Source organism: Pseudomonas sp. R2-60-08W, assembly GCF_003852335.1.
In the GTDB taxonomy this organism is placed as follows: domain Bacteria; phylum Pseudomonadota; class Gammaproteobacteria; order Pseudomonadales; family Pseudomonadaceae; genus Aquipseudomonas.
Map to the genome: position 1 here is coordinate 3,147,655 of NZ_CP027731.1, position 230,686 is coordinate 3,378,340.

The following is a 230,686-nucleotide window of genomic DNA, read 5'->3' on the forward strand; positions in this document are numbered from 1 at the left end:
CCGCACTGCAGCAGGGCAACCCGTTGCAGTTGCGCCGCTTGCTCGACGGCCAGAGAGAGGCGTAGACGATGGCCACGCCCAACTCAGCGGATATCGTCGTGGTCGGCGCCGGCATCATCGGCCTCGCCTGTGCCGTGCAACTGGCACGACAAGGGCGCCAGGTGCGGATGATCGACGCGCAGGCGCCCGGGCTGGGCGCCTCCTATGGCAATGCCGGACACCTGGCGACCGAGCAGGTGTTTCCCATCGCCGACCTGTCAATCCTCAAACGGTTGCCGGCCATGCTGCTGGACCCCACGGGCCCGCTACGTCTGGACTGGACCTACCTGCCCCGCGCCCTGCCCTGGTTTATCCGCTTGCTGCTGAACCTGCGACCGGCCCCCTACCAGCGCAGCGTGGCCGGCATTCGTGCATTGAATGAAGCCAGCCTCGGCGCGTGGCAGCGCTTGTTGCAGTCCATCGGGCAACCTCAGTTATTACGCGAAGACGGTTCGCTGCTGGTGTATGAGCGCGCCGAATCCCGCGCAGCACTGGATGCCTTGCAGCAACGCATGATGGCGCAAGGCGTGCCGGTGGCGTTCTGGTCGGCTGAAGCGGTGCACGCGGCGGCGCCGCAGTTGAGCGAGGCCATACGGGGCGGCTTGTTTTTCCCCGCTACGGGGCATTTTCTCGACCCGTACACGGTGGTTGGCGCCCTGGTGGATGCGGCCAAAGCCCTGGGCGTGGACTTCCTGCAGCAGCGCGTGCTGGACGCCCGCGTCGACGGCAGCGGCGTGTCAATGCTGACCGACCAAGGCCCAGTCACGGCGCGCCAGGTCCTGATCGCCTGCGGCGCCCACTCGGCGGCGCTGACCGCCACACTCACCGGCAAACGCGTGCCGCTGGACACCGAGCGCGGCTATCACCTGATGCTGCCCCACGAACACGCGCGCCTGCCCTTCGCCGTCACCTCGCTGGAGCGCAAATTCATCATGACCCCCATGCCCGGCGGCCTGCGCCTGGCCGGCACCGTCGAATTCGCCGGCCTGCAACGCCCGGCGAACATGCAGCGGGCGTGGCAGTTGCATCGCTTGGCCAACGGGCTGTTCCGCCAGCCCTTGAACGCCGACGAAGCCACGCCATGGATGGGTTTCCGGCCGTCGCTGCCCGACTCATTGCCGATCATTGATCGGGTGTGCGATGGCAAGGTGTTGCTGGCGTTCGGTCATCAGCATTTGGGGTTGACCCAGGCGGCGGTGACGGCAGAGCTGGTTGGGCGGTTGGCATCAACTGATGTGGGACAGCCCGACACATCCTTTATTGCGCCCTATCGCCTCGGGCGATTTTGATACGGCAGCAACTTACGAAAAACCAGGAGAATCCCTACACAGCCCCGTTGAAGTCTCCGCTGCAGCTTAAAAACAAGGCTTAGCGGGCAGATGAGGGTCACACGCGCTCTGGCGTTGGCCCCCTAAACGGCACGTTTAAACATCAAGCAATAATTCAACCCGTGCGCTGGAAACGTTGCTGATAAAACCATAGGCGGGCCCCTCTCCACGAGAACAACGCCGTGAAAACCCCGTCCTCTAACGACTCGATCAGCGCCTGGTGCTGGGTGGGCAAACTGATGCCGCCGCTGACGTTACTGACAACCTTGCCACGCACAGCCTTACTCGACACTTTGCGTATGCGCACCAAAGGCACGTTGGTGTTGGTGGTCGCACCGGCCGGATACGGCAAGACGACACTCTTGATGCAATGGCGACAAGCGTTGCTGGCGAGCACTCCACCGGCATCCGTAGCCTGGTTGTCATTGGACGAAGCCGACGCGGCCCCTAATCGTTTCCTGTCTTATCTGATCCTTACCCTGGACCGCGCCGGGTTCGATCTGGGTCACTTGCCACGTCTGGCGCACAACCAATCACTGGACGCGCAGCCCAAGCGCACGCTGACCGCCCTGCTTCACGCACTGGCCAGGGAGAACCGCCAGATCACATTGTTTGTCGATGACTATCACGCCGCCGCAAATCGTGATCTTGACCCCCTTGTGCAGGCCCTGCTCGAACAGGCCGCGCCTTGGCTGGAATGGGTAGTGTCCGCGCGGATACGGCCGGATTGGCCCTTGGCACAGTGGAAGGCCCATGGCTGGGTGCATGAGGTGTCCGCCCAGGCACTGAAACTGACAATGGCCGAGACCGGTGAAATCCTGGGGGCGGAGGTTGCGCCTCGCGAACTTCAACATGTTCACGAAATAACCGAAGGGTGGCCAGTGGCTGTGCAACTGGCCCGTCTGTGGCGCGCCGAGGGTGATACATCCATGTATGGCCTGGCGGATTTTAGCGGGCGCATTACCGACATGACCGACTACCTGACAGGGCAAGTGGTACAGCGACTGTCGCCTGAATGTCAGGACCTCCTGCGTGACATGGCACTGCTGGAACGCTTCAATGCCGAACTGGCCAACGCTGTGCGCGGGCGCAGTGACAGCGCACGGTTATTGATGCAGATGGCCCATCTGGACGCCCTTCTCGTGCCACTGGACGCCAAGCGCCAGTGGTTTCGTCACCATCGCCTGTTGCGGGACTTTCTCAAGCAAAGCATCGATGCCGAGGCGGCGCGCACTATCCATTATGCGGCGGCGCAATGGTTCGCTGAAGAACGACACTGGGCAGCGGCAATCGCCCACGCATTGGGCGCATGCGACACACGGCTGGCGGTCGACTTGCTGGTGCGTGCAGGGGGCTGGGAGGTAGTGCTGTACCACGGCATTCGCTACGCCCAAAGCCTGCTGCACTTGTTCGAAGAACATACCCGCAGGACAGAACCCGACCTGCTCCTGCTCCAGGCCTACCTGCACGCCAAACTCGGCGACTACGCCCTCGCCGCTCAATGGCTTGATGAAGCCCGACGTCGGATCAAGGACGCTCCGCGCCTGGCACGCGACTTTCATGTAATCCAGACACTGGCCAACGCCTACGTGGATCAATTTGAGCGCCATCCCTGCACAGACATCGTAGGCGACGGCTCGCTGGCACAGGCCACGCTCGCGTGTGTGCACGCGCTGCAAGCGTTAGTGGAGGGGCAGTTGCCGCAGGCTTTAGAGACCATCCGCGCGGCACATCTGAAGATGCGCCTGGTCGCCAGCTTGCGCGGCGAACACTATTGCAGGGTGCATGAAGCACAGGTGCTGGCCATCGCGGGCGATGTGCGTGTGTCAGCCAGGACGGTGGATGAAACCTTGGCAATGGCCGACAGGGAGTTCGGCAGCGAAAGTTCTGTACGAGCGCTAGTGGGCTGCCTCAAGGCACAGCATCTGTACTGGCAGGGCTTATGGACCGAGGCAACGCCCTGGTTTCGCGATGGCTGGGTGTCGCTGGAGCACACGGATGGCTGGCTGGACATCGCAGCCGTCACTGCGGAAGTCGCATGGCGTATAGCGTTGAGAAACCTGGGCTTGCAACCGGCCTTGCTGGAGCTTGAGCACGCCAGTCAACTGGCGGCCTCGCGCAACTGGCAACGCCTGGCCCGGTTGGTGCGTACCTGGCGAGTCGATGCGCTGGTACAGAGTGGTTCATTGACCCAGGCGCGCCAAGAGGCGCTGGCGGCCCAATTGGAAAAGGCGGCGGCGAGCCCAGACGACTGGCGCAACCAGGAGGCCGCCACGCTGGCGTTGGCCAGGCTCAACTTCGCGACAGGCGCATCCGGCGTCGCGCTCAGTGGTTTACGAGCCGGGGCCAAGGCTCTGCAGGACAAAGGCTTGCAATTGCCCGCCTGGCGCCTGCAACTACTGACCCTCGCAGGCTACGCAAAGGGCCACGCTGTTAGCCAGGATGCGGTCCTGGCGTCCATTCCAGCGTATGTGTTGCCAGGGCTGCTGTTGGAGGCCGGCCCATGCTTACTCACTGCACTGGAAGCGAGCCCCACCACCCGCGCCAACCAGCAGGCAGTTATCACACGCATAAGGGGATGGCGCGCGCACCCTATTCGCCCACGCTCCTCATTCAGCGCCAAGGAAACCCGGATTCTGATCCTGCTTGCCGAAGGGCAATCGAACAAGGCGATCGCCCAGGCCATGGCTATTTCCGAGAACACCGTGAAGTTCCATCTCAAACACGTATTCACCAAGCTCAATGTAGAAAGCCGCACAGCGGCTGTGGCTGCAGCGTTGCGCCTGGGCCTCGTTGCCGCACTTGATTGACGCACCAACCTACCCGGACGGGTAGTCGACCTGCCCAGTTCATCACGCCCTACCCGCCAGCCGTGTAGCCGTCTCCCCAGCCGCGCCCCTAGTCTTTTATCAACACCAGCGAGAGGCGCTCTCCTGGTTGCAAAAACAATAAAGACAACAGGAGGTTCCCTATGGGTATGAACGGCAAAACAGTGCGTGTGGCCACCGATGTCGGTGGAACCTTTACTGACCTTGTGTATTTCGAAAGCGATTCGATCACTGGCGAACAGACAATTCGTACCGCCAAAGTCGATACCACCGCGCCGAACTTCGCCGACGGGGTGCTCAACGTGATACGCAAAGCCAACGTCGACCTCGACACCGTGGATTTCCTGGCACACGGCACCACGGTTGTCATCAATGCCCTCACCGAGCGCCGGGGTGTCAAGACAGCCCTGATCACGACCCAGGGTTTCCGTGACGTGCTGGAGATCGCCCGGGCCAATCGCCCCGACTATTTCAACCTCAAATGGGTCAAGCCGGCGCCTTTCGTGCCGCGCTATTTGCGCCGCGAGGTTGCCGGCCGCCTTGGCACCTCGGGCCAGGAACGCGAGCCGCTCGACCTCTCGCAACTGCCTGAAATCCTTGAAGCGTTTCGTGCCGACAAGGTGCAAGCCATTGCGATCTGCCTGCTGCACGCTTACGCCAACCCGGCGCATGAACAGGCACTGTTGCGCGAAGTCCGCAGGCTTTGGCCGACCGTATCGGTCGTAGCGTCCCATCAGATCACCCGTGAATGGCGTGAGTATGAGCGCTCAAGTACCACCGCACTCTGTGCGTACATACAACCTATCGCTGCGCGTTATCTCGATGACCTCGCCGACGGATTGCGCGAGGGCGGGTATAAAGCACCCTTGTACATCATGCAGTCCAACTGCGGCGTCGATAGCGTGGAGCATGCACGGGAAACGCCGATCACCATGGTCGAGTCGGGCCCTGCAAGTGGTTTTTGGGCTGCGGCCGAACTAGGGAAATTAATCGACGAGCCTAATATATTGGGCCTCGATATCGGCGGCACTACCGCTAAATGTGCGTTGATTCGCAACGGCCAGGTGTCGATAAAAACCGACTACTGGATCGAGCGCAATCGAATCAATGCGGGCTATCCCATCATGGTGCCAGTGGTCGACCTGGTCGAGATCGGCAACGGTGGCGGTTCAATTGCCTGGGTCGACGATTTCGACAAGCTGCACGTCGGCCCCCTGTCTGCCGGCGCCGTACCGGGCCCGGCCGCTTATGGCAACGGTGGCACCATGATCACCACCACCGACGCCAACCTGGTGCTCGGGCGCATCAACCCGGATTACTTTTGTGGCGGCAGCATAGTTGCCGACCTGCCGGCTGTAACCCGCGGCCTGAATGACCTTGGGCAACGCTTGCAACTGCCGACCGATGAAGTGGCCCGGGGCATCGTGCGCCTGGCCAACGATAATATGGTCAACGCCTTGAAGCTCGTGTCCTTGAGCCGTGGACATGACCCACGAGAATTGACGCTGATGGCGTTCGGCGGCGGCGGTGCCATGCACGCTGTCGCGCTTGCGCAAGAACTGGGCGTGGAGAAAGTGATCGTTCCACGCAGCGCGTCGGTCTTCTCCGCCTGGGGCATGACGCTCTCGGACCTGCGGCGGGACCTGTTTATCAACCGCTTCGTGGATACCACACAAGACGGCAGTCTTGCGCAGACACAGCAGTTCCTCGATGAGCTGACAGGCCGCGCCCGCGAGCAGTTCGTCACTGAAGCGATCCATCCGCAACAGGTCGAACTCCAGGTTCTGTGCAAGCTGCGCTATCAGAACCAGGAACATTCCGTCGAGGTCCCCCTTAACCCGCTTGAGTCCCTGCACACCGATTGGGCGGCGATCGAGCAACGCTTCCATGATCTTTACGAACAGCACTACACCTATCGTCTGCAGGCTCCTTTGGAAATCATCGGTTTTCACATCGTCGCCGTTGGCCAGATTGACAAGTTGACGCCCCATGCACTGCCGATTACCGGCCGCCGGGTCAGCGAAGCCTGCAAAGGCCAGCGCCTGGTGGATTACGCCCAGGAAGGCATTCATGAGGCCAGCCTTTACGACTACAGCCTGCTCGAGCCCCTGATGACATTTTTCGGGCCGGCCATCGTCGAGGACGCGGGAACCACCGTAGTGGTTCACCCCGGCAACCGCGTGCACGTAGACCGCCTCGGCAACCTGCACATCATGATCCACGGCTAAGGGAGCACTGCCATGAGTAGTCTCGATATTTTCACTCGCGACATCATTCAAAACTCACTCCAGGCGATCGCGGACGAAATGTTCACCGTCATGCGCAAGGCCGCAATGAGCCCGGTGATCTACGAAGTGTTGGACATGGGCACCGGGATTACCGACGCCCAGGGCGAAATCGCCAGTTCCGGCGCGGGTATCCCGGCGTTTGTCGGTGTGCTGGACAAAGCCGTAAAGAAAATCCTGCTGCATCACCCTTTGCCTCAAGACATCGAAGACGGTGACGTTTTCATCAGCAACGACCCACATGACGGCGCGGTCACCCACCTCAATGATGTGGTGCTGGCCATGCCTGTGTTCGCCGACGGTCAACTGATCGCCTGGACCGCCAACATCGCGCACTGGAATGATGTTGGCGGCAGAGTCCCCGGATCACTGTCCACGGATGCCACGGATATTTTCCAGGAGGGCTTGCGCCTGGCATCGGTCAAGTTGATCAGCCGAGGGCAACCGATTCGCTCGGTGTTGCAGATCCTGCACGCCAACACGCGGATGCCGGACTTCATGGAAGGCGACCTATGGGCGGGAGTGGCTGCGGTGCGCGGCGGGGCCACGCGATTGCGAGAGTTGGTGAGCAAGTACGGCAGCGCGCTGTTTCTACTGGCCATGCAAGACTTCATGGACCTTGGCGAAAAAGTTTCGCTCAGAGCCCTGGCCGCGTTGCCCGCCGGGCAATTGAACCTGGAAGAACTGCAAGACGACGGCAGTCTGTTCAAGGTGCGTATCGATATACGCAACACCGAATTGGTGATTGACCTTCGGGATAATCCCGACCAATGCCTGGGCCCGACCAACCTCAGCCGCGACGGTGCTGTAGTCGCGGCACAGATGGCCTTCAAGGCGTTGACCGCCCCGCAAGGCATCACCAATGGCGGCACGTTTCGCCCGCTCCGGGTATTGACCCGCCCCGGGTCACTGTTCGACGCATTGCCGCCTGCCGCTGAAGGCTTTTATTTCGAAAACCTGATTCGCGTACATGACTTGATCCTGTGTTGCCTGGCGCAACACTTCCCCGACCGGCTGCCCGCCGGAAACTTTGCCTCGGTGTGCGCCACGATCATTGGCGGCGTACACCCGGACTCCGGCCGCACGTTCACCCTTGTCGAACCGGAAATCGGTGGGTGGGGCGCCGAACCAGGACGCGACGGCAATAACGCTGTTTACTCCGGATTACATGGCGAAACTTACAACTGCCCGGTTGAGGTCTGTGAGGCCCGCTATGGGCTGTATGTCGAACGTATGACACTCAATGATGAACCCGGCGGGCATGGGCAGTTTCGCGGCGGGCGCGGTGTGTGCATTGACTACCGCATTCGTGCCGACGGCAGCTTCCTGACTTGCGGCTATACGCGCTCGGTCATTCCGCCGTGGGGCCTGGAACAGGGCGCCGAAGGCACGCCCAATTACATCGAAGTCGTCCGCACGAACGGCGACAGCGAACGCTATTGCATGGCCAGTGGCATCGCCCTGAGCGCCGGGGACCTGGTCAGAGTGCGCACTGGAGCCGGTGGTGGATACGGCCCTGCCAGCCAACGTGATCCGGACGCCGTACGCGACGACCTTAAAAACGGCTATGTCGACGCCGCCACGGCGCGGCAGGTGTACGGCCTGGTGACTTGATCCCTGGGAGAGACTGACCTCCCGCACAGACCTCAAGAACAACAACAAAAAAGAGAGCAACACTATGAAACCGCAATACTCATCGCGTTTATGGGTAGGGCCCACCCTTGCCTTGGTTTTAGCAATCAGCCCAGCAGCTCGGGGCGATCAGTTCATTGGATTTGCTCAACCAGGCTTACCCGGCACGTGGGCCCTGGAATCGTTTCCAGTGTTCAACCGCACCGCAAAAGGCGACGTTCGCGCCGGCAGCAATACCGTTCTGGCGTACTTTTCGGAAACCGGCCTTACGGGAACGCAGCGTGACCAATTGCAATTCTGGCTGGGCGCCGATACGGGGTATACCAGCACCAATGGCACCCGCAACGATGATTCATGGAGCGTCGCATCACCGAACCTGGGCCTGGCTTATTACTACAACGTGCTTGAGCCCACCAGCGCTTATGGTTCGGATGACTACACCACCTTCTGGGTCAATCCGACGCTCTCCCTTGAGCTTCCCAACGGCAATGATCAAGGAACGGGTTATGGCGCTTTTGCCAACCGTTATGGCGCCAGCTTCAGCCTTCCCTTCTACGTTCGCATGGGCCGCTTTGCCGCCACGGTCACTCCCGCCGGCATCCACTATGCGGCACGCAATCGACACGCCACCGACCTCGGCGACGGCAACCCGAGCCAACTGCGCGGTGGCGTCAGTTACTGGCTGGCCAATATCGCCGCCGGGTACGCGGTGACGGACGACCTCTGGCTCGGGGTGCATCACGCCTACCACATCAACAACCGCTCGGCATCGGACTTCAAAGAGTCCCGGCAAGGCAAGATCGGTCCGGCGATGACCTACACAGGTTTCAGCAAACAGAAGTTCTACCTGTCCGCCAACCTGAATTTTGACTACTACCACAGCGATAACCTGCCCTATTCCAATAGCTTGACCATGGCTCTGGTGAAGTTTTTCTAGTGCCATCAGCCCACTGAGAGAGGAATACCCTATGAACAGTTCAAGTTCGAACAACCCCGCGCAAGACGTACCCGTGACCGTACGCTGGCTCAACCCGATTGGCTGCTCGACGTTCGACACACCCATTGCGCAATTGCTGCACAGCATCAAACAACCCTCCACGCGGATCGAGGTGGTGTCGTTTGACATGAATCCCAGCCCGACACACCTGGAATATCGTGCCTATGAGGCACTCACCTATGAGCGCATCGTGCGCATTGCCCGTGACTGCGAGCAGTCGGGCGTGGATGCGCTGGTACTGGGCTGCTTCTACGATCCGGCACTGGAAGATGCCCGTGAAATATCAGGTGAAACCCTGGTAGTCGGGCCGTGCCAGGCGAGCCTGCAAGTCATGGAGCATCTTGCCAATCGGTTTTCGGTCATTGTCGGCCGGACCAAATGGATCGAGCAGATGCGTACGCGAGTGAACGGCTACGGCGCAGGCAATCGACTGGCGTCAATGCGATCGTTGGACATGGGTGTGGATGAATTCCAGCGTGACCCTGCCCTGACGCGACGCAAGATTATCGAGCAAGCCCATCGCGCGGTACAGGAAGACGGCGCCGAGGCCGTCATCCTGGGCTGCACCATCGAGTTCGGCTTTTTCGAGCAGGTACAACGCGAAGTGGGCGTACCGGTGATAGACCCCGTCGTCGCTGCCTTCAAGGTCGCGGAATCCATGGCAGGAATGAAGCGCCGGTTTGGATGGCGGCCCAGTCGGGTGGGCAGTTGTGAACCGCCGCCTGAAGCCGAAATCGCACGGTTCGGACTCTTTCAGGGCCCCGCCCCCATCGGCAACCGCGTTGAAGCCTGACACTAAAGAGGATCGTCACCATGAGTGAGATACCGTCGACGCTCGCCCCCAACGTGGGTGATGTGTTCAAAGACGTCCCCCTGACACGCACGCATCTGCGATGCTGCCTTGTCCTGTTCCTGGTATTTGCGATCGAAGCCTGGGAGATGATGATCATCGTCTACACCGCGCCGCTGATTGCAGAAGAGTTTTCCCTGGATGCGCTTGCCGTAGGCAACCTGATCGGCGCGATGTTCATTGGCATGCTGCTCGGCGCGCTGGCGTGGGGCAGGCTCGCTGAACGCATTGGCCGTAAACGCGCAATTATCTGGAGCCTGGCCTCGTATGGGGTGGTTTCGCTGGCCAGCGCATTTTCGCCAGACTACACGACGCTATACGCCTTGCGCCTGCTGTCGGGTGTTGCAGCGGTGGGGATGATGGTGGTGACCTCTGCGCATTTCCAGGAGCTGTTGCCGATACGCCACCGAGGTGCACTGACCGTGTATCTCGCGTCCGGCTGGCCCATCGGCATGCTGCTGGCCCTCGGCGCGACGGTCTGGTTGCTGCCCCAAGGATGGCGAGCGATCATCATCTTGAGCTCGCTCGGTGGGCTCTGGGCCATCGCGGTCGCGCGCTGGGTTCCGGAGTCGCCTTACTGGCTGGCCTCGGTGGGTCGACAACAGGATGCCCGGGCGTCGATCAATGCCTTGAGCCGGGGCGCAGTGAAGCTCGATGATGATTGTGTATTGCAGGTTGACCGCAGTACCTCGGGCCTGCACCGTGAATTGTTCAAGGGCGGCTTGCTCGGCATCAGCCTGCTGCAGATCACCGTTAACTTCACCTTCTCCTGGGGCTACTGGGGCTTACAGACGTGGCTCCCCACGTTGCTGCAACAACGTGGCCTCAACCTGCCGCAAAGCTACGGTTTCATTGCGCTGTCGGCGCTCTGCATGATCCCCGGCTACATGACCGCGTCGTACCTGACAGGACGTTTCGGGCGCAAGAAAATCATCGTGGGGTTTATCAGCGCCTCCGTGCTGGCCGGCTACGGTTTTGCCAATTCCACCAGCCTGGAAATGCTCTATCTGAGCAACTTCGCCTTGGCATTCTTCAGCCTGGGGGCATGGGGCGTATGGGGCGCGTGGATCGGTGAGCTGTACCCGACATCATTGCGTACTGTGAGCTACGGTTGGGCGATTTTCGCGCAACGTATGGCGAACGTACTGGCACCCTCGCTGATTGGTGCGCTGATCGCATACGGTTCTTCGTTCAACCAGACGACCACGATCATCAACGCGTTCCTGGTGGTCACGGTCGTTCTCACCGCGTTCATGCCCGAAACCGAGGGCAAGGCATTACGTTGAAGTCACCTGTTCAGCGCAGAATCCGACGCGTCGCAGGACTCTGCGCTGACTGTGCCCCACTTCAAAACCAGGCTGAATGACAGCCGCCACACCAAACAATCCTTCTCCCCTTGGAAACGGAGTTCCCATGGACAATCAACACCCTCCAACCCGCCTGGTATTGCCCATGCAGCGCGGGGCTTATCAAAACAACGGTGCTTCACCCTGGTTCTGCACCCTGAAACTTGGCACCCCTGCTCAACCGCTCAGGTTCGCGATTGACACGGGTACGAATATGAATTGGATTACCTCGACACTGTGCCCTGCCGACCAGTGCGTGCACTTTTCCGGTGGCCGTTTCGATTTCGCGGCGTCCAGCACCTTCGCCTTTACCGATTGCCTGCGACGCCCCTACAGCTTCGGACCCTGGGGCACGATGCAGGTCGAGGCCGCCTGCGACGTATTAGCCGTTCCCAGCGACGACCTCGTGGATATCCAGTTGTTCTTAACGGCCGCCTACGAGGGAGAGCAATTCAAACAGCTGGACTGGGACGGTGGCCTGGGCCTGCCGTGCAGCAGTGCCTACCTGGAAAACCGCAACTCGTTTGTACTTCAATCATTGATGCGTGAAGGTCAACTGGCCCCTACCTGTCCCTACGTGACGTTTGATTGGAACAGCCGGTCGCGCAACGGCACTTGCCAAATGGGCGCCGTCGATCCGTCAAAAACCCAAGGGCCCCATCTGTTTTTACCTTGGTCTGTCTATAACAGGTTGCCCGGAGTGGAATACATCTGGTCAACAGCGCTGGAATCCTATTCGGTCGGCTCGCACTTATTGGCGAGGGACATTCAATTCGCACTCGATTCCGGCTCTTCACAATTCAAGGGCGACGATTCACTTATGCGTCAAACATTGGCGCTTATTGCACAGGGGGAGCACCCAGATATCGTGCTCGGGTTCACCGATGGAGAAATAACCTTAGGCGCAGACCTTTATAACTGCCTGATCGAGGAAGGTCCGCAAAAAGGCCAAACGCTGCCTCAGTTCGCACCGTTGGGCATGACTGACCTGGTGTTGGTCGGGTCGCTGGTGATGGAGCACTGCAACACCGTGTATGAGTATCAGGTGGTCAAATGTGATCGCGAGGTCTATTCGTTGGCGCCCGTAGGCGTTTGGTTGTTCAATCGGCCCGACGGCCCGCAGATCATTACGCGATCCTCTTCGAAACGCTTCGTACTTGGAGCGCGAGCGGTACTCAACCATAAAGTCACCCTCCCAGGCCCTATGGCTAAAACGACTTCGGTGGCGGGCATCTGGAAAAACGACTATGGATCAGTCATGAGCCTGGAGGTATCGGGACACAACATCCACGGGTCGTATCGTTCCTCGACCGGCTCGACGGGCGAGTACCGGATCACCGGATATTCGGCGGGGCCAGGCGCAACCCGTACCAAGAGTCAGCCAATCGCATTAGCCATTGAATGGCACGATCTGGGCAATGAAAAGCCCGATCCCAGCTGGAACTGGACCTCGGGACTCAGTGGCCAATTGAGCGTCTCGCCCGAGGGTGATGTGCTGACCCTTTCCCACCTGTTGGTTGCCAGTGGCGATTTCCCTGAGCTTGCGAGCTGTGGTACCTATGTCGACAAGCTGATTTATCATCGGGTTGAACCGTCACTGCGTCATGCGCCGGTTGCCACCTCAGAATGGCTGCCGGTTGAAAACGCCCTGGCAGGCAGATGGAACGCCGCTGATGGCGCATCGTTGGTACTGAGTGTGCGCAGTGATAGCCAGCAGCGCTTTGGAAGCGTTCACGGCCATTTCACCAGCGTCCAATCAAGCATAGCGACTGAAATTTCCGGCTTTACCGACATCCATGCGCTGGCCAGCAAACTCACCTTGCAGTCAGTCAGCATCACCGTCGCCAATACGCAAGACTCAACAGTTTCCAGCCTGAGCGGGATTCTGGATTTAAAGAGCGACGCGTTGCATCTGCAGGTTTTGGCCAGTTCATCAAGCGCTCCCGACCATGCGTACCTGGCAACCAAACTCTCAGCCATGCAGTTCACCCGCGCTACTTGACCAACCTTTTTCTTTCGATGGCCTGTAGCCGAAATACGCGCTGTAACACTTGCTGAAATGACTCGGCGACACGAACCCGCACGCCACGAGTACGTCGACTTGCGACAGCTCGGTGTGCTGCAACAGGCGCCGCGCTTCGGTGACGCGCAATTCCATGTAATAGCGTTGCGGCGTGGTGCCCAGTTGCTCCTTGAACAGGCGCTCCAGCTGGCGGCGCGAGCGGCCGGCGTATACGGCGAGCTGGTCGAGTTCCAGGGGTTCTTCGAGGTTGGCGTCCATCAACTTGACCACTTCGCGCAGCGGTGCGCTGACGCAGACGTTTTCGGTCGGTTTGATACGCCGGTAGCGCGACTCTTCGAAGGCGAGGATGTCTTCGATGCCTTCAACCAGCGCCTTGCCGTGCAGGCTCTTGATCCAGTCCAGGGCCATATGGAAAGCGCCCGACGGGCTGGAAGCGGTCAGGCGGTCGCGGTCGATCACATAGGGCTCGCTGGTCACCTGCGCGGCCTTGGACACCTCCGCGAGTGCCGGGCGATGCTCCGGGTGGATGGCGCAGCGGTAGCCCTGCAACAACCCGGCACGGCCGAGGAACCACGAGCCGTTCCACAAACCGGCAAGTCCGATGCCGTGTTCGGCGGCGGCGCGCAGGATGTGAATGAAGTCTTCACTGGCCTTGAGCTCGGTGCGAAATCCACCACAGATCACCAGCAGGTCCAACTCCGCCAGCACGGCCAGTTCCAGGCGCGCATCGGGGCGGATGACCAGCCCAAGGTCGCTGATGACCTCACGCTCGTCCCAACCGAACGTGCGCGTCGCGAACAGCTCGGGGCGCAGCAGGTTGGCGGTGACCAGGGTGTCGAGGGTTTGGGTAAAGGCAGGCAGGGAGAAGTGTTCGAGCAACAAAAAGCCGATGCGGGTGACCGCAGCCGGCTGTCGGGGGTTGTCATTGAGGTAGCGCAGGTTCTTGCCCTTCATGCCACCGCTGAACTGGCGTCTTTCCATCGAGGGTTGGCCCACTCTTCTTGTTGATGCAATGGGCGCTATCTTAGGGGCAAATGGGGTACCTGTCTCAATCCATGCCGCTGATCTTTAAAAACCGTGGGGCTTTTAACCCCCCCGGTTCAGCGGCTGCGGCGCAATCTGATACGGTTTTTTGCGCGCCATCTGCGTCTGTATCGAAAACCGCCCGAAGCGGACAATGGCGCTACCCCGACATTCCTGTCGTCCCTTCCCTTCGGAGGCCTTATGACCAAGATGGCTATTTTCCTGTTCGGTTTTCTGGTGCTGACCATCGGCATCGGCTTGCTGGCGACCATCTCGCCGGTTTGACGGGCCTGTCACCCGGCAACGAGCATCGGATACAACGACAGCACCAACAGACCCGCCATCGTCCAGTTGAAAACCTTCAACCAGCGCGGTTCGCGCAATACGCTGCGCAAGCCGCTGCCGCAGCCGACCCACACGCACACACTGGGCAAGTTAACCACGGCAAACACCAGCGCGATCACCAGCACATTGGTCACATACCCCTCGGCCGGCGTGTAGGTAGTGATCGCGCCCAGCGCCATGATCCACGCCTTGGGGTTGACCCACTGGAAGGCCGCCGCGCCGAGAAAAGTCATCGGTTTGCCCTGTTCGTCGGTGCTGTCCGCCATGCCGCCAGCGTTGGCGATCTTCCAGGCCAGGTACAGCAGATAAGCAGCACCGACATAGCGCAACAGCGTGTACGCCCAGGGGAACAGCTTGAACACTTCGCCCAGGCCCAACCCCACGCAAATCACCAGCACCATGAAGCCAATACTGATACCCAGTGCATGAGGCATCGAACGCCGAAAGCCGAAATTCACGCCAGAGGCCAGCAACATAGTGTTATTGGGGCCCGGCGTGATCGAGGAGACGAAGGCGAACAGCACAAAGGCTGACAGAAGGCTGGTGGACATGAACATGGCGCGGCATCCAAGCGGAGTTGATGTCCTGCGACAGTAGAGGGTTGCGCAGTTTATCGCCCCATACAGCTGGTGTTGGATCGAGGAATACACTTTGATGACATGGGTTTCACAAAGCTTTCACAGACGCAGGCCTAAGGTTATCCCAGCTCCTACATGAACACCTTTTAGCCCGCTCCCCCATCGCGGGCTTTTCTTTGCCTGTGATTTTTCCCGGATAAACAGGGTGAAAGCTGTGATAGACGATCTTGGCGGTCCCAGAACCGCACAACAAGCACTGTTCTACGACCTTGAAGATGCCAGCGCCGTAATCGGCTGGTCGGTGGTTGAACTGGCGGCCCTGGCGGCCAGCGGCAAGACGGGCGATCAAGCGGCGCTGCTGACCAAAGTGTGCACACTGCTGGCCGTCCAGCAGAAACGTCTTGAGGCCTATGCACATGAAGTCAAAGAGCAGCGAATCAATCGATCTGAAGCGCCTGGCTGAGACCAGCCGCATCGCTGCATAGGACTGATCAGCGGTGTTGCGTTAAATGCTGACCGCCATCAGCATGTTGTTTTTTTACACGCTTTCGCGCTCTGAGTTCGTATTGATGATGAAAGAACCAGGCCACCAAGAGTAGGCCTGTCACACCGAAAACCAGGGTCAACAGCTCTAATGCAGTACCTTCGTGTGAAAACATTTTTCGTTCCTCGTCCTGAAGCCGTGTGACTGGAAAACAGTCGCACCGAAATTGTTTGTAACAATACAAACAATTCCAGGGTAGTCGGCCAAGACGCTGATGACAACCCTGACCGGGCTATAACCCTCGGTCTAGACGCGTCACCCGTCGAAAAACCACTCAAGAACCCTGTGGCGAGGAAGCTTGCTCCCGCTGGACTGCGCAGCAGTCCCCTTCCAGCCCCCCCCGCCCGAGCCGAGCAAGCCCTCCCGTACGCACCACGAGCGCAAAAAAACCCGGCACCAGGCCGGGTTCGGAAAGTTGAATCAACCACTAGTTATCCGGATGTTCACTCGCCACCGAATCGGCCGCATCCACATCGGACATATCCTCCTCCAGAGGCGCCTCGTCGTCCGGCGGCAACGGAATGCCATCTTCGTCGCGCTTGGGATCGTGCCCGGTTTCGTTGTCCGTGCTGCGGGTCACTGCCTGTTGGGAAAGGTTTCCTGGGGCATTTTCATTGATGTGCATGCTGGCTCTCCGTTCAAACGCTTGGGATATCCGCGCTTGATATTCAGAGACGGCATGGCGGGCAGAGTGCCGGCTGTTAGACGAATGGTGGTCGGCTCAGCATTCCCGGAGTCGGCGCAAACACGTCCTTAGTTGAATGCGACCTGCCTGAGCTGCCGGTAGGCAACCACCAGTTGCTCCAGGCTGAACGCCAGGTTTCTCCCACTGGGATTGGGCAAGACCCACACGGCGGCATTGCCGAACGTCCTGCTCTGCAGCCCCCACTCCACGTGGCGCTGCCCGGATAACGCCGCATACGCCGCCTTGCCGAGAAACGCCACATAGCGCGGTGCATAACGAGCGATCTTCTGTTCGAAAGCCACGGCCGCTGCGATGAACTCCTGCCTGGACAATTGATCGGCCCGCGCCGTCGGCCGTTCGACCACGGCGGTCAGTCCGCACTGGTACTGAAGCAGGGTGCGATCACTTTGCGCAGGCACTTGCCCAGAGGTAAACCCGGCCAGATGCAGCGTGCGCCAGAAACGATTGCCTCGGCCCGCAAAGTGATGCCCTTGGGCGGCAGCGGTCATGCCGGGGTTGATTCCGCAAAAGACCACCGCCAACTGCTCGGCCAATATGTCTTCCAGGCCTTCATTCACCGCAGATTACCCTTATTCGGAGCTATCGCCAGACGACCATCGAGTTTACAGCGTAAATGTAGCCCCACGCGTATTCACAAACAGCGCGTAAATCGAGTGACTACTGGCCATGAACAGCCGATTCCCTTCACGCCCCCCAAAGCACACATTCGGGCAGCGCTCTGGCAGCGAAATGTGCCCGATGGCCTTGCCCTGCGGATTGAACACGCGCACGCCATCGAGCTTTTCCAGGTCAGCCTTGGGATCCCCATTGCCGCCCCAGCCGCACCACAGATTGCCCGCCTCATCGCATTTGATGCCGTCGATTGCGGCATAGTCCAACCCCTCGATGTGCTTGCGGCGTTCGCCCAGTGTGCCATCGTCCTTCACGGCAATCGCCCAGATCAGGCGATTGGGCTTGGCGCGACCTTCCACGACGTACAGGGTTTTTTCATCGGGAGAAAAGCACAGGCCGTTGGGGCCGTTGAGGTCGTCGATTACCCGCGTGACTGCTTGGCTCTCGCCATCGATGCGGTACACGGCATGGGGCTGGGTCGGGGTGATTTTGTGCCCTTCGTAGTTGTTGCCGGTCTGGAATGGCGGGTCAGTGAACCAGATCGAGCCATCACTCTTGCAGACAATGTCGTTGGGCGAATTGAAGCGCTTGCCGTCGAAGCTGTCGGCCAGCACGGTGATCGTGCCATTGTATTCGGTGCGCGTGATGCGACGGCCTTCGCCGGTGGTGGTCGAGCCTTCGCAGACGATCAGACGCCCCTGGCGATCCCGGCACATGCCGTTGGAGAAATTCGAATGTTCGCGGTACACGGTGAACGTGTCGCTGATTTCGTCCCAGCGCATGATGCGATTATTCGGAATGTCGCTGACCAACAAATAGCGGCCATCACCGACCCACACCGGCCCTTCGGCCCAGCGCATACCGGTGGCGAGTTTTTCAACACTGGCGTTGAATACGCGTAGCTCGAGAAAGCTGTCGTCGAGGATGTGAACCAAGGGATCAGGGTAACGCTGGCTCAAGGGTTCGGCGGCCTCGGAGAATCGGCTCAGCGCGGCGCCGCCGACGGTGGCAAGCGTGGCGGAAACAGCGAGGGATTTTTTCAGGAAGCTGCGGCGGGTATTGCCCTTCGCGGGGTCAAGGTTTTGAGGCTTGGCGGACGGGGATGAGTCCATGGAGTGGTCTCCGTGATTTTATTTTTGTGGGGAGAGGTAGTAATAGCGCGTGGTAGGACATCGTACAACTGGTTTTTGCGAGGTGCCACAACGCATGAGGCTCTGAAAGCCGGATGACGCCGAACCGCAGGCAATACAAAACCCCCGTAGACGTTAATCTACGGGGCTTTCAAGAGTGGAGGCCGAGGCCGGAATCGAACCGCGTAGGGGGATTTGCAATCCATAGATTTTTATTTAATAACTAGTTGATGACGATTCAGTTCCGTATCGTCGTTAGCCTCAAAAGCCCTTAAGCTAGGCATAGAAACCTGCCCCTTTTCGGACTTTTGGAATAGCAAACGGGCAGATCACCATTCTCAGGAATACTGGTCTGGCACAGTTATCCGGTTAAGATGCAGCTATCAAGGCCGGCACTGAGCATGGCTATTCTCTAGTCGTGCTGATCCGCCAATCTCCAGTTCAAAGACGCCCGACCTAAAGCGGACAGTAAAATACACTTATCGCATGTCTAGTCGCTTGCTTGACCACCCCAGAGATCACCATATTAATCCAAGGGTCGGCTAAACTTTAAATGCACAAACCTAATACGCCCTGCAATGCACGAGTCATAGACTAAATTGTCAGCATCGCATGCATTCTTTTCACGATCATTACGATGGTAAGCAAGAGGTTTGCCGTCACGAAAATGACTAAAGGAGTTATGATATGCTTCGCATAACTAAAGTGAAATACTGCATCACCAGCATTAAACTCGTGCGTTAATCTGAACACAACGGAATGTACAAAGCAGAGTGCCACGAGCACGATGGAGCTCAAAATAGAGAAGCAAATATTATAATACAACTGACCAAGAAGCTCTTTCTTCGGTGCATATAAACTATCTGACTGTCTATTTATCTCGAGCTTACTTTCCTGGTCATATACAAGCACCAATACAGACAACAATAAGGCAGTAAAGATTGCGCCAAAATTTACAAGCATTGACGACACATCCTTGCTTAGACTGTAACCTGCCAGCAAGCCAAGCCCTGCGACTAACCCAGGCACGAGAAAAAAAGTAATATAATCGCCAATTGATCTTTTTCCCTCCGGATCAGATAGGGTTGCAATATGCCCTAAGAGAATTTCAGTGACATTTATTTTGCTACTCATACTCTTACACCCATCTTAGGATAAAGCGCATCTGCCAAGTCCTGCAAAACTATAGTACACCATTTGTGCAAAGAGCTTGCAACGGGGTTACCTGCAACAAAATCCACATCTTCTTCGTCGATCGCGATTTCACACACCTGCTCGTCTGCTGGTCGACCAATGGTGAATGTACGGCGCTTACCCCCAAGCTCTACCACTACTTTCACATGCGCGCACATCGGAGACAGATATTCAACAACCTTATATTTTTCGCTATTCGGGTCCAAGTAATCCTTGAACTGACCTAGCGATGAGCGACTAGGCGGTTTAATAATTAATTGTTGCTCTTTGTGCCCCAACTTCTTTATTTGATCAGTCAGATCACTCATACCTTCAAATTTTGTCAGCCTGATTTCTTTAGCCGTTGCCTTCTCCCAATTTACAAATGCCTTTTTGTACGCCAAAGGATTCATTTGTAAATTCAGTTTAGTTATTTTTACAAACTCCACACGAAGCAATTCATGAAGAAGAGTTTTTATGCCTGCACCTTTGAAGCTATGAAGCAGAGCAATTCCCTCATTAAAACCTGCCGGCACAAAAAACCTAACATAGTGTCTTATTATCTCAGCATTTTCCTGGGTTTTCTGGTAATCCACGTTGCCTGTTTTAATATCAATTATGTCGTTTTTTACACCATAACTTCCGACTTCGAACCAGCCTGCGACTTGCCTTTTCGCAGAATTAACGTCCATCCCTTTAAATCTGTAAACCTGTTTGGTATCTTCAGCAATTATAAACTTATCATCAACCCTCTTGAAGTAATCTTCCAGCACTTTAAAGGCATCATAAGCGCCAACTTTGTCAAGCTTAGAGTATCTATGCTCAATCTTAACAGCGGTACTGTTCGGGTCAAAAAAACGTATGGAATATGGGGCAATTGCGTGCATGACTGACTTCCCTGTTTATGTCCGCTCTCTGGCCGGATCAATTTTAATATTTGGCTAATTACAAATCTGCCGCTCGGCAATTGGCCTGTATTTTCACAAACAGACGATGAGCATTGATGCTGCTGCGTGAGCTTATGCTGGCATTGTGACCACCGCAACATGAATCGCCACTCTCGTACACATCAATTGCAAGCTAGACATCACGGACGGACTGAAAAAACACGCTAGGGCACAGCCTGCGGAAGCGATGACCAAACCGCACCCAATAAAAAACCCCGCAGACGTTAATCTACGGGGTTTTCAAGAGTGGAGGCCGAGGTCGGAATCGAACCGGCGTAGGCGGATTTGCAATCCGCTGCATAACCATTTTGCTACTCGGCCTCAAACGATCAATGCCTGTGTTGCCGGCATTCATCGCATACAAACTTGAGTGGGCTCTGTGAAGCGCGCCTCTACTCTAACTCATTGAATACATTGAAGTTTTTAATGCTTCATTGCGTTCGATGGGCGCCATTATGTACTCATTTGCTTTTGCCTGCAACCCCTTGATTTCAAAAATATTTCGCATTGGCATCAAGGGGTTGCGTGCCTGCCCTACTCCTGGATGCGTTGCTCCTGGTACTGCGGGTCGGCTTTGATTTGGGCGTCGGTGAATGGCAGTGGGCGCAGGTTTTTCGCGGAGAAAGCCTGGGTCTGGTCCTTGGAATAGTTTGAGTCAGGATTGCTGGACTCGGAGAACGCCAGTACGCCTACCGCCTGGGGCCCTTTGTCGTCGAAGGTGACGATTTGCAAATAGCTGGTGCCGCTGACGACTTCGCGTTTGCCGTCGGCGCGGGGCACGGTTTGCATGGCGTTGTAGATGCCCAGTTCTTGCGGGCCGCCGTGGATCGGGGTTTGGCCGGAGACCTGGATGTCACCCCAACGGCTCAGGCCGAGTTTATCGACCGCGCTGCTTGAGGCCAGCATGGCTTCGCGCAGGGCTTTGGCCACGGGTGCGCGGTCGATGGCCAGGCCGCTGGGGGTGGTCAGCGGGTGAGCCGGGTCGAAGGCGACGCGCCAGGCATCGGGTATTTGTTGCAGGTGTTCCACCAGGTTGATGAAGTGCACCAGGCCCAGGCCGCTGTCGAGGTTGGCGCGTTGGTCCCAGGTTTTCAGGCTGGTGCACAGCGCCTGCAGCGCAGCAGCATCGTTGCCCAGTTGTTTGGCACAGAACTGTAGCAGGTCGGGCATGACTTGCCCGGCGAGGTACACCTCGTTGTCCATGACCATGTTTTGCAGAGTGCTGACGGTGATGGGTTGTTTCTCCAGGGATTGCAGGCGTTGCAGGGCGAATCGGGCGCGGGGGCCGAGGCCGATGTTGTCCTGGCTGATCACCGGGGAGAAGCCGGTAAGCGGCGCCTTGGGGTTGGCCATCCACGCGGAGTCGTTGGAATGCTGCACATAGTCGGTGCGTTGCAGTTGCGGCAACTGGGCAGCCGCGAAGATGCCGGCCTGGGCGGCCTGTGGATCGATGTCCCAGGCGCAGGCGCTGCGGCTGCCGTCGAGCAGGATCATTTGCAGGCCGGCGCGCGGGTCGCTGCATTGCGCCAGTTTGGCCGCGCTGACGTTGGGCACCACCGACAGGTTCATGTACAGGCTCTGGCCCTGATCATCGGCGGCCAGGGTGTTGACCCAGGGGATGCCTTGCAGGCTGTGCACCGAGGTTTGCAACTCCGCGAGGCTGCCGGCGCGGTTCATGGCGTACCACTGTTGCAGCACGCGGTCGTTGCCGAGGTTGGCGTCGCGCAGGCTGAAGGCGTAATGGTTGTCCCAATCCAGCTTGCCGGGCCATTGCACCACCGGGCCAAACTGCGAACTGTAGACCGTATGGGTGACGTCCTTGACGCTGCCATCGGCCTGCTTGACCTGCAGCGTCAGCGTGGTTTTATCCAGGGGCACGGACTTGCCATCGAGCAGGTAACGGGTGGCGTCCTTGGGGTCGAGCGTCAGGCGATACAGGGTGAAATGCTTGGAGGTGTCCACCGTATGCGTCCAGGCCACGTGCTGGTTGAAGCCGATGTTCACCACCGGCAACCCAGGCAGCGCCGCGCCCATCACATCCAGTTGGCCGGGGATCGTCAGGTGCATCTCGTAAAAACGCATGCCGCCCACCCACGGGAAGTGCGGGTTGGCCAGCAACATGCCACGCCCATTGAAGGAGCGATCGCGGCCCACCGCGACGGCGTTGCTGCCTCGGTCAAGGGTGAAGCGCTGTTGATTGGCCGCAGCCAGTTCGAATGCCTTGGCATCGGGGTGCACGGCGGCACTGGCCTGGGGTGGCGTCGCGCCCACCAACGCTTCGGCGAATTGGCCGACACCGCCTTCTACCAGCAGCCTACGGGTCAACTTGATCAGGTCTTCCTTGACCAGCGGACGCACCCACGCCGCCTGACACTGCGCCGGCGCGCCCTGCTCTTTCAGATAACGGTTGTAACCGGCCACATAGCCTTCGATACGCTGGCGGATCTGCGGCGTTTGCGCCTTCCAGAACGCCTCCACCGCGTCCGGTGTGTTGAGCCAGGTAAAGAACACATCGCTGGCCAGGTTGTTGCGCTCCTCCAAGGTTGCCTGCTCGGGGCCGAAGAACCGGGCGCGCTGGCCATTCACCGTGATCACTTCATTGGCCAGCAGGCACAGGTTGTCCTGGGCATACGCATAGCCGATGCCGAAACCCAGGCCGCGCTCATCATTGGCGCGGATATGCGGCACGCCGTAGGTGGTACGCCGAATCTCTGTGGACGCCTGCGCCACCGGCTCCCGCGCCGATGCCGCCAGGCTCATTCCCAGCAACAGCCCTGCCACGCATACCCTGGACAACCCGTTGAAAATAATCACGCCGACTCCACAGTCAAATTGAACACCCTCGGTAGGGACAACTTCCCCACCGTAAGGACGCAGCCAACCGAAAATAATTTACTGGCGTGGGCGGTTTATTCCAGGCGGTTGCACTGTGACAAACCCGATACCGACAAAATTTCTACATCCTGCACTTCATGATTTTGCGCGTTCGTTCGTCTTATTGAATAAGAGCACCATCATTTTCCTGATCAGGCTCTGATAAGGAGTTTTTGCATGTACAACCCGCAAGTGCCCACGGATGGACATTCATCGACCGCCGAGGCCAATGTCGGCAACACCCCCCTAGGGTTCGGCAAAACGCCCGAACAGCAGGGCAACCAGCGTATTCGCCATTTGCTCAAGTGCTTCGGTCTGCGCACCAGCCTGATCCGGCTGAAGGTCATCGACGCCCTGCTCACCGCTGCCGGCAACCAGCGCACCCTCGGCGTGCGCGGCGTGCACAGCCATCTGCTGGAGCTGGGCATCCCGTTGTCGTTTCTCAGTGTGCGCGAGGTGCTCAAGCGCTTGTGCAGCGAGGGCGTGATCACCCTCAATGCCGACAAGAGCTACAGCCTCCACGAAGAGGCCGCCAAAGTGCTCGAGGGACGCGCCTGAATCACGCGCGCATCAGAAGTGTGGCTTGACCTTGCGACGCATGATGCCGTTGATCACGACCACCACCACGGCAATCGCAATGGCCAGGTACTGGAAGGTTTTCTCGCTGATAGCGCCAATGTTCTGCAGGTAGGACAGGCCGAACATCGAGGCCAGCACGGCCAGGGCAATCAGAATCGAGTATTTCAAGCGTTGTTTCTGGGTCATGACGAGTTCCTGAACCTTAAAGAATGTATCCAGTGTGTATCGCCGCAGATGCCAAGCACATACCCGAAAACGGGGATGGACGCTGGGCGGCAAGGTCTCATGTTACAGGCGATGAAAAGCTTTGGCTCGTTCCGCGCCCGATTGACCTTGTGAGCCCCTGGAGGATTGCCCAAATGCTGCGTCGAATCACCCTGCTGATTCCCTTGCTGATCATGTTGACCCTGAGCGGCTGCTTCTTTTTCCCACGAGGTGGCGGCGGCTGGCATGACCATCGCTACGGCGGTGGCCCAGGCTACGAGCACCGCTGAATGAACGAGCGTCTCGCTGCCGGCGAGACGCTCACCCTGGAGAGACCGCTACCCGCCATGCACCCAGCGCTGATGCAGCCACCGCGCCAACGCGTCCAGCGCAAACCCCAGCAGCCCGATCAGCAACACCATCGCCATAAGTTCCGAATACGCCAGGCGGTCACGGGTATCGAGGATGTAATACCCAAGCCCCGCACTGACCCCAAGCATCTCGCACGGCACCAGCACAATCCACAGAATGCCGATGGCCAGGCGCACGCCCGTCAACACGTGCCCCACCACGCCCGGAATGACCACTCGGCGCAACGTCTCCCAGCGCGTCGCGCTCAAGCTCTTGCTCAATTGCAGCCAGCGCGGGTCGAGCTGGCGCACGCCCGCCGCCGTGTTGAGCATGATCGGCCACACGGCGGCGAACGCCAGCAGGAAATAGATCGGCTGGTCCCCTACCCCCATCAGCATCACCACGATCGGCATCCAGGACAGGGGCGAGATCATTCGCAAAAACTGGAAGGCCGGCGTGGTCGCCGCCTCCAGGTTGCGCGAACTGCCTACCAGCAGACCCAGCGGAACTCCAACCAGCAAGGCCAGGAACAGCCCGACGAAGATGCGCTTGAGGCTCACCGCGATGTGCACATACACCTCACCGCGCCCGAGTAATTCCCACAGGCTGCTGAACGTCGCCGCCAGGGAAAAGCGCGCCGACAGGCCGTCCGCCACGCCAAACAGTTTCACCCCCAGCCACCACAACACCAACAACCCGGCCAGGCCGCCGAACCCGAGCAACCAGCCCGGCCACGCGCCGGTTTTACCGTTGTTCAAACGCCAATCTCCTCATGCCGCGCGTAACCCTCAGGCAAGCCGAAGGTCTGCATGCCGCCGACGGCCTCGATGGCGTTGCGCACAAAGCGGTCGTCCACCAGGTCTTTGGCGACGAAGGCCGGGTCGAGATCGGCGAGGAATCGCTTGTCGCCTTCGATCAAGGTGTCTTTGAGGCGGCGCACCAGTTCTTCGGTGTAGCTGGGGAATGGGTAAGGTTGGAAGTCGATGCGGTGCTCGTCCCAGTTGGCGTGCTGGATCGCGCCATCGGCCAGGTACCCGGCGCGATCGGCGGCGGCAGGCGCGAGCACCTTGCTCAACACCGGTTCGGCATGCGGCGTGTAGCGGTTCGGGCCGTCCTTGGACAGTAGCTTCACCGCTTCCTCGCGATGGTCACGGGTCCAGACCTGGGCCTTGACGATGGCGTTCACCACTTTCTGCGACCATTCAGGGCGGTTGGTCAGGTCATGCTCATGCATGAACACCACGCAGCAGGCATGGTTGCGCCATATGTCGCCGGTAAAGCGCTGCACCCGGCCGACCTTGAGGTTCTCCGCCAGGGCGTTGAACGGCTCGGCGACGATGTAACCGTCGATGCGCTTGCTGGCCAATGCCGGTGGCATGTCCGACGGCGGCAGCACGATCAGGTTGACTTCATTGGCGCCAATCGCACCGCCCGCCGCGCGTGCCACCGGCGTCAGCCCGTTATCGCGGAACAACTGCTGCACCACCACGTTATGAATCGAATACCAGAATGGAATCGCCACCGACTTGCCGCCCAGCTGCTTCACGTCGGTGATCCCCGGCGCCACGGTCAGGCCCGAACCGCCGACGTGGTTCCATGCCACCACTTTGGCCGGCACCTTGCTGCCGTAGCGCGCCCACACGGTCATCGGCGACAACAGGTGAATCACGTTGACCTGCCCCGAGATGAACGCTTCGATCACCTGGGCCCAGCTGCGCAGCAACACCGGGCGTTCAGCCTTGATGCCTTCGGCTTCGAACAGCCCATTATTGTGCGCGACCAACAGCGGCGTAGCGTCGGTGATCGGCAGGTAGCCGATGCGCACCGGCGCGTCGGGCTCACTGGCGGCGCGCGCCTGCAGGCTGTTCAGCAACGGCAAGGCACCGGCAGCGCTGAGCACCGCCGAGAGTTTGAGAAAGTCGCGACGCGAGTGGGACAGGTCATCCAGACACATGGCTAAGCTCCAGCAGATCAAGGGGGTTGGATTGAGGGCGGCTCGCCTGCCGCAGGGTTTTAAGAATGTCGATGCGCAGCGCGCCAATGGCTTCGACCTGGTCCTCACGCGGTTGCGGCAGTTCGATTTGCCACTCGCCCAACGTGCGCGCGGGGCGGTTCCCCAGCAGCAGGATGCGGTCAGACAGCAGCAAGGCTTCGTCGATGTCGTGGGTGATCAGCACTGCCGCCGAGCCCTGTTCGCGATTGACCTTGAGCAGCATGTGCTGCATGTCCGCGCGGGTCACTTCGTCGAGGGCGCCGAAGGGCTCGTCCAGCAGCAACACCTGTGGCTGGCGGGCCAGGCAGCGGGCCAATGCGGTGCGCTGGGCCATGCCGCCGGACAGCTGCGCGGGAAATTGGTGGCGAGCGTGTTCCAGGCCGACAGCGGCGATCGCATGGTCCACACGCTGGCGGCGCTGTTCATTGCCCAAGTGCGGTTGCCGGGCGAAATCCAGGCCGAAGGCGACGTTCTTTTCCAGGTTCAGCCACGGCAGCAGGCTCGGGTCCTGAAACGCCACCGCCACCCGTGGATGCGGGCCATTCAAAGGCTCCCCCAGTACGTGTACGCTGCCGCCCTGGGGCGCCTGCAAACCGGCAAGCACACGTAACAGACTGGACTTGCCCACGCCGCTGGGGCCGAGGATTGACACCACTTCGCCGGGCTGCAACTGCAGGTCGAAGCCTTCCAACACCGGGCCGCTGGCATACCCCAGGCAAACGCCCTGCGCCGTCAATACCGCGGGGCTCATAGGTTGGCCTGGCGGTGCAGCTCGGTGCGCAGTTGCACCAGGCTGGGCGTGACGATGGGCACAAATGCCGATTCACGCCAGCGCCGGGCAAAGCCGCTGCCGTGGGCGGTGAGGTAGGCCTTGCCGCCGCTGGCCTGCAATTCCAGCTGCACAGCGCTGGCGGCGGTTTCCGCCAGGGCGATGCGCAGCTTGAACAACGGCACCGGTTCAGCGGCGAACCGCCCAGCCAGCAGGCCGTTCTTGAGTTCGTTGACCAGGTGATCGAGGGTCACGCGCAGCGCTTCGAGTTCTTCGCGCAGCACGGTGCGCGAAGCGCCCAAATGATGAGCCACCTCCGCCAGGGAGCGGCGCGCCAGCCCGATCGACAGGCCGCATTGCAAACCCAGGAACGCCGGGCGCACGGCGGGCAGGAACTGGCGCGCGTCCTCATGCAATAACCAGTCGCGGCTCAGCTCCACGCCTTCCAGGCCGAGGGCGGCGGTATTGCTCGACTGCAGCCCGAGCAACTCCAGGTCACGAGAGCGCAGCAAGCCGGCCACTGAATCCGGAATCGCCAGGATAAACGGCGCGCCGCCAGCCGCGTGTTCAACGGCCGCAGCGGCGACGAAGCCGCTCTTGCGCAGGTTGGTCACCCAATGCAGGCGACCGTTGAGGGTCCAGCCGTGATCGTTGGGTTCGGCGCTGATCTGCAGCGTCTCGATGCCGGACAGGAACTTCATCGCATTCGACAGCCCGGTGGCACCGGCCAGCTTGCCGCTGAGCAAGTCCGGCAGCAATTGCTCGCGCAGCGGCGCGTTGGGGCTCTGCAGCAGGTATTCGATAAACGAGCGTTGGCCCCAGCAAACGAACGCGGCCGCCAGGGAATGGCTGGCAATATTGGCGATGGCCTCCACGGCCCCGGCCACGTCGCCGCCGAGGCCACCCAAGGCTTTGGGCACGCCAACGCGCAACACATTGGCCTCTGCCAGCCGTGGCAGCACTTCCTGTGGATCGCAACTGCCCACGTCCAGGGCCTGCGCTTGAACATCGAGCCAACGGCTCAAGATTGGGTCAAGCATGTACGTTTCTCCTTGTTCCTACAGATGGACCATCGCCGGTTCAGCTTGCCGGTTTTTCCCAACGGTATTGCGCCAGCTCCGGGTTCAGCGGCGTGCGCGCAAACACATTAGCGAAATTGCACAGCGTCGCCAGGCTGACGCCCAGGATCACTTCCAGCGCATGCCCGTCGCTGTAGCCGGCGGCGCGGAACGCGTCATAGCCTGCATCGCTGACGTCACCGCGGGTGGCGATCACTTCGCGGGTGAACGCGGCGAGTGTCTCATAGCGCGCATTGGGCAACTCACCGCGCTGGCGCAGCGCGTCAATCACGTCTTCGGGCAGTTTGGCTTTGTTACGCGCGACGGCGGTGTGCCCGGCAACGCAAAAATCGCAACCGTGCTGGGTGGCAGCGATCAGTTGCACCACTTCGCGGTCAGCCAGGCTCAGTTCCGACTTGGCATTCAGGCCGGAAACGGTGATATAGGTTTCCAACGCAGCCGGAGCATTGGCCAGCACGGCGAGCAGATTGGGAATGAACCCCGAGCCTTTCAGCGCGTTTTCCAGAAAGGGCCTGGCGGCTTGCGGCGCGGTTTCAAGGGTGAGCAGCGGTACGCGGGACATGGAGTGGTCTCCTCATGGGTGAATGACTCCAGTCTGTTGGTTATAAAAAAACCGCTCAATAGGCTAAAGTAGCGATTACTTGCTCTAGAGTCTTTTCATTAGATGAATTCGTCCAGCGCGCTCGTCGATTGGTTATTAGACAGCCTCGAACTCAACACTAGCCTGTTCCATGTCGGCCGCTATTGTGGCGACTGGCATGCGAGCACCCATGGGCTGGCCAGGGCGAGTTTTCATCTGATTGTGCAAGGCGAATGCTGGCTGCACATCCACGGCCAGCCGGCGCAGTACCTGAACAACGGCGATGCGGTATTCCTGCTGCGCGACCTGGAATATCGGTTGTCTGGTGCAGACACCGCGCAGGGCGCGCAGGAATGCCCGCGCCGCCCGATGCTGGCGCTCGACAACAACGCCACGGACGGTGTGGGCCTGGTCTGCGGCTTCTTTCATTTCCAGTCCGGGCTGTCGGCGATGATCGTCGATAACCTCCCCGCCTGGATTATCCTGCGCGCCGGCGACCCGTCGTTGACTGCCGCGCGCAATCTGTTCGAACTGATCCTGCAAGAGTGCGAGCGCCAGCCGGCGCCCTCCCAGGCCATGCTCGAACGCTTGTGCCATCTGTTGTTTCTGTATGTGCTGCGTCAACAAGTGCTCGACAACACCGAATTGGGCGGGCTGGCGGCACTCGCTCGGCACCCGGCATTTTCCAGTTTGTTGGAACAGCTGATTGCACGACCGGCCGAAAACTGGACGCTGGAGAGCATGGCCGCCTGCACCGGGCTGTCACGCTCGGCGTTTTTCAAGCGTTTCAATGAACTGTGCGGACAATCACCCGGCCAGGTGTTGTTGATGATGCGCATGCGCCACGCCTGCCAGTTGTTCAAGGCGGACCAGACCGTGGCGGATGCATCGCTGGCGGTGGGCTATCAATCGGTGGCAGCGTTTACCCGCGCCTTTCATAAAGTCACCGGGCAACAACCGGGCGCCTACCGCCGCGCGCAAAGCTAGCGCCGCAACCCATTGCCTGGCGCGGCGCACACACGCCGTGGTCGGCCTCCACCAGCCTGAGTGGATGAGGTCAAACTGTGGGAGGGAGCTTGCCCCCGATGGCCATAGGTATCTACACAACTTTTTGGCATGGCCCTGAACCAGTGGCGGCTCAGGAGCCGAAACCTCCCTAGCTGACGCCCCGCGACCAAAATGTGGGAGGGGGCTTGCTCCCGATGGCGGCCTCTGGGCCGACCAGGATGTTGGATTGGACCGAGTACATATCCGTTGCTGCGGTAACGGCGGCTTAGGGTTCCGCCCTTACGGCGTCTCACTTTTGAAAAGCGCAAAAGTAAGCAAAACGCTCTTGCCCCACCACTCGGCACCTCGCCTAGGCTCGGTGTGCCCGTAATCCGACAGTGATTTGGGGGGCCGCCGCCACGCGCCATCCATGGCGCGGGGCGGCTAAACCGGCATCCCTGCCGGTTTACCCCCCAAATCACTATCGAATTCCGGCCAGCGTGGTTTAACGGGGCGCCTAGATCAAAAGCAAGATCACAAGCAAGAGCGGCTCGCTTCGCATCGTGTTACTTAGACTGCTACAAAGTTGTGTAGATATCCAAGCCCCCTCCCACATTTGAGTCATGGCCATGCTCCAGATCTGACCTGGCGGCGCCGCTCGACGGCGCCGGCACTTTCTTGCACACACCTACCTAAAGCTCCTACCGTCCAAGCCGATAGCCCTACGAAGCTCTAACAAAGCCGCGCCGACAATAACGCTTCGTAAGGACGATCCCATGCCCCCACTGCGCTCCATCCAAGCTCGCTATACCCTGTTCCTGGTGCTGTTCGTCCTGGTGTTATTGGTGTTGACTGTCGTGGGTATCGGCCAGTTGGTCGCACCCAAGCTGCAATACACCGAAGAACAGGTGGTACTCAATCGCATCGGCGAAGTGGCCGAACAGATCCAGGGCGAATTGAACAAGGTTCAGGCCCAGCAACGCACCATCACTCAAACGATTCCGCTGCTCGACAGCGACGCCATCGACAAGGTCCTGCCCGGCCTGGTGGATCAATACGGCGAGCTGAAAGTATTCGGCGGCGGTATCTGGCCGCTGCCCAACCAGCGCACGCCTGGGCGCAACAAACACAGCACGTTCTGGCACCGTGACGCCTCGGGCAAGTTGGCGGTCAACACCTTCTGGAACAGTGACCCCGCGCCCAACTATTACGACCAGAGCTGGTACAAGGGCGGCCTCGCCTCGCCCCGTGGCCAGTGCGCCTGGGCCGCCGCCTACAAGGATGACGCCAGCCAGGAGCCGCGCACCAACTGCGCCATGGCGATCCAGCGTGACGGCGCCGCCTATGGCGTGGCGACCATCGACGTGACCCTGGGCTTCTTCAATGACCTGGTGGCCAGCAAGGAAAAAGACATCGGCGGGCAAATGCTGATCGTCGAAGGCGACGGCAAGATCATCAGCAACAGCTCGCGCATCAGCAGCCCGGTGGTGTTGAAGAACATCAGCGAACTGACCGGCACCTCGGCCTTTGCCGCCCAGGTCAGCAAAGCCCTGGCCCATCGTGACCAGGCCTCGCAACGCAGCGAGTTCGACAACCAGGGCGTGGCCAGCACGTTCTACATGCGTCCGATCGAGGGCACCCCGTGGTTCCTGGCGACCGCCCTGCCCACCTCGCTGATCACCGCCCAGCGCAATGACGTGCTCGGCAGCCTGGCGTTGCTGCAAATCCCGATGGTGATCCTGCTGGTGCTGCTCGCGGCGTATGCCATTCGCCAGCTGGTACAGCGCATGAAAGCACTCAAGGGCAATATCGACGCGCTGTCCGCTGGCGACGCCGACCTCACGCGACGCATCACCATACGCGCCGAAGACGAACTGGGCGCTATCGGTCACTCGGTGAACCACTTTATCGTCTACCTGCAAAACATGATCGGCGAAGTGACCCAGGCCACTGGCGCCATGGCCTCGGGCCTTGCGCAACTGCAGCAGACCTCGGCGCACACCAACCAGATCCTGGTGCGCCACGCTTCAGAAACCGACCAGACGGTGACCGCCATCACCGAAATGAGCTCCACCGCCGACACCGTCGCGCAAAACGCCGCTGAAACCGCAGCGTTCACCCAGCGCGCCAACGAACACGCCGACCGTTCCCGGGTGGTCGTGGGCGAAGCGTCCACCAGTGTCAGCGCCTTGATCGGTGAAGTCGCCAGCGCGACCCACACCGTTGAGAACATGCGCCAGGACGCCGCACGTATCACCGAAACCCTCGGCGTGATCGGCGCCATCGCTGGCCAGACCAACCTGTTGGCGCTCAACGCCGCAATTGAAGCGGCGCGGGCCGGCGAACAAGGCCGCGGTTTTGCCGTAGTGGCCGATGAAGTACGCGCACTGGCCGCACGTACCCAGGCCAGCACCTCGCAGATCAACGAGATGCTGGCTCGCTTGACCACCGGCGTAAGCTCATCGGTCGCCGCCATGGAAAACACCCAGGCCAGCTGCCAGTCGGCGGCGGATGCCACCGCGCGGGTGAACAGCGGGCTCGATGAAATGGCCGGTTCGGTCAGCCATATCAACAACCTCAGCACCCAGATCGCGACGGCCGCCGAGCAACAAAGCGCGGTGACCGAAGAGATCAACCGCAGCATGGTGCAGATCCGACATATGGTAGAAGAGCTGGTCGAAAGCGGCCATGCCACTGAAACCAATACCCACAGCCTGCTGGAAGCAAATGGCCGGGTGATTGCCTTGATGGGGCGCTTCAAAGTGCGTTGATCCACGCCTGAATACTCCCGTGCAAAGCGCGGGAGTCGGACTATTCTCACAGCTCCTGGTTTAAAACCCGCCACACAGGAGGTGTGTCATGCACGCTATCGAGCAACCGATCCGCGTGGAGCGAATCAGCCAGGAACGGTTCATCCACGCCCCGGTCGAGGCCGTCTACGACTACGTGACCCAACCCGACCGCTGGCACGAATGGCACCCCACCTCCCTCAGCGCCGACACCGGCACCCACGGCTCCCTGCCGACCGGTACGCGGTTTACCGAAATCATCGACCTGCTGGGTATCCGCGTGCCGCTGAGCTACCGCGTAAAAATCGCCCGCTGCCCCTTTGAGTTCATGACCGTGTTCACCTCGCTGGTGGTCGACGGTTCCCTGCATTATTGCCTACAGACACAGCCTGGCGGCACGCTGTTTACGCGGGTACTGACCTATGAGACCGAACTGCAACTGGAGACCTTGCATGAGCGCATGATCGAGCTCTCGCGTATCGCGCTGGACCGGCTCAAGCACCGGCTGGAAAACGCCAGCGGCTTGGCGCAGTAACGATAGGTATCTACACAACTTTCGCGCGGCGCGACGGCACAGCAGCCGAAGCCTCTCTAACTGACGCTCCGCAGTCCAAATGTGGGAGGGGGCTTGCCCCCGATGACAGCCTGACAGCCGACCAGGATGCTGGATCAGAGCGAGTACATATCCGTTGCTGCGGTAACGGCGGCTTAGGGTTCCGCCCCCCCGCAGCGGGTCTGTTAATCCCCCGTTAATCCCCCCCAAACAGCATCCGGAGCATCTTTTCCCGGAGTTGATGCCCATGCCTTCCATCCGTGACTTATGCGTCGCCGGCCTGCTCACCGCCAGCGCCGCGCCTGTGTTCGCCGCCACCTACGGCCCTGAACTCCAGGGCTTCCAGTACCCCTATCCGGTCGAACGCTTCAACTTCGAATCCCAAGGCAAAAGCCTGCAGATGGGCTATATGGACGTCCCGGCCAAAGGCAAAGCCAACGGCCGCAGCGTGGTGCTGATGCACGGCAAGAACTTCTGCGGCGCCACCTGGGAAAGCTCGATCAAAGCCCTGAGCGACGCGGGTTACCGAGTGATCGCGCCGGACCAGATCGGCTTTTGCACCTCCAGCAAGCCTGAACATTACCAATACAGCTTCCAGCAACTGGCGCTCAACACCCATCAGTTGCTGGAAAAACTCGGCATTCAAAAAGCCACGCTGCTCGGCCACTCCACCGGCGGTATGCTCGCCACGCGTTATGCCTTGATGTACCCCGAACAAACCGAGCAACTGGCGCTGGTCAACCCGATCGGCCTGGAAGACTGGAAGGCCTTGGGCGTGCCCCACCAAAGCGTTGACCAGTGGTATCAACGCGAGCTGAAGATGAGCGCCGACGGCGTGCGCAAGTATGAACGCGACACCTATTACGCGGGCCGCTGGAAGCCCGAATACGAGCGCTGGGTGGACATGCTCGTCGGCCTCAACCAAGGGCCGGGGCATACCCTGGTGGCCTGGAACTCGGCGTTGATTTACGACATGATCTTCACCCAGCCGGTGTACTACGAGTTCAAGGACGTGCAAGCGCCCACCCTGCTGTTGATCGGCACCAGCGACACCACCGCCATCGGCAAAGACCTGGCGCCACCGGACGTGAAAGCCAGCGTCGGCAACTACCAGGTGCTGGGCAAGCAGGTGGCCAAGCTGATTCCCCATGCAACCCTGGTGGAGTTCGACGGCTTGGGCCATGCGCCGCAGATGGAAGAACCGGCGCGGTTTCATCAAGCGCTGTTGCAGGGTTTGAAGGCCCTTTAACCTGAGTGAGGCACGCGTGCATGTCGCTACAGATCGCAGTCATTGATGATTGGCAGCAAGTGGCCAGCAACGTGGTGGATTGGTCGGTGCTGGCGCCCTTGGGCCAGGTGCATTTTCTCCATGACTACCCCGCCGATACCGCCACGATGGTCGAGCGTCTGCAGGCGTTCGACGTCATTTGCGTGATGCGCGAGCGCTCCCTCTTCGACCAGGCGTTACTGCAGGAGCTGCCCAGGCTCAAATTGCTGGTGACCGGTGGCATGCGCAACGCCGCCATCGACATCGCCGCCGCCAAGGCATTGGGTATTCAGGTGTGCGGCACCGACAGCTATAAGCAGGCCGCGCCGGAGCTGACCTGGGCGCTGATCATGGCCTCGACACGCAACCTGCTGGGCGAAGCCAATTCCCTGCGCGCAGGCGGTTGGCAAGTCGGCCTGGGCGGCGACCTGTATGGCAAGACGCTGGGCATCCTGGGGCTAGGCAGCATCGGGCAAAAAGTTGCGCAGTTCGCTCAGGTCTTCGGCATGCGCGTAATCGCCTGGAGCGAAAACCTTACGCCGCAACGGGCAGCCGAGTCCGGCGTGACCTGGGTCAGCAAGCGCGAGCTGTTCGAACAGGCTGACATTCTGACCATTCACCTGGTACTCAGCGAGCGCAGTCGCGGTCTGGTCGATGCGCAGGCGTTGAGCTGGATGAAACCCAGTGCCCGGCTGGTGAACACGGCACGCGGGCCGATTGTGGATGAACAGGCACTGGTTGAGGCATTGAGCAGCGGGCGACTGGCCGGCGCGGCGCTGGACGTATATAGCCAAGAGCCACTACCGCTTGAACATCCCTTCCGCTTGCTGCCGAATGTGCTGGCAACGCCCCATGTCGGTTACGTGAGCGAACAGAACTACCATCAGTTCTATCAGCAGATGATCGAAGATATCCAGGCCTGGACGAACGGCGTGCCCATTCGGGTGCTCGGCTGACGCACCATTTCGGGGCATGACCTTGAATGAAATGACCACATGCCCCCTGTAGGAGCGAGCTTGCTCGCGAAAAACCCAAGGGCGCCGCGTGCATTCAGGATGCCTGCGTCATCATTGACGTCCTTCGCGAGCAAGCTCGCTCCTACAGGGGCGACGCACATCCGCAGGCATAGGGTTAAAACTATTTTGTCCTACAAAATTCCCTTTTAAACCCTATGGATGCTGGAATCTGTCCTAGACTGATGACCGATGGGTCCGTTCCAAAACAAAAACCCCGCAAAAAATCGAAACTTTCGAACTCTGCCGCAGGTCCAGTTTTAGGTAAGGCGAACATATCCGGTTCAGGCCGCATGCCCGCCCATCCAAACTATTTCAGCTAACCGTGCAACTGGCATACGCCTTGCCAGTTTGTATTGCGCTTGTGCGCCTGGCCGCAGGATGCGGTCACTCGGAGCTGATGGCAGCGGGCCATTAGCCGACCAACGAAACAAGGGGAGTGCATTATGATCAGTGCCGCAGTAGTAACTCAGGGAGAGCGTTTTAGTCAGCCGGCAGGGGGGCCTACATCGTTGGCCGACCTGCCCAACACTGTGCGGCCGATCGTGAGTAAGAACCCGAATCGAAAGAAAGTGCTGTTTGTTACCTCCGAGTTTGCCGACTTGGTGAAGACTGGTGGCCTGGGCGACGTCTCCGCCGCCCTGCCCCGCGCCATGGCGCACCTGCACGATGTGCGGGTGCTGATTCCCGGCTATCCGCAGGTGATGGAGAGCGACAACCCGATCCATATCGTCGGTGAGCTGGGCGGCCACGCGGCGCTGCCACCGTGCAAGATCGGGCGTATGGACCTCAAGGATGGCCTGGTCATCTATGTACTGATCTGCCCTGAGCTGTACGAGCGCGAAGGCACGCCCTACGGCGCCAACAATGGCCGCGACTGGCCGGACAACCATATCCGCTTCGCCCGCCTGGGCCTGGCCGCCGCCGACATGGCCGCCAACCTGGCGCAGATTCACTGGTGCCCGGACCTGGTGCACGCCCACGACTGGCCCGCTGGCCTGGCCCCGGCGTATATGCACTGGCGTGGTTCACGCACGCCCACCCTGTTCACCATTCATAACCTCGCCTACCAAGGCGTGGTGAGCCTGGGCTGCACCCCCGAACTGGGCATCCCGCCCCATGCCCTGCAACAGGAAGGCATGGAGTTTTACGGCAAAATGTCGTTCCTCAAGGCCGGCATGGCCTATTCCAGCCACATCACCACGGTCAGCGCCACCTACGCCGAGGAAATCACCACGCCGGAATTCGGCTGTGGCCTTGATGGATTCCTGGCCAGCAAGACCCAGCAAGGCCTGCTCAGCGGGATTCCCAACGGTATCGACGAAAGCTGGGAAACGTCCACTGACACTCACCTGACCCATAACTTCAATATTGGTGACTGGGAAGGCAAGGCCATCAACGCCGCCCACGTGCGCGAGCTGTTCGGCCTGCACGATTCCACCGGCCCGTTGTTCGCCGTGGTGTCGCGCCTGGTCTACCAGAAAGGCCTGGACCTCACCGAAGCGGTCGCCAGCTTCATCGTTGAGAACGGTGGCCAGATCGCGATCATCGGGCGTGGCGAGCCGGAAGAAGAACAGGCCATGCGTGAGCTGGCACTGCGCTTCCCAGGCCAGGTTGGTGTACGCATCGGCTTCAACGAGACCGACGCCCGCCGTATGTTCGCCGGCAGCGACTTCCTGCTGATGCCATCGCGTTATGAGCCCTGCGGCCTGAGCCAGATGTATGCCCAGCGTTTCGGCTCGTTGCCGGTAGCGCGCAACACTGGCGGCCTGGCCGACACCATTGAAGACGGCGTCACCGGATTTCTGTTCAACGAATCCACTGTCGACAGCTACAAAGCAGCCCTGGAGCGCGCGTTCAAAGTGTTTTCCTTCCCTGGCCTGCTCAACGCCATGCGCAGCCGCGCCATGACCCAACCCTTCAACTGGTCACAGGCGGTGGAACCCTACGCCGAGCTGTACGAACAACTGGTGGTTAAAGCACTGGGGAAATCGACTAAATAATCAAGAGAGGTCTTCATAGATGCCGTTACGGACTTTGGAAACCTGGCCCCACGGCGCACTGATGCTGGACGCGCAACACACGCGTTTTGCCTTGTGGGCGCCAGACGCGTTTTATGTCAGCGTTGAATTGCAGGACGGAAAATCCATCGCCATGCTGCCCCAGGCAGATGGCTGGTTCGAAGTAGAAGTGGCCTGCCCTGCCGGAACGCTTTACCGCTTCAATATCGACGGCGAACGGGATGTTCCCGACCCCGCCTCCAGGGCCCAGGCGCTGGATGTGCACGGTTGGAGCCGCGTCGTCGACCCGCTTGCGTATGAGTGGCGGCACAGCCACTGGCAAGGCCGCCCCTGGCACGAGGCAGTCATCTACGAACTGCACGTTGGCGCCATGGGCGGTTACGCTGAAGTCGAGAAGCAGCTGCCGCGCCTGGCCGAGCTGGGTGTAACCGCCATCGAACTGATGCCCCTGGCCCAATTCCCCGGTGAGCGCAACTGGGGCTACGACGGGGTACTGCCTTACGCACCCCACTCTACCTATGGCACCCCCGAACAACTCAAGCACTTGATCGACAGTGCCCACGGGCATGGCCTGGCGGTGATCCTTGACGTGGTCTACAACCACTTCGGCCCGGATGGCAACTACCTGGGCCAGTACGCCAAGGGCTTCTTCCAGGAAGACGTGCACACCCCATGGGGCGCGGGGATTGATTTCGAGCGTCGTGAAGTACGGGATTTCTTCCTGGATAACGCCTTGATGTGGCTGCTTGAATACCGCTTCGACGGCCTGCGCCTGGACGCGGTGCACGCCATCGACAACCCAGGGTTCCTGCTGGAACTGGCGCAACGGGTGCGCCAGCAGGTCGACACCGGCCGCCACGTGTGGCTGATGCTGGAGAACGAGCTGAACCAGGCAAGCCTGCTCGCACAGGATTTCGACGCGCAATGGAACGATGACTTCCATAACGTGCTGCACGTACTGCTTACCGGCGAAACCGATGCCTATTACAGCGACTTCGCCGAGCAGCCCACTGCCAAACTCGCACGCTGCCTGGGTGAAGGCTTTATCTACCAGGGCGAGCCCACCCGCCACGGCCATGCACGTGGCGAACCCAGTGCGGAGCTGCCGCCGACCGCTTTCGTGGCGTTCCTGCAGAACCACGATCAAATCGGCAACCGCGCCCTGGGCGAACGCTTGCACCAACTGTGCCCGCCTCAGGCGTTGAAGGCGGCGACCGCGCTGTTGCTGTTGTCGCCGATGATCCCGCTGATGTTCATGGGCGATGAAGTCAATGCCGCGCAGCCGTTCCTGTTTTTCACCGACCATCACGGTGAACTGGCGCAGGCCGTCCGTGAGGGCCGACGTAACGAGTTCGCCGATTTCGCCGCGTTTCATGACCCCGAGCAGCGCGAACGAATTCCCGATCCCAACGCATTGACGACCTTTCTGCAATCGAAGCCGTCCCTGGTCGAAAACGAGCATGCCCAGCTCTATCGCCACTTGCTGGGCCTGCGCCATCAATATGTGGTGCCCCATCTGCCCGGCAGCGTGGCCCTGGGTGCGCAGGTGCTGGCGGACAGCGCCGTGACTGCGCGCTGGCGCCTGGGCGATGGCAGCGTGTTGCAAATCGACCTGAACCTGAGCGCCGAGCCTATCGACCAGCTCGCCTCGCCACATGTGATCTTTCAAACGCCTGCCGAGCCCGTGGCGCACCTGCCGCCCCTCAGCGCACGCGTGTCCTTATTCCCCGTCGGAGAAGAGTTTTGAGCGAAGCGAACCTGGAACTACTCGCCAGCCGCGCGGGCCTGGCCGTCGATTGGATCGATGCCAACGGTCGCCCGCAACACGTGCAGCCCGACGCCCTGCGCGCCGTGCTCAAAGGGCTGGGGCACCCGGCCGATACCGAGGCCGAGATCGACGCCAGCCTGCGAGAATTGGAGCAGGCCCAGCAGGACAAGCATCTGCCGCCGCTATTGACCGTCGACAGCGGTGAAGGCCTGGACCTGGCGCGTTTCTTTGCACCCGACACGCCGTGCCGCGTCCATCTGGAAAACGGTGAAGTCCTGGAACTGCGTCTGGATGGTGATGCTGTGCTGCCCGGCGTCATCGCCACGGGCTACCACCAAGCGCATATCGACGGCCAGACGTTTACCCTCGCGGTTGCACCCGCCCAATGCTATAGCGTGGCCGAAGCGGTCGACACCAACCCCGCCCGCGCCTGGGGCCTGAGCGCGCAGCTCTACTCGCTGCGCCGCCTGGGCGACGGTGGTTTCGGCGACACCCTGGCCCTGGAGCACCTGGCCCGCTCAGCCGCCGAGCGCGGGGCCGACGCCCTGGCGATCAGCCCGATGCATGCCATGTTCAGCGCCGACGCCGAACGCTACAGCCCTTATTCGCCTTCCAGCCGGCTGTTTCTCAACAGCCTGTATGCCTCGCCGGCCTGCATTTTGGGCGAGCGTGAAGTGCGCAATGCCATCGAAACCGCAGGCCTGGCCGAGGAGCTGCATGAGCTGGAACAGCTCACGCTGATCGACTGGCCCGCCGCCGCCAAGGCCAAGCAACGTCTGCTGCGCGCCCTGTATGAAGATTTCCGCCACGGCCACCATCCGCAACACGCCGATTTCCAGAGCTTTCGCCAGAATGGCGGCGAGGCCCTGGAAAACCACTGCCGTTTCGAAGCCGTGCAAGCGTTGCGCGCCGCCGCCGGCGAAGAACTTGACTGGCGCCACTGGCCGCAAGACTGGCGTACACCGCAGAGCCCGGCGCTGGTGCAGTTTGCCGAGGAACACCGCGATGAGATCGGCTATTTCGCCTTCACCCAATGGCTGATCGCGCGCAGCCTGCAACGTGCGCAACAGGCGGCGCGTGGCAGCGGCATGGGTATCGGCCTGATCGCCGACCTGGCGGTGGGCGCAGACGGCGCCGGCAGCCAGGCGTGGAGTCGCCAGGATGAATTGCTCGCCGACCTGACCGTCGGCGCGCCACCGGACATTCTCAACCGAGCGGGCCAGGGTTGGGGCATTTCCGCGTTTTCCCCCGAGGGGCTCCAACGCAACGGTTTCCGCGCGTTCATTGAAATGCTGCGGGCCAATTTCGCCCATGCGGGCGGCCTGCGTATCGACCATGTGATGGGCCTGCAACGCCTGTGGGTCATCCCCAATGGCGCGTCGCCGCGCGAAGGCGCCTATCTGTATTACCCGGTGGACGACATGCTGCGCCTGTTGGCCCTGGAATCCCATCGCCACCAGGCCATTGTGCTCGGTGAAGACCTGGGCACCGTGCCCGACGGCCTGCGCGAAAAACTCAGCAGCCGGGCGATTCTCGGCATGCGCGTGTTGTTGTTCGAGCAAAACCACGAAGGCCAGTTCAGGCCCATCCTCGACTGGCCCGACAACGCCCTGGCCACCACCAGCACCCACGACTTGCCGACCCTCAATGGCTGGTGGCACAGCCGCGACATCGAATGGAATATCCAACTGGGCCTGATCGACGCGCCAACCGTGGACCAATGGAGCGAACACCGCCTGCGCGAACGTCAGGCCCTGCGCCAGGCCTTGAGCCAGGACCCGCAGAACTTCGTCGATGAAATCCGCAACGACACCGACCATATGATCGATGCCAGCGTGCGCTACCTCGGCCACACCCGTGCGCCGCTGGTGTTGCTGCCGCTGGAGGATGCGCTGGGCATGGAGGAACAACCCAACCTGCCCGGCACCACCGACACCCACCCCAATTGGCGCCGCCGCCTGCCAGGCGAAGCGTCCAGCCTGCTCGATAATGCCGGCGCCGCACGCCGCCTCGAGCTGCTGGCCGTCGCGCGCAACCAAGCTTATGAGCGTGATCGATGAAAGCACTGCCCTTGCGCGCTACTCAGCGCCTGCAATTTCACAAAGGCTTCACCCTGGATGACGCGGTGCCATTGGTGCCGTATTTCGCCCGATTGGGCATCAGCCACCTGTATGCCTCGCCCCTGCTCAAAGCCCGTGCCGGTTCGATGCACGGCTACGACGTGGTCGACCCTACCCGCGTCAACCCGGAACTGGGCGGCGAGGCGGCGTTGCAGAGGCTGGTGGCCGCGTTGCGCGAACACGATATGGGCCTGATCCTCGACATCGTCTCCAACCACATGGCCGTCGGCGGCGCCGATAACCCCTGGTGGCTGGACCTGCTGGAATGGGGGCGCTTGAGCCCCTACAGCGAATTCTTCGATATTCAATGGCACTCCCCGGACCCGCTGCTCAAGGGCCAATTGCTGATGCCGTTCCTGGGCAGCGATTACGGCGAAGCACTGCAGAGCGGCAGCCTGGTGCTGAAGTTTGACGCGGCGCAGGGCGCGTTTTACGTCGAGCACTACGAACACCGTTTCCCGATCTGCCCACGGGATTACGCCCTGGTGCTTGGCGGCGACGAGGGGCTCAAGCCCTTGGCCGATCGCTTCGCCACCCTGGCTTATCAGGATGACGCCTACGCCGAAGCCGGCCTGCTCAAACAGGCCTTGGCCGAGCGCGCCAACGAACTGCTTCCCGCCATCGAACAGCGCCTCGCCGCGTTCGACGGGCGTACACCGGAAGGCTTTGCGCGCCTGCATCAACTGCTGGAACAACAAAGCTACCGCCTGGCCAGTTGGCGCACGGCGGCGGACGACATCAACTGGCGCCGTTTCTTCGATGTGAACGAGCTGGGCGGCCTGCGCGTGGAGCGCACGGCGGTGTTCGAGGCCACCCACGGCAAGATTTTCGAGTTGATCAGCGCAGGCTTGATCGATGGCCTGCGCATCGACCATATCGACGGGCTGGCCGATCCGCGCGGTTACTGCCGCAAGCTGCGGCACCGGGTGGATGCACTGTCGCCGCAGCGGCATTTGCCGATCTTCGTGGAGAAGATCCTCGGTGAAGGCGAGACTCTGCGCGAAGACTGGCAAGTGGACGGCACCACCGGCTACGAATTCATGAACCAACTGTCGTTGCTGCAACATCATCCGGACGGTTTCGCGCCGCTGGCCGAGTTGTGGTCACGCCACAGCGAACGGCCCTCGGCATTTATCGAAGAAGCCCGGCTGGCGCGCCAGCAGATTCTCAATGGCTCGTTGGGCGGCGATTTCGAAAGCGTGGCCCAGGCGCTGTTGCAAGTGGCGCGTGACGACGTGATGACCCGCGACCTGACCCTGGGCGCGATCCGTCGCGCCTTGCAGGAACTGATCGTGCACTTCCCGGTGTACCGCACCTATATCAGCGCACGCGGGCGCAGCGCGGCTGACGACAAGGTGTTCCAGCAAGCCATGGAGGGCGCGCGCAGCACCCTGAGCGAAGGCGACTGGCCGGTGCTCGATCACCTGGAAAAATGGCTGGGTGGGCAACCCTGGCGCAATCGCCCGCTGGGCCGCGAGCGCAAGATGCTCAAGCATGCCTGCGTGCGTTTCCAGCAACTGACCTCGCCCGCCGCCGCCAAGGCTGTGGAAGACACGGCGTTCTACCGTTCGGCGGTGCTGTTGTCGCGTAACGATGTGGGCTTCAGTACCGAGCAGTTCAGCGCGCCATTGGCCGATTTTCATGCGGTCAACCAGCAGCGGCTGCAGTGCTTCCCGCACAACCTGCTGGCCACCGCCACCCACGACCATAAACGCGGCGAAGATACCCGCGCCCGTCTGGCGGTGCTGAGTGAGTGCGCTTCCTGGTATGCCGAGCAGGTCGAACACTGGCGCAGCCTGGCCGCACCGCTGCGCAACAGCGCCGACAGCCCCTCGGCAGGCGATGAGCTGATTCTGTATCAGGTGCTGCTCGGCAGCTGGCCGCTGGAGCCGAACCCCGACCTTGAGGCCTATCAGCAACGCCTGTGGCAATGGCAACAAAAAGCCCTGCGCGAAGCCAAACTGCAGAGCAGTTGGAGCGCGCCCAACGAGGCCTACGAACAGGGCGTCGAAGCGTTCCTCAAGCGCGTGTTGCTCAGTGAGGCCGGCGCCCCGCTGCGCAGCGCCCTTACCGCCGCGGCCGAGGCGATTGCACCCGCTGGTGCCTTGAACGGGCTGGCGCAGTCTTTGCTTCACCTGAGCGTGCCGGGCGTGCCGGACGTCTATCAAGGCGATGAGTTCTGGGACTTCAGCCTGGTAGACCCGGACAACCGCCGCCCGGTGGACTTCCAGGCGCGGCAACGCGCGTTAGAGGCGCCAGTGGACACCGCTGAACTGTTGGCCAACTGGCGCGACGGGCGTATCAAACAGGCGTTGATCGCGCAGGTACTGACCTTGCGCAAGGCTAACCTTGAGCTGTTCAGCGACGGTGCCTACACCGCCCTGGAGGTGGTTGGGCAACAGGCCGAGCACGTCGTCGCCTTCTGCCGCGAACACCAAGGCAACTATGTGCTGGTGGTGGTGCCACGCTGGTCCCGTTGCCTGCTCGAAAATGCACTGCAGCCGTTGATTCCTGCGCAGGTTTGGGGCGATACGCGGGTGAAATTACCGTTCGCCGCCGCAACGCAAAACTGGAAGGGACTTTTTCAGACGAGCGTAGTCACACCAGACAAGGAGCTGTTGATCAGCGCTGCCCTGGGGGATTTCCCGGTCAATGTCTTTATCAATTCCGATAGTCAAGAAAGCTGAACATTTTCTCTGAGGAGTGTGTGATGAGTAATGAAGACAAACGCATCCGCGAACTAGCGCATCAGATCTGGGAGTCCGAAGGCAAGCCTCACGGTGAAGATGCCCGTCATTGGGAGATGGCGCGCAAACTGGCCGAAGCCGAGGCGCTGACGCCAAGCAAGCCAAAACCTGCCGCCAAGCCGAAGACGGCTCCAAAGGCAGCGCCCAAAGCCAAGCTGGCTGAGCCTGCCGCTGCCAAACCGGCGCCAAAGAAGCCCGCTGCGCCGAAAAAGCCCAAACCTCCCGCTCATTGATCGCCGCGCCCCCTGACTGCATTGCTGTCGGGGGAGCCTTTATCTCTTTACGTCATACGCTGAATAACTGTCAGTACGGCCGCGTTCGGCCCGAAAAAAAGAATCCCTGCAGGAGCAACACCATGAGCAAGCCCGAAAAAGCCTCAACGACGCCGGACCACGAGCCGTCGCGGATTCGTGAAGGTTTGCCCTTCCCTCTTGGCGCCACCTGGGACGGCCTGGGCGTCAACTTCGCGCTGTTTTCGGCCAACGCCACCAAGGTCGAACTGTGCCTGTTCGATGATGCTGGCGAGGTGGAACTGGAGCGCATCGAACTGCCCGAATACACCGACGAGATCTTCCACGGCTACCTGCCCGACGCCCACCCCGGGCTGATCTACGGCTACCGTGTGTATGGTCCCTACGACCCGGCCAACGGCCATCGTTTCAACCACAACAAATTGCTGATCGACCCCTATGCCAAGCAACTGGTGGGCGAACTCAAATGGTCCGAAGCGCTGTTCGGCTACACCATCGGCCACCCCGACGACGACCTCAGCTTCGACGAGCGCGACAGCGCGCCCTTCGTGCCCAAATGCAAGGTCATCGACCCGGCGCACACCTGGGGCAATGACCAGCCGGTGCGCGTGCCGTGGGACCGCACCATTATTTACGAGACCCACCTGCGCGGCATCAGCATGCGCCACCCTTCGGTCGGCGAATCCGTACGCGGTACCTGCGCCGGGCTGATGGAAGATGACGTGCTCAAGCACATCCGCCAGTTGGGGGTTTCTTCGGTCGAGCTGTTGCCGGTCCACGCCTTCGTCAACGACCAGCATTTGCTGGAAAAAGGCATGACCAACTACTGGGGCTACAACAGCATCGCGTTTTTTGCGCCCGACCCGCGCTACCTGGCCAGCGGCAAGATCGCCGAGTTCAAGGAGATGGTCGCGCACCTGCATGAGCAGAAGCTCGAAGTGATCCTCGATGTGGTCTACAACCACACCGCCGAAGGCAACGAGCGCGGCCCTACCCTGTCGATGCGCGGCATCGACAATGCCTCGTACTACCGGTTGATGCCCGATGACAAGCGCTTCTACATCAATGATTCCGGCACCGGCAACACCCTGGACCTGAGTCACCCCTGCGTGCTGCAGATGGTTACCGATTCCTTGCGTTACTGGGCCACCGAGATGCACGTCGACGGCTTCCGCTTCGACCTTGCGACGATTCTGGGTCGCTACCGTGACGGCTTTGACGAACGTCACAGCTTCCTCGTGGCGTGCCGTCAGGACCCAATCCTGCGCCAGCTCAAATTGATTGCCGAACCCTGGGACTGCGGGCCAGGCGGCTATCAGGTGGGCAATTTCCCGCCGGGCTGGGCAGAATGGAACGACCGTTTCCGCGACACCGTGCGTGCTTTCTGGAAAGGCGACGACGGCCAGCTGGCGGACTTCGCCGGGCGCATGACCGCCTCGGGCGAGATGTTCAACCACCGTGGGCGCCGGCCTTACAGCTCGGTGAACTTCATCACCGCCCACGACGGGTTCACCCTGCACGACCTGGTGTCGTACAACGACAAGCACAACGAAGCCAACGACGAGAACAATCAGGACGGCAGCAACAATAACCTGTCGTGGAACCATGGCGTCGAAGGCCCTACCGACGATCCGGAAATCAACGAGCTGCGCCTACGCCAGATGCGCAACTTCTTCGCCACCCTGCTGCTGGCCCAAGGCACGCCGATGATCGTGGCCGGTGATGAATTCGCTCGCACCCAGCACGGCAACAACAATGCCTACTGCCAGGACAGCGAAATCGGTTGGGTCAACTGGGATCTGGACGACGACGGCAAGGCGCTGCTCAAGTTCGTCAAACGCCTGATCAAGTTGCGCCTGGCGTACCCGATCCTGCGTCGTGGGCGCTTCCTGGTCGGCGACTACAACGAAGACATCGGCGTGAAAGACGTCACCTGGCTCGCGCCGGATGGCAATGAAATGACCACTGAGCAGTGGGAAGACAGCAACGGTCGTTGCCTGGGCATGCTGATGGATGGCCGCGCCCAAGAGACCGGGATTCGGCGTGCTGGTGCCGATGCGACCCTGTTGCTGGTGGTGAATGCCCATCACGACATGGTCAATTTCCGCCTGCCACCGGTGCCACAGGGCGAGTTCTGGAATTGCCTGCTCGATACCAACGACCCTGCGGTGCGTGGCCAGGAGCGCTTTGACTTCGAACACGAGTACGCTGCCACCGGCCGCTCGCTCCTACTGTTTGAGCTGCAACACGACGACGAGGTGTGAGATGGCGTTGCACGGATTCCTTTCCGGCTACCGGGGCTATGCGGACACGCAAGCCCTTGGTAAGGCCTTGAAGGACCTTCAGGAAGAAGGCCTGGACCAACTGCCGTTGCCCGGCAGCGGCCAGACGCTTTCGCGCTATAGCGGGCTGGCGCAAGTCGCCGGCCATGACCTGCGCCTGTGCAAGCTGTTCGAAGGCCACACCGATGCGCTGGCGATCATTGCTGAACTCGACAGCCCGCTGCCGCCCTTGGGCAGCACCTGGGGGATGTGGGCCGCCGAGCCGCCGAGCGCCAAGGTGCGCGTGCAGCGCGACGGCCAGCGCTTGATCGTCGACGGGCGTAAAGCCTGGTGTTCCGGTGCGTCCGTGGTCTCGCACGGGTTGTTGACCGCGTGGGACGAGGAGGACCGTCAGCAACTGGTGGCCGTGAAGATGGACCAACCGGGCGTCAGGGTAACGGATGAAGGTTGGGATGCGGTGGGCATGGCCGCCACAGGCAGTGTCGAGATCGTCTTCAGCGAGGCCAGGGGCCTCGCAGTCGGCGGGCCGGGCGACTATCTGGCGCGCCCGGGCTTCTGGCACGGCGGCATCGGCATTGCGGCGTGCTGGTATGGCGCGGCGCAGCGCCTGGCCGAAGTGCTGCGCGAGCAGTGTGCCAAGCACTCCGAGCCGCATGCGATGGCCCACCTCGGCGCGGTGGACAGTGCATTGAACAGCGCAGCCTGCGTGCTGCGCGCCAGTGCCGAGCAGATCGACCGGGCACCGACCGCCGATGCCCGGTTGCTGGCCCAGCAAGTGCGCGCGTGCGTCGAGGAAACCGTCGAGCAGGTGATCCAGCATGTCGGGCGTGGCGTAGGCGCGGGGCCTTACTGCAAGGACCCGCACTTCGCCCAATTGATGGCGGACTTGCCGGTGTACGTGCGCCAAAGCCACGCCGAACGCGACTTGGCCGCCTTGGGCGTACAGGTAGCCGGCGAGCCCTCCGGGAGGTGGCAGTTATGAAACCCAATCCGATTGTCGGCCAGGGCACATCGCTGCATTACTGGCAAACCTCGTCGCGCCTGGCTGAACTGCCGCATATCAGCGTTGAGCAACTGGTACCGGAGGGGCATCGTGCGGTCATCATCGCCCCGCACCCTGACGATGAAGTGCTCGGCTGCGGCGGTTTGCTGCAAGGGCTGGCCGACCTGGGCCGACCCATTCAGTTGATCTCGGTCACCGACGGCAGCGCCAGCCATCCAGGCTCGCAACGCTGGCCGGTGCAACGTCTGAGCGTGGTGCGCCCCCAGGAGTCGGCCCAGGCCCTGCACCGCCTGGGCTTGCCGATGCACAGTCTGAAGTGGCTGCGCGCCGGGTTCACCGACAGTAAAGTCGCCGAGCGCGAAGAAGAACTGGCCGTATTCATCCAGCGCTACCTCAAACCCGACGACGTGGTGTTCGCCACCTGGCGCGAAGACGGGCATTGCGATCATGAAGCCGTCGGCCGCGCCAGTGCGAAAGCCGCCCAGGCCGTGGGCGCCACCTTGTACGAACTGCCCGTGTGGACCTGGCACTGGGCGACCGCCGAAGACGGCATGGTGCCGTGGGACCGTGCGCGCAAGATCCCTTTGACGCCTGAGAGGGTGGCGCGCAAACGCCATGCCATCCACGCTTTCGCCAGCCAGCTGGAGGGCGACCCCCAGATCGGCCTGCCCCCCGTGCTGGCGCCCTATGTGGTGGAGCGCTTGCTGCAACCTTTTGAAGTGGTGTTCGTTTGAGTGTGACAACCCCTTACTTTGACCAGATGTTCGCCGGCAACGACGACCCCTGGGCATTTCGCCAACGTTGGTACGAACGGCGCAAGCGCGCCATGACCCTGGCCGTACTGACCCGCGCGCGTTATGCCTCGATCTTCGAACCCGGCTGTGCGAACGGCGAGTTGAGCGCCGAACTGGCGGCGCGCTGTGATCGCTTGCTGTGCTGTGACACGGCGAGCGCTGCGGTGACGCTGGCCAAGAAGCGGCTCGCAGGATTTTCCAACGTGCAGGTGGAGCAATGCCGGTTGCCCGAACAGTGGCCATCGGGGCAATTCGAGCTGATCGTGTTAAGTGAGCTGTGTTACTACCTTGACGCCGCTGATCTTGAGCGCCTGATTGGCCGCTGCCTCGATACCTTGACGGATGACGGCCAACTGCTGGCGTGCCATTGGCGCCCGCCCATTGAAGGCTGCCCGCAAACTGCCGAGCAGGTCCACGGCCTGCTCCAGCAGCGGTTGGGCCTGCATTCGGTCGTGCGCCACCATGAAGAAGATTTCCTGCTCGACCTGTGGGGCCGCGACGGCGCCTCGGTCGCCAGCCTTGAGGGCCTGCGATGATCGGCATTCTGATTCCAGTGCACAACGAAGAAGCGCTGCTGGGCGAATGCCTGAGGGCTGCACAAATAGCCGCGCGTCATTCGGATCTGCACGGCGAAGCGGTACAGATCCTGGTGGTGCTCGATAGCTGCAGCGACGGCAGTGAAGCCATTGCCCGCACGCACGGGGTGCACAGCCTGGCGGTGCAGGCACGGAATGTCGGGCATGCCCGTGGGGTGGGCGCGCAACATCTGCTGAACCTGGGCGCGCGCTGGATCGCCTGCACCGACGCCGACAGCCTCGTGGCTCCGGACTGGCTGGTGGCGCAACTGGCGCTGGGCTGCGACGCCGTGTGCGGCACCGTGACCGTGGACGCCTGGAGTGCAGACTTCGACGCGGCGGCGCAGATTCGCTATCACCAGGCTTACCAGGCCCGCGACGGGCATCGGCATATCCACGGCGCCAACCTCGGCGTAAGCGCCAGCGCCTATCTGCAGGCCGGTGGTTTTGAACCCCTGGCATGTCATGAAGATGTGCAGTTGGTGCGCAACCTGGAACGTTGCGGTGCGTCCATCGCCTGGAGCCACAGCCCGCAAGTGATCACCAGTGCACGCCTGGAGTGTCGCGCCCAAGGTGGTTTCGGTGACTATTTGAAGAGCCTGATGCAGGTTTCGTAAAAACAACCACATTTCTTGTCTATGCTTATAACCTATCGCACAGCGCTCCAGGATCGGAGCGCCGCGCACTCACCGCAGCGGAGCCTGGGGTGAGCACACACGCTTGAACCGACAAGGATGTGACACTTGATGAAAACCGCCTCGTTAAGCGAGGGCCGTCGCGGCCCCGCGCAAATCTGGAACAGCGCGCCGCAGTTGGCGCATATTCCCGTTATCACGCTGACCAGCCTGGTACCGCCCGGTGCACGGGTGGTGGTGATTGCCCCCCACCCCGGCGATGAAGTGCTCGCCTGCGGGGGCCTGCTGCAGCTGCTCAGCACCCGCGCGCACCCGTTGAAATTAATTTCCATCACCGATGGCAGCGCCAGCCACCCTGGCTCCCAGGTCTGGTCGGCCAACCGCCTGAGCGCGGTGCGCCCCCAGGAAAGCGCCGAGGCCCTGCGCCGCTTGGGCGTGCCACTGCACAGCCTGAAATGGATTCGTGGCGGCTTTCGCGATAACGCCCTGGCCAGCCATGAACAACCGATCAGCCAGTTCATCGCCCGCTACCTGCAGCCAGGTGATGTGGTGTTCACCACCTGGCGCCATGATGGCAACGATGACCACGAAGCCGTCGGCCGTGCCAGCGCCAAGGCGTGCACGCTGGTGGGCGCGCAACTCTATGAATTGCCGATGTGGGCCTGGCACTGGCCGGCACGCGAAGGCTCGGTGATCCCTTGGCAACGCGCGCGCAAGTTGTGCCTCGACACTTGGAGCGTGGCGCACAAGCTGCACGCCGTGCATGCCTACGCCAGCCAGCTGATGGGCGACCCCGCGATCGGCTTGGCGCCGATGCTTGCCCAAGTGTTGCTGGAGCGCATGCGCGAGCCCTACGAAATAGTGCTCATCTAGGCAAAGGTGGCAAAACGCCGGTGCCCGGCGTATGAAAATTTCGTTAACTGATTCATCTCGTAGGCTTTTTCCCACAAGCTCAATCTGCCACACTGATGCGAATAATTATCAACAGATTTATTATTCGCTAAGGATGGCGTTCAGGGAGAGCTACATTCATGTCTGTGCGACACCATGGCGGCAAAGGGTTTTCACCGAGTTCGATAGCAATGGCTATCTGCCTGACCACCACCCAGGCGACCTTCGCGGCCGAAGCCGACGCCCCGCCCACTACCATTGAGCTCGGCGCTACCGAGGTTTCGGGGCACCAGCTTGGCGAAACCACTGAAGGCAGCGAGTCGTACACCACCGGTTCGATGAAAACCGCAACCAAACTGCCCCTGACCCTGCGTGAAACCCCACAGGCCGTCACCGTGATCACCCGTCAGCGCATGGATGACCAGGCGATGACCAGCATCAATGATGTGGTCAACGCCACGCCAGGACTGTTCCTCAACTACTCCAGCGGCCCCGGCCGGCAGGGCTACACCGCGCGTGGTTTCGACGTCGACAACCTCATGTACGACGGCATTCCCAGTGGCTATGACGGCGTTAACGTCGGTGCCCAGCCGAACCTGGCGATGTTCGATCGCGTCGAGGTGGTTCGCGGTGCCACTGGCTTGGTGACCGGTGCCGGCAACCCCTCGGCGGCGATCAACCTGATCCGCAAGCGGCCCCTGGCCGAGCAGAAAGTCACCTTGACTGGCGCCGCCGGCAGTTGGGACGACTACCGTGGCGAACTCGACGCTTCCAGCCCGCTCAATGACAGCGGCACCTGGCGTGGCCGAGTGGTCACCTCTTACCGCGACGCCAACAGTTTCATCGACAAGGCCGAGCAGGATCACGGTTTGTTCTATGCCGTGACCGAAGCCGACCTGAGCGAAGACACCCGCTTGACCCTCGGCTACTCCAACCAGAAAGACAAGACCAACTACTTCTGGGGCTCGTCGATGATCGGCCTGGATGGCCATCACCTCGATTTGTCGCGTTCGTACAATCCCGGCACCGACTGGGAGAACAAAGACCAGGAAATCAACACCGTCTTCGTCGAACTGCGCCAGCAACTGGCCAATGATTGGGCACTGCAGGTCAACGCCAACTACGCCGTACAAGACGCATTGTTCTCCGGTTCCTACCAGTCGCGCTGGACCGACAACACCCTGGCCCGCACCGTGTACCAGTCCGCCGCCGATGAAAAGCAGGCCGGGTTCGACGCCTTTGCCAGTGGCCCGTTCCAGGCGTTCGGGCGCACCCATGAGCTGGTCGTGGGCACCAGCAAGCGCATCTACGACCTGACCACCCGCAACTACAGCCCGTACGATCTGAATTGGCCGATCAACGCCGGCAAACCGAACTTTACCCACACCAACAACCAGCGCGATGTCACCACTCAGGACGGTGTCTACGTCACCACCCGCCTGAGCCTGGCCGACCCGCTCAAGCTGATCCTCGGCGGGCGCCTGGACTGGTACGACTACGACAACCGCGATGGCGATGGCGACTATAAGGTCACCCGCAACCTCACCCGCTACGCGGGCCTGATCTACGACCTGGACGACCAGCACTCGGTGTATGTCAGCTACAGCGATATCTTCACGCCGCAACGTGAAAAAAGCACCGGAGCCACCCCGCTCAAGCCCATCGTCGGCAAAAACTATGAAGTCGGCATCAAGGGCGAATACCTGGGCGGCGCGCTGAATGCGAGCGTGGCGCTGTTCCGTGTCGACCAGGAAAACCGCGCCGTGCAGATCGTCGTGCCAAACTGCCCGCAGGCCTCCTGCTACCAGGCCTCGGGCGAGATTCGCAGCCAGGGTATCGACTTCGAACTGCAGGGCGCCTTGACCGAGAACTGGCAGGTCGGCGGTGGCTACACCTATGCGCGCACCCACACCCTCAAGGACGACGCCAACCCGCAGAAGGTCAACAAGCAGTTCGACACCGACACCCCGGAGCACCTGTTCAAGCTGACCACCCGCTACAACTTCCAGGGCCCGCTGGAAAAACTCCGCGTGGGCGGCAACGTCTCCTGGCAGAGCCGCATGTACAACGACATCCAGTTGGCGGACGGCAGCACCTATCGGCTCAAACAAGGCGGCTACGCTGTCACCGACCTGATGGCCGGCTACCGGGTCAACCAGCACCTGGACTTGCAGCTCAACGCCAACAATATCTTTGATCGTCACTACTACCAGTCCATTTCCGACGCGGTCACCTATGGCGGCGATTCCTACGGCAGCCCACGCAACATGATGCTGACGGCCAAGTACAGCTTCTGATCGTCATCCGCGGCTGCCCGCTCGGGCGGCCGTGCTTAAAGTCCCCTCTCGACTGGCCGATAACCGTCTGTCGGATCTTGTCCGGCCCCCATCGCCACACCTGCTTTTCCTGCGGCCAGCGTGGCACGCCGCATGCTTGGTTCCTGGCCAAACCACATGGAGTACACGTGAATGCTCAACCGCACACGCTTTATGGAGCACTACCGCAAGGCCGACCGCATCATGCTGGCGTTGATCTGGCTGATGTTCCTGTTCTCCTTAGGCCTGGCGTTCTGGCATGACACCTTCACCCAGGCGCTGATTGTCGGGGGCGGCACCGGCGTGGTGCTGACCGCGCTCTACCGCGCCATCGGCGGCACCCGCGTGATGCGGTGTGTGCTCGGTGCCGGCCTGATGGTGATGGCGGCCTTGCACATCAATCAGGCGCAGGGGGTGATCGAAGCGCACTTCGGTATTTTCGCGCTGCTGGCGGTGCTGACGTTCTACCGTGACTGGCTGCCGATCCTGGTGGCGGCGCTGACCATCGCCGTGCATCACCTGGTATTCCATGCCCTGCAGCATCAAGGCCTGCCCGTGTTTGTGATGGCGCATCACGGCGGCTGGACGATGATTTTCGTGCACGCGTTCTACGTGGTGATGGAAACGGTCGCCCTGCTCTACCTCGCCGTGCACAGCCACGCCGAGGCGGTCGAAAGCCAGGAAATGCTCGAAAAAATGCTCGCTGTCACCTCGCAATTCGAAGCCGAAACCGCCAAGGGTGAAGACAAAGTGCGTGTGTCCCTCGCCAAGCGCTTCGACCACTTCCTGCAGCAACTCACCCACCTGATCGACGGCGTCGCACGCGACTCCCATGGCCTCGGCCAACTCGGCCAGGAACTGGCCACGGCCAGCGGCACCCTGGAAAAAGGCGCGCGGCATCAACTAACGCAGATCAATGAGATGACCGGCTCGATGCAGCGCATGGAAGACGCCATGGGCCATATCACCCTGCACGTCGAACAAGCGGTGGAACACGCCGGCCAGGCCAGCCAGCAGATTGTGCGCGGCCAGGAAAGCGTTGGCCGCGCCCGGCATGAAATCACCCAACTGGCCTCGCGCATCAATGGCACGCAATCTACCGTACAGTCGTTGGCGGTGCAGGCCGAGCAAATCGGCTCGGTGCTGGAGGTGATCAGCAGCATCGCCAACCAGACCAACCTGCTCGCACTCAATGCCGCCATCGAAGCCGCCCGCGCCGGCGAGCAAGGCCGTGGCTTTGCAGTGGTCGCCGACGAAGTGCGCAGCCTGGCCCAACGCACCGCCCTCTCCACCCAGGAAATCAAGACCATCATCGAAGGCCTGCAGCAAGGCAGCCGCCAGGCCGTCGAAGCCATGCACGACAGCCGCCAGGGCGTGGAGCGGTGCGTGGAAGACAGCCAGATGGCCGTCGACATGCTGCGCGCCGTGGGCGAAGACATCGCGCATATCGATCAACTCAACGGCCGCATTGTCACCACCACCCGCGAACAGACCTCGGCGAACCTGGAAATTGTCGAACGCCTGCAATCGGTGCAGCACATCGCGCAAAACACCGCCGACGACGTGGAAACCCTGGCCCGCAGCAGCGAACGCCTGCCACCGATCGCCGTGCGCCTGGATGCGCTGGGGCGCAGGTTTCATCCGTGATTCATGCCATCGGCTCAGCAGCCGAAGCCTCTCTAACTGCAGCCCCGCGCTCCAAATGTGGGAGGGGCGGTGCGACGATTCGACTTGCCCCCGATGGCGGCCTGACTAGCGAACAACTGTACCTGCGCAACTGCAGGTCATCGCCTCCCGCTCGTGCACTACGAAACTCCTGAACCTTCCGCCGGTCGATGCTTTCAAGAGGCCGACAGTGCCTCAGGTGTCTTGTGTGTAGTGAATGCCTGCGGAGACGGCCATGAAAGAAGCCATTAGCGATTTGCCCGGCCCTATAAAACGACAGGCTGACCGAATTTTGCGTGAGATCGAACTGGCAGGGTCGATGATCCTGGCCGTCAAAAGCGGCGCCAAAGCCCAGGGGTTTGTGCTGGGCATCACCTGCTGTGAAGGGCTGACGTCGGAGCGCTGCGAGCAGTTGGCAAGCCATTTCGACAGCGTGGTAGAACAGAGGCTGAGGGCCCTGACATTGGGCCTGTAAGGTCAGGCGCATGACCGCTGTGCGCGCGTAGATTGGATCCATGGCAGCCCCGGCACCGGCCGCGCTTTAAAAGCGGCGAACAACCTCCTACACTGCCGGGAATTTCCCTTCATCTGCGCAGCCTCGCTCTTCTGCCCGACTCGCATCAGGATTTACAGACATGCGCCTGCCCGATTTCATCCTGGAAAACCTCGAGCCGATCCTGCAGGCCTGGGAAGATTTCGCCAGAACCATCGAGACACCGGGCGAGGAACTCGACAGTGTCGGGCTGCGCGACCATGCCGAGCAGATGTTGCGGGCCATCGTCAGCGACCTGCGAACCAAGCAGACCCGCCAGGAACAAATAGCCAAGGCTCAGGGCCAGGCGCCGGCGGACGACCAGGAAACTGCGGCGGAAACCCATGCCATGACGCGCCTGATGGCGGGTTTCACCATCGACCAGATGGTCTCGGAATACCGTGCGCTGCGCACCAGCGTGGTCAGCCAGTGGATGCGCCAGATCAAGGACGGCACCCCGATCAATGTCGACGACATGACCCGCTTCCACGAAGCCATCGATCAGGCCCTGGCCGAGTCCATCGCCAGCTATTCACGCGCGGTCGAGGCGTCACGCAACATGTTCCTGGGCATCCTTGGCCACGACTTGCGCACCCCGCTCGGCGCGATCCTGCTGGGCGCCGACGTGCTGCGCCGCTCACAGGACGCCGGCGCCCGCGCGACCAAAATCGCCAACCAGATCTACACCAGCGTACGCCGCGCGAGCCAGATCGTCGGCGACCTGCTCGACCTGACCCGCTGCCAGATGGGACCGGGCATCCCGGTCAAAACCGCCGATATCGACCTCTCACCGCTGTGCCAGCGCGTCATAGAAGAAATCCGCACCTTTCATCCCGAGGCCATCGTGATGTTCGACGCCAAAACGCCAGTTGCAGGGCAATTCGACGGCGCGCGCATGGAGCAGGTCTTCTCGAACATCGTCAGCAACGCGGTGCAGCATGGGGACACCACCCGGCCGATCCAAGTCGAGCTGGGCATACGCGAGGGCTTCGCGGTCTTCACCGTGCACAACAGCGGTGAAGCGATCCCCGAGGACGTCCTCCCGTTCATCTTCAACCCCATGGGTCGCTTCTCCCAGCGTACCGCGATCAATCACGGCCCCACGGAGGGTTTGGGTTTGGGCCTGTTCATTGCCTCGGAAATCGTGGCGTCTCATGGTGGGTCGATTGAGGTAAGTTCCGATATGGAACAGGGCACGGTGTTTAGTGTGAGAGTGCCGATTGATAAGCAAGAGAACAGTGTTGCCTGAAACGAGCCGCGCCCGATTCGCGAGGGGTGTAACCACTATGGAATACGACGAAAAGCTGATAGAGGAAGCCGTGCTGGCCCTGCTGACAGTCTTCAGCACCGATGACGGAAACTCATGGAAGGGGCACGATTTTCAGGTCATGAACCGATTACATGAACAGGGTTTTATCGATAACCCGGTAAACAAGAACAAATCGGTCTGGTTGACGCCACAAGGGCTGGAGCGCGGTCGGGAACTGGCTGATCGGCTGTTTGGGACGAGGGCTTAGGTCAGGACAACCTGTACCTTAGTCGACATAACGCAGCCGTGATTGCCGCACCGCCCCCACTCCCCTTATTCTCGACGCTCCCGTCCGACCGAATCCGGAGCCGCCATGGACCTCGCCGCCCTCGCCCTCTTCCTGCCCGCCTGCTTCGCCCTGAACATGGCGCCCGGCCCCAACAACCTGCTGTCGGTGAGCAACGCCACCCGCTACGGCTACCGCACCTCCTGCCTCGCCGGTCTCGGCCGTTTGCTGGCCTTCGCCGGCATGATCGCCCTCGCCTCCGCCGGTTTGGCGGTGGTGCTGCAAACCTCGGAGTTGTTGTTCTACGGGATCAAGCTGCTTGGTGCGGCGTATCTGTTTTACCTGGCCTATCAGCTGTGGCGCGCAGACCCGCGGGCAGAAGCGGAAATGGTCGCCGGCAAGGTGGGCTTATGGGCCCTGGCACGGCAAGAGTTTCTGGTGGCGGCGGGCAACCCCAAAGCCATCCTGATCTTTACCGCCTTCCTCCCACAGTTCGTGGTGCCCGGCCAACCTATTACCACGCAATTCGCCCTGCTGGGCGCAATGTTCCTGGCCCTGGAATGGATCGCCATCAGCGCCTACGCCTATATGGGCCTGCATATGCGCCGCTGGTTTGCCGAGCCTAGGGGTAAGCGGATCTTCAATCGGTGCTGCGCGGGGTTGTTGTCGGCGGCCGCAACGGTGTTGTTGACGGCGCGCCGGGCGTAACTCCCGCGCCGGCCTGTGGAAGCAGTGCAGGCGCCCTTACTCCTTGGTCAAATCAACCAACGGCGTCTGCCGCACCTCCGTCTCGCGCCCGGCCTGAATCTCGCTGACCTGCTGCAAGGCCTTGTCCACAGCCGCCTTATCCGCCAACAAGCTGTAGCTGATGCGGAACTGCTTGTGTTCCTTGGGCCCAATGGTGGGTACCAGGTTCAGTGGCCGCTGATAACGGCGGTTGTAGGAAAAACTCGTCCCCGGCTCCAGCCCCGTGACATAGCCCTGCCCTTGAGTATCGGTATTCTTCCACAGGGAAAACACCGGCAGCGTCTGCGTATTGAAACCGACCGACACGCCCAGGCTGCCAGCTTTGTTATGCAGCACGGTCAAGGTATCGCCCTTGGCATCGGCATAGGGCACCACGTTGTAGACCGTTTCATCGTAGTCCTTGGTGGGTGCGCGATAGGTTTGCCAGTCGGCCAACTCGCTCTTGGCCTTGTCGTTGAACGGCGACACCTGCTTCACCGGTGCGGCAAAACGCGCGCCCTGCTCCAGAAACGGGGTGCTGAAGTTACTGTGATACAGCGCCTGGTATTCCTTCGGATAGTCGCCGTTGTTGGTCAGGGTGTCGTTGAGAGCAAACACGACACTGCCGGGCTCGGTGACCAGTTCGGTCGCCACGGAAAAATCGACCTTCTTGAACGCCTGCTCTTTCAGCTCGCCGCGCAGGGTGATGGCGTACGGCGGCTTCTCATCGATGTGCAGGGTGACTTTGTTCGCAGGAATATTCGCGGCCCTGCCATGCAGCGTCAGCAATTCACCGTTGTCGATGCCAGGGTGACCGACCCATTCATAGCCGCAACGGGTGACCAGCTCATTGAAACCTTCCAACCAGCCCAGCCCGCCGCGACCATTGAGCTCAATGAAGGAAGGATTGACCACTTCCTTGACCGGCGAATCCCACCCCATGCGCACATCGCCGACCGAAGCCTGCAACACGTTCATACCGCGAGTCGGCACCACCGAGAGCTTCATCGTGCCGTTATCGATGTCGACAATGCTCACCCCCTCCTGCCGACCGCCGTGCAAAGTGCGCAGGGTAACGCTGAAGGGTTTGTCGGTTTGCACACCGAGTTGCTGGCTGGTGACCTGCCAATTCTGCGCGGCTTTGTCGGTGTCGAGAAGCACGTAGTCCCAGGCCATGGCGTGGGAAGCGGCGGAGAGTGCGGTGAGGGCGACAGCGAATTTTAGGGGGATCATGACGGTTGCCTTTTTTGGAGTTGTGGCAGTTTTATAGACGTGATTAAACGTTTCAGCAAGCTTAAAAAGCGAGACAGCGAAGGGAAATGCCGAGCAGGGAGTGAAACTAATTGGGAGGGTTAGGCGATGTCATTGCGATGAGACTGGAGCGTAAAAGGAATGGATTTCAGCGTATCAATGCTGTTTACAACCTCAAGGTTGATCCTCCAGCGCGTTGACGCTTATAGTCCGCCCCGTCGCCCCCATGGCGATCAGGTTTGGCGACCTGACTATCGGATGCAAAAGCACTGTGCTTTTTTGCAGATGCTGCTGCACATTCGCAAAGCTGCCTCAATGGCGGCTGTGCGCGGGAGACCCTCGGGTCTGCCGGGTCTCCGATACCGGTTCGCCAACCTGCGTACAGCTGCCACCCCATCGTTTGGCGACGACTGGGTGGTGGTAAGCCACTGCACTTATCGGAGATTCAAACATGGAAAGATACATCCCCCTTACCGGAATCGATCTGGTTCCAGCGTCCCTGCTCATTGATTCAGAAGCACCAATTGATGTACTGCAAGCGATGGCTGACTATCGCATTCGCACTGTGACTCAGGTGTTGGAAAACATCGCTTTTCGGGGTGAGGTGGACGCTGATTGCGTTGTGCTTTCGGATTTTGCACAGCTGTTGGCGATACCGTTGCGGGATGGGTGTGATTTGATGGATGTTATTGGGCGGCGGTTGCGGGAGCAGGTTTCGGAGGTGGAAGCGGGGTCTGTTGCTACGCCGGGATAATGAAAAATCTCCACGCGCTGGCGCAACTAGGCCAGCGTGTGGTGAAAGCAGTGGGTGCTTTCTCATCGGCTGCAATCGGCCAAAAGCGGTCTTTCGTGGGAGGACGCGTTCGACCCGAAGCGGACTATCAGGTTTAGATCTTATACTTCATCCCAATGCTCGCGCATTCGCTGGATTCTAAAGCGGCAAGAGGTGGTTTGCCGCCGTATTCATGAGTATGTGAAAATAATATTTTTAGGTTTAAATTGGTTCCTGTAATTTTCGAAATGCTTCAAGTAAGCACAGTGGCAGAAGCGATGGAAACTCGTCAACAACACGCTTCAAAATTATTGCTTTCAAGTCATTAGTCCGGTGATAACGTCTTAAGCCATCAAATTTAGACTTCAGTAATTCCTCTAAGTCATGTCCCTGCATTAACATAAATGATTTCGGCAGAAACACAAATTGACCATTAAGGTATTCACATCTAATCCTTGAGGTTTTATCGTCAGATGCTTCATGGAAAGCCTTGTAAATAATATAATCTACAATGTGCTGCAGCCTCGGCTGAGTCATTTTTAATATGTCAGCGCTACCTTCGTGCTCTTCCATGCCAAGCTCGTTTCTTTCAATGCTTTTATCTTGAAAAAGTAGTATCGCCACCAATAGCGGGTCTAAAATGTAATTTTCTATGGAGTATCGATTGTTATGCCCGAGAACTACAACTTTATCATTTGGCTGGTTGATGGTATCCCAATCAATTAATCCTCTAATTGTCGTGTTTCCATGACTGGAAAGTTGCTCGACAATATCTTTAACGTGTACACATCCGCCGACTTTTGAATCGCTGGACGCAATAAAGCTCAGCGACACCGCAGGGTGCAATCTTGATTTTATTTTTTTTAGAATTTGGTCATAATACTGAGCATCAAGGTGGCTTTCTACAAAGATCTGACGTCTATTTTCGTAGCTGATACTTATGCTTGGAACTCCCGACATCAATAACGATAGCGCACTATCTTTGTTGGTTTTTTTAAGTCGACTATTACCTTCCTTAGTCATTACAAAAATCGCCTCCTCCGGACAGAGCGCTACAGTCGAAGGCGAGTGCGTAGTCATAATTACTTTTATTTTGCGCTCACTGATCAATACCTTTTGAATGGTGTCGAGTAGTGACTGGGTCATTGACGGGTGTAGTGGTGCATCAATTTCGTCAAAGAGAAGTATCTGCGGATAATTCACTCTGTCGCCTGAGTCTCTTGTGTAATATAAGCATAGGGCAAACGACATTAAAATTCTTTCGCCTGACGAAAGGTCATTAAATTTTACCTTTGCGTCAGTGACTAAGTCAGTGAGTATTGGCTCATAAGGACGATCATCAAATTCGTCAGGCTGATTAATTCTAAATGAGAGATTGGCTGTCTCTAGAATATCATTCAAAAAATCCCAAGGGGGTGAACCATATTTTTCAAAAAACTCCTCCTTCGTCAATACCGGCACGTTATCGCCGCGAACATCACGTCGATATGCTTTGAATTCATTCGCCACGAAAGTAGTTTGATACTCTGAAAAAAGCCTTGCAAATGATTGTTGAAACAAATCTACAGGCTGCCATGCCATTGGGTAATGTTCGTAAAATAAATCCATGTCGAACGCAACGAGTGGAACTCTGCAATCGGCTGTGATTTTTTCAATCAGTCTAGGATTAATTGTGGGGCTGTGTGAGTTAAATTGCGATTCAATGCTTTGGCTGTGAGCGGTCAAATTAGCTTTAATGTGCTCATACACTAGCTCGGCTTGATCTGGTGGGATGCCATAACTGTACAGTTCTGATGATTTTAATCCCGCCAACTTCCTTAAGTCTAGCTTAGAAAGTTCTGGCCACTGATGCAAGGAAGACTCGAGCCCTGCCTTTGTGTTGTTGATCAAGGTGAATATATGGTTCCATGCCCCGTCTCTTTCCTGTTTGCTCTGAAAGCTTGCAAACGCTCCTGTATCTGTAGGAATTAATGTCGTCGCGTCGAATAAGCGAATCGATCGGATATGGGGCGAATGTGCGACCCCATCTATCGAAAGCGCCCCCTCATCCAAAGCCTTCAATAATTGGCTCTTACCCGCCCCATTAGTTCCTGTAATAATCGTGAAGTCTGGCAACTCCACATCTTCAAACGTCTTTAATGATTTGTACGGGCGCAAGAGGGTCAATTTCATCACTAGTTAATCCATTATCATTCAAGGGCTTGCTGTTTATGAAGGCATTGGAACGTCTCGAATTTACTCAGTCCGCTCTAGTATTTGATCTTATCCTACAAATTTTAATAGTGGTAGCTAATGGCTAGCACCTTTTGCTTGCTTTGGTGAATGCGTGAGGTTATTGAGGCTGAGACAGCAACGCTTGTATTGCATTGAGAGTCTGCTATTGGCCGAAACCCGCCGACTCCAATCGGCTGATAGCTGCCGCTCACAAACGACTGCTATCGGCCAAAAGCGGACACCAAGAGCGTCAACGAAACCCGGAGCGATTCACTCTCGGCCGAAAGCAGCCTATCAATAAAGGGGAAACTCCCTAAAACTGCGTCCATCCGTCACATCCCCCTCCAGCCCCCACCCAACCTGCCGATAACCCTACTAATCGCATGCCTACCCCTCCCCCCCCCCTCAATCGAGTCCACCGAATGAACCCACTCTCCCGTCTAAAAAAAGCCCGGGGCGATCGTCAAGGCACCGCCACGCTCACCAGCACTGCCAACGATCTGGACGCCGCCCTCACCGCCTTACGCATCACCCCCACCCTGATCACCGGCTTTATCTCGCCGCATCTGGACATCGACGCAATCTCCGCCAAGCTCAAACGCCGCTTCCCCCAATCCTCCATCAGCCTGTGCACCACCTCCGGCGAACTCTGCAATGCACCCAATTCGCTGTATTGCGCCACGGGCGAGCGCTGGGACCGGGTGGTATTACAGCTGTTCGACGACACTCTGATCGCCTCGGCCGAGGTGGTGATGGTGCCGTTGGAGTGTGAGGACATCCGCGGTGGCGGTAAGCGGTTGGGGATGCAGGAGCGGATTGCCAAGTTGGTGGCCAATATCAAGCGAGTGCAGGTACGCATGTCGATTGATCATCGCGATACGTTGGCGTATGTGGTGTTCGACGGGTTGTCGGCGTCGGAGTCGTTTTTTATGGAGGCGCTGTATGAGTCGGGGCGGTTTCCTTGTTTGTTTGTCGGGGGATCGGCCGGGGGTAAGTCGGATTTCCAGAAGACGCTGATTCATGACGGTCAGCGCAGTTATCAGAACCATGCGCAGATCGTGTTCCTGAAGACGGCGGCGCATGCGCGGTTTGGGGTGTTCAAGAGCCAGAACTTCAAACCGGCGGATTTGACCTTCAGTGTGCTGACCGCCTCGGTGGAGGACCGCACGATTGACCAGGTGATCGACAGCAACGGCAATATCAAGAGCATGGTGCAAGCGCTGTGTGATGCGTTCAGTTGCGCGCCCCAGGCGCTGGAGTCGAAGCTGGCGGACTATTCGTTTGCGATTCGGGTGGGCAGTGAGTTGTTTGTACGATCCATCGCGCGCATCGATTATGAGCAGCAGATCGTGCAGTTGTTTTGCGACGTGGCGCCGGGCGAGGAATTGGTGATGGTGCGGCGTACGCCGTTGCGTGAGGCGACGCGTCTGGACTATGAACAGTTCCTGCGCGGCAAGGGTGGCCAGCCGGTGGCGGGGATTTTGAATGACTGCATTTTGCGCCGGCTGAACAACGGCGCCGAGCTGGGCAGCATGGCCGGCATTTTTGGTGATGTACCGTTGGCGGGGTTTTCGACCTTTGGGGAGATTTTGGGCTTGAACCTGAATCAGACGCTGACGGCGATTTTCTTCTTTCGGGTGGCCAAGGGTGCGAGTTTCAGTGATGAGTACGTGGACAATTTCATCGCCCATTACGGCGAGTTCAAGGCATTTTTCCTACGGCGCCAGGTGAAGAAGTTGGCGGGGTTGAACCATGTGGTGGTCAAGCAGATTGCCGCGTTCAAGAACAATGACTTCAGCAATACCCTCAATACCCGTGGGCTGGACCGCAATATCCTGCCGGTGTTCGAAGGCTTGGCAGACTTAGGCATGGTGTTGGCCCATGCCGAGCGTCAGCAGGAGGACATCGCCGCGCAGCTCAAGCATTACTCGGGTGAGTTGCACGCTTCGATGGATGAACTTGTGGGTACGATCGACCAGCAGAACGCCGTGTCTGCCCAGGCCGGGACAACGGTAGAAGGGCTTTCCAGCCAGGCGGATGTGGCGGTGGAAGGTGCGCGCACGCTGGCCGGGTCGAGTTTGCGTATCCAGTCGATTGTGCAGGTGATCCAGCAGATCGCCGGGCAGACCAACCTGCTGGCGCTTAACGCCGCCATTGAAGCGGCGCGCGCGGGCGACCTGGGCCGGGGTTTTGCGGTGGTGGCGGATGAAGTGCGCAAACTGGCGGAAATCACCCGTAAGAATGCGGCGGAAATCGGCGTGGATATTGACCTGCTGTCCAGTGAGATCCAGCGCGTTGCCCAGCAGATCGAAGACCAATCCACCGGCGTCGGCGCGTTGCGCGAAATGCTCAATGCACTGGAGGCGTCGAGCCGCGCGACCGAGGGTACGGCGCAACGCACTAAAACCATTGCGGATACGTTGACCGGCCTCACCCATGCGTAGGCGCAAGTCGAGTCGCCAGGGCTACAACGCTCAGTCAGAGAACCTATTCACCATTTTTTCCAGGAACGTTAGGCTGCCGACATTGGAAAGCGCCCCGTAATCCGGGTTCAGGATATCCCGCAAATAGCCCTGATCAACCCGGATACTGGCCGAGGATGTGCAAAAACGTTTTTGAGCGCGTCAGGTACTCCAAACTGGGCTGGAAATCGCGTTTCTACGCGAAATCCACATCTGCAGACGTGCCGATAAATTTCAGATTTAACGTAGACGCGCACACTTCAATTTTGGCGAAGCGTTTTTACACACTCTGGGTCGATCGCAGTCGTTCATGACAGGCAGTAATCGGCTGATAGCTGTCGCTCACGAACGACTGCTATCGGCCAGAAGCAGACAGTGGACAGTCCACCAATGCATCAGTAATGATGCACCCGCCGCAACCACGCTTTTACGTCGTACTGTCGCGCTTACAAAATCACCTTTTAGGCTGATCAAGAGGCAATGTGTCGCTACGGAAACTTACACGGCAAGTATTCAGAGAATCTGCGACAGTAATGTCGCCTAATAAATATTTGGGAGCCACCATGAACCTTATTTTAGCATTCACAATTTTATTATTTACATTAACAGGATGCGCTACAACTGGGAGCCAATCGCCACAGCAAGCCGCACAATCTGCGGCAATTTTATTTGAGCAACAAAAATTTAATTTGGTTTGGGTTCCCGCAGCGAATAACGGTATCTCCGGAGCTATGGCATCCGCTCTTATCGGAAGTGCAGGTTTAGACTCTCCAATTGTTTCAAGCATCCACCAAATAATCGCTCCTGCAAGCAAAGCTGATGTTCGTGTGGCCATCTCAGGAGCCAATAGTTCTTTTGCAGCTAACTCAGCTATTGCAGCTTTAAATAACACATCAACTATGCTTCCTAAGTTACAACTTGCATTTATCGGCTCGAAATCAGACTCCGAGGCCGTTCGCTCGGTAGTTGAAGCTAAAGGCGGTAAGTTCTTACACTCCACACCAGATGGCTCCTAAATAGCGACAAGCGACGCTGGCTTGACCGGCGACAGGCGACCCATAGCGGCCAGTGGCGCCAGGATGAGATCGGTTAGGAACAGTGATCCTGGGAATTGCGCGCAGTTGGGGATAGGCCCACGAGAACTGAGTCTGCTGAGCACTGCCTGGCTGAGGCCAGCTCAGCACCCCCGCTGCGAGGCGAATAAATAGGGACTGAGTAACTTCGACGGCTCCTTTGTATTCATGCTTCGCCCTCCATCGTTCTCTTCCCTGATTGCAAAATTACCATTTTCGAGTTGATCGACCAGTCACTCCATAAACGTACCAACGGAGCTTGCCAGAACAAATTTCTCCTCTTCGTCGCTGCCAAAATTGATGACTTGGCCCGAGACCCCGTACTCCCCAGGGTCCAGGTCTACGCCTAGATGGTTGCCTCCGTAGTCGTAAGCAACGGAATCCAGTACGCATTGGCATACAGAGTCTGAACAGCGCCTGCTTTTGCCGAACTTGAGAATGCGCTCGCTTCAATCATGCCCTCGGGTGACCAATCATCGACAATGTTTTTCCAAGATTCCCAATGTGACTTTGCGTCAGCAAGGGGAAGGAAATTTAGCCCAAAAAAAAGGTCCTGAGGTCACAGCACCTTTTTGCCCATCATGCAGCCTGTATAAGTCCTTAAACTCTCAGGAAGCGCTCTGCCAATATCACGTTCAAACTCTCTTATTGAAGCTTCCGAACAGCCTGGAGACAAATCTTCGCGTACTTCGGGGAGATTGACTTCCAACCGCCTTTCCAGTCGTTCCATCGATGTCTTCATCATACGGTTCCTATGCGACAGGAAGCACACACTAATACATGCGGCGAGCATTTGGTATCGACGTCGAGCCCTTCTCACGACGAATGACTACACATTCCACGTAACGCCCGGATATTGCTCGACCGACCGCTTTAGGTCGGCTTCTGCCCGTCATGATAGACGTCTGTCGGCCAGGAGCGGACTGTTTCCCAGTAGATAAATCTGTCCCCTTTTCCATACTTATCGGAGATTCAAAAATGGAAAGATACATCCCCCTTACCGGAATCGATCTGGTTCCAGCGTCCCTGCTCATTGATTCAGAAGCGCCACTCGATGTACTGCAAGCGATGGCTGACTATCGCATTCGCACTGTGACTCAGGTGTTGGAAAACATCGCTTTCCGGGGTGAAGTGGACGCTGATTGCGTCGTGCTTTCGGATTTTGCGCAGTTGCTGGCGATACCGCTGCGGGATGGGTGTGATTTGATGGATGTTATAGGGCGGCGGGTGCGGGAGGAAGTTTCGGAGGTGGAAGAGAGTTCCGCTGTGACGTCTGGTTAGTAAAAATCTCTGCGCGCTGCAGCAATTAGGCCAGCGCGTGGCGAAGGCAACCCCGGTAAAGCGCTCGTCTTCCAGTTGTGCGAACCAGCCCTCCAAAGCGTTCAGCCAGGATGCACTGGTCGGGGTGAAGTGCAATTTAAAGCGTGGATGCTTTTCCAACCGCTGCTTGATGGCAGACTTTTTGTGAGCGGAACTGTTGTCCAGAATGACATGCAAATCCAGCCCCGATGCAGTTTTCTGGTAGCGTCTGTTCCGATGTACTGGGCACCGAGCAGAAGTAGTGACTGGATCTCATGGCCGTTCGGAGCAGGAAAGTGTAGTGGTAAGCGTAGAGGGCACGGTGTGTGCTTCGATTTCTTTGATTTATAACTTCTAGATAGTGTGATTATTTCTAATTGATATTGTGGACTGTCATTTTTCACAGGTTCCGAGGTTAGTTGTACATGGGAGAGTAAAGCCTCGTCGACTCTTTTGAATGGTGATGAGAATGGGCAAGAAACTAGGCGTACTTCAGACTGTGTCTAAGTTTACGAAAAAAATTGATGTCGATTACATAAGATTTATGCGCCTTATAGATGAACTTACTTACCCGCAAGCGGCTTATGAATGTTTCCTTATCCAAAGTGTTTGGGCTGAAGAAAATTTAGTGCCATACAGTAACAATCATGTAGCACGTCAACTTGGGGCAGATGGAATTTATTACACTAATTATAAAAGTGAACTTTCTATCGGGCGTGTTAGCTGTGAGGTTCCTGATGAATGGCAGGAGAACCTCTCGGTTGACATGTCGTCGGATAATATCTGGTGTGTTTCAGTTACTAGTGATAAAACGCATTATATTTCTGTGAGGCGTTTGGATTTACGTCGCGGTTTTGTGTGCGACAATCATATAGTTAAAAATTATGCTGTTAAGTTCTCATCTGAATTATTCGTGATTCCGATTTCGGTGATATTGTCCATATTTCCTGCAGAGCAGTATCTGAGGATGACCGTTAAGGGGATGAACAATAGTTTTAATCTTGCGCAGGGCACAATGGTTTCATTTGACTCTGGCTCAGTGACAGTACGAAGCCCAAACCATGGGACAAATCAAACTGTCTATTATTGTAATATCGAAACCATTGAGACTGACCGAACTGGACCATGGGTAGCCCAAGCCGCTCAGGAAGCTGATTTGAGGAGGGTTGGTTACGAATGGTATAAGGGAGATGTAAAAATTTAGTTATAACTAGTGGCTTGCCGTTTTGTGAGTGGAACTGTTGTCCAGAATGACATGCAAATCCAGCCCCGCTGGCGTGCTGCGGTCAATTTGTTGCAAGAAATCTAGGAGTTCCTTGGCCCGGTGGCGCTGGGTAATTCGCCCAATGACTTGGCCGGTCATAATGTCGAAAGCTGCGTACAGACTCGCGGTTCCATGACGCTGACGGCCTTAGGCGTCAATCCCTCAGCCAGGGAAAGCAGTATGTTCGCCCGTTCGGCGAGGCTTTGCCTGAGCGTACTCATCCTCAACCAGCCTTGAAGGGTCATGAGATCGGGCGCGTAAGAGAAAAGGGAGCAGTTGGCCGGGGCATAGCTATCACCGATCCATGAAATTGGCTGCATAGTATATCGTCGCCTTGGAATATCGGGGTCTGGAAAATCGGGGCCAGCCCCCGATTTTCTCGACTCCGATTTTCTCCGATGGTTTGCCGAGCCGAGGGGTAAGCGATTTTCAATCGGTGCTGTGCGGGGTTATGGTTGGCGGTGGCGACGGTGCCAGCGCGTGACGGAGAATAGATACGTTCTCATCGTCTGGAATCGGTCAATAGCGCTCTGCCCATTGATGACCCAAGAGGTCTCTATTGCTGAAAGGTATGTTCGAGATCTGAAACGATTCAACTAGGTTGATGAAAGCCTAAAAGGCTCCGCAACCATTTTTAAAAATTACAACACAATGATGGTAATCCGCCTTATAATTGTCATGCATTTGCTTATTTCGCGGCCCTTCCAAAATTCCGCAATTTACTTTAAGACAAACATGATAAACAGATAGGAGCACCATGTTATTTAATACGAACACACAAGGTAAATACGTGGAAAAAATTAAAAATCTCGCAGCCTCAATTGAAAATCACGCTTCTTTCGACTACATCTCTAAGTTGGCTGAGCAACTAATATGGTTTGTCGACCAAAACATTGAACTGTCTCGGGCTGCCGATGGTACGATTTTTTTTGGAGATCATCGTACAAAAATTGAGAGCATTTTAGAGCTAACTCCTTTTAAGATTGGTCACTTAGAAGACGCACATTTCTGTTCGGCAAAATTTTTAAGAGAGCTGAGCTATGGAAGCTCACACAACTACAATGACAGCGAAATTGTACTTTTTTATTTATTCCCTGAATTCAGACAAATAGACTACAAAAAAGTTGATGAAATAAGATTCGGGATACCGGTAGCACTGATTCTCGAACCGCAAATTAAAGAAATAAACAGTACGCACAGCATGCTTAAGAAAGTAGAGGCATGGGAAGAATCTTTGAAACAATGGGATGTTCGAGTAAAGCAAAGCGAAGATCGCTACCAAGGAGTAATTGACGCTACAAATTACCTCGGCCTTGGAAACGCATTTGACAAAATGCTCCAAGAAAAACGTCGCGAGCGTGACGGACTACGTAGTAATCTGACGAAGGTTGGTCTGATTACTTTGGTTATACCCGTTATTTTCCTCCTTTCGGGAACATCAAATTTTATTCAGAGCTTGTTTAGCGACGACGTAAAAACTTCAGTTTCGTCTATTTCCACTTTTGTGTTCTCTATCGCGCTTGAAGCCTTATTACTTTATTACTTCAGAATTATTTATGGGCAATGGCTCATCGCGAAGAAACATGTTTTGCAGCTAAGCCTGAGGCATGAAATGTGTGCGTTCGTAAATGAATACGCGAAGAGTGCCAAGGACATGGACAGAACAACTCTGTCTAAATTCGAAAATCTTGTATTCAGCGAGCTGTCTGCAGACCTCAACGCTCCGCCCAGCGTGTACGATGCCGTTGATTCAATAGCAAAGGTCATTAGCAGCCTCAAGAAGCCAGAATCCTGAGATGTGTCGCTGGCAAATAGAAATCCTCAGCGGCTTTAGTGGACGGTATTGCGGCTCATATCTCTTCCAGGCTTGGAGTGTGGCGCATGAACGATCGACCGAACCTACGTCTGGCAAACGCAACGGAAGCGTTCGAGTCAGGCATTTAGGTCACTAGAGCTCATAGAGCACTTTCGGCGACAAAAGGATTGATCCCGGCGGCGTGTAAACGCGAGTCGGCAATTTGCCAAACCGGAAGAAATGCGACGGATTATTGTCCCTGCTCTAAGTGTCTGCTCCAGGCCGAAACCTGCCGGTTAAACGCCGCTGTTCACTCCTCCATGCCCCCTCACCCCCAATCCCCCCCCACCAAAAAATCCACAAACGCCCTAACCCTTCCCGGCATCGCCGCCCCACCCACAAACACCGCATGAATCGGTTCCACATCCCCCGGGTTATACGCTTCCAACAACGCCACCAACTCCCCCCGCTCCAGATCCTGCGCCACACTAAACGCCCCCACCCGCGCTATCCCCGCCCCCAGCTTCGCCAACTGCGCCAACGCCTCTCCGCTATTCCCTTCAATCGTCCCCGCCACTTTCAGCGAAAAATCGCGCCCATCCACCCGAAACGGCCAATCTGGCGCCGCTCTGCGGAAGTTGAAGCGCAGACAGTTGTGCTCAAGTAAATCCTGTGGCGTCACCGGGGTGCCGTGGCGGGCCAGGTAGTCGGGTGAGGCGACGATGACCTGGCCGGTGGAGCCGATGTGGCGGGCGGTCAGGGGGCTGTCGGCCAGGTGGCCGAAGCGGATGGCGACGTCTGCTTGGCCGGCGAGGATATCCACGAGTTCATCGCCGAGCATCAGGTCGACCACGATGGCGGGATAGCGGGCGCTGAAAGCGGCGATCAGCGGCACGACGGTCAGGCGGCCGTGGGCCAGGGCTGCGCTGACTCTCAGGCGTCCGCGGGGGGCGCCCTGGTCGGTAATGGCGTCTTCGACTTCGGCCATGTCGGCCAGGATCCGCCGGGCGCCGCGCAGGTAGGCTTCGCCTTCGGCGGTGAAGGTGATGGCACGGGTGGTGCGCAGCAATAGCCGGGTGCCGATGCGCCCCTCGGTGCGGGTGATGATGCGGCTGATGGACGATGGCGTCAGCCCCAGGGCGCGCGCGGCGCCCGACAGGCTGCCGTGCTCCGCGACCATGACGAACACTTCCATCTCTCCCGAGCGGCCGCCGATGTCCATTTGTGCCTCCTGCGCAAAGGTGTAGTTCCCAACCAGGGGCTACTGCTGCAAAAGGCTGGATTGTAGCATTCGGCACACAGATGAGGAGTCACCCATGCGTATCAATCCACCCCTTGTAGCCTTGTCCATCGGTGCCTTTGGCATCGGGGTCACGGAGTTTGCCCCCATGGGCATGTTGCCCGGTATTGCCGCCGACCTTGGCGTATCCATCCCCGCCGCAGGGCTGTTGGTGAGTGCCTATGCCATGGGCGTACTGATCGGCGCGCCGATCATGACGCTCGCGACGGCCAGGGTGCCGCGCCGGTATCTGTTGATCGGGCTGATGGCGATCTTCACCTTGGGTAATCTGCTGTCGGCGCTGGCGACCAATTACCAGACCTTGATGATAGCCAGGCTGGTGACATCGCTGAACCACGGGGCGTTTTTTGGCATTGGTTCGATTGTGGCGGCCAGTGTGGTCGCGCCGGAGAAGCGCGCGGGGGCAGTTGCCGCGATGTTTTTGGGGCTGACCCTGGCGACCATTGGCGGCGTGCCATTGGCCACCTGGTTTGGCGAGAACTTCGGCTGGCGCACGGCGTTCTGGGGCATCAGCGGTCTGGGCGCGGTGGTGATGGCCGCGCTGTGGTGGGCACTGCCGAATGCACCCGCGCCGAAGGGTGGCAGCCTGATGGCGGAAATCCGCGTACTCGGTCGCGGGCCAGTGCTGGCGGCGTTGGCACTGACCGTGGTCGGCTCCAGTGCAATGTTTACCGTGTTCACTTACATCGCGCCGATTTTGCGCGATGTCACCCATGCGTCGACCAACTTCGTCACCGGTATGCTGGTGCTGTTCGGTATCGGGCTGACCTTGGGCAACGTGTGGGGTGGCAAGTCGGCGGACCGTTCGGTAGACCGCACGTTGATTACCTCGCTGGTGGTGTTGATCGCCGTGCTGCTGGCCTTTTCGGTGCTGATGCAATGGCCGCTGCCCGCCGCACTGTCGATCCTGCTGTGGGGCGCCGCCAGTTTTGCCCTGGTACCGCCGTTGCAGATGCGCGTGATGGAAGCCGCCAAAGATGCGCCTAACCTGGCCTCGGCAATGAACATCGGCGCGTTCAATTTCGGTAATGCCATCGGCGCGGTATTGGGCGGCGCGGTGCTCAATGCCGGGCTGGGCTATCCCGCCGTTTCCCTGGCAGGCGCGCTGATGGCAGGCCTGGGTTTGTTGATGGTGCTCGGGTTGGGCTGGCGTTCGCGGCGTGCGGGTGCTTGTGGTAAAGACGCCCTGGCGTAGCGATCGTCTAGACTCCAGGCACCTTTCAACCTGAGGAGCCTGCGATGAACAACAAAAATACGATTTGCCTCTGGTACAACGGCGATGCGCTGGAGGCGGCGACCTTCTACGCCCAGACATTTCCGGATAGCGAAGTGAAGGCGGTGCACTACGCGCCTGGCGACTACCCGGCCGGTAAGCAGGGTGATGAGTTGACCGTGGAATTCAGCGTGCTGGGCATCCCGTGTCTGGGCCTGAATGGCGGCCCTATGTTCAAGCACAGTGAAGCGTTTTCCTTTCAGGTGGCGACCGATGACCAGGCGGAAACCGACCGGTTGTGGAACGCCATTGTCGGCAATGGCGGGCAAGAAAGTGCCTGTGGCTGGTGCAAGGATAAATGGGGCCTGTCGTGGCAAATCTCGCCACGGGTATTGGTGGATGCGGTGACGAGCAAGGATCCGGCAGTCGCCAAGCGTGCGTTTGACGCGATGATGACCATGCGCAAAATTGACATCGCCACCATCGAAGCCGCCATCGCCGGGCGCTGATGGGGTGTTTGGATGTGGGAGCGCACGAGCTTTAGCGAGGCCGCGATAGCGGTGGCTCAGGTGGCGCATAGGCCAGCAGTACCGCCGCCTTCGTAGCCTCGCTGGGGCTCGACAACTCCCACAGTTGATCTGCGTTGCCTGCGGGTGCTGTGCCCGCCATCAACCTCCATGCGCCAAAAAAAGTCATGCATCGGACCACCCGGTTGCAGCTCGGGCGGGACCGGCCTATGTTTCTAGCCATGCTCTGCATTCTGCTGTCCCCCACCCTACGCCCATCCCGTAACCAGGTGACGACATGCCTACTCTATCCCGCCCCGCCGTACTTGAACTGATCGGAAACACGCCACTGGTCAAGGTCAGCCGCTTTGACACTGGCCCTTGCACCCTGTTTCTCAAGCTTGAATCGCAAAACCCCGGCGGTTCCATCAAGGACCGCATCGGCCTGGCGATGATCGACGCCGCCGAGCGCGACGGCCGCCTGCGCCCCGGTGGCACGATTATCGAGGCGACCGCCGGCAATACCGGCCTGGGCCTGGCACTGGTTGGCCGGGCCAAAGGCTACCGGGTGGTGCTGGTGGTACCGGACAAGATGTCCACGGAAAAAGTGCTGCACCTCAAGGCCATGGGCGCCGAGGTGCATATCACCCGTTCCGATGTGGGCAAGGGCCACCCCGAGTATTACCAGGACGTGGCCGCGCGCCTGGCCAAGGACATTGCGGGTTCGTTCTTCGCCGACCAGTTCAACAACCCGGCCAACCCCCTGGCCCATGAAACCAGCACCGCGCCGGAGATCTGGGCGCAGACCCAGCATGATGTAGACGCGATTGTGGTAGGCGTCGGCTCGGCCGGCACCCTCACCGGCTTGACCCGTTTCTTCAAGCGCGTGCAGCCCGAACTGGCCATGGTGCTGGCCGATCCGGTGGGTTCGGTGATGGCCGAGTACAGCCGCAGCGGTCGGCTTGAAACCCCTGGTTCCTGGGCCGTGGAAGGCATCGGCGAGGACTTCATACCGTCGATTGCCGACCTGTCCAGCGTGCGCCACGCCTACTCCATCAGCGATGAAGAAAGCTTCGACCATGCCCGCCAGTTGCTCAAGGCCGAAGGCATTCTTGGCGGCTCGTCCACCGGCACCCTGCTCGCCGCCGCGCTGCGCTATTGCCGCGAGCAGACCGAGCCCAAACGCGTGGTCACCTTCGTGTGCGACACCGGCACGCGCTACCTGTCCAAGGTCTACAACGACCAATGGATGAACGACGCCGGCCTGTTGCAGTACAAGCACTACGGCGACCTGCGCGACCTGATCGCCCGTCGCTTCGAAGATGGCCGGGTGATCAGCGTGAGCCCCGACGATACCCTGCTCACCGCCTTCCAGCGCATGCGCCTGGCGGATGTGTCGCAACTGCCGGTGCTGGTGGACGGCACGCAACTGGCGGGGGTCATCGATGAGTCCGACCTGCTGTTGGGCCTGCACCAGGACGCCACGCATTTTTCCATGAGCGTGTCCAGCGCCATGACCCGCACCCCGCACACCCTGGCCCCCGGCGCCAGCCTGGCCGAACTGCAGGCGGAGCTGGATCGCGGCCTGGTCGCCATCATTGCCGACGCCTCGGGCTTCCATGGCCTGATCACCCGCGTCGACCTGCTCAACCACCTACGGAGATCCCTTGCATGAGCCAGCCCGATAAAAGCGCGTTCGCCACCCGTGTGATCCATGCCGGACAGTCGCCGGACCCAACCACGGGCGCGCTGATGCCGCCGATCTACGCCAACTCCACCTACCTGCAAGACAGCCCCGGCGTGCACAAGGGCTTTGACTACGGCCGTTCCCATAACCCCACGCGCTTTGCCCTGGAACGTTGCGTTGCCGACCTTGAAGGCGGCACTCAGGCCTTCGCGTTTGCCTCGGGGCTGGCGGCGATTTCCACGGTGCTCGAATTGCTCGATGCCGGCGCGCATATCGTTTCCGGCAATGATCTGTACGGCGGCACCTTCCGCCTGTTCGACAAGGTGCGTCAGCGCAGCGCCGGGCATACGTTCAGCTATGTGGACCTGAGTGATCTATCGGCGTTTGAAGCGGCGCTGCGGGACGACACGCGCATGGTCTGGGTCGAAACGCCCAGTAACCCGTTGCTGAGCCTCACCGACCTCAGCGCCATCGCCCGCCTCTGCCGCGCCCGCGGCATCCTCTGCGTGGCCGACAACACCTTCGCCAGCCCGTGGATCCAGCGCCCGCTGGAGCTGGGGTGTGACATCGTGGTGCATTCCACCACCAAGTACCTGAACGGCCACTCGGACGTGATCGGCGGCATCGCCATCGTCGGCGACAACCCTGAATTGGCTGAGCGCCTGGGTTTCCTGCAGAACTCGGTGGGCGCCATCGCAGGGCCCTTCGATGCGTTCCTGACCCTGCGCGGCGTGAAAACCCTGGCCCTGCGCATGGAGCGCCATTGCCGCAACGCGCTGGAACTGGCGACCTGGCTGGAGCAGCAACCGCAGGTGTCGCGAGTGTATTACCCGGGCCTGAAATCCCACCCACAGCACGAACTGGCCCAACGGCAGATGCGCGGGTTTGGCGGGATGATTTCAGTGGACTTGAATAGCGACCTGGCAGGCGCAACGCGCTTTCTGGAAAGCGTGAAGATCTTCGCCCTGGCCGAGAGCCTGGGTGGCGTGGAGAGCCTGATCGAACATCCGGCGATCATGACCCACGCCAGCATCCCGGCAGCGACGCGGGCGCAGTTGGGGATTGGGGATGGGTTGGTGCGGTTGTCGGTGGGGGTTGAAGATGTGGAGGACTTGCGCGCGGATCTGGCCCAAGCCCTGGCCCACATATAAATCCCCAAACACCGGCGATCCAAATGTGGGAGGGGGCTTGCCCCCGATAGCAGTCTGTCAGCCACTGGGTTAGTTGACTGAACCACCGCATCGGGGGCAAGCTGAACTGGCCTAATGATCCCGGACACCTCTTAAGGGCGATATGATTCGCCCAATCAGGAGGTTCCATGCAACAGCGAAAGACCTACACCCACGAGTTCAAGCAACGTGCTGCAAGCATGGTTCTTGATGATAACTGTTCAGTTCCCGACGTCTGTGCATCGATGGACGTTGGCCCTACGGCTCTGCGCCGCTGGGTTGATCAGGTTCGTAAAGAGCGTCACAAAGGGCAGCCAGTGGCAGGTACCAAGGCTATCAGCGATGAACAGCGAGAGCTTCAACAGCTACGAGCCAAGGTCAAGCGCCTGGAGAGTGAGGCTGAAATCTTAAAAAAGGCTACGGCTCTCTTGATGTCGGATCCCGATCGTTTTTCCTGATCGAGGAACTGAGGGAGTCGAGTTTATATCCGACCAGCCTGCTTTGCAGTGCGCTAGGCGTTTCCCGCAGCGCGTTTTATGACTGGCTTAAGCGTCGCTCAGAGCCAAATACCAAGCGTGACGCGCTTAGAGCAAAAGTCGTGCAACTGCATGACGAAAGCCGGGGAAGTGCAGGTGCACGGATGATCTCTCAGCACTTGAAGGCCCAGCAGATCAAGGTAGGTCGGCATCTGGCCGGAAAACTTATGGCGGAGGCAAATCTGGCCAGCAGACAGCGCCGCCGCCATCAATATCGCTCTAGAGGCGTTGAAGCATTTGTGGCCAAGAACCTGCTTGAGCGTAACTTCGAGCCAACCGCAATTAATCAAGTCTGGTGCGGCGACGTTACCAGCCTAATGGTTGGGAAACGCTGGTATCACTTGGCAGTGGTCATTGATCTGTTCGCCCGCCGAATCGTTGGCTGGGCGTTTTCTCTGATCAATGACGCCAACCTGGTTAGCAAGGCTCTGAGAATGGCGGTGGAGGTTCGAGGCAAACATGCAGGCTTGATGTTTCATTCGGATCAAGGCTGCCAATACACCAGCCAGCTCTTTCAGTCCGCGTTGCTGGAGTATGGGATAACCCAAAGCATGAGCCGCAGAGGGCAGTGCTGGGACAATGCACCAATAGAGCGTTTCTTCGGGACGCTCAAATCAGAGTGGGTGCCCACCAAGGGCTATATGACGGTTGAAGAAGCCAAGCAGGATATGACCAGCTTCTTCATGCGATACAACCGAATCAGGCTCCACAGCTACAACAACTACCTGTCGCCAATAGCCATGGAGCAAAAAGCGGCATAAACACCGTAATCGGTGTCCGGGATTACTTGACCAGTTCAAGCCCCCTCCCACAGGTGACGGCGCCCGGCTCAAGCCCTGCGTCATTGCGTGCATTGGACTGGCCCACATCCAATCACCGGAACACCACAACTCCAACTGTGGGAGGGGGCTTGCTCCCGATAGCAGTCTGTCAGCCCTGGGTTAAGTGACTGAACCACCGCCATCGGGGGCAAGCCCCCTCCCACATTTTGACCTTCATGCATCAGGTAGCTATCAACGTGCTGAGGTGATGTTGGCCCGCGCCGCGTGCAACTTCTTGTAGCTGTCGATCAAGCGCAAATGCCGGTCCAGCCCTTCGAGCTTCATGCTGGTCGGCGTCAGCCCATAAAACCGCACGCTGCCGTTGACCGAGCCAATCACCGCGTCCATGCGTTCGTTACCGAACATGCGGCGGAAGTTGGCTTCGTAGTCGGCCAGGTCCAAGTCGTCGTCCAGCTCCATCTCCAGCACCGCATTCACCGCCTGGTAGAACAACCCGCGTTCGACGGTGTTGTCGTTGTACTGCAGGAACATTTCCACGCATTCCTTGGCCTCCTCATGCTGCTGCAAGGCGAGGAAGATCAGCAGCTTCAGCTCCAGGATGGTCAGTTGACCCCACGCGGTGTTGTCGTCGAACTCGATGCCGATCAGCGTGGTGATATCGGTGTAGTCGTCCAGCTCGCTTTCGATCAAACGCTCGACCAGCGCGTGCAACTGCGCTTCGTCCAGGCGGTGCAGGTTGAGGATGTCTTCACGGAAAAACAGCGCTTTGTTGGTGTTGTCCCAGATCAGGTCGTCCACCGGGTAGATTTCCGAGTAGTCCGGCACCAGGATGCGGCAGGCGGTGGCGCCCAGGTGCTCATAAACCGCCATGTACGACTCTTTGCCCATGCTTTCCAGAATACCGAACAGCGTCGCGGCTTCCTGGGCGTTGGAGTCTTCGCCGTGGCCGGAGAAGTCCCATTCGACGAATTCATAATCGGACTGGGCGCTGAAGAAGCGCCACGACACCACACCGCTGGAGTCGATAAAGTGCTCGACGAAGTTATTCGGCTCGGTCACCGCCTGGGCTTCGAAGGTCGGCTGCGGCAAGTCGTTCAAGCCTTCGAAGCTGCGGCCTTGCAGCAGTTCGGTGAGGCTGCGCTCCAGCGCCACTTCCAGGCTTGGGTGGGCGCCGAACGAGGCGAATACACCGCCGGTACGCGGGTTCATCAGGGTCACGCACATCACCGGGAATTCACCGCCCAGGGACGCATCCTTGACCAGCACCGGGAAGCCCTGGGCTTCCAGGCCTTCGATACCGGCCAGAATGCCGGGGTATTTGGCCAGCACCTCGGCCGGTACATCCGGCAGCGCAAATTCGCCTTCGATGATCTCGCGTTTCACCGCCCGCTCGAAAATTTCCGACAGGCACTGCACCTGGGCTTCGGCCAGGGTGTTGCCGGCGCTCATGCCGTTGCTCAGGTAGAGGTTTTCGATCAGGTTGGAGGGAAAATACACCACCTCGCCATCGGACTGGCGCACGAACGGCAGCGAGACGATGCCCCGCGCTTCGTTGCCCGAGTTGGTGTCGAACAGGTGCGAACCGCGCAGCTCGCCGTCGCGGTTGTAGACCTTCAGGCAGTAGGCATCCAGAATTTCACTCGGCAACTCGTCGTTCGGGCCCGGCTGGAACCAGCGCTCGTCGGGATAATGCACGAAGGGCGCGTTGGCCAGTTCCTCACCCCAGAACTGGTCGTTGTAAAAGAAGTTACAGTTGAGCCGCTCGATGAACTCGCCCAACGCCGACGCCAGCGCGCCTTCCTTGGTCGCGCCCTTGCCGTTGGTAAAACACATCGGCGAGTGGGCATCGCGGATATGCAGCGACCAGACGTTGGGCACGATATTGCGCCACGAGGCGATTTCGATCTTCATGCCCAGGCCCGCCAGGATCGCGGACATGTTGGCGATGGTCTGCTCCAGCGGCAGGTCCTTGCCGGCGATGTAGGTGCCCACCTGGGACGTCGAGTTGGGCATCAACAGCGCCTGGGCGTCGGCGTCGAGATTGTCGACTTCCTCGATCACGAACTCGGGCCCGGCCTGCACCACTTTCTTCACGGTACACCGGTCGATGGAGCGCAGGATGCCCTGGCGGTCCTTGTCCGAGATATCCGCCGGCAGCTCGACCTGGATCTTGAAGATCTGGTTGTAGCGGTTTTCCGGGTCGACGATGTTGTTCTGCGACAGGCGAATATTCTCCGTGGGAATATTGCGCGTAGCGCAGTACAACTTCACAAAGTACGCCGCACACAACGCCGACGAAGCCAGGAAGTAATCGAATGGCCCCGGCGCCGAACCGTCGCCTTTGTAGCGAATCGGCTGGTCGGCAATCACCGTGAAATCATCGAACTTGGCTTCAAGCCGAAGGTTGTCGAGAAAGTTGACCTTAATTTCCATGCGGGCACACCAGAATAACGGGCTAAACAAAATGGCCGCCATTATGAAGATTTTCGCCGGGAAGTCTCAGGGTTTTGCGTGTGGGCTGCTGATCGGTATCGCTATGCCAGCAGCGCTTGAGCCGCTGGCATAACGTGATGGCCGGTCAGAGTTCGCGCGAAATCAGGCGTTGCGCCAGGCTGGTTCGATTGATCGCCAACTCGCTGCTGACGTCCGGCCCGCGATAGACCATGGACGTTTCATGGCGCACATAATCGCCCGAACGCGCCGCGCTCAGCCAATTGAACGAGCCCACGCACAACAGCGCTTCATCGGCCATCACCAGTTTGCTGTGCACCTTGTTGACCACACGCACCTGCACCGCGTGGTGCTTCAAAGTGGCCAGCGCATCCTTGAATTCGGCGACTTTGCCGGGGTCACCGTCGGACTTGCTGCGGCCGATGCCCGTGTTGAAGTGCAAATCGGTATACACCGTGACCGGCACCCCGCGCTGCACGGTGCCGCACATGGCCTCAAGGGCGCCGCTTTCGCGCATCCCCCTCAGGCGCACCCAGGGCGTCACGATCTGCACCTGCTGCTGCGCCGTCTCCAGGGTCTGCAACAGGAACTGATCATGTTCGGCAAACTCATGCAGGTGGCTCAACCCGGTGCGCGCCGTCAGTAAATCCGCCCGAGGCTGGAAATCAAACGTGAGCGCATTGTCCGCGCTGTTCAACAAGTACTGCGCCAACCTGCCACGCGGCTTGCTGGCGGGGATCTGGCTGAACAGGTCCATATCGCCGAACACCAGAAAACTGTCTTTGGCGCGGGAAACCGCCACGTTCAACATGCTGTCCCTACAGTCGATAAACGCACCGTCGGCATGCTTGGAATACACCGCAGAAAAAATCACCACCGGGCGTTCGGCGCCCTGGAAGGAGTGCACGGTGCCAACGGTCATTTCACCGTCGCCTTTGCCGGTACGGATACCCAGGGCGGCGCACGCCTCGGTAATGGCCTGGGTCTGCGCGCCAAAGGGGGTGATCACCCCGAGAATTTCCCAGAGCTCCTTGTTATAGCGCTGGGTCAGCTGCTGTTCATTGGCCTTGATCCAGGCAGCGATGGTCTGTGCCTCGAGCAGGTTATGGCGGCTGCCGCCCTGCTTCTGCTGGCACAGCCCGTCGATATGCAGGTAACCCAGGCCCGGCAAGCCACCCTGCGGTTTGGCGCCGCGTCGCGGTTGCAGCTTGCCCTTGTAGCAGAGCGCATTGCAGTAATCGATGATCGAGTCATAGCAACGGCGGTGTTCATACAGATAAAGGCCGCGGGCCAGGTCGCGGTCGTAATGATAGCGGCTGGTGGACTGCGCAATCGCCATGACGCTGCCACTGGCGGCACTGCGCCCGCTGTCACAAAAGGCTTCGTACTCATCGTCCACACGGCTGCGTGACAGCAGACCGGCAGCGAGCAGGTTGCCGATATCCACCGACGGCGGCACCGACCATATCGGTTCGATTTGTTGCGTGTCGCCAATCACCAACGCTTGCCGCGCCAGGGCGAACGACGGCGCCGCCACTTCGGGCAGCACCTGGCCCGCCTCGTCTACGATCAGCAGGTCGATGAAATTCAACGCGTAATCGGCGACATAACCATTGCCGTCATGGCGACTGCACGACAGCTCGGCCGGCAAGCGGTAGAACGTCGCCACCACGCAAGGCGTGAGCTTCATCCAGCGCCGCCAGTTTTTCTCCAGGGTCTTGCGGCCGTTCTTTTTGCGGCTTTTAAGGATCAGTGGCAGCTCATCGGCGACTTCCAACAGCCAGCGGCCCTCCCAATAATGCGTGGTCAGCAGGAACGTCTCGAAGCGCAGCGAGGTGTCCGCCCAACGGTCGCAGTCCTCCAGCGTCACCTCGGCGGCGGGCTTGCCGACGGCATTGGGTAACCGACCAATCACCGCCTGCCAGTTCGACAGCTCGCGCTGTTCATCGCGCCGCAATTGCTCCACACGCTCACGCTGGGTTTCAAGGATTTTCAGGCTTTGGGCGGTGTGCGCCACGGCGGCCGTCAGCAGGCGCTCTATCTCATGCACGTCGTTGGCGCTCTGCAGCTGTGCATCAGTTTCATCGATGTGCAGTTTGGCCAAGCGCAGGCGCTTGGCGGCAATCGGGCCGAACCAGCCGAACAGCGTGTAAATCAATGACTCATGGGCCAGGTAATGCTTGAAATCTTTCAGGCGTGCCTTGGCGCTTGCCAACTGATCGGACTGCGCCCGACATTGCCCTTCAAGCGTCGCAATTGCCGTGTATGGATTATCGCCGAGCAAGGCCTTCATGGCGTCGCGCGCCGCGTTCAATCTTGCCCAGCCCTTCTCGATATCGCCCAGTTGCTGCTGGCGCAGTTGAATCAGGGCCTGCAGCTTGTCGACGGTGCCTTTGAGCGTGGGCTGCGACGGCCCGGGAAAGGCGATGGCGGCATGCTCCAGATAAGCCTGCTGCGCTTTATCCAGATAGGCCTGCGTCTCCAGCTCCAGGTAAAAGCTTTTGGTCTGATAGGTGCGGGCCATCTCCGCTTCCGCAGCGGCCTTTGGAAAGTAAGCGCCAAAGCTGTTGATATCCGGAAGCCAGCGCCCAGCAAAGGGGCCGGTGCCTGCCGAGAAGTCCTTGCCAAATGCCTTGATGATATTGGTGACCGCCTGATTGTTCGTAGAACTGGCGACAATCACCGGCGGCTCGCCGCCCTCGGCAGCGGCCTTGGCCCAGAGCGAGGCGACGACCGACAAGAGCAACGTGGTCTTACCGGTACCCGGCGGCCCGTTGACCGCCAGGATATCCCCGGCGTTGCCCGCCAGCAGGTGCGCGAGGCTGTCGCGTTGGGCAGGCGCCAGCGCGTATTCGTCACCGGCATGCCCTCCTCGCCCGGCGAACAGGCTGTTGGCGGCCAGGCACGGTTCATCGGGCATGCGCTCGCGTTGTGCGAACCGCTCGAACAACGGCGCATCCGGTTTGCCAAGGCGCAAATGATCGTACAGCGCCACGATATTGCGGCTGAAACCTTCGGCCTTCTGTTCCTTGAACACATAGCAATAGTTGACCGGATCAAAACCGTCATCCACGCCGTTCCAGGCGTTGCAGACCGTCTGGAACATCGTCTTGCAATAGCGCAGATAGGTGATCCACTGCTCGCGGTAGTGCTCCGGCTGCACCTCCGTGCCGGCGGGTGGCGGCTCGAACTGCGGCGCATCTTGTGCGGTTAGAAACGTATCCAGGTCATGCTGGGCGCCGATGGTGAAGTTGTCCCGATCCAACGGCTCCAGAATATCGCGCGGCACCAGCGTGGGCCCGGTCGGATAGATCAGCCCGTCGCGGGTGACCGACACCCGGCAAATGATCGGCGTGATAAACGCCGGCAGCCCGTTGCGCGCCTGGCGGTGCTCCTGGCGCGAGGCGTACACGAATGGGCGCAGCGTGACATCCACCTGGAGCAGTTGTGCCGGTTCGCCGGCAAATAGGCTGTCCACTTGCTCAACCGGCAAACAACCGGCGGCCAGCGAAGCCAAGGGCACTGCGGAGTAGGTTTTGACATGGCTCGGGGATAACGCGCCATTGCCGTTTTCCGCGTCGGCCAGCGAGGTGCGCCAGTAGTTGGCGAGTTTCAGAGAATAATCGTTCATCGTCCTGATTCAGTGCAGACCGTGACTCACTGTTACGGTCGGTGGGTGGGGATGTGGACCGAGGGTAACGGTTCAGGGAGCAGGTGGGCAATCACCTGAGGCTAAAGGCACCTCTGAGGCGCAGATCGAAAAACCCCGGCCTCTGCCAACATCTCGGCCAACGCATGCGGCCATACCCTGTCATCCGATGATCGCAGTGCCTGAGCTGACCAATACCGATGATCGGCCATGACCTAGGCTTCCTGTTCAGTCCATGCGGCTTTGCGCTCGCGCATTAAATAGATTCCTTTCTGATCGCCACAGGTTATGCCGACTGCGAAACCATCCAGTCGATGAATGCATCAAGGCGCAGCAAGAACGCCTCACCCTCGGCGCTTGGGTTTCTGGCCTCGAACAGGAAGTAGGCGATTTGGGTGATCATGGTCGGATAACGCTGCCGGAACAGCGCCACATGCTCCTCCAGCGTCTGCGGCCACATCGTGGCTTCTGCTGACCGCAGCGTATGCGTGGAGCGGATCAACTTGCGCGCAGCTTCGCGCTGCAAACGCAGGCGTTGCGGTGTGTTCGCGGCCTGCACGATGTCTGCGCGATAGCGGCTCAGCACTTCCACAAAATCATCGTTGAGTGCCAGGGCGATATCGCGGCTTGGCCGGAATGGCTCGAACCGCAACCCAAGGTCATCGCCCCACAGGCACCGGCAATGATGCTTGAGCCAGAACCCCCAGCGATTATGGTTCTGCGGTGCCAATACCTGTGCGCGGTGGCCAATGTCGAAATCCACCTTCGTGACACAGGGATGCCGCTGCTCCAGCGCCAGCCGCGCCCGTTCAAGCTGTTCAAGCACGGCTGCCTGAGGGGGATCACTCAACACCAGGGTAAGATCGAGGTCGGACACTTCGGCAGTGGCATCGCCCCGGGCAACACTGCCGTAAAGATAGATGCCATCCAGCCCGAACGCCGACTGCGAAAGCGTCGCCAGCACATCCGCCAGTAGAGGCTCGAATTCAGGCTGCACGGGCGCGGCGCCCACGGTGACAACATAGCCGTTGGCGTCAACACCGACAGGTGGTTCAGCACTCATAAGCTATGCACCTCGATCACCAGGCCTTCCTCTTCGCTCGGCACACGAAAGTGGCGGGTAATCAGGTCGAATTCGGCATCGGTGGCGGCGAAATCATGCTCGCCGCTGGCGTTGCGTGCGTGCAGTCGAGTCCGGCAGGTGGCGTCATCCAGCTCCAGGTAATGCAGGCAATGCGGTGCCTGGGCGGCCTGCGCCAGGGTGAGCAGCCATTCGCGATTGGCCAGGGTGTTGGCCGGAAAATCCAGCACCACATTGACGCCCGACTTCAGCAGATCGATCACCAGCGGCTCCACGACACCGCGGATCTGCCGGGCACAGGCCAGGTAATCGGCGATGGTCTTGATCTGACCGGGATACAGCGTGGCGAGCCAATGGTCTTCGCTGAGCAAGATGGCAGCGTGATCGGTGGCAAGACTGCTGGCGAGCGTAGACTTGCCGGACGCAATCTTGCCGCAAAGCAGATGCAGGGTAGCCATGGGACGGTTCCTTTGTGGGGCCGCAAAGCATGCCATGTTTCAGGCGGATCGGTGCTGCCAATACGTATAGAACGCCAGGGCGGCGATGTTCTTGTCCTTGGCTTCGAGCATGATGTCGAAGCGATCCAGAAACTGCAGTGCATAGTCGTTGGTCCAGCGGTTCCACATTTGCGCGCTGTGGGCGTAGAGGTCGCGCTTGGACACCACTTTCAACAAGGCCGCCATTTCCAGTTTGTGCTCGGTGTCAAAGCCCAGGGCCTGCAGGCTTTCCGGGGGCTGGGAGTAATGCATCGTGGGCCGCACGCCGCGCCAGCTGTCGATGACTTTGGCGACGCGTGGGGAATCGGGGTCGATGTAGTGGTCTTCGTTGATCCAGCAATGGTGAATGTCCAGTACCACCGGCGCCAGGTCGGCGACTTGCAGGCAATGGTCCAGGCCGTAGGTTTTCTCGTCATTCTCGAAGGTGATGCAGTTGCGCGCCACTTCGGACAGGCGCGACCACACCGCCCGCGTGCCTTCGACACCCAGGCGCCCGGCGATATGCACGTTGCACTTGAGGTCCTGGAAGCGGCGGCCGTAACCCATCATGCGGATCATGTCGGCGTGGTACTCGAATTCGGCCAGGCTGTTCTCCACCACGCCAGGGTTTTCCGAGGCCAGCACACAGTACTGGCCGGGATGAAACGACAGGCGGATATCCGACGCCCGCGCCAGCTCGCCGATGGCGGCAAACCCTTCCTGCAATTGGCGCTGGATCGCCGGGTCCTGATAGACAGCGGCAACGTCGGGGTGGCTGTAGAACGGCAACAGGTCACTGCTCAGGCGCAGCATGCGCAGGGTCGGCGGCAACTCGGCGACGTAGGCCAGCAGGCGCAATTGGGCGGCGAGGTTGTGGGTGACTACCTCGACCAGTTTATCCCGCGCCACCTTGGGCTCGACGCTTTTCATCCAGCGCAACGTAGTGGTACGCGGGTTGAACGGGCCTTCGATCAGCTTCAAGGCACTGGCCGAAGGCAGTCGTTCGGGATGCTTGTACTGGCATGCAAAGCCGATGCGCGGGTGGGTCATGGGAACGCCTGTAATAAGCAATGAAGGTTAGAGGCTTAGGTGAATCCGGCCGCCAAGGGTTCGAAAAACATCCGGACACGAACCTTCGGTGAACTTTCTCACAAACAGCGCGCTCCTTTCCTATGCAAAGCCTATGTGCAAAGCCTATGCAAAGTCATCGCACGCCTAGCCAGGCGTGCCGAACGATAAGGAGCTGCATCCCCAATGACTACCCTTCCCGCCTACCGCTGCACGCCAGGCCCGCTGCATGCGACCTTGCTCGCCGGCAGCGTGCCGCTGTTCCTCGGCGCCACGCTCAGTGACATTGCCTACGGCCAGACCTACCAGATTCAGTGGGCCAATTTCGCGTCCTGGCTGATCGCCGGTGCGTTGGTGTTCAGTGGGTTTGCCCTGTTATTCGCCCTGGTCAATCTGCTGCGCGCCGAACGCAAGGCCGGGCGCCCTGCCGCTTACTTTCTGGTGTTGTTGGCCGCTTGGGTGCTGGGGCTGATCAACGCCTTCCAGCATGCCAAGGATGCCTACGCCATGATGCCGACCGGCCTGGTGCTGTCAGTGATCGTCACGCTGCTGGCGATGGTGGCGACGTGGATCGGCCTGACTAACCTGCGTTCGGGAGCTGCCCAATGAAAACCACCCACACCTTGACCCTGTTAAGCGCAGCGTTGCTGCTGGCCGCGTGCGGCGGCGAAGGCGACAAGACTCAGGTCCACGGCCCCGACCCCAAGTTACCGGCCCAACAAAGCAGCCTGCTGCCGAGCATGAAGATCGCCGAGCCCGTCGCCTGGGGCGACCAGAAGCCCAAGGTACCCGAGGGCTACAGCATCACGGCGATCGCCACCGACCTCGCCATCCCGCGCCAGACCCTGGTACTGCCCAACGGCGATATCCTCGTCGCCGAAGGCCGTGGCGGCAGTGCGGCCAAGCTCAAGCCCAAGGACGTGATCGCCAGCCTGATCAAGGCCGAGGGCAATACCAAGGTCAAGAGCGGCAACCGCATCACGTTGTTGCGCGATGCCGATGGTGACGGCACTTATGAACTCAAGACCGTGTTCGCCGACAACCTCAACGCGCCCTATGGCCTGGCGTACGCCGATGGCAAAGTCTACGTGGCCAACCAGGACGCGCTGGTGCGCTTCGACTATGCCGACGGCCAGACCAAAGCCAGCGGCGCCCCGACCAAGGTCACCGACCTGCCGGCGCAGATCAATCACCACTGGACCAAATCCCTGGCGGTGAGCGAGGACGGTCGCCAGCTCTATGTCGGGATCGGCTCCAACAGCAACATCACCGAGCGTGGCATGGAAGTGGAAATCGACCGGGCGATGGTCTGGCAGATCGACGCCGCGACCGGTGCGCACAAGCCCTATGCCACCGGCCTGCGCAACCCGACGGCGCTGACTATCCAACCGGGTTCGGGGCAGTTGTGGACGGTGGTCAACGAGCGCGATGAACTGGGCCCGGACCTGGTGCCCGATTACCTCAGCTCGGTGCGCGAAGGCGCCTTCTACGGCTGGCCTTATAGCTACTGGGGCCAGAACGTCGACCCGCGTGCACAACCGCAGAACCCGGCCAAAGTGGCTGCGGCGATCAAGCCCGATTACAGCCTCGGCTCGCACGTTGCGGCACTCGGTGTGGATTTTTCCATCCCGGCCATGGGCGAAAAATTCGCCGACGGCGTATTCGTTGGCGAACACGGCAGTTGGAACCGCGATAATCCGGTGGGTTACAAGGTGATCTTCGTACCGTTCAGCAACGGCAAACCGGCTGGCGAGCCTGTGGACTTCGCCACCGGTTTTCGCGGGGATGATGGCAAGACCCGTGGTCGCCCGGTCGGTGTGACGGTGGACCTGAAAGGCGCGCTGATCATTGCCGATGACTTGGCCAACACAGTGTGGCGGGTAACGCGTAATCGATAAACCGACATTGCCGGAGCGGCTTGCCCGCTCCGGCATACTCCCTCAGAGGTCGGTGATTTCCTTATGACGCGGCACCAGCGTCTTCATCACGCTCCACGCCACCAGGTACGCCAGGGCACAGATCGCAAACATGATCATGTAGCCGGTGTGGATGTCGTTGATGGATTTGTAGTAGTCGAACACCCAGCCGCCGATCTTGGTCATCACCACCCCGCCCAAGCCCCCGGCCATGCCGCCGATACCGACCACCGAAGCGACGGTTTTCTGCGGGAACATGTCCGATACCGTGGTGAAGATATTGCACGACCACGCCTGGTGTGCCGAGGCACCCACGCCGATCAGCAGTACCGGGACCCAAAAGCTGATGTAGCCCAACGGCTGCGCGAGCAGCACCACCAGCGGGAACAGCGCAATTACCAGCATGGCTTTCATGCGGCCATCATAGGGCGCGTCGCCCCGTGCCATGAAATAGCTGGGAAACCAGCCACCCCCGATACTGCCGACCATGGTCATGCTGTACAGCACGGCCAGCGGCATCACGATGTCGGCGCCCTTCATGCCGTATTGCGCCGACAGGTAAGTGGGCAGCCAGAACAGGAAAAACCACCAGACGCCGTCCGTCATGAACTTGCCGAAGGCAAAGGCCCAGGTCTGGCGATAGGTCAGCAATTTGAACCACGAGACTTTTTTCGGTGTTGCGCCCGCAGCCAATGGCGTGAAGGGTTGTACGGTCTGGTCGCTGCGAATGTAGGCCAGTTCTTCGGCCGACAGGCGTTTTTGCTGCTCAGGTTTTTCGTACACGGCGGCCCACACAGCCACCCACACGAAGCCCAGCATGCCGATGACCATGAAAGCCGCTTCCCAGCCCCACATCCCGGCGATCAATGGCACACAGATGGGCGCCAAAATCGCACCTACGTTGGCGCCCGAATTGAAGATGCCGGTGGCGAAGGAGCGCTCTTTCTTGGGGAAGTATTCGGCCGTGGCCTTGATCGCAATGGGAAAGTTGCCCGCCTCGCCAATCGCCAGCACCGCGCGTGACAGCATGAAACCGGCAATCGACACCGGAATCACCGCCAGGCCGACGGCAGTGCTGACCGCCGCAAGGCCCTCGCCCATCTGCACCGAGAAGGCATGCATGATCGCACCGGTGGACCAGATGCCAATCGCCACGACGTAGGCGGCCTTGGTGCCGATCTTGTCGACAAACCGCCCGGCGAACAGCATGGAAATCGCATAGACGAACTGGAACACCGCCGCGATGTTGGCGTAATCGGTGTTGCTCCAGCCAAATTGCGTGGACAACTGCGGCGCCAACAGGCTGAGCACCTGGCGGTCGAGGTAGTTGACGGTAGTGGCGAAAAACAGCATCGCGCAGATCGTCCAGCGATAGCTGCCGACCGCCTGGCCGACACGATGGGCACTGATGGGCTCGTTCAGATTCATGGCATCACTTTTTATTTTTGTTAGGTAGGACATATGTAACGTCATATGTCGTCGTACAACTGTGGCTTTTATATCGGGCTGCCTGGGCAGTGTCAATCTGAAAGATTGCTGTGAGCGAGGATTTACAGGGGTGTGAAAACTGTCAGGCTGAGGCGGTTGTAGGATGACAAACGCGCATTACCCGGCTGGGTGCTTGGCCGGGCACATCATCCAGCAGGCCGAATGGCTGCATGCCGATCTTCTCCAACACGCGGATCGACGCCGCGTGCTCCGGTCGTACCAAGCCGAAAACCTCCGGCAAGCCCAGTGTTTCGAATGCCAGCACCAAGGCATCGCGCCCCACCTCGGTGGCATAGCCCTGCCCCCAGGCTTCGACGGCGAAGCGATAGCCGAGGTTGATGCGCGGCACTGTCAGGTAGTTGAGCGGCGCAATGCCGCCGAAGCCGATGATGTGTTCGGGAGCCTCACGCCGTGCAACCGCCCACCAGCCGTAGCCCAGGGCAGACCATTGGTCGAGCCAGCGCTCCAGCAGGCGCTGCGCATCATCGACACTGGCCATGGGGCCGGCAGGGTTGAACAGGTTGGTCTGGGGGTCGCTGTAGATGGCGAATAATCGCCGCACGTCAGCAGGCTGTGGTTGGCGGTAGATGAGGCGTGAATGGTTGTTTGGCATATAAATGACGTCCCTATTGGCGGCATAACGCTGCGAGCCCAGTGTAACCAGCAAAGACACACCTCTGTCATGCACAGCACTGGACAATGTGGGAGGGGGCTTGCTCCCGATGGCGGTGGGTCAGCAGCAGATGCATTCATTGACAGCCCCTCATCGGGGGCAAGCCCCCTCCCACATTAGAGTTTCGTTAACGCTTGGATACGCGCACTGCCGGGTGGCATGGATCACGACATTTTAGCTAATTCGAGAAAAAGTAGCCCAGTGGGTGAATTATTTAGTGTCCGCTTGTATCTGAAGTGACAGAGCGGTGCCATCGCGGCGATGGCGCCTCCCGTTCAGCTTCTAGAGTGGCCCGCATGAAATTACGTAAGAAACGCGTCAAACCCATCGGTTTGAACGACATCACCATTGTCGACGACAACAAGATGCGCAAGGCAATCACCGCCGCCGCACTGGGCAACGCCATGGAATGGTTCGACTTTGGCGTCTATGGGTTTGTCGCTTATGTGCTGGGCAAGGTGTTCTTCCCCGACGCGTCCCCCAGCGTACAAATGATCGCGGCACTGGCCACCTTCTCGGTACCCTTCCTGATCCGTCCGCTGGGCGGTCTGTTCTTCGGCGCTCTGGGTGACAAGTACGGACGACAGAAAGTCCTCGCTGCCACTATCGTGATCATGTCCCTGAGCACCTTCGCCATCGGCCTGATTCCGGGGTACGCGTCCATTGGCATCTGGGCACCGATCCTGTTGCTGTTGTGCAAAATGGCCCAGGGTTTCTCGGTGGGCGGCGAGTACACCGGCGCGTCGATTTTCGTCGCCGAATACGCCCCGGACCGCAAGCGCGGGTTCCTCGGCAGTTGGTTGGACTTCGGCTCGATTGCCGGCTTCGTACTGGGCGCCGGCGTGGTGGTATTGATTTCCACTGTGCTCGGCGAGGCGGATTTCGAGGCCTGGGGCTGGCGCTTGCCGTTTTTCCTGGCGCTGCCCCTGGGCATCATCGGCCTGTACCTGCGCCACGCGCTGGAAGAGACTCCGGCGTTCCAGCAACACGTCGAAAAACTCGAGCAGGGTGACCGCGAAGGCCTCAGCCATGGCCCCAAGGTGTCCTTCAAAGAGATCGCCACCAAGCATTGGCGCAGCCTGCTGACCTGCATTGGTATCGTCGCGGCCACCAACGTGACCTACTACATGCTGCTCACGTACATGCCCAGCTACCTGTCGCACAACCTGCATTACGCCGAAAACAGCGGTGTGCTGATCATCATCGCGATCATGGTCGGCATGTTGTTCGTGCAGCCGTTCATTGGCTTTGTCAGCGACAAGATCGGCCGCAAGCCCTTCATCATCGCCGGCAGCATCGGTTTGCTGTTTTTGTCCATCCCGGCGTTCATGCTGATTACCAGCGGCAAGACCGGGCTGATCTTCAGCGGCCTGCTGATTCTGGCAATTGTGCTTAACTTCTTTATCGGCGTGATGGCATCGACGCTGCCGGCGATGTTCCCCACTCACCTGCGCTACAGCGCGCTGGCGAGTGCCTTCAACGTCTCGGTATTGATCGCCGGTATCACGCCAACGGCTGTGGCCTGGCTGGTAGAAAGCACCAATGACCTGTACATGCCTGCTTACTACCTGATGGTATTCGCCGTGGTCGGTCTGGTCACGGGCCTGACCATGAAGGAAACTGCCAATAAACCACTGCGTGGGGCGGCCCCGGCGGCCTCCGACATGGAAGAAGCCAAGGAACTGTTGCAGGAGCACCATGACAATATCGAGCAGAAGATCGAGGACATCGATGCTGAGATTGCGGCGCTCCAGGCCAAGCGCGAAAACTTGGTGCAGCAGCACCCAAGGATCAATTAAGACCTGGCTGTGCGTGGTCGCTGCCTGCGGCCACGCCTTTGGAGCGTTCAAATGATTCCAAGCGTCACCTCTGCCCAATCGCTGCTGAGCGCCGACGAACGCGCGGCCATTGCAGAAATCGAAGCGACCACCAACATCCTTAAACTGGTCACCCGCCTGACCGGCATGCGCTTCGCCGGCATCGCCAAATTCACCGACCTGGAATGGGTGGTCTGCTCGGCCTACGACCCCATGCAGATGGGCATCCATGTCGACGACGTGCTCGACCTGGAAACCACCCTGTGCAGTGAGTTTTGCGTCGATCCCCAAGCCTTGTTCGTCCCGCAGATCAGCCTCGACGGCCGCTTTGCCGCACGCCCGGTGGTCAAGCAATTCGCCATCGAGAGCTATGCCGGCGCGCCGATTTTCCTGCCCGACGGGCGCCTGTTCGGCGCGCTGTGCGCGCTGGATTCGCGCGCCATGCTGTTCGACGACCCCAACCTGCCAGAAACCCTGAGCCTGTTCGCACGACTGATCGGGTGCATCTTTTACGCTAACTTGACTCCGTCAGATCAGTAACACCTGCCCTGCCCCGCAGCGCGGCCATGTCGCGCTTGGGCGGTACGCCGAACAGGCGGCTGTACTCACGGCTGAACTGCGAAGGGCTTTCATAACCGACTTTGAACGCGGCACTGGACACGTCCTGGTGCTCGTTCAACATCAAGCGCCTGGCCTCGTTCAAGCGCAGCCATTTCTGATACTGCAGCGGACTCATCGAGGTCAGTTGGCGGAAGTGATGGTGAAAGGTCGCCGCGCTCATTTGCACGCGTGCGGCCAGTTCTTCCACGCGCAGCGCGCTGTCGAAATTCAATTTCAGCCAATCGATGGCCTTGGCGATCCGATACCCCTGCCCGTCCACTGAACAGATCTGGCGCAGTCGGCCGGCCTGGTCGCTCTTCAATAACCGGTAGTGGATCTCGCGCTGGATCAACGGCGCCAGCACCGGTATTGCGTCAGGTTCATCCAGCAATGCCACCAAGCGCGCGAATGCTGCCAGCATGCCATCCGTCACCGAGCCGATGCCAACCCCTTTCATCATCGCGCGCTCACGGGTTGGCGGCAGGCCGCCCTGGGCGATCAGCTCGGCGAGCATGCGCAGGTCCAGCTTGAACATCAGCCCCAGGCACGGTTGCTCGGGGCTGGCGACCAGCACTTCGGAGTTGGCCGGAATATCCAGCGAGGTCACCAGAAATCGCGATGTGTCGTAGGGATAGCCCTCACCGCCGACCCATAACCGTTTCTCTCCCTGTACCACCAGCACGATGCTCGGTTCGACCATGCACACCACCGGCGCGGCCGGTTGTTCACGCCGATAGAACCCCAGGCCCGGGATCGGCATGGGGAAGTCGCCGGGCGCCGGGATGCGCGAGCCGATGGCCTGGATCAGCGCGTCCAGCGGCGATTGATGGATCGTCATAGGGCCCTTCCACTGCTTCACTGAATGTGTTGGCAGGACTTTACCTGCGCCAGCCCCAGGCGTCGCCGCCAAACCGTGAAACTCAGAGGATCAGGCAAGTAATCCACTCAAATGCACTACAGAAGCCCGGCCGCCATCGGGAAAATGCTCGGACACTTCGCAAGGAACATCCCTATGAAACGCCTCTTGCTCGCGCTGGGTTTGCTGGTGACCTCCCTTTCTTCATTAGGAGCCGACATGTCCAACAGTGCTGATAATTTCTACACAAGCGACACGGTGACGGCTGAGAACGTGACCTTCAACAATCAGTACGGCATGCCGGTCGCGGGCACGCTGTTCATGCCGGAAAAGCTGGCCGCAGGTGCCAGTAACGCGGCCATTGTGGTCGGTCACCCCATGGGCGCCGTCAGGCAACAAAGCGCCAACCTCTATGCCACCAAAATGGCCGAACAGGGCTTCGTCACGCTGTCCCTGGACCTGTCGTTCTGGGGCGAAAGCGCCGGCACGCCGCGCAACGCGGTGCTGCCCGATCTCTACACCGAAGACTTCAGCGCCGCCGTGGACTTCCTCGGCACCCGCCCCCAGGTCGATCGTGAACGCATCGGTGCCATTGGCGTGTGTGGCAGCGGCAGCTTCGTGATCAGCGCGGCGAAGATCGATCCGCGCATCAAGGCGATAGCAACCGTCAGCATGTACGACATGGGCGCCGCCAACCGCAACGGCCTCAAGCACGGCGTGACGCTGCAACAGCGCCAGCAGGTGTTGCGCCAGGCTGCCAACCAGCGCTATGTCGAGTTCCAGGGCGGCGAAACCGTCTACACCGGGGGCACGCCGCAGACCCTCACCGGCGACGCGGTGGGCGATGAGTTCTACGATTTCTACCGCACCCCGCGCGGCGAAGTCACCCCGCCAGGCGCCTCCAAGCTGACCACCACCCGGCCGACGTTGACCAGCAACGTGAAGTTCATGAACTTCTACTCGTTCAACGACATCGAGACGATCTCCCCACGCCCGCTGCTGCTGATTGCCGGGGCCGACGCGCACTCCCGTGAATTCAGCGAAGACGCCTTCCAGCGCGCCGCCGAGCCCAAGCAATTGCTGATCATCCCGAACGCGGGGCACGTCGATCTCTACGACCGGGTCGACCTGATCCCGTTCGCCAAACTCACCACCTTCTTCCAGGGCTATTTGAAGTGATGTCTGCTACATCCCAAACCCAACGCTGGGGCGCCGTGCTGGCGATGTCGCTGGCGGCGTTCGCGCTGGTCGCTTCCGAATTCATGCCGGTAAGCCTGCTGACACCCCTGGCCGCCGACCTGCACATCACCGAAGGCCAGGCCGGCCAGGGCATTTCGGTGTCCGGGGTGTTTGCCCTGCTCACCAGCCTGGTGATCGCCTCGATCGCCGCGCGGGTGGATCGCAAGCGCCTGCTGATGGCGCTGACACTGCTGATGATCGTCTCCGGCAGCGTGGTGGCGTTCGCCCCGAACTACCTGGTGTTCATGCTCGGTCGCGCGTTGATCGGCGTGGCGATTGGCGGCTTCTGGTCACTGTCGGCGGCCACGGCGATGCGTCTGGTGCCGCAGGCCCAGGTGCCGCGTGCCCTGGCCATCGTCAACGGCGGCAACGCACTGGCGACGGTGATTGCGGCGCCGCTGGGCAGCTTTCTCGGCGGCATCATCGGCTGGCGTGGCGCGTTTTTCTGTGTGGTACCTGTGGCCGTGATTGCACTGGTGTGGCTGCTGGTGAGCCTGCCTGCGCTGAAGAACAAGGCCGAGGCGAAAGCCGGCAATGTCCTGAGCCTGATGAAAAACCCCACCGTAGCCCTGGGGATGGTGGCCGTCAGCGTGTTCTTCATGGGCCAGTTCATGCTGTTCACCTACCTGCGGCCGTTCCTGGAAAGCGTGACCCGAGTTGACGTCTCCACCCTGTCGTTGATGCTGCTGGTGCTCGGCCTGGCGGGCCTGGCCGGGACGTTCCTGATTGAACGCTTCCTGAAGCACCACTTGTACCCGACGCTGATTGCCATCCCGCTGATAATGGCAGGCATCGCCCTTGCACTGGTGGCGTTCGGCAGTTCCACCCTCATGACCAGCGTGTTGCTGGGCAGCTGGGGCCTGGTGGCGACCGCCGCGCCGGTGGGCTGGTGGACGTGGTTATCGAGAACCACGCCTGACAACGCCGAGGCTGGCGGTGGCTTGATGGTCGCCATCATTCAATTGGCGATTGCCGCAGGCGCCACGGTCGGCGGCGTGGCGTTCGACCTGAGCGGTTACCAGGCGACCTTCGAACTGAGCGCGGCCTTGCTGGTGGTCGCCACCGTGCTGGCCTACCTGGCGTCACGCCGCCCGCGGCCTGCCCGCGTTATCAGCAGCGCTAGCTGAAAAACTGACTCGGCGTCTTGCCGAACTGTTTTTTGAACATGCTGGTAAAGGCGCTGGGGCTTTCGTAACCCAACTCAAGGGCCACATCGATAATTTTCTCGCCCACCGCGATGCGCTCCAGCGCCAACAGCAAACGGGCCTGTTGGCGCCACTGGCCGAAGGTCATGCCGGTTTCGCGGCGGAACAGGCGTTGAATGGTTTTTTGATCCAGGTCCAGGCGCTGGCTCCAATCGGCGACGGTGGACGCATCGCCCGGGTCTTGCTGCAGCGTCAGGCAGATGTGATTGATGCGCGGGTCGGCGGGCTGAGGAAGCGACAGTGGCAGCGCGGGCAGGATAGCCAGCTCATCGAGGATCAGGCGCATGATCCTGGCGTCGCGCGAATCCTCGGCAAAGGGCGGTTTCAAGCTGACCGAAACTTTGATCAATTCACTCAGCAGCGGCGACACCGTCACCGTCTTCGGCTCGGTCGGCAGGTCCGGAAAGCTGTCCGGACGCACGAATACGCTGCGCATTTTCAAGGTGCCCACGCAACGCAGCGCATGCACCTGGCCACAGGGCATCCAGAACCCGCGATTGGGCGGCACGGTCCACTGGTTCAGCGCCGAATACACCACCATCACACCGCCAATAGCGTAGAGCAGTTGATGCTTGTTGTGGCTGTGCTCGGGAATCACCCAGTTTTCCGGGTAGTCAGTGGCCGAGCTGATGACGGCCCAATCGCCTTCATCGATCTCTTGCAGGAATTTGTCGAGGGATTTGATGATTTCGCCCTTTTTGCGATGAATTACGCCCGAATTGCGCGAGACAGGCATTTGCGTCGACTCTAGCATGGCTCCCGAAATAATTAGAAATGGGCCGCCCGCTCAAGTAGTGTCGGCCCCTGTTCGCTGCCTTGTATGGAATGCCTGCATGTCGACCCTCACCGCGACACCCGCCGCTGCCACCGCGACGCCTCAGGTCAGCCCTTTGGTCATGCGCGTGCTCGGCGCCTGCGCCCTGGCGCATCTGATCAACGACCTGATCCAGGCCGTGCTGCCGTCGATCTACCCAATGCTCAAGGCCAACTACGGCCTGACGTTTACCCAGGTCGGCCTGATCACCCTGACCTTCCAACTCACCGCATCGCTGCTGCAACCCTGGATCGGCTACCACACCGACCGTCATCCCAAGCCCTGGCTGCTGCCGGCGGGCATGGTCTGCACCTTGATCGGCATTCTGATGCTGGCGTTTGTCGGCAGCTTCCCGCTGATTTTGCTGGCGGCGGGGCTGGTGGGTGTCGGCTCGTCAACGTTCCACCCGGAAACGTCCCGCGTGGCACGCCTGGCCTCCGGCGGCCGCTATGGCCTGGCGCAATCGACGTTCCAGGTCGGCGGTAACACCGGCAGCGCCTTCGGCCCACTGCTGGCAGCGGCCATCATCATTCCCTACGGCCAGAGCCATATCGCCTGGTTCGGCCTGTTCGCGGTGTTCGCGATCCTGGTGCTGTACGGCTTGAGCCGCTGGTACCGCCACCACCTCAACCTGTTCAAGCTCAAGCAAGGCGGCAAACCGACCCATGGCCTGTCCAAAGGCCGGGTGACCTTTGCCCTAGTGGTGCTGGCACTGCTGGTGTTCTCCAAATATTGGTACATGACCAGCCTGACCAGCTACTTCACGTTCTACTTGATCGAAAAATTCCAGCTGTCGGTCGCCAACTCCCAAATGTACCTGTTCCTGTTCCTCGGCGCGGTGGCCGTGGGCACCTTCGCCGGCGGGCCGATCGGCGACAAGATCGGGCGCAAGACAGTCATCTGGTTTTCGATTCTTGGCGCCGCACCGTTCACCCTCGCCCTGCCCTATGTCGACCTGTTCTGGACTGCCGTACTCAGCGTGGTCATTGGTTTCATCATCGCCTCGGCGTTCTCGGCCATCGTGGTGTTCGCCCAGGAACTGGTGCCGGGCAATGTCGGCATGATCGCCGGGATCTTTTTCGGCCTGATGTTCGGCTTCAGCGGGATCGGCGCGGCACTGTTGGGCTTGCTCGCCGATAGCCACGGTATCGAATACGTCTACAAGCTCTGCTCGTTCCTGCCGTTGGCGGGCATCCTGACGATATTGTTGCCGTCGACCAAAGGCGTGTAGGCCAGCCGCTATCCAGGCGGGAGACGCTTAAACAATGTGGGAGGGGGCTTGCCCCCGATGGCGGTATGTCAGTTATAGAGGATGTGACTGAACCACCGCCATCGGGGGCAAGCCCCCTCCCACATTGGTATTTTGTCGTCAGGTGCGTCGCGTAAAACCATTGACGACGATATACAGCAGCGGCCCTATCGACACGAACACCGCCGTCAGCAGGAAATAGGGAATCAACGACGCCACAGAGCGCCCCCGCCCCCGCGCATCCCGGTACATCCACACACATGCCAGTATCGCCATCAGGTACAGGTCAATCACCACCTGCGCCGTATCTGGCCGCGACAACAATTGCTGCCCAAACGCAATGAGCGATTGCTCGGCCGTTAACATGGTCGCCACGGTGTACAACGAAAACCCGAGCAAACCGGCCAGGGCGATATAGGGTCTGGGCATGTTCTCCTCCTTGGAGTGCAATGTGAATCATCAGGCTGCTTACCTTAGCAGTAAGCTGGCACTGAGAAATATCTGTACGTAGACTGCCGCCATACCTCCACTTGAAGGCGGCGAAAAAAACCTGATGCAAGTTACCGAAGTCTCCATTGCCCAATTGCGCGCTGCGCTTGAATCCGGCCAGACCAGCGCAGTTGAACTGGTGCAGGCCTACCTGGCGCGGATCGACGCCTATGACGGCCCGCAGACCGCCACCGCGCTGAACGCCGTGGTGGTGCACAACCCCGAGGCCTTGCAGGAAGCCGAGGCGTCCGATGCACGCCGGGCAAAAGGCCAGACGCTGGGGCCGCTGGATGGCATTCCCTATACGGCCAAGGACAGTTACCTGGTCAAGGGTCTCACCGCCGCGTCCGGCAGCCCGGCGTTCGCCAAGCTGGTCGCCCAGCGTGATGCCTTCACCATCGAGCGTTTGCGCGCTGGCGGGGCCATCTGCCTGGGCAAGACCAATATGCCGCCCATGGCCAACGGCGGCATGCAGCGCGGCGTCTATGGCCGCGCCGAAAGCCCGTATAACGCCGATTACCTCACCGCACCGTTCGCCTCGGGTTCGTCCAACGGCGCCGGCACGGCCACGGCGGCAAGTTTCGCCGCGTTTGGCCTGGCCGAAGAAACCTGGTCGAGCGGACGCGGCCCGGCCTCCAACAACGGCTTGTGTGCGTACACGCCGTCGCGTGGGGTGATTTCGGTACGCGGCAACTGGCCGCTGACCCCGACCATGGACGTGGTGGTGCCCTATGCGCGCACCATGGCCGACCTGCTGGAAGTGCTTGACGTGGTGGTCGCCGAAGACCCGCACACCCGTGGCGACCTGTGGCGCCTGCAACCCTGGGTGCCGATCCCCAGCGTCAGTTCGGTACGCCCGGCGTCTTACGCCGAACTGGAGGTGGGCAGCGCGGCCCTGGCCGGCAAACGCTTCGGCGTGCCGCGCATGTACATCAACGCCGACCCTGAGGCCGGCACCAGCGAAAAACCCGGAATCGGCGGCCCGACCGGGCAGAAAATCCACACCCGCGCCTCGGTGATCGAGCTGTGGCAAGCCGCACGCCACGCCCTGGAAGCCGCAGGCGCCGAAGTCATCGAAGTGGATTTCCCACTGGTGTCCAATTGCGAAGGCGACCGCCCCGGCGCGCCCACGGTGTTCAACCGTGGCCTGGTGTCCCGGCAATTCCTCCACGATGAACTGTGGGAATTGTCGGCCTGGGCGTTCGATGACTTTTTGCGTGCCAACGGCGACCCGGCGTTGAACCGCCTGGCAGATGTGGATGGGCCGAAGATCTTTCCCCACGACCCCGGCACCCTGCCCAACCGCGAAGACGACCTGGCCGCCGGCATGGACGAATACGTGCGCATGGCCCAGCGCGGCATCACGCCATGGAACGAGATCAGCAGCTTGCCCGACGGCTTGCGCGGCCTCGAGCAAACCCGCCGGCTGGACCTGGAAGACTGGATGGACCGCCTGGGGCTCGACGCGGTGCTGTTCCCCACCGTGGCCGACGTTGGCCCGGCCGATGCCGATGTCAACGAAGCCTCCGCCGATATCGCCTGGAGCAATGGCGTGTGGGTGGCCAACGGCAACCTCGCCATTCGCCACCTTGGCGTGCCCACGGTCACCGTGCCGATGGGCGTGATGGCCGATATCGGCATGCCGGTCGGGCTGACATTTGCCGGGCGGGCGTATGACGATTCGGCGCTGTTGCGCTTTGCGTCAGCGTACGAAGCCACCGGCAGCAAACGCATGATTCCACCGCGTACACCGCCGTTGTCAGCCGGCTGATTACGGCCCCCTGTAGGAGCGAGCTTGCTCGCGAAAAACGTCCAGGCAACGCGTTTATTCTGAATAAGCGCGGGGGCCCGGAGTTCTTCGCGAGCAAGCTCGCTCCTACAGTGGACCACTTTCGCCTAACTGAATGGCATTAGGGTTTGCCCGAAAACCCCTCCCACAGGTTCAGCCGAGTTCCACGTCGGTAGATAAGTAATTTCAGAATATTTCAAGAACCCCCTTTCCTTCCCCTGCCGATTTATTGCATGGTTGTACGACGACAGACGTCATCATGTCGATCCCCAACAACAATAAGGACTCCCCATGCAAAATCTCAAAGTGCTGATCGCTTTCCTGTGCCTGTTCTCCGGCTACGTCGCGGCTGCACCGGCGCCCGCCGAGAAGGAAGTAGCCCAGGCGGTCGACCAACTGACCCAGGCTATGTTGCACCTGGACCTCAAGCAACTGCATGCGCTGACCGCAGACACCCTCACTTACGGCCATTCCAGCGGCAAGGTGCAGAACAAGGCGCAGTTCATCGAAGACCTGGAAACTCACAAGAGCGCGTTCAAGACCCTGGAAATGCAAAACCAGAGCATCACCCTCAATGGCGATACCGCTCTGGTGCGCAACCACTTTCACGCCCTGGCGGTGAACAGTGGCGTCGAAGTGCCGACCGATATCGATAACTTCCAGGTCTGGCAGAAGCAGAAAGGCCAATGGCTGCTGATCGGTCGCCAGGCCTACAAATACTGACCCCTGTCGGTGAGCCGCTCAGCCACGGCTCACCATTGCGCCACCTTGCGCACCTTGAGCAACGCCTCACGCAGCGCCGTCATCGACACCGACCCCAACGCCAGGCGCAGCGCGTGGGGCACATGGGCCGAGACGGCAAACGGCTCGGCGGTGGAAACGCCAATACCCTCGCGCTGTAAGGTCATGGCCACCTGATCGGCGCGGGCATCTTCGGCCAGCGGCAGCCACAAAAAATACGACGAGCGATGGCTGATATAGCTCAGCCCCGCCAGCACTTGCGCGGCCAAAGCTTGCCGTGCCTGGGCATCTGCGCGTTTTTGCGCCTCCAACTGCGCGACGGTGCCATCTTCGATCCAGGCCACGGCGATCGCACTCATCACACCCGGCACGTTCCAAGTGGTGGCCATGACGGTGCGCTCCAATACCTTGACCCAAGCCAGGGGCGCCGCGATGAAACCCACGCGCAAGCCGGTGGCGACACTCTTGGAAAACCCACCGACGTAGACAGTGCATTCAGGCGCCAAGCTCGCCAGCGGCGGCGGCGCGTATTCGGCCAGGAAGGCGTAGGCGGCGTCCTCGATGATCATCAAGTGGTGCTCTCGTGCAATCGCCACCAGGCGCTCGCGCTGCGCCAGGCTCATCACCCAGCCCAGCGGGTTATGCAGGGTGGGCATGCTGTAGACCGCGCGCACCGGCCGCTTGCGGCACAGGGCCTGCAGGTCATCCAGGTCCGGGCCGGTGGCGCTGGCCGGGATCGCGACGATCTCCAGGTGCAGGGTCTCGGCCAATACCTTGAAGCCCGAATAGGTCAATGCGTCGACGGCGATCACATCGCCAGGTTTGAGCAGCGCCATCAGGGTTACCGCCAAGCCGTGCTGGGCTCCGCTGACCAGCAATACCTGTTCGGCCTGCACCGCCAGCCCGCGCTGCAACAGGTGCTGCGCGACTGCCGCGCGTTCATGCAGGCGGCCGGCATGGGGCTGGTAACGCAACAGCGCTTCCAGGTCGCCGGATAACGCCAACTGGCGCAGCGCGCCACGCAAAAGGTCGGCCTGGCCGGGCAATGAGGGGTAGTTGAAATTCAAATCGAGCATGCCCGCCGCGACGGGCATCTGCCCACTGCCCTGCCCCGGCGGTAACGCCAGTTCGCGCACAAAAGTGCCGCGCCCGGTTTCACCACTGACCAGCCCCATCGCCTCCAGCTCGGCGTATACGCGGCTCGCGGTGACCAGCGCCAGGCCATGCTCGGCGGCGAGTTGGCGGTGCGTGGGCAGGCGCGTGCCGGGCGGCATTTTGCCCGCACGAATGGCCTCGGCGAAGGTATCGACCAGCGACTTGTAGCGGGCGCGCGGCATTGGTGATGTATCCATGACAATTTTTTGATTGCCTCAATCTTCAGCCCTAGGATGCCGAGTACGCAACTTCCCTTTTTCGGACATACCCCCATGGAACGCACCTCGCCTTTCGGCACACTGGACAGCAGCACCCAAGGCTGGATCAACGGTTTTATTGGCGTGGTGATCTTCAGCGGTTCGCTGCCGGCCACGCGCCTGGCGGTGATGGAATTCGACCCGGTGTTCCTGACCATGATCCGCGCGACGCTCGCAGCCATCCTGGGGCTGTGCCTGTTGCGGCTATTCCGCGAAAAACGCCCCACCCGCTCGCAATGGGCGCCCTTGGCTATCGTCGCGTTCGGCGTGGTGATCGGTTTCCCGCTGCTCACGGCGCTGGCGCTGCAATACGTGACCTCCGCGCACTCCATTGTGTTTATCGGCCTGCTACCGCTGGCGACGGCGATCTTCGGCGTGCTGCGCGGCGGCGAGCGGCCGCGACCGGTGTTCTGGTTGTTTTCGGGGCTGGGCAGTGCGCTGGTGATGGGTTACGCCTTCGCCCAGGGCCTGAGCGCCGCACCCGCCGGGGACCTGCTGATGCTATTGGCGGTGCTGGTCTGCGGCCTGGGCTATGCCGAAGGCGCCAAGCTGTCGCGCAGCCTGGGCGGCTGGCAGGTGATTTGCTGGGCCCTGGTAATGTCGCTGCCCGTCGTCGCGCCGTTGAGCTGGCTGCTGGCGCCCGCGTCGTTCACAGGCATCAGCCTGCCGGCCTGGCTGAGCCTGGGTTACGTCGCAGTGTTCAGCATGTTGATCGGCTTTGTGTTCTGGTATCGCGGCCTGGCCCAGGGTGGCATCGCTGCGGTCGGCCAGTTGCAGTTGCTGCAACCGTTCTTTGGTTTGGCGCTGGCGGCGGGCCTGCTGCATGAGCAGGTCAGCCTGGGCCTGCTGCTGGTCACGGTGGCGGTGATCGGCTGCGTGGCCGGCGCGAAGCGCTTCGCGCGCTAGCGCTAGGGGCCAGGGGCTGCTAAACAGAAATGGCGTCCGCGCCCGTGGCCGCACGGGTTGATCCTGGTCTACATTTGACGGCAACCGCTAACCGAGGACTGCACCGATGACTCGTCTCACCGCCAAAGACTTCGCTCCCGAACTGCTGGAACTCTACGATGGCTACGCCCACGGTACGCTGAACCGCCGCGAATTCCTCGACCGCGCCGCGCTGTTTACCTTCGGTGGCCTGACCGCCTCGGCCCTGCTCGCCGCCCTGAGCCCCAACTACGCACTCGCCGAACAGGTGAAATTCACCGACCCCGCTATCGTTGCCGACTACATCACGTACCCGTCACCCAAGGGTAACGGCACGGTGCGCGGCTACCTGGTGCGCCCGGCCAAGGCCGCCGGCAAACTGCCTGCGGTGGTGGTCGTGCATGAGAACCGTGGCCTGAATCCGTATATCGAAGACGTGGCGCGGCGCCTGGCCAAAGCCGGCTTTATCGCCCTGGCGCCCGATGGCCTGACCTCGGTGGGCGGCTACCCCGGCAACGATGAAAAAGGCGTGGCCCTGCAGCAGACCGTCGACCCCACCAAACTGATGAACGACTTTTTCGCGGCCATTGAATGGCTGATGCACCACGACAGCAGCACCGGCAAAGTCGGCATCACCGGTTTCTGCTATGGCGGTGGCGTGACCAATGCGGCGGCGGTGGCCTACCCGGAACTGGCGGCGGCCGTATCGTTCTACGGGCGTCAGCCCGAAGCCAAGGACGTACCCCGCATCAAGGCACCGATCCTGCTGCATTACGGGGAGCTGGATGCGCGCATCAACGAAGGTTGGCCGGCCTACGAGCAGGCGCTGAAAGCCGCCGGCACGACGTATGAGGCATTTATCTACCCGGGAGCCAACCACGGCTTTCACAACGATTCGACGCCGCGTTATGACGAGGCAGCAGCGAACCTGGCGTGGGAGCGCACCCTGGGATGGTTCCGCAAATACCTTGCCTAGATACAATCCAACAACGGTAACCACGATGCGAAGCGAGTCGCTCTTGATCTTGCTTTTGATCTAGGCGCCCCGTTAAACCACGCTGGCCGGAATTCGATATTGATTTGGGGGGTAAACCGGCAGGGATGCCGGTTTAGCCGCCCCGCGCCATGGATGGCGCGTGGCGGCGGCCCCCCAAATCAATGTCGGATTACGGGCACACCGAGCCTGGGCGAGGTGCCGAGTGGTGGGGCAAGAGCGTTTTGCTTACTTTTGCGCTTTTCAAAAGTGAGACGCCGTAAGGGCGGAACCCTAAGCCGCCGTTACCGCAGCAACGGATATGTACTCGGTCCAATCCAACATCCTGGTCGGCCCAGAGGCCGCCATCGGGGGCAAGCTGAACTGGTCAAGTAATCCCGGACACCGATTACGGTGTTTATGCCGCTTTTTGCTCCATGGCTATTGGCGACAGGTAGTTGTTGTAGCTGTGGAGCCTGATTCGGTTGTATCGCATGAAGAAGCTGGTCATATCCTGCTTGGCTTCTTCAACCGTCATATAGCCCTTGGTGGGCACCCACTCTGATTTGAGCGTCCCGAAGAAACGCTCTATTGGTGCATTGTCCCAGCACTGCCCTCTGCGGCTCATGCTTTGGGTTATCCCATACTCCAGCAACGCGGACTGAAAGAGCTGGCTGGTGTATTGGCAGCCTTGATCCGAATGAAACATCAAGCCTGCATGTTTGCCTCGAACCTCCACCGCCATTCTCAGAGCCTTGCTAACCAGGTTGGCGTCATTGATCAGAGAAAACGCCCAGCCAACGATTCGGCGGGCGAACAGATCAATGACCACTGCCAAGTGATACCAGCGTTTCCCAACCATTAGGCTGGTAACGTCGCCGCACCAGACTTGATTAATTGCGGTTGGCTCGAAGTTACGCTCAAGCAGGTTCTTGGCCACAAATGCTTCAACGCCTCTAGAGCGATATTGATGGCGGCGGCGCTGTCTGCTGGCCAGATTTGCCTCCGCCATAAGTTTTCCGGCCAGATGCCGACCTACCTTGATCTGCTGGGCCTTCAAGTGCTGAGAGATCATCCGTGCACCTGCACTTCCCCGGCTTTCGTCATGCAGTTGCACGACTTTTGCTCTAAGCGCGTCACGCTTGGTATTTGGCTCTGAGCGACGCTTAAGCCAGTCATAAAACGCGCTGCGGGAAACGCCTAGCGCACTGCAAAGCAGGCTGGTCGGATATAAACTCGACTCCCTCAGTTCCTCGATCAGGAAAAACGATCGGGATCCGACATCAAGAGAGCCGTAGCCTTTTTTAAGATTTCAGCCTCACTCTCCAGGCGCTTGACCTTGGCTCGTAGCTGTTGAAGCTCTCGCTGTTCATCGCTGATAGCCTTGGTACCTGCCACTGGCTGCCCTTTGTGACGCTCTTTACGAACCTGATCAACCCAGCGGCGCAGAGCCGTAGGGCCAACGTCCATCGATGCACAGACGTCGGGAACTGAACAGTTATCATCAAGAACCATGCTTGCAGCACGTTGCTTGAACTCGTGGGTGTAGGTCTTTCGCTGTTGCATGGAACCTCCTGATTGGGCGAATCATATCGCCCTTAAGAGGTGTCCGGGATCATTAGGCCAGTTCAAGCCCCCTCCCACATTTAGGGCGCGGGGCGTCAGTTAGAGAGGCTTCAGCTTCTGAGCCGTCACAGGTTCAGGGCTACACCAAAGTTGTGTAGATACCTATGCACATCAGGCAGCAATCGCCTGCAACCATCCCTTGAACGCCAGCATCGCTGGCGTCTCAGCCCGCGACTGCAAGCGCGTCAGCCAGTAACTGCCGGTGGTTATCCCCACCGCGAACGGCTGGCGAATCACGTCACTCTCCAATTGCCGCGTAAACATCATCGCCGGCGCCAGTGCCACGCCGAGGCCCTGCAGCGCCGCTTCCATCATCGCCAGCGACGAATCGAACACGATGCTGCGCGGTACCAGGGGTATCGACCGGCAGCCCGGCAGCCTGGAACCACAGGCTCCATTCATCGGTGCGGTAAGAGCGCAGCAATGTGTGTTTCAACAGGTCGGCCGGCGTGTGCAGCTGTTCGGCGACATCGTTTGTATCAGCGACTAATAACGCCTAGATTGGCAGCGCCCGCGCAGGCTCTCAGCCTTAGTCCATCCGTTACAAGAAAGCGAAAATACTATGCAAGAAAAATCCCGTTTTAGCGTACGAAGCCTAATGATTTCAGCGTCTCTGCTGGTTTCTGCTCCGTGCATGGCTGCGACCGACCTGCGCGAGGTGGTGGACAGTCGCGTCAAACCGCTGATGCAGCAACAGGGCATCGTCGGGCTGTCGGTGGCCGTGGTGAAGGATGGTCAGGCGCAATACTTTAACTACGGCGTGGCGTCCAGGGAAGGCAAGCAGCCCGTCACGCAAGACACCCTTTTCGAAGTCGGCTCAGTGTCCAAGACCTTCACTTCAACCCTCGGTGGCTATGCCCAGGCCAGCGGCAAGTTGAAGCTGTCGGACCGCGCCAGCCAGCACTGGGCCGAACTGGCCGGCAGTGCGTTCGATCACATCAGCCTGTTGCAACTGGCGACCTACACCGCAGGCGGCCTGCCGCTGCAATTCCCAGGTGCGGCCGACAGCGCCGCGACCATGCTCGATTACTACAGGCACTGGCAACCCACCGACACCCCCGGTACGCGACGCCTCTACTCCAACCCGAGCATCGGCTTGTTCGGCTACCTCGCGGCCAAAAGCCTGGGCCAGCCGTTCAATGTCGCCATGGAACAGACCTTGCTGCCGGCGCTGGGTTTGAAGAACACCTACCTCAACGTGCCCGCCGACGGGCTGGGCCGCTACGCCCAAGGCTACGATAAGCAGGACAAACCCGTGCGCGTGGGCCCAGGCGCACTCGACAGCGAAGCCTACGGCATCAAGACCAGCACCCAGGACCTGGCGCGCTACGTGATGCTCAACCTGCACCCCGAAACCTTGAGCGCGCCGCTGCAACAGGCGATCGCCACCACACACAACGGTTACTACAGCGTCGACGGCATGACCCAGGGCCTGGGTTGGGAATACTACCCCTACCCCATCACCCAGCAGGCTTTGATAGAGGGCAACTCCACACCGATGGCGCTGGAGTCGCACACCGTCAAGTGGCTGCAACCGGCGCAGGCCCAACCGGCCAATGTGCTCTACAACAAAACCGGTTCAACCAATGGTTTCGGCGCCTACGTGGCGTATGTACCGAGCAGGGATATTGGCGTGGTGATCCTGGCCAACAGGAACTACCCGAATGCCGAACGGGTGAAAGTGGCGCATGCGATCTTGACTGCCCTGGATAACTGACTTGACACATAACCCTATGGTCGAGGCCGGCGTTAACAGTCTTTGACAGTTTCCCGACAAAGCACTCAAAGATTACGTGCCGCCACGGCCGTAGCATTCGAGCATCCAAACCACCATCTGGGTGCTCTTCATGTTTCGCACGTTACGCGGTATCCCGCTGCTCGGTTGCCTGTTGGGCACGCTCGGTTGCCAGGGGCAACCGAGCGCCCCGCCGCCGATTCAAAAAGGCGATTACGGCGCGATCATCCGCTACCTGCAAAGCCGTATACCCCGTGAGATGGCGCGGGACAATGTGGCGGGCTTGTCGATTGCCCTGGTCAGTGGCCAGGAATTGATCTGGGCCCGTGGCTTCGGCCTGGCCGACAAGGCCCGAGGGGTGCCGGTCACCCCCAACACGGCGTTTCGCGCCGGGGGCATATCTACGTTGCTCACTGCCACGGCGGCCTTGCAACTGGTGGAACAACAGCGCCTGGGGCTGGATGCGCCGCTTCAGCAAACCTTGCGCGAGTTCCACGTACGCTCGCGGTTTCACAGCGATCAGGCCGAGGCGGATCAAGCGATTACCTTGCGCCGCTTGCTCAGCCATCAATCCGGCTTGCCCAGCGAGCATTTGCGCGATCTGCGCAGTAACTACGCCATGGGCCAGATGCCGCAACGCGTTTCGGGCGTGTGGCTGAGCAGCCCGCCGGGCTCCCAGGTGGCGTATTCCAATCTGGGCTACGCCCTGGTGGGGGCGGCCATCGAGCGCAGCACTGGTAAAAGCTTCGAGGCGCAACTGCAAGGCAGCCTGCTCAGGCCTCTGGAAATGAACCAGTCAAGTTTCGTCGGCACCGGCACCCAATTGAGCTACCGCGCTTTGGGCTACGAAGAGGGCAAGGCCAGCAACGACGCGCAGGTCCGTGACCTCGCCGCCGCCAGCCTGTGGGCCAGCCCCAAAGACCTCAGCCATTACGTACACATGCTGTTCGCCAAAGGGGTCTACAAAGGCAACCGGGTACTGGGCAGCGCTTCGATCGATGAAATGTTCACCCAGCAGAACACCGGCAACGCCCTGGATTTCGATTGCCAGATGGGTCTCGGCTGGTTTCTGGCGCCGTGCGGGGATGAACCGGTCGGCCCTGGCATACGGGCCTATCAGCACAGTGGCGGCGGCGATGATTTCGCCGCGCAGTTGAGCATGCTTCCGGATCAGCAACTGGCCGTGATCATCATGGCCAATGACAGCAATGCCGAACAGCTGGTGGTGTCGTTGTCCACCGACACCCTGCGCCTGATGCTCCAGGCGCAGACCGGCAAGGCGGTCTGTGCCGACGACTGCCAGGCCCCGAACCACGGCCTCAAGCTGCGCCAAGTGCCGGCCGCAGTCGACCGCAAGCGCCTGGCCGGGTTTTACGCGACCTCATGGGGCGTGTTGCGTATCAAGGATGATCACGGGCGTTTGTCCGGCGAACTGGGCGGGTGCGATTTCGAGCTGATGCGCGACGACCAAGGCTGGCTGCGTGCGCAGAAAAAAATTCTCGGCTTCTGGCTCAAGGACCTTGGCGAACTCGGTCGTGTGCAACTGGACGTAGTCAGGGTACAGGGCCGGCAGATCCTCACCGCCCGCAGCCACGGCCAACGCCTTGCCGTGGGCGAACGCATCGAGCCGCCGCCGCTGCCCCTGGCGTGGGCAGACACCGTCGGCACGTACCAGGTGCTCAATACCCACGAGCCCGATGCGCCATTGAGCGGCGTCAGCGTGCGGCTGGAGGAAGGCTTCCTGGTGATTCGCGGCCAACTGCATGATGGGCCCCTGACCGACTACATCCTGCTGCCCGTCGATAACGCCCACGCGGTCGTAGCCGGCAGCGGCTATGGCCTGGGCGATACCGTCAGCCGTCAGGTCAATGGCCTGAGCGCTTCGGGCTACGCCTTCAAACGTCTGCACTCGCCCCTCGACACGTTGAATTTCTAAAGGACGCAATCGGGGGCAAGCCCTGATTCCAGTCAGTTAAGAAGTAGCAGGAGCGAGAGCTGACTTGTGGCGAGGGAGCTTGCTCCCGCTGGGGCGCGAAGCGGCCCCAAACAATGGGACTGCTGCGCAGTCCAGCGGGAGCAAGCTCCCTCGCCACAGGTTACTTTTTACCCTTCCTACTTCTTAACTGACTGGCATTAGGGCAAGCCCCCTCCCACATTGGCTTGTCGTTGTTTACGGGTACTTACTCGGCATACGCCCAGGTCATCCGAAACGACGCTCCGCCCCACTCCGAGTCCAGCACCTGCACCTGTCCGCCATGCCATTGGCTGACCCGCTGGACCAGCGCCAGGCCCAAGCCGAAGCCGCCGGTACGGCGGTCGCGGCTTGAATCCAGGCGCATGAAGGGTTCAAAGATCTTGGCGCGGCCCTCGACCGGAATACCAGGACCATCGTCGCTGACCTGCAGTTCGTAACCGCTGCCGAACTTAATCAACGACACTTCAACCCGCCGGTCGGCATAGCGAATGGCGTTGCGCAGCAGGTTGATCACCGCGCGCGCCATGAATCGTGGCTCGATGCGAATCACATCGACCTCACAGGTACGCAGCGACAACTGCACACCTGCGGCCTCGGCCTCCAGCGCCACGCTGCCGATCACGCTGTCCAGCCAACTGTGGGCCTCGATGCTTTCGCGGGTAACCTGGGTCGCGCCGCGTTCCAGGCTGGCGTAGGTCAACAGCTCGGAGACCATTTCTTCCAGTTCGCCAAGGTCGGCGTACATATCGGCGATCAGTTCGCGGCTTTGGCGCGGATCGGCCTGCTGCTTGAGTTGGTCAAGCTCGAAGGACAAGCGCGCAATCGGCGTGCGCAGCTCGTGGGACACCGCGTTGGTCAGTTCGCGCTGGTTGGCGATCAGGCTTTCGATGCGCTCGGCCATCTGGTTGAAGTGCCCGGCCAGCGCACGCACGGTGGAGCGACGCGGCAACAGGATGCGCGAGCCGAGGTCGTTGTCGCCAAAGCGCTGCGCCGCCAGGCGGATGTGCTCCAGGTCGCGCCAGTGCGGACGCACCCAGAAGTACAACACAATGGCCAGGCTCACGCCCAGGATCCCGTAGGCCCACAAGTACAACCATTTCGGTTCTTCCGGCAATTGGATTTCGAGCAATTGCGGGCCGTCGTCGATGGGCGCGAGGAACTTCATGAAGTCCTCGCGCACCACCACTTGGCCGGCCGCCAGCAGTGCCTGTTCGCGCGCGCTCAGGTGCTGGCTGTCGCGCTGCACCAGCTGCAGGCGCAGGCCGTAATGCGGTTGCAGCTGGTCCAGACGCGCCTGGCGCGCCTCGCCCTGCACCGGCCGCAGTTGTTCCACCAGGGCCCACGCTGGGCCGCGCAGGGCCTCGCGATTATAGGTTTCATTGGACTCGGGCATGTACGCGTCCAGGCCATAGTTGACCAACCAGATCGCACCGGCCAACCCAAGCGCGAGAATCAGGTACAGGCGCAGATACAGGCGCAGCATCTACATCTCCCAGGCGAACGGATTGAACAGGTAGCCCTTGCCCCAGATGGTCTTGATGCACACTGGCTCGCGCGGGTTGTCATTGAGCTTGCCGCGCAGTTTGCTGATGTACACATCGACGCTGCGGTTCAGGCCATCGAACGCAATGCCGCGCATGCGGTTGAGGATGTCGTCGCGCGAAAGGATGGTTCCCGAGCTGCTCGCCAGTAGCCAGAGCAATTCGAACTCCATGGTGGTGAGGTCGATTTTTTCATCGCCCAGGCTGACCACCCGGCAACTGCGGTTGATCGACAACCGGCCGAATTCCAGGTAATCGCGTACCGTCGCCTCGGGCACTTGCCGACGTTGCAGCGCGCGCAGGCGCGCCAGCAACACCGGCGGCTTGATGGGTTTGATCACATAGTCATCGGCACCGGACTCCAGGCCCAGGATATGGTCCAGGTCATCTTCCTTGGCGGTGAGGATCACAATCGGTGTGTCGGACACTGCGCGGATCTCGCGACACACATGCAGGCCGCTCTGGCCCGGCAACATCAAGTCGAGCACGACCATTTTCGGTTTGAACGCCAGGAACGCCGCCAAGGCCAAATCGCCCCGGTGCACCGCCTGCACCTCGAAACCATGTTGCGACAGAAAATGCGCGATCAGCCCTGCCAGCTTCTCATCGTCCTCGACGAGCAGGACTTTGCCCAGACCCAGGTTTTCCATAAGTTCTCAGTGTAGGAACGCCGATTGAAAGGCTGGCAGTATAGGTGGCAAGCTGCCCAACGGGAGCCGCCGCACGCAGGGTGCCAGCAAGCTTCATGCTTTTAAGAGTTTTTAACAAATAGCCTGCACTCTTTTACGCCATTCACAGGGAGTTATATGCGCAAGGATTACCTGGCGTTCTTCGTTTCACTGTTCCTGTCGCGACTGGCGGACCAGATCCTGCTGTTCATCGTGCCGCTGATCGTGTTCCAAACTACCCAGAGTGTGTCTTGGGCGGGCCTGGCGTTCTTTGCCGAGTCACTGCCGCGCTACCTGGCCTTTCCGGTGTGCGGGGCGTTGTGCGACAGGTTTTCACCCGTGCGCATCCTGCATGTCAGCCAAGTGTATCGGGCGTTGGCCTGTGTAGTGGCGGTGGCGCTGTACGGGCTGTTCGACGGTATCCAATGGCTGGTGATGCTGTCGGCGTTGTGCGGGGTATTGACCACCCAGGGCATCATGGCGCGGGAAGTGCTGATGCCGCATATTTTCCAGCATTATACCTACACCAAGACGCTGTCTTATTCGCAGATCGCCGACCAGAGCGGCCTGGTACTCGGGCCGTTGGTGGCGGCGCTGATGCTGGAAATCTGGGCATGGCCTTGGGTGGTGCTGGGCATCGCCGCACTGTTTGTGCTGGCGGACCTGGCGATGCTGGCCTGGCAGCGCAACACCCGCGTGCACCTGCAGCCCCATGCGCCGCAGCACCCGGGCCTCTGGCTGCAGCCGCTGCGCACCGCTTTGGGCCACATCCGCAGCCGGGTGGAGTTGAAGCGCATCATTACCCTGGCCATTGGTGTGAACCTGATCGTCGGCGTGACGCTGGCCACGTCGGCGGCCCTGGTCACCGGGCAATACGCGGCGGACAAGGACGCCTACGCCCTGCTGCAAGCCGCTGGCGCGGTGGTCACCCTGGTAATTCTGTTTTACCTCGCACGCTCGAGCCTGGCGCTGAAGGTGCTCGGCGGGCTGTCGTATTCGATGATTGCCGTGGGCGCGTTGATCACCGCCCTCAGCCCCGGCGTGTGGGTGTACGCCGTGGGCTTCCTGCTGGTGAGCGGTTTCGACAAGATGTTCAACGTGTACATGCGCAGCACCCGTCAGCGGGTAATTCCGGTGCAGGATTTCGGCAAAACGGTGGGAGTGATCACCCTGCTCAACAACCTCGCCCAGCCCTTGGCGGGCTTGCTGATTGCGGTGCTGGCAGCGCCGCTTGGCACGCAAACGGTGATCCTGCTGCTGACCGGATTCAGCGCCTTGATCGGCGTAGCCGTGGCCTCAGGCTGGCACGCCACTGTGAAAGCGGAACTCGACGTCGGCTGACTCGATCAACGCCTGCTCGGCCGCCCTCACCCGCTCGATCACCTGGGCGATGTCCTTGGCGTCACCGTACTGGTAGGCCAGTTTCAAATAACCCTGGAAGTGCCGCGCTTCGCTTTTGAGCAAACCGAAGTAGAACTTGCCGAGTTCTTCGTCCAAATGCGGCACCAGCGCTTCGAAACGCTCGCAACTGCGCGCTTCGATAAACGCCCCCACCACCAGGGTATCCACCAGCTTGACCGGCTCATGGTTGCGCACCACCTTGCGCAAACCCGAGGCGTAGCGGCCGGCGGACAATTGGCGCAGTTCAACCTTGCGCTTTTTCATCAGGCGCATGACCTGCTCGTGGTGCACCAGCTCTTCACGGGCCAGCCGCGACATCATATTGATCAGGTCGAGGTGGCCGTGATACTTGGCGATCAGGCTCAGGGCGGTGCTGGCGGCTTTGAATTCGCAGTTTTTGTGGTCGATCAGCAGGGTGTCCTGGTCGGCCAGCGCGGCCTGGACCCAGGCGTCGGGGGTGCGGCAACCGAGGAATTCGTGGATTTCGGGCAGGATCATCGGGCTCACGGGCAAAGGATCACAAAAGGGCGCCGATTATACCGACCACGCCGCAGACCACCAGCCATGGGCCTTGATGTACATCAAGATGACGGCACGCGTGCAGCAACTATAGTTGTTGCAGGCCCACTCCTGGAGAACCGACCATGCAAGCCATCCGCAGCATCCTGGTGGTCATCGAGCCCGAGCATACCGAAAGCCTGGCCCTCAAGCGCGCGAAGCTGATCGCCGGGGTCACCGACGCGCACCTGCATTTGCTGGTCTGTGACAGAAAGCATGAGCATTCGGCGCTGCTGAGCCTGCTCAAATCCGGCCTGCAGGAGGACGGGTACAGCGTCACGACCGAACAGGCGTGGAACGACAGCCTGCATGAAACCATCGTCGACGTGCAGCAGGCCGAGGGCTGCGGCCTGGTGATCAAGCAGCACTTTGCCGACAGCCCGCTGAAAAAGGCCCTGCTGACGCCGGCAGACTGGAAACTGCTGCGCTATTGCCCGACGCCCGTGCTGCTGGTCAAGACCGCCAAGCCCTGGGCCGGCGGCGTGATTCTGGCGGCCATCGACGTGGGCAATACCGACAGCGAACACCGCTCGCTGCATAACGCCATCATCGACCACGGCTTTGATATCGCCAGCCTGGCCAAGGCGCAGTTGCATGTGATCAGCGCGCATCCCTCGCCGATGCTCTCCGCTGCGGACCCGACGTTTCAACTCAGGGAAACCATCGAGGCGCGTTATCGCGAGCAGTGCCAGGCCTTCCAGGCCGAATTCGATGTGGATGACGCACACCTGCATATCAAGGAAGGCCCGGCGGATGTGCTGATTCCCCATATCGCCCACCAGTTGCAGGCGGCACTGACGATTATCGGCACTGTGGCGCGCACTGGAATTTCCGGGGCGTTGATCGGCAATACGGCAGAGGTGGTGCTGGATGCGGTGGAAAGCGATGTGCTGGTGCTCAAGCCGCAGACGCTGATGGACCATTTGGAAGAACTCGCCACCCAAGCCTGAAGCAATGAAGATCCAATGTGGGAGGGGGCTTGCCTCAAGGCTTTTCTGTAGGAGCGAGCTTGCTCGCGAAGAACTCAGGCCCCCCGCGTTTATTCAGAATAAACGCGTTGCCTGGGCGTTTTTCGCGAGCAAGCTCGCTCCTACAGGGGCCCCTGTACCGTCAGGTAGATAGCGCATCCTTCAGGAATCCCGGTGCGATATAACGCTGGTAATGCGCCTCGGACAAGATAAAGAATTCCCGATCAATCGCGTCGCGCAGGTCTGGCAAGGGCCAGTCGCGGAACTCCGGCAGCAGCACCATGCCGTAGGCCTCCAGGTTATTGATCACCCGCGCCCCACGCGCAATCAACTGATAGGCCCAGCAATACTCGGACTGGTGCGGCACGAAGCGAATCTTGCGCTGTTCCAACTGCCCGCGCAGGGTCTTGGGGGCAAAAACCTCGACTTTGCCGGCCATCACCTGCACCAGCAATTGCTCGAGCCTGAGCCAGACCGCACGCTTTTCTTCTTCGTTATAACCATTCCACTGGATCACTTCGTGGTGAAAGCGCTTGCAGCCGCGACACACGAGATCGCCGTAGACCGTGGAGCACAGGCCGACGCAGGGGGTCTTGATGGTTTGGTTGGACATGGGCGAAAACACGCAGATCAGCGAAACAGTGCGCCATGTTAGCCCTTTGTCTAAGGTTGATCACCCTGCAAACTTGGTGACGCAACTTACCTTTAGATTTTTTTTGCCGTAGAATCACCCGGCCTTGTAAGGCGCCAATAATCCGCTGGAAGCTGTTTTCAAAGCGTCACGAGCACAGTCGTTCCTTCAGAACGGTGTTGGCGCAGGTTTGACCCCGGTAGGTCAACACTGCGCCGACCCTCATCAGCTCCGTTCTGCAGGCGTAAAACTTTGAAAGCAGCTTCTGTAAGGACGGTCGGCAGCGCTGGCTTTGCGGCCCAAAAAGCCCCCGAGCGCACGCGTGCCGGTCATTCCTGGATGAGCGTCCCGTGGGACCACTGATGAGGGTAATAACTGTGCTTGAAGCCTACCGCAAACATATCGAAGAGCGTGCCGCCCTGGGTATCGTGCCCCAGCCGCTTAACGCCGAACAAACCGCAGGCCTGGTCGAGCTGCTGAAAAATCCCCCGGCTGGCGAAGAAGAATTCCTCGTTGACCTGATCACCAACCGCATTCCACCGGGCGTTGACGAAGCTGCCTACGTCAAGGCCGGTTTCCTGTCCGCCCTGGCCAAGGGTGAAGCCACCTCCCCCCTGATCGACAAAAAGCGCGCTGTTGAACTGCTTGGCACCATGCAAGGCGGCTACAACATCGTGACGTTGGTCGAGCTGCTGGACGACGCCACGCTGGCGCCTGTCGCGGCCGCCCAACTCAAGCACACCCTGCTGATGTTCGATGCGTTCCACGACGTGGCGGAAAAAGCCCGCAACGGCAACGAGCACGCCAAAGGCGTGATCCAATCCTGGGCCGACGGCGAATGGTTCCGTAACCGTCCGACCCTGGCCGACAAGATCAGCCTGCGCGTGTTCAAGGTCACCGGTGAAACCAACACCGACGACCTGTCCCCTGCCCCGGACGCCTGGTCGCGCCCTGACATCCCGCTGCACGCCCTGGCCATGCTGAAAATGGCGCGTGAAGGCATCGTGCCGGACGAGCAAGGCAAGACCGGCCCGATGAAGCAGATCGAAGAAATGCGCGGCCAAGGCTTCCCGATCGCCTACGTCGGCGACGTGGTCGGTACCGGCTCGTCGCGTAAATCGGCAACCAACTCCGTGCTGTGGTTCTTCGGCGACGACGTTCCCTTTGTTCCAAACAAGCGCGCCGGCGGTTTCTGCTTCGGCAGCAAAATCGCTCCGATCTTCTACAACACCATGGAAGATGCGGGCGCACTGCCGATCGAGTTCGACGTCACCAACATGCACATGGGCGACGTGATCGACCTGTACCCGCATGCTGGCAAAGTCTGCAAACACGGCACCGATGAAGTCATCACCACCTTCGAAATGAAGACCCCGGTGCTGTTGGACGAAGTTCGCGCCGGCGGCCGTATTCCGCTGATCATCGGTCGCGGCCTGACCGACAAGGCCCGTGCCGAACTGGGCCTGGGCCCTACCGACCTGTTCAAGCTGCCTGAAGCGCCTGTCGACACCGGCAAGGGCTTCACCCTGGCGCAGAAAATGGTCGGCAAGGCGTGTGGCCTGCCGGAAGGCAAAGGCGTGCGCCCTGGCACCTACTGCGAACCGAAGATGACCACCGTCGGTTCCCAGGACACCACCGGTCCAATGACCCGTGATGAACTCAAAGACCTGGCGTGCCTGGGCTTCTCGACCGACCTGGTGATGCAGTCGTTCTGCCACACTGCGGCCTATCCAAAGCCGATTGACGTGACCACCCACCACACCCTGCCTGACTTCATCATGACCCGTGGCGGTGTATCGCTGCGTCCAGGCGACGGCATCATCCACAGCTGGCTGAACCGCATGCTGCTGCCGGACACCGTCGGTACCGGTGGTGACTCCCACACCCGCTTCCCGATGGGCATCTCGTTCCCGGCCGGCTCCGGTCTGGTCGCGTTCGCCGCTGCCACCGGCGTGATGCCGCTGGACATGCCGGAATCGATCCTGGTGCGTTTCAAAGGCAAAATGAAGCCTGGCATCACCCTGCGTGACCTGGTGCATGCCATTCCTTACTACGCGATCCAGGCTGGCCTGCTGACCGTAGAGAAGAAAGGCAAGAAAAACGCCTTCTCCGGCCGCATCCTGGAAATCGAAGGCCTGAACGATCTGACGCTGGAACAGGCTTTCGAGCTGTCCGACGCCTCGGCTGAACGTTCGGCTGCCGGTTGCACCATCAAGCTGTCCAAGGAATCCGTCACCGAGTACCTGAACTCCAACATCACCTTGCTGCGCTGGATGATCGGCGAAGGCTACGGCGATCCACGCACCCTGGAACGTCGTGCCCAAGCGATGGAAGCCTGGGTTGCCAACCCGGAGCTGATGGAAGCCGATGCCGACGCCGAATACGCCGAAATCATCGAGATCGACCTGTCGGAAATCAACGAGCCGATCCTCTGCGCACCGAACGACCCAGACGATGCCCGTCTGCTGTCGAGCGTTGCCGGTGAGAAGATCGACGAAGTGTTCATCGGTTCGTGCATGACCAACATCGGTCACTTCCGCGCTGCCGGTAAGCTGCTGGAGCAGGTCAAGGGCCAGTTGCCAACCCGTCTGTGGCTGTCGCCGCCGACCAAGATGGACGCCCACCAGCTGACCGAAGAAGGCTACTACGGCATCTACGGCAAGGCTGGCGCGCGCATGGAAATGCCGGGCTGCTCGCTGTGCATGGGTAACCAGGCGCGTGTAGAGCCGAATTCGACCGTCGTGTCGACCTCGACCCGTAACTTCCCGAACCGTCTGGGCGATGGCGCCAACGTCTACCTGGCCTCGGCCGAGCTGGCGGCAGTCGCCTCTACCCTGGGTCGCCTGCCGACCGTCGAAGAGTACATGGGCTACGCGGCGAAACTGGACACCATGGCCAGTGACGTCTACCGCTACCTGAACTTCGACCAGATCGCCGAGTTCCGCAAGATCGCAGCAAGCGCCAACATCCCGGTGATTCAAGCTTAACGGTGTGTTGATGTGATAGGCGCCGCGTATCGCAAGGTACGCGGCGTTTTTTATGCCTGGAATACAACCAAATGTGGGAGGGGGCTTGCTCCCGATAGCAGTGGTTCAGTCAATTCATAGGTGACTGACATACCGCCATCGGGGGCAAGCCCCCTCCCACATTTGGTCTCTGTAGCTCTTGCAGGCTGTGTCAGACCTTAAGCCATCAGCGAGTCAACCAGAGCAGTGATTGCCGCCTGGAGATACGCGGCATTTTCATGCCTGGAATCCAATCCCAGCAACACCACCAAACACATGTGGGAGGGGGCTTGCTCCCGATAGCAGTGGTTCAGTCAATTCATAGGTGACTGATACACCGCCATCGGGGGCAAGCCCCCTCCCACATTTGGTCTCTGTAGCTCTTGCAGGCTGTGTCAGACCTTAAGCCATCAGCGAGTCAACCAGAGCAGTGATCGCCATCTGGAGATACGCGGCATTTTCATGCCTGGAATACAATCCCAGCAACACCACCAAACACATGTGGGAGGGGGCTTGCTCCCGATAGCAGTGGTTCAGTCAATTCATAGGTGACTGACATACCGCTATCGGGAGCAAGCCCCCTCCCACATTTGGTTCTGGGACAGCCTTGGAGATTGCGTCAGACCTTAAGCCATCAGCGAATACACCAACGCAGTAATCGCCACCAACCCCACCGCCGTGACAAACACATTCGACGCCTGCCCCCGGTACTTGGCCATGGCCGGCACTTTGCGGATGGCGTACATCGGCATCAGGAACAGGATCGATGCAATCACCGGCCCGCCCAGGGTCTCGATCATGCGGAGGATGCTCGGGTTAAGCGTGGCGACAATCCAGCACACCACCAGCATGAAGGCGGCGGTCATGCGGTCCAGAGACTTGGCTGCCGGGCGGCGGCCGGTCTTCAGCACCAGGCCCTTGAGGCCCTCGCTGGCACCGATGTAGTGGCCCAGGAATGACTTGGCAATCGCCACGAATGCAATCAACGGCGCGGCGAAGGCAATGGTCGGGTTGTCAAAGTGGTTGGCCAGGTACGACAGGATCGACAGGTTCTGCGCTTTCGCCTCGGCCAACTGCGCCGGTGACAGGGTCAGCACGCAGCTGAACACAAAGAACAGCACCATCACTACCATCAACAGGTGCGCGCGGGACAGGATCTGCGAGCTGCGCTCGTCGGCGTGTGCCCCATACTGACGTTTCTGGTCTACCGCGAAGGCCGAGATGATCGGCGAGTGGTTGAACGAGAACACCATCACCGGAATCGCCAGCCACAAGGTGTTGAGCAAGGCCGACGGCGCCGGAATCTCACGGGCGGTACTCAGGATGCCGCCCGTCCAATGCGGCACCAGGTATACGGCGAGGAACAGCAAGGCAACGATAAACGGATACACCATCAGGCTCATGGCCTTGACGATCACCTTTTCGCCGCAACGCACCACCGCCAGCAAGCCCAGGATCAGCACAAACGCCAGGACTGCCCGAGGCGGCGGCATGATGTGCAGTTGGTGTTCCATGAAGCTGCTGACGGTGTTGGTCAGGGCCACGCTATAGATCAGCAGGATCGGGAAGATCGCAAAGAAGTACAGCAAGGTGATCAACGCGCCGGCTCTAATGCCGAAATGCTCTTCGACCACATCGGTGATGTCGGAGCCTTCCCGGCCGGAGAGTACGAAACGCGTCAGCCCACGGTGGGCAAAGAACGTCATTGGAAAGGCCAGCAGCGACAGGATCACCAGCGGCCAGAAGCCCCCCAGGCCCGCGTTGATCGGCAAGAACAAAGTACCGGCGCCGATGGCGGTGCCGAACAGCCCAAGCATCCAGGTGGTGTCCTGGCGGCTCCAGCTTGTGAGCGTTGCAGGTGTCGTTGCATAGCGTTCGTCGACGCTATTGGCCTGATCATTCATCCGGTCGGATCTCCGCATTCACACGGCCGGGACGAGTCAGAAGAACCTGACAGGCAGCGCCCCGACCTCAACAGGGGCGCGATTGTCCGGGATTCTCGTGCATAAGCAAAGACTTAGCTGAGGAATGGTCAGGTGGTGGAGCCGGCTGCACGGTAATGCGTAGCGCACTCAACTTCGTTCGAGAGCAAGCTCGCTCCTACAGCAACCTACGTTCCGTCTTACAAATCCCGCATACTCATGCGCTCAAGCACTTCAGGAAGAACCTTGCATGACTACCACTGTTCTGGTCCTGGTTGAGACCATCAACGAATACCTGCAAATCATCGAGAGCAATGATTTCCATGTGATCCTGGCGCCGACGCCTGTCGAACGAGCCCAGGCGATCAAGGCCCATGGCGGGCAGATCAAGGCCGTGCTCACCCGTGGCCCGCTGGGGCTGTATGCCGAGGAAATAGCCGCGCTGCCGCTGCTGGAGATCATCTGCGTGATCGGTGCCGGCTACGAACATGTAGACCTGCAGGCCGCCGCCAACCGTGGGATTGTGGTGACTAACGGCGCCGGGGTGAACGCGCCGTCGGTGGCTGACCATGCCATGGCCTTGCTGCTGTCGCTGGTGCGCGGTATCCCCCAGAATGACGCCGCCGTGCGCCGCAGTGAATGGCCAAAGGTGATGCGCCCTTCCCTGGGCGGCAAGCAACTGGGGATTCTCGGGCTGGGCGCCGTAGGCCTGGAGATCGCCAGGCGCGCGTCCCTGGGGTTTGGCATGGAGGTGAGCTACCACAACCGCCAACCCCGCGATGATGTGGATTACACCTACTGCTCAAGCGCCGTGGAATTGGCGCGCACCTCGGATTTCCTGATCCTGGCCACGCCCGGTGGCGCCAGCACTCGCCACCTGATCGATCGCCACGCCCTCGACGCCCTGGGGCCGAACGGCTATCTGGTCAATATCGGTCGTGGCAGCGTGGTGGTCACCGCCGACCTGGTGGCTGCGCTGGAACAGCGACGTATCGGCGGCGCCGCGCTGGACGTCTTCGACGACGAGCCCAAGGTGCCCGACGCGCTCAAGCGCCTGAACAATACCGTGCTGACCTCCCATGTGGCCGGCCTGTCGCCCGAAGCCGCCCACGACACCGTGCAACGGGTGGCCGACAACCTGGTGGAATACTTTGCTGGTCGCCCTGTACTGACCCCCGTGACACTCCCGTCGCGCAACCCGTAGCGAATGCCCGCGGCGGGGCCGTACCGCCCTGGTGATTTGCGTGGATCAGGCCCGCTGATCATTCCCCAACACGCTAACCTATTAAGCCGCCCCGACCTTGTCGGTGGGCGGTGGCGCGCATTAGATTAGCCAATAGTCCAAGGCCTTTAAAATAAGCAGAAGGGATAAGCATGGCGCTTAACGACCAATCGACCCAGATTCGCCCCGGCGAAGAACTAGATGCCGGCCTGATCGATCCCTACCTCAAGGCCCATATTCCCGGCCTGCACGGCACGCTCAAGATCAGCCAGTTTCCCGGCGGCGCCTCCAACCTGACGTATCTGCTGGAATACCCGGACCAGGAATTCGTGTTGCGTCGCCCGCCATTCGGCCACAAGGCCAAGTCCGCCCACGACATGGGGCGTGAATATCGCATCCTCAACCAGCTCAAGGATGGCTTTCCGTACTGCCCCAAGGCCTACGTGCATTGCACCGATGAAACGGTGATCGGCGCTGAGTTCTATGTCATGGAACGGGTCAATGGGATTATTTTGCGCTCCGACCTGCCGGCCGAACTGGGCCTGGACGCGAGCCGAACCGAAGCGTTGTGCAAAAGCTTTATCGACAAATTCGTCGAACTGCATCAGGTCGACTACACCGCCTGCGGCCTGGCCGACCTGGGCAAGCCCCAAGGCTACGTGGAACGCCAGATCCGCGGCTGGAGCGAGCGCTACGAAAAAGCCCTGACCCCCGATGCCCCGCGCTGGGAAGCCGTGCGCGCCTGGCTCAACGATAAAATGCCGGCCGACCACCCGACCTCCAGCATCGTGCACAACGACTATCGCTTCGACAATGTGATTCTCGACCCGCGCAACCCCATGCAGATCATCGGCGTGCTCGACTGGGAGCTGACCACCCTCGGCGACCCGTTGATGGACCTGGGCAACACCCTCGCCTACTGGATCGAAGCCGCTGACCCCGCGCCCGTGCAGTTGATGCGTCGCCAGCCAAGCAATGCGCCCGGCATGCTCACCCGCCGCCAGTTCGTCGACTACTACGCCGAACGCTCGGGCATCCAGATCGACAATTTCGACTTCTACTACACCTACGGCCTGTTCCGCCTGGCCGGCATCGTGCAGCAGATTTACTACCGTTTCTTCCATGGCCAGACCCAGGACAAACGTTTTGCCCAGTTCATACACATGAACAAGCTGCTGGAACAGATGAGCCTGGCAGTCATCGGCAAATCCGCCCTCTGATAACAATCACAAGGAACCCTTCATGTCCAAGACCCACCTGTTCGACCTCGACGGCAAGATCGCTTTCGTTTCCGGCGCCAGCCGTGGCATCGGCGAGGCCATCGCCAAGCTGCTGGCCCAGCAAGGCGCCCATGTGATTGTCTCCAGCCGCAAACTCGAAGGCTGCCAGCACGTTGCCGACGCGATCATCGCCGACGGCGGCAAGGCTACTGCGGTGGCCTGCCATATCGGTGAGATGGAGCAGATCACCCAAGTGTTCGCCGGTATCCGTGAACAGTTCGGCCGCCTGGACATCCTGGTCAACAACGCCGCGACCAACCCACAGTTCTGCAACGTGCTGGACACTGACCTCGGCGCGTTCCAGAAGACCGTCGACGTGAACATCCGTGGCTACTTCTTCATGTCGGTGGAGGCCGGCAAGCTGATGCGTGACAACGGCGGTGGCAGCATTATCAACGTCGCCTCGATCAACGGCATTTCCCCTGGCGTGTTCCAGGGCATCTATTCGGTGACCAAGGCCGCCGTGATCAACATGACCAAAGTGTTCGCCAAGGAATGCGCCGAATTCGGCATTCGTTGCAACGCGCTGCTGCCAGGCTTGACCGATACCAAGTTCGCCTCGGCGCTGGTCAAGAACGACGCGATCCTGAAGATGGCCCTGGCGCAGATCCCGCTCAAGCGCGTGGCCGACCCCAGCGAAATGGCCGGCGCGGTGCTGTTCCTGGCAAGCGATGCGTCGAGCTACACCACCGGCGTGTCGTTGAACGTGGACGGTGGTTTCCTGTCCTGAGGCCGCCGGGTTTCTTCCGATCGATTTGCGCGTAACCTTGGCGCAGATCGATCTGCCCCAGGATGAAACATGGAACTGCACCTCGTCATCAACGGCCGCAAGGACCTGGCAGCCCAGCTTTACCAGCAACTGCGCGAAGCCATCGCCAACGGTCGGCTGGCAGCCGGCGCGCAATTGCCGCCCAGCCGGCTGCTCGCCGAGCAATTGGGCGTATCGCGCAAGACGGTCTCGGATACCTACGCCACCTTGACGTATGAAGGCCTGCTGGTCGGCAGGATTGGCCGAGGCACTTTCGTCAACGCCTGGGCACCGCAGCCCGACCGTGTACAGACCGCCACCGACCTGGCCTGCGCCGCCAACCTGGGCAAATGGGCAGCGCTGCCCTCGCCGATGCACCACCCCGCCAGCGGCGACATCCTGCGCTACGAATTCATCGGCGGGGCGACCACGCGCAGTCAGTTCCCCCAGGAAGAATGGCGGCGCTGCACCCAGGATGCGTTGCGCCGTATCGCCAGGAACAGCGGCTTCTATAGCCAACCGGAGGGTTTGCCGGCACTGCGCGAGGCCATCGCCGGGCATATCGCGTTTTCACGCGGGGTGAAATGCCGCGCCAGTGACATCGTGGTGACCAATGGCGCCCAACAGGCGCTGGACCTGATCGCCCGCGTGGTGCTCGAGCCAGGCAGCATCGTCGCCATGGAAGACCCTGGCTACAGCCCGGCGAGCCAGTTGTTCGTGGCGATGGGGGCGAAGGTCGCCAGCGTTCCGGTCGATGCACAGGGCATTCAGGTTGACCAGATCCCCGAAGGCACGCGACTCGTCTATGTGACGCCGTCCCACCAGTTTCCGCTCGGCATGCACATGAGCCTGGCGCGGCGCAAAGCCTTGCTGGACCGCGCGATCGAACTCGGCGCGATCATCATCGAAGACGACTACGACAGTGAATTCCGCTACCAGGGCCGTCCCACCGACTCCCTGCAAAGCCTGGACACGCGAGGCGTGGTGACCTACGTCGGGACCTTTTCGAAAACCCTGCTGCCCGAGTTGCGCCTGGGCTACGCGGTGCTGCCGCCGGCGATCCATGGCGCCGTGCTCAAGGCCAAGCAATTGACCGACCAGCACAGCTCTACCCTGCCGCAATGGGCACTGGCCAAGTTCATCAGCGAAGGCTATCTGCTCAAACATATTCGCCGCTGCCACAACGTGTATGCGGGGCGCCGCGAACGGATCCTGCAGCGCCTGGCGGGCGACCTGTCGCCCTGGTTCGAGGCGGTGCCGACGGTGGCCGGGTTCCACTTGGCGGCACTGTGCAAAGTGCCGGTGGACATCCCGCTGTTGATGCAGCTGGCGCGTGAGGTGGAGGTGGGTTTGTACCCCCTGGATGGTTTTTTCCACGACGTTGCGCCACGCGCGGGGCTGATTCTCGGCTTCGGTGCCATCGAAACCCTCGATATCGACCCGGCGCTGGATAGGGTGCGCGACATCCTGTTGCGGATTGGCTAAGGGGTTTTCCGGCGGATTGGTCATTGGTCGATCCTGCCCCCAAGCGTAGGGTGAACAGGTCTCCAACCCCGTGGAACCCCATCATGAAACGTCTGCTCGCCACCGCTGCGGTACTTGCCTCGCTCACGGCCTACGCCCATGAGCCGGTGTACAACCAGGAAACCCTCAAGGTGCTACAGGAGCACGCCTTGACTAACGTGCCCGGCAAGAAAACCATCATGCTCACCGTCGATTACGCCCCCGGCCAGGCCACCGTGCCCCACAGCCACACCGGCACTGCCGTGGCTTATGTGCTGGAAGGTGCAGTCACTTCACGGGTCAACGATGAGAAAGCCGTGACCTACAAGGCCGGCGAGTCGTTCTACGAGCCCGCCGGTTCACGGCACTTCGAATCGAGCAACGCCAGCCAGACCCAGCCTGCCAAACTGCTGGTGGTGATGGTGCTGGACGACAAGGCCGAGGTGCTGACGCCGCTTGCAGCACCAAAATAAAAATGTGGGAGGGGGCTTGCTCCCGATGGCGGTGGGTCTGCTGGCTTAACCAGTGACTGACACACTGCCATCGGGGGCAAGCCCCCTCCCACATTTTGAATGGTGAGATTCAGCCTTTGCGTGTCAGGCAAGGCTTTTGCTGACCACCTCGAACACATCGCTGGACAGCTCGCCCGCGCCCAGGATGCGCTCCAGTTCTGCCTTCATCAGCGCTTGCCGCGCGGCGTCGTATTTACGCCAGCGCGTCAGCGGTGCCAACTGGCGCGACGCAATCTGTGGGTTCAGCGTGTTGAGCTGGATCACCAGGTCCGCCAGGAAGCGGTAGCCCGAACCATCCGCCGCATGGAAGTTGATCAGGTTCTGCCCGGCAAAGGCGCCAATCAGGGCGCGCACTTTGTTCGGATTCTTGATGGTGAACGCCGGGTGTTCCATCAACGCCTTGACCCGCGCCAGCCCGCCCGGCAGGGTGCTGCCGGCCTGTACGCTGAACCATTGGTCCATGACCAGCGGGTTGTCCTTGAAGTTCTCGGCAAACACCGCCAGCGCCTGGGCTTTTTCCGCTTCGAATGGTGAGTTCACCAACACGGCCAGGGCGGTCAGGCGCTCGGTCATGTTGTCGCTGGTGTCGAATTGGTCCAGCGTCGCCGCCAGCACTTCAGGCTTGCCGCTGAGCATCAAATAGGACAACGCGATGTTCTGCAGGGCGCGCCGGGCAAAGTGCTCGGCCTCTGCCAAATAGGGCGTTTTCCGGGACAGGTCACGGTTGGCCTGATAGCGCAGCCACAGCCCTTCGAACAGGTTGTCGGCCAGTTGCTTGCGGGCAAACTCGCGGGCGGCGTGGATCGCATCGACATCCGCCACTTCACTGATTTCGGCCAGGTAGGCTTCGCTCGGCAACGAGAGCATCTCGGCGACCATGGCCTGGTCCAGGCGTTCGTCGCTCAATACCGTGCGCAACGCGTCGATCAGGCGTTGATCGAGCTTCAGCGGCTGCCCGGCCTGATGCTGGCCGATCAGTTCCTGCAGCACCTGCACCGCCAATTGCTGGCCGGCGTCCCAGCGGTTGAAGCCGTCGCTGTCGTGCTGCATCAGGAACATCAGTTGGTCGCGGTCATACGGGAAGCTCAGTTTCACCGGTGCCGAGAAGCCACGCAGCAGTGAAGGCAACGGTTTTTCCGCGACGTCAACAAAGGTGAAGGTCTGCTCGGCTTCGGTCACCGAGATCACACGGGAGGTACCGCTTGCCGTGGCTTCACCTTCCAGGCGCAAGGCGATACCGGCGCCCTTGCCGTCCAGCAGCCCCAACTCGACCGGGATCACGAACGGCAGTTTTTCCACCTTGTCCGGGGTTGGCGGGCAGCTCTGACGGAAGGTCAGGCTGTAGGTCTTGGCCGCCGCATCAAAGGACTCGCTCACCGCCAGACGCGGCGTGCCGGCCTGGCTGTACCAGCGCTTGAACTGGCTGAGGTCGACGCCGTTGGCATCTTCCATGGCCTTGATGAAGTCATCGCAGGTCACGGCCTGGCCGTCGTGGCGCTCGAAGTACAGGTCGCTGCCTTTGCGAAAGCCTTCGGCGCCGAGCAAGGTGTGGAGCATACCGACGACTTCCGAACCCTTTTCGTACACGGTCAGGGTGTAGAAATTGGAGATTTCGATAAAACTGTCCGGGCGCACCGCGTGGGCCATGGGGCCGGCGTCTTCGGCAAACTGGTGGGTACGCAGGTACGCCACATCCTGGATGCGCTTGACCGTGGCCGAGTTCATGTCGGCGGAAAAGCCCGAGTCACGGAACACGGTAAAGCCTTCCTTGAGCGACAGCTGGAACCAGTCGCGGCAGGTCACGCGGTTGCCCGACCAGTTGTGGAAGTATTCGTGGGCGACGATCGCTTCGACGCGCTGGTGGGCAGCATCGGTGGCGGTTTCGGCGCGGGCCAGCACGGCGCTGGAGTTGAAGATATTGAGGCCCTTGTTCTCCATGGCGCCCATGTTGAAGTCGTTGACCGCCACGATCATGAAGATATCGAGGTCGTACTCACGGCCGTAGGTCTCTTCGTCCCAGCGCATGGATTTTTTCAGGCTGGTCATGGCGTGCTGGCACTTGTCGATGTTTTCCGGCTCGACGTAGATGCGCAGCGCAACTTCGCGCTGGGTCATGGTGGTGAAGCTGTCTTCGACACACCACAGGTCACCGGCCACCAGGGCAAACAGGTAGGCCGGTTTCTTGAACGGGTCTTCCCAGGTCGCCCAGTGCCGCCCGTCTTCGCCGGGGCCGCTGGCAATCGGGTTGCCGTTGGACAGCAGCACCGGGTAGCGATGCTGCTCGGCGATAACTGTGGTGGTGAACACGCTCATCACGTCCGGACGGTCGAGGTAGTAAGTGATCTTGCGGAAGCCTTCGGCCTCGCACTGGGTGCAGAACATGCCACCGGATTTGTACAGGCCTTCGAGGGCGGTGTTGGTTTCTGGGTGAATCTTGACCGTGGTGTCGAGGGTGAAGGTTTCGCGCTGTGGCTGCAGCGTCAGGTGGCTGTCGGTCAACTGGTAATCAGCGGCCGTCAGTGGCTGATCGGCGAGGTTGACGCTCAGCAGCTCCAGTTGCTGGCCGTCCAGCACCAACGGCGGCAGCCCGGCGCCGCGTTCGGGGTTGCGGCGCATCACCAGCTGCGCGTGGACCAGGCTGTGGTCCTCGAACAACTCGAAGGTCAGGTGCGTCTCGTCGATCAGGTAGTCCGGCGCCTGATAGTCCTTCAGGTAGATCATCTTCGGTTGTTCGGTGCGCATGGGTGGCATCCCTCTACTGATGCACGGCGAGCTGGTAGGCCGTGTATTTACGAATATTGATCACGCCGGTATCGAAGATCAGGTATTGGCCCTTGATCCCCAGCAGCGTGCCTTCGGCAATCGGATTCTTATCCAGGTTGAAGCTGACGATCTTGGCCGGGTACTGCTGCACCGGGTAACGGATCTCGATCGGTTCGATGTCGGCAATGGTTTGGATGGCCTGTAGGCCAAAGCGTTCCTGCAACCCCAGCAAGCCTTCGGCGCAGGAGGCGAACAATTCATCGCGTACCTGCCTGAGGTCGACCGATTGCGCATCGCCCTTGAGCAGCGCGCGCCAGTTGGTCTTGTCGGCCACCTGGCTGCGAAACAGATCCTCGACAAAGCCCGATTGCTGGCGGGTGGCCACGCGCATGATCGGCAGCGCCTGGCTGGCGCCCTGGTCGAGCCAGCGGGTCGGCAACTGCGTGGCGCGAGTGATGCCGACCTTGATCCCCGACGAGTTGGCCAGGTAGACCACGTGGTCGGTCATGCAGAAGGTTTCACCCCAACTCGGATCGCGGCAGGTGCCAGCGTCGTAATGGCAACGCTCGGGACTCATGATGCACAGGTCACACTGGGCCAGCTTGGTCATGCATGGGTAGCAATAGCCCTGGCTGAAGCTGTTTTTGGTCTTGCGCCCGCAATGGCTGCAATGAATGGCACCAAGGTATTCCAGGCGGATATGGGTGCCGATCAACGGGTTGACCGCAACCTCGGTGTCGCCAAGACGAAACGCGTATTGAACGGTCGGCTCACCGAGTTTCGCCGACATTTTGCTGACTGCACCGCGACCGATTTCAATCAATGGATCGCATCCGACTTGAACAGGATGTTCGGCACCGGTGCCGATTTCGACGCGCATTCCTGCGGGCCCATATAGCCGGTGCGCTGGTCTTCGGGCAGGTTCTGCAGTTCCCAGGCAATCACCGCTTGCAGCGACAGCTCGCGCTGTTCGGCGGTGAGCTTGCGGCCGTCGGACCACTTGCCGATTTCCACGGCGAGCTTGAGGCTCTCGTAGATGTCCGGGGTGATGTTTTCGATCATTTCAGCAAAAGAGGACATAAGGCTCTTCCTTATCAAATAGACGATTTGCGACGGTTGTACAGCCCGCCCAGCAAACCGGTCAGGCAACCGATAACCAAGCCGCCCACATGGGCCGCGTTGGCGATTTCGCCGAAGCCGATCATCGAGACCAGCCCCGACAGGCAGAGCACCAGCCACACCAGCATCATCACCAGCACCCCGCGGGGCAGGCGATACGCCGGGTTGGGCGAGAGTAGTTGAAAGATCCAGCAATGCCCCAGCAGGCCATACAACACGCCGGACAAACCGCCAAACAGGCCCGGGCCGCCGTACGCATACTGCGCGTAATTGGAGACCAGGCTGAACAACAGGGTCAGGCCCAGCAGGTTGATGCTGCCCTGGCGCGCTTCGATGCGCCGGCCCAGCTCCCAGTACCACATGCCATTCATGGCCAGGTGCAGGATGCCGAAGTGAATCAGCATCGGCGTGACCAATCGCCACCACTGCCCGGACGCCAGGCTATCGGCCAGCGGCGTGAACTGGATGTATTCGCCCAGCACCCGGAACGGCAGGAAGGTCAGGCAGGCCATGGTCTGCAGGTTTTCGCCAAGCAGCGTCACCGCACCGACGATGAGGCTGGCCAACAGCACCAGCGCCGTGACCGGGCTATGGCGTACCTGCTGGACAAACCCTGGCCGCGCCACGGGCGCCTGTTCGGGAATGTCCAGTTGCTGGTCCGGGTCACCGGCGGGAAAGCGTTGGTACAACACGCGCACATCGTCGCTGATGCTCTCGGGCACCCACAGCACTTGTTCGCCGGCTTCCTCGCTGACGCGATGAGGCACCTGCATGCGTTGCAGCAACTTGACGAAACCGCCCAGGTCGACGCTCAGGGGCAGGCGCAATACAGCCACGGTACTCATTGACTAACCTCAGGTCGCTCAACGTCGACCCAGACGAATTTATGCGGATCCAGTTGGGTTTCCTGGTCCAGGCGATACGCCACCAGCTTGCCGTACAGCACCGCGCTGTAATCCAGGCAGGCCAGGTTCGGGCGGATTGGTGCCGGTTTGCCGCTGCGCCAGTAATGGCCGACGAACAACAGTGGCTCGTCGACGCCATAGCGCAGCAGGGAATTTTTTTCAGTGGAGGACAATGGCGTGCGCGCCACCGGCTCGGGCAAGGCATCGGGCTGGAACACGATGTCGCCGTAGGTCTTCGGGTCGTCTTCCCAGAATTTGGTGCGAAAGAACGAACGCGTCAGGCCATCGCCACCGGTCAGGGTGAGGCCGTGGGGCAAGCGCATGTCGGTGCCGCGCAACAGGCGATCGAACGCGTTGCAGGCAAAACTGCCCGGTACGGCGGCGGCCTGCAGGAAATGCTGGTCGATGCAGCCATCCGGGAACGTGGCGCGCAGCGGCTGGATGAACCCCTCATCCCAGCACGCATGCACTACCCGGAAACGCCCGGCGTCGACAAACAGCGGCATGTCGTAGAACCAGCCGAGGAAGTCGTGCCAGTCGGCCGGGTGCTGCTCGAACTGGGTCAGGGTTTCCTGGATCAGCCGCGCATGGCGTGGGGTGTGCTCGCGCACGAACTGCTTGCCACTGCCCGGCGGTGCCGGCGTGGTCCAACCCAGCGCATTGAACTCATGGTTGCCCATGATGCACAGGGCCTGACCGGCCTCGGTCATGTCGTGGACGATATGCAGCGCTTCGCGGATGCGCGGGCCACGGTCGATGATATCGCCGAGAAACACCGCCATGCGCGACGGGTGGCGCCAGGTGCCGCCCTGCTTGTGGTAACCCATCTGGTCGAGCAAGTGCTCCAGCGTGTGGGCGCAACCGTGCACGTCACCAATCAGGTCGTAGCTACGCGCGGGATCGAGCATCAGTCGCCTCCACCCCCCAAGCGGCTGCCCCAGCCCAGCTTGGTGCGGCACACTTCGTAGTAGTTGTGGTCCAGCGGGTGGATCAAGCGCAACTTCTGTGCCTTCTTGCTCACGGTGATGGTGTCGCCGGGAGCGCAGGTGAAATGGTTCTGCCCGTCGCAGGACACTTGTGGGTAGATTTGCATATCTTTGGACACCACGATCTTCAGCTCACTGTTGCCATCGACCACAATCGGCCGACTCGACAACATATGGGGGTACATCGGCACGATCACAATGGCATCGAGCTTGGGGTGCATGATCGGGCCACCGGCCGACAGCGCGTACGCGGTCGAGCCGGTCGGCGTGGCGACGATCAGGCCGTCGGCCTTCTGGCTGCACACGAACTGGCCGTCGATATACAGCTCGAACTCGATCATCCGCGTGGATTTGCCCGGATGCAGCACCACGTCATTGAGGGCATCGCCCTGGCCAATGGCTTCGCCGTGGCGGCGTACTTCGGCCTGCAGCAGGAAGCGGTTTTCCACCAGGTAATGGCCGTCGAGCACCTTGGCCACTTCGACTTCCAGCTCATCCGGACGGATATCGGTGAGAAACCCCAGGCTGCCACGGTTGATCCCCAGCACCGGCACGTTATGCCGCGCCAGCGCCCGGGCTGCACCAAGCAGGCTGCCGTCGCCGCCGACCACGATGACCATGTCGCACACTTCGCCGAGCATTTTGCGCGAAGAAGTCTGCAGGCCGTGGCCCGGCAGGATTTCGCCGATGGTGTCTTCGAGGATCACATGCAGGTGGCGTTCCAGCAGGAATTTTTTCAGCCGGCGGACGGTGTCCAACACCTGGGTACTGCCCAGGCGACCGATAATGCCGATATTGCGAAATTGCTCCATGGGGCTCCTGCGGGCATAGGGGTGTGGCAAAAAGAAAGGATTATGGGCGAAAGGCCGGCTCAGGCAAAATCCTTTGTCGCCGCCGCGCCTTGATGACAATGGTTCTCAGGCGGTTCCCAGGCGGTTCTCAGCACCTGCACGCAACGTAAGAGGCTATGCTCGCACCATGACTCTGTTCCCCGACTTGCACGCCCTGCCCCGCCAACTGCGACACCCCGAAGTGCGCGACCTGGCGTGGGTGATGCTGGCGCCACCGATGCTCGCACACACGCCTTGGCCGCAGCGCCATCCGCTGGCTGGCAGTGACTGGGTACAGGCGCCGCAGTTGCTCGAAGCCTGGTTGCGTGCGCTCGATCAGGACAGCAGCGCGCTGCAGCAATGGCTGAGCCTGGCGCGCACCCGGCGTCTGGGCCTTTATTATGAGCGCCTGTGGCAGTTCGCCGTGCAACATGCGCCGGGCGTGGAGCTGCTGGCGGCCAACCTGCCGATCCGCCGCGCCGGGCACACCCTGGGCGAGCTGGACATGCTGCTGCGCGACCGCGATGGCGTGCATCACTTGGAACTGGCGATCAAGCTGTATCTGGGCCCGCAGGCTGGCAACGGCCGCGACACGGCGCAGTGGCTGGGGCCGGGTTGCCATGACCGGCTCGACCGCAAACTGGCGCACCTGGCCCAGCATCAACTGCCGATTTCGGCGCGCGCGGAAAGCCGTGAAGCGTTGGCGGCGCTGGATATCCAGCAGTTCGATGCGTACCTGTGGCTGGGTGGATATCTGCTGTATCCGTGGCCGGGCCAGGCCGAATCACCCCATGGCGCCCATCCGCAGCATTTGCGTGGGCGGTGGTTGCATCAGCGCGATTGGCCGGACTTTGTCAGCGCGAGCGCGGCAGGTCGCTGGCAACCCCTGCCCCGGCATGCCTGGCTGGCGCCGGCGCATTACCCGGCAAGCGAGGTGTGGAGCGAGGAACAGATGCAGGGCTGGCTGGCAGACCTGGACCCGATGGCGCCGGCGCAGTTGCTGGTGCGGCTGGTGCAGAAGGGTGAGGATTGGGAGGAAGCCGAGCGCTTGTTTCTGGTGGCGGATCTTTGGCCGAATGTGCCGGGGGCTGGCTGATAAATCTGTGCTGTATTGGAGACCGCTATCGGGAGCAAGCCCCCTCCCACAGAGGAATGCATTCCAAATGTGGGAGGGGGCTTGCCCCCGATGGCGGCTGGCCAGGCACTACACATCATCGATATGCCGATAATCCAGCTGCAACCCGATAGCCAGCTCTCGCGCCCGCCCCAGCCTGATCGGCCCGCGTTCGATATCCACCAGCATCCCCGGACACTCCAACTGCGCCAACCCATCGATCGCCTTGAGCCGCCCATCGGTCATCACCAGCACCCGCTGCTGCTCCGCCGGGTAACGCTTACGCCGCGCCACCAACCAATGGGCCGCCTCGCTCAAGGCTGCCAGCAACGGCGTACCGCCACCGGCGCCTAGCTGTTCCAGCCAATCCGCCAAGCCTTTCGAGGCCTTCAAGCCCTGCACCTGCCACTGCGGCGATTGCCCGCTGGCGGTCAACAACGCCAGGCGCGCCCGTTGCCGGTAGGCGTCATCGAACAGCTGCGCCAACAGGCCCTTGGCATCGCTCAACGCCCGGTACCGTCGGGTGGAGGCCGAGGCGTCGACAATCACCAGCCACAGCTCATGGGCCGAACGGCTGCGCAGGTGCCAGCGCAGATCCTCACGACGCTGCGGCCGGCCACCGAGCAAGGTGCCCGGCCAATCGATCTGGCCCTGCCCTGCGCTGCGCGCCTTGCCCTGCTTGCCATTGTCCAGTCGCCCCGCCTTGGGCCGGGCATCCGCCCCCGCGTCAGGTCGGGGGCGAATGCCTAGGGCTTTTTTGGCCAGGTGGGCACATCGCGACGGGAACCGGTGGTCAGGGCCGGCGCAGGCATGTCGCCCCATTGGCCTTGGCCCGGCGAGGTATCCGAGGGTTGCGGCGACTGCCCTGGATTCGGCGGGCTGGCCGGTGGCGACTGTTCCTGGCGCCGGTGACGCAAGGCAAATTCCGCAACCGCTTCAATGTCTTCTTCGGCAATCCTGTCAGCGCCCCGCCACGCGGCATGAGCGCGGGCGCCACGCAGCCAGACCAGGTCGGCGCGCAAACCGTCGACGCCTGCGGCAAAGCAGCGTTCGGTAATCTGCGCCAAGGCGTGATCATCCAGCTCAATACCGTCCAGCCGCGCCCGCGCCTGGGTGCAACGCTCGCGCAGCGCCGCCTGCGGCGCATTCCACTGCTGACAGAACGCAGCGGGATCACGGTCGAAATCCAGGCGACGACGAATAATCTGCCCTCGCTCGGTGGGCAGCGTTTGCCCGCTCAACGCCACGTTGAAACCAAAGCGGTCGAGGAGCTGTGGGCGCAACTCCCCCTCCTCCGGGTTCATCGTGCCGATCAGCACAAACCGCGCCGAGTGGCGATGGGAGATGCCGTCACGCTCGATCAGATTGGTGCCGCTGGCGGCCACGTCCAACAACAGATCGACCAAGTGATCGGGCAACAGGTTGACTTCATCGACATACAACACGCCGCCATCGGCCTTGGCCAGCACGCCGGGGGAAAACTGTGCGCGGCCCTCGCCGAGCGCGGCGTCCAGGTCCAGGGTGCCAACCAGGCGCTCCTCGGTAGCGCCCAGGGGCAAGGTGACGAACTGCCCACTGGCGAGCAGGTCTGCCAGGCCACGGGCCAGGGTGGACTTGGCCATGCCGCGCGGGCCTTCGATCAGCACGCCGCCGATTTGAGGATCGATCGCGGTCAGGCACAGCGCCAGTTTCAGCGCGTCGGCACCGACCACGGCGGCCAGCGGGAAATGCGGAATATCGGTCATCAGCGGTCTTCTTCTATATCCAGCAACAGGTTTTCCAACGCTTCGCGGTAGGCGCCCGGCGCTTGCCACATGCCGCGCTGCTGGGCTTCGAGCATGCGCTCGGTCATGTCGCGCAGGGCGTCGGGGTTGTGTTGTTGCACAAAGGCGCGGGTATCGGGGTCGAGCAGATAGGCGTCGGCGAGCAACGCGTACTGGTGGTCGTCGATCAGCGCCGTGGTGGCGTCGAAGGCGAACAGGTTGTCCACGGTCGCGGCCATTTCAAACGCGCCTTTATAGCCGTGACGCTTCACGCCCTCGATCCACTTCGGGTTGGCCGCGCGGGAACGAATGACTCGGTTGAGCTCTTCCTTCAAGGTGCGGATCTTCGGCAGGTCCGGCTGGCTGTGGTCGCCGTGATAGCTGGCGGCTTTGGCGCCGCTCAAGGTTTCCACGGCGGCGAGCATGCCGCCCTGGAATTGATAGTAGTCATTGGAGTCGAGCACATCGTGTTCGCGGTTGTCCTGGTTCTGCAACACCGCCTGCACCTGGCCCAAGCGCTGGGCGAACTGCTCGCGGGCAGCGGTGCCTTCGTCAGCGCCGCCATAGGCGTAGCCGCCCCAGTTCAGGTAGACCTCGGCCAGGTCCTCGCGGCTTTGCCACAGGCGGCCGTCGATCGCGCCCTGCACGCCCGCGCCATAGGCACCCGGCTTGGCGCCGAAAATGCGCCAGCCGGCCTGTTTCGCCGCAGCCTCTTCATCCAGGCCCGATTCGCGCAAGGCCTGGCGCTCACTGCGCACCTTGGCGGCCAGAGGGTTCATGTCGTCCGGCTCGTCCAGGGCGGCGACCGCTTGCACCGCCGCATCGAACAGGCGGATCAGGTTGGCGAAGGCATCGCGGAAGAAGCCTGACACGCGCAACGTCACGTCGACGCGGGGACGATCCAACAGGCTGATCGGCAGGATCTCGAAGTCATCCACGCGCTGGCTGCCGGTGGCCCAGACCGGCCGCACGCCCATCAGCGCCATGGCCTGGGCGATATCGTCGCCGCCGGTGCGCATGGTGGCCGTGCCCCACACCGACAGGCCCAGCTGGCGCAGATGGTCGCCGTGGTCCTGCAGATGCCGTTCGAGCAGCAGGTTGGCCGACTGGAACCCAATGCGCCAGGCCGTGGTGGTCGGCAGGTTGCGCACGTCCACCGTGAAGAAATTGCGCCCGGTGGGCAGCACATCCAGGCGGCCGCGGCTCGGCGCGCCGCTGGGGCCGGCCGGCACGAAGCGACCGCTCAAGGCGTCCAGCAGGCCGCGCATTTCGGCCGGGCCGCAGGCATCCAGACGCGGCGCCACGACCACGCGCAGGCTTTCGACAACAGCCTTCACGTCCTCCCAGCCAGGCTCCTCCAACTCTTCCCGCGGCCCCTCCAGCACCTGCTCGATCAAGCGCGCCGCGTACAGCTCCAGACGCTCGCGGGTGTCGCCGGCGGTGCGCCATACCTGCGCGTCGAGGTCGCGCAACACCTCGGGCCGACGCCCGGTCCACGGCTCGGCGAGCGCGCAGTCCAGGGGGTCGAAGCCCAGGTCGAACGCCTTGGCCAGCACCCGTAACAGGCTCGATTGCGCGCCACGGCCATCGCCCCGGGGGATGCGCAACAAGGCCAGCAAGGTATCGATGCGCAAGCGCCCTGCTGGCGACTCGCCAAAGATGTGCAGGCCGTCGCGGATCTGGGATTCCTTCAAGTCACACAGGTAGGTATCCAGGCGCGGCAACCAACTGTCGGCATCGGCATTGCCGTCCAGCTCAAGCTCCTGGTCGATATGGGTTTCGCGCACCAGCTTGAGAATGTCTTTCTGCAGTTCCAGCGCGCGTCGTGGGTCGAGCAACTGCGCTTCATAATATTCGTCGGCCAGCAGCTCCAGGTTGCGCAGCGGGCCGTAGGTTTCGGCGCGGGTCAGGGGCGGCATCAAATGGTCAATGATCACCGCCTGGGTGCGACGTTTGGCCTGGGCGCCCTCGCCGGGATCGTTGACGATAAACGGGTAGATATTCGGCAGCGGGCCGAGCAGCACGTCCGGCCAGCAGTTCTCCGACAGGCCCACGCCCTTGCCCGGCAGCCATTCGAGGTTGCCGTGCTTGCCCACGTGAATCAGCGCATGGGCGCCGTAGGTATGGCGCAGCCAGAAATAGAACGCCAGATAGCCGTGGGGCGGCACCAGGTCGGGGTCGTGATACACCGCACTCGGGTCGACCTGGTAACCGCGCGCCGGCTGGATGCCCACAAAGGTTTGATCCAGGCGCAGGCCGGCGATCATCAGGCGACCGTCGCGGCACATCGGGTCCTGATGGGGCGCGCCCCAGCGCTCCAGCACCGCCTGGCGATTGGCTTCGGGCAGGCGTTGGAACATCGCCGCGTAGTCGTCCAGCGCAAGGCTCTGATGACACGGGCGCAGGTCGAGGCTGTCGAGGTCGTTGGTGACGCCGCCCAGCAACGCATGGATCAAGGCCGTGCCGCTGTCCGGCAAGGTGGCAGGCACCGGATACCCTTCGGCGTGCAGCGCGCGCAGGATATTCAGCGCCGCCGCCGGCGTATCCAGGCCCACACCGTTACCGATACGGCCGTCGCGGGTGGGGTAGTTAGCCAGGATCAAGGCCACGCGCTTGTGCGCATTCGGCACCCGCGCCAGCTCGACCCAGCGGCGCGCAAGTTCGGCGACAAAATCCATGCGTTCGGGCGCGGCGCGGTAGCACACCACGTCCGACTGGCTGCGCTCACTGCGCCAGGCCAGGTCCTTGAAGCTGATCGGCCGGCTGATGATGCGCCCGTCCAACTCCGGCAAGGCGATGTGCATCGCCAGGTCGCGAGGGCCCAGGCCTTGCGCGCTGGCCTGCCAGCCGGGTTGGTTGTCCTGGGCGCAGATCGCCTGGATCACCGGGATATTGCGGCGAAACGGGCGCAGATGCGGCGCTTCGGGGCTCGATTGAGCAAAGCCGGTGGTGTTGAGGATCACCGCCGCCTGCACCTCATCCAACAGGTCTTCGACCACCGCCAGGCAACCGGGCTCTTTCAGACTGGCCACTGCGATCGGTAACGGGTTAAGGCCCGCCGCCTGCAGGCGCTGGCAGAACACATCGATAAACCCGGTATTGGCGGCCTGCAAGTGCGAGCGGTAGAACAGCACCGCCGCCACCGGAAAATCAGCCTGCCACTGCGCCTGCCAATCAGCCAGGTGGGCGTTGGCGGTGTGCGGGTGGTAGATCGAGGTGCGCGGCAAGCTCTGCGGCTCAGCCCAGGCATAGTCGCGCCCCAGATAGCCGGCGGCCAGGCAGCGATAGAAATCCAGCGCGTTACCCAGGCCACCCTGGCGCAGGAACTGCCACAGCCGGTCACGCTCGGGCGCCTCCACGGTGCTCAAGCCGCTGAGTTCCGGGTCTGGGCGATCATCCCCCGGCACCAGGATCAGCGTAACGCCACGCTCGGCCAACGCCACCAGGCGCTCGACGCCATAGCGCCAGTAACCGATGCCGCCATGCAGCGAAATCAGGATGACCTTGGCGTGGCGCAGCACGTCATCGACGTACAGGTCGACCGAGGCATGGTTCTGCACCTGCATCGGGTTGGCCAGGCGCAGGCTGGGGTAATCCTCGGGCAACTGCCGGGCCGCCTCGGCAAGCAGCGCCAGGCTGGAATCGCCGCTGCACAGGATCACCAACTCGGCAGGGGTTTGGCCAAGGTCGGCGATGTTGTCGTCCGCGACGAAGCCACCGGGCTGGGTCCTGAGCAGGTGCATGGGTCAGGCGCTGATGGCGGCGCGCAGTTGCGCTTCAAGGCCTGCCGCGTCAAGCGCCTGGCCGATCAGCACCAGGCGTGTGGTGCGTGCCTCACCGGCGCCCCAGGCACGGTCGAAATGCTTGTCGAAACGTGTGCCCACGCCCTGGATCAGCAGGCGCATCGGTTTGTTCGGGATGGCGGCGAAGCCCTTGACGCGCAGGATGCCGTGCTGCACCACCAATTGCGTCAGGGCGTCGAGCAGTAGGGCTTCGTCGGCTGGCGGCAGGTCGATGGAGATGGAGTCGAACGCGTCGTGGTCGTGATCGTCCTCACCTTCATGATGATGGTCGTGATGGCTATGGCGCGCATCGATATGCTCCTCGGAGCCGGCGCCCAGACCGATCAGCACGTCCAGTGGTACGCGACCGCTGCTGGCTTCGATGACTTTCACCGCCGGCGGCAACTCCTCGGCCACTTCCAGGCGCACGCGGGCCAGGTCTTCGGCGCTGATCAGGTCGGCCTTGTTGAGGATCACCAGGTCGGCACTGGCCAGTTGGTCGGCGAACAGCTCGTGCAGGGGCGACTCGTGGTCCAGGTTCGGGTCGAGCTTGCGCTGGGCGTCGACCTGGTCCGGGAACGCGGCGAAGGTGCCAGCGGCCACGGCCGGGCTGTCGACCACGGTGATCACCGCGTCCACGGTGCAGGCATTGCGGATTTCCGGCCATTGGAAGGCCTGGACCAGCGGCTTGGGCAGGGCCAGGCCCGAGGTTTCGATGAGGATATGGTCGAGGTCGCCACGCCGGGCCACCAGTTCGCGCATCACCGGGAAGAACTCTTCCTGCACGGTGCAGCACAGGCAGCCATTGGCCAACTCGTACACGCGGCCGTTGGCTTCTTCTTCGGTGCAACCGATGGAGCACTGCTTGAGGATGTCCCCGTCAATGCCCAGCTCGCCGAATTCGTTAACGATCACCGCAATGCGACGGCCCTGGGCGTTGTCGAGCATATGGCGCAGCAGCGTGGTTTTGCCCGAGCCGAGGAAACCGGTAACGATGGTGACGGGGAGTTTAGCCAGTGTTTTCATCGGATGCCCTTTGGGGCGGGCATACGGGACGATAGGCCCTGCGACGGCGCGCAGCAGCGGATTTCGTCACCGGATCACCCCGCCCGGTTGAATTGAAAAATCGCGTGCGAGGCAGGTCTCCTGGCTTGGGGCTTGCGGGTCTTGCGACCGGCGCTGACTGCGCCTTCCCGCCGGATCGGCAGTGGCGTGGCAGTCAGTAGAACCCTTCACAGTTGCGGGGGCAGCCGCGGCTTGAACCGCGTTCCCTTCTTAGCTTCGGCCTGGGCCGAAGAACCTCGAAGGTGCAAGGCTACGCAGTGCGTGGGGGCGGGTCAATGTCGGCGGTGCCGGACTTGGCGCTTATGCTTGAACCTACCCCTGCAAACTCAGCAGAAATGTCTGCTTGCGCCTTGAAATACAGCGAAAAACTTGCACAGGAACGCCTTGGCAGCAGGCACCACGTAATTGAAGCAAATGCCGTCGATCAGCGTGATTGACGACAGGATTGTCACTCCACTGCAAAAATAGAGAGTTATTCAGAATGCTGCCACTATCCAACCTAAACACGCCGATGTTATTTCCTCGCCCCTCGCCCGAACATACTGTGCAGAAACGAGCGACGTCGAACTTCCCAAACCCGCACTGCAGTGTAGGCAACAAACAACTGCTCAGCATGATTAAAGAGCACTTCCGCGAGTACGCTACGGGCGCCAACGATCGCTATGTAAACTTCAACGAGCTGAAAGAGGCAGCGGGATTGTGCCCTACCACCAGAACGTTTTCCGCAGAAGCGACTGCAGCGGCCAAAGAACTGCTTGAACGCCCAAAACTGCTGCGTGAACTGGACATCGGGATTGGTTTTTTGGGCTTTGCGGGCAGTGAAGACCAACGATTTGACATCCAAAATCTAGATCGCCTGATCAAGGTCAACCGCAGGACTGTAACGTTCTGTCGCCAGGGAAAATGGATTTGATCGCCTGAAACAAGCGCTCTCCTGGCGGGGCACCGCCTATTTGACGCACATCAGTGGAGCGTGTTCTCCTACACATCTTGTTTCGGGTGCCCTATCACAGGGTGAAACGGGAAACCGGTGAGTCACGCGTTGTGACGAGTCCGGTGCTGCCCCCGCAACGGTAAGCGAGCGAAGCGTCAAATCCACTGTGCTGTGCATGGGAAGGAGATGCTTGACAGGCCAAGCGCCCCTCGCAAGCCCGGAGACCGGCCCGAAGAATTCAGATAACAAACCCGCGGTGGGCGGGCGCTGTTCAGAACCCTGCGTGCCCGGCTCGCGGGGTTTTCATGCGCTCGTTTCACCCTGACACCCAGAAGGGACGCGCCATGTCGATCATCAGCAGCACCTCGCACACCGCCAGCAACTCCGCCACCCTGGGCCAACGCCTGACCGCCGCCATCGGCGCGTCGATCCTCGGCGCGTGCCTGGTGTATTTCGCCGGTTTCTCGCACATCGAAGCCGTGCACAACGCTGCTCACGATACCCGCCACAGCGCCGCGTTCCCGTGCCACTGAGACCTGCCGACATGATCAAGCGTATTGCCCAAACCGCAGGTTTCACAGGCTTGCTGGCCGCCCTGCTGCTGACCCTGCTGCAAAGCTTCTGGGTCGCCCCGCTGATTCTGCAGGCGGAAACCTTTGAAAACGCCCCGGCAGCCACCGAACCGGCGCATGAACATGCCGCAGGCGCCGCCGGCCACACCCACGATGCCGAAGCCTGGGAACCGGAAGACGGCTGGCAGCGCGTGCTGTCCACAACCGGTGGCAACCTGGTAGTTGCCGTCGGGTTCGCCCTGATGCTGGCCGGCCTCTACACGCTGCGCGCACCGACCCGCACGGCCCAAGGCCTGCTGTGGGGTCTGGCCGGTTACGCGACCTTCGTGCTGGCGCCGACCCTGGGCCTGCCGCCAGAGCTGCCGGGCACCGCTGCCGCTGACCTGGCCCAACGCCAGATCTGGTGGGTCGGTACTGCCGCCTCTACCGCCGCCGGTATTGCGCTGATCGTGTTCGGCCGCAACTGGCTGCTCAAAGTGCTGGGCGTGGCGATCCTGGCCGTGCCGCATGTGGTCGGTGCGCCGCAACCGCAAATGCATTCGATGCTCGCGCCAGAAGCCCTGGAGGCCCAGTTCAAGATCGCGTCGCAGCTGACCAACGTGGCGTTCTGGCTGGCACTGGGCCTGATCAGCGCCTGGCTGTTCCGCCGCAACCGCGACGATCAATACTCGGCATGACCCTGGTGGTCGGCCTGGGCTGCCAGCGCGGTTGTGATCTTCACACTCTGCTGAGCCTCTTTGACACCGCCCTCGCCGAGGGCGGGATTGAACGCCAAAGCATTACCGCACTGGCAAGTATCGACCTCAAGCGCGAGGAACCGGGGCTGCTCGCCCTGTCCCGATTACTGGGCTTGCCGTTGCAATGTTTCAGCGCTGAACAACTGGCCGTCTATGAAGATCGGCTGAGCCATAAATCGGCCGTTGCCTTTACGCATACCGGCTGCCATGGGGTCGCCGAAAGCGCTGCCCTGGCCCTCGCCGAACATCTCGCCAACGCCCCCGCACGCCTGCTGATCACCCGCAAAAAAAACGCCCAGGCCACCTTTGCATTGGCCTGCACCGGCTAAAACCTCGATAATCGTCCCTTCCGATCATGAGCAATCTTCATGCTCGCCCGTTTTTTCGACAGGAATCCCCCATGACCGTCTACTTCATCGGCGCCGGCCCCGGCGATCCGGAACTGATTACCGTCAAAGGCCAGCGGCTGATTCGCAGTTGCCCGGTGATCATCTACGCGGGCTCGTTGGTGCCAACGGCGGTGCTGGAAGGTCATAACGCTGAACACGTGGTCAACAGCGCTGAACTGCACTTGGAGCAGATCATCGATTTGATCAAGGTCGCCCACGCAAATGGCCAGGATGTGGCACGCGTGCACTCCGGCGATCCGAGCCTGTACGGCGCGATTGGCGAGCAGATTCGTTACTTGCGCGAGCTGGGCATACCGTTCCAGATCATTCCTGGCGTCACCGCAGTAGCGGCGTGTGCAGCGCTGCTTGAGACCGAGCTGACCTTGCCGGACATCGCCCAAAGCGTAATCCTGACGCGCTACGCCGATAAAACCAGCATGCCGCCGGGCGAAGACATCGACAGCATGGCGCGACACGGCACGACCATGGCGATTCACCTGGGGGTCAACCACCTGGAGAAAATCGTCGCCGAACTGTTGCCGCATTACGGCGCGGACTGCCCGATCGCCGTGGTGCATCGGGCGACGTGGCCGGATCAGGATTGGGCAGTTGGTACGCTTGAGGATATTGTGGCCAAGGTTGAGGTAAAAGGTTTCCGGCGTACCGCGCTGATCCTGGTGGGCCGCGTGCTGACCAATAACAGCTTCAGCGAGTCATCGCTTTACCGTGCCGGCCATGCCCATCTCTATCGCCCCGGATAAACACCGCCAAAACTGTGGGAGGGGGGCTTGCTCCCACAGTTAATGTTCTGCGCCAGCAATGTCGCGCAACTCATTGAAAAAAAACAATAAAAAACGGCGCTCACGGGGCGCCGTTTTTATGCTCGCAGTGAACACCTTACTCAGTAGTAGGCGTTTTCTTTCTGCGTGTGGTCAGTCACGTCGCGTACGCCCTTGAGCTCTGGAATACGCTCCAGCAGGGTGCGCTCGATGCCTTCGCGCAGAGTCACATCCGCTTGGCCACAGCCCTGGCAGCCGCCGCCGAATTTCAATACGGCGATGCCGTCTTCAACCACATCGATCAAGCTGACCTGACCGCCGTGGCTGGCCAGCCCCGGGTTGATCTCGGTCTGCAGGTAATAGTTGATGCGCTCGTTGACCGGGCTGTCGACGTTGACGTTCGGCACCTTGGCGTTCGGCGCCTTGATGGTCAACTGGCCGCCCATACGGTCGGTGGCGTAGTCGACTACGGCGTCGTCGAGGAAGGCTTCGCTGAAGTTGTCGATATACGCGGTGAAGCTTTTCAGCCCCAGAGCGGTGTCTTCAGGTTTCTCTTCCCCAGGCTTGCAGTAGGCAATGCAAGTCTCGGCGTACTGGGTGCCGGGCTGGGTGATAAAGACGCGGATGCCGATGCCTGGGGTGTTCTGCTTGGACAGCAGGTCAGCCAGGTAATCGTGGGCGGCGTCGGTAATGGTTATGGCAGTCATGGAAACTCCTCACAGGCTTGCCGGCAGTTTACGCCAAATCATTACAGAGGTACAAAGTCCTAGTATTTTTGTCGGGATAAAGTTAACCGTTGGTCGCCATCGAACCAGCCTTTGAGCAGGCGATAACTGCCCTTTTCCAGCCATTGGTAACTGCCGAGGGCGCCAAGCCCGATGATGACCACGCACACAGCGAGCACGGCATAGGGGTTCAGGCCATAGCGCTGTGCAGCATAACCACCGGCCGACAGCACCAGCACGTGCAGCAGATACACGGAATAGGAGCAATCGCCCAGGACCTTGAGCAGACGGTTGCCTTCGAAAAACCGCTCCAGCGCCATGCACCCCATCACCAGCACCGCGCTGGGCAGGCCCCAGGTCAGGGCGCGTGGTGAGGCTGGCCAATGGTAGATCGCCAACAGCGCACCGGCGATTCCCAGCAGAGGCAGCCACAATCCGGGACGAATCCCGCCCTTGCGGTACAGCATGCCGATGCCGATCCCCATCAGGAATTCGATGACGATATCCGAACGATAGAACGCGCTGATCCAGCCAAATGAGGTCCACGTTTCGCACACCGCGAACAGCAACGCCGCCACCACCAGCAGCCGCCATTGCCGACGAAACAGCAGCGCCCAGGCGAACAGCAGGTAGAACAGCATCTCGTAGTTGAGCGTCCAGCCGACGTTCAGGGTCGGGTACACCCCATAGCCACCGGGGTTCTCGGACGGGATAAACAGCAGTGACATCAACAGATGGGCGGCATCCACACTCTGGTCCGGCAACATCGGCCGGGCGACCACCACCAGCAGCGCCATCAGCAGGGTGTAAAACCAATAGGCCGGTACGATCCGCAGCAGGCGATACAGCAAAAACCGCCACGGTGGCAGGTCCTTGTCCTGGGTAGACAGGAAAATCACCAGACCGCTGATCACGAAAAACACATCCACGCCCGCCGCGCCTTTTTCGACAAACAGCCGACCCAAAGCGCTGTCCGCCTTGAAGCCGAAGAAAATCTGCATGAAGTGGTGCCCCACTACCGTCCAGGCCGCCAGGGCGCGCAACGCCTGTACCGAAATCAACATCGCCCGCCCACTCCCAGTACATTCACATAAAGCTGGGACCCTCGTGGACGGTCAAAGGTCGATCAAAGATTCTCGCAGCGGTTCAGCTCGGTCGGCGTGCGTGGACACTAAAAGACGTCGTCAGCACATAGACCGCCTTCGACGCGCGATCAACATGAGCGATATTCATGCAAAACCCGGGCATGCTCCAAAAGCGCACAGGTTTGCTATGATCCACGCCCTCCGTAATGCCTGACTTAGAGTAGTCCCATGTCCGATCGTAGCGCTCGTCTGCAAGCCCTCCACCAAGCCCTCAAGGAACGCATCCTGATCCTTGACGGCGGCATGGGCACGATGATCCAGAGCTATAAGCTCGAGGAACAGGACTACCGTGGCAAACGCTTCGCCGACTGGCCAAGCGACGTCAAGGGCAACAACGACTTGCTGGTGCTTACCCGCCCTGACGTGATTGGCGGAATTGAAAAGGCCTACCTGGATGCCGGTGCCGACATCCTTGAAACCAACACCTTCAACGCCACGCGCATTTCCATGGCCGACTACGGCATGGAAGAGCTGGCCTATGAATTAAACGTGGAAGGCGCGCGCCTGGCACGTAAAGTGGCCGACGCCAAGACCCTCGAGAACCCGGCCAAGCCGCGCTTCGTCGCCGGCGTTCTCGGCCCCACCAGCCGCACCTGCTCGCTGTCGCCGGACGTGAACAACCCCGGCTACCGCAACGTGACCTTCGATCAATTGGTGGAAAACTACACCGAGGCCACCAAGGGCCTGATCGAAGGCGGCGCCGACCTGATCCTGATCGAAACGATCTTCGACACCCTTAACGCCAAAGCCGCGATCTTCGCGGTGCAAGGCGTGTTCGAGGAACTGGGCGTAGAGCTGCCGATCATGATTTCCGGCACCATCACCGATGCCTCCGGGCGCACCTTGTCCGGCCAGACCACCGAAGCGTTCTGGAACTCCGTAGCCCACGCCAAGCCCCTCTCGGTCGGCTTGAACTGCGCCCTCGGCGCCAGCGAACTGCGCCCATACCTGGAAGAATTGTCGAACAAGGCCAATACCCACGTTTCCGCGCACCCTAACGCCGGCCTGCCCAACGAGTTCGGCGAGTACGACGAACTGCCCTCGGAAACGGCCAAGGTCATCGAAGAGTTCGCCCAGAGCGGCTTCCTCAATATCGTCGGTGGCTGCTGCGGCACCACGCCGGGGCATATCGAAGCCATCGCCAAGGCCGTGGCCGGTTATGCGCCGCGCTCGATCCCGGACATTCCCAAGGCCTGCCGCCTGTCCGGCCTGGAGCCGTTCACCATCGATCGCAGCTCGTTGTTCGTCAACGTCGGCGAGCGCACCAACATCACCGGTTCCGCCAAGTTCGCCCGGCTGATCCGTGAGGACAACTACACCGAAGCCCTGGAAGTCGCCCTGCAGCAGGTCGAAGCCGGCGCCCAGGTGATCGACATCAACATGGACGAGGGCATGCTCGACTCGAAGAAGGCCATGGTGACCTTCCTCAACCTGATCGCCGGCGAACCGGACATCTCTCGCGTGCCGATCATGATCGACTCCTCCAAATGGGAAGTGATCGAAGCCGGCCTCAAGTGCATCCAGGGCAAGGGCATCGTCAACTCCATCAGCATGAAGGAAGGCGTGGAGCAGTTCATTCACCACGCCAAGCTGTGCAAGCGCTATGGCGCAGCCGTGGTGGTGATGGCGTTCGACGAAGCCGGCCAGGCCGACACCGAAGCGCGCAAGAAGGAAATCTGCAAACGCTCCTATGACATCCTGGTCAATGAAGTGGGCTTCCCGCCGGAAGACATCATCTTCGACCCGAACATCTTCGCGGTCGCCACCGGCATCGAAGAGCACAACAACTACGCCGTCGACTTCATCAACGCCTGCGCCTACATCCGCGACGAGTTGCCCTATGCGCTGACCTCCGGTGGCGTGTCCAACGTGTCGTTTTCATTCCGTGGCAACAACCCGGTGCGCGAGGCGATCCACTCGGTGTTCCTGCTGTATGCGATTCGCAACGGGCTGACCATGGGTATCGTCAACGCCGGCCAACTGGAGATTTATGACCAGATCCCGGCCGAGCTGCGCGATGCGGTGGAAGACGTGGTGCTCAACCGCACCCCGGACGGCACCGACGCCCTGCTCGCCATCGCCGACAAGTACAAGGGCGACGGCAGCGTCAAGGAGGCCGAGACCGAAGAGTGGCGTGGCTGGCCGGTGAACAAGCGCCTGGAACACGCGCTGGTCAAGGGCATTACCACGCACATTGTCGAAGACACCGAAGAGTCGCGACTGTCGTTCGCGCGTCCGATCGAGGTGATCGAAGGCCCGCTGATGTCCGGGATGAACATCGTCGGTGACCTGTTCGGCGCCGGCAAAATGTTCCTGCCCCAGGTGGTCAAGTCCGCCCGCGTGATGAAGCAGGCCGTGGCCCATCTGATTCCCTTTATCGAGCTGGAGAAGGGCGACAAACCCGAGGCCAAGGGCAAAATCCTGATGGCCACGGTCAAGGGCGACGTGCACGACATCGGCAAGAATATCGTCGGCGTGGTGCTGGGGTGCAACGGCTATGACATCGTCGACCTCGGCGTGATGGTCCCGGCAGAAAAGATCCTGCAGGTTGCCAAGGAACAGAAGTGCGACATCATCGGCCTGTCCGGCTTGATCACTCCGTCCCTGGACGAGATGGTACACGTGGCCCGCGAGATGCAGCGCCAGGATTTCCACCTGCCACTGATGATCGGTGGCGCAACCACCTCCAAGGCGCACACGGCAGTGAAAATCGAGCCCAAGTACAGCAATGACGCGGTGATCTACGTGACCGACGCCTCGCGTGCCGTGGGCGTGGCCACGCAGTTACTGTCCAAGGAATTGAAAGCCGGTTTCGTCGAGAAAACCCGCCTGGAATACATCGACGTACGCGAGCGCACCGCCAACCGCAGCGCCCGCACCGAACGCCTGAGCTACCCGGCGGCGATTGCCAAGAAGCCGCAGTTCGACTGGAGCACGTACACCCCGGTCAAGCCGACCTTTACCGGTACCAGGGTGCTGGAGAATATCGACCTCAACGTGCTGGCCGAGTACATCGACTGGACGCCGTTCTTCATTTCCTGGGACCTGGCCGGCAAATTCCCACGCATCCTTACCGATGAAGTGGTGGGTGAAGCGGCCACCGCGCTGTATGCCGATGCCCGGGAAATGCTCAGGAAGTTGATCGATGAAAAACTCATCAGCGCCCGTGCGGTGTTCGGCTTCTGGCCGACCAACCAGGTGCAGGACGATGACCTGGAAGTCTATGGCGAAGACGGCCAGCCGATCGCCCGGCTGCACCACCTGCGCCAGCAGATCATCAAGACCGACGGCAAGCCGAATTTCTCCCTGGCCGACTTTGTCGCGCCCAAGGACAGCGGCGTGACCGACTACATCGGTGGCTTCATCACCACCGCCGGCATCGGCGCCGAAGAGGTCGCCAAGGCCTATCAGGACGCCGGCGACGACTACAACTCGATCATGGTCAAGGCCCTCGCCGACCGCCTGGCCGAAGCCTGCGCCGAGTGGTTGCACCAGCAAGTGCGTAAAGAGCACTGGGGCTACGCCAAGGACGAACAGCTGGACAACGAAGCGCTGATCAAGGAGCAATACAGCGGCATCCGCCCTGCCCCAGGCTACCCGGCGTGCCCGGACCACACCGAGAAGGCCCAGTTGTTCCAACTGCTCGACCCCGAGGCCCGGGAAATGCAGGCCGGCCGCAGCGGCGTGTTCCTCACCGAGCACTATGCGATGTTCCCGGCGGCAGCCGTCAGTGGCTGGTACTTCGCCCACCCACAGGCGCAGTACTTTGCCGTCGGCAAGGTCGACAAGGACCAGGTGCTGAGCTACACCGCGCGCAAGGGCCAGGACCTGAGCGTGACCGAGCGCTGGCTGGCGCCGAACCTGGGCTACGACAACTGATAGGCTCTTGCGTCCGTGCAGGGGCTTGTCGAGCCCCTGCACGGACGTGCGCCCTACAGACCCAGCCGGGTGCGTTCCCTCGCGGTCAGCTTGATGGCCAGGGCGGTTTCCTGTTCAGCCCGCTTGCGGCCCAACTCTGCATACTCACGTAAATAGTGCGCGCCTGCGTCGGGGTAACGATCATCCAGGGCGTCGATTTGTGTGGCGATGTCGTCGGCCAAGGCCCTGAACTCGACAGCGTACGTCCTTCTCAAGTAGTCCACCCAGTAGGTGCGTTCAACCAGGCTCTGGACAAAGGCATCGCGGCCTTCGTTTTCAATGATGCTGTCATACGCAGTATCCAGGGCCGCCGAGGTCACGTTGGCGACGTTTGTATAGATCATGCCATGGGGTTGGCTCGGCAGATCCAGACGCTGGGCCAATCCAATACGGTAAGCCAGGCGAATTTCCGCTGGGTCGGCGCCTGGCCGCCCGCGAATGGCCTCTTCGGCATGCCTCTCGACGGCATCAAGGCGGCTCATGCGCCTGGCCAACCGGAACAATTCGCTACCTTCCTGCGCAGGCGTCACGCTACTGCGCACGTTGAACTCATAGACAGCCGTTTCAAGGTCGTTGAACACCAGAATTCGACCATCGCCGCATGTCACCCTGACCTGTGCCGCACTTGCCCTGGCAAATACGTCCGAGCGCAGAGAGCGGTTTGCATAGAGCGCATCCAGGACCCGCCACACCCGCGTTGTCATATCCGCTGGATTGCGCTGGAAATCCCGGGTATTGCGCAATTGCGACAAGGTGAAGAAAAAGGCAGCGCTGTCAGGCTCGGCCCGTAGTTCGTCCCAGGCTTGCTCCCGCTCCGAACCCTCAGCCACGTCGGCGAACCAGCGGTCTCGCTGCACTTGGGGGGGTTCGATTTCCGGGTGCTCATCGAAATCCGACTGCTCATCGGAGCTTTCGGACTCTTCAGAATGATAGCCTGCGATCATTTCTTCGATGTCCTCGAGGGTAAAGCCCAGGCCATTGCCGGTGCGCAGCAGATGCGTTCGCAAAGCTTCGAACTCATCCTCAAGCAGCAGGTTGTCGTACAGGTCGGTGCCGGCCATCAACGCCTGATGCCTGAGGCTAAGGGCCTCGGGTGGGATGACCTCTATCCGGTTGTTACGCAGGTTCAACGAGCGTAAGCGCGGCGCCTGAAGCACGCCCGCCGGCCACTCGGTCAATACGTTGTCGCTCAGGTTCAAGGTTTGCACCTGCGACATACCGCTCACATCCAGCTCGGGCAGCAGGTTTTCATTCAGGTTCAAGCTTTCCAACAGGGGCATATTCAGCAGTTGTCGGCGCAGCGCCGGCGCGTCTCGCAAGTTATTACGGGCAGCGTCCAGATGCCGCAGCGAACGAAATTCACTCACGGCATCGGGCAATACCGTCAGGTCGTTGTTGCCCAGGGTCAAGGTGTCGATATGGCGAAACGTGCGCAGAAACTCATTGGAGCCTTGATCCGTAATCCTGACCCCGCTCAGGTCTAGATCGCGGACATGGGGGAGCAGGCTGGGTAGCGCCGGCAAATCCCCCAGCGTCAGCCCGGACAGAGTCAATTGGTGCAGGCCTTGCGGCGCCGGTACCGGCAGCCCTTCGCGAAGGCAATAGCGCCAGCTGGACAGCATCCGTCCTGCCGCCCGGTGCCGGTCGAGGGCGTTGATCCAGCGCCCGTTGTCACGGATACCGCGAATATCGATCCATTCATTCAAAGCCTCGACCCATTGGCGGTGCTGCCCCTCCCACTCCACTAGGCGATCCTCTATTTCAATCGCACTCAGCCCATCGCTGCTCAACGCGTCGATGCGCGCCACGGCCTGCGCGGTGTCCAGGCTTGGGTCCAGGCGCTGCATGCGCGCCGCGGCAGTCATCGGCGCCGCTGCGCCCTCAACCGATAAGGGCAGCGGAAACAGAAGGCCAGGATTTTGTTCAACGCCCTCAGGGAAGTACTCAGGAACGCCGCCCGTTCTGCCTTGCTCCAGAAACACACGGGAAATGCCCAGCGGGCTCTCGCTTCCCAGGCGTTGGCCGATCGTCTGTACCTGCGCCACGGTAGCCGCCGTAAGACGACAGCCGCGCAGGTTCAAGTTGGACAGCAATGGGTCATGGCCGGTCAACGCCGCCTTGGGAATCGTGGTTATCGCGCTATGGCTCAGGTCTAGTTGCCGCAGGGAAGTCGACTGCAACGCGCCCACAGGCCAATCACGAATGGCTGTGTGCCCCAGGTCGAGGGTCGTCAACTGCGGGAGACGGCTGATATCCAGCGTTCGGACGGGGTTAAATTGCAGATTCAGAGAGGTCAGGTTCGTCAGACTATTCAAGCGGGCCTGGATCGTGGGGGTGACGTGCAACAGGTTGCGGGAAAAATCCAGGGAACGCAGGGACGTCATCTCAGTCAGGGTTGAAGGCAGGCTGGTCAGGTCGTTATTGGCAAGGTCCAAGTGCTCCACTTGGCTGAACCGCCCCAGAAAGGTCTCAAGCTCCGTGAGCGGTACTCGCACGCCTGCCAGGTTCAAGACACGTACATGGGAAAAGCCGGCTGCCGGTAACGACGGTAAATCGACCAATCCACCGCCTGAAAGGTCGAGGCGCATCTCTGGCGTAGCGGTCTGTGTAGACGGCACCGGTCTTGTACCCGGCGCCAGACGCTGGCCCAGGCCCTCTTGCCAGGAGACGAGTATGCGATCCGCAGCCTGTTGACGATTAAACGAGTCTGCCCAGTTATCCGGGTCAACCGGAGTGCGCGTCGACCACTGCTGCACCTCCTGGGTCAAATTACGTTGCTCGTCGCGTAAGGCGTTAAGCCGATCGAGCTGTTCAATGGCGGGTACCCGCTGCAGTCTGAATGCCTCAAGAACGTTGAAGAGTGTGGCCGCATCACCGCCCGTCATGTAGAACAGTGAGCCCTCTACGTACGACCGAACCATGGCCTCTTCATCCACAAGATGCGCTGTGTTGTCACGCACGTGTTCATAGGCCTGAATGAATGCCTGCTGTTCAAACTGCCCCCAGTTCATCCGCAGCCCGCGCCATAGGTTCTCATGGCCGGTGAACATCTGCGGCGGTATGGAGGTGATCGGTGTGGACGCCAGGTTGAGGCTGCCCAGGTGCTCAAGCCCGAGGACACCTTCCGGCCAGGTCGCCAGCGATCCGGACACATGCAGGCTGCGCAGGTTTACCAGGCCGCCGACATCCAACCGGTCCATGCCGCCTGACAGGGACAGCTGTTCAAGTTGCGTCATGCGATTGATCGATTGCAATACTTCATCAGGGACGACGGGCGAGGACGAAGGCCTGGAGGATTCCAGGTCCGTGAATACCAGCTCAGTGATATCCGACAAGCTCGCCAGCCGTTCGGCGATCGCATTGCGGGTGGAGGCGTCGACGTGTAGCTCAAGGCGTCGCACATTCGGGAACTGGCGGATAAGCGCCGTTCCCTGGGCGTCAAGCAGCGCCGCACCCGACATATTCAAAGTACGCACATGGGAAAAATCGGCGTTCAATGGGGGTAACCTTGACTCACCGAATAGGCTCAAGCTGCTGAAAGGAGCGCCGCCACGATTCAGGCCATTGCGCCAACAGTCGATGACGTTGCCAGCCACTCGTAGACGATCCAGGTCACTTCCCGCCCAGGGTTCAAGGGCATTGCGCAAGCCATCGATTTCTCGCTGGCGATTGGCCAACAGGTTGAAAATCTGTTGCGGGTGTTCACCGCTGGCCAGGTGTCTGTCCACAAAAAGCCTGGCTATGGGGTCAGACACATTTGGGTAGATATCTCGCACCCGCGTGACCAAGCGATCAATATCGCCTGCCGCCGCTCCCCTCCCCGACAACTCATACCCCAGGCGGCCGCCCGGCAGGCGCAGGGACGGTCGCGACCGGGGCGCCCGTTGTCCGAGAATACCCGCCATTTCGCTGCGATGGCTGCTCGCATAGTTGACTAGCGTCTGCTTCAACAGGCCATCCTGACCGGTCGATGGAATACCTATCCCATTACGGAATTCATCTGGCAAGGCATGCAGGATCGATTGATAGAAGTTGCGGCTGGTGGGCGAGACGCTATGCATGGCCTCGCCTTGTTCATCATGCGCCTGGAAGCTGTCGCCTTCCTTGACCAGGTATTTGCGCATCGCGGCGTTCTCTGCGCCGATACTGTCCAGCAGCGGCCCGCGAAAGGTGTCGCCGCGCAGTTCCAGCCGCAACCCTCCCGGCCAACCCGGCAGCAGCTCCAGGCTGTGCAAGGCCAGGCGGTCGCTGTCCAGGCTCGCTAGATTCTCGCGGTGCAGGCCGGCGATCGCGCGGTTCAGGCGATGCTGTTGCAGGTGAATGCGCGCCAGGTCATCCAGGCGCGTCGGCACCCTGCCCTTATTCAAGCGATTGCGCTCGCTCTGGGTAGCGGCGTCCATCACCTCGTTCAAGGCCTGACGCGGTAAAGATGGGTAGCGTCGGCCCAGTACGCTGGTGTCGGGCACCGTCGGCATCCTTGATTGCCACAGGCTATCGAACAGCGCACGCTGCCTCTTCAGCGCATGGTCCGCCAGGCGCTTGTTGAACTCTTCTTCTCGGGTCAGCCCGTTCCAACCCGACGCACTCCCCAGCAGGCGGTCGATTTCGTCCGCGCTCATCCGGGACAGCACCTTCTCGCCCAGCTTGCCGGCTCGTACCTCGCCACGGGTGAGCTTGATGCTTACACCCGCGTTACTCGTTGACGGTGTCACACCATAGCGCTGGGACGCGCCCCAGGGCTCAGGCCCGTTGAACACTTCCAATATCCGGCCTTCCGGCCAGTGCGGCAGTTCTGTTATCAGCGGCAACACATACTCGAAGCGACTGCCTGACCCGAAACCGCGACGGATTTGCTCGATCACCTCGCCGACCTGCTGGTCGACACTGAACTGCTCCAGCGTTTCATCCAGTGCCGCTGGAATGGGCAAGCCGTCCACATGGACTTTGCGCAACACCGCGTCCTCAACGCCACTGACTTGGCCAATGGTGCGCAATACCTCGTCGGAGAACTCTTCGGTACGGTGGCCGAGCCGGCGCAGCAGCGTCAGACGGTCCCACTCCAATGGGCGCTCATGCATGTGCCGCCAGGCGCCGGCCTTGTTGTGTTCCAGAATGGGCTGGTACGCCTCAGGGTCATCGGGATGCTTGATCCGCCATTTGTTGACGGTTGGGTCGAGGGCCTGTTCGTACAAATCGCTATTCAACCGGACGTAGGTCTTGCCGTTGATTTCGTATTGTCCCAAAGCATTGGGACGAGCGCCGTCAGGCAACCTCACGACGCTTTTGTAAGGCGACAGATCGGGCTTCCACAACCGGGTCTGACCATTGGGCAGTTTGACCGGGTGCAGGTCCTCGATGACGGTCGAGGGCTTGATCGCCAGCAGCTTGCCTACCCCCTTGCCGGCAACGTGCAACAGAGCAATCAGCGCGAGGTTTTCCGCCAGGTCGATCAGGTGCGCCTTGGCGGCCTTACGATCACCTTCCGCCCACTCTATGGTCCCTTCAAACGCCTCGTACAGAAGCTGGCCAGCCATAAAGGCCAGCACGATTTCGCCCAGTACCGGCACAAAGCCCGCGAAGAAGGTCGCGGCGAAAAAGCCGATATTCAGCCAACTGGCGATTCTCTGCGCGCGCACCTTGGCATCGACCTCTGCGGTAGGCACCGCATGCGCCGCCGCGTCGTTGATGCTCTGAGTGCAACTGCAGTCAAACAGGTAGCCCCACAGGTCGAGGTTATCCCCCCAGAGCCCTTGCCCCTTTTGTCGGTACGGTGCGACATTCAGATAGGGGTCCTCCTCCACCTGTTGCGGGGGCTTCGGCAAAGGGGCTGGATTGGTGAGGCCAATAGGGAATGGCGTGAGCACATCCAGCACCTTACTGGCAGGTGGCGCTATGGACGCGAATTTTCTGGCCCGCGTGGTCTCGCCGTCCTTGGTGAACTGGCCGAAATAGTAGGGATGATCGCTATACGGCACGAACCGACTGAAGAATTTCTGGTAAGTGGTCGGGCTTGCCGCCTCAGGGGACGAGGTATCCGCAGCAGTGAATCGCTCCTTGAAGTACGCCTCCATCTCGCGAAAGGTAAAGCTTTTCATGGAATGCGTCTGATCATGCGGGACATAGACGATACATCCCTTCGCATAACGATATTTCTGGCACGGCATAAACACCACGCAGCCAGTCAAGCGGCGCTTCATGAGACCCAGGTCGCAAAACCAGACGGGTTGCCCTCGCAATTGCGGGAACACCTCACCATCAATCACCGACAGCACCATTGCATGCTCCTCGACATCGATGTCTTTTTGCAGCAGAGCCAGCTCGGCGGCGGCGCGCATCGTTGCCTTCTGGTTCGCAATGAACTGCCGGCGCAGTGTGGCGGCCTTCATGAGATCGGTGGGTTGGAGAAATGCCTTGATATGGGTTTGATACTTCGCACCGACATCCAGCGTCCGGCAGAGCGTCAAGAACTGATGAACCTCGAGGTTGACGGTCACTTGGGTAAAGGTATCGGGCGTCGCGCCCTGTTCCATGAAACCGGAGGAATGATGAAATGCACCCTCTGCGGCTTCAGAGACTTCAAAGTTATGTTTCGTCGCTTCCAGCAAGCTAAGCTTCAGGAACTCAAAATTTCCCAGCTCTATATAACCCGCTTTCGTGGTTTTTCTTAGGCTGATCCATGTCTTGCGTACGTCCAGCACCACGCCGTACTGATCGTTCAGCGCCTTGAGCAGCAAGGACTCGGCGAAGGCGTCGATGCTCTGCAAGTCGGCCATGGTCTTGTCGAGCGTCGTTTGCGCGGTGAAGCTCGCGGTGAAATAGTCATGTAGCTGCTTGCGTTGCGCGGAGGTGGCGTCCAGATAGGCCTGGGGTAACACCGCATCGGTGTGCTTGAGCTCGGCACGCCGCGCAGACGGGGCGTTCAACAGCCATTGAGGCAGCGATTTTTTCAGGAGTTTGCCATGCAGGCTTTCGGTAATGTGGTGCACAGGCACAGTTGTAATGGTCATGGTGTCTCTCTCTGGGAAATAGAGTGACAGCACACCATTACTAGCCATCGCGAAGGCGGTAGTGAGCTATATGGCCCGCCACAGCCCAGGGGCTGGACTATGCTTTGAAGCACCTGATTCAGTCGCACTTCATTTCGAGGGATCCATGGACGACCCACAGCACAAACCGCCCACGTTCTGGCAGATGCTCCACAGCGTCTTGGCCGCCGCCTTTGGCGTGCAAAGCGGCAAGAACCGCGCCCGCGACTTCACCCACGGCAAGCCGAGCCACTTCGTGATAATGGGTATTGTATTCACGGCAGTGTTTGCGTTGACGCTGTTTGGCATTGTCAAGCTGGTGCTGCACCTGGCCGGGGTATGAAGCCGGCCGAGGCGGCAAGGACTGCAAGCTGAAGGGATGACTTACTGGTGGCTGACCCAGAACACAGCGGTGCCCACCACAAGGATGATCAGGAACAGAATCGCCCAGGCATCCACGGTGCTGTCGGGTTTACGTATTTTTGTCGAATTGCTCATCGCATCGCCTCTTGTCGGTTTTATAGGTGATTGCCCTAAGACTCGACACCAGTAAAGACCAGACTTGCCCCTATGACAAATGTGGATATCGCAATAACCCTTCCCATTAGTCATTTTGGTTATGTGCATATACTCAAACATCACTTTTGCGCATAAACGCAAACTGGTATCGTGCGCCGGCTCCGTTGGGAGTGCGCGGCCGTGCGCGCAGATTTGCCGAGAACAGGACCTATATGTACGTATACGACGAATACGATCAGCGCATCATCGAGGACCGCGTCAAGCAGTTCCGTGATCAGACCCGACGCTACTTAGCAGGTGAACTGAGCGAAGAAGAGTTCCGCCCTCTGCGCCTGCAAAATGGCCTTTATGTTCAGCGCTTTGCGCCGATGCTGCGGGTGGCTGTGCCCTATGGCCAGCTGACCTCGCGCCAGACGCGCATGATGGCCAAGATCGCCCGCGACTTCGACAAAGGCTACGCCCACATCAGTACCCGCCAGAACGTGCAGTTCAACTGGCCGGCGCTGGAGGACGTGCCGGACATCCTCGCTGAACTGGCGACCGTGCAGATGCACGCCATTCAGACCAGCGGTAACTGCCTGCGCAACGTGACCACCGACCAATTCGCCGGCGTCGCCTTCGATGAAGTGATCGATCCGCGTCCCTGGTGTGAAATCGTGCGTCAATGGACCACCTTCCACCCCGAATTCGCCTACCTGCCGCGCAAGTTCAAGATCGCCATCAATGGCTCGACGTCGGACCGCGCCGCCATCGAAGTGCACGACATCGGCCTGGAGCCGGTGCACAACGCCGCCGGCGAGCTGGGTTTCCGGGTGTTGGTGGGTGGCGGCCTGGGGCGTACCCCGGTGGTCGGCGCCTTCATCAACGAGTTCCTGCCGTGGCAGGACCTGCTGAGCTACCTCGACGCGATCCTGCGGGTTTACAACCGTTATGGTCGCCGCGACAACAAGTACAAGGCCCGGATCAAAATCCTGGTCAAGGCGCTGACCCCTGAGGTGTTCGCGCAGAAAGTCGACGCCGAGATGGAACACCTGCGCGGCGGCCAGACGACCTTGACCGAAGCCGAAGTGCAGCGCGTGGCCAAGCACTTCGTCGACCCCCAATACAAAACCCTGAGCAATCAGGACGCCGAGCTCGCGGCGCTCGACCAGCAGCATCCGGGCTTCGCCCGCTGGCGCACGCGCAATACCCTGGCGCATAAACAACCGGGCTATGTGGCGGTGACCCTGTCGCTCAAACCCACCGGCGTGGCACCAGGCGACATCACCGACAAGCAGCTGGACGCCGTCGCCGACCTGGCCGACCGCTACAGCTTCGGCCAGCTGCGCACCTCCCACGAGCAGAACATCATTCTCGCGGACGTCGAGCAGAGCCAACTGTTCACCCTGTGGGGCGAACTGCGCGAAGGCGGTTTCGCCACGCCGAACATCGGGCTGTTGACCGACATCATCTGCTGCCCGGGCGGCGACTTCTGCTCCCTGGCCAACGCCAAGTCGATCCCGATCGCCGAATCGATCCAGCGCCGTTTCGACGACCTTGACTACCTGTTCGACATCGGCGAGCTGGACCTGAACATCTCCGGGTGCATGAACGCCTGTGGCCACCACCATGTCGGCCACATCGGCATCCTGGGCGTGGACAAGAAAGGCGAAGAATTCTACCAAGTGTCCCTGGGTGGCAGCGCCAACCGTGATGCGAGCCTGGGCAAGATCCTCGGCCCGTCCTTCGCCCAGGAAGCCATGCCCGAGGTGATCGGCAAGCTGATCGACGTGTACATCGAACAGCGCACCGAAGATGAGCGTTTCATCGACACCTACCAGCGCATCGGCATTGACCTGTTCAAGGAGCGCGTCTATGCAGCGAATCATTAAGCACAACGAAGTCGTCGACGAAACCTGGCACCTGCTGCCCAAGGACGCAAGCTTCGACGGCATTTCCAACTGCGACGACCTGATCGTCCCATTGGCCCTGTGGCGCGAACACGGCCACGCCCTCAAGGCCCGCGACGGCGGCCTGGGCGTGTGGCTGGACGCCGATGAAGAAGCCGAAGAGATCGGTGATGACGTGGAGCATTTCCAAGTCATCGCCCTGAACTTCCCGGCCTTCACCGACGGACGCAACTACTCCAACGCCCGCCTGCTGCGTGAGCGCTATGGCTACAAGGGCGAACTGCGGGCGATTGGCGACGTGCTGCGCGACCAGCTGTTCTACCTGCGCCGCTGCGGCTTCGATGCCTTCGCCTTGCGCCCCGACAAAGACCCGTACGAAGCGCTGGAAAGCCTTAAAGACTTTTCGGTGACGTACCAGGCTGCAACGGATGAGCCGCTACCGCTATTCCGACGCCGCTGAGTAAAAAATGTGGGAGGGGGTTTGCTCCTGATTGCGGTGGGTCAGCCAGCTTAGGCGGGACTGACACACCGTCATCGGGAGCAAGCCCCCTCCCACATTTGGATCGCGTACATCCGGCAGATTTTGCATCTGCGCACAGCGTTGAAGTAGATGGGAACCCTACAAATAGCCAGCCGAACACGGTTAAACATGTGGGAGGGGGTTTGCTCCTGATTGCGGTGGATCAGCCAGCTTAGGCGGGACTGACACACCGTCATCGGGGGCAAGCCCCCTCCCACATTTGGATCTGCGTACATCCGGCAGATTTTGCATCTGCGCACAGCGTTGAAGTAGATGGGAACCCTACAAATAGCCAGCCGAACACGGTTAAACATGTGGGAGGGGGCTTGCCCCCGATGGCGGTGGATCAGCCAGCTTAGGCGGGACTGACACACCGTCATCGGGAGCAAGCCCCCTCCCACATTGGCTATTCAGCGACTTCAAGATTGCAGTTTAATCGACGCCAGCACTTGCTTCTGCCCCATGGAGCACGGCACATCGTCTGGCTGCGCCCGCACCGCATCGATCACGCCTGATAATTGCGCCTTGCTGTGGGCCAACTGCGCCTGCATCACCTCGATCTGGGCCACTTTGCGCTCCAACGCCTCGATCAACTCATCGCGCCTGTGCTCCCCCGGCGCCGGCATCAATGCCTTGAGTTCCTGCAGGGTAAACCCGGCCTGTTGCGCGCTCTGGATCAATTGCAGCGTCTGCAGCGCCTCGGGTGCATAACGCCGATACCCATTGGCTTGGCGTCCCACCTGGCTGATCAAGCCCTCGGCCTCGTAAAAGCGGATACGCGACGCCGCCAACCCGCTCTGTTTTGCCAGCTCACCAATATTCATCGAAACGCCCGCTTGACATTAAAGTTAACTTTAAGCTTAGCCTGAGGCCTCCCCCGCTCAGGAGTCAATCCATGTCACCCTTTGAAGCCTTGCAACTGCCCAACGGCCAGGTTATTTCCAACCGCATTGCCAAGGCGGCGATGGAAGAAAACATGGCCGATTTCAATCAGGCACCCTCCCGTGAATTGAAGCAGTTGTACACGACCTGGGCCGAGGGTGAACCCGGCTTGCTGCTCACCGGCAACGTCATGATCGACCGCCGTGCCCTGACCGGCCCAGGCGGTGTTGCCTTGGAAGACGAGCAGCACCTGGACAGCTTCCGCGAGTGGGCCGATGCGGCACGGAGTGAGGCTGTGCACTTCTGGATGCAGCTCAGCCACCCAGGACGCCAGACTATGGCCAACCTGGGCCAGCAAGCGCTGGCACCCTCGGCCATCGCCTTGGACCTCGGCGGCTTTTCGAAGCTGTTCGCCCAACCCAGGGCCATGACCGAAGACGACATTCAAGACGTAATCAAACGCTTCGCCACCAGTGCCCGCCTGGCCGAGAAAGCAGGATTTACCGGTGTGCAGGTCCATGGCGCCCATGGCTACTTGCTCAGCCAATTTCTGTCGCCCTTGACCAACCAACGCACCGACCGTTGGGGCGGCCCACTGGAAAACCGCGCGCGCCTGCTGCTGGAAGTGATCCGCGCCGTGCGCGCCAGCGTCAGCCCGGCATTTTGCGTGGCGGTCAAACTCAATTCGGCCGACTTCCAGCGCGGCGGCTTCGATGAAGCCGATGCGCGTGCGGTGGTCGAGATGCTCAACGCATTGCCGATCGACTTGCTCGAATTATCCGGCGGCAGCTACGAGGCACCCGCGATGCAAGGCGACGCTCGCGATGGCCGCACACTGGCCCGCGAAGCCTACTTCCTGGAATTCGCCAAAGACCTGGCAGCCATCGCCCGGATGCCGGTAATGGTCACTGGCGGCATCCGTCGTCTGGCCATCGTGCAGCACGTACTGGACAGCGGCATCGCCATGGCCGGCATCGCCACCGCTCTGACCCTGGAACCGCAACTGATCAAACACTGGCGCGACGGTCGCGAGCTCAATCCGCAGCTCAAACCGATCACTTGGCAGCGCAAGACACTGGCGGCCCTTGCGCTGGTGGCCGTTGTGCGCCACCAGATGCGCCGCCTGAGCCGCGGCCGCCTGCCCAGCCTCAACGTCATTCCCTGGTGGGCGCTGGTGCGTGACCAATGGTTCCTCGCTCGACGCACGCGCCAATACCGCGCGGCCATGACGCAATCTTCACATTAGAGGCGGAGCATTCGCCGTGATCGAACTGTCCTCTACTGATCAGCAGTTATTCATCTCACTGACGATTGGAGTTCTTCATGGCGAAAATCAACCTGGCCCAGCAGTTGGCAACCACCCTTGAACAGGCAGGTATCAAGCGCATCTGGGGCCTGACCGGCGACAGCCTCAATGGCCTCACCGACGCCCTGCGCAGCATGGACAGCATCGAGTGGATGCATGTGCGCCACGAAGAAGTGGCCGCGTTCGCTGCCGGCGCCGAAGCCGCTGCCACCGGTGAGCTGACCGTGTGCGCCGGCAGTTGCGGGCCGGGTAACCTGCACTTGATCAATGGGTTGTTCGATTGCCATCGCAACCATGTACCGGTGCTGGCGATTGCCGCGCAAATTCCGTCCTCGGAGATCGGCCTGAACTACTTCCAGGAAACCCATCCCCAGGAGCTGTTCAAGGAGTGCAGCCACTTTATCGAGCTGGTGAGCAACCCCGAGCAGATGCCCCAGGTGCTGCATCGCGCCATGCGTTCGGCGATCCTCAATCGCGGCGTGGCGGTGGTGGTGATCCCCGGGGATGTCTCGCTGCTGGAAGTGGAGGACAAGCTCAAGCCCTGGCCGGCGCTGCATGCACCGCGCACCTTGCCGGCAGAGGCCGATCTGCAGCGGCTGAGCGAGATCCTCCAGCGCAGTGAAAAAGTCACCCTGTTGTGCGGCAGCGGTTGCGCCGGCGCCCATGACCAAGTGGTCGCGCTGGCCGATGCCCTCGGCGCGCCGGTGGTGCACGCGCTGCGCGGCAAGGAACATGTGGAGTGGGATAACCCGTTCGACGTCGGCATGACCGGCCTGATCGGGTTCAGCTCCGGTTACCACGCCATGCTCGATTGCGACACCCTGATCATGCTCGGCACCGACTTCCCCTACCGCCAGTTCTACCCGACCGACGCGACGATCGTTCAGGTCGACCGCGACCCTCAGGCCCTGGGACGACGTACGACCCTGGACCTGGGCATCGCAGCCGATGTCAGTGAAACCCTCGATGCGTTGCTGCCACGCCTGACCCGCAAGACGGATCGCAGCTTTCTCGAAACCTCGTTGAAGCATTACGAAAAAGCCCGTCAGGGTCTGGATGACCTGGCGCAACCGTCCAAGGCGGATCGGCCGATCCACCCTCAATACGTCGCACGTTTGCTCAGCGAGCTGGCCGATGACGACGCGATCTTCACCGCCGATGTCGGCTCACCGACCGTATGGGCCGCGCGCTATTTGAAAATGAACGGCAAGCGCCGGCTGATCGGCTCGTTCAACCACGGTTCGATGGCCAACGCCATGCCCCAGGCCATCGGCGCACAGGCGGCATTCCCTGGGCGCCAGGTGATCTCGATGTCTGGCGACGGCGGTTTCACCATGTTGATGGGGGATTTCATTTCTCTGGCGCAATTGGATCTGCCAGTAAAACTGATCGTGTTCAATAACGCGTCACTGGGTTTCGTCGCGATGGAGATGAAGGCGGCAGGCTACCTGGACACAGGAACCGAGCTGAAAAACCCGGACTTCGCGGCCATGTCCAACGCCATGGGCATTCTGGGGATCCGTGTGGAGCAATCCGAAGACCTGGAGCCGGCTCTGCGCCGCGCCCTGGCCCACGACGGCCCGGTGCTGGTGGATGTGGTCACCGCGACTCAAGAGCTGGTGATGCCGCCGAGCATCAAGCTGGAACAGGCCAAGGGGTTCAGCCTGTATATGCTCAAGGCCGTGATGAGCGGGCGTGGCGATGAAGTGATCGAGCTGGCACGCACCAACTGGCTGCGATGATGCCCTGTGGGAGGGAGCCTGCTCCCTCCCACATCAGCACGCCTTGTCAATTCAGCCCTTTTGTTTTTCGACCCACTGGCCGAACGCATCGATAAATGCCTGCAGGAACGGCCTGGTCTTCTCCGACAGTTTGCCCGCCTCGTCGAACACACTGCCCGCGCCGCCCAGGTAGGCTTCCGGCGTTTGCATGCACCACACATCCAGAAACACCAAAGACTGGCGCAGGTGATGGTTGGCCCCAAAGCCACCCATGGCGCCCGGCGACACGCTGATGATCGCCCCCGGCTTGGCGCCCCAGACACTCTGCCCATAAGGGCGGGAGCCTACGTCGATGGCATTCTTCAACGGCGCGGGCACCGAACGGTTGTATTCCGGGGTCACGAACAGCACTGCGTCGGATGAACTCACCTGTTTGCGGAAAGTACTGTAGGCTTCGGGCGCTGCCGCACCTTCAATGTCCTCGTTGTAGAGCGGCAGATCGCCGATCTCGACAATATTCAACTTGAGGTTGGCGGGGGCCAGTTCGGCCAATGCCAGGGCGACCTTGCGGTTGATCGACTCTTTTCTCAGGCTGCCAACCAGGACGGCAATCGTGTAGACCTTGCTCATTGAGGTTTCCCGACGTGTGACTAAAGGAGCGAGTAGTTATAAAGGCTTCGCGGCGCGTGCACCAGAGTGTTTTGCGAATGCCCAAGAAGTCGCCACGCACGCGACAGCGTAGGAAACATCTGAAACTTTAAACGAATAGTATTTTTTTCTTATAGGTAAACTACCCCGCTCACTGACGGTCTACAGAACCGCAAATCGAGTGTTTATCTCCAGAGGTTCTAAACAGATGGCAGCAGTATTAGTCGGACAGTTTCATGCCAGAGACGCGGAAGGCCGCGTATATTCGGTGCATGAGTTCCAGGAATCCAACCCGGCGCACGGCGACCTGGCTGGCTCGGCGCCTACCACTTCCTACAAGCTGGCCATTGGCGACCGTGTAGAAAAACTGGAAGGTGATGAGTTCAAATTGATCCAGTCGGGCACGATTATCGTCCGCGAATCTCCGACCTCTCTCGTGTCATAAGATTTCGCCCTGTCCACCTGCTCAGTCCTCGCGACTGGGCTGGGGATGCTTACGGGCTGCGGATTTCCGTTACTTCAATGCCCTGCTCGCCTTGCTTGAGCGTCACCACCAACTGCCCTCTCTCCCCTTCCACCGCATACATCGAACGCTTGTAGCCCGACCGGTCGTAAGCGGGATACGCCTCCACCTGCCTGATCAACGTCATACCGAGCACCGCGCCCACCTGCTCGGCGACCTGTTCCTGGGAACGGATAAACGCTTCGAGTGCGAGGTTTTCCGGCGCGTGTTCATCGTGATTATTGAAGAAGTAAGCCGCCAGGCACCCCACGGTCACCAGGACCAGGAATTGCTTGGCCGTTACCCCGAAAAGCGTCGAGGGTAGAGGCATTTGAGACCAGACCTGTTTTTGTTGTAAGTACCGGGTACCCGGCATTGGTCGTTGCTGATCAGACGCCTCATTCTAGTGAGGTCCTGGCTTAACGCCATAGGCAGGGGCGACCCGTGCAGTCTTTTTTGCGCACGGGGACCTGCGCCATTGAATCCCCACCCCACTGCACATAGACTCCGGCCATGCGTTTACGTCATATCGAAGTGATTCAGGCCATCTTGCAGACCGGACACCTCGGCACGGCCGCCGAGTGGTTGCAACTCTCCGTGGGCGAGGTAGACGCCACGCTCAAGGATGCGGAACTGCAATTGGGCTTCATGCTGTTTGCCAGTGTCCGCGGGCGCCTGCAAGCCACCCGTGAAACCCTGGAGCTGCAAGCGCAAATCGCCCCCCTGTACGACGCGCTTGAGCCGATACAGCGCCTGGCCAGCCGCTTGAAACACCATCACGCGCCGACCTTGCGTGTGCTGTGCACCCCGCCGCTGGCCAACCAATTACTGCCCCAGAGCATCGCCCTGCTGCGCCGACGGTTCCAGGATACGCCGTGCAACCTGTCGAGCCAGCCGACCCGGGAGATCGTCAGGCGCCTGTTGCTGCATGAGACCGATGTGGGCCTGAGCCTGCATGACCCGCAACACCCACACATTCAGAGTCGCGTGCTGGCCCAAGGCAAACTCCAATTGCTCGCCCCCCACGGCTGGCTGAAACCCAAGCAGAAGTACAGTGCGCTGCAGGATCTGGCGGGGCAGTCGATGATTGGCCTGGAAGGCCACGACCCGTTGAGCCGTCTGCTGGACGCCAAGCTGCAGGCCCTGCGTCCGCTGCCGGTGGTGCAGACGCGGGTACAGACGTACCAGATGATGCGCAGCATGGTGGAGGCGGGAGAAGGCCTGGCGGTGGTCGACCCGTTCACCGCCTTCGGTGCGCGGGACACGGGGCTGGATGTGTGCCCGATATCACCCCCGATCAGCGTCAACCTGTATGCATTGACCCTGCAGAACGGGGCCGCTTCACCAGCCCTGAATGCACTGCTGGAGATCGTCACGCAAAAGGCCGAGAACCTGCTGTCCAACGACACCAAGGCGCAGTAGACGCGAGCGGACGTGCTACACCGTCTCAGATCGATTCGACTTCGCTCTTGAACAGCCGATACCAGAAAATCGCCACTTCGCGGGTTTGCGGGTCGATGCCGCGATAGCGCAGTTGATCGATACCCCCCATCACGTACCCGCTACGTTCATACAGGCGACAGGCACCGAGGTTGTTGTTCTGGGTTTCGAGCATCATGCCCGGCAGGTTCTTCTTGCGTGCCCAGAACTGCGCCACGTCCAACAGCGCCTTGGCGACACCGTGACGCCGCGCAGGCAGCGCCACCGCCAGCTCGTCGACATGGGCAAAACCGTTCCAGTTGGTACTGATCACCACGTGGCCCACCGCGCGATCATCCAGATACGCCATGAAGACCGCGCTGTCAGTCGCATTGCGAAAGCTGGCGAATTCTTCAGGGTCGATGCCGTAACACTTGCGGTACGGCAGGATGCGCTCCACCGGCCATTGATCGACCCGTTTGCCCATCTGCGGCACACCATAGGCGCTGACCTCAAAACTGAAGTCATTGCCCCATACGTAAGCGTCGAAGCCTTCGTCGGCGACTCGCACACTGAGCCCTGGATACTTCGGGTTCATGACAGCTTGCATAACGTTCCTTAACCTTTGATGCAATCGACGGTGTAACAACGACCACTGCCGTCATCTTCGTGTTGCAACCCATGCACATCGGCGACAAAACCGGGAAAACTGCTATCGAACGTCCGGGCAAACGCCAGATAGTCGATGATCGAACGGGTTGACTCGGTAAAGCGCTCGCCCGGCATGATCAGCGGAATACCCGGCGGATACGGCACCAGCATCACGGCTGCGATGCGTCCTGGCAAGGCATCGATGGATACCGCTTCCACTTCGCCCCTGACCAACTGGTCGTAGGCATCGGCCGGCTTCATCGCAATCTCCGGCAACACCGTATACATGCGCTTCAGATGCCTGGCCGTCGCGTTGCTGCGATAACAACTGTGCAACTGGTCGCACAGGTCACGCAACCCCAAGCCCTGATAACGTATCGCCCCTTGGGCATATACCGAGGGCAGGCAACTGGCCAGGCTGGTATTGGCATCATAGCTGCGTTTGAATTCCAGCAACTCGGTGAGCAAGGTACTCCATTTGCCTTTGGTAATGCCCATGGAAAACAGCACGAGGAAAGAATACAGCCCGGTCTTTTCCACCACCAGGCCGCGCTCCCAGAGAAACTTGCTGACCACGGCGGCGGGAATCCCGCGATCGCTCAAGGCGCCGCCGGCAGTGAGGCCGGGCATTACCAGGGTGACTTTGATCGGGTCCAGCAGCACATAGTCTTCAGCTACGTCGCCAAAACCATGCCAGTCATCCTGAGGATGCAGCAGCCAGTCCGCGGTGACGACCCGGTCGATACCGGCCACCGACGGCGGCTGCCAGATGGAAAACCACCAGTCATCAGCGGCGATATGCTGACGCAGGTTGGCCAGCGCACGGCGGAAACTCAGGGCCTCATCGAACATTTCCTGCAACAGCGAGCGACCCGCCGGGCCTTCCATCATCGCTGACGCCACGTCCAGGGAGGCGATGATGCTGTATTGCGGCGAGGTGGAAATATGCATCATGAACGCTTCGTTGAAGCGGTCACGGTCCAGTTGCCGCGCTCCGCCGTCCTGCACGTGAATCATCGACGCCTGGCTGAAGGCCGCCAGCAGTTTGTGGGTGGAGTGCGTGGTAAACACCAGCGGGCTGTCCGGCGTGCGCGAGGTACCCATGCCGTAGCGCCCGGCGAAAAACTCGTGGAACGCCGCGTAGGCATACCAGGCCTCATCGAAGTGCAGCACCTCGACGCTGTTACCCAGTTGCTGCTTGATCAGCTCGGCGTTGTAGCACAGGCCGTCGTAGGTAGAGTTGGTGACCACCGCCAGCTTTACCTTCGCCGGACGGCCATGGGTCAGAGGGCTGGCGTCGATCTTGGCGCGGATCGAGTCGGCGCTGAATTCGCTCAAGGGGATGGGGCCGATGATCCCCAGCTCGTTGCGCTCCGGGCACAGGTACAAGGGGATAGCGCCGGTCATGATGATCGAATGCAGTACCGACTTGTGGCAATTGCGGTCGACCAGGACCAGGTCATCGCGACCGACCATGGAGTGCCAGACGATCTTGTTGGCGGTGGACGTGCCGTTGATCACGAAAAACGTGTGGTCAGCGCCAAAATTGCGTGCCGCGCGGGCTTCGGCTTCCGCCAGCGGTCCGGTGTGATCGAGCAGCGAGCCCAGCTCGGGGACCGAGACAGACAAGTCCGAACGTAACGTATTTTCCCCGAAGAACTGGTGAAACGCCTGCCCCACCGGGCTTTTGCGATACGCCACGCCACCGCCGTGGCCCGGGGTGTGCCAGGAGTAATTGGAGTCGGCGGTGTGTTGCACCAGGGCCTTGAAGAACGGCGGCAACAAGCCATCGAGGTAGGCGCGCGCCGCACGCGCGACCTGGCGCGCGAGAAACGGTACGGTGTCTTCGAACAGATACAGGATGCCGCGCAACTGGTTGAGTTCGCTCATGGCATCCGCCGGGGCGTTTTCCAGGGTGACTTGCTCGCCCAGCGCGAAGATCGGCAGGTTGGGCGCCCTCACCCGCGCCAGGCGGATCAGCTCGACCATGTTTTGCAGCAAATGGGTATTTTCCCCGGCGCCCTCGGCGGCGATCAGCATGCAGGCAAGGCCGTGGTGGGTGGCCGCCACCAGTCGCCCTTCGGCGTAGTCCACGGCGGAAAAGATACTGAAGCCCTCCTGCTCCAACTCCCTGGCGATGCCTCGAACCCGGTCACCGGCAACGGTGTCGGCCTTAATGTCGCGGTGCACGATAAGGACGGGAAACTTCAGATCTTTGTACATGGGCGCTCCTACTCCTGAGGGCTTGCACTCAGGGTAGAAGCTGGAAGCGAAAGTGGCGAATGAAGATTTTCACAGACAATGAAGATCAATTACAGTGGACCACTTTCGCTTGACTGACTGGCATTAGGGCTTGCCCCCGATGGCCATGGGTATCTACACAACTTTGGTATGGCCCTGAACCTGTGGCGGCTCGGGACCCGAAGCCTCTCTAACTGATGCCCCGCGTTCCAAATGTGGGAGGGGTGGTGCGACGATTCGACTTGCCCCCTATGGCGGCCTGACAGCCGACCAGGATGTTGGATCAGAGCGAGTACATATCCGTTGCTGCGGTAACGGCGGCTTAGGGTTCCGCCCTTACGGCGTCTCACTTTTGAAAAGCGCAAAAGTAAGCAAAACGCTCTTGCCCCACCACTCGGCACCTCGCCCCGGCTCGGTGTGCCCGTAATCCGACAGTGATTTGGGGGGCCGCCGCCACGCGCCATCCATGGCGCGGGGCGGCTAAACCGGCATCCCTGCCGGTTTACCCCCCAAATCACTGTCGAATTCCGGCCAGCGTGGTTTAACGGGGCGCCTAGATCAAGAGCAAGATCAAGAGCGACTCGCTTCGCATCGTGGTTAGCGTAGGCTGCTGCTACAGAGTTGTGTAGATACCTATGCCCCGATGGGAGTGTGTCAGTCACCGCCACCAGCGACTGATCCCAGCCTTCGGGAACCCGCCCATTGCCACATTTACCCTCCGCTGTTTGAGGATGGATGACCTATAGGTACAATCAGCGCCCTCTTCCACTCTCCCAAGGAACCGCCATGTCCGGGCTTGAACTGTTCGCCGCCGCCTTGGGGGTGATCGCTGTGTGGCTGACGGTCAAGCAAAATCCCTGGTGCTGGCCTATCGGCCTGGTGATGGTGTTGCTCTACACCTGGGTGTTCTTTGAGGTGAAGCTGTATTCCGACATGCTGCTGCAGGGAGTCTACGCCGTGCTGCAAGTCTACGGCTGGTGGCAATGGACCCGTGCCGGCGCGGTCAAGCAAGGCCGTCAGGTCAGCAGCCTGGGCTGGCCGGCCATCTTGACCGCCCTGGCCGTCGGCGCGGTGTTCAGCCTGTTGCTCGGCGCCGCCATGGCCCACTGGACCGACGCCGCTCAACCCTGGCTCGACGCGGCCCTGACGGGTTTCAGCCTGGTAGCGCAGTTGTGGATGGCGCAAAAACGCGTGCAGTGCTGGCCGCTGTGGATCGTGGTGGATGTGATTTTCGTCGGGCTATTCCTCTACAAAGGCCTCTACCTCACCGCCGCGCTCTATGCACTGTTCACCGTAATCGCCGTGCAGGGCTGGCGTGAATGGCGCGCCGACCCGGCGTTGCACGCATGAAAGTGGTGGTACTGGCAGGCCCTGAATCCAGCGGCAAAAGTTGGCTGGCGGCTGAGCTGCACGCGCACTTCGGCGGGCTGATGGTGGGTGAATATGTGCGCTATTTCATCGACCACCACCAGCGCGACACCTGCCTGGCGGATATCCCGGCGATTGCCCAGGGCCAGTTGGCCTGGGAAGACGCCGCCCGCGCAGCGCAACCTGATTTGCTGATCCTCGACACCCACCTGCTGACCAACACACTCTGGAGCCAGACCCTGTTCGGCGACTGCCCCAGCTGGCTCGACAGCGAACTGCTGGCCCGTCACTACGACCTGCATCTGCTGTTGTCGCCCGAAGACGTGGAATGGAGCGCCGACGGCCAGCGCTGCCAACCCGACCTGGCCGACCGCCGAGCGTTCTTCCAGGCCAGCCTGGATTGGCTGCACGCGCATCAACAGCCTGTGGTGGTGATCCGGGGAGACTGGCAAGCGCGCCGGAACGCCGCGTTTGCCGCAGTCGAGCGCTTGCTCGGGGCGACAACGGTCGGTTAACGCTTTTTGCGCGCGCCGAGCTGAATCCAGGTCGGCGCGTGGTCGCTGGCATGCGCCTCGTTACGCACCCAGGCATCGACGCCCGCGTCCTTGAGATAGGGCTTGAGCGCCGGGTTGAGCAGCAGGTGGTCGATGCGCAGGCCGGAATTTTTCTGCCAGTGCTGGCGGAAATAGTCCCAGAACGTATACACCCGCTCTTCGGGGTACAAATGACGCACTGAGTCGGTCCAGCCCTGGTCAAGCAGGCGTTGATAGCAGGCGCGGCTCTCGGGTTGCAACAGCGCATCCTTGAGCCAGGAGCGCGGGTTATAGATATCCAGATCGGTGGGCACCACATTGAAATCCCCGGCCAGCACCACCGGGTGATCACTGGTTTGCAACGCCTGGGCATAGTCGATCAGGCGTTCGAACCAGGCTAGCTTGTAGTCGAATTTAGGCCCCGGTTGCGGGTTGCCGTTGGGCAGGTACAGGCAGCCGACCAGCACGCCGTGCACGGCCGCCTCGATATAGCGGCTTTGCTGGTCGCTCTCGTCACCGGGCAGGCCCCGCCGGCTTTCCAGCGGTTGCGCGTCCCTGGCCAGAATCGCCACACCGTTCCATGAGGCCTGGCCCAGGCAGATCGCGCCGTAGCCGGCCGCTTCGAACTCAGCGTAGGGAAACAGGCTTTCCGGCGCCTTGAGTTCTTGCAGGCAGACGACGTCCGGCTGCTCGCGGGCCAGCCACTGCAGCAGGTTGGGCAGACGGGCACGAATACCGTTGATGTTGAAGGTGGCGATTTTCAGCGCTTTCATGGGGTGGGGTCCTTTCGGGGCTCTTGGGATAGAGCCCCGAAATGCCGCAGATGTTCCATGCGCGAGCGAGTCGGCCTCAGTAACCCAACGACAGGCCCGTGTTGCGACGCGGGTCATTCGCGCCATAGAAGCGGTTGTTGCCCACCGGCTTGCCACCCAGGGCCGGCGCGCCCACCAGGATCGCGGCCAGGTGGTTGGCGTCCTGGGGACCGGCGAATTTATGCCCCCAGCTCTCGAGGATCTTCTGGGTGTCCGGGCTGACCGCGAAGGTTTCAAGGTTGGTGGTCTGCGGCATCCACTGCTGGTGGAAGCGCGGCGCATCCACGGCCTCCTGGATGTTCATCTTGTAGTCGATGACATTGAGGATGGTCAGCAAGGTCGCGGTGATAATGCGGCTGCCGCCTGGCGTGCCCACCACCATCACCGTCTTGCCATCCTTGGTCACGATAGTCGGGCTCATCGACGACAGCGGCGCCTTGCCCGGCGCAATGGCGTTGGCTTCACCCTGGACCAGGCCGTACATGTTCGGCACGCCGACCTTGACGGTGAAGTCGTCCATTTCATCGTTGAGGATTACCCCGGTCTTGCTCGCCATCACGCCCGCGCCGAACCAGTCATTGAGGGTGTAGGTGACGGAAACGGCGTTGCCCCAGGTGTCCACGATGGAATAGTGGGTGGTGTTGTTGCCTTCATGGGGCGACACGCCCGGCTTGATCGCCTGGGAGTCCCCGGCCTTGTGTGGCTCGATCGCGTCGCGCAGTTTCGCCGCGTAATTTTTATCCAGCAGATGCGCGATCGGGTTCTTCACGAAATCCGGGTCGCCGAGGTAGCTGTTGCGGTCTACATAGGCGTGGCGCATCGCTTCGATCTGGTAGTGCAAGCCCTGAGCCGAGTGGTACCCCAGGTCCGCCATCGGGTAGCCTTCGAGGATGTTCATGATCTGGCAGATCACCACGCCGCCAGAGCTTGGCGGCGGCGCCGAGACCACATGGTAGCCACGGTAATCGCACTCGATAGGCGCCAGTTCGCGGGTCTTGTAGGTATCCAGGTCAGCCTGGGTGATCAGGCCCTTGCCGGCCTGGCTCGACTCCACCAAGGCGTTGGCGACCCAGCCTTTATAGAAGCCATCGCTGCCCTTGGCGGAAATCTCCTTGAGGGTCCTGGCCAGGTCCTTCTGCACCAGTTTCTGGCCGACCTGCATCGGTTGGCCGTTATGCAGGAAGATCCCGCGCAGATCCTGGTCTTTCTCGAATTCGCCGGTGGCGGTGTGCAGCAGGTCGATATCGCCCTGCTCCAGGGCAAAGCCGTTCTCCGCCAGTTTGATCGCCGGCGCGATCACCTGGGCGCGCTTGAGGGTGCCGTACTTGCTCAGCGCCAACTCCATGCCGGAAACAGTGCCAGGCACACCGACGGCGAGGTGGCCCTTGGCGCTCAGGCCTTCGACGACATTGCCGTCTTTGTCCAGGTACATATCGGCCGTGGCCGCCAGCGGGGCTTTTTCGCGAAAGTCGAGGAAGGTCTTGCGCCCGTCCGCCAGCTGCACGGTCATGAAACCGCCGCCGCCCAGATTGCCTGCCGCCGGGTACACCACTGCCAGCGCATAGCCCACGGCCACCGCCGCATCCACCGCGTTACCGCCGGCCTTGAGCACCTCCACGCCGACCTGAGTGGCCAGATGCTGGGCGGTGACCACCATGCCATTTTCACCGGCCACCGGGGCCTGGGAAGCGGCGTGCACGCCACTGACCGTCAACACCAGCGCAGTGGCAATCAAGGTGCGGCTGAAGGGTTGGTATTTCATCCATGGCTACTCTATTTATTGAGATGCACCAAAGTAGCCCTTCCCTTATTCAATCCCCAGCGCGATGGCGTTTTTATTACAGAACCTGTCGGTGATGGAACGCACGTCAAGCCGGTGAGCCTTCAAGCCGTTCACCGGCCCGTGCAAAGCCGCGCTGCAGATCTTCAAGCAATGCCGCGACATCTTCCAAGCCGATATGCAGCCGCACCACCGGGTTCAACCCACGGTCGGTGGCACTGTCGCGGTCTTGGGTGTCGACCACGGTGACCAGGCTTTCATAGCCGCCCCACGAGGCGCCCAGGCCAAACAGCTGCAAGCCATCGATAAAACGTTCGAGGTAGCCGATGTCAGCCTTCGCCAGCTCAAACGATAACAAGCCGTTATTGCCGGTGAAGTCCCGGCGCCACAGGGCGTGCCCAGGATGGGTGGGGAGCGCCGGATGGAACACCCGCTTGACCTGCGGTTGCGCCTGCAACCACTGGGCAATGTGCAAGGCCTGGCGTTCATGCACATCCAGGCGCGACGCCAGGGTGCGCGCGCCGCGCAGGATCAGGTAGGCATCGTCGGCGCTCACCGCATTGCCGAAGGTATCGCTCATCCTGCCCAGCGCCGGCCAGGCGGCGGTGGTGGTGCACACGCTGCCCATCATCACGTCGCTGTGGCCGCCGAGGTATTTGGTCAGGGCCATGATGGAAATATCCGCGCCCAGTGCCAGGGGCCGGTACAGATAGCCCGAGCCCCAGGTGTTGTCGACCGCCAGCAGAATCCCGCGTGGCTTGCACAACGCGGCAATCGCCGGCAGATCGCACAGCTCATACAACAGCGAACCCGGCACTTCGGCGTAGACCAGCCGGGTGTTGGCCTGCAGCTGGTGTTCCAGGCCCTGGCCATCGGCGGGGAAATAGCTCACTTCAATGCCGAACGGCTGGAGAAATTCACGGGCCAGCTTGCGCACCGGTGAATACACCGCGTCGGTGATCAACACATGGTCGCCGGGGCGCAGGTAGGCCAGGAACACCTGGGCCGCCGCTGCCAGGCCGGTGCCATACAGCCGGGTGCGATAGCCGCCTTCCAGCTCGGTGACCAGGTCTTCCAGGGCATGGGCCGTCGGGTTGCCCCGCGCGCCGTAACTCAGCACCCGCTCGCTGTCCCGCCGGGCCCGGGCGTCGCGCATCTGCGCCAGGTTGTCGAACAGCACCGTACTCAGGCGCGTGATCGGCACATTGACCGCGCGGCCGCCGTGGCCCCTTTCAGTCCGAGCGGCGTGAATCAACCGCGTACGCACCCGCGACACCGGCGCCAACGGCTTGAGGCTGGCGATCTCCGCCGCGCTCATCTGCGCCAGCAGGCCGATTTCCCAGGCCAGGTACTGGCGCGCCGCGTCCTTGTTACCGCTGTGACGGTCATGGGTGAAGAACAGAAAGTCGATGCACTGCGCGTCGGGCGGCGAGTGCGGGTCTGCATCCACCGCCAGGCCGGCCGCGACCCAGGCCGCGAAACCACCCTCGAGCAGGCGTACCGCGCGCCCCTGCGCGGCAAAGGCCGCCAATGCGGGGTCGTCCGCCACCAGCACCTGGGGCCGATGCCCCGCCGTGAGTCGCGGACGAATCGACCAGCGCGAGCCGGCGATATGCCCCTTGCGATACGCCATGCTGGGGCGCAGGTCGACCAGGTCCACCTCGTTCAATTCCAGCGCCAGGGCTGCGGCGCTGATCAACGGCAGCGGTTCGTACGCCACCGGCTGCACTGTCGGCAACGCCAGGCCACTGTCGATGCCGCCGCTCAACACGTAGGCTTGATGCCCCAGCTGCCGCAGCCAACTGGCGACGATAGGCGCGCGCACGCCCTCGCTGTCCACCACGACCACCCGCGTCTGACGCACGCCGATGTAGAGGTCGGTGGCCTGGATCAACTGCCCGCCCGGTGTATGTTGCGCACCCGGCAGGCTGCCGGCGGCGAATTCCTCGAAAGTTCGCACATCACACAGGAACAGGCTGCGCTGGCTGTCGTCGGCCCACTGGCGCACCTGATCCGCCGAGACCTGTTCCACCCCTGCCCGCCCAGCCAACAGCCGTGCGGCCTGGCGCTGGCGATCCAGCTGTGGGCTGACGGGGTCGCCATAGCGTCGCGTGCTGCCGTGCTCCAGCGGCAAGTCTTCCAGATACCAGCCCTGGGTGCCGTTTTCCAGGGCATAGATCGGATTCTTCAAGCCAAGGTTGATCAGGGTCTGCGCGCCGATAATGCTGCGGGTGCGTCCGGCGCAGTTGATGACGATGGGGGTGGTGTCGTCCGGCACCAGGTCATGCACGCGATAGCCCAGCTCGCCGTTGGGGCAGCAGATGGAACCGGGAATCGTCATCTTGCGGTACTCCTCGAACGGTCGCCCGTCCAGCAGCACCAGCGGTTCGCCCCGCGCCTGCCACTCGGCCAATTGCCGCGCGGTGATGTGGGGCGTATGGCTGGCCGCTTCGACCAGTTCGCCGAAGGCCTTGGACGGCACATGCACCCCGGCAAACAACTGCAAGCCCGCCGCCTGCCAGCCGTCCGCCCCGCGCTCCAGCACATTCACATGGCTGTAGCCTAGCGTCTGCAACCGCGTGGCCACGGCTGCCGCGACCTCACCACCGTCCTGGTCGTAGATCACCAGGCGCACCTGGGGGTTGGGCGCCAGGCGGCGTACTTCCAGCTCCAGGCGGCTATAGGGCAGGTTCACCCCGTGAAACAGGTGGGCCTCGCCGTATTGCCCGTGTTCGCGCACGTCGAATAGCGCGATTTCCTGCCCGTCGAACAGCCACTGCTGCAGTTGATGCGGGGTGATGGTCTGGCTCATGGAAGTCCCAACAATTAAAAGAAAAGTGAGGGCAAAGCCCTAATGCAGTTAAGGCTTTTTGTAGGAGCGAGCTTGCTCGCTAAGAACTCAGAGCCACCGCGTTTATCCAGAATGAACGCGTTGCCTGGACGTTTTTCGCGAGCAAGCTCGCTCCTACAGTGAGCCCCATTCGCTTAAATGACTGGCATTAGGGCGAGGAACGCTCAGTAGGCGCGAATCGACGGTGCCATCTGCGAGGCGTTGTAGTTGAGGATGCGGCCGTCCGCTTCCACGCCGTAACGGCCGTTCAACGATTCCAAGGGCAGGCCGTAGAGGTGGAAATGCAAAGTCGCCTGTTCGCCTTCAACCTTTATGCCGTGCAGATCTTCGCCGAGGAACGAGATCGAGGTGCCCGGCTGCACAATCACTTCCTGTTCCAGGGTCAGGGTGGTGAAGCCCGGTTCGCGGCCCGCGTCGCTGCGCCCATAGACGTAGTTGATTTCCTGGCCTTCAATCGCGGTGATGATCGCCCACGTCTCGTGGTTGTGCGGGATCGTGCTTTTGCCCGGCAACAGCGAGTTGAGGTACAGCGTCGGGGTGTCGCCGTCATCGTTGAGGCGATAACGGAACGCCGTGCTGCCCTGCCCCGGCACCGGTGCGGGGAATTGGTCGAAGTTGAACAGGTCGCGACGTTCGGCCAGGCGTTCCAGCAGGCCAACGATCTGCACCAGCGCTGCGCGGTCTACGCCACGCTGGTTGATCACACGGACCTGTTGCAAAAACGCTTCGATGACGGCGGCACGGTTTTCGGTACTCATGACGAATTTCCTCAGGTCAGACAGACAGGCTGTAGCGGCTCAAATTGGCCAGCAGGTACGGGTCGTGGGCAATCGGGCCACGACGCCCCGCGTCGCCCAGGGCATGGCGCAGGAACGTCTGGGTGCGCTCGTTGGCCGGGTTCTGGAAGATGTGTGCGGCGCTGCCATGCTCGACAATCACCCCGTGTTCGGTGAAGTACACGACATCGCTGATCTCTTCGGCGAAGCGCATTTCGTGGGTGACCAGCACGCACGTCATGCCCTCTTCGGTGAGTTCGCGGATCACCGTCAGCACTTCGCCGACGGTTTCCGGGTCGAGCGCCGAGGTCACTTCATCGAACAGGATCAGCTCCGGGCGCATCGCCAGGGCGCGCGCAATCGCCACGCGCTGTTGCTGGCCGCCGGACAATTGGCCGGGGTAGGCATCGGCCTTGTGCTCCATGCGCACTTTGGCCAGCAGCGCCCGCGCGTCTTTTTCCGCCTCGGCGCGGTGGCGCCCGAGCACCTTGCGCGGCGCGATCACCAGGTTCTCCAGCACCGACAGGTGCGGAAACAGGTTGTACTGCTGGAACACAAAGCCGACGCGCTTGCGCAGCTCGATGCGCTGGGCTTCCTGGGCCAGGGTGTCGACCTGGGTCTGGCCCACGCGGATGCTGCCGCGCTGGGGCTGCAGCAGCCCGGTGATGCAGCGCAGGATCGTGGACTTGCCCGAGCCCGACGGGCCGATGATCGACACCGCCTGGCCGCGCAGTACCTCAAGGTTGATGCCCTTGAGCACCGGGTTGGCGCCGAACGACAGGTGCACATCCCGCAGGCTCACCAAGGGTTCAATAGAAGGCATAACGGCGCTCCAGGTGTTGGGTGAGACGGGAGATCGGGTAGCAATAGGCGAAGAACAGCACCAACAGGCTCAGGTAGATCACCACCGTGAAGCCGGTCATGTTCACCGTGTTGCTGGCGATCTGCGCGGTGTCGATCACGTCATGCACGCCCACCAGCGAGGCCAGTGCGGTGCCCATGGTGACCACGGCATAAAGGTTCATCCAGGGCGGCAACATGCGCTTGAAGCACTGCGGCAGGATGATCGAGCGGAACAACTGGCCACGGGTGAAGGCCAGCGAGCGCGCAGCTTCCCACTGGGTGCTGGGGATCGAACCGATGGCGCCGCGAAAGATCTCCGCCACGTTGGCGCTGGCCGGCAGCGCCAGGCCGAGTGTGACCTTGACCCAGTCGGGGAACGACACGTAGCTGTTGCCAATGTGGATTTCGAACGGAAACACGTAGGTGGTGAAATAGATCAGCACCAGCCACGGCGCATTGCGAAACACCTGCACCCACAGCCGTGCGACAAACCCCAGGGGCGACAGCGCCAGTGCGCCAATCAACAGGCCCAGCACCGAACCGATGGCAATCGCCAGCAGGCTGATCAGAATGTTCTGGCCGAAACCGGCCAGCAGCGCCGGCGACCATTGCAGCAAGGCCGACAGCACCGCAAATGAATCAGTGGCCATAGCCGGGCATCCTCAGGCGCGCTTCGAGCCAGCGCCCCACACAATTGACGATAAAGCTCAGCAGGCCGAAAAAGCCCAGGATCAGGATCATCAGCTCCAGCACGTTGTCGCTCTGGGTCCAGATCATGATCGCCGCGTAGGTGATGTCGCCCACCGCGATGGCCGAGGCCACGGCCGTCATCTTCACCAGGTCGATCAGGTTGTTGATCAGCGACGGCAAGGCAAAGCGCAGCGCCAGCGGCAGTTGCACATTCCACAGCAGTTGGCGGCGGCTGAAGGCCAGGGAACTGGCGGCCTCCAGCGTCACCGCGGGCACCGCCTCGATGCCGGCGCGCAAGGCCTCGGCATGGAACGCGCCCTTGTGCAGGGAAATCACGATCACCACCCAGGCGAACGGCGTCAGCGGGTTGGCCGCGCCGACCGCCTGGGTCAGCAGCATGTTCAGCACCAGGAACGCGCAGTACAGCTGCACCAGGGTGGGCGTATTGCGCGTGACTTCGATGAATACCCGCGCAGGCCTGGCCAACCACGGGTTGCCCGAGGTGAGCATCGCCGCCAGGCCGATGCCCGCCAGCAGGCTGCCGATGACCGTGAACAGGCACAGCAGGCCGGTGGTCAACGCCCCTTGCACCAGGGAGCCGCGCTGGTAGGCATCGAGCAGGAAGTTGTAATTCAGGCCGATACCGGCGGCCCAGTGCACGAACACTTCCATCATCGCAACTGCTCGCAGGCGCTGGCGATACGCCGTCCGGCCTCGACAACGCTGTCGGTCGCCGTGGCGATGGACAGGCGAAACCACGGCGACAGGCCATAGGCGCTGCCCGCCACCGCCGCCACGCCCTGTTCCAGCAGCCAGGCGACCACATCAGCGTCGTCTTCCAGGCGCAGGCCATCCGGGCGCAAGCGTCCCAGCAGCCCGGCGCAGCGCACAAACACGAAGAAACCGCCTTGGGGTTCGAGCACCTCCAGGCCGTCGACCTGTCTCAGCGCCTGGACCAGCCTGTCCCGACGCGCTTGATAGGTGGCGACCTGCTCCGCGAGAAAATCCAGCCCGCCGGAATACGCCGCCAACGCGGCGGCCTGGCCCACCGATGAAGCACCGGAGGTGGATTGCGACTGCACCACCGTCATGGCGTCGGTGAGCGTCTGCGGCCCGGCGCCGAAGCCGATACGCCAGCCGGTCATGGCGTAGGTCTTGGACACGCCGCCCACCAGCAGGCAACGCGCCTGCAGGTCCGGAGCGACATTCAACAGGCTCTGCGCCGGGTGGCCGTCGAAACGAATATGTTCATACAGTTCATCCAGCAGGATCAGCACCTGGGGATGGCGGCGCAATACCGCAGCCAACGCCGTCAGCTCGGCCTCGCTGTACACCGCGCCACTGGGGTTGCCCGGACTGTTGAGAATCAACCAGCGTGTGCGCGGGGTGAGGTGCTGTTCCAGTTGGGCCGGCAGCAACTTGCAGCCCTGCTCCAGGCCGCATTCGGTAAACACCGGCTCGCCGCCGTTGAAACGCACGCTGTCCGGGAACGACGGCCAGTAAGGCGTCGGCACCAGCACCTCGTCGCCATCATCCAGCGTGGCGGCGAAGGCATTGAAGATGATCTGCTTGGCGCCATTGGCGATCACGATGCTGGCCAGCGGGTAGTCCAGGCGATTTTCAGCCGCGAGCTTGCGCTGTACCGCCAGCCGCAACGCCTTCACCCCCGGCGTCGGCGTGTACTTGGTCGCGCCGGCGGCGATGGCGGCATAGGCGGCCTGCTTGACCGGCTCCGGGGTGTCGAAATCCGGCTCGCCGGTGGTGAGATCGAGAATGTCGCGCCCGGCCTCGCGCAACTCGGTGGCGCGGGATTTGGCGGCGGCGTTGGCGGACAGCGACACCCGCTGCACGCGCCGAGACAGGCGTACGCTCATGGCTGCACCTCGAGGACTTTTCCTGGGTTGAGCAGGTTGTGCGGGTCGAGCGCTTGCTTGATGCGGCGCATCAGGTCCAGCTCTACCGCGCTTTTGTAGCGCCCCAGCAAGCCGACCTTACGCTGCCCGATGCCATGCTCGGCGCTGATCGAGCCACCGTGGGCGTGGGCGCTGTCGTGCACCAGCGCGCTCAACTGCGCGTAGTGCGCCATGTGCGCCTCCACCGTCGAACCCAGCGGATGCGCCACGTTGTAATGCAGGTTGCCGTCGCCCAGATGGCCGAAGGTGAAGTGGCGCACGCCGGGAAAGTGCTGCTGCAACAACGCATCGGTCTGGGCCACGAACGCCACCACCTGGGAAATCGGCACCGAGATATCGTGCTTCATGTTGCGCCCAGCGCGTTTCTGCGCCTCGCTCATGTTTTCGCGCAGCAGCCACAGGGCCTGGCTCTGCGCCAGGCTCTCGGCGATCAGCGCATCACTGATCAATCGGTGTTCGAAGGCCTCACCCAAGACGTGTTCGAAGGCTTCGCGGGCATGGCTTTCGCCGTGGTTGTCGGACAGTTCGATCAGGGCGAACCAGGGTTGGCGCGCGCTCTTGAACGGCTGCGGGCCTTGGGGGAACTGCTCGCGCAGCAGGGCCAGGCAATCGGCAGAGAGCAATTCGAAAGCAGTCAGGTTCGCGCCGAAGCCGGCGCGGGCATGGGACAGGAAGGCGACGGCCTGGGCCAGTTCATCGAACGCCAGCAGCGCCGTGGCCTGGGCCAAGGGCTGCGGGAACAGCTTCAAGGTGGCGGCGGTGATAATGCCAAGGGTGCCCTCGCTGCCAATGTAGAGGTCGCGCAGGTCGTAGCCGGTGTTGTCCTTGCGCAAACCGCGCAGGCCATGCCAGATCTCGCCTTCGGCCGTAACCACTTCCAGCCCCAGGGTCAGCTCGCGGGTATTGCCGTAGCGCAGCACCGCCGTGCCACCGGCATTGGTGCCGAGGTTGCCGCCGAGGGTGCAACTGCCTTCGGCGCCCAAGCTCAGGGGAAACAGGCGGCCGGCCGCGCGCGCCGTGGCCTGGACGTCGTGCAGGATGCAACCGGCTTCCACGGTCAGGGTGTCGTTGTCGGTGTCGACATCGCGCACGCGGTTCATTCGGTCCAGCAACAGCAATACCGAACGCCCGCTGGCATCCGGCGTAGCGCCGGCCATCAGCCCCGTGTTGCCGCCCTGCACCACGATCGGCGCCTTCAATGCCACGCAGGCACGCACCACCGCCGCCACTTCGTCAGTGTTGGCCGGGTGCACCGCCGCGACGACCTGGCCGGTGTAGCGCCCCTGCTTGTCGGTCAGGTACTGCGCCGCCTGCGCGCTGCTCTGCACATGGGCGCTGCCGAGCAGTTGCTGCAGGGTGGCGAACAGCGCATCACTCATGGCTGTACTGCTCGTGCAAATCGCGCAGGGCCTGGGACGGCGCCATGCCGGTGCGCTCGCCCAGGGCAATCAGGAAGCCGCTTTTATGCCAGCCCTTCACGATGGCATCGAGCCTGGCCTGGGTGTCGTGCTCGCCCTTGCGAATCCAGATCACCGAGTTGGAGGGAATCAGGTCACCCGGCAGCGGTATCTCATAACCGGCCCACTCGGCGTCGCCGAGCAAGGCGTGCATGGTCGGGCTGACGTGCACCGCCGCCACGCACCCATTGCCGCGCAACGACAGCAGCGATTCGGACTGGCTGCGGAACGCCTTGATCTGCGCGCCGTAGGTGTCTTGCAACGGCTTGATGAAGTTGCTGCCCTGGGACACGCACACCGGCTTGTCCTTGAGGTCGGCCCACTGTTTGATGCCCGACCCCTTGCGAATCAACGCCGCGCCACCGACTTCTTCGTACGGCGTGGGCACGTAGTCGAGGATCTCGGCGCGCTCTTCGGTGAACTGCATATTGGCGATCAGAATGTCGACCTTGCCCTGTTGCAGGAACTGCACACGGTTGGGCGCCAGCACCGAAACGGTCTTGGTCTCGACGCCCAGCGCCTGGCCGACGGCCTTGGCCAGTTCGACGTTGTAACCCAGGTGCTCGCCGGTCTTGGGGTCGAGGGTGCCGAACGGCGGGCCGCTGAGGATCACCCCGACGCTGATGGCGTGGCGCTGGCCGATCTTGTCGAGGGTGGCGTCGGCATGGGCCACGCCTGCGCACAGGGCCAGGCCGAGCGCGAGGAGGCTTTTGAACGGCATGTCAGGCCCCCTTGAACTGTTGTTGCAACTCCACCAGCGCCGGCGAGGCCGGGCTGATGCGGTTGCGGGTCTGGGCTTCGATCAGCCAGCCGCTGCCGTGCAGCCGCTTGATGATCGGGTCGAGCCTGGCCTGGGTGTCGCTTTCGCCGCGACGGGTCCAGATCACCGATGGCGCCGGGTTGAGTTCCGGGCCGATGACACGGTAGTCCTGCCATTCGGCGCTGTCGTTAATCAGCGGGTTGATCAGGGTGGCGTCATGCACCGCCGCCACGCAATTGTTACCGCGCAGGGCCAGCAGGGATTCGGAGGAGCTTTTGAACGCCTTGATCTGCGCGCCGGATTCGGTCAGCGATTTGACATAGCTGCTGCCCTGGGAGGTACACACCGGCTGATCCTTGAGGTCTTCCCAGCGTGCGATCTTGCTGCGCTTGAGTACGGCCGCGGCGCCGCCGACGCGGTAGAACGGAGTGGGCACAAACCCGAGGATTTCGCCGCGCTCGGCGGTCCATTCCATGTTCGCGATCAGCAGATCAACCTTGCCCTGCTGCAGGAACTGCACACGGTTGGCGGGCAGTACCGGCACCAGTTGCACCTGGGCCTGGAGCTGGCGGCCGAGTTCGTTGGCCAGGTCCACGTTCAGGCCCTTGGGCTGCTGCGTCGTCGGGTCGATGCTGCCGAACGGCCCGCCGGACAACAGCACGCCCACCACCAGCACATGGCGCTGCTCGATCTTGTCCAGGGTCGCATCGGCCTGCGCCGCCACGCTGGCGCCCAGGGCGATCATCGACCCGAGGGCCACCGGCAACCATTTCTTCAACTTCATTGGATTTCCCCTGGCGAATGATCGGCGTAGCCCCGACCTGATGGAGGGGCATGCTAGGGAGAGTGGGCGAGCAACGGAAATGCAAATATCTCATATCGTTATAACTTTACTTTGAGGCGCCACCTTCGATTGCGGAATAAGCCATGCTTTGCTGGACTGAATAAAAACAGGCTTCCCTCATACATAAAAAAATGTAATGTTTAACTTCACACCGTTGATATAAAACCGCCTCCGGAACCGGCCATGTCGACCCTCGACCTAGAACTGTTGCGCACCTTTATCGCCGTGGTCGATCACCACAGCTTCGCCGAAGCCGGCCTGCACCTGGCCCGCACCCAATCTTCCGTGACCCAGCATATGCAGCGCCTCGAGCAGCAGGTGGGGGTCAGCCTGTTCGAGAAGCGCGGGCGGCAAAAGCAACTGACCGAGCCCGGACTGCAGTTGCTGCGCCATGCGCGCCAGATGCTGTCGTTGAATGACGAGGTGCTGAATTCCCTGCGTGAAAGCAGCCTGAGCGGCGTGTTGCGTATCGGCTCGCCGCACGATATCGCCGACACCATCCTGCCGCCGATCCTCAGCCACATCGCCCGCTCCGCGCCGCGCTTGCGCCTGGAAATCGATGTGGGGCGCAGCCCGTTTCTGATGGACGATCTGCACCGGGGCAAGGTCGACATGGTCATTTCCACCCGCTCCGACCCCACCCTGGAGGGGTTTGCCTTGCGCACCTCGCCGGTCTGGTGGATTTGTTCGGCGCAGTACATTCATCAGCCCAGCGAACCGTTGCCATTGATTCTGGTGGATGAGCCGAGCATCTACCGGCGCTATGCACTGGAGGCACTGGAGCGGGCCAATATTGCCTGGCGCCAGGCGTACCTGGCGTCGAACCTGATCGGGATCAAGGCGGCGACCCGTGCCGGGCTGGGGGTGACGCCGCGCAGCATGGAGATGCTTGGCCCGGACATGCGCGTATTGGGCGAAACGGACGGGCTGCCGCGCCTGCCGGAGGTGACGTATTACCTCTGGATCCGCCCGAACACGGCCAACCCGATTGCCAGGAAAGCCTATGACTTGATTCGTGGGAGCCAGGGCTTGTAAACACGCTGCTGGCAACGGGATGTTATCCCGTTAGAATCACCGCCCTATCCTGCCCGCCTTCCTGATACGAGCCCCTCCATGAGCTTTGATTTCGACACGATCCACCCACGCCTCGGCACCGGCAGCACCAAGTGGAACCGCTACCCGCAAGACGTCTTGCCGATGTGGATCGCCGACATGGACATCGCCGCCCCACCTGCCATCCTTCAAGCGTTGCATGCGCGCCTCGACCAGCAGGTGCTCGGCTACAGCGTCGCCGGCCCGGATGTGCGCGAGGCGATCATCGCCGACCTGTGGGCCAAGTACGCGTGGCGCGTGCAACCGGATGAGCTGCTGTTCCTGCCGGGCGTCGAGCCGGGTTTCAATATGGCCTTGCACGCGTTTGTCCAGCCAGGCCAGCCGGTGGTGCTGCAAACCCCCAACTACCGGCCGATTCGCCTGGCGCCCGGCCACTGGAATTTGCCACGCATCGAAGTAGCGTTCGAGTGGATCGAGGGCGAATACCGCACGCCCCTGCCGGCGCTGCGCCAGGCACTGAGCGGCGCCGGTGCGCTGCTGTTGAGCAACCCGCACAACCCCATCGGCAAAGTCTTTCCCCATGCAGAACTGCTGGCCGTGGCCAACGCCTGCCTGGAAAGCGGTGCGCTGATCATCTCCGATGAAATCCATGCCGAACTGTGCTTTGACGGCCGTCGGCATATCCCGATTGCCAGCCTCAGCGAAGAGATTGCCCAGCGCACCATCACGCTGATGTCGGCGAGCAAGGCCTATAACGTGGCCGGGCTGAAGACCTGTTTTGCCGTGGTGCAGAATGCCGAAATCCGCGAGCGTTTCAACCAGGCCCGTTGCGGCATGGTCGACAGCGTCAGTCCCCTGGGCCTGGAAGCCACCCGCGCCGCCTACAGCCAATGCGGCGCCTGGCTCGACGCGCTGAAGCATTACCTGCAAGCCAACCGTGATTACCTGCTCGATGCCGTGCACACCCGCCTGCCTGGCGTGGTAATGCATGCGCCACAAGGTACATTCCTGGCCTGGCTCGATTGCAGCGCCCTGGGCCTGGAAGATCCGCAGCAGTTCTTCCTGGAACAGGCCAAGGTCGGGTTGAGCGCCGGCATTGAGTTCGGCGATGACAGCCAGCAGTTCGTGCGCCTGAACTTCGGCTGCCCACGGTCGATGCTGGAAGAGGGTCTGCAACGTATGGAACGCAGCCTGAAAAACCGCTGAATGGGCTGGAACCGTAGAAGGCTTTTTCAGCACTCAAGGCAATCCCCTTGTGCCGCTGAACCTTCTCGGAGCTTTGCGCCCTATGCTGTCGACACGCCCTGCAACCAACGGCCCTGTGCAATTCACAGAATCAGTCAAGCCGAACCAGTCACCGCAAGAACCTGCACCAACGGGCTCGGTTCTAGAGGCCGCTGCCTTCACCGCATTACATCAATTGACGCGCTTTGTGGGGCTGAAACATCCACTGGCTAACCCGCCCAGCGCGCGTTCAGACATCAAGTCTGTGGAGGTTGAAATGGGCCGGTCAGTCTCTTTGAATAGAGGCCACGACCCGCTCGCTACCCGCGGGTTGTCGGACTGCTCGGCGCTGGCAGTGCTCACCGGCTGGAACGGATCCACCTACCAGAATCGCACCTTGATGCATCTTACCGGCAGCAATCTGGAACTGGGCCTGAATCCGGGAAATAGCGATACTCGAGCGTTGATGCACAGATTGCAGGCATCGCTGGACAAGAACAGTCATGTGATTCTGGTAGCCGGGGTGAATTCAAGTTCCCTGCAAGGCATGGCAACGACCATCGGGCAAACCCTGCACGGCGAGCAGCCGCTACGGGGTCTGCTCATCGGCCACTCAGGCGCGGCAGTGACCCTGGCCAGTTCCACCGGCATCACAATCAATGCCGATGGCACCTTCAAATTGCTTGACGGAACCGGTAAAGGGGTACTCAGTCGCGAAGACGTCGCCAGCGTGTTTGATCGCGTCGACTGAAAGCGCCCGCCTGAGGCTTTTTAAAGCTTGGCGATGGACACTTCGGTGGATTTCACAAAGGCAATTACCTCGCTGCCCACCTTCAACTCCAGGTCACGCACCGAGCGGGTGGTGATCACCGACGTGACAATGCCGGATGCGGTTTGCACGTCGATTTCCGACACCACTTCACCCAGCAGGATTTCCTTGATCACGCCCTTGAACTGGTTGCGCACGTTGATCGCTTTAATGGTCATGTCGGTTTTCCTTTTGGCTGTTGAGTCAATCCGCACGAATGCGCAGGCACTCAAAATGCGCTCTCGACAAGAACATTAAAAGGAATATATAACTCTTTATTTATTCGATATAGATATATACAAACTGTTGCCCAGCCAACAGCACTTCAACAATCTGCCTGCATCCGCCACAGCCTCCACTCGGCACACACGCGCAAACACGCGACAACGCAGATGGCACAGAGACTGCATATTCCTGAAAAGCATGACTAAGCATGCGAACTAATTTTCTGAATATAAGAAAACTCTAAACGCCCACGTGCCCGGAGCTGTTCCATGAAACCCTTTGCCCAACGTGTACTTGGCGCATGCGCCCTCGCCTTGTGCCTGCAACCGCTGGCCCAGGCCGCCGAAACCGATCCCGCAAAAGTCAATCTCGACTACGCCTACTACTCGCCCGTCAGCCTGGTGCTCAAGCATTTTGGTTGGCTTGAACAAGCCTTGCCGAATTCCAAGATAGGCTGGGTATTGAGCCAGGGCAGTAACCGTTCGCTGGAATACCTCAACAGCGGCGGCGTGGATTTCGCCTCTTCCGCCAGTTTGTCCGCGGTGCTGAGCCGGGCCAACGGCAGTCCGATCAAATCGGTGTATGTGTACAGCCGCGCCGAGTGGACGGCCCTGGTGGTGCGCAAGGATTCGCCCTTCAACAGCGTCACCGACCTCAAGGGCAAGAAAATCGCCGCTACCAAAGGCACCGACCCCTACTTGTTCACCCTGCGCAGCCTGCAACAGGCCGGGCTGAACAAGGACGATGTGGAACTGGTGCACCTGCAGCATCCGGACGGCCGCACCGCCCTGGAAAAAGGTGACGTTGACGCCTGGGCCGGCCTCGACCCGCATATGGCCGCCAGCCAGATACAGGCCGGTTCGCGCCTGCTGTATCGCAACAAGGACTTCAACAGCTACGGCGTGGTCAGCGTCACCGAGCAGTTCGCCAAGGCGCATCCGCAGACCATCACCACGGTACTGGGCGCCTATGAAAAGGCCCGGGACTGGGCGGTAAAGCACCCGGATGAGTTCGCCAAGCTGCTCGCCGATGAATCCGGCCTGCCGTTGGAAGTGGCCAAGCTGCAGCTGTCGCGTACCGACCTGAGCACGCCGTTCTTGAGCAGCAAGGATGTGCTCGCCTCCAAGGCCGCCGCGCCGATCCTGGTGTCCGAAGAGCTGGTGCGCAAAGGGGTGAACGTGGACCAGGTGATCGACCAGTTGCTCGACACCTCGTTCGGCCGCTAAGGAGCGCGTGATGACCAGCAAAACCCAAGCCCTGCCACTCGCCCCGCCACGACAGATCAAGCGCAGCGCCTGGCCGCAACGGCTCAAGGGCCTGGTGTTGCCAGTACTGATCCTGCTGGTGCTGGAGGCGGTGGTGCGCGTGGGCTGGCTGCCGTCGTACCAGATGCCGGCGCCCAGCGAGATCGCCGTGACCCTGGCGGACCTCGCCGAAGGCTCCCTGTGGAAACACATCAGCGCCAGCCTGGTGCGGGTGCTGCTGGGTTTTGCCATTGGTGCGAGCCTGGCCTTGGTATTCGCCGCCTGGGTGGGCTTGAGCCGCGAAGCCGAGGCCTATCTGGAGCCGACCTTCGCCGGGTTGCGCTCGATCCCGAGCCTGGCCTGGGTGCCATTGCTGCTGCTGTGGCTGGGCATCGACGAGACCTCCAAGGTCGTGCTGATCGCGATTGGCGCGTTCTTCCCGGTGTACCTCAATGGCGTTGCGGCCATCCGCGATATCGATCGCAAGCTCGTGGAAGTCGGGCAAATGTATGGGTTCAATCGGCGCCGCCTGGTACGTCGCATCCTCTTACCGGCGGCGCTGCCCGGCCTGTTTACCGGGTTGCGCAGCGGCCTGAGCCTGGCCTGGATGTTTCTGGTGGCGGCAGAGTTGATCGCGGCCACCAAAGGGCTGGGCTACCTGCTCAGCGATGGGCGGGAAACCTCGCGGCCGGATATCGTGCTGGCGGCGATCATCGTACTGGCGCTGCTCGGCAAGGTCAGCGATGGCCTGCTCGCGGCACTGGAAAAGCGCTGCCTGGCCTGGCGCGACACCTTCCAGGGAGCCGGAAAATGAGTGTGCAACCGCTGCTGGACATTCACGTTGTGCGCAAAAGCTTCGACAGCGCCGCCGTCTTGAACAATGTGCGCCTGGCCTTGCAACCGCGCGAAGCCGTGAGCCTGCTGGGGCCCAGCGGGTGCGGCAAAAGCACCTTGTTGCGCATTGTCGCGGGACTGGACAACGACTACCAGGGCGAACTGCGCAGCCCCAACGGCGAGGTGGCCTTCGTGTTCCAGGAACCACGGTTGATGCCCTGGCTTACGGTGGAGCAAAACATCGGCTTCAGCGCGGACAATCACTACGACAAGGCCTGGGTCACGCAGTTGATCGAAGAAGTCGGCCTCACGGGTTTTGCCCAGGCGCTGCCCAAGGCGTTGTCCGGCGGCATGGCGCAACGGGTCGCGATTGCACGGGGCCTGTATTCACGGCCGCAGGTGTTGCTGCTGGATGAACCGTTCAGCGCCGTGGATGCGTTCACGCGCATGAAGCTGCAGGACCTGCTGCTGCAACTGGCCGAACACCATGCCATCGCCTTGCTGCTGGTGACCCATGATGTGGACGAGGCGCTGTACCTCAGCGACCGGGTATTGGTGATGGGCAATCGGCCCAGCAGCATTCGCCAGGTGCTGGCGGTGGATTTGCCGCACCCGCGAGACCGGCGCGATCCGTCCCTGGCTCGGCTCAAGGCGCTGTGCCTGACCGAGTTGCAACACGCCCACGTCATCTGACGGACTCCCCTCCAGCGTTCAACGCTCAGGCGCCGACTTGTGCGTTGACCATCGCTGTCACACACCATATAGTGTGCCCACAAACACATAACACCACTACATAGTGTGCAGGCTCGGTATTTTCCGACCACACTATGCGCCGTATTTCAATGCCTTGAAGCCTGCAAACCGCATATTTTTGGACGGTTTCACGCACCGTCAAAACAGAACAGGAAGGAGTATTTCGATGCTGAGTTGGGATGAAGTCGACAGCGAAGACAGCGTTGCCCCCGTGATCAAAGGCGCCAACGCCGGCCACGCCACCGAAGCCAACATGGACCGCCTCGACGGGGCCGGCGCTGCTGCCGCCATCGAAGCCCGCGCCGTCACCGCCAATGACTCCGCCGCCATCGTGCGCGCCAAGGCTGCCCTGGACAAACTCGACGTCGCCGAAGGCCTCGCCGAACTCGAAGGCGCCTCCGCCCGCGTCGCCGTTGACGAAAAACGCATGATCAACTGCCGCGCCGACCTCAACCAACTCGTGCCCTTCAAGTACGACTGGGCCTGGCAGAAATACCTCGACGGCTGCGCCAACCACTGGATGCCGCAAGAGGTCAACATGACCGCCGACATCGCCCTGTGGAAAGACCCCGAAGGCCTGACCGACGACGAACGCCGCATCGTCATGCGCAACCTGGGCTTCTTCTCCACCGCCGACTCCCTCGTTGCGAACAACCTGGTGCTGGCCGTGTACCGCCTGATCACCAACCCGGAGTGCCGCCAGTACATCCTGCGCCAGGCCTTCGAAGAAGCGATCCACACCCACGCCTACCAGTACTGCATCGAATCGCTGGCCATGGATGAAGGCGAGATCTTCAACATGTACCACGAGATTCCATCGGTCGCCAAGAAAGCGGCCTGGGGCCTGAAGTACACCCGCTCGATCTCCGATCCGAAGTTCGAAACCGGCACCGTCGACACCGACAAGGAACTGCTGCGCAACCTGGTCGCCTACTACTGCGTGCTGGAAGGCATCTTCTTCTATTGCGGCTTCACCCAGATCCTCTCCATGGGCCGCCGCAACAAAATGACCGGCGTGGCCGAGCAGTTCCAGTACATCCTGCGCGACGAGTCGATGCACCTGAACTTCGGTATCGATGTGATCAACCAGATCAAAATCGAAAACCCGCATTTGTGGGATGCCGAGATGAAGGAAGAAGCGACCCAGATGATCCTGCAAGGGACGCAGCTGGAGATCGAATATGCGCGCGACACCATGCCACGCGGCGTTCTCGGCATGAATGCGGCGATGATGGAGGATTACCTCAAGTTCATCGCGAATCGTCGGTTGTCGCAGATTGGGTTGAAGGAAGAGTACCCAGGCACGACCAACCCGTTCCCGTGGATGAGCGAGATTATGGACTTGAAGAAAGAGAAGAATTTCTTTGAGACTCGGGTGATTGAGTATCAGACCGGCGGCGCGCTGAGCTGGGATTGATTCAACAGCACAGATCCAACATGTGGGAGGGGGCTTGCTCCCGATAGCGGTGTATCAGTCACAGCTGCTTTAACTGAACCACTGCTACGGGAGCAAGCCCCCTCCCACATTGAGAACGAAATTGCCCTTTATGCCCAACCAAACCATCAAAACGCCCTGTGTAGGCCTGTGCTCCACCGTCTACGGTGACCTGGTCTGCCGGGGCTGCAAGCGTTATCACCACGAAGTGATCCAGTGGAACGGCTATAACGCCGAGGAAAAACACGCGGTGTGGCTGCGCCTCGAGCAGTTGCTGGTGCAGGTCATGGCCAGCAAGCTGGAAGTGTTCGACCCGCAGCGCCTGCGCCAACAGCTGGAAGACCGCAAGATTCGCTTCATGCCGCAACAGTCGCCGTATTGCTGGGCATACCAGCTGATTGCGCGGGGGGCGCGGGTGATGTCGAAGCTGGACGCCTATGGGTTGGCGTTGCTGCCGGAGTTTCGTGAACGTAGCCTCACGGACCTGCGCGATGCGATTGACCGGGAGTTTTTCCTGCTGTCCGAGGCGCATTACGAGCGCTATATTGCGCCGGTTTTTCTGCGCGATTCCTTTGGTCCAGCCCTGATCGCCACGCTCTGACGCGCAATTGTGTTTAAAATGCCGCCCGCTCAACGACTGACGCTCAACGATGACCCCAGACGCACTCGCTACCCTGCACGCCCATCTGCTCACCGCCCTGGCGAGCGCTCCGGCTGAAACCCGGCGCCTGTTTCACGGCCGTGGCCGCTGCTGGCCGGGCCTCGAGCAGGTGACGGTGGACTGGCTGCAAGGCGTGGTGCTGGTAGCGCTGTTCAAGGAAACCGAGCATCTGCACGCCTTGAAGCAGCAGTTGTTGCAGATCGACTGGGCCGGCTTCGGCGCCCATACCGTGGCGCTGCAACACCGCTACCTGCCGCAAAGCACCACCGAGTGGCTGGTGGGCGAGGCAATCGATGAGCTGACCATCACCGAAGGCGGCCTGCGTTACCTGATCGACTTGGGTAAAAAGCAGAACAGCGGCCTGTTCCTCGACATGCGTTACGGGCGCAACTGGGTGCGCGAGCAGGCCGGGGGCCAGCGCGTGCTTAATTTGTTTGCCTACACCTGCGGATTCTCCGTGGCCGCGATCGAAGGTGGCGCCGACCATGTGGTGAACCTGGACATGGCCCGTGGCGCCCTGAGCCGTGGCCGCGACAACCATCGCCTGAATGGTCACGACTTGAGCAAGGTAAGCTTTCTGGGCCACGACCTGTTCAAGTCCTGGGCCAAAGTCACCAACAGCGGCCCCTATGACCTGGTGATCATCGACCCGCCGTCCTTTCAGAAAGGCAGCTTTCTGTTGAGCAAGGATTACCAGCGCGTACTGCGCCGCCTGCCGGATTTGCTCACGGCCCAGGGCACGGTGCTGGCGTGCATGAACGATCCGGCCTTTGGCGAAGACTTCCTGATCGACGGCGTCACCCGCGAGGCACCGGGCCTGCGCTTTGTAGAACGCCTGGCAAACCCACCGGAATTCCCGGATATCGACCCGCAAAGCGGGTTGAAGGCCCTAGTGTTTCGCCAAGGCTGATGCCGAAAAGTCCTACGCTTGCTACGCTAAGCCATACGCCGGGCGGTGAACCTTATCCCTGCCTTCCCGGTCGATACCTGCATTCCCCGGCCAGACTCGACAGCGTTACGCTGTCGGCTGCCCCGTTTGACCCTTTGGAGAACCGCCCGTGATATCGACCCTGCATGTAGCCAGAATCAAAGCCTGGGGCGCCCACGGCTTTACCGCCACCGGTGTAGTACTGGCATTCCTGGCCACCCTGGCACTGCTGGAAAATTCCCCCAAGGCCTGCCTGCTGTGGCTGGGCCTGGCACTGGTGGTAGATGGCGTCGACGGCTCCCTGGCGCGACGGGTCAATGTCAGCACGGTATTGCCCAGCTTTGACGGCTCGGTATTGGACCTGGTGATCGATTACCTCACCTACGTATTCATCCCCGCGCTGTTTATCTACCGCTATATCGACCTGCCGGACTTCACCCACCTGTTTGCGGTATCGGTGATCCTGGTGTCGTCGCTGTTCTGCTTCTGCAACGTCAACATGAAGAGCAAGGACAACTATTTCGTTGGCTTCCCGGCGGCATGGAACGTGGTGGCCTTGTGTGTGTACATCATCCAGCCCGACGCCTGGATCACCTTGCTCACTGTAATCGGCCTGGCGCTGCTGACCGTGACGCCGATGAAGTTCCTGCACCCGTTCCGGGTCAAGCGGTTCATGCCGATCAATATCGCGGTGACCACAATCTGGTTGCTGTGCAGCTTCCTGATGGTGGTGGATTACCCGAACACCAACCCGTGGACGTTCGGCTTATGGTCGCTGATGTCGGCGTACTTCCTGGGTATTTGCATCTGGCGCACGGCGCTGGAATGGATGGGCACTCACAAATAACCCAAATGTGGGAGGGGGCTTGCTCCCGATGGCGGTGGGTCAGTAACACTTAAGCTGACTGACCCACCGCTATCGGGAGCAAGCCCCCTCCCACATTTTTTGGTTCTGCGTACATTCGACAGGTAAGATACGGCCTTTCGCATAGCGCACCTCCAACAATAAGCCCTGCCCATGCCCTTCGAACTCAGCGTTGACCTGACTACCCTCGCCATTCTCGCCGTCGTGGCTTTTATCGCTGGCTTCATCGACGCCATCGCTGGCGGAGGTGGCTTGCTTACCACCCCTGCCCTGTTGACCGCCGGCATGCCGCCGCATCTGGTGCTGGGCACCAATAAACTCAGTTCCACCTTTGGCTCGGCCACCGCCAGCTTCACCTTCTACCGCCGCAAGCTGTTCCACCCGCGCCAGTGGGTGCATGCCATCGTCGGCACCTTGGTCGGCGCGCTGACCGGCGCTGTGGTCGCGCACTATTTGCCCGCCGAGACCCTGAACAAGATGCTGCCGGTGATTGTGTTCGCCTGCGGGGTGTACCTGCTGTTCGGCGGCACGCCCAAGGCACCGCTGGACGCCGAGGCGCCGATCAAGAAGAAATGGCAGGCTACCCAGGGCTTCGGCCTGGGCTTCTACGACGGCGTGGCCGGGCCCGGGACCGGTGCGTTCTGGACCGTGAGCACCATGCTGCTGCACCCGATCGACCTGGTGAAGGCCAGCGGCGTGGCGCGCAGCATGAACTTCGTCAGCAATGCGGCGGCGCTGACAGTGTTTATCATCAATGGCTCGGTGGACTGGGTGGTCGGCCTGGCGATGGGCGTCTCGGTAATGGGCGGCGCGTTCTTTGGCGCGCGCAGCGCAATCAGCGGCGGCGCCAAGTTCATTCGCCCGGTATTCATCACCGTGGTGCTCGGCCTGACGGTGCGCCTAGCCTGGCAGCACTGGTTCAGCGTGGCCTAAGCGACGGGCCACATACAGGTCGATCAGGTAACGCGCAATCGAGCGTGACGCCGGCAACGGCGGCAGGTCGTGGATGTTGAACCACTGCGCATCTTCGATCTCGTCGGCCTGGGGCACGATATCGCCACCGGCATACTCGGCATGGAAACCCAGCATCATCGAATGCGGGAACGGCCAGCACTGGCTGCCCATGTACTGCAGGTTCTTTACCTCGAGCTGCACTTCCTCGCGCACTTCGCGGATCAGGCAGTCTTCGGCCGACTCACCCGGCTCGGCAAAGCCGGCCAGGGTGCTGTAGACCCCGGTGACAAAGCGTGGGGAGCGCGCCAGCAGAACCTCATCGCCCCGGGTCACCAGCACGATCATGCTCGGCGAAATCCGCGGATAGCTGCGCAGGTCGCAGGGTTGGCAGTACATCGCCCGCTCCCGTGGCACCTTGACCATCGCCTGGCCGCAACTGCCGCAGAACCGATGCTCGCGCGCCCAGGTGCCGATCTGTGCGGCATAGCCCAGCACTTTGTACAGGGTGTGATCGCCCTGCAGCATAAAGCCGCGCAGGCCTTGCCAGCTGCAACCCGGTACTTCGCCAGCGCTGTCAAGTTCCAGCAGGTACACCGGCTCGCCATCGAGGTGGCCGATGCCGTGTTCGGCAAACACCGACAGGTCCTGGCGCTTGAGCCATTCCCGAGGGAACAGAGGCCCGTTGGCATCCTGCAAAAAGCCATCGCGGCTGCGGGCGACGGCCCAGCCGCCCGCAGCGTCATTGTCCAACAGCGTTGTGGTAATCCAGCCTGGGGTCATATCGATCAATCCAAGAATTCGGGTGCCTGCTTGCTCATATGGGCCGCGATGGCCACGCGCAGGTCGTTGGATTGCAACATAGCCGAGTTCCAGGTGGCAACGTATTCCAGGCCATCATTGACAGTGTGGTCGCGCATATAGCTGATCATGGCCTTGGTACCGGCCACGGCGATCGGCGACTTGGTGGCTATTTCATGGGCAATGGCCATGACCCCGGCCAACAGGCTTTGCTGGTCGGCAAACACGCGATTGACCAGGCCGATGCTGCGCGCTTCCTCGGCACCGAACTGACGACCGGTGTAGGCCAGTTCGCGCAACATACCGTCGCCGACGATGCGGGGCAGGCGTTGCAAGGTGCCGACGTCGGCGGCCATGCCCATGTCGATTTCCTTGATCGAGAACTGCGCGTCCTCGGCGGCGTAGCGCATGTCGCAGGCGCTGATCAGGTCAATGGCACCGCCGATGCAGTAGCCGTGGATCGCGGCGAGTACCGGCTTGCGGCAGTTGTCGACCGCATTGAACGAGGCTTGCAGCCCGAGGATCTTGCGCCGCAGCAGGCGTGCATTGCGGCCCACATCCTTGCCCAACTCATTGGCCACCGAGGCCAGCAGCATCAGGTCGATGCCGGAGGAAAAATGCTTGCCGGCACCACTGAGCACCACGGCGCGCACGGCATCGGTGTCGTCGACCCATTGGAAGATCTCGATGATTTCGCTCCAGAACGCCGCGTTCATCGCGTTGATCTTTTCCGGGCGATTGATCTGCACATGGGCAACGTTGCCGCTGAGTTCCACAACGAACGCTTGGTATTCGGACATGGCCGTGATCCCTGACTGGCGAGTGATAAGGCCCGAACTATAACAAGGGCAGGCAACGGCGCATCGGCCAAAAGCGGGACTGGCAAAAAACCTTGCCAGGCGCCATCCTTGGCGCTTTAAGCCGCCCCTGCGGCGTTCGACGTTTGAAGGATATGCCCCATGCACGCCCAGCCGCTCACCCCCGCCGAGTTCGACCAGATCGAAGAAACCCTGCTCAAGTACGGCGACGACCATTCGGTGCTCAACGTCGCCGAACTCGACGGCTACTTCACCGCGCTGGTATCGAGCCCGACGCAGGTGGATATCGCCGAGTGGTTTCCGGCGATCTGGGGCGGGCAGAACCCGGCGTGGGAAAGCGCCGATGAAGCCAAGCAGTTCCTGGACCTGTGCGTGCGTCACCTGAACAGGCTTGCGGCGCAACTGGCCGGTGATGCCCAGGGATTCAAGGCGCATTTCGATGAGAAGGAACACCACGGCCAAGTTGTGACCCTCGCCGAAGAATGGTGCTTCGGCTATATCCGTGGCGCGGCCATCGGCAACTGGCCGCCGCTGCCCGCCGAACTGGCCACTCAGTTCGAGAAAATTTCCTGGTGCGCCGAGCAGGACAATTTCGAATTACCGGCGGACCTGGATGTGCGGGCCCATCAGCAGCGGGTCAGCGAAATCGAACCGGCGGCTCGGGCGCTGCACGATTACTGGCTGAGCAAGCGCTAAATCTCGACAAGCACCGCACCTTTGGCCGATTATTCGGGTCCGCCCCGTCGGCCACTCCATGCCACCTCGCCTTGATCAGGAGCCTTGTCCCTTGAGTTCGCAGAAAACCGTGACCGTTACCCCGCCCAACTTTCCTCTCAATGGCAAGGTCGCGCCCCCCGGCTCCAAATCCATTACCAACCGCGCCCTGCTGCTGGCGGCCCTGGCCAAGGGCACCAGCCGCTTGAGCGGCGCCCTGAAGAGCGACGACACCCGTCACATGTCGGTGGCCTTGCGGCAGATGGGCGTGACCATCGACGAGCCGGACGACACCACGTTCGTGGTCACCGGCCAGGGCAAACTGCACTTGCCGCCACAACCGCTGTTCCTCGGTAATGCCGGCACCGCCATGCGCTTTCTCACCGCGGCCGTGGCAACCGTGCACGGCACCGTGGTGCTGGACGGCGACGAGTACATGCAAAAGCGCCCGATCGGGCCGCTGCTCTCCACCCTCGGCCAGAACGGCATCCAGGTCGACAGCCCGACCGGCTGCCCACCGGTGACCGTGCACGGTGTGGGCAAGGTCCAGGCCAAGCGTTTCGAGATCGATGGAGGGCTGTCCAGCCAATATGTCTCGGCGCTGCTGATGCTCGCGGCATGCGGCGAAGCGCCGATTGAAGTCGCCCTGACCGGCAAGGACATCGGCGCCCGTGGCTATGTGGACCTGACGCTGGACTGCATGCGTGCCTTCGGCGCCCAGGTTGAAGCCGTCGACGACACCACCTGGCGCGTGGCCCCGACCGGCTACACCGCCCATGATTACCTGATCGAACCCGACGCCTCCGCAGCCACCTACCTGTGGGCCGCAGAGGTGTTGACCGGCGGCCGTATCGACATCGGTGTCGCCGCCGAGGCGTTCACCCAGCCGGACGCCAAGGCCCAGGCGGTGATCGCCCAGTTCCCGAACATGCAGGCCACGGTGGTGGGCTCGCAAATGCAGGACGCCATCCCGACCCTGGCGGTGCTCGCCGCGTTCAACAATACGCCGGTGCGCTTCACGGAACTGGCCAACCTGCGCGTCAAGGAATGTGACCGCGTGCAGGCGCTGCACGACGGCCTCAACGCAATCCGGCCGGGCCTGGCGACCATCGAGGGCGACGATCTGCTGGTTGCGGCTGACCCGGCCCTGGCCGGCACGTCCTGCAACGCCTTGATCAATACCCACGCCGACCATCGCATCGCCATGTGCTTTGCCCTGGCCGGGCTGAAAGTCGCGGGCATTCGCATCCAGGACCCGGACTGCGTGGCCAAGACTTACCCTGGGTACTGGAAAGCCCTGGGCAGCCTGGGCGTAACGCTCAGCTATTAAGACAACAGCGCAGGTTCAGGGAGGGCACGCACATGACCATTCGCCAACCCTGCCCGCCCGGCGTTTGTGACTGCGAGCGCGAACGCTTGCTGGAGGCGCCCGAGCCCGACCTGCGCATTCTCCACCTCACACGCCAGGAAGAAAAACGCCTGCTCGAGCGCCTGGAAAACCTCAAGAGCCTGCAGGACCTCGAGCATCTGCAGCAGCGGATGTACGAACAGCTGGGCATCCGCCTGCATATCGCGCCGGGCCACACCGAGGTCAAGAGCATGCGCGGTATCCAGATCGTCATCGACGAGCTGCCCGGCCTGTGCCGCAAGACCCGCCAATCGATTCCAGCGGCGATCCGGCGCGGCCTGGAGAAGCAGCCCGAGATTGCCTACCGCTTGCTGGACGCCCACGACCTGTTTCGCAACGCTTGAATCACCCCGCTACCGTCTCGCGCACAAACAGCGTCTGCCCTGTCTCCCTGGCCTTTCGCAGATGCGCCTCGGCACTGTCGCTTTCCGATTCCAGCAGCAACTGCGAGGTCAGCACCTGCGCTCCGCAGTAGTCGAAGATCCCGTAATCGATCTGCGTGCGCATGGCCTGGGCATAACCGTGCCGGTCAAAGGCGCCGGCATCGGCAGCCCCCAAGGCCAGCAGGTGCACCTGCAAGTGCCGCAACTTCTTGGTCACCGGTGTATCGGGGCCGTAATCGATCGCCCAGCCGTTGACGAAGACACGGTCGATCCAGCCCTTGAGCAACGCCGGCATGGACCACCAGTAGATCGGGAACACCACGACCAACGCGTCGGCGCGCTCGATGCGGGCCTGTTCGGCGAGGACATCCGCCGGCGGCGTGGCGCGGCTGCGGTGTACCTGGTGGTCGGCGGCGGTGTAGCGCGGGTCGAAGCCTTCGGCGGCGAGGTCGGCGGTTTCAAAGGTGTGCCCGGAGGCGCTCAAACCGCCACCCACGTGCGCGGCCACGCTGTGGGTCAGGGATTGGCTGTCGTGATGAGCCACAACGATGAGTGCATGCATGACATTGACTCCTTTTAGGCTTAAGCTACTTTTAGTAAGTTACCTTATTTAAGTTACTTTTGGTATATAAGCATGTCAAGCGAACAATCTCCTGCCCCGCGCCGGCGTCTTTCCCGCGAAGAACGCCTGCAACAGTTATTGGAAACAGCCTGGCAACTGGTGCGCGAGGAAGGCACCGACGCCCTGACCCTGGGCCGTCTGGCCGAGTTGGCCGGGGTGACCAAACCGGTGGTGTACGATCATTTCGTCACGCGCTCTGGCCTATTGGCCGCGCTGTATGAAGATTTCGATGGGCGCCAGAACCAGGTGTTTGTTGACGCCATCGAGGCCAGCAGCGCGACGCTTGAAGCGCGCGCGTGGGTGATCGCCTCGTCCTATGTGGATTGCGTGTTGCTGCAGGGCCGGGAGATTCCGGGGGTAACGGCGGCGCTCAGTGGCTCGCCGGAGCTGGAGGCGCTCAAGCGCAAGTACGAGGCGATCTTCCTCGACAAATGCCGCGATGCCCTGGCGCCCTTCGCGCCGGATGGCACGCTTTCCCAAGCGGGCCTGCGCGCCATGCTGGGCGCGGCCGAAGCCTTGTCCCATGCCGCAGCCAGCGCGGAAATCAGCCGCGAAGAAGCGCAACAGGAACTGCTGGCGACCATTCTGGCAATAGTCAAGCGCGGCGCATGTGGGAGTGGTTCAGTCAATTAATAGGTGACTGATACACCGCTATCGGGGGCAAGCCCCCTCCCACACTTTGAACTGTGAATACTTTCAAATGTGGGAGGGGGCTTGCCCCCGATTGCAGTGGTGCAGTCACTGTGGGTGCTCAACTCAAGCGTTCGTCTACAAACCGCTGCACCTTGCGCGTCAATTGATCCAGGTGCCGGTCGCGCTGCTTTTCCGCGTCCACCATCGCGCGCTTCCCATGCTTTTGCAGCAGGTAGGTATGGATCTGCCGCACTTCCAATGAGCTGTAGATAGCAGCCACGTCGAGCACGCCCATCAACCCATCGGTGCCGTAGTCCCGCGTATTCATCAGCACTTGGGTGCCACGCGCGCCGCGCACCTGGAAGCCCATCGCTTCGAATGCCGGGACCTTCTCCACCGAGCACGCCAGCTCCCCATGGGGATAGCGCGCCAACACGTCACCCAGCATGGCCCGGGCCACGCCTTGGCGCCTGAACCCCGAGTGCACGGCCATAAAGGCCACGCCACAGGCTTGAGGGTCGTCCTTCACCGGGAGGTACAGGCAAAAGCCAACGACGGTCTCCTCCTGCATCGCCACGACCAGCTCAACGCTGATGCCCTTCGATCCATCCAGCGCCTCCAGGTACAGGTGCACCTCAAACCCGATGGCGTACTGGTAAATGTTGTAGAGCAGGTTGCTGGGCGCCAGTGCCACGCTGCTGATGTCGGTGAGGTTGTCGACCACCAACTGCAGGATCTGGCTGTTGATCGGTTCGGGGCACGGCGTGGTGTAGCGGGTAAGGCTGAACATGCAAATTCCTGGGGTTTCACGTCAAGGCAGTGGCAATTGTACCTGTTGCACGCCGTGAAGCCTCGGCCCTGAACCGCCGGCACTCAAGCATTGAACAAAAAAAGTTCGGACCAACGGGTGCATGCACGCACCTGGATCGCGCATCATGGGCACTTTCAAGCTCAAGGGTAACGTCCATGCGCGTTCTGTCATTGATGATGGGTCTTACGACGCTGGCCGCCAGTACGGTGTTCTGCGCCAGCGCGATGGCGAATGAAGAAAGTCAGTTAGTCGAACAGATCAACCAGTACCGCAGCCAGGTGCAGCGCTGCGGCGATCAGGGTTCCCAGGAATTGCCACCGCTGAACAGTGATACACGGCTGGTGCTGCCGGCCACCAATGTCGGCGATTTGCAGCAATCGCTGGCGCGGGCCGCGTACCCCATGGTCAACGTGCAGGCCATCAGCCTGTCCGGGCCCAGGGATGCCGAGGCCGCCATGAAAGCGGTGCGTGAAAGCTTCTGTCGCGTGGTACTCGACCCGCAATTCGTTGACATCGGCGTGAGCAACAGCGGCCAGGACTGGCGCATCGTGCTCGCCCGCCCGCTGCTGACCAGCGGCCTGGGCGACTGGCAGACCGAAGGCCGCAAACTGCTCGACCTGATCAACGCCGCCCGCTCCCAGCCGCGCCAGTGCGGCACCCAGGCGTTCACGGCAACCACGCCGCTGTCGTGGAACGACGACCTGGCCGGTGCCGCCAACAGCCATACCCGCAACATGGCCAACGGCAACTTTTTCGATCACCTCGACCACGACGGCCGTACCCCCGGCGACCGCGCCGAGCTGGCCGGGTATATCGCAAAGAACATCGGCGAAAACATCGCCGCCGGCCTCGATACCCCACGCAAGGTGCTCGACGGTTGGATCGCCAGCCCCGGCCATTGCGCCAACCTGATGAACCCGCAATTTCGTGAATTGGGCGCGGCCTATGCAATGGACCCGAAAAGCGATGCGGGCATCTACTGGACGGGGCTGTTCGGCGCGCAATAACGGTGGGCGCAGGCCCGGACCTGCGACGACTCGCCCCGCCAAATGGGCAATGAAATCAAAGTGCTATCTAGGAGATAATCGCGCTGAACTGATCCAGGTCAGGCCGGTCTGTTGCTAGTCGGTCTGACCTCTTCAAGGCTTAACAACGCGTAGCGAGCAAGGTGTGAACCCAATGATGAATTGGCTGCAAGGCAGCAGCGTAATGGCAGAGCGGGTTCGTCGGCATGATTGGGCCAGTACGCCCCTGGGCCCAATTGAACACTGGCCGGACGTGTTGAAGACAACCGTTGCGTTGTGCTTCGCCTCCAGCTTTCCCCAAGCCATCGTCTGGGGGCCTCAGTTGATCACCCTCCACAACGATGCATTCGTGCCGATCCTGGGCAACAAGCCCGACGCCCTGGGCCGTCCGTTCAACGAGGTGTGGCACGAGGCATGGGATGACATCCGCCCTATCGCCGACACCGCGTTCGCCGGGCAGGCCACCTATATCGAAAACTTTCCGCTGTTGATCCTGCGTGACGACACGCCTGAACAAGCGTATTTCACCTTTTGCTACAGCCCGATCCGTGATGCAAAAGGCGCGGTGGTGGGGTTGCTCGATACCGTCACCGAAACCACCGCCACGGTCTTCCTCACCCGGCGCCTGGCCGTGCTGGACGCCATCGGCAACAGCGTCGCCACGGCCACCGACCCCGAAGCAATCATGATGTCGACCACCCGCCTGCTGGCCGAACACCTGCAAGTATCGATTTGCGCCTACGCCGACATGGAAGACGACCAAGACGGCTTTACCATTCGCGGCGACTGGTCGGCGCAAGGCTCGCCGAGCATCATCGGCCATTACAGCCTGGCTGCGTTCGGTGAGCGCGCGGTGGCCTGCCTGCGCGCCGGCGAGCCCCTGGTGATCGGCAATAACCTGCTCGAGTTGCCGGCCCATGAAGCCGCGAACTTCCAGGCACTCGGTGTAACGGCGACCATTTGTATGCCTTTGATCAAAGACGGCCGCCTCACCGCGCTGATGGCCGTGCACGACAAACAGCCCCGCCACTGGTCCTCCTATGACCTGGCGCTGTTGGGCGAAGTCACCGAACGTTCCTGGGCGCATATCGAGCGCGTACGCGCCGATGCCGTGGTGCGTGAGGGCCTGGCGGCCTATACCGAACTCAATGCGACCCTGGAACAGCGCGTCGAAGAACGCACCCGCGCCCTCGCCCAGGCCGAAGCCGCGTTGCGCCAGTCGCAAAAGCTCGAGGCCATCGGCCAACTCACCGGCGGCGTCGCCCATGATTTCAATAACCTGCTGACGATCATTCGCTCATCCGTGGATTTCCTGCGCCAACCGGGGCTCTCGGAAGAACGCCGGCAACGCTATATGGGCGCGGTGTCCGATACCGTCGAGCGGGCCAGCAAGCTCACCAGCCAACTGCTCGCCTTCGCCCGCCGCCAGCCCTTGAACCCGCAGGTGTTCGATGTCAGCCAACGGGTGCGCAACATCGGCGACATGCTCGAGAGCGTCACCGGAGCACGCATTCAGGTGCAGGTGCAATTGCCTGACCAGCCCTGCTATGCGCGCATCGATCCCAGCCAGTTCGAAACCGCCCTGATCAACATCGTCCTCAATGCCCGCGACGCCATGGACGGCCAGGGCAGCCTGATCATCAAGGTCGCCGGCCAGCAGCCGCTGCCGCGCATCCGCGGGGATGCCGAGTCGCGCCTGCCCTACATCACTATTTCCCTGGCCGACACGGGCGTGGGCATTCCCGGCGATACCGTCGAACGCATTTTCGAGCCGTTCTTCACCACCAAGGCCGTCGGCAAGGGCACCGGCCTGGGCTTGTCGCAGGTGTTCGGCTTTGCCAAGCAATCGGGCGGCAATATCGATGTGGCCAGCACCCTGGGGCAAGGCACGGTGTTCACCCTGTACCTGCCCGAGGTGGAAGGCGAAGCCGCGCCCCGGCAGGACGCACAGCAAGACCTTCCACCGCCGCTGGACCTGGCCCAACGGCATGTACTGATCGTGGAGGACAACCTGGAGGTGGGACGCTTCGCCAGCCAGATCCTCAAGGATCTGGGTTACCAGACCACCTGGGCCACCAACGCCGAACAGGCGCTGACGCTGGCCGGCAACGATGCCGGGGCCTTCGACGCGGTGTTCTCGGATGTGGTGATGCCTGGTATGACCGGCGTCGCCATGGCCAAACTGATGCGCCAGCGCCGGGCGGACCTGCCGGTGGTGTTGGTCTCGGGTTACAGCGAAGAACTAGCGGACAGTGGCTATGAAGGCTTTGAATTCCTCGCCAAACCCTACTCCGCCGAACAGGTTGCGCGCGCGTTGGCCAAGGCCATGGCCAAGGATCAGCCCGCCACAGCCACCTGATTGCGGCCCAGCGCCTTGGCCCGGTACAGCGCCTTGTCGGCGCTGTCCATCAAGCCATACAAGTCCAGCGCCTGGGTATGGGTCGAAGCCAGGCCCAGGCTGGCACTCAGCCCCTGCACCGGGTCGGCCCGCAAATCGCCAATGGCCTGGACCAGTTGCTCGGCGATGCTGCGCGCGGTCTCCAGGGACGTATTGGGCAGCAATATTGCGAACTCTTCGCCCCCCAGGCGGCCGTACACATCGATCTGGCGAAACGAGGTGCTGATCACGCTGCCAATCTGACGCAACACCTGATCACCGGCTTGGTGCCCGTAGGTGTCATTGATGGTTTTGAAGTGATCCATGTCCAGCATCAGCACACACAGCGGCTGCTGCTCGCGACGGCACTGGGCATAGAGCGCCTGGGCCTGTTCGAAAAATGCACGACGGTTCATCAACCCGGTCAGCTCATCGGTCTGGGAGGCGTGGGTTGAAATGGTGTGGGCGCGCTCCATTTGCCGGGTCAGGCGAAAGGCTTTTTCCAGGGCGTCGGACAGTTTGCGCGTAGCGCCCACCACAAAGGATGAGAACACCAACACCGCCAGCGCCACGCCCACTTGCATCGGCGACGGCTGGAACAGCAGCCACAGGGTACAGGGCAACAGCACCAGGCCCATGGACCCCAGCGACATGTAGCGATACGCCGAATAGCACGACACCGCGCTGACCGACATGCCCACGGCGAACAGCATGACCAACACCTGGGACACGCGGTCATCGACCGGCATCACCGCCAGCGCCCCGCCCCCCCAGATGCCCGCCGACAGCATCAGCGTCAGCCAGTAACGCCGCTCCCAACGCGCAGGCGTACGCTCGCTGTCAGGGCAGCGGAACCATTCAAGGAATAATTGCAGGCGCAGCAGTGACGAGCCGGCCAGTAGCACCAGCCATACCACGATCACTTGGTGATCGAAGCGGTCCCAGCACAACCAGCACAGCATAAGAGCAGCCAGGTAGCTGCCAAACAGCGCCGGGAACGACTGGCGAAACAGCTGGTGCAAACGGTCGGTGCGCACCTGCTGTTCGATAACACGGTCCGGGTCTTGCCCAAGCCCACGGCTATTCATGCGATTCGCCTGTCTGAGTGCTACGACAAAGGTGCCATTGTGGCACCCTGCCAGTAGCCCGGACAACCGCATCCGTCGCGCCAGGCGCGTTTAACTCTCCTGTGGTCGCAGAATCAACACACCCAAGGGTGGCAGGTTCAGCGACAGCGACACCGGCTGCCCGTGGCGGGGTTCATCCAGGGTCTGTACCGCACCGCCATTACCGTAGTTGGACCCGGCATACATGTCGGCGTCACTGTTGATCACTTCGCTCCAGCGTCCGGCGAAAGGTACGCCGACCGCGTAGGCCTCACGCGGCACCGGGGTGAAGTTGGCGACGACCAGTACCGGCTTGCCGTCCTTGCTCCAGCGCAACCAGGCATAGACGCTGTTGATCGCATCGTCGCCAATCAGCCACTGGAAGCCCTGAGGCGCGTCATCCTGCTCGTGCAGCGCCGGTTCCTCGCGGTACAGGCGGTTCAAGTCGCCCACCAGCTTCTGCACCCCACGGTGCTCGGGGTATTGCAGCAGGTACCAGTCCAGTTGCTGGTCGTGGTTCCACTCGCGCCACTGGCCGAACTCGCAGCCCATGAACAGCAGCTTCTTGCCAGGGTGCATCCACATGAAACTCAGGTAGGCACGCAGGTTGGCGAATTTCTGCCAGCGGTCGCCGGGCATCTTGTCGATCAGCGAGTGCTTGCCGTGCACCACTTCGTCGTGGGAAATCGGCAGGATAAACCGCTCGGACCAGGCATACACCAGGCCGAAACTCAGCTCGTTGTGGTGATGGGCGCGGTACACCGGGTCTTGCTGGATGTAATGCAGCGAGTCGTGCATCCAGCCCATGTTCCATTTGTAGTTGAAGCCCAGGCCACCTTGCTGGGTGCTTTGGCTCACCCCCGGCCACGCGGTGGATTCCTCGGCGATCACCAGGGCGCCCGGCGCCTCCAGCGCCACCACGTCGTTCAAGTGGCGCAGAAAATCGATGGCTTCCAGGTTTTCGCGGCCACCGTGACGGTTGGGCACCCATTCACCGGCTTTGCGCGAATAGTCGCGATACAGCATCGAGGCCACCGCATCCACGCGCAGGCCGTCGACGTGGAAGTGCTTGAGCCAATGCAATGCCGAGGCGAGCATGAAACCGTGCACCTCGGTACGGCCCAGGTTGTAGATCAGCGTGTCCCAGTCCTGGTGGAAACCTTCCAGCGGGTTGGCGTATTCGTACAGCGCGGTGCCGTCGAACTGCGCCAGGCCGTGGGCGTCCGTCGGAAAATGCGCCGGCACCCAGTCGAGGATCACGCCAATGTCCGCCTGGTGGCAGGCGTTGACGAAATACGCGAAATCTTCCGGCGAGCCAAAGCGTGCGCTCGGCGCAAACTGGGACAAGGCCTGATAGCCCCACGAACCGCCAAAGGGATGCTCCATGATCGGCATCAGCTCGATATGGGTGAAGCCCAGTTGCTGCACATAGGGAATCAGCCGCTCGGACAGTTCGCGCCAGCCGTACTGGCGTGACACTTCCCCGGCCTCGTCCAGCTCGCATTGCCATGACCCTACGTGCAACTCGTAGATCGACAGCGGCGCGGTGGATTTCTGTTTGTCACCTCTAGCCTGCATCCACTCGTGGTCCTGCCAGTCCACCTGCAATGGCGCGGCGACCTTAGAAGCGGTGTCCGGCGGCAGCTGGGTGGCCAGGGCCATCGGGTCGGCCTTGAGCGGCAAAATGCCGTGGGCACCGAGAATCTCGTACTTATAGGCCGCCCCCGGTTGCAGACGCGGGATGAAAATCTCCCACACGCCCGACGGATGGCGCAAGCGCATCGGGTGCCGGCGACCGTCCCAGATGTTGAAGTCGCCCACCACCGAGACCCGTCGGGCATTCGGCGCCCACACGGCGAAACGTACGCCCTGCACGCCGTCGACCGTGGTTACCTGAGCCCCCAGGCAACTGCCCAGGTCGCGGTGGTTGCCTTCGGCAAACAGGTACAGGTCCATTTCACCGAGCAGCAATTGGTTGAAGCTGTACGGGTCTTCAGTGACCTGCTCGCCGCCGGCCCACTGGATCTTGAGCAGGTAGGCCTGACGCGTGCTGAAGTGCCCGACGAACAGCCCCGGCACCTGGCTGGCGTCGAGGCTGCCGATCGGCTCGCCACTGTCACGCGCCAATACCTGGACACTCAAGGCTTCGGGCAGGAACGCGCGGATAAATTGCCCGCCCTGCTCATCATCATGCGGCCCAAGGATCGAGAATGGATCGTGGTGCTCGGCGCGTACCAGCGCCTCGACGTCCTTGGACGCCGGCATTGCAGTCAACTTGGGCTGCAGCGGTTCTCTATGCGTAAAACTCATGACGTCTCCCCACCGCGTGCAGTTTTCGATTCAGGTGTAAGCCCGCTGAGCAAACCGTGCAACCCTTGCAAGGGCACCGGCAACCAGCTCGGGCGATTTTCCGCTTCGTAGGCCACTTCATACGCGGCCTTCTCCAGGCTGAACAACGTCAGCGCGGCGTCCTGGCCGTTGGCATCCTGCCAGTCATGCGCCAGTGTAGCCGTCGCCGCCTGATAAGCCTGGGTAAATGCCTGGCGGGCTTCACTCAGGTAACGCTCGGTCACGCGACGACGCGCGGCGTCGGCTTCCGGCGATTGATCAACCCCTTGCACGTTCAGGGCCATGGCCGCTGCGTAATCGAAGGAGCGCAACACCCCACTCACGTCCTTGTAGGGGCTGTGCTTGCCGCGCCGTTCATGCAGCGGCCGCGCCGGTTCGCCTTCAAAGTCGATCAAATAGGCATCGCCCTTGACCACCAGTACCTGGCCCAGGTGCAAGTCACCGTGGACGCGAATCCGCAACCCGCCCAGCGTGGCTTTCGCCAGCGCCTGGACATGGCTGCCGATGGCTTTTTTCTGCGCCAGTAATTCACTGACCAGCGCCTGATCGGCGGGGTTCAACTGGCTTTGATTTACTTTGAGCAACTGCAGGGCCCGCTCGATCTGCGCCCCCACATCCTTGGCCCAGGCCTGGGTGTCCTTGACCGAAGTGACTTCGGGCTTGAAGTCCTTGTTCTGGGTAGGCGCGCCCAACACCACGTGCATCTCGCCCAGACGCTGGCCGAGCAGGCCGGCAAAGTCTGCCAGCTCGCCCAGGGCGTTGTAGTGCTGCTCCTGTTCGGAAATCGCCTCGGCCAGTTCGTCGCGAATGGCGCGTTCGAGGTTGTTCTGGGTCCAGCTCCAGGCGTCGCCCTGGTTGCTCAGGTAGCCCTGGGCAATCATCAGCAGGTTGTCCTGACCCTGGGCGTCGCGCCGGCTCATCGAGCCCATCAACGGCGAAATGTTCGGGTATTCGGCTGCGGTCAAGTAGGCGCTCATTTCCAGTTCCGGGTGCACCCCGGCACTGACTTTGCGGATCAGCTTGAGCACCAGGCTCTCGCCGACCACCACCGAACTGTTGGACTGCTCGGCAGACAAGTAGCGCACCGCTGATTCATCCGTCAGTTGCAAGGCTGCCAGGTGCGGCGTGGCTTCAAAGCGCAGGTCACCCTCGCTGCTATTGAGCACGGTACCGGCCTGCAGGCTTTGGATCACACTGCGCACAAAGTGCTCGAGGCTGAAGGCGTCGGTGACCAGCCCTACCTGGCGGCTGCGCCGTACCCGGGCCATTGCCAGTTGCTGCGGCAAGGCGCTGGTGAGCTGGTCTTCGCCAAGGAAGCCGAAGGGCAGCTGATAACGGCTGGTCTGGCCCGCGCTGGTCACGTCGATCTCGCTGAGCAGCACCGGGTGCTGGGCGTCGCCGAAGCGCACGCCGTAGGCGATATGCACACTGTCGATGGTGGCGTCCTTACCGGCGAACCAGCGGCGCTTGGGCAGCCAGGCCGGCAGCGACGTATGCTCCAGGGTGGTGCGGCAGGGTTCTTCCAGTAACTCTTCCATACGTTTTTTCAACACCAATGTCGTGAAGTCAGGAATGCTCTGGGCCGGTTCCACATGCCAGCTCGGCATCTGGTTTTCCGCCGCCAGCACGAACCAATAAAAGCCATAGGGCGCCAGGGTCAGCAGGAAATTCAGTTGGCCGATGGGCGGGAACGCGTTACCGCCGAGCATCTCCACCGGCACCATGCCGGCGAACGCCGACAGGTCCAGCTCCGCCGCCTGGGCGCTGCGCGAAACGTTGGCCACGCACAGGATGGTTTCAGTGCGGCCGTCCTCCCCAGTGTATTCACGGGTATAGGCCAGGATGCGGCGATTGCTCGGCGACAGCATTTTCAGGCTGCCTCGGCCAAACGCCTTGGATTGCTTGCGCACCGCCAGCATGCGCCGCGTCCAGTTCAGCAGTGAATGCGGGTCCTGGGCCTGGGTTTCGACGTTGACCGACTGATAGCCGTATTGCGCGTCCATGATCGGCGGCAGCACCAGGCTGGCCGGGTCGGCGCGGGAGAAACCGCCATTGCGGTCGATGGACCATTGCATCGGCGTGCGCACGCCATCGCGGTCACCCAGGTAAATGTTGTCGCCCATGCCGATTTCGTCGCCGTAGTAGAGGGTCGGCGTGCCGGGCATCGAGAGCAACAGGCTGTTGAGCAGTTCCACGCGGCGCCGGTCACGCTCCACCAACGGCGCCAGGCGCCGGCGAATGCCCAGGTTGATGCGCGCGCGACGGTCTGCGGCATAGTAGTTCCACAGGTAGTCGCGCTCTTTGTCGGTGACCATCTCCAGGGTCAATTCATCGTGGTTGCGCAGGAAGATCGCCCACTGGCAATTGGCCGGAATTTCCGGGGTCTGGCGCAGGATGTCGGTAATCGGAAAGCGATCTTCCTGGGCCAGGGCCATGTACATGCGCGGCATCAACGGGAAGTGGAAGGCCATATGGCATTCATCGCCGTCGTCGCCCTTCCTGTCACCGAAATAGAGTTGGGTGTCTTCCGGCCATTGGTTGGCTTCGGCCAGCAGCATGCGGTCTGGGTAATTCGCGTCGATTTCGGCGCGGATCTGCTTGAGCACCCCATGGGTTTCGGCGAGGTTCTCGTTGTTAGTGCCGTCCCGCTCGATCAGGTAGGGAATCGCATCCAGGCGCAGGCCGTCGATGCCCAGGTCGAGCCAGTAGCGCATCACCGACAGCACGGCTTTCATCACCTGGGGGTTGTCGAAGTTAAGGTCGGGCTGGTGCGAATAGAAACGGTGCCAGAAGTACTGGCCGGCCACCGGGTCCCAGGTCCAGTTGGACTTCTCGGTGTCGAGGAAGATGATCCGCGTACCGTCGTATTTCTGGTCGTCATCCGACCACACGTAGAAGTCCCGCGCCGCCGAACCCGGTTTGGCCTTGCGGGCGCGTTGGAACCAGGGATGCTGGTCGGACGTGTGGTTAATCACCAGCTCAGTGATCACGCGCAGCCCACGCTTGTGGGCCTCGGCTATGAAGCGCTTGGCGTCGGCCATGGTCCCGTAGTCGCTGTGTACGCCACGGTATTCGGCGATGTCGTAGCCGTCATCACGGCGTGGCGAGGGGTAGAACGGCAGCAGCCAGATGGTGTTCACGCCGAGGTCAGCAATGTAGTCGAGCTTGGCGATCAGCCCGGGAAAATCGCCGATGCCGTCATTGTTGGAGTCGAAATAGGATTTGACATGCACCTGGTAAATCACCGCGTCCTTGTACCAGAGCGGGTCCTTGATAAAGGTGGCAGCCTTGGGTTTTTTCGCCATTGGAAACTCCTGGAATACTCAAACTCTTACAGACTGAACGCGTTCAATGTGGGAGGGGGCTTGCCCCCGATGGCGGCGGTTCAGATAGATGTTCAGTGACTGACACACCACCATCGGGAGCAAGCCCCCTCCCACAGTTGATCTGCGCAAGATTCAGGAAGGGGTAATCCGCCAGATCCCGAACGGCATTTGCGGCTCCAGCCGAGTCCATTGGGTCTTGCCATACCAGGTCCAGCGATGGCCGTTCATCAAGTCTTCGCCCTGGGTCTGGGCGTCGTCCGGCAAGCCCATCTCCCATAGCGGCAACTCGAAGTGCGCCTCCTGGGCGTTGTGCGGGTCGAGGTTGACGGCCACCAGCACGAAATTGCTGCCGTCCTCGCTGCGCTTGCCGAAGTACAGGATGTTGTCGTTCCAGGCGTTGTACAGCTTGAGCCCCAGGTGCGTCTGCAACGCCGGGTTTTGCCGGCGGATGCGATTGAGCTGGGCGATCTCGGCAATGATGTTGCCGGGCGCGGTGAAATCGCGCGGGCGGATCTCGTACTTCTCCGAGTCCAGGTATTCCTCTTTACCCGGCACCGGCGCGGACTCGCACAATTCGAACCCGGAATACATGCCCCACAGGCCCGAGCCCATGGTGGCCAGCGCGGCGCGGATCAGGAACCCTGGGCGGCCGGACTCGTGCAGGAAGCCAGGGTTAATGTCCGGCGTATTGACGAAGAAATTCGGCCGGTAGCATTCCCGCCACGGCGACTGGTTCAACTGGGTGAAATACTCACTCAGTTCGGCCTTGGTATTGCGCCAGGTGAAATAGGTGTAGCTCTGGGAATAGCCGACTTTACCCAAGCGCGCCATCATTGCCGGGGTGGTAAAGGCTTCGGCCAGGAAGATCACCTCCGGGTATTTGGCCCGCACGTCACTGATCAACCATTGCCAGAACGGCAGCGGCTTGGTGTGCGGGTTGTCCACGCGGAAGGTCTTCACGCCCTCTTCCACCCAGCCCACCACGACGTCGCGCAGTTCGGTCCACAGGCCGGGAATCGCATCCGCCGCATAAAAATCGACGTTGACGATGTCCTGATACTTTTTCGGCGGGTTTTCCGCGTATTTGATCGTGCCGTCCGGGCGCCAGTTGAACCAGCCCGGATGCTGCTTGAGCCACGGATGGTCCTGGGAACACTGGATAGCGAAGTCGAGGGCGATTTCCAGGCCGTGGTCGGCAGCGGCCTTGACCAGACGGCGGAAATCCTCGCGGCTGCCCAGTTGCGGGTGGATCGCCTCGTGCCCGCCCTCTTCGCTGCCGATTGCGTAGGGGCTGCCGGGATCATCGGGGCCGGCGTTCAGGGAATTGTTCTTGCCCTTGCGATGGCTGCGGCCGATGGGATGGATCGGCGGGAAGTACAGCACGTCAAAGCCCATGTCATGGATCATCGACAAGCGTGAATGCACATCGTTGAAGGTGCCATGCCGGGCCGGATCGTCGGTGATCGAGCGGGGAAACAGCTCGTACCAGCTGGCAAACTGGGCGCGCTCGCGCTCCACGTCGATCGGGTACACGCGACTGATGCTCAAATAGGCGCGGTGGTCGGCCTGGGTCATCAGGTGTGCACTGTCTTCGTGCAGGAACTGCGCGACCTGCTCGGTTTCCAGCAGGCCGGAGAGTTCGTGATGCAGCAGCATCAAGCGGTCGCGCAGTTCGTTGTCACTGCGTTCGGCGGCCTGCAGCACCAGGCTGCGGCCTTCCTGCAGCTCCAGGCTGACCGGCACCCCGGCTTCGTGCTTTTTGCGCAATTCATAGCAGAAGCTGGCGAAGGTATCGATCCAGGCCTCGATGCAGTACTCATGGGGCCCCTGGGTGGTGACGGTGAATGCACCTTCCCAGCCGTTGTTGCCCACATCGCTCATGACCACGCTGTGCCAGTTTTCCTGCTCGCGCGGGCGCCAGCGCACCAGCACCGCCAGCTGGTCATGGCCATCGGCGAACACTTTACTGGTCACGTTGACGCGCTGGCCAACCACCGCCTTGACGGCAAACTCGCCACCATCGATCACCGGCATGGTGCTTTCAATCGCAATTCTGGGTAATAGCAGCGCCTGGGACAACGGCAATAAAGACTCTTCTGGAACCAGTGTTTCAGCAGTCATCGAGCATATTCCCCTTACGCCCTGTGGACGCTCTGTGCTTGATCCGAATTCTTGAGATGGCGGCGCGCTCGCTGAGCAGGCCCGTATTAGGTCCGAGCCTGGGCTTCGGGCAAAAGTTCAGGTGAATATGCCGCCACCCGGCGGGGAATCAATTCCCACCAATGGCTGTCCACCGATAGAGCAAAGCACAAAGGAGGCCACACCGATGAATATCCCCGTCCCGGCTGAAACCCCGGATCCGAACATCGACAACCCGACGCTGCCCCCCACGGAGCCTGCACCGATTCCGGAAAAAGAACCGCCGGAGAACGAGCCGCCACCGGTGCAGGAACCGCCGACCACGATGCCGCCTGTGATCGTCAGTCCTTCTCGAAACGCTTGACGATTTTTGGCATCACGCTGAACACCGCCAGGGCCAGCAAGGTACTGAGTACCGCTGTCGATTCCCGGCCCAGACCGGCCGAGACCCCAATCGCAGCGGTCATCCACAAACCGGCGGCGGTGGTCAGACCCTTGACGTGGCCGGCATCGTCATCCTTGCCCTTGATGATGGTGCCGGCTCCCAGGAAGCCAATCCCGGCAATCACCCCCTGCACCACCCGGCTCATGGCATCGGCCTGGTTGCCGGACATCTGCGGCACCATCACAAACAGCGCCGCGCCCAACGCCACCAGCATATGGGTGCGCACCCCGGCGGCCTTGCCCTTGCTCTCCCGCTCAAACCCGAGAATGGCACCCAGTAGCGCGGCCATCAGCAGGCGCACGGTCATCTGGGTGAGCTGCCGGGCGTCGCCGATATCGGCAAATTCAGCCTGCAGTGTTTGCCACGCTTCATGCAACCAAGCGTCCATGAATACCCTCCTGTGTTTTTTATAGGTAAAGCATGGACAGCGGCGACCGCCAGTCAGTTGCGCGGAACCTGCATACACCGCAACACCCTAACCTTCATCGCCCATGAACAAAGGAGACCGGCATGTCCCTACGTATCGAAGATCAGCTGTGCTACTTCACGCTCGGTGACAATGCTCAGGAACACAGCGTGCCTGCGACCCGAGTCAATATCGCGACCGACACCGAAAAGTCCATGTCGTACGTAGAATTGGCGGCCGAGCGGATCTACATCACCGAAGCCGAGGCTGACGCCCTGACCGTTGCGGGGGCCCATGATGGGCGTCAGCATGTCAAAGCTGATGCACCTGGCTCGGTGATTTGACTAAGGTGATTTAACTGAGCTGTGCAGTACCTGTGGGAGGGGGCTTGCTCCCGATAGCGGAGGGTCAGTTACCTGATGTATCAACTGACCCAGCGCAATCGGGAGCAAGCCCCCTCCCACATTTGAGTCGGTTTCTTCAGTTAGCGCTGGGCGAGTCGCCCATCTGATCCGCTTTTTGTCGCACTACTTGATTCTGTTATGCAAACAGAGGTACGGGTATAGTCCCCGGGGGAAATCAGCACCCAAGGCCCCCATGAAACGCTACGAAAAATTCGCCGAAGACATCGCAGAACTGATCCGCTCCGGCGTGCTCGGCCCCGGCCAGCGCGTGCCCTCGGTGCGTTACGCCAGCCAGACTTACGGCGTCAGCCCGTCCACGGTGTTCCAGGCCTACTACCTGCTGGAGCGCCGTGGCCTGATCCGCGCGCGACCGCGCTCCGGTTACTTCGTCAATACCCATGCGCCCAGCCCGTTTTCCGAGCCAGTGGTGAGCGCGCAGGTGCACGAGAGCACCGAAGTCGATGTGAGTGAGCTGGTGTTTTCGGTGCTGGATTCGATCAAAGACCCGAACACCGTGCCCTTCGGCTCGGCCTTCCCCAGCCCGATGCTGTTCCCGTTGCCGCGCCTGGCCCGCTCCCTGGCCAGCGCCAGCCGCGCAATGGACCCGCGCCTGGTGGTCACCGACATGTCCCCAGGCAACCCGCAACTGCGCCGTCAGATTGCGCTGCGCTACATGGTCGGCGGGCTGATGCTGCCCATGGAAGAACTGCTGATCACCAACGGCGCCCTGGAAGCGCTGAACCTGTGCCTGCAGGCCGTCACCGAGCCGGGCGACCTGGTGGCGATTGAAGCCCCGGCGTTTTATGCCTGCCTGCAAGTGCTCGAGCGCCTGAAGCTCAAGGCCGTGGAAATTCCGCTGCACCCGCGCGACGGCATCGACCTTGACGCCCTGGCGCAGAGCCTTGCGCGTTACCCGATCAAAGCCTGCTGGAGCATGACCAGCTTCCAGAACCCGATGGGCGCCACGGTGCCGGAAGAAAAAAAGCGGGCGTTGGTCGAGCTACTGCGCAGCCACCAAGTGCCGTTGATCGAGGATGATGTATATGCCGAGCTGTATTACGGGCAGCACGCGCCGAAACCGGCCAAGGCCTTCGACACCGAGGGGCTGGTGATGCACTGCGGCTCCTTTGCCAAGAGCCTGGCGCCGGGATATCGCGTTGGCTGGGTGGCGGCTGGTCGCTTCGCGCAGAAGGTCGAGCGCTTGAAACTGATGACATCGCTGTGCCCGTCGATGCCGGCCCAGGCCGCGATTGCCGATTACCTGCAACACGGCGGCTACGACCGGCACCTGCGCAAACTGCGCTATGCCCTGGAAGAACAGCAAAGCGCGATGCTCGCGGCGATCGGCCGTTACTTCCCGGCACAGACCCGAGTCAGCCAACCGGCCGGCGGGTATTTCCTATGGCTGGAATTGCCCGAGCACACCGATTCATTGAAGTTGTTTCAGATGGCCCTGGCGCAAGGCATCAGCATCGCACCGGGGCCGATCTTTTCGGCAACCCGGCGCTTTCGCAACTGCATCCGATTGAACTACGGCAGCCCGTGGACCGACGCGTCGGAGCAGGCGATGGAGACCCTGGGCCGGATCGTACGCTCGTTTTGAGTAGCGCGGGTACAGGCACCGCGTAATCAGCGACCGCCGCCCAAGTCGATAAACGTACCGGTAGCATACGAGGCCTTGTCCGACAGCAACCAGATAATCGCCTCTGCCACTTCATCCGGGCGCCCGCCACGGGCCATCGGAATGCCGGACTCCAGCTTGCTGACCCGGTCCGGATCGCCACTGAGGGCGTGGAAGTCGGTGAAGATATAGCCGGGGCGCACCGCGTTGACGCGTATGCCCTCGCCCGCGACTTCCTTGGACAGGCCGAGGGTGAAGGTGTCGAGCGCGCCCTTGGACGCAGCATAGTCGACGTATTCCCCCGGCGAGCCCAGGCGCGCCGCCACCGACGAGACGTTGACGATACTGCCGCCCTGCCCGCCATGCCTGGGCGACATACGCAGCAGCGCATGCTTGGCGCAGAGGATCGGGCCCAGTACGTTGGTCTTGAGGATTTTCAGGATGCGGAATTCGGACATTTCATCGACCCGCGATTTATGGCCGACAGTGCCCGCATTATTCACCAGCGCCGTGACGCGGCCCAGCTCGGTATCGACACGGTTGAACAGGGCGATCACTTCATCTTCGTTACTGACGTCCGCGCGTACCGCAATTGCCTGTGCACCAAGGCCGCGCACCTGTTCCAGTACACGCTGGGCGGCGTTTTCGTCGGACTGGTAGTTGATGCAGATGCGATAGCCCTGGCGAGCGGCCAGCAAGGCTGTTTCGGCGCCAATCCCGCGACTGCCTCCGGTAATGATGACGACTCTGTCCATGTGCAGTCTCCTGACTCAACCTGATGTTTGGGGTTGAGTTGAAGAATACCCGTCACGCAGGGCTTTTGTCAGGCGCGTGCGTGTGTTGAGATCGTTCCCACTAGAAGCGTGGCGACGATCTTAAAACACCGACCACCCAATCCGCTCACTCAACAACTCCAACGCCTTCATCCCTGCCAGTGAATTCCCCGCCGCGTTCAATTCCGGCGACCAGACACACACCGTAAACTGCCCCGGCACCACCGCGACAATCCCGCCGCCTACCCCGCTCTTGCCCGGTAGCCCGACCCGATAGGCAAAATTACCGGCCTCGTCATATAGCCCGCTGGTGGCCATGATCGAGTTCACCTGCTTGGTCTGGCGCGCCGTCAGAATCTGCTCGCCGCTGTGGGCGCTCACGCCCTCGTTGGCCAGGAAGCTGAACGCCCTGGCCAGGTCCAGGCAGCTCATTTGCAACGCGCAGTAATTGAAGTAGCTGTGCAGCACTGCATCCACATCGTTGTGGAAGTTACCGAAAGCCTTCATCAGGTAAGCCATGGCCGCGTTGCGCGCACCGTGCTGCGCTTCTGAATCGGCGACGACGCTGTTGACCAGAATCTGCGGGTTACCCGACAGGCGTCGTACGAAGTCGCGCATCGACAGAATCGGCACGGCGAAGCGTGATTGGTTGATGTCGCAGATCACCAGCGCGCCGGCGTTGATAAACGGATTGCGCGGGCGGCCGCGTTCGAATTCCAGCTGCACCATGGAGTTGAACGGTTGCCCCGACGGTTCGTGGCCCAGGCGCTCCCAGATGGTTTCGCCGCCGTGGTCGATGGCCTGCACCAGGCTGAACACCTTGGAAATGCTCTGCACCGAGAACAGCGTGTAAGCATCACCGGCGCAGTAGGCCGCGCCGTCGTTGCCGTAGACCGCGATGCCCAACTGGTTGGCGGGCACGTCGGCCAGGGCGGGGATGTAATCGGCGACTTTGCCGAGGCCGATCAGGGGGCGCACTTCGTCGAGGATCGACTCCAGCAGCGCCTGCATATCTTGTCCTGTCATCTTCTCTGGATCAGTAGTGAGCGAGGCGCGGAGCATACTTCAATGGGCGCGATAGCCCCACACAATCTCTACGACCCGCTCGGCAACCACCAGGTAAATCAGGATCAACAACACTTGCATCGCCAGGTGATAGCGCAACTTGGCCAGGCGGCGAATGCCGTCGCTGACGTTCAAGAGCATCAACAGCGTCGACAGGATAATCAGCCCCCAGCCGGCGACGTTGGAGGCAAATACCCCGATAAATAACTCACGTTGGCCGACCAGTGTATTGGTGCCCGCCGCAAACAACAGCGCACACACCAGCAGGTTTTTCACGTTGTCGAACACCTGTGTGCTCAGGTCGTTTTCCAGCAACGCCAGATACCGCGTCCATAAGGTGCGCATGCTTGTGTACCGAGTGGGAAGGCTCGTCACTCAAGGTAGTTCAAATGGGTAGGCTGTCGAGCGCCAGCAGGGCGAGCGAGGCACGGCAAAACCGCGCAACGGCGCTGGCTAAATGCAATCTACTGATAATAGAAAAAACTATAATTCCATAATTTAATAATTAGGTTAGAACCAATCGGCCTTTTACAGACGCGCCCGTGCGCCCTACTTTCACACTACGGACCGACCCCCTGCCCGGTGGAGGCTTGTTTATCGACTTCGACAAGGACCTGACCATGAGCATCGAATTCATCGGCTACATCGGCGGCCAGCACGCCTCCGAGATCCACCCGCGCAGCGGCCCGACGCTGCAGCCAGACTACGTTGAGCGCGTGGCGCGCGCCCATGAAGAGGCCGGCTTCGACCGCGCCCTGGTGGCCTTCCATTCCACCAGCCCGGACAGCACGCTGATCGCCGCCCATGCCGCCAGCGTGACTCAGCGCTTGAAATTCCTGATTGCCCACCGCCCAGGCTTCGCCCAACCCACCTTGGCCGCGCGCCAGTTCGCCACGCTTGATGTGTTCAACGGTGGGCGTACCGCCGTGCATATCATCACCGGTGGCGACGACCGCGAACTGCGCGCCGACGGCAGCCATATCGGCAAGGACGAGCGCTATGCGCGCACCGACGAATATTTGAGCGTGGTGCGCCAGGAATGGACGAGCGACAAGCCCTTCGACTTCGCCGGCACCTACTATCAGGTCGAAGGCGCGCACTCCACGGTGAAGTCGCCGCAACAGCCGCATATCCCGCTGTACTTCGGCGGCTCATCGGCGGCGGCGATTGCGGTGGCGGGCAAGCATGCGGATGTGTATGCGCTGTGGGGCGAAACCTATGATCAAGTGCGCGAGGTCGTGACCCAGGTGCGTGCCGAAGCGGCGCGGCATGGGCGTACGATTCGCTTCAGCTTGTCATTGCGACCGATCCTGGCCGAGACCGAGGAACTGGCGTGGCAGCGGGCAGACACTATTTTGCAGCAAGCCACGGCGCTGGCCGAGCAGAACGGTTTTGTACGGCGCGAACCGCCGAATGAAGGTTCGCGCCGGTTGCTGGCGGCAGCGGCGCAAGGCTCGCGCCTGGATAAGCGCCTGTGGACCGGCATTGCCGCCTTGCTCGGCGCGCAGGGCAACTCCACGGCGCTGGTGGGCACGGCCGAGCAAGTCGCGCAGGCATTGCTCGATTACTACGATTTGGGTATCACCACGTTCCTGATTCGTGGGTTCGATCCGCTCAATGATGCAATCGACTATGGCAAGCAGTTGATCCCTCTGACGCGCCAACTGGTCGCCGAACGCGAACGGGCCCGGCAAGTCGCTTGAGAACAGCTGGGAGGACGCTCGCGCCTCCCAGCTTTCTGGCGACTAGCGCAGTTCCCGCGCCAGGAACGGCGCCGTGCGGCTGGTTTTGCTGCAGGCAACTTTTTGCGGCGTACCACTGGCAACCACCTTGCCGCCCGCGTCCCCGGCACCCGGGCCGATGTCGATCACCCAGTCACTCTGCGCCACCACGCGCATCTCATGCTCGACCACCACCACCGTATGCCCCGCCTCGACCAATTGGTTGAGCTGGCTGAGCAAGCGGTCGACATCCCTGGGATGCAGGCCGGTGGTGGGTTCGTCCAGTACGTACAACGTCGCGCCCCGCGCATTGCGTTGCAGCTCGGTCGCCAGCTTGATGCGCTGCGCTTCACCGCCCGACAACTCGGTGGCCGGTTGGCCCAGGCGCAGATAGCCCAGGCCGATATCGCGCAGCACCTGCAGAGCGCGCAGCACGCCCGGTTGTTCGGCAAATACGTCGACGGCCTGCTCCACCGTCAAGCTCAGCACTTGGGCGATGTTCAAGCCTTGCCATGTGATCGCCAGGGTCTCGGGGTTATAGCGCGCACCGTGGCAGGTCGGGCATGGCGCATACACGCTGGGCATGAACAGCAATTCGACGCTGACAAAGCCCTCGCCTTCGCAGTTCGGGCAACGGCCCTTGGCCACGTTGAAGGAGAACTGCCCCGCGTCGTAACCGCGCTTTTTCGCGGCTGGCGTGGCGGCGAACAGTTTGCGCACGTTGTCGAACAGCCCGGTATAGGTCGCCAGGTTGGAACGCGGCGTACGGCCGATGGGTTTCTGGTCCACCTGCACCAGACGGCGGATCTGGTCCAGCCCGGCGCTGATGCGGCCCTCGCTGGCGGAAGGCGCAGCGTCTTCCAGGCTGGGCTCTTCGACGTTTTCCAACACGCGCCCGAGGCCGCTGCTGACCAGTTCCAACAGCGCCTGGCTGACCAGGCTGGACTTGCCCGAACCGGAAATCCCGGTCACTGCCGTGAAGCAGCCCAGCGGGAAATCCACCGCAAGATTCTTCAAGTTGTTGCGCGTCACGCCTTGCAGCTTCAGCCAGCCGCTGGGTTGACGCCGCGCCGGGTTCGCCGGGCGCGGCTCGGCAAACAGGTATTCGCGGGTCTGCGACGCGGCAATATCCGCCAACCCCGCTGGCGGGCCGCTGTACAGCACTTGCCCGCCGTGTTCGCCAGCGGCCGGGCCGACGTCGATCAGCCAGTCGGCGCGGCGCATGGTTTCCAGGTCATGCTCCACCACAAACAGCGAATTGCCGGCCGCTTTCAACCGCGCCAGTGCACTGAACAAGGCCTCGCCATCGGCCGGATGCAGGCCTGCGGACGGCTCGTCGAGCACGTAGATCACGCCGAACAACTGCGAGCCCAGTTGCGTGGCCAGGCGCAAGCGCTGCAATTCTCCGGACGACAGCGTCGGCGTGCTGCGCTCCAGGGCCAGATAGCCCAGCCCCAGCTCGATCAGCGTACTGACGCGTTCGAGCAGGTCCTCGGCGATACGTTGGGCCGCCAGGCGTTTTTCCACTGACAGCTTCATCTTGTCCTGCCCTGCCGCCACCGGCCGCAGCAATTCGGCCAGGCGGGTCAGGGACAGTTGCGACAACTCACCGATATCCACCCCGGCAAACTTCACCGACAGCGCCGCCTTGGTCAGGCGTTTGCCTTCGCACAACGGGCAGGCACTGCCTTGCATGAACTGCGACACGCGCTTTTTCATCAGCGCACTTTGGGTGTGGGCGAAGGTGTGCAGGATGTAGCGCCGCGCGCCGCTGAAGGTGCCCTGGTAACTGGGCTCCAGCTTGCGTTTCAAGGCATCGCGGGTCTGCGCCGGGGTGAAGCCGGCGTACACCGGTACGGTGGGAGTTTCTTCGGTGAACAGGATCCAGTCGCGCTGTTTTTTCGGCAGGTCGCGCCACGGGATATCCACGTCGTATCCCAGGGTCACGAGAATGTCGCGCAGGTTTTGCCCCTGCCAGGCCAGCGGCCAGGCTGCCACCGCGCGCTGGCGAATGGTCAGCGACGGGTCGGGCACCATCAGCGCTTCGGTCACTTCATACACGCGGCCCAGGCCATGGCATTGCGGGCACGCGCCCTGGGGCAGGTTCGGCGAAAAGTCCTCGGCATACAGCATCGCCTGCCCCGGCGGGTAGCTGCCGGCACGGGAATACAGCATGCGGATCAGGCTCGACAAGGTGGTCACGCTGCCCACCGATGAGCGCGCACTCGGCGTGCCACGCTGCTGTTGCAGGGCCACGGCGGGTGGCAAGCCTTCGATGCTGTCGACATCCGGCACGCCGACCTGGTCGATCAAGCGCCGCGCATAGGGCGCCACCGACTCGAAATAACGGCGCTGGGCCTCGGCGTAGACCGTGGAAAAGGCCAGGGACGATTTGCCGGAACCGGACACGCCCGTGAACACCACCAGGGCATCCCGGGGAATATCCACATCGACGTTACGCAAGTTGTGTTCGCGGGCGCCGCGCACCCGCACGAAGCCGGTGTGCGGGGCGGTCGGTGCAGGGATGTTGCGTTGTGAAGTCATGGACAACCTTGTCTGGCGGTGAGAACGCTGCGCACCCGTTGCGTGAGGGCATCGGGGCTGTAGGGCTTGCTCAGCAGGTGAATATCAGCGCTCAGCAGATGATTGGAGGAAAGAATGTCGCGGGTGTGGCCGGAGGTGAACAGCACCGGGATCGGCGGCACCTGCTCACGCGCCCAGTTGGCCAGGTCGATGCTCTTGATGCGGCCGGGCATCACCACGTCGGTAAAAATCAATTCCGGCTGCAGGCCGGCCTGGAGCTTGGCCATGGCCTGGTCGCCGTCTTCGGCCGTCAGCACCGTGTAACCCGATTGTTGCAGCAGCTCCACCACGGCCAGGCGTACGCCTTCATTGTCTTCCACCACCAGGATGGTTTCCTGGCCGGTGCAAGGGCTCTGCTGGCCAATGTCCGGCTCCAGATGCTCCGGTTCCAGGCTGCGCGGGAAATACATCTGCACCACAGAACCTTTGTTTTCCTCGCTCCAGATGTCCACATGCCCGCCGCTTTGCCGGACAAAGCCAAACACCATGCTCAGCCCCAGGCCTGTGCCCTGCCCTTCGCGCTTGGTGGTGAAAAACGGCTCGAACGCACGCTTGAGCACGGTCGCCGGCATTCCAGTGCCCGTGTCGGTGACAGCCAGGCGCACATACTCGCCGGGCTTGATGCTTTTGCCCGCACATTCGGCCGGATTGAGAATGATGTTTTCGCCGGTGATACGAATCACGCCCTCGCCGTGCATGGCATCGCGGGCATTGATCGCCAGGTTGAGCAGCGCGTTTTCCAGCTGGTTGCGGTCGACGTTGATGCACCAGGAATCCTGCGGCAATTGCACGTCGATATGAATGGTTTCGCCCAGCGCGCGTTGCAGCAGTTCACCGAGACCGGCGTAGATACGTTGCGGGTTGTACACCGCCGGCGACAAGGGCTGGCGCCGGGCAAACGCCAGCAGTTGCGAGGACAGGGTGGCGCCGCGTTCCACCGCGGCAATCGCGGCAGAAACACGCCGCTGCACCTGTGCATTGTCCGGCTCATGACGGGCCAGCAGGTGCAGGTTGCCGGCGATCACTTGCAGCAGGTTGTTGAAGTCGTGGGCCACGCCGCCGGTCAGGCCGCCAATCGCTTCGAGCTTCTGCGACTGGCGCAACTGCTCTTCGGCGGCGGAACGCGCCTGCACTTCGGCGGCTACGCGCTGCTCCAGATTGTGGGTCAGCTCCTGGCGCACGCGCTCGGACCGCACCAGTTCAGTGGTCTCTACCACGATCGCCAGCACCCCGGCCGGTTGCTGGTTGTCCCCGGCCACTGGGCTGTAATAGAGGTCCATCCACAAGGTTTCCGGCTTGCCGTTGCGCGACAACACCAGTTCCTTGTTGTTGAACGACAAGGTGCCACCCGCCAGGCATGTATCCACTACATGCCGATTGAACTCGGCCACTTCCGGCCACCCCAGTTCCACCGGCGTGCCCAGCAAGTACGGATGGCGTCCGCCGGCGAACATCGAGTAGCTGTCGTTGTAGATCATATAACCCGCCCGCCCCCACAACATCACCATGGGTACGGGCGAGGCGAGCATCATCTGCACGGTGCAGGCCAGGCTGGTGGACCAGCGATCAATCGGGCCGAGGTCGGTGGTTGACCAGTCAAACCCGCGAATCCGCTGGGCCATTTCACCGGACCAGCCTTCACAGCCGTGGGGGTTGGATAAGAATTGCATGTTCGGGCTCTGGGCAGTGAGAGGACAGTCGCAAGTTTTGGAGCGCAGCGGCGATAGATGGTTTCATCTTGGCTAACTTAAGCCGAAGAAACCACTGGCCTCAGTGAAAATCCCGGCTGCGCACCACAATGCCGTCCAGCAGTGGCGTCAGGTCGGTGAGGCGCCCAGCGATCAAATGCCGCACCTCGCCCACCGCCTCCCAGCGCCCGTCCACCTTGAGCAGGCGCGACCCGACCAGGGCCTGGCGCTGACGTTCGGCCAGGTCGCGCCAGACCACCACATTGAGGTTGCCGAATTCATCTTCCAGGGTGACAAAGGTCACGCCGCTGGCGGTGCCCGGGCGTTGGCGCCCAGTGACCAGGCCGGCGACGCTGACATTGCGCCCATGCTCCACAGTCAGCAGCTCCTGGGAACTGCGACAGCGGCGCCTGCGCAGTTCCGCGCGCAGCAGCGTCAGGGGATGCGGCCCAAGCGTGGTGCCGAGCGTGGCGTAATCGGCGTGCAAGTCCTCGCCGACCGTGGGCTGGGGCAACGCCACCGGCGCTTCATCGGGACTCGGCAGGCCGGCAAACAGGCCCAGTTGCGTGTGCACGCCGGCCACTTCCCAGCGCGCCTGGTGGCGGTTACCGGCTAACGCGCGCAAGGCGCCGGCATCCGCCAGCAGCGCTTGGGCGCGCGCATCCAGGCCGGCGCGGGCGTCAAGGTCGGCGATGTCACTGAAGGCGCGGTGCTGGCGCACGGCCTCGATGCGCCGGCCATCCTCTTCGCGAAACCCGCTGATCATGCACAGGCCCATGCGGATCGCCGGCTGCTGGCCGTCGATGGGTTCCAGGCTGCAATCCCAGTCACTGGCCTGCACGTCCACCGGGCGGATCTGCAGGCGATGCCGGCGCGCGTCCTGCAGGATCTGGTCCGGGCTGTAGAAGCCCATCGGCCAGCTGTTGATCAGCGCGCAGGCAAAGGCCGCCGGCTCATGGCATTTGAGCCAGCTACTGGCGTAGGTCAGCAAGGCAAAACTGGCCGCGTGGGACTCGGGAAAACCATAGCTGCCAAAGCCTTTGATCTGCTCGAAAATCTGCGCGGCAAAGGCCTCGGTGTAGCCGTTTTTCAGCATGCCTTCGCGTAAGCGCTTTTGATGCGGTTCCAGGCCGCCGTGACGTTTCCAGGCGGCCATGGAGCGGCGCAACTGGTCGGCCTCGCCAGGGCTGTAGTCGGCGGCGACCATGGCGATCTGCATCACCTGCTCCTGGAACAAGGGGATGCCCAGGGTGCGCTTCAACACCACTTCCAATGCCGGCGACGGATAGGTTTCTTCTTCCTCTTTATTCCTGCGACGCAAATACGGATGCACCATGCCGCCCTGGATCGGCCCCGGCCGCACGATGGCAACTTCGATCACCAGGTCATAGAAGGTTTGCGGTTTGAGCCTGGGCAGCATCGACATCTGCGCCCGCGATTCGATCTGGAACACGCCGATGGTGTCAGCCTTGCTGATCATCGCGTAGGTGGCCGCATCCTCCTTGGGCATGCCTGCCAGGCTCAAGTCCAGGTTGCGATGGCGGCGCAACAGATCGAAACAGCGGCGGATCGCGCTGAGCATGCCCAGGGCGAGGATATCGACCTTGAGCAGGCCGACGGCGTCGAGGTCGTCCTTGTCCCACTGAATGATGGTGCGCTCGGCCATGGCGGCGTTCTCCACCGGCACCAGGGTGTCCAGCGGGTGTTCGGAAATCACGAAGCCCCCGGGGTGCTGGGACAAATGCCGAGGAAAGCCGATCAATTGTTGGGTCAAGGTCAATACGCGGCGCAGCAGTGGGCTGTCCGGGTCGAAGCCGCTTTCGCGCAGGCGCTCCAACGGCGGCGCGTCGTCACTCCAACGTCCGCAGCATTCGGCCAATGCGTTGACCTGGTCCGCTGGCAGGCCGAGGGCCTTGGCCACATGCCGCACCGCGCCGGTCGCGTGGTAACTGCTGACCACCGCCGTCAACGCCGCGCGCGTGCGGCCATAGCGCTGGAACACGTATTGCAGCACCTCTTCGCGGCGCTCGTGCTCAAAATCCACATCGATATCTGGCGGCTCGTTGCGTTCCCTGGACAGGAAGCGTTCGAACAGCACGTTGCTCAGGCTCGGGTTGATTTCGGTGATACCCAGGGCAAAACACACCGCCGAGTTGGCCGCCGAGCCACGGCCCTGGCACAGGATCGAACGGCTGCGGGCAAAGCGCACAATGTCGTGCACCGTGAGGAAATAGCTTTCGTAGCCCAACTCGCTGATCAGCTCCAGCTCGGTGTTGATCTGCTTAAGGGTCTTGGCATCGATGCCGTCGGGCCAGCGCTGGGCGATGCCTTCCTTGGTGAGGGTGCGCAGCCAGGATTCGGCGTCATGGCCAGCGGGCACCAGTTCGCGTGGATAGTGGTAACGCAACTGGCCGAGGTCGAAGCTGCAGCGCCGCGCGATGGCGAGGGTTTCATCGAGCAAGGCTTGCGGGTACAGCGCGGCCAGGGCGTCGAGACTGCGCAGGTGCCGCTCGCCATTGGGATGCAGATGCAGGCCGGCTTCGGCCACCGGTACGTGATGGCGGATGGCGGTCATGGTGTCTTGCAGGGCGCGACGCCCGCGCGCATGCATGTGCACATCACCGCAGGCGACGGCCGGGATTTTCAGGCTGGCCGCCAGCTGCAGGCGTTGCTCCAGATGCCGTGCATCGTCCTGCCCGCAGTGCAAGTGCACCGCCAGCCACAGGCGCTCGGCGAAGGTACGGCGCAGCCACTGGATGCTGGCCTGGGTGTCACTGTCTTGCGCCACCCACAACGCCAGCAGGCCGGGCAGCGGTTGCTCGAAGTCTTCCTGCAGCAGGCGATAGCTGCCTTTTTCGGCGCGGCGGCGGGCCAGGGTGATCAATCGGCACAGGTGCTGGTAACCGCTCAGGTTTTCCACCAGCAGCACCAGTTTCGGCCCGTTCTCGATGCGCACTTCGCTGCCGATAATCAGCGGCAATTCCAGCGCTTTCGCCGCCTGCCAGGCACGCACGATGCCTGACAGGGTGCATTCGTCGGTGATCGCCAGGGCGCTGTAGCCTTGGCGTTTAGCCCGCTCGAAGAGTTCCAGCGCACTGGATGCACCGCGCTGGAAGCTGAAGTTGGACAGGCAATGCAGCTCGGCGTACTTCATGCTTGCCCCGCCCCTGTAGGAGCGAGCTTGCTCGCGAAAAACCCAAGGGCACCGCATTCATTCTGGTGCCCCGCGTTATCGTTAACCGCCTTCGCGAGCAAGCTCGCTCCTACAGAGGGTGGCGACTTATAGGTTTTCATGCAAACCAGCCTTGCAGCCACAGGCCATCCTGTTGCCCCACCGTGCGGTAGGCCCAGCCTTGCTGGCCGGCGCGGGTCTGGATGAGGTAATAGTCGCGGCGGATATCGGCGCCATCCCACCAGCCGGATTCGATGCGTTCCGGGCCCATCAGGATCTGTACGCCCTGCTCGGCCAGCAAGGTCGGTTGATTCAACAACCAGCCAGGGCGCCGGACCTTGTTCAAGCTCGGGCATGGGTGATTGTCGACGGCGGCTTGCCAGGCGCATTCAGGGCGATGGTCGGCGTGAAAACGCAGGCCCTGCACCGCCTCATCGCCCAGGCGCGCGCGCAGGCGTTCGCGCAATTGCTCCCAGGGCAGGGACTGTTGCGGGCGGTCGTCGAACAGGTCCTGGCGCTGCGGCACGAATACCGGCAAGTCCTGGGCCACCAGGCGAAACCCGCGCACCGGTGCAGTGACTTGCACCTGCTCCAATCGCCCCCGGGCCAGTTCGAACAGCATCGAAGGCTCGCGCTCGGCGCTCAGCAGGCCGACCTTGATCACACTGTCCGCTGCCTGGGCATGTTCCAAGTGCAGGTCGAAACGCTGCACGCCGCTGTCTCGCCCGCACAGGAAGGCGGCCAGGTCGGCGGTCAGACGGCGCAAGGGAAACAGCAGTGCCTGGTGGGATTGCACATCGAAATTCAACTCGATGCGTACATCGAACTGGTCCGGCGGCTGATAGAACCCCAGGGCCAACGGCCGCTGCCCGCTCAGGGCGTCGAGGTGCTTGAGCAGGCTGGCGTCAAAGCGCCGCGCCAGGGTATGCCGAGGCAGCGCCTGCACGTGGGCCAAGGTGCGCAGGCCCATGCGCGACAACGCGGTGGCGGCCTGCGGTTCAATCCCGGCGCGGTCGATCGGCAACGGCGCCAGGGCCTGCATCAAGGCGCTGTCGTCGGCCACCGCCAGGCCATCGTAACGGTTGGCCAACACCCGTGCCGCCGCCGGGTTGGGCGCGGCAACGATGCGGTGACGAAAGCCCAGCTCGGTCAACTCTTTGCGCAAACGCGCCTCGAACTGCGGCCAGGGCCCGAACAGGCCCAGGCTCGACTCGATCTCGAACAGCAAGGCGCGTGGGTAATACACGCTGACCTGGGAACTGAAGCGGTAGGCCCAGGCGGCGAGAAACTGCTGCCAGCGCTCGATTTCCAGCGGATCGTACTCGGCACAGGCGAAGGTCTTGGTCAGCGCATGCGCCGCCGTCAGCGACTGGCCGGGGCGCAACCCCAGGGCGCGGGCGGCGGCATTGACGGTTTGCAGCACGCGCCGCTGCGGCGTACCGGCCAGCAGTGCCAGCGGTTGGTCGGGCTCGGGATGGGCACGCAGTACCCCGTCCAGCGCCAATTGCGGGAAGACAATACAGACCCAGCGCATGGCAACCTCAATGCCCCGCCAGGGCAATCGGCGCCGGATGGGCCAGGCCGCCACGGCATTTGAGCACACGCACTTGCGCAGGCCTTGCCTCGACCGCCAGGCGCAAGGCGGCCGGCGATGGGTTGATCGCGTCACTCAAGGTGCGCCAGGCAAACGCCAGGGTTTGCCCGGTTTCCGCAGCCACCTGCAAACGGCGCAAGGCACGGTCATCGGCCTTGCGCGGCCAACACAACACCGCACCACAACTACCGGAGCGCAGGCATTGCTCCACCGCCCACAGCGCGTCGCGCTCCTGGGCCTGGATCACCGCGAGCTGACGCACATCCACCCCGGCGTTCTGCCAGGCATGGGGATACGGCGTATAGGGCGGTGCCACCAGCACAATACGTTCGCCCATCGCCGACAAGCGCGCCAGGGTTGGCAGCACCAGTTGCAGTTCGCCCACACCGTCCTTGGCCATCAGGATTTCACTCAAGGCCGCCTCCGGCCAGCCGCCGCTGGGCAGCACCGCATCCAGCGCCGCAAGCCCGGTGGGATGCACACTGGCCGGTGGCGCGGCGGGCCGGCCCTTCCAGACTCGCCCACCATTGAACAGCGAGTCCAGGGCAACCACGGCGCCCATCAGCCTTGCCTCACCAGGCCGCAGAACACCCCTTCGATGGCCAGGTCTTGATCGGCCCCGACCACGATGGGTTGATACGCCGGGTTGCGCGGCAACAGGCGCACCTTGTCGCCATGGCGCTCGAAACGCTTGATGGTGACTTCACCGTCCAGGCGCGCCACCACAATTTGCCCGTTCAAGGCCTCGGCACTGCGCCGCACGCCCACCAGGTCACCATCGAGAATGCCGTCTTCAATCATCGAATCGCCCTGCACGCGCAGCAGGTAGTCCGGGGTCTTGGCGAAGGTGGCGGGGTCGAGTTGCAGGCGATTGTGCACTTCGGCATCCGCGCCGATGGGCAAGCCTGCGGCTACACGACCGAGCACCGGGATGTCCAGCCATTCCGGGCGCGGCGGTTGGTTGAGCAGGCGAATCCCCCGGGCCTGGTTGGGGTTGACCTCGATAAAACCGGCTTCGGTCAGGGCCACCACATGCTTGCGGGCGACGCTGCGCGAGGCAAAGCCGAACGCCTCGGCGATCTCGGCGAGGCTCGGGGGCTGACCTTGCTGCGCGATGCGCTCGCGGATGAAGGTCAGGATGGCGGTACGGCGGGGGGTCAGGGTCGTCATGGAGTACATTTGTACTCTTGTGGGAAATTTCTGACAATAGCCGTCAGTCGGCGATACGCCTCGGTCAAATGTGGGAGGGGGCTTGCCCCCGATGGCGGCCTGACAGCCGACCAGGATGTTGGATCAAGGCGAGTACATATCCGTTGCTGCGGTAACGGCGGCTTAGGGTTCCGCCCTTACGGCGTCTCACTTTTGAAAAGCGCAAAAGTAAGCAAAACGCTCTTGCCCCACCACTCGGCACCTCGCCTAGGCTCGGTGTGCCCGTAATCCGACATTGATTTGGGGGGCCGCCGCCACGCGCCATCCATGGCGCGGGGCGGCTAAACCGGCATCCCTGCCGGTTTACCCCCCAAATCAATATCGAATTGCGGCCAGCGTGGTTTAACGGGGCGCCTAGATCAAAAGCAAGATCAAGAGCGACTCGCTTCGCATCGTGGTTACCCTAGGCTGCTACAAAGTTGTGTAGATACCTATGCCCGGATGACAGCGTATCAGTCAACTTATTGGTAACTGGCACACCTCCATCGGGAGCAAGCCCCCTCCCACCTTTTGATCTTCATGCTCGATCGAGCTACCACCGCTCTTTCAACATGCGCAGTTCCAAATGCTGCAGCAGCATGATGGTCTTGCCATCCACGATTTCCCCACTGGCTACCATCCCCAGCGCCTGCTCGAACCCGAGCTCCAGCACTTCGATATCCTCGCCCTCCTCCGCCAGGCCGCCGCCGGCGCCAACCCGGTCGCCCGGCTGGTATTCACCGATAAAAAAGTGAATCCGCTCGGTCACCGACCCCGGGCTCATGAACGCCGCATAGACTTTTTCGACATGTCCCACGCGGTAGCCGGTCTCTTCCTCGGCCTCCAGGCGGATGCGCTCTTCGGGGCTGGCGTTGTCAAGCAACCCGGCCGCCGCTTCGATCAGGTAGCCGGCGTAATCGTTGACAAACGTGGGCATGCGGAACTGGCGGATCAGCAGCACCGTGCGCTGCTCGCGGTTGTACAACAGGATGGTCGCACCGTTGCCCCGGTCGTACACCTCGCGGGTCTGGGCTTGCCAACTGCCGTCACGGCGGCGCAGCTCGAAGCTGTATTTCTTCAGGAGGTACCAGTTGTCCGAAAGGGTTTCTTCGGCGGTGATGCGCACGGGGCTGTTGTCCATGGTCGGGCCTTTGCTCAAAGAAGCGGAGCATCGCGTGCAGGCCATGCAGCGTCAAGCCGGTCGCCCCGCTGCATCGCTGCAACACTTTGCAAGCAATCCTGGGTCACGGCCGTCGCATTAATTTCTCCCCCAGCCGGGCCATCTGGTACAACCCGTGCTTCGCCCTTTGTAATGGAACCTTCATGTCATCTCGTTCTATGCCCCGTCGGGGCCTGCGCTGGCTGGCGCTGCTGTGCATGGCCGTGTTGATCGTCGGCCTGCCGGTGGGCTGCGCCGTGCTGCAACACAAGGAGCGCGAGCTGGTGTTTCGCATCGAGCCGGGCACCGCAGGCTGGTACACCGGGCTGCCCAACGCCGTCCAGGAGTTCGATATCAAGCCCGCCGCCTTCAAGGCCGGCCAGAATATTCATGGCTGGTGGTACCCGGCCGCGCAGAAAGATGCGCCCGCCATCCTCTACCTGCACGGCGTGCGCTGGAACCTCACCGGCCAGCTGTTTCGCATCGAACAATTGCACGCCATGGGCTTTTCGGTGTTGGCCATCGACTATCGCGGTTTTGGCAAAAGCCAGGGCGACCTGCCTTCGGAAACCACGGTGTATGAAGACGCACGCATCGCCTGGGAGCGCTTCCAGACCTTGCAACCCGACCCCGGCAAACGCCTGCTCTACGGGCATTCCCTGGGTGGCGCAGTGGCCATCGACCTCGCCGCAGAGCTGAGCAAACAGGTACCGCTGCCGGTGCGCGGGCTGGTGATCGAATCCACGTTCACTTCCCTGGGAGATGTTGCCACGGCGGTTGCCAATACCTCGTTGCCGGTACGCTGGTTGCTCTCGCAGAAATTCGATTCCATCGACAAGATGGCCGATATCCATATGCCCTTATTGGTGGTGCATGGCCTCGATGACCGCTACGTGCCACCGCGTTTCAGCCAGCAATTATTTGAAGCCGCCCAGGAGCCCAAGCGGCTGTTACTGGTGCCGGGTGCCAGTCATAACAACAGCATGAGCCTGGCCGGGCGCGATTATGGTCAGGCACTGCACAAACTGATGCAAACGAGCATGCCCTCACCGCTGGTCACGCACTCCACAGGCCGCGTGGGCGACT

Annotated in this window: 192 protein-coding genes, 1 tRNA gene, 4 pseudogenes and 2 riboswitches (2 of these 199 running past the window's edge); of the genes and pseudogenes, 108 read left to right on the forward strand and 89 right to left on the reverse strand. The window is 61.2% G+C overall.

The window, feature by feature from the left end:
* The 9 genes from C4J90_RS14280 to C4J90_RS14320 all read left to right on the forward strand — a co-directional run.
* Nucleotides 1–65 carry the end of an aldehyde dehydrogenase (NADP(+)) gene (locus tag C4J90_RS14280; RefSeq protein ID WP_124420111.1) on the forward strand. 1,507 nt of this gene lie to the left of the window's left edge, so 65 of the gene's 1,572 nt are visible here — the last part of the coding sequence; its start codon lies beyond the left edge, outside the window; the stop codon is at nucleotides 63–65.
* Nucleotides 66–68: 3 nt separating this feature from the next.
* Nucleotides 69–1,328: an FAD-binding oxidoreductase gene (locus C4J90_RS14285; protein WP_124420112.1), complete on the forward strand. Its 1,260-nt coding sequence runs from the start codon at nucleotides 69–71 to the stop codon at nucleotides 1,326–1,328.
* A 221-nt stretch (nucleotides 1,329–1,549) separates the two neighbouring features.
* Nucleotides 1,550–4,177, forward strand: coding sequence for a LuxR C-terminal-related transcriptional regulator (locus C4J90_RS14290; RefSeq protein WP_256658862.1), 2,628 nt, complete (start codon nucleotides 1,550–1,552; stop codon nucleotides 4,175–4,177).
* 167 nt (nucleotides 4,178–4,344) lie between these two features.
* Complete coding sequence (locus tag C4J90_RS14295; protein ID WP_256658863.1) at nucleotides 4,345–6,423, forward strand: hydantoinase/oxoprolinase family protein; 2,079 nt, start codon at nucleotides 4,345–4,347, stop codon at nucleotides 6,421–6,423.
* Between the two features lie 12 nt (nucleotides 6,424–6,435).
* Complete coding sequence (locus C4J90_RS14300) at nucleotides 6,436–8,094, forward strand: hydantoinase B/oxoprolinase family protein (RefSeq protein ID WP_124420114.1); 1,659 nt, start codon at nucleotides 6,436–6,438, stop codon at nucleotides 8,092–8,094.
* 208 nt (nucleotides 8,095–8,302) lie between these two features.
* Nucleotides 8,303–9,049: a hypothetical protein gene (locus C4J90_RS14305; RefSeq protein WP_256658864.1), complete on the forward strand. Its 747-nt coding sequence runs from the start codon at nucleotides 8,303–8,305 to the stop codon at nucleotides 9,047–9,049.
* A gap of 31 nt (nucleotides 9,050–9,080) precedes the next feature.
* Nucleotides 9,081–9,902 carry an aspartate/glutamate racemase family protein gene (locus C4J90_RS14310; RefSeq protein ID WP_124420116.1) on the forward strand — a complete coding sequence of 274 codons (822 nt, stop codon included), beginning with the start codon at nucleotides 9,081–9,083 and terminating at the stop codon, nucleotides 9,900–9,902.
* Between the two features lie 20 nt (nucleotides 9,903–9,922).
* Nucleotides 9,923–11,245: an MFS transporter gene (locus C4J90_RS14315; RefSeq protein WP_124420117.1), complete on the forward strand. Its 1,323-nt coding sequence runs from the start codon at nucleotides 9,923–9,925 to the stop codon at nucleotides 11,243–11,245.
* Nucleotides 11,246–11,372: 127 nt separating this feature from the next.
* Nucleotides 11,373–13,307: an avidin/streptavidin family protein gene (locus C4J90_RS14320; protein WP_124420118.1), complete on the forward strand. Its 1,935-nt coding sequence runs from the start codon at nucleotides 11,373–11,375 to the stop codon at nucleotides 13,305–13,307.
* Here the strand turns inward: C4J90_RS14320 and C4J90_RS14325 are convergent.
* A complete protein-coding gene (locus C4J90_RS14325) occupies nucleotides 13,278–14,282 on the reverse strand; it encodes a GlxA family transcriptional regulator (protein WP_124421215.1) in 1,005 nt (334 codons plus the stop codon). The two genes, C4J90_RS14320 and C4J90_RS14325, sit on opposite strands and share 30 nt — an antisense overlap.
* A gap of 123 nt (nucleotides 14,283–14,405) precedes the next feature.
* Between C4J90_RS14325 and C4J90_RS14330 the strand changes: the two genes are divergently transcribed.
* Nucleotides 14,406–14,636, forward strand: coding sequence for a hypothetical protein (locus tag C4J90_RS14330; RefSeq protein WP_124420119.1), 231 nt, complete (start codon nucleotides 14,406–14,408; stop codon nucleotides 14,634–14,636).
* Nucleotides 14,637–14,644: 8 nt separating this feature from the next.
* Here C4J90_RS14330 and C4J90_RS14335 read toward each other — a convergent pair whose 3' ends face one another.
* Nucleotides 14,645–15,253 carry a LysE family translocator gene (locus C4J90_RS14335; RefSeq protein WP_124370832.1) on the reverse strand — a complete coding sequence of 203 codons (609 nt, stop codon included), beginning with the start codon at nucleotides 15,251–15,253 and terminating at the stop codon, nucleotides 14,645–14,647.
* Between the two features lie 226 nt (nucleotides 15,254–15,479).
* On the opposite strand from C4J90_RS14335, the gene C4J90_RS14340 reads away from it, so the two are divergent.
* Nucleotides 15,480–15,737, forward strand: a complete 258-nt coding sequence (locus C4J90_RS14340) for a hypothetical protein (RefSeq protein WP_124420120.1) — start codon at nucleotides 15,480–15,482, stop codon at nucleotides 15,735–15,737.
* A 508-nt stretch (nucleotides 15,738–16,245) separates the two neighbouring features.
* On the opposite strand, the gene C4J90_RS14345 is transcribed toward C4J90_RS14340, so the two are convergent.
* The 7 genes from C4J90_RS14345 to C4J90_RS14375 all read right to left on the reverse strand — a co-directional run bounded on the left by C4J90_RS14345 (nucleotide 16,246) and on the right by C4J90_RS14375 (nucleotide 23,200).
* A complete protein-coding gene (locus tag C4J90_RS14345) occupies nucleotides 16,246–16,443 on the reverse strand; it encodes a hypothetical protein (protein WP_124363016.1) in 198 nt (65 codons plus the stop codon).
* Nucleotides 16,444–16,571: 128 nt separating this feature from the next.
* Nucleotides 16,572–17,081: a G/U mismatch-specific DNA glycosylase gene (gene mug / locus C4J90_RS14350; protein WP_124420121.1), complete on the reverse strand. Its 510-nt coding sequence runs from the start codon at nucleotides 17,079–17,081 to the stop codon at nucleotides 16,572–16,574.
* Nucleotides 17,082–17,126: 45 nt separating this feature from the next.
* A complete protein-coding gene (locus C4J90_RS14355; protein ID WP_124420122.1) occupies nucleotides 17,127–18,248 on the reverse strand; it encodes an SMP-30/gluconolactonase/LRE family protein in 1,122 nt (373 codons plus the stop codon).
* 612 nt (nucleotides 18,249–18,860) lie between these two features.
* Complete coding sequence (locus C4J90_RS14360) at nucleotides 18,861–19,400, reverse strand: hypothetical protein (RefSeq protein WP_124420123.1); 540 nt, start codon at nucleotides 19,398–19,400, stop codon at nucleotides 18,861–18,863.
* Nucleotides 19,397–20,326, reverse strand: a complete 930-nt coding sequence (locus C4J90_RS14365; protein WP_124420124.1) for a hypothetical protein — start codon at nucleotides 20,324–20,326, stop codon at nucleotides 19,397–19,399. The genes C4J90_RS14360 and C4J90_RS14365 overlap by 4 nt, the downstream gene beginning before the upstream one ends.
* A 307-nt stretch (nucleotides 20,327–20,633) precedes the next feature.
* Nucleotides 20,634–20,707 (reverse strand) — tRNA-Cys (locus C4J90_RS14370).
* Between the two features lie 213 nt (nucleotides 20,708–20,920).
* On the reverse strand, nucleotides 20,921–23,200 hold the full coding sequence (locus C4J90_RS14375) for an acylase (protein WP_124420125.1): 2,280 nt from the start codon (nucleotides 23,198–23,200) through the stop codon (nucleotides 20,921–20,923).
* 237 nt (nucleotides 23,201–23,437) lie between these two features.
* Here C4J90_RS14375 and C4J90_RS14380 point away from each other — a divergent pair, with 237 nt between their 5' ends.
* Complete coding sequence (locus C4J90_RS14380; RefSeq protein ID WP_124363022.1) at nucleotides 23,438–23,818, forward strand: fe2+ zn2+ uptake regulation protein; 381 nt, start codon at nucleotides 23,438–23,440, stop codon at nucleotides 23,816–23,818.
* Nucleotides 23,819–23,830: 12 nt separating this feature from the next.
* Here C4J90_RS14380 and C4J90_RS14385 read toward each other — a convergent pair whose 3' ends face one another.
* Nucleotides 23,831–24,025: a hypothetical protein gene (locus C4J90_RS14385; protein WP_124363023.1), complete on the reverse strand. Its 195-nt coding sequence runs from the start codon at nucleotides 24,023–24,025 to the stop codon at nucleotides 23,831–23,833.
* 173 nt (nucleotides 24,026–24,198) lie between these two features.
* Between C4J90_RS14385 and C4J90_RS27125 the strand changes: the two genes are divergently transcribed.
* Nucleotides 24,199–24,333 carry a hypothetical protein gene (locus C4J90_RS27125; RefSeq protein ID WP_256657411.1) on the forward strand — a complete coding sequence of 45 codons (135 nt, stop codon included), beginning with the start codon at nucleotides 24,199–24,201 and terminating at the stop codon, nucleotides 24,331–24,333.
* 48 nt (nucleotides 24,334–24,381) lie between these two features.
* On the opposite strand, the gene C4J90_RS14390 is transcribed toward C4J90_RS27125, so the two are convergent.
* The 5 genes from C4J90_RS14390 to C4J90_RS14410 are packed head-to-tail and all read right to left on the reverse strand — an operon-like array spanning nucleotide 24,382 to nucleotide 28,797.
* Complete coding sequence (locus tag C4J90_RS14390) at nucleotides 24,382–25,152, reverse strand: ABC transporter permease (RefSeq protein WP_124420126.1); 771 nt, start codon at nucleotides 25,150–25,152, stop codon at nucleotides 24,382–24,384.
* Nucleotides 25,149–26,348, reverse strand: coding sequence for an ABC transporter substrate-binding protein (locus tag C4J90_RS14395; protein ID WP_124420127.1), 1,200 nt, complete (start codon nucleotides 26,346–26,348; stop codon nucleotides 25,149–25,151). Before C4J90_RS14395 ends, C4J90_RS14390 begins: the two co-directional genes overlap by 4 nt.
* On the reverse strand, nucleotides 26,335–27,138 hold the full coding sequence (locus tag C4J90_RS14400; protein WP_124420128.1) for an ABC transporter ATP-binding protein: 804 nt from the start codon (nucleotides 27,136–27,138) through the stop codon (nucleotides 26,335–26,337). Before C4J90_RS14400 ends, C4J90_RS14395 begins: the two co-directional genes overlap by 14 nt.
* A complete protein-coding gene (locus C4J90_RS14405) occupies nucleotides 27,135–28,196 on the reverse strand; it encodes an acyl-CoA dehydrogenase family protein (protein WP_124414807.1) in 1,062 nt (353 codons plus the stop codon). Before C4J90_RS14405 ends, C4J90_RS14400 begins: the two co-directional genes overlap by 4 nt.
* Nucleotides 28,197–28,236: 40 nt before the next feature.
* The gene (locus tag C4J90_RS14410) at nucleotides 28,237–28,797 is read right to left on the reverse strand and encodes a carboxymuconolactone decarboxylase family protein (protein WP_124363028.1); all 561 of its coding nucleotides are present in this window, start codon (nucleotides 28,795–28,797) and stop codon (nucleotides 28,237–28,239) included.
* A 102-nt stretch (nucleotides 28,798–28,899) separates the two neighbouring features.
* Here C4J90_RS14410 and C4J90_RS14415 point away from each other — a divergent pair, with 102 nt between their 5' ends.
* From C4J90_RS14415 to C4J90_RS14525, 22 genes are all read left to right on the forward strand, one after another.
* Entirely contained in the window at nucleotides 28,900–29,802 is a 903-nt protein-coding gene (locus C4J90_RS14415; protein WP_124420129.1) for an AraC family transcriptional regulator, read from the forward strand.
* A 776-nt stretch (nucleotides 29,803–30,578) separates the two neighbouring features.
* Complete coding sequence (locus C4J90_RS14420) at nucleotides 30,579–32,573, forward strand: methyl-accepting chemotaxis protein (RefSeq protein WP_124420130.1); 1,995 nt, start codon at nucleotides 30,579–30,581, stop codon at nucleotides 32,571–32,573.
* Nucleotides 32,574–32,661: 88 nt separating this feature from the next.
* The gene (locus C4J90_RS14425; protein WP_124420131.1) at nucleotides 32,662–33,126 is read left to right on the forward strand and encodes an SRPBCC family protein; all 465 of its coding nucleotides are present in this window, start codon (nucleotides 32,662–32,664) and stop codon (nucleotides 33,124–33,126) included.
* 265 nt (nucleotides 33,127–33,391) lie between these two features.
* Nucleotides 33,392–34,393, forward strand: a complete 1,002-nt coding sequence (locus tag C4J90_RS14430; RefSeq protein WP_124420132.1) for an alpha/beta fold hydrolase — start codon at nucleotides 33,392–33,394, stop codon at nucleotides 34,391–34,393.
* Nucleotides 34,394–34,413: 20 nt separating this feature from the next.
* Nucleotides 34,414–35,367, forward strand: coding sequence for a D-2-hydroxyacid dehydrogenase family protein (locus C4J90_RS14435; RefSeq protein WP_124420133.1), 954 nt, complete (start codon nucleotides 34,414–34,416; stop codon nucleotides 35,365–35,367).
* Between the two features lie 503 nt (nucleotides 35,368–35,870).
* Nucleotides 35,871–37,427, forward strand: coding sequence for a glycogen synthase GlgA (glgA, locus tag C4J90_RS14445; RefSeq protein ID WP_124363036.1), 1,557 nt, complete (start codon nucleotides 35,871–35,873; stop codon nucleotides 37,425–37,427).
* 19 nt (nucleotides 37,428–37,446) lie between these two features.
* On the forward strand, nucleotides 37,447–39,192 hold the full coding sequence (gene treZ, locus C4J90_RS14450) for a malto-oligosyltrehalose trehalohydrolase (protein WP_124420135.1): 1,746 nt from the start codon (nucleotides 37,447–37,449) through the stop codon (nucleotides 39,190–39,192).
* The gene (malQ, locus tag C4J90_RS14455; RefSeq protein WP_124420136.1) at nucleotides 39,189–41,273 is read left to right on the forward strand and encodes a 4-alpha-glucanotransferase; all 2,085 of its coding nucleotides are present in this window, start codon (nucleotides 39,189–39,191) and stop codon (nucleotides 41,271–41,273) included. Before treZ ends, malQ begins: the two co-directional genes overlap by 4 nt.
* Complete coding sequence (locus C4J90_RS14460) at nucleotides 41,270–44,020, forward strand: malto-oligosyltrehalose synthase (protein WP_124420137.1); 2,751 nt, start codon at nucleotides 41,270–41,272, stop codon at nucleotides 44,018–44,020. The genes malQ and C4J90_RS14460 overlap by 4 nt, the downstream gene beginning before the upstream one ends.
* 23 nt (nucleotides 44,021–44,043) lie before the next feature.
* Nucleotides 44,044–44,313 (forward strand): DUF2934 domain-containing protein, encoded by a 270-nt coding sequence (locus tag C4J90_RS14465; protein ID WP_124420138.1) that lies wholly within the window; start codon nucleotides 44,044–44,046, stop codon nucleotides 44,311–44,313.
* Between the two features lie 122 nt (nucleotides 44,314–44,435).
* Nucleotides 44,436–46,595, forward strand: a complete 2,160-nt coding sequence (gene glgX / locus C4J90_RS14470) for a glycogen debranching protein GlgX (protein WP_124363041.1) — start codon at nucleotides 44,436–44,438, stop codon at nucleotides 46,593–46,595.
* A 1-nt stretch (nucleotide 46,596) separates the two neighbouring features.
* Entirely contained in the window at nucleotides 46,597–47,595 is a 999-nt protein-coding gene (locus C4J90_RS14475) for an acyl-CoA dehydrogenase family protein (RefSeq protein WP_124363042.1), read from the forward strand.
* Nucleotides 47,592–48,350, forward strand: a complete 759-nt coding sequence (locus tag C4J90_RS14480; protein WP_124363043.1) for a PIG-L deacetylase family protein — start codon at nucleotides 47,592–47,594, stop codon at nucleotides 48,348–48,350. The genes C4J90_RS14475 and C4J90_RS14480 overlap by 4 nt, the downstream gene beginning before the upstream one ends.
* Nucleotides 48,347–48,946, forward strand: a complete 600-nt coding sequence (locus C4J90_RS14485) for an SAM-dependent methyltransferase (protein WP_124420139.1) — start codon at nucleotides 48,347–48,349, stop codon at nucleotides 48,944–48,946. The genes C4J90_RS14480 and C4J90_RS14485 overlap by 4 nt, the downstream gene beginning before the upstream one ends.
* Nucleotides 48,943–49,602: a glycosyltransferase family 2 protein gene (locus tag C4J90_RS14490; RefSeq protein WP_124420140.1), complete on the forward strand. Its 660-nt coding sequence runs from the start codon at nucleotides 48,943–48,945 to the stop codon at nucleotides 49,600–49,602. Before C4J90_RS14485 ends, C4J90_RS14490 begins: the two co-directional genes overlap by 4 nt.
* Before the next feature lie 129 nt (nucleotides 49,603–49,731).
* Complete coding sequence (locus C4J90_RS14495) at nucleotides 49,732–50,493, forward strand: PIG-L deacetylase family protein (protein WP_124420141.1); 762 nt, start codon at nucleotides 49,732–49,734, stop codon at nucleotides 50,491–50,493.
* A gap of 158 nt (nucleotides 50,494–50,651) precedes the next feature.
* Nucleotides 50,652–52,808: a TonB-dependent siderophore receptor gene (locus C4J90_RS14500; RefSeq protein ID WP_124420142.1), complete on the forward strand. Its 2,157-nt coding sequence runs from the start codon at nucleotides 50,652–50,654 to the stop codon at nucleotides 52,806–52,808.
* Nucleotides 52,809–53,780: 972 nt separating this feature from the next.
* Nucleotides 53,781–54,473, forward strand: a complete 693-nt coding sequence (locus C4J90_RS27480) for a methyl-accepting chemotaxis protein (protein ID WP_256658987.1) — start codon at nucleotides 53,781–53,783, stop codon at nucleotides 54,471–54,473.
* 253 nt (nucleotides 54,474–54,726) lie between these two features.
* Entirely contained in the window at nucleotides 54,727–54,966 is a 240-nt protein-coding gene (locus C4J90_RS14510; RefSeq protein ID WP_124363049.1) for a hypothetical protein, read from the forward strand.
* 160 nt (nucleotides 54,967–55,126) lie between these two features.
* Complete coding sequence (locus C4J90_RS14515) at nucleotides 55,127–56,272, forward strand: sensor histidine kinase (protein WP_124420143.1); 1,146 nt, start codon at nucleotides 55,127–55,129, stop codon at nucleotides 56,270–56,272.
* A gap of 37 nt (nucleotides 56,273–56,309) precedes the next feature.
* On the forward strand, nucleotides 56,310–56,540 hold the full coding sequence (locus tag C4J90_RS14520) for a DUF6429 family protein (protein ID WP_124420144.1): 231 nt from the start codon (nucleotides 56,310–56,312) through the stop codon (nucleotides 56,538–56,540).
* A gap of 105 nt (nucleotides 56,541–56,645) precedes the next feature.
* Entirely contained in the window at nucleotides 56,646–57,266 is a 621-nt protein-coding gene (locus C4J90_RS14525) for a LysE family translocator (protein ID WP_124420145.1), read from the forward strand.
* A gap of 36 nt (nucleotides 57,267–57,302) precedes the next feature.
* Here C4J90_RS14525 and C4J90_RS14530 read toward each other — a convergent pair whose 3' ends face one another.
* Nucleotides 57,303–58,517 (reverse strand): aldose 1-epimerase family protein, encoded by a 1,215-nt coding sequence (locus tag C4J90_RS14530; protein WP_124420146.1) that lies wholly within the window; start codon nucleotides 58,515–58,517, stop codon nucleotides 57,303–57,305.
* Between the two features lie 469 nt (nucleotides 58,518–58,986).
* Here C4J90_RS14530 and C4J90_RS14535 point away from each other — a divergent pair, with 469 nt between their 5' ends.
* The gene (locus C4J90_RS14535) at nucleotides 58,987–59,289 is read left to right on the forward strand and encodes a hypothetical protein (protein WP_124420147.1); all 303 of its coding nucleotides are present in this window, start codon (nucleotides 58,987–58,989) and stop codon (nucleotides 59,287–59,289) included.
* Between the two features lie 240 nt (nucleotides 59,290–59,529).
* Here C4J90_RS14535 and C4J90_RS14540 read toward each other — a convergent pair whose 3' ends face one another.
* Nucleotides 59,530–61,479: an AAA family ATPase gene (locus C4J90_RS14540; RefSeq protein WP_124420148.1), complete on the reverse strand. Its 1,950-nt coding sequence runs from the start codon at nucleotides 61,477–61,479 to the stop codon at nucleotides 59,530–59,532.
* A 464-nt stretch (nucleotides 61,480–61,943) separates the two neighbouring features.
* Between C4J90_RS14540 and C4J90_RS27305 the strand changes: the two genes are divergently transcribed.
* Together C4J90_RS27305 and C4J90_RS14550 are read left to right on the forward strand one after the other, a co-directional pair.
* On the forward strand, nucleotides 61,944–63,965 hold the full coding sequence (locus tag C4J90_RS27305) for a methyl-accepting chemotaxis protein (RefSeq protein ID WP_124420149.1): 2,022 nt from the start codon (nucleotides 61,944–61,946) through the stop codon (nucleotides 63,963–63,965).
* Between the two features lie 581 nt (nucleotides 63,966–64,546).
* On the forward strand, nucleotides 64,547–64,999 hold the full coding sequence (locus C4J90_RS14550) for a hypothetical protein (protein WP_124420150.1): 453 nt from the start codon (nucleotides 64,547–64,549) through the stop codon (nucleotides 64,997–64,999).
* A 616-nt stretch (nucleotides 65,000–65,615) separates the two neighbouring features.
* Here C4J90_RS14550 and C4J90_RS27155 read toward each other — a convergent pair.
* Entirely contained in the window at nucleotides 65,616–65,801 is a 186-nt protein-coding gene (locus tag C4J90_RS27155) for a hypothetical protein (RefSeq protein WP_256658865.1), read from the reverse strand.
* Nucleotides 65,802–66,034: 233 nt separating this feature from the next.
* On the opposite strand from C4J90_RS27155, the gene C4J90_RS27160 reads away from it, so the two are divergent.
* Nucleotides 66,035–66,337 carry a hypothetical protein gene (locus C4J90_RS27160; RefSeq protein ID WP_124420151.1) on the forward strand — a complete coding sequence of 101 codons (303 nt, stop codon included), beginning with the start codon at nucleotides 66,035–66,037 and terminating at the stop codon, nucleotides 66,335–66,337.
* Between the two features lie 52 nt (nucleotides 66,338–66,389).
* On the opposite strand, the pseudogene C4J90_RS14565 reads toward C4J90_RS27160, so the two are convergent.
* A pseudogene (locus tag C4J90_RS14565) lies at nucleotides 66,390–66,571 on the reverse strand (transposase); the annotation flags it as partial.
* Between the two features lie 253 nt (nucleotides 66,572–66,824).
* Here C4J90_RS14565 and C4J90_RS14570 point away from each other — a divergent pair.
* Nucleotides 66,825–67,559: a hypothetical protein gene (locus C4J90_RS14570; protein ID WP_124420152.1), complete on the forward strand. Its 735-nt coding sequence runs from the start codon at nucleotides 66,825–66,827 to the stop codon at nucleotides 67,557–67,559.
* A gap of 12 nt (nucleotides 67,560–67,571) precedes the next feature.
* Here the strand turns inward: C4J90_RS14570 and C4J90_RS14575 are convergent.
* A pseudogene (locus tag C4J90_RS14575) lies at nucleotides 67,572–67,760 on the reverse strand (transposase); the annotation flags it as partial.
* A gap of 649 nt (nucleotides 67,761–68,409) precedes the next feature.
* Here C4J90_RS14575 and C4J90_RS14580 point away from each other — a divergent pair.
* Nucleotides 68,410–69,414: a hypothetical protein gene (locus C4J90_RS14580; RefSeq protein ID WP_124420153.1), complete on the forward strand. Its 1,005-nt coding sequence runs from the start codon at nucleotides 68,410–68,412 to the stop codon at nucleotides 69,412–69,414.
* Nucleotides 69,415–69,742: 328 nt separating this feature from the next.
* Here C4J90_RS14580 and C4J90_RS14585 read toward each other — a convergent pair whose 3' ends face one another.
* Nucleotides 69,743–70,636 (reverse strand): LysR family transcriptional regulator, encoded by an 894-nt coding sequence (locus tag C4J90_RS14585; protein ID WP_124420154.1) that lies wholly within the window; start codon nucleotides 70,634–70,636, stop codon nucleotides 69,743–69,745.
* A gap of 94 nt (nucleotides 70,637–70,730) precedes the next feature.
* On the opposite strand from C4J90_RS14585, the gene C4J90_RS14590 reads away from it, so the two are divergent.
* The 6 genes from C4J90_RS14590 (at nucleotide 70,731) to C4J90_RS14610 (ending at nucleotide 76,586) form a co-directional block, all read left to right on the forward strand.
* Complete coding sequence (locus C4J90_RS14590; protein WP_124420155.1) at nucleotides 70,731–71,909, forward strand: MFS transporter; 1,179 nt, start codon at nucleotides 70,731–70,733, stop codon at nucleotides 71,907–71,909.
* Nucleotides 71,910–71,953: 44 nt separating this feature from the next.
* A complete protein-coding gene (locus C4J90_RS14595; protein WP_124414831.1) occupies nucleotides 71,954–72,436 on the forward strand; it encodes a VOC family protein in 483 nt (160 codons plus the stop codon).
* 295 nt (nucleotides 72,437–72,731) lie between these two features.
* Nucleotides 72,732–74,108 (forward strand): cystathionine beta-synthase, encoded by a 1,377-nt coding sequence (locus C4J90_RS14600; protein WP_124420156.1) that lies wholly within the window; start codon nucleotides 72,732–72,734, stop codon nucleotides 74,106–74,108.
* Entirely contained in the window at nucleotides 74,105–75,271 is a 1,167-nt protein-coding gene (locus C4J90_RS14605) for a cystathionine gamma-synthase (RefSeq protein ID WP_124420157.1), read from the forward strand. The genes C4J90_RS14600 and C4J90_RS14605 overlap by 4 nt, the downstream gene beginning before the upstream one ends.
* Before the next feature lie 167 nt (nucleotides 75,272–75,438).
* The gene (locus tag C4J90_RS27165) at nucleotides 75,439–75,747 is read left to right on the forward strand and encodes a transposase (RefSeq protein WP_256658866.1); all 309 of its coding nucleotides are present in this window, start codon (nucleotides 75,439–75,441) and stop codon (nucleotides 75,745–75,747) included.
* An 8-nt stretch (nucleotides 75,748–75,755) separates the two neighbouring features.
* Nucleotides 75,756–76,586: an IS3 family transposase gene (locus C4J90_RS14610; RefSeq protein ID WP_256658976.1), complete on the forward strand. Its 831-nt coding sequence runs from the start codon at nucleotides 75,756–75,758 to the stop codon at nucleotides 76,584–76,586.
* A 252-nt stretch (nucleotides 76,587–76,838) separates the two neighbouring features.
* On the opposite strand, the gene C4J90_RS14615 is transcribed toward C4J90_RS14610, so the two are convergent.
* The 5 genes from C4J90_RS14615 to uvsE form a co-directional block, all read right to left on the reverse strand.
* Nucleotides 76,839–79,040 carry an OsmC domain/YcaO domain-containing protein gene (locus C4J90_RS14615; protein ID WP_124420158.1) on the reverse strand — a complete coding sequence of 734 codons (2,202 nt, stop codon included), beginning with the start codon at nucleotides 79,038–79,040 and terminating at the stop codon, nucleotides 76,839–76,841.
* Between the two features lie 145 nt (nucleotides 79,041–79,185).
* Nucleotides 79,186–82,689 (reverse strand): AAA domain-containing protein, encoded by a 3,504-nt coding sequence (locus C4J90_RS14620; RefSeq protein WP_124420159.1) that lies wholly within the window; start codon nucleotides 82,687–82,689, stop codon nucleotides 79,186–79,188.
* A gap of 304 nt (nucleotides 82,690–82,993) precedes the next feature.
* On the reverse strand, nucleotides 82,994–83,770 hold the full coding sequence (locus C4J90_RS14625) for a nucleotidyltransferase domain-containing protein (RefSeq protein WP_124420160.1): 777 nt from the start codon (nucleotides 83,768–83,770) through the stop codon (nucleotides 82,994–82,996).
* Nucleotides 83,767–84,246 (reverse strand): ATP-binding protein, encoded by a 480-nt coding sequence (locus tag C4J90_RS14630; protein ID WP_124414836.1) that lies wholly within the window; start codon nucleotides 84,244–84,246, stop codon nucleotides 83,767–83,769. Before C4J90_RS14630 ends, C4J90_RS14625 begins: the two co-directional genes overlap by 4 nt.
* Nucleotides 84,247–84,285: 39 nt before the next feature.
* Nucleotides 84,286–85,314: a UV DNA damage repair endonuclease UvsE gene (gene uvsE, locus C4J90_RS14635; RefSeq protein ID WP_124420161.1), complete on the reverse strand. Its 1,029-nt coding sequence runs from the start codon at nucleotides 85,312–85,314 to the stop codon at nucleotides 84,286–84,288.
* 204 nt (nucleotides 85,315–85,518) lie between these two features.
* Here uvsE and C4J90_RS14640 point away from each other — a divergent pair, with 204 nt between their 5' ends.
* Nucleotides 85,519–85,941 carry a DUF2231 domain-containing protein gene (locus C4J90_RS14640; RefSeq protein WP_124363074.1) on the forward strand — a complete coding sequence of 141 codons (423 nt, stop codon included), beginning with the start codon at nucleotides 85,519–85,521 and terminating at the stop codon, nucleotides 85,939–85,941.
* Complete coding sequence (locus C4J90_RS14645) at nucleotides 85,938–87,230, forward strand: sorbosone dehydrogenase family protein (protein ID WP_124420162.1); 1,293 nt, start codon at nucleotides 85,938–85,940, stop codon at nucleotides 87,228–87,230. Before C4J90_RS14640 ends, C4J90_RS14645 begins: the two co-directional genes overlap by 4 nt.
* A gap of 42 nt (nucleotides 87,231–87,272) precedes the next feature.
* Here C4J90_RS14645 and C4J90_RS14650 read toward each other — a convergent pair whose 3' ends face one another.
* Together C4J90_RS14650 and C4J90_RS14655 are read right to left on the reverse strand one after the other, a co-directional pair.
* Complete coding sequence (locus C4J90_RS14650; RefSeq protein WP_124363076.1) at nucleotides 87,273–88,676, reverse strand: MFS transporter; 1,404 nt, start codon at nucleotides 88,674–88,676, stop codon at nucleotides 87,273–87,275.
* Nucleotides 88,677–88,818: 142 nt separating this feature from the next.
* Nucleotides 88,819–89,349: a GNAT family N-acetyltransferase gene (locus tag C4J90_RS14655; protein WP_124420163.1), complete on the reverse strand. Its 531-nt coding sequence runs from the start codon at nucleotides 89,347–89,349 to the stop codon at nucleotides 88,819–88,821.
* A 356-nt stretch (nucleotides 89,350–89,705) separates the two neighbouring features.
* Between C4J90_RS14655 and proP the strand changes: the two genes are divergently transcribed.
* Both proP and C4J90_RS14665 read left to right on the forward strand, forming a co-directional pair.
* On the forward strand, nucleotides 89,706–91,208 hold the full coding sequence (gene proP / locus C4J90_RS14660; RefSeq protein ID WP_124367236.1) for a glycine betaine/L-proline transporter ProP: 1,503 nt from the start codon (nucleotides 89,706–89,708) through the stop codon (nucleotides 91,206–91,208).
* A 51-nt stretch (nucleotides 91,209–91,259) separates the two neighbouring features.
* The gene (locus tag C4J90_RS14665; RefSeq protein ID WP_124363079.1) at nucleotides 91,260–91,766 is read left to right on the forward strand and encodes a GAF domain-containing protein; all 507 of its coding nucleotides are present in this window, start codon (nucleotides 91,260–91,262) and stop codon (nucleotides 91,764–91,766) included.
* Here the strand turns inward: C4J90_RS14665 and C4J90_RS14670 are convergent.
* Nucleotides 91,741–92,664, reverse strand: coding sequence for an AraC family transcriptional regulator (locus C4J90_RS14670; protein WP_124420164.1), 924 nt, complete (start codon nucleotides 92,662–92,664; stop codon nucleotides 91,741–91,743). The genes C4J90_RS14665 and C4J90_RS14670 overlap by 26 nt on opposite strands.
* 174 nt (nucleotides 92,665–92,838) lie before the next feature.
* Here C4J90_RS14670 and C4J90_RS14675 point away from each other — a divergent pair, with 174 nt between their 5' ends.
* Nucleotides 92,839–93,861, forward strand: a complete 1,023-nt coding sequence (locus C4J90_RS14675; protein WP_124420165.1) for an alpha/beta hydrolase — start codon at nucleotides 92,839–92,841, stop codon at nucleotides 93,859–93,861.
* Nucleotides 93,861–95,048, forward strand: a complete 1,188-nt coding sequence (locus tag C4J90_RS14680; protein WP_124370898.1) for an MFS transporter — start codon at nucleotides 93,861–93,863, stop codon at nucleotides 95,046–95,048. Before C4J90_RS14675 ends, C4J90_RS14680 begins: the two co-directional genes overlap by 1 nt.
* Here C4J90_RS14680 and C4J90_RS14685 read toward each other — a convergent pair.
* On the reverse strand, nucleotides 95,041–95,862 hold the full coding sequence (locus C4J90_RS14685) for a helix-turn-helix domain-containing protein (protein ID WP_124363083.1): 822 nt from the start codon (nucleotides 95,860–95,862) through the stop codon (nucleotides 95,041–95,043). The two genes, C4J90_RS14680 and C4J90_RS14685, sit on opposite strands and share 8 nt — an antisense overlap.
* Nucleotides 95,863–95,959: 97 nt before the next feature.
* On the opposite strand from C4J90_RS14685, the gene C4J90_RS14690 reads away from it, so the two are divergent.
* Nucleotides 95,960–97,171 carry an MFS transporter gene (locus C4J90_RS14690; protein WP_124420166.1) on the forward strand — a complete coding sequence of 404 codons (1,212 nt, stop codon included), beginning with the start codon at nucleotides 95,960–95,962 and terminating at the stop codon, nucleotides 97,169–97,171.
* 138 nt (nucleotides 97,172–97,309) lie between these two features.
* On the opposite strand, the gene C4J90_RS14695 is transcribed toward C4J90_RS14690, so the two are convergent.
* Nucleotides 97,310–97,618, reverse strand: a complete 309-nt coding sequence (locus C4J90_RS14695; RefSeq protein ID WP_124414843.1) for a DUF2834 domain-containing protein — start codon at nucleotides 97,616–97,618, stop codon at nucleotides 97,310–97,312.
* A 121-nt stretch (nucleotides 97,619–97,739) separates the two neighbouring features.
* On the opposite strand from C4J90_RS14695, the gene C4J90_RS14700 reads away from it, so the two are divergent.
* Nucleotides 97,740–99,449, forward strand: coding sequence for an amidase (locus C4J90_RS14700; protein WP_124420167.1), 1,710 nt, complete (start codon nucleotides 97,740–97,742; stop codon nucleotides 99,447–99,449).
* Between the two features lie 309 nt (nucleotides 99,450–99,758).
* Nucleotides 99,759–100,190, forward strand: coding sequence for a nuclear transport factor 2 family protein (locus C4J90_RS14705; RefSeq protein WP_124367244.1), 432 nt, complete (start codon nucleotides 99,759–99,761; stop codon nucleotides 100,188–100,190).
* Between the two features lie 29 nt (nucleotides 100,191–100,219).
* Here the strand turns inward: C4J90_RS14705 and C4J90_RS14710 are convergent, their stop codons facing one another.
* Complete coding sequence (locus C4J90_RS14710; protein ID WP_124420168.1) at nucleotides 100,220–101,545, reverse strand: PLP-dependent aminotransferase family protein; 1,326 nt, start codon at nucleotides 101,543–101,545, stop codon at nucleotides 100,220–100,222.
* A 90-nt stretch (nucleotides 101,546–101,635) separates the two neighbouring features.
* On the opposite strand from C4J90_RS14710, the gene C4J90_RS14715 reads away from it, so the two are divergent.
* Together C4J90_RS14715 and yghX are read left to right on the forward strand one after the other, a co-directional pair.
* Complete coding sequence (locus C4J90_RS14715; protein WP_124420169.1) at nucleotides 101,636–102,526, forward strand: DMT family transporter; 891 nt, start codon at nucleotides 101,636–101,638, stop codon at nucleotides 102,524–102,526.
* Nucleotides 102,527–102,632: 106 nt separating this feature from the next.
* A complete protein-coding gene (gene yghX / locus C4J90_RS14720; RefSeq protein ID WP_124420170.1) occupies nucleotides 102,633–103,520 on the forward strand; it encodes a YghX family hydrolase in 888 nt (295 codons plus the stop codon).
* Nucleotides 103,521–103,935: 415 nt separating this feature from the next.
* Here yghX and C4J90_RS14725 read toward each other — a convergent pair whose 3' ends face one another.
* From C4J90_RS14725 to C4J90_RS14730, 3 genes and pseudogenes are all read right to left on the reverse strand, one after another.
* Entirely contained in the window at nucleotides 103,936–104,778 is an 843-nt protein-coding gene (locus C4J90_RS14725; protein ID WP_305955275.1) for an IS3 family transposase, read from the reverse strand.
* A complete protein-coding gene (locus C4J90_RS27170) occupies nucleotides 104,775–105,083 on the reverse strand; it encodes a transposase (protein WP_256658866.1) in 309 nt (102 codons plus the stop codon). The genes C4J90_RS14725 and C4J90_RS27170 overlap by 4 nt, the downstream gene beginning before the upstream one ends.
* A 171-nt stretch (nucleotides 105,084–105,254) precedes the next feature.
* Nucleotides 105,255–105,612, reverse strand: a pseudogene (locus C4J90_RS14730) (LysR substrate-binding domain-containing protein); the annotation flags it as partial.
* Nucleotides 105,613–105,705: 93 nt separating this feature from the next.
* On the opposite strand from C4J90_RS14730, the gene ampC reads away from it, so the two are divergent.
* From ampC to C4J90_RS27485, 3 genes and pseudogenes are all read left to right on the forward strand, one after another.
* Nucleotides 105,706–106,860: a class C beta-lactamase gene (gene ampC, locus C4J90_RS14735; protein WP_124420171.1), complete on the forward strand. Its 1,155-nt coding sequence runs from the start codon at nucleotides 105,706–105,708 to the stop codon at nucleotides 106,858–106,860.
* 130 nt (nucleotides 106,861–106,990) lie between these two features.
* Nucleotides 106,991–108,814, forward strand: coding sequence for a serine hydrolase (locus C4J90_RS14740; protein ID WP_124420172.1), 1,824 nt, complete (start codon nucleotides 106,991–106,993; stop codon nucleotides 108,812–108,814).
* 64 nt (nucleotides 108,815–108,878) lie between these two features.
* Nucleotides 108,879–108,974 (forward strand): annotated as a pseudogene (locus C4J90_RS27485) (N-acetyltransferase); the annotation flags it as partial.
* An 84-nt stretch (nucleotides 108,975–109,058) separates the two neighbouring features.
* On the opposite strand, the gene C4J90_RS14745 reads toward C4J90_RS27485, so the two are convergent.
* Nucleotides 109,059–110,336, reverse strand: coding sequence for an ATP-binding protein (locus C4J90_RS14745; protein WP_124420173.1), 1,278 nt, complete (start codon nucleotides 110,334–110,336; stop codon nucleotides 109,059–109,061).
* On the reverse strand, nucleotides 110,337–111,044 hold the full coding sequence (locus C4J90_RS14750) for a response regulator (RefSeq protein WP_124420174.1): 708 nt from the start codon (nucleotides 111,042–111,044) through the stop codon (nucleotides 110,337–110,339). It lies immediately after the preceding gene.
* Between the two features lie 156 nt (nucleotides 111,045–111,200).
* Between C4J90_RS14750 and C4J90_RS14755 the strand changes: the two genes are divergently transcribed.
* The gene (locus C4J90_RS14755; RefSeq protein WP_124420175.1) at nucleotides 111,201–112,403 is read left to right on the forward strand and encodes an MFS transporter; all 1,203 of its coding nucleotides are present in this window, start codon (nucleotides 111,201–111,203) and stop codon (nucleotides 112,401–112,403) included.
* Here C4J90_RS14755 and C4J90_RS14760 read toward each other — a convergent pair.
* Nucleotides 112,359–112,961 carry a tRNA-(ms[2]io[6]A)-hydroxylase gene (locus C4J90_RS14760; protein WP_124363096.1) on the reverse strand — a complete coding sequence of 201 codons (603 nt, stop codon included), beginning with the start codon at nucleotides 112,959–112,961 and terminating at the stop codon, nucleotides 112,359–112,361. The two genes, C4J90_RS14755 and C4J90_RS14760, sit on opposite strands and share 45 nt — an antisense overlap.
* A 146-nt stretch (nucleotides 112,962–113,107) precedes the next feature.
* Between C4J90_RS14760 and C4J90_RS14765 the strand changes: the two genes are divergently transcribed.
* Complete coding sequence (locus tag C4J90_RS14765; protein ID WP_124420176.1) at nucleotides 113,108–113,971, forward strand: universal stress protein; 864 nt, start codon at nucleotides 113,108–113,110, stop codon at nucleotides 113,969–113,971.
* Nucleotides 113,972–114,131: 160 nt separating this feature from the next.
* Here the strand turns inward: C4J90_RS14765 and C4J90_RS14770 are convergent, their stop codons facing one another.
* Nucleotides 114,132–114,602, reverse strand: coding sequence for a DUF1289 domain-containing protein (locus C4J90_RS14770; RefSeq protein ID WP_124407444.1), 471 nt, complete (start codon nucleotides 114,600–114,602; stop codon nucleotides 114,132–114,134).
* 395 nt (nucleotides 114,603–114,997) lie between these two features.
* Here C4J90_RS14770 and acnB point away from each other — a divergent pair, with 395 nt between their 5' ends.
* Nucleotides 114,998–117,607 (forward strand): bifunctional aconitate hydratase 2/2-methylisocitrate dehydratase, encoded by a 2,610-nt coding sequence (acnB, locus tag C4J90_RS14775; protein WP_124421216.1) that lies wholly within the window; start codon nucleotides 114,998–115,000, stop codon nucleotides 117,605–117,607.
* A 644-nt stretch (nucleotides 117,608–118,251) separates the two neighbouring features.
* Here acnB and C4J90_RS14780 read toward each other — a convergent pair.
* A complete protein-coding gene (locus tag C4J90_RS14780) occupies nucleotides 118,252–119,529 on the reverse strand; it encodes a serine/threonine transporter (RefSeq protein WP_124420177.1) in 1,278 nt (425 codons plus the stop codon).
* 268 nt (nucleotides 119,530–119,797) lie between these two features.
* Between C4J90_RS14780 and C4J90_RS14785 the strand changes: the two genes are divergently transcribed.
* The 5 genes from C4J90_RS14785 to C4J90_RS14805 all read left to right on the forward strand — a co-directional run bounded on the left by C4J90_RS14785 (nucleotide 119,798) and on the right by C4J90_RS14805 (nucleotide 124,773).
* The gene (locus C4J90_RS14785) at nucleotides 119,798–120,751 is read left to right on the forward strand and encodes a 2-hydroxyacid dehydrogenase (protein WP_124414855.1); all 954 of its coding nucleotides are present in this window, start codon (nucleotides 119,798–119,800) and stop codon (nucleotides 120,749–120,751) included.
* 170 nt (nucleotides 120,752–120,921) lie between these two features.
* Nucleotides 120,922–121,989 (forward strand): phosphotransferase family protein, encoded by a 1,068-nt coding sequence (locus C4J90_RS14790; protein ID WP_124363101.1) that lies wholly within the window; start codon nucleotides 120,922–120,924, stop codon nucleotides 121,987–121,989.
* 22 nt (nucleotides 121,990–122,011) lie between these two features.
* Nucleotides 122,012–122,779, forward strand: coding sequence for an SDR family oxidoreductase (locus tag C4J90_RS14795; RefSeq protein WP_124363102.1), 768 nt, complete (start codon nucleotides 122,012–122,014; stop codon nucleotides 122,777–122,779).
* Nucleotides 122,780–122,848: 69 nt separating this feature from the next.
* Nucleotides 122,849–124,282 (forward strand): PLP-dependent aminotransferase family protein, encoded by a 1,434-nt coding sequence (locus tag C4J90_RS14800; RefSeq protein WP_124420178.1) that lies wholly within the window; start codon nucleotides 122,849–122,851, stop codon nucleotides 124,280–124,282.
* An 83-nt stretch (nucleotides 124,283–124,365) separates the two neighbouring features.
* Nucleotides 124,366–124,773: a cupin domain-containing protein gene (locus C4J90_RS14805; protein WP_124420179.1), complete on the forward strand. Its 408-nt coding sequence runs from the start codon at nucleotides 124,366–124,368 to the stop codon at nucleotides 124,771–124,773.
* Between the two features lie 123 nt (nucleotides 124,774–124,896).
* Here the strand turns inward: C4J90_RS14805 and pepN are convergent, their stop codons facing one another.
* From pepN to C4J90_RS14835, 6 genes are read right to left on the reverse strand one after another with little or no spacing between them, the layout of a single operon-like run.
* A complete protein-coding gene (gene pepN, locus C4J90_RS14810) occupies nucleotides 124,897–127,554 on the reverse strand; it encodes an aminopeptidase N (protein WP_124420180.1) in 2,658 nt (885 codons plus the stop codon).
* Nucleotides 127,555–127,567: 13 nt separating this feature from the next.
* Nucleotides 127,568–128,398, reverse strand: a complete 831-nt coding sequence (locus tag C4J90_RS14815) for a DUF2797 domain-containing protein (protein WP_164484543.1) — start codon at nucleotides 128,396–128,398, stop codon at nucleotides 127,568–127,570.
* Nucleotides 128,395–128,655: a YeaC family protein gene (locus C4J90_RS14820; protein WP_124367263.1), complete on the reverse strand. Its 261-nt coding sequence runs from the start codon at nucleotides 128,653–128,655 to the stop codon at nucleotides 128,395–128,397. The genes C4J90_RS14815 and C4J90_RS14820 overlap by 4 nt, the downstream gene beginning before the upstream one ends.
* Before the next feature lie 14 nt (nucleotides 128,656–128,669).
* The gene (locus C4J90_RS14825; RefSeq protein ID WP_124420181.1) at nucleotides 128,670–129,539 is read right to left on the reverse strand and encodes a rhomboid family intramembrane serine protease; all 870 of its coding nucleotides are present in this window, start codon (nucleotides 129,537–129,539) and stop codon (nucleotides 128,670–128,672) included.
* Complete coding sequence (locus C4J90_RS14830) at nucleotides 129,536–130,510, reverse strand: metallophosphoesterase (RefSeq protein ID WP_372237504.1); 975 nt, start codon at nucleotides 130,508–130,510, stop codon at nucleotides 129,536–129,538. Before C4J90_RS14830 ends, C4J90_RS14825 begins: the two co-directional genes overlap by 4 nt.
* On the reverse strand, nucleotides 130,507–131,397 hold the full coding sequence (locus C4J90_RS14835; RefSeq protein ID WP_057725186.1) for an NAD(+) kinase: 891 nt from the start codon (nucleotides 131,395–131,397) through the stop codon (nucleotides 130,507–130,509). The genes C4J90_RS14830 and C4J90_RS14835 overlap by 4 nt, the downstream gene beginning before the upstream one ends.
* 166 nt (nucleotides 131,398–131,563) lie before the next feature.
* Here C4J90_RS14835 and C4J90_RS14840 point away from each other — a divergent pair, with 166 nt between their 5' ends.
* A complete protein-coding gene (locus C4J90_RS14840) occupies nucleotides 131,564–132,511 on the forward strand; it encodes a DUF1853 family protein (RefSeq protein ID WP_124363109.1) in 948 nt (315 codons plus the stop codon).
* Between the two features lie 108 nt (nucleotides 132,512–132,619).
* Here C4J90_RS14840 and C4J90_RS14845 read toward each other — a convergent pair whose 3' ends face one another.
* Genes C4J90_RS14845 through cobW form a run of 4 tightly spaced genes read right to left on the reverse strand, consistent with a single transcriptional unit; the run spans nucleotide 132,620 to nucleotide 139,100 of the window.
* On the reverse strand, nucleotides 132,620–133,222 hold the full coding sequence (locus C4J90_RS14845; protein WP_124421217.1) for a VWA domain-containing protein: 603 nt from the start codon (nucleotides 133,220–133,222) through the stop codon (nucleotides 132,620–132,622).
* Nucleotides 133,223–133,275: 53 nt separating this feature from the next.
* Nucleotides 133,276–134,274 (reverse strand): ATP-binding protein, encoded by a 999-nt coding sequence (locus C4J90_RS14850; RefSeq protein WP_124363110.1) that lies wholly within the window; start codon nucleotides 134,272–134,274, stop codon nucleotides 133,276–133,278.
* Nucleotides 134,274–138,035 carry a cobaltochelatase subunit CobN gene (cobN, locus tag C4J90_RS14855; RefSeq protein ID WP_124420182.1) on the reverse strand — a complete coding sequence of 1,254 codons (3,762 nt, stop codon included), beginning with the start codon at nucleotides 138,033–138,035 and terminating at the stop codon, nucleotides 134,274–134,276. Before cobN ends, C4J90_RS14850 begins: the two co-directional genes overlap by 1 nt.
* A gap of 3 nt (nucleotides 138,036–138,038) precedes the next feature.
* Nucleotides 138,039–139,100, reverse strand: coding sequence for a cobalamin biosynthesis protein CobW (gene cobW, locus C4J90_RS14860; protein WP_124420183.1), 1,062 nt, complete (start codon nucleotides 139,098–139,100; stop codon nucleotides 138,039–138,041).
* A gap of 92 nt (nucleotides 139,101–139,192) precedes the next feature.
* Nucleotides 139,193–139,393, reverse strand: a riboswitch (cobalamin riboswitch).
* A 48-nt stretch (nucleotides 139,394–139,441) separates the two neighbouring features.
* Between cobW and C4J90_RS27175 the strand changes: the two genes are divergently transcribed.
* The 6 genes from C4J90_RS27175 (at nucleotide 139,442) to cobM (ending at nucleotide 142,532) form a co-directional block, all read left to right on the forward strand.
* Nucleotides 139,442–139,576 carry a hypothetical protein gene (locus tag C4J90_RS27175; protein ID WP_256658867.1) on the forward strand — a complete coding sequence of 45 codons (135 nt, stop codon included), beginning with the start codon at nucleotides 139,442–139,444 and terminating at the stop codon, nucleotides 139,574–139,576.
* Between the two features lie 44 nt (nucleotides 139,577–139,620).
* Nucleotides 139,621–140,052 (forward strand): hypothetical protein, encoded by a 432-nt coding sequence (locus C4J90_RS14865; protein WP_177413407.1) that lies wholly within the window; start codon nucleotides 139,621–139,623, stop codon nucleotides 140,050–140,052.
* 67 nt (nucleotides 140,053–140,119) lie between these two features.
* Nucleotides 140,120–140,321: riboswitch (cobalamin riboswitch) on the forward strand.
* A gap of 96 nt (nucleotides 140,322–140,417) precedes the next feature.
* Nucleotides 140,418–140,606: a CbtB domain-containing protein gene (locus C4J90_RS14870; RefSeq protein WP_124363113.1), complete on the forward strand. Its 189-nt coding sequence runs from the start codon at nucleotides 140,418–140,420 to the stop codon at nucleotides 140,604–140,606.
* Between the two features lie 11 nt (nucleotides 140,607–140,617).
* A complete protein-coding gene (locus tag C4J90_RS14875) occupies nucleotides 140,618–141,322 on the forward strand; it encodes a CbtA family protein (protein ID WP_124420184.1) in 705 nt (234 codons plus the stop codon).
* Nucleotides 141,319–141,711, forward strand: a complete 393-nt coding sequence (locus C4J90_RS14880) for a cobalamin biosynthesis protein (RefSeq protein WP_124420185.1) — start codon at nucleotides 141,319–141,321, stop codon at nucleotides 141,709–141,711. Before C4J90_RS14875 ends, C4J90_RS14880 begins: the two co-directional genes overlap by 4 nt.
* Before the next feature lie 71 nt (nucleotides 141,712–141,782).
* A complete protein-coding gene (gene cobM, locus C4J90_RS14885; RefSeq protein ID WP_124420186.1) occupies nucleotides 141,783–142,532 on the forward strand; it encodes a precorrin-4 C(11)-methyltransferase in 750 nt (249 codons plus the stop codon).
* Nucleotides 142,533–142,672: 140 nt separating this feature from the next.
* Here cobM and nfuA read toward each other — a convergent pair whose 3' ends face one another.
* Nucleotides 142,673–143,257 (reverse strand): Fe-S biogenesis protein NfuA, encoded by a 585-nt coding sequence (gene nfuA, locus C4J90_RS14890; RefSeq protein WP_124420187.1) that lies wholly within the window; start codon nucleotides 143,255–143,257, stop codon nucleotides 142,673–142,675.
* A 59-nt stretch (nucleotides 143,258–143,316) separates the two neighbouring features.
* The gene (locus tag C4J90_RS14895; RefSeq protein WP_124363117.1) at nucleotides 143,317–144,339 is read right to left on the reverse strand and encodes an acyltransferase; all 1,023 of its coding nucleotides are present in this window, start codon (nucleotides 144,337–144,339) and stop codon (nucleotides 143,317–143,319) included.
* A gap of 249 nt (nucleotides 144,340–144,588) precedes the next feature.
* On the opposite strand from C4J90_RS14895, the gene metH reads away from it, so the two are divergent.
* The gene (gene metH, locus C4J90_RS14900; protein WP_124420188.1) at nucleotides 144,589–148,299 is read left to right on the forward strand and encodes a methionine synthase; all 3,711 of its coding nucleotides are present in this window, start codon (nucleotides 144,589–144,591) and stop codon (nucleotides 148,297–148,299) included.
* A 53-nt stretch (nucleotides 148,300–148,352) separates the two neighbouring features.
* Here metH and C4J90_RS14905 read toward each other — a convergent pair whose 3' ends face one another.
* A complete protein-coding gene (locus tag C4J90_RS14905; RefSeq protein ID WP_164488020.1) occupies nucleotides 148,353–155,345 on the reverse strand; it encodes an NEL-type E3 ubiquitin ligase domain-containing protein in 6,993 nt (2,330 codons plus the stop codon).
* Between the two features lie 145 nt (nucleotides 155,346–155,490).
* Here C4J90_RS14905 and C4J90_RS14910 point away from each other — a divergent pair, with 145 nt between their 5' ends.
* From C4J90_RS14910 to C4J90_RS14920, 3 genes are all read left to right on the forward strand, one after another.
* Nucleotides 155,491–155,706: a DUF2970 domain-containing protein gene (locus tag C4J90_RS14910; RefSeq protein ID WP_124363120.1), complete on the forward strand. Its 216-nt coding sequence runs from the start codon at nucleotides 155,491–155,493 to the stop codon at nucleotides 155,704–155,706.
* A 388-nt stretch (nucleotides 155,707–156,094) separates the two neighbouring features.
* Nucleotides 156,095–157,753: a nitrite/sulfite reductase gene (locus C4J90_RS14915; RefSeq protein ID WP_124414869.1), complete on the forward strand. Its 1,659-nt coding sequence runs from the start codon at nucleotides 156,095–156,097 to the stop codon at nucleotides 157,751–157,753.
* Nucleotides 157,737–158,231 carry a DUF934 domain-containing protein gene (locus C4J90_RS14920; protein ID WP_124370931.1) on the forward strand — a complete coding sequence of 165 codons (495 nt, stop codon included), beginning with the start codon at nucleotides 157,737–157,739 and terminating at the stop codon, nucleotides 158,229–158,231. The genes C4J90_RS14915 and C4J90_RS14920 overlap by 17 nt, the downstream gene beginning before the upstream one ends.
* A 479-nt stretch (nucleotides 158,232–158,710) precedes the next feature.
* Here the strand turns inward: C4J90_RS14920 and C4J90_RS14925 are convergent, their stop codons facing one another.
* The gene (locus C4J90_RS14925) at nucleotides 158,711–159,115 is read right to left on the reverse strand and encodes a MerR family transcriptional regulator (protein ID WP_124370932.1); all 405 of its coding nucleotides are present in this window, start codon (nucleotides 159,113–159,115) and stop codon (nucleotides 158,711–158,713) included.
* A 71-nt stretch (nucleotides 159,116–159,186) separates the two neighbouring features.
* On the opposite strand from C4J90_RS14925, the gene C4J90_RS14930 reads away from it, so the two are divergent.
* Both C4J90_RS14930 and poxB read left to right on the forward strand, forming a co-directional pair.
* The gene (locus tag C4J90_RS14930) at nucleotides 159,187–160,419 is read left to right on the forward strand and encodes an NADH:flavin oxidoreductase/NADH oxidase family protein (RefSeq protein WP_124420190.1); all 1,233 of its coding nucleotides are present in this window, start codon (nucleotides 159,187–159,189) and stop codon (nucleotides 160,417–160,419) included.
* A 77-nt stretch (nucleotides 160,420–160,496) separates the two neighbouring features.
* Nucleotides 160,497–162,221 carry a ubiquinone-dependent pyruvate dehydrogenase gene (gene poxB, locus C4J90_RS14935; RefSeq protein ID WP_124420191.1) on the forward strand — a complete coding sequence of 575 codons (1,725 nt, stop codon included), beginning with the start codon at nucleotides 160,497–160,499 and terminating at the stop codon, nucleotides 162,219–162,221.
* Nucleotides 162,222–162,272: 51 nt separating this feature from the next.
* Here the strand turns inward: poxB and C4J90_RS14940 are convergent, their stop codons facing one another.
* On the reverse strand, nucleotides 162,273–162,830 hold the full coding sequence (locus tag C4J90_RS14940; protein ID WP_124363126.1) for an NADPH-dependent FMN reductase: 558 nt from the start codon (nucleotides 162,828–162,830) through the stop codon (nucleotides 162,273–162,275).
* 226 nt (nucleotides 162,831–163,056) lie between these two features.
* Between C4J90_RS14940 and C4J90_RS14945 the strand changes: the two genes are divergently transcribed.
* Nucleotides 163,057–163,293: a hypothetical protein gene (locus C4J90_RS14945; protein ID WP_124363127.1), complete on the forward strand. Its 237-nt coding sequence runs from the start codon at nucleotides 163,057–163,059 to the stop codon at nucleotides 163,291–163,293.
* A 49-nt stretch (nucleotides 163,294–163,342) separates the two neighbouring features.
* Here C4J90_RS14945 and C4J90_RS14950 read toward each other — a convergent pair whose 3' ends face one another.
* A complete protein-coding gene (locus C4J90_RS14950) occupies nucleotides 163,343–163,681 on the reverse strand; it encodes a hypothetical protein (protein WP_124420192.1) in 339 nt (112 codons plus the stop codon).
* 182 nt (nucleotides 163,682–163,863) lie between these two features.
* On the opposite strand from C4J90_RS14950, the gene C4J90_RS14955 reads away from it, so the two are divergent.
* Nucleotides 163,864–164,772: a LysR substrate-binding domain-containing protein gene (locus C4J90_RS14955; protein ID WP_124420193.1), complete on the forward strand. Its 909-nt coding sequence runs from the start codon at nucleotides 163,864–163,866 to the stop codon at nucleotides 164,770–164,772.
* A 25-nt stretch (nucleotides 164,773–164,797) separates the two neighbouring features.
* Here C4J90_RS14955 and C4J90_RS14960 read toward each other — a convergent pair whose 3' ends face one another.
* Together C4J90_RS14960 and C4J90_RS14965 are read right to left on the reverse strand one after the other, a co-directional pair.
* Nucleotides 164,798–165,379 (reverse strand): GNAT family N-acetyltransferase, encoded by a 582-nt coding sequence (locus tag C4J90_RS14960; RefSeq protein ID WP_124414874.1) that lies wholly within the window; start codon nucleotides 165,377–165,379, stop codon nucleotides 164,798–164,800.
* Nucleotides 165,380–165,387: 8 nt separating this feature from the next.
* Nucleotides 165,388–167,643, reverse strand: coding sequence for an Orn/Lys/Arg decarboxylase N-terminal domain-containing protein (locus C4J90_RS14965; RefSeq protein ID WP_124414875.1), 2,256 nt, complete (start codon nucleotides 167,641–167,643; stop codon nucleotides 165,388–165,390).
* 804 nt (nucleotides 167,644–168,447) lie between these two features.
* On the opposite strand from C4J90_RS14965, the gene pnuC reads away from it, so the two are divergent.
* A complete protein-coding gene (pnuC, locus tag C4J90_RS14970) occupies nucleotides 168,448–169,011 on the forward strand; it encodes a nicotinamide riboside transporter PnuC (RefSeq protein ID WP_124420194.1) in 564 nt (187 codons plus the stop codon).
* Nucleotides 169,008–169,544, forward strand: a complete 537-nt coding sequence (locus tag C4J90_RS14975; RefSeq protein WP_124368979.1) for an AAA family ATPase — start codon at nucleotides 169,008–169,010, stop codon at nucleotides 169,542–169,544. The genes pnuC and C4J90_RS14975 overlap by 4 nt, the downstream gene beginning before the upstream one ends.
* On the opposite strand, the gene xth is transcribed toward C4J90_RS14975, so the two are convergent.
* From xth to C4J90_RS15030, 11 genes are all read right to left on the reverse strand, one after another.
* Entirely contained in the window at nucleotides 169,541–170,335 is a 795-nt protein-coding gene (xth, locus tag C4J90_RS14980; protein ID WP_124420195.1) for an exodeoxyribonuclease III, read from the reverse strand. The two genes, C4J90_RS14975 and xth, sit on opposite strands and share 4 nt — an antisense overlap.
* A gap of 76 nt (nucleotides 170,336–170,411) precedes the next feature.
* Nucleotides 170,412–172,136: a gamma-glutamyltransferase gene (gene ggt, locus C4J90_RS14985; RefSeq protein ID WP_124363134.1), complete on the reverse strand. Its 1,725-nt coding sequence runs from the start codon at nucleotides 172,134–172,136 to the stop codon at nucleotides 170,412–170,414.
* A gap of 106 nt (nucleotides 172,137–172,242) precedes the next feature.
* Nucleotides 172,243–174,966 (reverse strand): cystathionine beta-lyase, encoded by a 2,724-nt coding sequence (metC, locus tag C4J90_RS14990; protein WP_124420196.1) that lies wholly within the window; start codon nucleotides 174,964–174,966, stop codon nucleotides 172,243–172,245.
* 203 nt (nucleotides 174,967–175,169) lie between these two features.
* Nucleotides 175,170–175,763: a cysteine dioxygenase gene (locus C4J90_RS14995; RefSeq protein ID WP_124363136.1), complete on the reverse strand. Its 594-nt coding sequence runs from the start codon at nucleotides 175,761–175,763 to the stop codon at nucleotides 175,170–175,172.
* Nucleotides 175,764–175,779: 16 nt separating this feature from the next.
* Nucleotides 175,780–176,604 carry an amino acid ABC transporter ATP-binding protein gene (locus tag C4J90_RS15000; RefSeq protein WP_124363137.1) on the reverse strand — a complete coding sequence of 275 codons (825 nt, stop codon included), beginning with the start codon at nucleotides 176,602–176,604 and terminating at the stop codon, nucleotides 175,780–175,782.
* The gene (locus tag C4J90_RS15005) at nucleotides 176,591–177,274 is read right to left on the reverse strand and encodes an amino acid ABC transporter permease (protein ID WP_124363138.1); all 684 of its coding nucleotides are present in this window, start codon (nucleotides 177,272–177,274) and stop codon (nucleotides 176,591–176,593) included. The genes C4J90_RS15000 and C4J90_RS15005 overlap by 14 nt, the downstream gene beginning before the upstream one ends.
* A complete protein-coding gene (locus tag C4J90_RS15010; RefSeq protein ID WP_124363139.1) occupies nucleotides 177,264–177,989 on the reverse strand; it encodes an amino acid ABC transporter permease in 726 nt (241 codons plus the stop codon). Before C4J90_RS15010 ends, C4J90_RS15005 begins: the two co-directional genes overlap by 11 nt.
* Nucleotides 177,986–179,188, reverse strand: coding sequence for an aminotransferase class I/II-fold pyridoxal phosphate-dependent enzyme (locus tag C4J90_RS15015; RefSeq protein WP_124363140.1), 1,203 nt, complete (start codon nucleotides 179,186–179,188; stop codon nucleotides 177,986–177,988). Before C4J90_RS15015 ends, C4J90_RS15010 begins: the two co-directional genes overlap by 4 nt.
* Complete coding sequence (locus C4J90_RS15020; protein ID WP_124363141.1) at nucleotides 179,185–180,606, reverse strand: FAD-binding oxidoreductase; 1,422 nt, start codon at nucleotides 180,604–180,606, stop codon at nucleotides 179,185–179,187. The genes C4J90_RS15015 and C4J90_RS15020 overlap by 4 nt, the downstream gene beginning before the upstream one ends.
* Nucleotides 180,599–181,405 carry a transporter substrate-binding domain-containing protein gene (locus C4J90_RS15025; protein WP_124363142.1) on the reverse strand — a complete coding sequence of 269 codons (807 nt, stop codon included), beginning with the start codon at nucleotides 181,403–181,405 and terminating at the stop codon, nucleotides 180,599–180,601. Before C4J90_RS15025 ends, C4J90_RS15020 begins: the two co-directional genes overlap by 8 nt.
* A 1-nt stretch (nucleotide 181,406) precedes the next feature.
* Entirely contained in the window at nucleotides 181,407–182,228 is an 822-nt protein-coding gene (locus C4J90_RS15030) for a transporter substrate-binding domain-containing protein (RefSeq protein ID WP_124363143.1), read from the reverse strand.
* A gap of 243 nt (nucleotides 182,229–182,471) precedes the next feature.
* Here C4J90_RS15030 and C4J90_RS15035 point away from each other — a divergent pair, with 243 nt between their 5' ends.
* The 3 genes from C4J90_RS15035 (at nucleotide 182,472) to C4J90_RS15045 (ending at nucleotide 185,316) form a co-directional block, all read left to right on the forward strand.
* Nucleotides 182,472–183,323 (forward strand): LysR substrate-binding domain-containing protein, encoded by an 852-nt coding sequence (locus tag C4J90_RS15035; protein ID WP_124363144.1) that lies wholly within the window; start codon nucleotides 182,472–182,474, stop codon nucleotides 183,321–183,323.
* 78 nt (nucleotides 183,324–183,401) lie between these two features.
* The gene (locus tag C4J90_RS15040; RefSeq protein WP_124363145.1) at nucleotides 183,402–184,547 is read left to right on the forward strand and encodes a MalY/PatB family protein; all 1,146 of its coding nucleotides are present in this window, start codon (nucleotides 183,402–183,404) and stop codon (nucleotides 184,545–184,547) included.
* Nucleotides 184,548–184,629: 82 nt separating this feature from the next.
* Nucleotides 184,630–185,316, forward strand: coding sequence for a hypothetical protein (locus tag C4J90_RS15045; protein WP_124420197.1), 687 nt, complete (start codon nucleotides 184,630–184,632; stop codon nucleotides 185,314–185,316).
* A gap of 20 nt (nucleotides 185,317–185,336) precedes the next feature.
* On the opposite strand, the gene C4J90_RS15050 is transcribed toward C4J90_RS15045, so the two are convergent.
* Nucleotides 185,337–185,552, reverse strand: coding sequence for a molybdopterin-binding protein (locus tag C4J90_RS15050; RefSeq protein WP_003173733.1), 216 nt, complete (start codon nucleotides 185,550–185,552; stop codon nucleotides 185,337–185,339).
* Nucleotides 185,553–185,867: 315 nt separating this feature from the next.
* On the opposite strand from C4J90_RS15050, the gene C4J90_RS15055 reads away from it, so the two are divergent.
* From C4J90_RS15055 to C4J90_RS15090, 8 genes are all read left to right on the forward strand, one after another.
* The gene (locus tag C4J90_RS15055) at nucleotides 185,868–186,824 is read left to right on the forward strand and encodes an aliphatic sulfonate ABC transporter substrate-binding protein (RefSeq protein WP_124420198.1); all 957 of its coding nucleotides are present in this window, start codon (nucleotides 185,868–185,870) and stop codon (nucleotides 186,822–186,824) included.
* Between the two features lie 10 nt (nucleotides 186,825–186,834).
* A complete protein-coding gene (locus C4J90_RS15060; protein ID WP_124414880.1) occupies nucleotides 186,835–187,656 on the forward strand; it encodes an ABC transporter permease in 822 nt (273 codons plus the stop codon).
* Entirely contained in the window at nucleotides 187,653–188,369 is a 717-nt protein-coding gene (locus C4J90_RS15065) for an ABC transporter ATP-binding protein (protein WP_124420199.1), read from the forward strand. Before C4J90_RS15060 ends, C4J90_RS15065 begins: the two co-directional genes overlap by 4 nt.
* Nucleotides 188,370–188,595: 226 nt before the next feature.
* Entirely contained in the window at nucleotides 188,596–189,846 is a 1,251-nt protein-coding gene (locus C4J90_RS15070) for a ribonucleotide-diphosphate reductase subunit beta (RefSeq protein WP_124367292.1), read from the forward strand.
* A 130-nt stretch (nucleotides 189,847–189,976) separates the two neighbouring features.
* Nucleotides 189,977–190,465 carry a DUF1289 domain-containing protein gene (locus tag C4J90_RS15075; protein ID WP_124404433.1) on the forward strand — a complete coding sequence of 163 codons (489 nt, stop codon included), beginning with the start codon at nucleotides 189,977–189,979 and terminating at the stop codon, nucleotides 190,463–190,465.
* A gap of 49 nt (nucleotides 190,466–190,514) precedes the next feature.
* Entirely contained in the window at nucleotides 190,515–191,435 is a 921-nt protein-coding gene (locus C4J90_RS15080) for a class I SAM-dependent methyltransferase (protein WP_124420200.1), read from the forward strand.
* Nucleotides 191,436–191,583: 148 nt separating this feature from the next.
* Complete coding sequence (pcsA, locus tag C4J90_RS15085; protein ID WP_124363153.1) at nucleotides 191,584–192,300, forward strand: phosphatidylcholine synthase; 717 nt, start codon at nucleotides 191,584–191,586, stop codon at nucleotides 192,298–192,300.
* Nucleotides 192,301–192,471: 171 nt separating this feature from the next.
* Nucleotides 192,472–193,251, forward strand: coding sequence for a TSUP family transporter (locus C4J90_RS15090; RefSeq protein WP_124363154.1), 780 nt, complete (start codon nucleotides 192,472–192,474; stop codon nucleotides 193,249–193,251).
* On the opposite strand, the gene nudC is transcribed toward C4J90_RS15090, so the two are convergent.
* Together nudC and C4J90_RS15100 are read right to left on the reverse strand one after the other, a co-directional pair.
* Entirely contained in the window at nucleotides 193,219–194,052 is an 834-nt protein-coding gene (gene nudC / locus C4J90_RS15095) for an NAD(+) diphosphatase (RefSeq protein ID WP_124420201.1), read from the reverse strand. The two genes, C4J90_RS15090 and nudC, sit on opposite strands and share 33 nt — an antisense overlap.
* A 5-nt stretch (nucleotides 194,053–194,057) precedes the next feature.
* Nucleotides 194,058–194,870, reverse strand: a complete 813-nt coding sequence (locus tag C4J90_RS15100; RefSeq protein ID WP_124420202.1) for a crotonase/enoyl-CoA hydratase family protein — start codon at nucleotides 194,868–194,870, stop codon at nucleotides 194,058–194,060.
* Between the two features lie 159 nt (nucleotides 194,871–195,029).
* On the opposite strand from C4J90_RS15100, the gene C4J90_RS15105 reads away from it, so the two are divergent.
* The 3 genes from C4J90_RS15105 to C4J90_RS15115 all read left to right on the forward strand — a co-directional run bounded on the left by C4J90_RS15105 (nucleotide 195,030) and on the right by C4J90_RS15115 (nucleotide 197,354).
* Entirely contained in the window at nucleotides 195,030–195,584 is a 555-nt protein-coding gene (locus C4J90_RS15105) for a UPF0149 family protein (protein ID WP_124420203.1), read from the forward strand.
* Nucleotides 195,585–195,675: 91 nt separating this feature from the next.
* A complete protein-coding gene (locus C4J90_RS15110) occupies nucleotides 195,676–196,932 on the forward strand; it encodes a 3-phosphoshikimate 1-carboxyvinyltransferase (RefSeq protein WP_124420204.1) in 1,257 nt (418 codons plus the stop codon).
* A 32-nt stretch (nucleotides 196,933–196,964) separates the two neighbouring features.
* The gene (locus tag C4J90_RS15115) at nucleotides 196,965–197,354 is read left to right on the forward strand and encodes a hypothetical protein (RefSeq protein WP_124420205.1); all 390 of its coding nucleotides are present in this window, start codon (nucleotides 196,965–196,967) and stop codon (nucleotides 197,352–197,354) included.
* A 1-nt stretch (nucleotide 197,355) separates the two neighbouring features.
* On the opposite strand, the gene C4J90_RS15120 is transcribed toward C4J90_RS15115, so the two are convergent.
* A complete protein-coding gene (locus C4J90_RS15120; RefSeq protein ID WP_124414888.1) occupies nucleotides 197,356–197,955 on the reverse strand; it encodes an NAD(P)H-dependent oxidoreductase in 600 nt (199 codons plus the stop codon).
* 72 nt (nucleotides 197,956–198,027) lie between these two features.
* On the opposite strand from C4J90_RS15120, the gene C4J90_RS15125 reads away from it, so the two are divergent.
* Nucleotides 198,028–198,648 carry a TetR/AcrR family transcriptional regulator gene (locus C4J90_RS15125; protein WP_124420206.1) on the forward strand — a complete coding sequence of 207 codons (621 nt, stop codon included), beginning with the start codon at nucleotides 198,028–198,030 and terminating at the stop codon, nucleotides 198,646–198,648.
* A 118-nt stretch (nucleotides 198,649–198,766) separates the two neighbouring features.
* On the opposite strand, the gene C4J90_RS15130 is transcribed toward C4J90_RS15125, so the two are convergent.
* On the reverse strand, nucleotides 198,767–199,438 hold the full coding sequence (locus C4J90_RS15130) for a GNAT family N-acetyltransferase (RefSeq protein WP_124420207.1): 672 nt from the start codon (nucleotides 199,436–199,438) through the stop codon (nucleotides 198,767–198,769).
* A 176-nt stretch (nucleotides 199,439–199,614) separates the two neighbouring features.
* Between C4J90_RS15130 and C4J90_RS15135 the strand changes: the two genes are divergently transcribed.
* Nucleotides 199,615–200,466: a CAP domain-containing protein gene (locus C4J90_RS15135; RefSeq protein ID WP_124420208.1), complete on the forward strand. Its 852-nt coding sequence runs from the start codon at nucleotides 199,615–199,617 to the stop codon at nucleotides 200,464–200,466.
* Nucleotides 200,467–200,638: 172 nt separating this feature from the next.
* Nucleotides 200,639–202,843, forward strand: a complete 2,205-nt coding sequence (locus C4J90_RS15140; RefSeq protein ID WP_124420209.1) for a GAF domain-containing protein — start codon at nucleotides 200,639–200,641, stop codon at nucleotides 202,841–202,843.
* On the opposite strand, the gene C4J90_RS15145 is transcribed toward C4J90_RS15140, so the two are convergent.
* From C4J90_RS15145 to C4J90_RS15160, 4 genes are all read right to left on the reverse strand, one after another.
* Entirely contained in the window at nucleotides 202,822–203,949 is a 1,128-nt protein-coding gene (locus tag C4J90_RS15145; protein WP_124420210.1) for a diguanylate cyclase, read from the reverse strand. The two genes, C4J90_RS15140 and C4J90_RS15145, sit on opposite strands and share 22 nt — an antisense overlap.
* Before the next feature lie 90 nt (nucleotides 203,950–204,039).
* Nucleotides 204,040–206,277 (reverse strand): 1,4-alpha-glucan branching protein GlgB, encoded by a 2,238-nt coding sequence (gene glgB / locus C4J90_RS15150; protein ID WP_124420211.1) that lies wholly within the window; start codon nucleotides 206,275–206,277, stop codon nucleotides 204,040–204,042.
* Nucleotides 206,274–209,621 (reverse strand): maltose alpha-D-glucosyltransferase, encoded by a 3,348-nt coding sequence (treS, locus tag C4J90_RS15155; RefSeq protein WP_124420212.1) that lies wholly within the window; start codon nucleotides 209,619–209,621, stop codon nucleotides 206,274–206,276. The genes glgB and treS overlap by 4 nt, the downstream gene beginning before the upstream one ends.
* Before the next feature lie 153 nt (nucleotides 209,622–209,774).
* Nucleotides 209,775–211,763: an alpha-1,4-glucan--maltose-1-phosphate maltosyltransferase gene (locus C4J90_RS15160; protein ID WP_124420213.1), complete on the reverse strand. Its 1,989-nt coding sequence runs from the start codon at nucleotides 211,761–211,763 to the stop codon at nucleotides 209,775–209,777.
* Between the two features lie 205 nt (nucleotides 211,764–211,968).
* Here C4J90_RS15160 and C4J90_RS26910 point away from each other — a divergent pair, with 205 nt between their 5' ends.
* Complete coding sequence (locus C4J90_RS26910; protein ID WP_164488021.1) at nucleotides 211,969–212,145, forward strand: hypothetical protein; 177 nt, start codon at nucleotides 211,969–211,971, stop codon at nucleotides 212,143–212,145.
* On the opposite strand, the gene C4J90_RS15165 is transcribed toward C4J90_RS26910, so the two are convergent.
* Nucleotides 212,123–212,614 carry an MgtC/SapB family protein gene (locus C4J90_RS15165; protein ID WP_124363169.1) on the reverse strand — a complete coding sequence of 164 codons (492 nt, stop codon included), beginning with the start codon at nucleotides 212,612–212,614 and terminating at the stop codon, nucleotides 212,123–212,125. The two genes, C4J90_RS26910 and C4J90_RS15165, sit on opposite strands and share 23 nt — an antisense overlap.
* Before the next feature lie 122 nt (nucleotides 212,615–212,736).
* Between C4J90_RS15165 and C4J90_RS15170 the strand changes: the two genes are divergently transcribed.
* Together C4J90_RS15170 and mapR are read left to right on the forward strand one after the other, a co-directional pair.
* Nucleotides 212,737–212,976, forward strand: a complete 240-nt coding sequence (locus C4J90_RS15170) for a DUF3203 family protein (RefSeq protein WP_124367309.1) — start codon at nucleotides 212,737–212,739, stop codon at nucleotides 212,974–212,976.
* A 253-nt stretch (nucleotides 212,977–213,229) separates the two neighbouring features.
* The gene (gene mapR / locus C4J90_RS15175) at nucleotides 213,230–214,639 is read left to right on the forward strand and encodes a GntR family transcriptional regulator MpaR (RefSeq protein ID WP_124420214.1); all 1,410 of its coding nucleotides are present in this window, start codon (nucleotides 213,230–213,232) and stop codon (nucleotides 214,637–214,639) included.
* Nucleotides 214,640–214,665: 26 nt separating this feature from the next.
* Here mapR and C4J90_RS15180 read toward each other — a convergent pair whose 3' ends face one another.
* From C4J90_RS15180 to C4J90_RS15190, 3 genes are all read right to left on the reverse strand, one after another.
* Nucleotides 214,666–215,412 carry an SDR family oxidoreductase gene (locus C4J90_RS15180; protein ID WP_124363173.1) on the reverse strand — a complete coding sequence of 249 codons (747 nt, stop codon included), beginning with the start codon at nucleotides 215,410–215,412 and terminating at the stop codon, nucleotides 214,666–214,668.
* A 120-nt stretch (nucleotides 215,413–215,532) separates the two neighbouring features.
* The gene (gene glsB, locus C4J90_RS15185; protein ID WP_124416031.1) at nucleotides 215,533–216,441 is read right to left on the reverse strand and encodes a glutaminase B; all 909 of its coding nucleotides are present in this window, start codon (nucleotides 216,439–216,441) and stop codon (nucleotides 215,533–215,535) included.
* A 54-nt stretch (nucleotides 216,442–216,495) separates the two neighbouring features.
* Nucleotides 216,496–216,840 (reverse strand): hypothetical protein, encoded by a 345-nt coding sequence (locus C4J90_RS15190; RefSeq protein ID WP_124420215.1) that lies wholly within the window; start codon nucleotides 216,838–216,840, stop codon nucleotides 216,496–216,498.
* Nucleotides 216,841–217,115: 275 nt separating this feature from the next.
* Here C4J90_RS15190 and C4J90_RS15195 point away from each other — a divergent pair, with 275 nt between their 5' ends.
* Nucleotides 217,116–218,198 (forward strand): LLM class flavin-dependent oxidoreductase, encoded by a 1,083-nt coding sequence (locus C4J90_RS15195; RefSeq protein ID WP_124421219.1) that lies wholly within the window; start codon nucleotides 217,116–217,118, stop codon nucleotides 218,196–218,198.
* A gap of 42 nt (nucleotides 218,199–218,240) precedes the next feature.
* On the opposite strand, the gene uvrA is transcribed toward C4J90_RS15195, so the two are convergent.
* From uvrA to C4J90_RS15230, 7 genes are all read right to left on the reverse strand, one after another.
* Nucleotides 218,241–220,760, reverse strand: coding sequence for an excinuclease ABC subunit UvrA (gene uvrA, locus C4J90_RS15200; protein WP_124420216.1), 2,520 nt, complete (start codon nucleotides 220,758–220,760; stop codon nucleotides 218,241–218,243).
* Complete coding sequence (locus C4J90_RS15205) at nucleotides 220,757–222,469, reverse strand: ATP-binding protein (protein ID WP_124420217.1); 1,713 nt, start codon at nucleotides 222,467–222,469, stop codon at nucleotides 220,757–220,759. Before C4J90_RS15205 ends, uvrA begins: the two co-directional genes overlap by 4 nt.
* A gap of 100 nt (nucleotides 222,470–222,569) precedes the next feature.
* On the reverse strand, nucleotides 222,570–225,641 hold the full coding sequence (locus tag C4J90_RS15210; RefSeq protein WP_124420218.1) for an error-prone DNA polymerase: 3,072 nt from the start codon (nucleotides 225,639–225,641) through the stop codon (nucleotides 222,570–222,572).
* 136 nt (nucleotides 225,642–225,777) lie between these two features.
* A complete protein-coding gene (locus tag C4J90_RS15215) occupies nucleotides 225,778–227,193 on the reverse strand; it encodes a DNA polymerase Y family protein (protein WP_124420219.1) in 1,416 nt (471 codons plus the stop codon).
* Nucleotides 227,194–227,200: 7 nt separating this feature from the next.
* Nucleotides 227,201–227,815, reverse strand: a complete 615-nt coding sequence (gene imuA, locus C4J90_RS15220; protein ID WP_124420220.1) for a translesion DNA synthesis-associated protein ImuA — start codon at nucleotides 227,813–227,815, stop codon at nucleotides 227,201–227,203.
* Nucleotides 227,815–228,432 (reverse strand): transcriptional repressor LexA, encoded by a 618-nt coding sequence (gene lexA, locus C4J90_RS15225; protein WP_124414904.1) that lies wholly within the window; start codon nucleotides 228,430–228,432, stop codon nucleotides 227,815–227,817. Before lexA ends, imuA begins: the two co-directional genes overlap by 1 nt.
* 562 nt (nucleotides 228,433–228,994) lie before the next feature.
* Nucleotides 228,995–229,582: an NUDIX domain-containing protein gene (locus C4J90_RS15230; RefSeq protein ID WP_124363181.1), complete on the reverse strand. Its 588-nt coding sequence runs from the start codon at nucleotides 229,580–229,582 to the stop codon at nucleotides 228,995–228,997.
* Nucleotides 229,583–229,764: 182 nt separating this feature from the next.
* Here C4J90_RS15230 and C4J90_RS15235 point away from each other — a divergent pair, with 182 nt between their 5' ends.
* A protein-coding gene (locus tag C4J90_RS15235) for an alpha/beta hydrolase (RefSeq protein ID WP_124363182.1) crosses the window boundary here: on the forward strand, nucleotides 229,765–230,686 show its 5' portion. The gene runs 5 nt beyond the window's last position; only the first 922 of its 927 coding nucleotides appear in the window; it begins with the start codon at nucleotides 229,765–229,767; its stop codon lies beyond the right edge, outside the window.

Coding starts and splice junctions, on each gene's coding strand:
- C4J90_RS14750 (WP_124420174.1), bottom strand. CDS start 111,044: ATGGAAAACCTGGGTCTGGGCAAAGTCCTGCTCGTCGAGGACGATGAG.
- C4J90_RS27175 (WP_256658867.1), top strand. CDS start 139,442: ATGCTTGAACCTACCCCTGCAAACTCAGCAGAAATGTCTGCTTGCGCC.
- mapR (WP_124420214.1), top strand. CDS start 213,230: ATGAAACGCTACGAAAAATTCGCCGAAGACATCGCAGAACTGATCCGC.
- C4J90_RS14795 (WP_124363102.1), top strand. CDS start 122,012: ATGTCCAAGACCCACCTGTTCGACCTCGACGGCAAGATCGCTTTCGTT.
- C4J90_RS14975 (WP_124368979.1), top strand. CDS start 169,008: ATGAAAGTGGTGGTACTGGCAGGCCCTGAATCCAGCGGCAAAAGTTGG.
- imuA (WP_124420220.1), bottom strand. CDS start 227,815: ATGGGCGCCGTGGTTGCCCTGGACTCGCTGTTCAATGGTGGGCGAGTC.
- C4J90_RS15080 (WP_124420200.1), top strand. CDS start 190,515: ATGACCCCAGACGCACTCGCTACCCTGCACGCCCATCTGCTCACCGCC.
- C4J90_RS15060 (WP_124414880.1), top strand. CDS start 186,835: ATGACCAGCAAAACCCAAGCCCTGCCACTCGCCCCGCCACGACAGATC.
- C4J90_RS14335 (WP_124370832.1), bottom strand. CDS start 15,253: ATGTTCATGTCCACCAGCCTTCTGTCAGCCTTTGTGCTGTTCGCCTTC.
- C4J90_RS15025 (WP_124363142.1), bottom strand. CDS start 181,405: ATGCCGTTCAAAAGCCTCCTCGCGCTCGGCCTGGCCCTGTGCGCAGGC.
- C4J90_RS14515 (WP_124420143.1), top strand. CDS start 55,127: ATGCGCCTGCCCGATTTCATCCTGGAAAACCTCGAGCCGATCCTGCAG.
- C4J90_RS14345 (WP_124363016.1), bottom strand. CDS start 16,443: ATGCACATCAATGAAAATGCCCCAGGAAACCTTTCCCAACAGGCAGTG.
- uvrA (WP_124420216.1), bottom strand. CDS start 220,760: ATGACTTCACAACGCAACATCCCTGCACCGACCGCCCCGCACACCGGC.
- C4J90_RS14320 (WP_124420118.1), top strand. CDS start 11,373: ATGGACAATCAACACCCTCCAACCCGCCTGGTATTGCCCATGCAGCGC.
- C4J90_RS14430 (WP_124420132.1), top strand. CDS start 33,392: ATGCCTTCCATCCGTGACTTATGCGTCGCCGGCCTGCTCACCGCCAGC.
- C4J90_RS14590 (WP_124420155.1), top strand. CDS start 70,731: ATGCGTATCAATCCACCCCTTGTAGCCTTGTCCATCGGTGCCTTTGGC.
- cobN (WP_124420182.1), bottom strand. CDS start 138,035: ATGCACCTGCTCAGGACCCAGCCCGGTGGCTTCGTCGCGGACGACAAC.
- glgX (WP_124363041.1), top strand. CDS start 44,436: ATGAGCAAGCCCGAAAAAGCCTCAACGACGCCGGACCACGAGCCGTCG.
- glgB (WP_124420211.1), bottom strand. CDS start 206,277: ATGAGTTTTACGCATAGAGAACCGCTGCAGCCCAAGTTGACTGCAATG.
- C4J90_RS14670 (WP_124420164.1), bottom strand. CDS start 92,664: ATGACGATCCATCAATCGCCGCTGGACGCGCTGATCCAGGCCATCGGC.
- C4J90_RS14710 (WP_124420168.1), bottom strand. CDS start 101,545: ATGCCGCGCGCCCGCTACAAGTCGCTGGTCGATACCTTCGCCGAGGCC.
- C4J90_RS14705 (WP_124367244.1), top strand. CDS start 99,759: ATGCAAAATCTCAAAGTGCTGATCGCTTTCCTGTGCCTGTTCTCCGGC.
- C4J90_RS14680 (WP_124370898.1), top strand. CDS start 93,861: ATGTCTGCTACATCCCAAACCCAACGCTGGGGCGCCGTGCTGGCGATG.
- C4J90_RS27125 (WP_256657411.1), top strand. CDS start 24,199: ATGCTGCGTCGAATCACCCTGCTGATTCCCTTGCTGATCATGTTGACC.
- C4J90_RS27480 (WP_256658987.1), top strand. CDS start 53,781: ATGGGCCATATCACCCTGCACGTCGAACAAGCGGTGGAACACGCCGGC.
- C4J90_RS14695 (WP_124414843.1), bottom strand. CDS start 97,618: ATGCCCAGACCCTATATCGCCCTGGCCGGTTTGCTCGGGTTTTCGTTG.
- C4J90_RS14295 (WP_256658863.1), top strand. CDS start 4,345: ATGAACGGCAAAACAGTGCGTGTGGCCACCGATGTCGGTGGAACCTTT.
- C4J90_RS14605 (WP_124420157.1), top strand. CDS start 74,105: ATGAGCCAGCCCGATAAAAGCGCGTTCGCCACCCGTGTGATCCATGCC.
- C4J90_RS14620 (WP_124420159.1), bottom strand. CDS start 82,689: ATGAACGATTATTCTCTGAAACTCGCCAACTACTGGCGCACCTCGCTG.
- glsB (WP_124416031.1), bottom strand. CDS start 216,441: ATGCAGGCGCTGCTGGAGTCGATCCTCGACGAAGTGCGCCCCCTGATC.
- C4J90_RS14640 (WP_124363074.1), top strand. CDS start 85,519: ATGACTACCCTTCCCGCCTACCGCTGCACGCCAGGCCCGCTGCATGCG.
- C4J90_RS15020 (WP_124363141.1), bottom strand. CDS start 180,606: ATGAGTGATGCGCTGTTCGCCACCCTGCAGCAACTGCTCGGCAGCGCC.
- nfuA (WP_124420187.1), bottom strand. CDS start 143,257: ATGACTGCCATAACCATTACCGACGCCGCCCACGATTACCTGGCTGAC.
- C4J90_RS27155 (WP_256658865.1), bottom strand. CDS start 65,801: ATGATGAAGACATCGATGGAACGACTGGAAAGGCGGTTGGAAGTCAAT.
- C4J90_RS15145 (WP_124420210.1), bottom strand. CDS start 203,949: ATGAATAGCCGTGGGCTTGGGCAAGACCCGGACCGTGTTATCGAACAG.
- C4J90_RS14895 (WP_124363117.1), bottom strand. CDS start 144,339: ATGTTGATTTCGGTACAGGCGTTGCGCGCCCTGGCGGCCTGGACGGTA.
- C4J90_RS14465 (WP_124420138.1), top strand. CDS start 44,044: ATGAGTAATGAAGACAAACGCATCCGCGAACTAGCGCATCAGATCTGG.
- C4J90_RS15015 (WP_124363140.1), bottom strand. CDS start 179,188: ATGAGCGTACGCCTGTCTCGGCGCGTGCAGCGGGTGTCGCTGTCCGCC.
- C4J90_RS14840 (WP_124363109.1), top strand. CDS start 131,564: ATGACTCTGTTCCCCGACTTGCACGCCCTGCCCCGCCAACTGCGACAC.
- C4J90_RS14805 (WP_124420179.1), top strand. CDS start 124,366: ATGAAACGTCTGCTCGCCACCGCTGCGGTACTTGCCTCGCTCACGGCC.
- C4J90_RS14400 (WP_124420128.1), bottom strand. CDS start 27,138: ATGAGCCCCGCGGTATTGACGGCGCAGGGCGTTTGCCTGGGGTATGCC.
- C4J90_RS14690 (WP_124420166.1), top strand. CDS start 95,960: ATGTCGACCCTCACCGCGACACCCGCCGCTGCCACCGCGACGCCTCAG.
- C4J90_RS14585 (WP_124420154.1), bottom strand. CDS start 70,636: ATGGACATCGGCGGCCGCTCGGGAGAGATGGAAGTGTTCGTCATGGTC.
- treS (WP_124420212.1), bottom strand. CDS start 209,621: ATGGCGAAAAAACCCAAGGCTGCCACCTTTATCAAGGACCCGCTCTGG.
- C4J90_RS14510 (WP_124363049.1), top strand. CDS start 54,727: ATGAAAGAAGCCATTAGCGATTTGCCCGGCCCTATAAAACGACAGGCT.
- C4J90_RS15180 (WP_124363173.1), bottom strand. CDS start 215,412: ATGGACAGAGTCGTCATCATTACCGGAGGCAGTCGCGGGATTGGCGCC.
- C4J90_RS14780 (WP_124420177.1), bottom strand. CDS start 119,529: ATGAATGATCAGGCCAATAGCGTCGACGAACGCTATGCAACGACACCT.
- C4J90_RS14755 (WP_124420175.1), top strand. CDS start 111,201: ATGCGCAAGGATTACCTGGCGTTCTTCGTTTCACTGTTCCTGTCGCGA.
- C4J90_RS27170 (WP_256658866.1), bottom strand. CDS start 105,083: ATGCAACAGCGAAAGACCTACACCCACGAGTTCAAGCAACGTGCTGCA.
- C4J90_RS15125 (WP_124420206.1), top strand. CDS start 198,028: ATGTCAAGCGAACAATCTCCTGCCCCGCGCCGGCGTCTTTCCCGCGAA.
- C4J90_RS14790 (WP_124363101.1), top strand. CDS start 120,922: ATGGCGCTTAACGACCAATCGACCCAGATTCGCCCCGGCGAAGAACTA.
- C4J90_RS14835 (WP_057725186.1), bottom strand. CDS start 131,397: ATGGAGCAATTTCGCAATATCGGCATTATCGGTCGCCTGGGCAGTACC.
- C4J90_RS14650 (WP_124363076.1), bottom strand. CDS start 88,676: ATGAATCTGAACGAGCCCATCAGTGCCCATCGTGTCGGCCAGGCGGTC.
- C4J90_RS15170 (WP_124367309.1), top strand. CDS start 212,737: ATGTCCCTACGTATCGAAGATCAGCTGTGCTACTTCACGCTCGGTGAC.
- C4J90_RS14945 (WP_124363127.1), top strand. CDS start 163,057: ATGGCAGCAGTATTAGTCGGACAGTTTCATGCCAGAGACGCGGAAGGC.
- C4J90_RS14965 (WP_124414875.1), bottom strand. CDS start 167,643: ATGTACAAAGATCTGAAGTTTCCCGTCCTTATCGTGCACCGCGACATT.
- C4J90_RS14715 (WP_124420169.1), top strand. CDS start 101,636: ATGGAACGCACCTCGCCTTTCGGCACACTGGACAGCAGCACCCAAGGC.
- C4J90_RS15000 (WP_124363137.1), bottom strand. CDS start 176,604: ATGCCTTCTATTGAACCCTTGGTGAGCCTGCGGGATGTGCACCTGTCG.
- C4J90_RS14520 (WP_124420144.1), top strand. CDS start 56,310: ATGGAATACGACGAAAAGCTGATAGAGGAAGCCGTGCTGGCCCTGCTG.
- C4J90_RS14655 (WP_124420163.1), bottom strand. CDS start 89,349: ATGCCAAACAACCATTCACGCCTCATCTACCGCCAACCACAGCCTGCT.
- C4J90_RS14745 (WP_124420173.1), bottom strand. CDS start 110,336: ATGCTGCGCCTGTATCTGCGCCTGTACCTGATTCTCGCGCTTGGGTTG.
- C4J90_RS27305 (WP_124420149.1), top strand. CDS start 61,944: ATGAACCCACTCTCCCGTCTAAAAAAAGCCCGGGGCGATCGTCAAGGC.
- uvsE (WP_124420161.1), bottom strand. CDS start 85,314: ATGACCCACCCGCGCATCGGCTTTGCATGCCAGTACAAGCATCCCGAA.
- C4J90_RS14460 (WP_124420137.1), top strand. CDS start 41,270: ATGAAAGCACTGCCCTTGCGCGCTACTCAGCGCCTGCAATTTCACAAA.
- C4J90_RS27165 (WP_256658866.1), top strand. CDS start 75,439: ATGCAACAGCGAAAGACCTACACCCACGAGTTCAAGCAACGTGCTGCA.
- C4J90_RS14955 (WP_124420193.1), top strand. CDS start 163,864: ATGCGTTTACGTCATATCGAAGTGATTCAGGCCATCTTGCAGACCGGA.
- glgA (WP_124363036.1), top strand. CDS start 35,871: ATGATCAGTGCCGCAGTAGTAACTCAGGGAGAGCGTTTTAGTCAGCCG.
- C4J90_RS14480 (WP_124363043.1), top strand. CDS start 47,592: ATGAAACCCAATCCGATTGTCGGCCAGGGCACATCGCTGCATTACTGG.
- C4J90_RS15100 (WP_124420202.1), bottom strand. CDS start 194,870: ATGTCCGAATACCAAGCGTTCGTTGTGGAACTCAGCGGCAACGTTGCC.
- C4J90_RS15065 (WP_124420199.1), top strand. CDS start 187,653: ATGAGTGTGCAACCGCTGCTGGACATTCACGTTGTGCGCAAAAGCTTC.
- C4J90_RS14540 (WP_124420148.1), bottom strand. CDS start 61,479: ATGAAATTGACCCTCTTGCGCCCGTACAAATCATTAAAGACGTTTGAA.
- C4J90_RS14355 (WP_124420122.1), bottom strand. CDS start 18,248: ATGGACTCATCCCCGTCCGCCAAGCCTCAAAACCTTGACCCCGCGAAG.
- C4J90_RS15190 (WP_124420215.1), bottom strand. CDS start 216,840: ATGCGCACCTTATGGACGCGGTATCTGGCGTTGCTGGAAAACGACCTG.
- C4J90_RS14525 (WP_124420145.1), top strand. CDS start 56,646: ATGGACCTCGCCGCCCTCGCCCTCTTCCTGCCCGCCTGCTTCGCCCTG.
- C4J90_RS14395 (WP_124420127.1), bottom strand. CDS start 26,348: ATGTGTCTGGATGACCTGTCCCACTCGCGTCGCGACTTTCTCAAACTC.
- C4J90_RS14910 (WP_124363120.1), top strand. CDS start 155,491: ATGGACGACCCACAGCACAAACCGCCCACGTTCTGGCAGATGCTCCAC.
- C4J90_RS14435 (WP_124420133.1), top strand. CDS start 34,414: ATGTCGCTACAGATCGCAGTCATTGATGATTGGCAGCAAGTGGCCAGC.
- C4J90_RS27160 (WP_124420151.1), top strand. CDS start 66,035: ATGGAAAGATACATCCCCCTTACCGGAATCGATCTGGTTCCAGCGTCC.
- C4J90_RS14825 (WP_124420181.1), bottom strand. CDS start 129,539: ATGAGTACCGTGGCTGTATTGCGCCTGCCCCTGAGCGTCGACCTGGGC.
- C4J90_RS14645 (WP_124420162.1), top strand. CDS start 85,938: ATGAAAACCACCCACACCTTGACCCTGTTAAGCGCAGCGTTGCTGCTG.
- C4J90_RS14865 (WP_177413407.1), top strand. CDS start 139,621: ATGCTGCCACTATCCAACCTAAACACGCCGATGTTATTTCCTCGCCCC.
- C4J90_RS14315 (WP_124420117.1), top strand. CDS start 9,923: ATGAGTGAGATACCGTCGACGCTCGCCCCCAACGTGGGTGATGTGTTC.
- C4J90_RS15045 (WP_124420197.1), top strand. CDS start 184,630: ATGCTGTCGACACGCCCTGCAACCAACGGCCCTGTGCAATTCACAGAA.
- ampC (WP_124420171.1), top strand. CDS start 105,706: ATGCAAGAAAAATCCCGTTTTAGCGTACGAAGCCTAATGATTTCAGCG.
- C4J90_RS14550 (WP_124420150.1), top strand. CDS start 64,547: ATGAACCTTATTTTAGCATTCACAATTTTATTATTTACATTAACAGGA.
- C4J90_RS15230 (WP_124363181.1), bottom strand. CDS start 229,582: ATGGACAACAGCCCCGTGCGCATCACCGCCGAAGAAACCCTTTCGGAC.
- C4J90_RS14905 (WP_164488020.1), bottom strand. CDS start 155,345: ATGACCATTACAACTGTGCCTGTGCACCACATTACCGAAAGCCTGCAT.
- C4J90_RS15165 (WP_124363169.1), bottom strand. CDS start 212,614: ATGGACGCTTGGTTGCATGAAGCGTGGCAAACACTGCAGGCTGAATTT.
- metC (WP_124420196.1), bottom strand. CDS start 174,966: ATGAGCCAGACCATCACCCCGCATCAACTGCAGCAGTGGCTGTTCGAC.
- C4J90_RS15160 (WP_124420213.1), bottom strand. CDS start 211,763: ATGACTGCTGAAACACTGGTTCCAGAAGAGTCTTTATTGCCGTTGTCC.
- C4J90_RS14870 (WP_124363113.1), top strand. CDS start 140,418: ATGTCGATCATCAGCAGCACCTCGCACACCGCCAGCAACTCCGCCACC.
- pepN (WP_124420180.1), bottom strand. CDS start 127,554: ATGCGCACCGAACAACCGAAGATGATCTACCTGAAGGACTATCAGGCG.
- C4J90_RS14530 (WP_124420146.1), bottom strand. CDS start 58,517: ATGATCCCCCTAAAATTCGCTGTCGCCCTCACCGCACTCTCCGCCGCT.
- C4J90_RS14685 (WP_124363083.1), bottom strand. CDS start 95,862: ATGCCTGTCTCGCGCAATTCGGGCGTAATTCATCGCAAAAAGGGCGAA.
- C4J90_RS14600 (WP_124420156.1), top strand. CDS start 72,732: ATGCCTACTCTATCCCGCCCCGCCGTACTTGAACTGATCGGAAACACG.
- C4J90_RS15205 (WP_124420217.1), bottom strand. CDS start 222,469: ATGCAATTCTTATCCAACCCCCACGGCTGTGAAGGCTGGTCCGGTGAA.
- C4J90_RS14800 (WP_124420178.1), top strand. CDS start 122,849: ATGGAACTGCACCTCGTCATCAACGGCCGCAAGGACCTGGCAGCCCAG.
- C4J90_RS14285 (WP_124420112.1), top strand. CDS start 69: ATGGCCACGCCCAACTCAGCGGATATCGTCGTGGTCGGCGCCGGCATC.
- proP (WP_124367236.1), top strand. CDS start 89,706: ATGAAATTACGTAAGAAACGCGTCAAACCCATCGGTTTGAACGACATC.
- C4J90_RS15005 (WP_124363138.1), bottom strand. CDS start 177,274: ATGGCCACTGATTCATTTGCGGTGCTGTCGGCCTTGCTGCAATGGTCG.
- pnuC (WP_124420194.1), top strand. CDS start 168,448: ATGTCCGGGCTTGAACTGTTCGCCGCCGCCTTGGGGGTGATCGCTGTG.
- ggt (WP_124363134.1), bottom strand. CDS start 172,136: ATGAAATACCAACCCTTCAGCCGCACCTTGATTGCCACTGCGCTGGTG.
- C4J90_RS14920 (WP_124370931.1), top strand. CDS start 157,737: ATGCAGCGAATCATTAAGCACAACGAAGTCGTCGACGAAACCTGGCAC.
- C4J90_RS14310 (WP_124420116.1), top strand. CDS start 9,081: ATGAACAGTTCAAGTTCGAACAACCCCGCGCAAGACGTACCCGTGACC.
- C4J90_RS14625 (WP_124420160.1), bottom strand. CDS start 83,770: ATGAGTGCTGAACCACCTGTCGGTGTTGACGCCAACGGCTATGTTGTC.
- C4J90_RS26910 (WP_164488021.1), top strand. CDS start 211,969: ATGAATATCCCCGTCCCGGCTGAAACCCCGGATCCGAACATCGACAAC.
- C4J90_RS15210 (WP_124420218.1), bottom strand. CDS start 225,641: ATGAAGTACGCCGAGCTGCATTGCCTGTCCAACTTCAGCTTCCAGCGC.
- C4J90_RS15140 (WP_124420209.1), top strand. CDS start 200,639: ATGATGAATTGGCTGCAAGGCAGCAGCGTAATGGCAGAGCGGGTTCGT.
- C4J90_RS14960 (WP_124414874.1), bottom strand. CDS start 165,379: ATGCAAGCTGTCATGAACCCGAAGTATCCAGGGCTCAGTGTGCGAGTC.
- yghX (WP_124420170.1), top strand. CDS start 102,633: ATGACTCGTCTCACCGCCAAAGACTTCGCTCCCGAACTGCTGGAACTC.
- C4J90_RS15135 (WP_124420208.1), top strand. CDS start 199,615: ATGCGCGTTCTGTCATTGATGATGGGTCTTACGACGCTGGCCGCCAGT.
- C4J90_RS14940 (WP_124363126.1), bottom strand. CDS start 162,830: ATGAGCAAGGTCTACACGATTGCCGTCCTGGTTGGCAGCCTGAGAAAA.
- C4J90_RS14915 (WP_124414869.1), top strand. CDS start 156,095: ATGTACGTATACGACGAATACGATCAGCGCATCATCGAGGACCGCGTC.
- C4J90_RS15195 (WP_124421219.1), top strand. CDS start 217,116: ATGAGCATCGAATTCATCGGCTACATCGGCGGCCAGCACGCCTCCGAG.
- C4J90_RS14385 (WP_124363023.1), bottom strand. CDS start 24,025: ATGACCCAGAAACAACGCTTGAAATACTCGATTCTGATTGCCCTGGCC.
- C4J90_RS15120 (WP_124414888.1), bottom strand. CDS start 197,955: ATGCATGCACTCATCGTTGTGGCTCATCACGACAGCCAATCCCTGACC.
- C4J90_RS14420 (WP_124420130.1), top strand. CDS start 30,579: ATGCCCCCACTGCGCTCCATCCAAGCTCGCTATACCCTGTTCCTGGTG.
- C4J90_RS14405 (WP_124414807.1), bottom strand. CDS start 28,196: ATGCTTGACCCAATCTTGAGCCGTTGGCTCGATGTTCAAGCGCAGGCC.
- C4J90_RS14665 (WP_124363079.1), top strand. CDS start 91,260: ATGATTCCAAGCGTCACCTCTGCCCAATCGCTGCTGAGCGCCGACGAA.
- C4J90_RS15115 (WP_124420205.1), top strand. CDS start 196,965: ATGACCATTCGCCAACCCTGCCCGCCCGGCGTTTGTGACTGCGAGCGC.
- C4J90_RS14365 (WP_124420124.1), bottom strand. CDS start 20,326: ATGCACGCAATTGCCCCATATTCCATACGTTTTTTTGACCCGAACAGT.
- C4J90_RS14950 (WP_124420192.1), bottom strand. CDS start 163,681: ATGCCTCTACCCTCGACGCTTTTCGGGGTAACGGCCAAGCAATTCCTG.
- C4J90_RS15090 (WP_124363154.1), top strand. CDS start 192,472: ATGCCCTTCGAACTCAGCGTTGACCTGACTACCCTCGCCATTCTCGCC.
- C4J90_RS15010 (WP_124363139.1), bottom strand. CDS start 177,989: ATGATGGAAGTGTTCGTGCACTGGGCCGCCGGTATCGGCCTGAATTAC.
- C4J90_RS14760 (WP_124363096.1), bottom strand. CDS start 112,961: ATGATCCTGCCCGAAATCCACGAATTCCTCGGTTGCCGCACCCCCGAC.
- C4J90_RS14415 (WP_124420129.1), top strand. CDS start 28,900: ATGAATTCGTCCAGCGCGCTCGTCGATTGGTTATTAGACAGCCTCGAA.
- C4J90_RS15215 (WP_124420219.1), bottom strand. CDS start 227,193: ATGCGCTGGGTCTGTATTGTCTTCCCGCAATTGGCGCTGGACGGGGTA.
- C4J90_RS14850 (WP_124363110.1), bottom strand. CDS start 134,274: ATGACCGATATTCCGCATTTCCCGCTGGCCGCCGTGGTCGGTGCCGAC.
- treZ (WP_124420135.1), top strand. CDS start 37,447: ATGCCGTTACGGACTTTGGAAACCTGGCCCCACGGCGCACTGATGCTG.
- C4J90_RS15050 (WP_003173733.1), bottom strand. CDS start 185,552: ATGACCATTAAAGCGATCAACGTGCGCAACCAGTTCAAGGGCGTGATC.
- poxB (WP_124420191.1), top strand. CDS start 160,497: ATGGCGAAAATCAACCTGGCCCAGCAGTTGGCAACCACCCTTGAACAG.
- C4J90_RS14300 (WP_124420114.1), top strand. CDS start 6,436: ATGAGTAGTCTCGATATTTTCACTCGCGACATCATTCAAAACTCACTC.
- C4J90_RS15030 (WP_124363143.1), bottom strand. CDS start 182,228: ATGAAGTTGAAGAAATGGTTGCCGGTGGCCCTCGGGTCGATGATCGCC.
- C4J90_RS14495 (WP_124420141.1), top strand. CDS start 49,732: ATGAAAACCGCCTCGTTAAGCGAGGGCCGTCGCGGCCCCGCGCAAATC.
- C4J90_RS14615 (WP_124420158.1), bottom strand. CDS start 79,040: ATGGAAATTAAGGTCAACTTTCTCGACAACCTTCGGCTTGAAGCCAAG.
- C4J90_RS14360 (WP_124420123.1), bottom strand. CDS start 19,400: ATGAGTAGCAAAATAAATGTCACTGAAATTCTCTTAGGGCATATTGCA.
- lexA (WP_124414904.1), bottom strand. CDS start 228,432: ATGTACTCCATGACGACCCTGACCCCCCGCCGTACCGCCATCCTGACC.
- C4J90_RS15040 (WP_124363145.1), top strand. CDS start 183,402: ATGAGCTTTGATTTCGACACGATCCACCCACGCCTCGGCACCGGCAGC.
- C4J90_RS14630 (WP_124414836.1), bottom strand. CDS start 84,246: ATGGCTACCCTGCATCTGCTTTGCGGCAAGATTGCGTCCGGCAAGTCT.
- C4J90_RS14595 (WP_124414831.1), top strand. CDS start 71,954: ATGAACAACAAAAATACGATTTGCCTCTGGTACAACGGCGATGCGCTG.
- C4J90_RS15075 (WP_124404433.1), top strand. CDS start 189,977: ATGCCCAACCAAACCATCAAAACGCCCTGTGTAGGCCTGTGCTCCACC.
- C4J90_RS14765 (WP_124420176.1), top strand. CDS start 113,108: ATGCAAGCCATCCGCAGCATCCTGGTGGTCATCGAGCCCGAGCATACC.
- nudC (WP_124420201.1), bottom strand. CDS start 194,052: ATGACCCCAGGCTGGATTACCACAACGCTGTTGGACAATGACGCTGCG.
- C4J90_RS14770 (WP_124407444.1), bottom strand. CDS start 114,602: ATGTCCAACCAAACCATCAAGACCCCCTGCGTCGGCCTGTGCTCCACG.
- C4J90_RS14785 (WP_124414855.1), top strand. CDS start 119,798: ATGACTACCACTGTTCTGGTCCTGGTTGAGACCATCAACGAATACCTG.
- C4J90_RS14740 (WP_124420172.1), top strand. CDS start 106,991: ATGTTTCGCACGTTACGCGGTATCCCGCTGCTCGGTTGCCTGTTGGGC.
- C4J90_RS14995 (WP_124363136.1), bottom strand. CDS start 175,763: ATGAGTACCGAAAACCGTGCCGCCGTCATCGAAGCGTTTTTGCAACAG.
- C4J90_RS14675 (WP_124420165.1), top strand. CDS start 92,839: ATGAAACGCCTCTTGCTCGCGCTGGGTTTGCTGGTGACCTCCCTTTCT.
- C4J90_RS15055 (WP_124420198.1), top strand. CDS start 185,868: ATGAAACCCTTTGCCCAACGTGTACTTGGCGCATGCGCCCTCGCCTTG.
- C4J90_RS14325 (WP_124421215.1), bottom strand. CDS start 14,282: ATGAAGGGCAAGAACCTGCGCTACCTCAATGACAACCCCCGACAGCCG.
- C4J90_RS14820 (WP_124367263.1), bottom strand. CDS start 128,655: ATGTCCTCTTTTGCTGAAATGATCGAAAACATCACCCCGGACATCTAC.
- C4J90_RS14880 (WP_124420185.1), top strand. CDS start 141,319: ATGACCCTGGTGGTCGGCCTGGGCTGCCAGCGCGGTTGTGATCTTCAC.
- C4J90_RS14490 (WP_124420140.1), top strand. CDS start 48,943: ATGATCGGCATTCTGATTCCAGTGCACAACGAAGAAGCGCTGCTGGGC.
- C4J90_RS14475 (WP_124363042.1), top strand. CDS start 46,597: ATGGCGTTGCACGGATTCCTTTCCGGCTACCGGGGCTATGCGGACACG.
- C4J90_RS15130 (WP_124420207.1), bottom strand. CDS start 199,438: ATGTTCAGCCTTACCCGCTACACCACGCCGTGCCCCGAACCGATCAAC.
- C4J90_RS15070 (WP_124367292.1), top strand. CDS start 188,596: ATGCTGAGTTGGGATGAAGTCGACAGCGAAGACAGCGTTGCCCCCGTG.
- C4J90_RS15105 (WP_124420203.1), top strand. CDS start 195,030: ATGCACGCCCAGCCGCTCACCCCCGCCGAGTTCGACCAGATCGAAGAA.
- C4J90_RS14425 (WP_124420131.1), top strand. CDS start 32,662: ATGCACGCTATCGAGCAACCGATCCGCGTGGAGCGAATCAGCCAGGAA.
- C4J90_RS14535 (WP_124420147.1), top strand. CDS start 58,987: ATGGAAAGATACATCCCCCTTACCGGAATCGATCTGGTTCCAGCGTCC.
- metH (WP_124420188.1), top strand. CDS start 144,589: ATGTCCGATCGTAGCGCTCGTCTGCAAGCCCTCCACCAAGCCCTCAAG.
- cobW (WP_124420183.1), bottom strand. CDS start 139,100: ATGAAAACACTGGCTAAACTCCCCGTCACCATCGTTACCGGTTTCCTC.
- C4J90_RS14410 (WP_124363028.1), bottom strand. CDS start 28,797: ATGTCCCGCGTACCGCTGCTCACCCTTGAAACCGCGCCGCAAGCCGCC.
- C4J90_RS15035 (WP_124363144.1), top strand. CDS start 182,472: ATGTCGACCCTCGACCTAGAACTGTTGCGCACCTTTATCGCCGTGGTC.
- C4J90_RS14875 (WP_124420184.1), top strand. CDS start 140,618: ATGATCAAGCGTATTGCCCAAACCGCAGGTTTCACAGGCTTGCTGGCC.
- cobM (WP_124420186.1), top strand. CDS start 141,783: ATGACCGTCTACTTCATCGGCGCCGGCCCCGGCGATCCGGAACTGATT.
- C4J90_RS14380 (WP_124363022.1), top strand. CDS start 23,438: ATGTACAACCCGCAAGTGCCCACGGATGGACATTCATCGACCGCCGAG.
- C4J90_RS14925 (WP_124370932.1), bottom strand. CDS start 159,115: ATGAATATTGGTGAGCTGGCAAAACAGAGCGGGTTGGCGGCGTCGCGT.
- C4J90_RS14930 (WP_124420190.1), top strand. CDS start 159,187: ATGTCACCCTTTGAAGCCTTGCAACTGCCCAACGGCCAGGTTATTTCC.
- xth (WP_124420195.1), bottom strand. CDS start 170,335: ATGAAAGCGCTGAAAATCGCCACCTTCAACATCAACGGTATTCGTGCC.
- C4J90_RS14570 (WP_124420152.1), top strand. CDS start 66,825: ATGGGCAAGAAACTAGGCGTACTTCAGACTGTGTCTAAGTTTACGAAA.
- C4J90_RS14500 (WP_124420142.1), top strand. CDS start 50,652: ATGTCTGTGCGACACCATGGCGGCAAAGGGTTTTCACCGAGTTCGATA.